Raw genomic sequence first — 225,881 nt, 5'->3', positions numbered from 1 at the left:
GGGGGGGCAGATGGCAGATCACCACACATTCGGTTATTTACAACAAAGACTATCCAGCGGCAAGATCGTGCTAAATAATTTCATCGACGAAGTCAACTAGCTCGACTTCAACAGATTCAGCAGTATACAATATAGTAAGGCTTAAAAAACTCATCATAGACTGGCTGACACTGACCGATCAGCTTGTCAGGGAAAAGGGGCTTGGTATATAATTTATCCGTATCATCCGGTAAAGGTGTATTAGATCAGAGATGCCGGGGGAGGGAGCCTGAGAGCATTTCGGAAATACCGATCTTGGATTCAATGCATGCATGCTCAGCGGTCTTTAAGAATATGAACGGTCCTTTACAATGAAAAGATATGATTTTGCGCTCACCTGGGACAAAGACCCGTGTCTTTTTACGGACACTTTAAAGTCGGATTGCAGGAAAAAGGGTCTTTCTTTTTACTGGATCACCTATGATCGGGTAAAAGAAGTTATCAAGGCATTGGAGATGAACCGGATGCGGATAAGAATGATGCTCGATACCGAGGCTACGTACGATGAGCCGAGGGATCCTTATGCCCGGGTCTGTTACGCCGTGAAAGATTCCGGCGGGGTGGTCATTAACGATCCGGACAGAACGCGTATCGCCGTCGATAAGGCCGTAATGTACTATGAAGTATTGGACGCGGGCATAACGACACCGTACACGGTCGTTGTGCGCAACTGGGAACCGAACATCTTCAAGTTGCCGGAGGAAGAGAGAAATAAGCTGGGCAGCCCCTTTATCATAAAGCCCGGCTGCGGATGGGGGCACAGGGGAGTGGTTCATAACGCTAAAGGTACGGTCAAGGAGATCGCCACCGCCCGGAATTTCAACAGAGGCGACAATTTCCTTTTACAGGAGAGGATCGAACCGATAGACTTCGGCGGGAGGAGGGCCTGGTTCCGCGTCTTCCATACCTTCGACAAGATCATTCCTTGCTGGTGGGATGACCGTTCTTCGAAGTATGAACAGGTAACGGCAGAGCAGTTCACCAGATACAAGTTAACCCCTCTTATAAGGATAGCCGTTACTATCGCCAGGATGACCCGGATGTCCTGGTTCTCCACCGAAATAGCTGTTGATAGGAAATTCGGCAAACCGAGGTTCGTCGCGATCGATTACGTTAATGACCAGTGTGACATGGAGGCGAGCTCTGAAAGCAAGGACGGGGTCCCGGACCATATAGTCAAGTTCACGGCATTATCCATGGTGCATGCGGCGAAGACCCTTATCGAGAAAAAGAAACCTCCCCCCCCAAAAATATACCATACTGCTTGGCAAGAGCGGCTGGCGGGGGTTAAGAGGATTAGGCTATGCCCCCGACCTGTTGATCCAGGCGGGATATGAAAAGATTTGAACCCCAGAAATCAAGAAAAGCCGCAAGTTTTGTTCCGGGGGCGGGACCTTATTGATCTGGTCATGCGCAAATTATCTTATAAATTACCTACAGGTTAAAGGTGCATTATGAATAATGATAAAAAAATCGCGCTTGTAACAGGCGCAGCCCAGGGCATAGGAAAATGTATCGCACTTACGCTTCTTGAAGGAGGATGGGAAGTGGTGATAGCGGATATAGATGAAGAGGCGGGAAGGGAGGCGCTCGCAGAACTTGCCCCGCGGGGCAAGGTCAGTTATTTTAACTGTGATGTTGCCGATGAAAACTCGGTCATCCGTCTTTTTGAACAGTTCGAAGAGCTTTATTCCGGGCTGGACCTGCTGGTAAATAACGCGGGTATCATGATCACGAAACCGATACAAAAGATAACTTATGGTGAATGGTCCCGCGTGATCGCCGTGAACCTGGGAGGAGCTTTCCTGTGCAGTAAATACGCCGCGGAAAAGTTGCGCCTGGTAAAAGGGTGCATAATCAATATTTCTTCTACAAGGGCATTGATGTCCGAACCGGACACGGAGAGTTATTCGGCTTCAAAAGGCGGGATGCTCGCCTTGACCCATTCTCTTGCCGTGAGCCTCGGCCCTGATATCCGTGTAAATTGCATAAGTCCGGGGTGGATCGAGGTAAGCGATTGGAAAAAATCGGAGAACCGCAAGACCCCGCGGTTAACCGAGGAGGACCACTCTCAGCATCCCGCCGGACGTGTGGGCAGCCCGCAGGATATCGCCCTGGCGGTAAAGTTCCTGTCGGATCCGGGAAATTCCTTCATGACGGGGGAGAACCTCATCATCGACGGCGGCATGACACGCAAGATGATATATCTCTGATCTATTAATAAGAACATTGACCCGAATAACCGTATGTGCTATAAATAGAAATCATTTCTATTTATAGTCATGGAAAATTATATCAATAAGCTCAAAAAGAACCGTCTCAGGATAACCGCCAAAAGGCGGGCGATATTAGAGATATTCTATAAATCCGCAGAAGCTTTTTCTCCGGAGCAGATCAAGGACAAGCTCTCCAGAAGATTCAAGAAAGTGAGTTATCCTTCCGTTTATAAGAATCTTCAACAGATGAACAGGATAGGAATACTCGCGAAGATCGCAAGCCCCGACAGGAGACTGTATTATGCTCTATGCAGGGCCAAGGAGAACACCCATCACCATCATATAATATGTACCAAATGCGGCAGGGTGGGACAGATCGAGGAATGCGACCTGTTCAAGGACAAGATAATAAACGGATACAGGATCACAAGCCATTTCCTGCAGCTGGAGGGGATCTGCCCCGAGTGCAGGTGATGAGGAGACTTTTTGCAATTCAATAAAGATTATTTCTCTTTCACGGAAGGAGGCCACATGTATAGAAGGACCATAAGTGTGATCGTATTGCTCGCCTGCTTCTCGCCGGCTGCTTCGGCTTCCGAGGCGGATCTCCAGAGGCAGATCGATGAATTGAAGCAGCAGATGCATCAGATGTCTACATATTACGAGCGCAAGATCAATGAACTGGAAAAGAAGCTTGCCGGAGCAGAGCATGGACGCGCGATGGATGAAGATATTCATCATAAAGGTGAACACGCGCACGGGGTGTCCCACAGTAAGGATCTTGTAGGGCACAAGCATCATCACGGGATACTGGGCGATAAGGTGAGCGTTATCGGGGCTTTCGATGCCAGATACGTAAATATCGAAAAACAGAAGAATTCGCTTTTCATCCATGAAGCCAAAATAGGAGCCCAGGCGCAGATAACCGATTGGCTTTTCGCATATGTCACTTTCAGCAAGCACCATGGGGAGGATATTGATATAGAAGAGGCGTACGCTGTGTTAGGACTTGAGCAGTTCAACCTGTCGGCTAAGCCCGGCAAGTTCTTTGTGAACTTCGGGCCTGAGAACCTTGCCCATTTCTTTGACAGAAGAACGATAACCCTCTCTGCCATGCACGTGGGGATCTTCGGGAACGAACCCTGGGCGGATACCGGCCTTCAGCTGGATTGGAGGATCCCGCTGGGATTTTATTCGAATCTAGGCGTTTCGGTCTTGAACGGGGATAACGCGGCTAGCTTCGGGGACGGACAAAATGAGGTTTCGAACAATAACATGCCCGTTGCCGTTAATTGGTCCAACGCGTTTGAAACGGACCACGGATTTTTCAAACTGGGCAATTCGTTCGCCTGGGGCCGGTGGGACAGGAACGATGAATATGACGTGTATCTCATAGGCGGGGATGCTTATTACAGGCTTGGGGATTTTGACGCGCAATTCGAGCTGATCTACAGGCGCAAGGACCTTCCGGCCGCGGGTGAAGAGAACGCGTATGGATATTATCTTTGGGGGGCATACAACTTTCCCTTGGACTACAAGTACCTTAAGGGAATAGAATTTTTGGCGGGATTCGGCCAATTCATACCCGATACGGGTGATAGAGAAACGAGAATAACCCCCCAGGTGAGTCTGCTGTTCAACGATTTTGCCAAGTTAAGGGCGACATATGAGGTAAGAGAGCAGTATCCCAAAGACAGAAAGGATAACAGGTTCATTACCCAGTTCGCTCTGGCATTTTGAACGGTGTTGAGAGGAAAGATATGATGAAAGCACCAGAGCGTGATCCGCTTGCTGGAGCACCTCCCGCTGACGCCCTTTTCTTATTGAATATTTTCGGGATATAGAGTAGGCTTTTAACATAAAAAGGAAAAGATCTATGCTGCTGGATATACATCTTCATTCGGCCGAACACTCTAAGTGCAGTATGGCCGATCCGCTCTCCCTCATCAGGCAGGCCTTGAAAAAAGGCGTGCAGGGCGTGGTCATAACCGAGCACAATTATTTATGGTCTCCTTCTGAAATCGAACGGATAAAGAAAAAAGCCGAATTGCAGAAGAACTTCCTTGTGCTCTCAGGACAGGAGATAAGGACCGAGATAGGCGATGTACTGGTATACGGGGCGGAGGAGACGATCAAAGAAGACATGCGCCTCGAAGAGATAAGGACCAATTATCCTGATGCCGCGATAATATGGGCCCATCCATTCAGGTCCGGGAAGCTGCCTTCGGCGGAGCAGCTCACCAGCCCGCATATCGACGGGGTGGAGGTATTCAACGTGAACCATACCCCGAAAGAGAACCATCTGGCGCTTAAGATGTGGCACGAACACAGGTTCACCGCCGTTGCCGGAAGCGACGCTCATAACGAAAAGGACGCCGCGCTTTTTTCAACCCAGTTCTTTCATCCGGTGAAGGACCCTTCGGAACTGGCCATGGAGATCAAGCTCGGCAGGTGCATGCCTTTTGTAAAAGAGATACCCAGGGCGGGGAGCAATCTTATTCTGACCGAAATAGTGATGGGCACAAAGGGCGCCGACGAATCAAGGAACCGCTTTATAACGAAGAAGTTCGAGGGCGAGAAGAACTGGCAGAAATCCAAGAATTCCCTGAGGATCAGGCAATTCCTGCACGATAACGGTTTTGATTCCGGAAAGTACAGGGTCCCCAGGGTCCTGGACGTAAATGAAGATGAGAAACTCTATATTGAAGAAGGCCAGAGGGGGGAACTTCTTTTTGATACCCTTAGCTATGTTTCCCCGGAGATAGGATCGATGTACCTTGAGATGTCCGCCGAGTGGCTTGCCAAAATGCATTCTGCCGGTTTCGATATCGAAAAGGCGGAAAACCCGCTTAAGCGGGAAGTGAAAAAGTTCGATTCTTATCTCGATTCGTTCAGCCAAACGCATAATCCCTACAGGGAGAGAGCAGCCCGCTACATCGAACGGGTGAAGCGTCTCCAGAAAAAGCTCTTCGACGAGGAGAGAGACAGGTTCGTTCAGTGCCACGGTGATTTTCATCCCAAGAACATAATCATAGGCCAGGACAGGGCGCGGGACATAAGCACTTTGTTCGTTTCGGTGATAGATTTCGATAGTTCGCTTGTCATTTCTGCCGAATCGGATCTGGGTTGCTTTATTTCGCAGTTCCTGTACCAGTTCCATGAGATGCCCCATGTGACCGAAAAATACCGGATGGAGGGTTTTGTCGAAGCCTATGCTGCCGCAAGAGACCTCAAGGCGGAGGATCTGGACAGGAACATAAAGCTTTTCATGCTGCGGACTAATCTCAGCATAGCATCTTTTCTTATTAAAGTAGGTAAAGGCCAGAGCGAGGACATGGATCTGGTGATGAATGGATCGGAATCGCTATATGAAAGCCTTAAATAAGATCTCACGATTCCTCACGGGTTTCCGCAGCACCAAGTCTTCTCAAGAGGAAGAACCGCATCATTCGAAAAAGTGGAATTAGCTATAAAAAACGGTCGGCATCCGGGGTAAACCGGATGACGGATTTGAATAAATGAGATTTTCACGTATAATATAGTATATAATATTAATACTAAATTATTTCCCATTAATAAAAAGGCGCTTTCCTGGTACGGGCGGTGCTGGCAACCATTTCATGAAAGGGTGGTTTAAAGTGAGTGATTTTTATTTTGACGCTATCATATTCGATATGGACGGAGTGGTGACCAAGACGGCTCTGGTACACGCGCATGCGTGGAAAAAGACCTTCGATGAGTACATGAAGCGGAGGGAGGAGGAACACGGCGAACCTTTCACGGAATTCACCCATGACGGTGATTACCTACCTTACGTTGACGGTAAACCCAGGTACGAAGGGGTGCAGAGCTTTCTGGAATCGAGGGGCATAGAACTGCCTTACGGCGAAAAGAGCGACCCTGGAAATAAAGAGACGATATGCGGGATAGGCAACAGGAAGAATGAGCTTTTCAGGGAGGTCCTCGAGGAGGACGGGGTCGAACGGTATGAGCCTATGGTAGAGTTCATCAAGGAGGTCAAGCAGCACGGCGTGAAAGTGGGAGTTGCCTCTTCTTCGAAGAACTGCGAGATGATACTGGAAAAAGCCGGCGTCCTGGATCTTTTCGAGACACGGGTGGACGGCGTGGTCTCGGAGACACTGGGGCTCAAAGGGAAACCCGAGGCCGATATTTTCGTTACCGCCGCAAGGAACGTCGGAGCCGAGCCGGCCAGGACCATAGTCGTCGAGGACGCGACCTCCGGCGTGGCAGCCGGACGCAACGGGGGGTTCGGTCTTGTCCTGGGAGTGGCCAGGAAAGATAATGTCGACGCGCTTCTTGCAAACGGCGCGGATATAGTGATGAAGGACCTCTCGGATATGAGGATAGGGTGGCTCCAGAAATGGTTCCAGAGGAAACCCCACCACCTGATCGATAAATGGAACGCCATAGACAATCCCTCGAGCGTACAGCTCTGGGAGTTTAGGGAGGACGTGCCGATCTATCTCAATCCCTGCTACCTGAGGACGGGTAAAGATATCTTCGAAAAGGATAAGACGGTCTTTTTCCTGGATTATGACGGCACGCTCACTCCGATAGTGGACCGGCCGCAGGACGCGGTGGTCTCCGGCGAAATGAAGGATACCGTCGAGCGGCTTTCAAAAAAGTGCCGGGTTTTCATCGTAAGCGGTAGGTTCAGGGAGGACGTGCAGCAGCTTTTGGGCATAAAGGAACTTCTTTACGCGGGCAGCCACGGATTCGACATAGAGGGTGAGGGTTTTTCCATGGTCCATCCGAAGGCGAAAGAGGTCATTCCTGTCGTCGAGGAAAACATAAAGAAGCTGGAGGCCGAACTGGGGGATATCGACGGGCTCCTGATCGAGAAAAAGAAGTTCAGCGTGGCGGTGCATTACCGCCTTGTCGATGAGGATAAACATCTTCCACGCATTAGGAAGATGGTCGAGGATATCGCCCGGGAGAACGATTCCCTGAGGCTTATGAGCGGCAAAAAGGTCTTTGAGCTCCTTCCGAACATAGAGTGGGACAAGGGAAAGGCTATAAGATGGATACTTGAAGCCATGAAAATGGACTGGCACGATGCTAACATGATATATATCGGAGATGATGTTACCGACGAATTCGCTTTCAGGATGCTCAGAACAAGAGGGACAAGTATCCTTGTTTCAAAGGAGGAAAAAGCGTCGTCGGCGGATTTCCGTTTAAAAGATCCGCAGGAGGTGAGGGAGCTTTTTGAAAAGTTCATCCACGAGATCGGTTGATAACGAAAGAGAAAAACTAAAAGGTTGGGAGGTCCTCTACGAGGGGTTCGACCCCTCCCTGGAGGACCTCAGGGAGACCCTTTGCACCCTGGGTAACGGTTACATGGGTATACGCGGCGCAGCGACCGAGTCGAGCGCTTCAAAGATACATTACCCGGGAACTTATCTGGCGGGCATATACAACACCCTCGGGACGGACGTCTCCGGGAAAAGGATCTTCAACGAGGACATGGTCAACTGTCCTAACTGCATGCTTCTTTCGTTCCGCGTTAACAAGGACAAATGGAACGAGGAAGAGAAAATAGAGATCCTCTCCTACAGCCAGAAACTTGACATGAAAAAAGGCCTTCTTATCAAGTCCCGGCGCGTCCGTGACGAAGCGGGACATGTAAGCCGCATCGAGGAAAAGAGGCTTGTGCACATGAAGCATCCGCATCTTGCGACCCTCAGCTATACTATAACTCCTGAAAACTACTCCGGGAAACTTCTGGTAAGGTCTTTTATCGACGGGGCAGTGCAGAACATGGGAGTTGCCAGGTACGGTGAGCTCAATTCCAAGCACCTGAAGCTCGTTTCCCGCGGGTCGGTTAAGGATGACTTGGTATGTCTGACCATGAAGACCAATACCTCGGGCATTACGATAAGCGAAGCGTCGAGGCTCAGGATATACCGGGGCAGCAGGAAGCAGAAGCTGAAGCGGAAGATCATCAAGAAAAAGGAAAAGATAGGGAGCGAGCTCACTGTTCAGATAAAAAAGAACAGCTCCCTGAGGCTCGAGAAGACATGCGCGGTCTTTACTTCCAGGGATGTCCCTTCCGGGTCCGTGGAGAAGCACGCGGTCAATACCGCGAGGAAAGCTCCGGCTTTCAAGAGTCTCCTGCGCTCGCAGGAAGAAGCCTGGAAGAAGCTATGGCAGATATGCGATATCAGGATAGAAGAGGACCTTTTCGCTGAGACCATACTAAGGTTCCATATGTTCCACCTGATGCAGTCGGCTAGCCCTCACAACACCGAAATAGACGCGGCTCTGGCGGCAAGAGGCCTTCACGGGGAATCCTACCGGGGGCATATATTCTGGGACGAGGTCTTCGTGCTTCCATTCGTAAGCACTCATCTTCCCAGAACGGCCGAGGCGCTTTTGATGTACCGCTACAGGCGCCTGGGGCCGGCCAGGGAATACGCGAAAGAGAACGGGTACGAGGGGGCGATGTTCCCCTGGCAGAGCGGTTCTTCGGGCCATGAAGAGACCCAGAGCATCCATCTTAATCCCATGTCGGGTAAATGGGGCCCTGACCTGAGCCGGAACCAGAGGCACGTTTCTTTCTCGATAGCTTATAACGTCTGGAGAAACTGGGTCATCACGGGCAACCGGAAGTTCCTTGCGGATTACGGAGCGGAGCTCATCCTTTCCATAGCAAAGTTCGGTTCCAGCCTATGCGTTTATGACGAAGAGGACGGCAGATACCATACCGAAGGCCTGATGGGACCTGATGAGTTCCACGAGAAACTCCCGTTTTCCCGAAAGGCCGGGTTCAGGGACAATTTTTACAGCAACATGCTGATAGTCTGGATGCTCATGAAGGCCAGGGAGGTCCTGGAGATCCTTCCCGCCGACCGGCGAAGGCAGCTCAGGAAGAAAATAGGGATCAGCGAAAAGGAACTTCAAAGATGGGAAGATATCTCCCGGAAAATGAACGTCATAATCAACGAAAAAGGGATAATAAGCCAGTTCAAAGGATATTTCGATCTCAAGGAGCTTGACTGGGAAGCTTACAGGAAAAAGTACAAGAACATACACCGCATGGACAGGATACTTAAAGCCGAGGGTAAGTCCCCGGACGATTACAAGGTGGCCAAACAGGCGGACGTGCTCATGCTTTTTTATCTGATCCCGTTCAATGAGATAAAGGATCTTTTTGAAAGGCTCGGCTACAAGATAACCAAGAGGATGCTGAGGGATAACTATGAGTATTACGAGACCAGGACAAGCCACGGCTCGACCCTTAGCAAGGTAGTGCACTGTTATGTTTCCCACATACTCGGTATGAGAAAAGCTTCCCGGGAATGGTTCTTCGACGTCCTGGAAGCGGATATCCACGACGTAAAGGGAGGTACCACCCTTGAGGGTATACACACCGGGATCATGGGAGGATCCATTGATATAGCTATCAGGGGCTTCGCCGGCGTTCATATCGCCGAAGACCACGTAAAAATAGAACCGAGACTGCCCTCTGGCTGGGATAAGATGGATTTCAGGATGCTGATAAGGGGGCTAAAGGTCAGGTTAATCGTTTCAAAGAAAAGTGTTAAAATAAAGATAGAGACGCGCAAGTCACGCACCAAGGGTCTAACCTTCAGGGTGGCGGGAAGAGAAAGAACCCTTAAGCCCGGAGGAGAGACCCGGATGAAACTGTGAAAGCACGCTCGAATTGGAGGCAGACATGAAAACCGGTAAGATACTTATTGTAGAAGGGGATCTGACATTTTCAAAAGTACTGCAAACGCAGCTCAGGGATGCCGGATACGTGGTCGACGCCCAGCAGACAGGGCAGAAGGCGCTTGAGGAGCTTAAAAGGGAATGGGTGGACCTTCTGATAGTCTCCAGTAATCTTCAGGGGGAGATGGACGGTTTCGGGTTCATCAAAGCGGTGAAGAAGAACAAGGGGCTTTCCAAGATACCGATACTTATGACCTCGAACAAGCCCGGGATAAAGAAGGTCGTGGAAAAACTGGGCGTGGAGGATTTTTTCGAAAAACCCTCAAAAGTGGACGTTCTCAAGAAAAGGGCCGAAGAGATCCTTGAGAAAAAGGGCCAGGTCAACGTGGACAGGATGTAAAGGCGCTATCTAATAGGTTAAGGAGGCTTTACCATGAAAAAGGATTTTAATAATAAACTCAAGACCCTTGACAAGAAGATCAAGAAAATAAAAGCCAGGGACATGATGACAGAAGAAGTTATCACCATAGGCCGTAACGAGGACCTTTACAAGGCCGCGGACCTGATGATAAAGAACAGGATAAGCGGCATCCCCGTTGTCTCCAGGGGAGGCAAGATACAGGGGATAATAACCGAGAACGATCTGTTCATGGTAATGGACATGGTCAAGTCCGGGGACGTGACGTTCGACAACAATAAAAAGGGCGTGATCCCCCCGGTCAATTTCGCGATGAGCGTCGAGGTCAACACCATAACCAAGGATACTACGCTAGATGAGATAATCGTCCTTATGAAATACAAGAACCAGCACACCATACCCGTCCTGGAAAAAGGGAAACTTGTCGGTATTATCGGCAAACAGGACGTTTTCAAGAAGTTCTATTCGGCGGTAAAGTCCTGCTAAAGGCTTCTCGGGCAGAGGGGATCTACTGCTATTTTTCCCGGATCGGGAAAGTACCGGTCAGTCCAGCTTATCACTTACTATAATACTAAATGATGCAAATAAAAATCCTATTGACAAACAGTAAAAAATGGACTATAATTGATAATGGAAATCATTATCAATAAGAAAGGTGATAAATATGCCCGAAAGAAGAAGGTTCGGCAGAGCAAACTGGCACAGAAGGTTCAAGGGGTTGGGGTACAGGATAACCATACCCAGAAAAGCGATAATGGAAGTCCTCCACAGGACGAAAAAGCATCTTAGCGCGGAAGATATATATATGGAAGTGCATAATCTTTACCCCCAGGTGGGTCTTACGACGGTGTACAGGACCCTTGAGCTATTGACAGAGATGGGGCTGGTCTCGAAATTCGATTTCGGCGACGGAAGAGCCAGGTACGAGCTTGTTTCCGATCCCAAAGAGGACCATCATCACCATCTTATATGCACCCGGTGCAAAAGGGTCATAAATTACTCGGAGTTCATTGACGAGGAGCTTGAATTTTTGAAAAGGGCCGAAAAAGGCCTGTCTGAAAAATACAATTTCGATATAAAGAACCACGTATTTCAGTTCTACGGACTCTGTGATAGATGTAAAAATAAGGAATGATCCGGGTGCCCTCGTGTCCCGGAACAAATGAAAATAAGGAGGTGTATTATGCCAGGTGGTGACAGAACAGGCCCAAGGGGCTTAGGTCCAATGACAGGAAGAGGTGCCGGTTACTGTGCGGGTTATTCTACGCCCGGTTACGTGAATCCCGTACCCGGAAGCGGATACAGCGGGCGCGGCAGAGGCTGGTCTGCGTACGGAAGAGGTCGCGGGGGCGGCCGCGGATGGCGCAACTGGTATTATGCTACGGGTATGCCCGGGTGGCAGAGGGCCTCATACGGTTATCCCGCCTACGGGGAACCTTATCCTTCGGAGCCTACGGCCGAAGAGGAGAAAGAGATGCTGATGGACCAGGCTGAAAATCTCAAGCGGGAGCTTGAGGATATCCAGGACCGTATCAGCACATTGGAAAAAGCCAGGGAAAACGAAAAAAAATAGCAGGGATAAAGGCGGGGAATAAGAGCTTATCCCCGCTTTTTTTTCTGAGCGGGAGGATAATATGCGAATAGCTATTTCTACCGATAGCGGGAAAGTATCCGCTCATTTCGGAAGGTGTCCTTCTTTCACCATTATTGACGTGGAAGAAGGCGAGCTTATCAAGAAAGAGGAACTTGCCAATCCAGGGCACCACCCGGGTTTCCTGCCCCGTTTTTTGCATGAAAAAGGCGTCGAGAGCATTATTGCCGGCGGTATGGGGCGCAACGCGATGGACCTGTTCGCCCGGCAGGGTATCGAGACGTTAGTGGGCGTGAGCGGTCCAGTGGAAGAGGTCATAAAAAGCATTCTCACCGGTACCCTGGAAGGCGGGGAAAGCTTGTGCAGGCCCGGGGGCGGCAAGGGATACGGGCTTGACAAGACCGAGTGTGACCATCCCGAAGAAGAAAGATAATGACAAGGAGGAAATCTATGAGGATATGCGTTACTTCACAGGCGGACACACTGGATTCACAGGTCGATCCGAGATTCGGAAGGTGCCCGTATTTTATGATCGTCGATACGGAAACCATGGACTTTGAAGCTGTCCAGAACCCGAACGTGACCGGGATGGGCGGTGTCGGCGTGCAGTCCGGACAGCTTATGTCCGAGAAGAAGGTCAAGGCCGTGCTTACCGGCAACGTGGGGCCGAACGCGTTCCGGACCTTGAAGGCCGGCGGGATAGATATTTACGCGGGCGTTTCGGGGACAGTTAAAGAGGCCGTCCAAAAATACAAAAACGGCGGGCTGAAACCCGTTGACGATGCCAGTGTAGATTCTAAATTCGGTATGGGCTGATCGCCCGGAAAGGAGAGAACAATGATAGCCAAGGTCGACCTCGACAAATGTACCGGTTGCAGTGCTTGTGTCGATTCGTGTCCGGTCAACGCGATAATAATGGAGAATGATAAAGCCGTGGTCGGCGAGGAATGTATCGGGTGTGGAGCCTGCGTGGATGTATGCCCGATGGGGGCTATTACTGTTTCATGAGAAGGAGGTAAAAATGCCACTTGGAGACGGAACCGGTCCTTTCGGGCAGGGGCCCGGAACAGGAAGAGGAATGGGACGAGGTGCAAGAGGCAGGATGGGCGGTAACCGTCCCGGCAGCGGTCCGGGAGGCAACTGCCTGTGCCCCAGCTGCAAATTGAGCATGCCGCATCAGGCGGGTGTTCCCTGTTATAACGTCAAATGTCCCAAATGTGGCGCGTCAATGGTCAAGGAACAATAAGAACCTTTTGATCCGCCGCTTTTTGATAACACCCGTACCTTCAGGTACTGGTGCGGGCATCTTACAGGAAGAACGATTGTTGAATAACCCTTTAGAAGGAGAGACCGAAATGAGCGTAGAAACCGATATTCTGATAGTTGGCGCGGGTCCGGCGGGGATAGTGTGCGGCGTGACCGCGAGAAAATATTATCCCGGCAAAAAGATCACCGTCATGAAAAACATAGAACAGGGCGTCGTTCCCTGCGGGATACCTTACATGTTCGCCAGCCTGAACAGCCCCGAAGAGAATAAGCTGGGTACCGCGTCGCTTGAAAAAAATAAGATAGACGTCGTCATAGACGAGGCGATCCGGATAGACCGCCCCGCCAGGAAGGTCGCCACCAAAAGCGGGAATGAATGCTTCTATGAAAAGCTTATCCTGGCGACGGGATCATCTCCCATAATACCGCCGATCGAAGGCGTCGACAAAAAAGGCATCTACCCCATACACAAGGACATGGAGTATCTGAAGCTTTCCATAGAGGATATCAAAAAAGCGAAGAACGTCCTGATAGTGGGCGGCGGTTTTATCGGGGTGGAATTCGCGGACGAGCTCTCATCCATGGAGGGATTGAATGTGCATCTTGTGGAGATGCTGCCCGATATACTCGCCAATTCCTTCGATCCTGAATTTTCCGGGATGGCCAGGACAAGGCTTGAAGCCAAAGGGGTTAACGTTCTCACCGATGTTCGTGTTGACGAATTCACCGGCGAGGGAAAGGTCGAAAAGGCCATTTTCTCTAACGGGGATGAGGTCCCGGTCGATGCGGTCATACTCGGTATCGGGGCTTTCCCCAACACGGCCCTTGCGGTGGATGCCGGGCTGGAACTGGGACACAGTAAAGGCATATGGGTGGACGAATACATGAGAACGGTAGACCCGGATATTTTCGCGGTCGGCGATTGCGCGGGAAAGCGCGACTTTTATACTCGCAAGGTGACGCCCGTCATGCTGGCTTCCACGGCGACGGCCGAGGCGAGGATCGCCGGAGCCAATCTTTACAGGCTTAAAGTGGTGAGGGAGAACAAGGGGACCATAGCGATCTATTCGACATATGTTGATGGTTTGGTTCTCGGGTCCGCGGGTCTTACCGAAGGTTCCGCCCGCAGAGAGGGTTTCGAGATCGTGGCCGGTTCCGTTGAGGTGATGGACAAGCACCCGGCGGCCATGCCGGACGTTTCGCAGGTCAAGATCAAGCTTATTTTCTCAAAACAGTCCGGTATCATAATGGGCGGACAGGTGGCCGGGGGCATGTCCGCCGGGGAGATAATCAACATAATCGGAATGGCCATCCAGCAGAGGGTTTCTCTTTCTGAACTTGAGACGTTGCAGATGGCGACGCATCCCTACCTGACAAGCGCTCCGACGATGTATCCTCTCGTTCTGGCGGCGCAGAACGTAAAAGAAGTAGAGGATGTGCTCGAGCAAAAAGTCTGATCTCGGAAAAGCCGCCCAAAAAGGAGAAAAATGCAAAAGAACTCGACTAAAGAAATGGAGCAGGATAAACGTCTCGAAAAGAACCTGTCCCGGATAAAGAATAAGATCATGGTCATAAGCGGGAAAGGCGGGGTGGGTAAATCCACTGTTGCTGTCAATCTTGCTTACGGGCTGGCCCTGAAGAATAAAAGGACCGGTATTCTGGACGTGGATATACACGGCCCGAACATAGCCAAGATGCTGGGTGTCGAGAACACAAAACTCCTTGCGTATGATTCGGGGATAGAACCGGTGCGGGTTACCGACAACCTCAAGGCGATAAGCCTGGCCCTGATGCTGAAGGACCAGGACCAGCCCGTTATCTGGCGGGGGCCGCTTAAGATGATAACCATAAAACAGCTTCTCAGTGATGTTAACTGGGAGGAACTTGATTATCTTATCATAGATTCCCCTCCAGGAACGGGGGACGAACCCCTCAGCGTCTGTCAGCTTATTCCCGATGTTAAAGGCGCGGTAATAGTCACGACACCGCAGGATGTGGCGATACTTGATTCCAGGAAATGCGTGGGGTTCGCCAGGCAGCTCAAGATCCCTGTTCTGGGCATTATCGAGAACATGAGCGGGCTGGTATGTCCACATTGCTCTAAAAGCATAGACCTTTTCGGAACAGGCGGAGGGGAAAAAGCCGCGGGCGATTTGAAGGTGCCGTTTCTGGGAAGATTGCCCGTAGAACCGGGGATGGTCCCATCCGGGGATTCCGGGCGGCCACTTATACATTTCCAAAAGGATACCTCCACGGCCAAGATCATGGTTCGGATAGTTGACAGGATAACGGGTATGTGATCTGCCCGGCGTTGCGCGGAGCTTATTTATAGACCAGGAAAAGGCCCGTTCTCGGGAAAAGAAGATCGGCTTTCCAGAAAAGAAGGAGTTTCAAATGATCCAGATCAGGGAAAATAACGAACACGAGTTTACCGTTACCGTCGAGGAAAGTGACGGAAAGACCGAGTATACGGTAGGTCTGGACAATGCCTATTATAGGGACCTGACCGGGGGGAACATAACCAGGAAGGAACTGATAAGAAAATCCTTCGAGTTCCTGCTTGAAAGGGAACCCAATAGCTCCATACTTACCCGGTTCGATCTGAGGGCCATCAGGGACTATTTCCCCGGGTACGAGAAGACGATCTCTAACGGTTGAATACATTATGGCTGTAGCCTTTGTGGAAGAGAACGCTTCTTTTCTCATAGAGGGACGGGTCTCAGGAATTGACATGTATATAAGGGAATTAATAGAAAAGACAAGGAGGGACATCCCATCATGCGGGGATTTACATCTTGTAAGGTTTTTTTCTTCCTTTGTCACTGTTTCGGCAGGTAAGGTTATCGGGGTAACAAAGCCTTATCTAAGGTATTGCCCGCTTGCCGGCCACCTTTATACCGATTTAAGGAGGGCCGGAGAACGGAATCCTGATGCAGTGCGTGAACTCATCAAGAAGGCCGTCGAAAGCAAGATCCAAAAATTCGGTTTTTTTACCCCGAAAAGGGTCTTTCACGGCAATAGTATAGCAATTCCCTACGGGGCATCCGAGATGATGATGTTCGCCATGAGAAAGGGCATCATTGATTCAGCTGTTATAGTCTGTGACGGGGCCGGTACGGTGATAGTAGACAGGTCCGAGATGGTACAGGCAATAGGCGCCAGGATGAACGGGCTTTTTTTTACTTCCCGCATAGATGAGGTGGCCGATCGTTTGCTTTCGGAAGATTGCCGCATCGTTTTTCCCGATGCATCCATAGATCAGCTTCAGGGCGTAGAGCGTGCCGCGGAGCTCGGTTACAGGAAGATCGCCGTTACAGTGAACGCGCTTATGGACGAGGACCTGGAGAAAATAAAGAAAATAGAAAAAAAGCATGGCGCAGCTGTGACAGTGTTATCGATCTGTACCACGGGGGCCTCGCCGAAGGAGGTCGACTGGATCGGGGAACATTCTGATATCGTCTGGAGCTGCGCCTCGGAAAGGGTGCGTTCGGTAATAGGCAAAAAGGCGACGCTGCAGATCTCCAGGAAAATACCTGTTTACGTTCTCACCCGAAAAGGCCTGGACCTTATAGCCGGTTACTGCGGCAGGCCGGATGCGATACGCCAGCTTGATATCACGAAGCAGTATTTGATAGCTGCCAAAAACAGCGGAGACCAGGTGCAAATGGGGGATTCCCGGGCGTATTTGTCCGGAGCGGATCTACCCGTTAGAGACAGAAAGGAACCCGCATAAGGAGGTGCTGTCATGGCGGCAGGTCTTTCAAGAGGAGAAACAGCATGAAGATAAAGGTGCTATATGACAATACAGCAGCTGATGAGCGTTATGATTCCGGGTGGGGGTTCTCTTGTCTAGTTGACGGTAGAGTCCTTTTCGACACGGGTGAAGACGGCGAGAGCCTTCTCAAGAATATGAAGCTCATGGCCGAGGAGCCCGAAGATATCGAGGCGATCGTGATATCCCATGACCATTGGGATCACACCGGGGGATTGCCGGAGATACTTACCAGGAATAAAGGTCTCAGGACATACGTCTGTCCCGGGTTCAGCCGTTCCTTCAAGCGAAAGGTAAACCAGATGGGAGGAAGTCTCATGGAGACAGAAGGCCTTACCGAGATAAAGGAGGATATATTCACGACCGGCCCTATCCAGGGAGAATACAAGATGCGCGGCATAGAGGAACAGGCGCTCGCGCTCAAAACCGGAAATGGCATTACCGTGATCACCGGCTGCGCGCATCCGGGTATCGTGAGGATCGTGGAGGAGGTCAAAAAAAAATTTCCCGGGGAAGGGCTTTACTGTGTTTTCGGCGGGTTCCATCTGAAAGATAAGGGAAAAGACGAGCTCAATACCGTGGCGGATGAGCTTGAACGGCTGGGTATGAATAAATACGGCCCGGCCCACTGTTCGGGCGGTGAAGCTAAAGGTGTTTTCAGGGATAGGTTCGGTGATGATTTCATACGCATCGCCTCTGGTAAAACAGTTGAGGTATAACCGGTGTGCTCATGGATCGTAAAGGGCCCATACGTATAACAAAGGATTAGCATGGAGAAGATTTCGCAATTGATAACTTTCGGTCCGGTCCCATCAAGGCGGCTCGGTCAGAGCCTCGGAATAAACAATATCCCGCCCAAGGTTTGCACATATTCATGTACCTATTGCCAGGCGGGGCGCACCAGTGAACTTTCAGTGCAGAGAAAGAAGTTCTATGAACCGGGGAGAATTCTGCGCGAAGTGGAACAGAGAATAACCAAAGCCCGGGAAAAGGCAGAGGATATCGATTATCTTACTTTCGCTCCTGACGGGGAGCCGACCTTGGATGAGAATCTCGGCAGGGAGATCGAAGCTCTCAGGCGATTTGGGATCAAGATAGCTGTAATAACGAATTCTTCTCTTTTATGGGATAAAAATGTAAGAGAGCAGCTTTCCCGGGCCGACTGGGTGTCCATTAAGATCGATGTTGTCAGCCCGGATACATGGAGAACATTGAACCGTCCGCATCCTTCGCTGGACCTGGCCAGGGTTCTTGAGGGCATAGAGGACTTTACGGATATATTCGAGGGATTTCTCGCGACTGAGACAATGCTGATCGGGGGCGTCAATGATGCGCAGGAGGAAGTGGAAAAGACGGCCGATTTTACCGCGGGGCTCATAGCTTCGAAAAGTTACATATCGGTACCCACCCGTCCGCCGGCCGAAGGAGAGGTCAGTCAGCCCGACGAGTCGGCAGTTAACCGGGCATACCAGATCTTTACCGAAAGGGGTATAGTCACCGAATGCCTTATAGGGTATGAGGGGAACGCTTTCGCTTTCACCGGGGACGTTAAAAAGGATATTCTGAGCATCACCTCGGTGCATCCGATGAAGCAGGAAGCGGTGGACGAAGTGCTGCGGAAAGCAGGAGCCTCTACGGATGTGGTCGGGGAGATGATAGCCGAGGGCAAGCTCAGGAAAGTGCGGTACAGGGAACAGGACTTTTACGTAAGGAAAATATGAATCACAGGCCAGCAGGGGCGGGTGAGGCGCCTCTGGTTGGGCAGGGAACTTTATCATGAAAATAGCCGGTCTTCAGAAGATATCGATGGTGGATTACCCGGGTTATATATGCGCTACGGTCTTTACCCAGGGATGTAATTTCCGTTGTGGGTTCTGTCATAACCGTGATCTTATGACAACTGAGGCGGATTTCGGTTTTTCCGAAGAGGATCTATTTGAACTGCTCCGGGAGCGGAAGAACATACTGGAAGCGCTCTGCGTCACGGGAGGAGAACCCACCCTTTGGTCAGACCTTCCTGATTTTGCCGAAAAGGTCAAGACTACCGGAGTGAAGCTCAAACTCGATACCAACGGATCCAACCCGGATATGATCCGGCTTCTTTTGCAAAGGGGTCTCGTCGATTTTATAGCCATGGACGTAAAAACCTCCTTCGGGAAATATCATCTTTTCAATGTTCCCGAGGGAACAGAGGAACTTCTCGAACTGAGCATCGAAAGAATAATGCGGTCAAGTGTTCCGTATGAATTCAGGACGACCTGTGTTCCTGGGATAGTTACCGGAGAGGATATCCATTCTATCGGCAAGGCCATAAAAGGTGCAGAAAAATACTGTCTGCAGCAGTTCCGTCCGCACGAGAACGTGCTGGATAAGGAATTCGCGCACATGAGACCTTACGGCAAGGACGCGCTTTGCGCTTTCAGGGCGATATCGGAGGCGTACGTTGAAAAAGCCGTTACCAGAGGAATATGATTAAGTCAGGCCCCACTGGCCATAAACAGGAGCAATACGATGAATATAGCGATATCAAGCGGAAAAGGCGGGACAGGAAAGACGTTCATATCAACCAATATCGCGGCCGTTCTGGCCGCTCTTGGCGAGAAAGTCCGTTATCTCGATTGTGACGTGGAAGAGCCCAACGGGCATCTTTTCCTGAAACCCGAGGTAGATAAGGAAGAGGAAGTCTCTGTTATATCTCCCTGCGGGGTGGATGATCAAAAGTGCATAAACTGCGGCAAATGTGCCGAAGCGTGTAATTACAACGCCATTGCCATAGTGAACGGCAAAGTTCTTTTCTTCAACGAACTTTGCCACGTATGCGGCGGGTGCAAGATTGTCTGTCCTACGGGAGCTATAATAGAAAAGGAAAGGAAAATAGGCATCCTGAGGCATGGAAAGAGCGGCGAGATAGATTTTCATTACGCTCTTTTAGAGACCGCCGAGGGCGGCATGTCACCCCGCCTCGTAAAAAAGGTCAAGGAATGCGCCGGGCAAGGGATTAACATACTTGATTCCTCTCCCGGGACGTCCTGCCCGGTGGTTGAGACGGTAAAGGATGCCGATCTTTGCGTTCTTGTCACCGACCCCACTCCTTTTGGAATAAACGACCTGAAGCTGGCGGTCAACATGGCGCGTGAAATAGGGATAGAGCCGGTGATCGTCGTTAACCGCGCAGAGTACCATAACAGCGAGTTAAAGGATTACTGCCGTCGCGAAGATCTCGAAATAATAGGAGAGATACCCGATGACCGTAAAATAGCCGAAACCTATTCGGTGGGGGATATCGTTGTTGAAAAGCTTCCGGAATACCGCGGGCTTTTCTCGGAAATAGCTTCCAGGATGAAGGTCCTTGCCGGTGAGGAAAGACCCGTCAGGAAAACGCTGGAAAGCCGGGATCCCGGCCGCAAAAGTGAAAGCAAGCTAGAGAAGGCCGAACTTTACAGTGCCCCTCTCGGAACGGGAAAGCCCAGGGAACTGGTAGTTATCTCAGGCAAGGGAGGGACCGGGAAAACCTCCATACTGGCTTCCCTGTCCGCTCTGGCGGAGAACATGGTCATATCCGATTGCGACGTTGACGCGGCTGACCTTCATCTTATCCTGAGTCCTCGCATCCTGCAAAGCGGCGATTTCAGCGGAGGAGTAAAGGTCGAAATAGATTACAGTAAATGCACTTCCTGCGGCAGGTGCCTGCAGGCTTGCCGCTTCGATGCCATAAGCAAAGAGACCTCCGGAGGCAAAGTGCGCTACGTGATAGATCCGGTGTCCTGCGAGGGCTGCGGCGTGTGCTACCTTGTCTGTGAGGACGGCGCTATAAAGATAGAGGACGCGGTTAACGGCCAGTGGTTCATCTCCGAAACGCGTTTCGGGCCGATGAGCCACGCGAAACTGGGTATCGCCGAAGAGAATTCGGGAAGGCTCGTGACCCTGGTCAGGAATAAGGCGGCCATGCTGGCCCATGAGCATAAAAGAAAAAAGGAGCTCATTGACGGTTCTCCCGGCACAGGATGTCCCGTTATAGCTTCCCTGACGGGTGCGGACTATGCGCTTATAGTCACCGAACCCACCGTATCGGGGCTTCATGATATGGAACGTGTGGTCAAAGTCACTAGTCACTTCGGTATTGATTCGGGAATTGTTGTCAACAAGTACGACCTCAACCTGGATATGACCGAAAGGATACGCAAGATCAGTGAAAAGTATGGCATTGAATTTGTGGGAAAGGTGCCCTACGATAAGGTCGTGACGGAGGCCCAGATGAAAAAGCTTTCCGTTGTTGAGTATGATAAAGGCCCGGTAACCGAAAGCATAAAAGAGATTTGGAGGAAAGTCTCCAGACGTTTTTAGACGCTGCAGGTATTTTTGGGTCGCTGAACGGTTATCTTGAACAGGTAGAAGGAGGTGGAACATGCCCAAGGAATACGTTTTTAGAACAGGGCTCAGGTGGAGCGGCGCGAAAAAAGGTACGCTTTCATCTCAGGGCAAGCTGAACATAGGTGTTGCGACGCCGCCCGAATTCAACGGGGAGGAAGGTTACTGGAGCCCGGAGGAGCTTCTTATCAGCGCGGTCGATTCCTGTATAATGACCACTTTCCTTCATTACGCGGAAAAGAAAAAAGTGGGATTAGATTCATATCAGAGCGAAGCCGAGGGTGTCCTGAAAATGGTGGAGGGCCGTTTAATGTTCTCAAGGATAAAAGTGCGCTCCAGGATAACGGTCGGTTCTGAAGAAGATATAGATAAGGTCAAAGATCTCATGCGTTCGGCGGAGAAGAATTGTCTTATCTCCAATTCGATGAGGTCACAGGTCGAAATCCTGCCGCAGGTGATGATAGGTGTCTCCAATGGCCGGTCCGGTCAGGAAGCGGGATAAGGAGAGCAAGATAGATGGAAGATCTTTTTGACGAACATTATCTCGAATACGACAAGTGGTATGAACGAAACAAAAACGCCTATCTTTCGGAGCTGGAAGCCATCAGGAAAATCATCCCGCGCCAGGGACGCGGGCTGGAGATCGGGGTAGGCTCGGGCAGATTCGCGGCAGCTCTGGGAATCGACATCGGGGTCGACCCTTCCGAGAAGATGATCGAGATTGCCGGGGAACGGGGAGTTGAGACTTACAAAGCCTCTGGGGAAAAGCTTCCATTCAATGACTCGGACTTTGATTATGTAGCGATAATCGTAACTCTTTGTTTCGTGAAAGATCCGCGGCGGGTTATCCAAGAAGCATCCCGGGTCTTGAAGCCCGGTGGAAGCATCGTAATCGGGATAATAGACAAGGACAGTTTTCTAGGTAAATTTTACGGGGAAAAATCCAGCATATTCTACGACCGCGCTACTTTTTACGGTGTGGATGAAGTGACGCGGCTGCTCAGCGAGTCCGGATTCTCGCGGTTTTCCTGTTATCAGACCGTATTCGAAATGCCCGACAAATTGAAAAGTGTCGATAAGCCCCGCAAGGGCCACGGCAGGGGTGGCTTTGTCTGTATAGGTGGCCGGAAACAATAGTTCATTCATGTTCACCTCTCACCACATAAAAAATATCCCCGAATGATCTCTCCAGATGTTGCAAAAATCATTTCCTGCAATATAATAATATAAATAAAGAGTTATATTCACAGGCGAAGGAATATTATGAAAACTTCCGAAAAAGAATATTTTATAAGCCGGTCGGTGCTTAAAAAGGCGTTTGAGCTGGGCAGGGAGATCTATGCAAGGGCAATTTTTATTTATGCCGACGTATGCCCGGATGTGGAGAAGATAGAAGAGGCCAAGGAGAAGTTTGATGTATTTCTCGTGGCTAAGACCAAAAAGAGGCTTAAGGAAGCCGAAAAGATAGTGCACAAAGTGCTTCTGGTACCGGATATACCGTTAACGAGGATGGGGCAGATAAAGATAGCCATCATGATGGCTGTTTCACAGAACCTACTGCGCAAGGGCGAGAAGGTTATCTGTCTTTCCGGAGTGCCCCGATTCGGTTTTCTGGATACTCTGGTGGTTATCGAGGTAGGCAAGGAATTCGAAATGGTGACATCGGATAAGATCATCAATTTCACCAAGGAGATAGATTCCAGGGTTTTCGAAGAGATCGTAAGGATCGCCACTGAGATCGCCAGCGAAGGAAGAGAGGGCAAGCCAGTGGGCACGACCTTCATAGTAGATTCATCCGGCAAGGTTAAAAAGAACATCAGGCAGATGGTACTTAACCCTTTCAAGGGATACGCCGAAGAAGAAAGGAACATACTGGACCCCCGTATTAGAGATTCGATAAAGGAGTACGCCCAGCTGGACGGCGCTTTTCTCGTCAGAGGCGACGGAACCATAGAAGCCGCGGGTGTTTACTTGAAACCCGATGTAATACCTGAGGAACTGCCCCAGGGCTGGGGAACGCGGCATTATAGCGCCGCGGCCATGACGTATGAAACGGAGGCTATCGCTGTTACGGTTTCCCAGTCGACGGGTGATGTTCGTATCTTCAAGGGCGGGGTGCCGATAATGGAGATAGAAAAGCCAGGCAGGACCTGATAACGAGATAGAGGAGATAATTGGTGTGGGAAAATTGAAAAAAAGGGAAATAATACAGACAGATCCTATTTCACCGGGGTATACTATCGGGAAAGCTTTCTTTTACACGGATATCCTTACAAGGAACGTATTTTCCTATAATGTTGAGAAAAAACAGATCGAAAAGGAGTTCGGAAGGATAAAACAGGCTTTTGAAATAGTGTCCAGGGACCTTCATTCGATGAAGGAGCTGGTGGAAAAACACATTGGCGAAAAATACGCCGATATTTTCAAAGTACATAAGCAGCTTCTCAAGGATGAGACGCTTCTTCTGGACATAGAGAAAGAACTTAAAAGGGAACTGGTGAACGCCGAACACGTTGTTAAGAACGTGTTCAGGAAATGGGCAAACAGGTTCAGGATGTCCGAAAGCGAAATGGTCAGGGACAAGGCCGAAGATATGGAGGACCTGGGCAGGAGAATACTGCGCGTATTGCTGGGATACGAGAAGAACATGCTTGAGAAAATGCCTCCCGATAGTATAATCTGCGCCTCCAGGCTCTTGCCGTCGGATACTGTCCATATAAAGGGAAAGAACGCAAAGGGGATATTCGTAGAGAACGGAAGCCGCAATTCACACAGTGCGATACTTGCCAGGAATCTGGGAATACCCGCAGTAGCTAATCCCCGTCAATCGATCTATTCCATTGAAGAAGGCGCCTCGCTTATACTTGACGGAGAAAAGGGGGTAGCCATAGTGAATCCCGATCAAGATGATATCAGTTTCTACGAGTCGAAGATGAAGGACGCGCAGAACCGTGAAAAGGAATATATCACGAGATCCCAAGAGAAAGCCAAGACCAGTGACGGAAAGATAATAAACGTATACGCGAACATAATCTCCCGTACAGACGTGACCGAAGCGCTCAGACACGGCTGTGACGGGATCGGTCTTTTCAGGATAGAGCAGATCTATCTGGAAAGCAAAGTGCTGCCCAGTGAGGCCAAGATAACAAGTTATCTGGAAAAGATACTCAAAGGTCATGAAAAGCTAAAAACCACCATAAGACTTCTTGACGTTGGCGGTGATAAAAAGATCCCCGGGGTCGAGATAGAGGATGAACTCAGCACGTATCTCGGGATGCGCGGTGTAAGACTTCTTGTAAAGAACCGCTTTCTCCTCGAGACACAGCTCAAGGCCCTGATCAATATGCGCAAGAATTATGATATCAGAACGATGATACCGATGGTAACCCTTCCAAGAGAGGTGCGCATGGTCAGGGAGGCCGCCGAGGATTGCCGCAGGGAACTTTCCAAAAGGAGCGGACGCAGTATAAAACCCCTCAAGATCGGCACCATGATAGAGACCCCCGCTGCGATAATGAACATTGAAAAGATCGCCGGTCTTTCTGATTTTCTGAGCATCGGCACCAACGATCTTATCCAGTACATGATGGCTGCCGGAAGAGAGGACAAGAACGTCGCCGAATATTACGAAGAAGGCGCCAGGCTGGCAATGCGTCATATTAAAAAAATCGTCAAAACCGCCGAAAAACACAATATAGAGTGCAGCATATGCGGCGAGATCGCTGGAGACTTGAGGTATACGCAGAGGCTCATAAGTGCCGGCATACGCAGTCTGAGCGTGGCTCCATTCCTTATCCCCAGAGTCAAGAACCAGATCAAAAAAAGCTCCTTCCAGGAGTCTTGACAAACCCGCAACAGCGAGTAAAATAATATATTGAGGATCTAGCACTCTCAGGGCGAGAGTGCTAAAAAGGCTTACAATAACTCAAGGAGGTGGTTGTTATGGCACTTGTACCTTGGAGACCGAAAACAGATGTCTGGCAACCTTTCAGGGAAATGGAGAACCTGCAAAGTGAGATGAACAGGCTATTTGACCTAACGCTCGGCAGGTGGCCCGCCAGAAGCACGGGGCTAATGGAAGGAGCGTGGAGCCCCACGGTGGACGTGTTCGAATCAAAGGAAAACGTCTTGGTCAAAGCGGACATACCGGGAATGAAAAAGGAAGATATCGATATTTCCGTGCGAGGGGATGTTCTTACTATCAAGGGTGAGAAGAAGGAGGAGACCGAGACAAAAGACAGGGACCATGTGAAGACAGAGAGATTCTACGGAAGTTTTAACCGCGGGATAGCTCTTCCTTCGGAAGTTGACGAGAGTAAAGTTAAGGCAGTTTACAAGGACGGGGTGCTCGAGATCGTGCTTCCCAAAAAGGAGGAGCAGAAACCCAAACAGATAAGTATCGATGTCCAGTAACGGGATTTATCATGTTGGAACGCAAAGGAGGTGCGGCATGACCAACGCTTCTTATGAGGACATGGTGATTATACCCGTGGTAAATATCAAGGAGAACGGGAAAGCGGTGACCATCGAAGCTGAGATGACCGGGCTTTCCAAAGAAGATATATCCTTGGATCTCCAGGGGGATGAACTCACGTTAAAGGGCGAGAAGAGTGACTGTCAGGTACCCAAAGGGTATATCGCGGTCTACAGGGAAAGATGCCCTTTCAAATATTCCCGTACGTTCATTCTCGGTGATGAAGTGCAAAGAGAAGGTATAACCGCAAAATACGAGAACGGCATATTGAGAGTTATTATTCCCAAAGTCGAGAAAGAACACCCCAGGAAGATCGAGATAACCGATTGATGGTGATAACCGGCGGGATAAATAATCGCTCGAGTTCTGATCGCATCAGTTATACCGAAAGGAGGTAATTATGAGAGATGTCAGAAAACTTATTTTAACTATTCTCGTGATACCGCTTTTCGTTTTCGGTTCATTGTCTCTGGATGTTTTTGCGGTCGATGAACCGGTGGCTTCTAAGCCTGAAAAGGGTGATATCACGGGGTATTCGAACGAAGAGGACCAGTGGAGCGATCCTTGGGGCGACTGGGGTACCGAATTTTATTACCCCAGAAGCATTTTCCGCAGGATGTTGAACGAGTTTGGGCCTCCGCCCAGACTGCGCGAACACGATTTCATGCCGAGCATGGACGTGATCCAAACAAAGGACGAATATGTCATACAGATGGACCTGCCCGGCATGGAAAAGGACGAGATAAACGTACAGGTGAAGGACGATATATTGACCGTGAGCGGTACCAGGGAAGATAAATGGTCCTTTATGGATGAAAAAAAAGGCACTTATCTCAGGAGGACTTCGAGAAAATACGGCCATTTTTCCAAGATCATCAAACTCCCCGAAGGGATAACCGCCAAGGACATAAATGCCAGTTATGATAACGGTGTTCTTGAGATAGTCGTCAAGTACAAGAAAAAAATAGAGGAAAAGACGAAACAGATCAAGATCGAGTAATATTAGCGCTGATCTGTTATTAAGGGGTGATTGATCATGAGCAAAAAGGTGCTTATGGGCATAATAGCGGTCCTTGCGGTAGCTCTGATACTGCAGACGGGTTACCTCATAGGCCGAGGGAGTGCTGAACGTAAATACAAAGAGCGGATCTCAAAGTTATCAAGAGCAAGAGACCCCAGAACGCCTTTGGTGAAGCGGCCCACGGCAGGACAGCCCAGAAGCAGGCGGTCTTCTGGTTCGGCCGATTACTGGGATGCCTGGGGCCCGTTCGAAGAGATGGACAGGATGCAAAGAGTGATGAACAGGATGTTCAACGATTCTTTCGGCAAGGCATCCCGCATCGACAGTGATTCTTTCGGCGGGGTAGGTGCCAGGTTCGATCCTGCGATAGACGTCAAAGAGCGGGGAGACGCTTATGTCCTTATCGTTGACCTTCCCGGGGTTGACAAGGATACGATCAACATCAATGCCCAGCCCAACTCTGTGACCATCTCAGGCGAGAGGTCCATTGAAACCCAACAAGAGGATTCCACAAAAGGTTTCTACAGGGCCGAAAGAAGTTTCGGTTCTTTTACCAGGACCGTACCTCTTGCTCGGAGGATAAAACCCGATCAGGTGACAGCCGAGGCAAATGAAGGTGTTCTCCTGATCAATCTTCCCAAGGAAGAGGGTTCGGTAAAGGGCACCGGCAAAGGAACATCGATACGGATCCAGTAGACCCTATATCCCTTGATCATGACCCGGCTCTTCGGCGTGAAAGAGCCGGGTTTTTTGTTCCCAGTAAATCAGACTGTGAAATATGATATTTTTATCAACATTTGTTTTGCTTTTTTCGAAATACCGTTATAATATCCTTTGGGTTAAAGTTGATTTTCATGGAGGATGAATGAAGACTTTCGAGTTCACCGGTTGTATAGAGATAAAGGAGCTTCTTGCTGAGAAGGCCGTTAACGAACTGCAGTTAATGGAACTCATAGAAGAAGCGCCCATTGATTCTATCTACTACCACACGCACAGTTATTTTCTGAGACATTTCTATCTTGCGGGTCAGTACCCTAACGATTTCGCCAACTGGGCGGCGCTTCAGGTAAGGGACAGGATACTGGGAGAGAAGCTGAGTGTGGTCACGCCCTCGGGGATGAGCACGCTTGAAGAGATAAGGACCGAGCTTCTTGATATCATCGACGATCATATCTCGAGCATCAAAACGGTTCCCTCGGTGGTTTACGGTGAGCCTTTCTATTTCATGAAGTCACGGATAATGGAAATACCCCTCGGGGTTTTCGCTGAGGACCTGGCCGGATTCATAGAGGGCATGGAGAACGTTCACGCGAGCGCCATATATAACCATACTTTCGAGGCGAGACTCCGCCTTAAAAGGGGCAAGAGCGATTTTTCCATATGGCTGGACGATGTCCTCGGTCTGGGACAACTCGCCGAGAGGATCGAAAGGATAGATTCCTACATGTACAGTCTGGAAGACCTGCGCGCTGAGATAATAGAACTGTGTGAAAGTGAGCTGAAAAAATGACCGACGGAAAGATCACAATAGAATCCTACCGTAACGTTGCTCCTCCCGGGACGGTTGATTTTATCTTCAACCTGGCAAAGAACCTCAAGGGAAGGTCCATGCTTCACGTCAATTCAACCCGTTTCGGAGGAGGCGTGGCCGAGATGCTTCACCGGCTGGTCCCGATATTCAAAGACCTGGGGATCAAGACCAGGTGGGACGTACTGGAAGGAAGCGAATTATTCTATAAAACCACCAAGAGCTTCCATAACGCCCTGCAGGGGGACAGGCAGGTGATAACCCCGGAGATGTTCGAGGAATTCAAGATCATGAATACTAAGAACGCCTCGAACCTTTCACTGGATGCGGATTTCGTGGTGATACACGACCCTCAGCCGGCGGCTTTCATCGATCACAAGCCCGACGGGAAAAAGTGGGTCTGGAGATGCCATATTGATATATCAAGGCCCCAGAGACTGGTCTGGAATTTTCTGAAGGGTTACGTTTCCAAGTATGACGGGGCGATATTCTCGCTTCCGGGCTTCGCCCAGAAGCTTCCCATCCCGCAGTTTCTGATATACCCTTCGATAGACCCCTTAAGCGACAAGAACAAGGAACTGGAAGGGAGCGTTATAGACGCAGAACTTGAAAAATATGGTATCCCCCGGGACAGACCTATGATACTGCAGGTGTCGCGCTTTGACAAGTTCAAGGACCCGCTCGGGGTGATAGAAGCCTATAAGATGGTGAAAAAATACAACGATTGCATACTTGTCCTGGCCGGTGGCGGGGCTACAGACGACCCCGAAGGGGCCCAGGTCCTTCACGATATCAGGGAGATCGCCTCGCATGACGAGGATATATATTTACTGGACCTTCCCCCGGATGCCAATATAACCATTAACGCGCTCCAGCGTTCGGCGGCCATAATTCTTCAGAAATCCACCAAGGAGGGGTTCGGGCTTACCGTTGCCGAGGCCATGTGGAAAGGAAAGCCCGTTATAGGAGGCGCGGTCGGCGGGATAACCGTCCAGATAGTTTACGGAAGGACCGGATATACGGTCAATTCCGTCGAAGGGTGCGCTTACCGGATGAGGTATCTATTGAACAATCCACAACTGGCGGCGAAGATAGGCGAGAACGGCATAGATTACGCTAGGAGGAATTTTCTGGTGACTCGCCATATCTGCGATTATCTTGCTCTTATGTCGACGATGCTTCTTAAGGGGTAAGTTAACCGGAAGAGAAAAGGGTATGTGGCCCGGAGAAACCGCACCGACAGGATAAGGTTTTTGTTAGAATGAGCTGTCCCTTGGCATAAAGCCGGAGGCCGGCTTTTTTTCATTCTGTGGGCGTGCGGCCCACGAAAAAGGAGCGGGTAAGATGGACAAGAAAAAGTTCCTGTTCGTTTCCCTTGACGGCCTGATTGGGGATGTCGCCTGGCAGGTGCAGAAAGAAGGTCATGAGGCCAAGTATTATATAGCCAATGAGGATAACCAGGATATCGCCGACGGGTTCGTGCCCAAGACCGAGAACTGGGAGCAGGAGGTGGACTGGGCGGATGTGGTCGTTTTTGATGACGTGCTGGGACAGGGAAAGAGAGCCCAGGATTTAAGAAGACAGGGAAAACCCGTTATCGGGGGTACCGAATACACAGACAGGCTTGAAGACGACCGCGCTTTCGGCCAGGAAGAGCTTAAAAAGCATGGCATAAACATACTCCCTTACCGTGATTTCACTTCTTTTAGTGATGCGATACATTTTGTGAGGGAGACCCCATCCAAATACGTTATAAAGCCCAGCGGCGAGGCGCAGAACATCAAAAGAATGCTTTTTGTAGGGCAGGACGACGACGGCAAGGACGTTATCCAGGTGCTCGAGGCGTATCGTAAGGTATCCACCGAGGACATAAAGGTCTTTCAGCTTCAGAGAAAGGTCACGGGTGTTGAAATAGCCGTGGGGGCTTTTTTTAACGGCACTGATTTCGTGTACCCGATCAACATAAATTTCGAGCATAAAAAGCTTTTCCCGGGGCATATCGGGCCGTCGACCGGGGAGATGGGAACCTCCATGTACTGGAGCGGCGCCAACAAGATCTTCAACTCCACCCTGCTCAAGCTCGGGTCCAAGCTCAGGGAAGAGGGATACGTAGGGTACATAGATATTAACTGTATAGTCAATGCCAGCGGTATTTACCCTCTTGAATTCACCGCCCGGTTCGGGTATCCTACCATATTCATACAGCAGGAAGGGATACAGATGCCTGTGGCGGATTTTCTTCACGGGTTGGCGGCAGGGGAACTCAGAACTTTCAAGGCCAAAAAAGGCTTTCAGGTGGGGGTGAGGATAGTCGTTCCGCCTTATCCCTTCGATGACCAGGACACTTTCGAAAGGTACTCGAACAACGCCGCGATACTCTTCAAGAAGCATAATTACGAAGGGGTGCATATAGAGGACATCAAGAATATAAACGGCCAGTGGCTCGTAGCCGGCACCTCGGGGGTCGTTCTTGTGGTGGTGGGTACGGGCCATACCATGAAACAGGCCCAGAACCAGGCCTATAACAGGATGAAGAACATCATGATCCCCAACATGTATTACAGGACGGATATAGGCGACAGGTGGTTCGAAGACAGTGACAGGCTGCATACCTGGGGCTATCTTAGAGAGGTCTGATGCGCCAAGTCCTTTTAACCGCTGAATTTATACTCGTAATTGGCGAAGCCTCACATTAACCTTTGACATAATGCTCAAATTTGTTAACATGGTTATTGTGTGATCGGCAGGCATCATGCCGGTCCTTATCAAAGATATCGTATTTCTTGACCAAAAAACACTGAAGCTGATATATGCATATATATATGAGCTGGAGTGGATTTTGGTTCTTTATCCAAGAGCCGGAGTTCGCGATTCCTTCGGCTTTTTTTACGGGCAACTTACCGCAAAACAGAAAAGAAGGGAGAGAAAATGGCAGGGAAAAAAAGCACATTGATCCTGGCGGCAGTTTTTTTCTTAAGTCTTCTGCTTCTCAGCGGTACTGTCTTTTCGCTGACCGTAGATGACTCCATAGAGCTCTACGAACGCGGGCAGAGGGAATACCAGAGGGGCGATTATGATGAGGCCATCGAATATTTCGACAGGATCATAAATGAAGCCCCGGAAAACGCTTTAACGCAGGTTTCGATGTATTTTCTGGGAAAAAGTTACCAGAATCTGGGTAAAACCCAGAAAGCCGAAACCACCTTCAACCGCCTGATAGATAAATACAGGACAGGGGAATGGGTGACCTGGGCGAAGAAAGAACTCGGAGAATAAGGGCTTTGGGGCCGCCCGGATCGTCCGTAAAAGGCAGAGGAACAGGATGAAATTCCATCCGGAAGAATACAAAAGCGCGGAGGAATACTGGGAGGACAGGCCCTATCCCCGTATTACCGATGAACAGTACCGGAAAATATCGGAAAAGGCCGGGGGCCTGGTCAAGTTTCCGCTGGATCATCCGTACGTACACCACCTTATAAACATCGCCGTGCTTGTTTTTATCTTTCTGGCGGACTGGTGGGTGCTTATCCGCCTGGGAGGGCATTTCGCTTCACCGGTCGCATCGGGACTGGTCATAGGTCTTTTGCACAGCTACCTCATGTATTCGCTTATCGTGTACACGATGCATGAAGGGACCGCGCATAAACTGATCTTTCGCAAAAAGAACCCCGCTCTCAGGTTTTTGGGGTCTGTAGCGAACAATCTGGGGAGGATAGCTTCGGCGGAAGTGGACCATTACGCGAAGAAACACCTTGAGCATCACGCGCATTTCCAGACGCCCCAGGACGGTGAGTTCCTCGGGTTCATTTACCCCCGGAGACTGTACAAGACGTTCATACCATACGCTTCTTTGCTGAATTTCGCGGATTTCAGGGTGCATGCGGGGATGGGGTATTCGCCTTCGCGGCTATTATCCCTGGCAATATTCCTTTTATACCATGGAACGTACGCTTATTTCATGTCATACCGTTATTCCTGGCTTGTAATAGTGATCTCTATGGTACTTATCACGCCGAACGTGACATTCTGGCTGGACCGGTTAAGGCAGTACACCGAACATAACACCCAGCCCCTGGACAGGATAAACGGAGGACGTGACCTGGGAAGGGGTTTTTGGGGAATGCTTATAGGCGGCGGGCCCTGGGGCCAGCCCTGCCACTGGACCCATCACCTGTACCCGGGAGTTCCCTGGTACGGGCAGCTCAGGCTTCACGGCTTCGTCAGGAAACTGCTTAACAGAGAGCAGAGGGATTTTTTCATGCTGAGACCCGTAACCGGTTATCCCCTTACGCTTTACAGGATCATAAAGGATACGGGAAAATACCAGAAGCCTTTCAGTGAAGACGCCTCATAAGAGAGCTCTTTCCTGTTTTTGCCATTTTGTTCTCGTCTTTTGTCAGGATACCAGATTTTGCTATATATTTTACGGGTCTATGGTAAAATGATTATCTGGAAGGGCCTCCTGCGGTCTCTTTGAACGTTCACGGGTAAAGGGAGGGTTGGATGAAGAACAGTAAAATTTCAAGGATAATGGCCGGTATCGGTATCGCCGGACTGGTGGCCGGGATGAGCGTCAATTCGCATGCTTCATCCGGCAAGACATCCTGTGGTAAGGGTTCATGCGGCAAGGGTGGCGAAAAAGGCTTTTTCCAGGCGCTTTATGACGGGTGTAAAGGCCCCGATGCGGCGAAAAAGGCCAAAAGCTCCTGCGGAAAAGGTTCAAAAAAGGAAAAAGGCGCAACTTCCTGCGGCAAGGGTTCCTGCGGCAGGTAAGTTCAGCAGGATAGGTACCGGCGAACGGGTAGAGAGAAGGTCACTGAGCTTTCTATCCGTTCGCTGTTTTTAAGCTTTTTTCAGTAATGGTAATGAACAAAGAACATATAAAAGAAAAATATCCGGTATGCGCTTCTTTTCTCGGGGACGAGGTATTAGTTGATCTAGTGTCCGATCCGGACGGGGAAGGTGATCTCTCTGGCAATCTCGCGGAGCTTGCCTCTTCGGGTAAGTTCAAGCGATACATTCCCCAGCTCGCGGAGCTGGAAGAAGCTTATTACAGGGTGAGCCGTTCGGATGTTGCCTTTCCCGAACGGGTTGAGGATTATCGTATAAACCCCACCGCCGAAATAGTGAGGTCATCCTGGAAATTGACCGAATGCGTCTCTGCGGAAACGGGAGAAGTTACCGGTGAACCTGAAAAAGGCGAAGAATGGATCCTTCTGTGGAAAGATCCCCTGGAAGGCACGACCACGGTCAAGAAGGCCGATAAGGGGGAACTGCTCTCGGTGAAGATAGTTGCTGAAGGTATCGATCTCAAAGAAGCGGCCAGAGAGGCGGGGATGTACCCGGGCAGGATCAGGTCCCTCCTGCTGGACTCCGCCGAAAAAGGCATATTGCTCCGGCCGGAGAGTCTGTTATGCCGGAGGATAGCTTCTGGTAATGATAAACAGAGCCTGCAGAAAGCCGATACTTTCACGCTTCAGTGGCACCTGACCAACGTCTGCGATCTGAGGTGCAGGCACTGTTATGACCGGACCGACAGGTCGCCTTTAAGCCTTGAGGACGCGAAAAGGATACTTGCAGATATGGATCGGTTCTGCGGAAAGAACCGCGTTTCGGGGCATGTATGCTTTACGGGGGGTAACCCCTTCATGTACCCGCATTTTCACCGGGTGTACGCCGAAGCCGCCGAAAGGGGGTTTTCGACCTCTATACTCGGTAATCCTGTGGGCGAGGATGAACTTGTAAAGCTTAACAGCGTTCAAGTGCCGGAATACTTCCAGGTAAGCCTTGAAGGCCTTGAAGAACATAACGATTATATGCGCGGAGACGGCCATTTCTTAAGGACGCTACAGTTCCTTGATCTTCTGGGGCGGACCGGGATATCCAGCGCGGTCATGCTCACCCTGACGGCTGATAACATAAATCAGGTGCTCCAGCTGGCGGAAGAACTCAGGGATAAGACGGATTATTTTACTTTCAACAGGCTTTCGCAGGTGGGTGAAGGAGCCCGGATAAAGCTGCCCGGGCGCGAGGAATACATGAGCTTTCTCAGGGATTACGTGAGAGCTTCCGAGGAGAACCCCATAATGGGATTCAAGGATAACCTCATAAACATAGTGCTCGATGAAGGAACCTCCGGGCAGTTCGACGGCTGTACCGGTTACGGCTGCGGAGCGGCTTTCAACTTTATTACCGTCCTTCCCGACGGGGAGGCCCACGCCTGCAGGAAATTCCCCTCGCCCGTAGGTAACGTGCTGCAGGCCGGGATGGACGAGGTTTACCGTTCCTCTTCCGCGGAAAAATACCGCAGGGGCCCGGAAGCATGTTCCGACTGCCGCCTGGCGCTCCTGTGCAGGGGATGCATGGCGAGCACTTACAGCTTTGGAATGGATGTATCGAAAGACCGGGACCCTTTCTGTACGATGGTCCCTTGACCGGTGGAACCCGGCAGGGCCGCGGCGGATTGGATCTGACACATTACAAATAGAAGGAGAGCGAAGTGGCAAGAGGCAGAGAACCGCTTGTAGTTGGCATATTGAAGGAGAAGAATCCCGGCGAGAAACGGGCGCCCCTCAGCCCGCAGGACGTCAAATGGCTGATCGAGAGGGGTATACAGGTCGAAGTGGAATCGAGCTCCAGGAGGGTGTTCAAGGACCGGGAATACAGGAAGGCCGGGGCCGAAATAGTCAGGGATTTCAGCAACGCCTCGCTCCTTGTGGGGGTCAAGTCCCCGGAACCTACGGATATCATAGGCGGCAAGACCTATATGATATTCTCACATACCGTTAAGGGCCAGAAGAACAATATAAGCCTTTTAAAGGAGTTCATGAGGCGTAACGTTACCCTCATAGATTACGAGAAGATCAAGGATAAGCGTGGCAAGCGGCTCGTATATTTCGGCAAACACGCGGGTATCTGCGGTATGGTGGACAGCCTGCACTATTACGCTAAAAAACTCAAGGGTAAGGGAGTTAAGACGCCTTTTCTTTCCCTCAAGCAGAGTTGGAAGTACAAGAACGTGGACGAGCTCTACAAGGCCCTGGAGAAGGTCAGGGACAGGATCTCCAGGGAGGGGTTCCCGAAGCCGACAAAACCTTTCATTGTTGGTATCATAGGCAGGGGCAACGTAAGCGCGGGCGTCCAGGAGGTGCTGGGACTTCTGGGCGCGATAGAGGTCCATCCTCGCGATATGGTCAGGTTCGTCAAGGCCCGCAGGCACAACAATAACAAGATATACATGATAGTGTTCTACAGGGAAGAGAAGATACGGGAGAAGACTGGGAAAAAATTCTATTTCGAGGAATACCTGGAGCACCCGGAAAGGTTCGAGTCGAACATGGGCAACTATATGCCCAGGCTCAACATGCTGGTCAACGCCGCATACTGGGATGAGCATTATCCCAGGATGGTGCCCAAGCAGATGCTCAAGGACCTTTACGGCAAAAAGAAGTTCAGGATGGAGTTCATATCCGACATATCCTGCGATATAGGCGGGTCGATAGAGGCAACCTACAAGACCACGGACCAGAAGTCGCCGGTATACACCTATGACCCCACACGGGACAGTTACAAGCGCGGGTACAATGCCCCGGGGATAAGTATCCTCGCGATAGATAATCTCCCGTCGGAACTACCGGGCGATTCGACCGAGAACTTCAGCAAGTTGATACGTGAATATGTCTATCAGGTCGCCGAACACGGCGCGCATAACGTTACCGAGCACGTCGCAATACCGGCCGAAGTCAGGGCGGCCGTCGTAGTACAGGGAGGTGAGCTTACCGAAGGGTATAAATACCTGGAACGGTATTTCGCATGATCAATAAAAAAGTGACCATACTCAGTATAGGCGAGAAAAAGGATTTTGATTCCTATCGCAAGTTCCACTCTCAAAGGGACATGATAAGGCAAAGAGGGTTCGTTTACAGGAGCATCGATTTCGACAGGCTTTTCGGTGATCAGGCCCCACAGATCAAGAACGATAAGGTCATAGTGTTCATCTTCTTCCCCTTCAAGTACTGGGAGGAGAATATAGAGCACCAGAGGTACAGAGGGATTTACGGGAACCTTACTTTCTACAACAAATTCAGGAAATACGGAAAGGCCGTCCGGAAAAGGCTCGAAAAGGTGATATCTGCGCGCGAGGTGGTCTTCGTGAACGATCCGGAGAAGGTCTCCTACTACAGGGATAAACACACCATGAAAAAAGAGCTTTCCAGAAAAGGCGTGAACGTGCCCAGGGAGGTGGAGCCCCGGGACGCGGGTTCAATAGAACGCCGTCTGGATAAGGGGGAGAAGTTCTTCATTAAACCCCGGTGCGGTTCTATGGGCAAGGGAATAACCTATCTGGAAAAGGGCAACTGGCAGACGAATTTCGAGGTGAGCGAAGACCGGATAAAGAGCCTGAGGTCAGATTACGGGTGGGTCTTCAGGGATGTTACCCGCAACAGGGGCTTTCTCAAGCAACTGCTCAAGAAGGACGTTGTGGTCGAAGAAGCCATAGACCCGCTTAAAATAAAAGGCCGCATCGTGGATTTCCGGGTCTACGCTTTCTTTGACAAGGTACTGTATATATACCCGAGAAAAGGAAAAGCCGGCTCTGTTACGACCAATATATCCCAGGGGGCCAAGGGCTCGCCGAGACTCAGGTCTACGCTTTCAGATAAGACGGTCGGTAAGATAAAAGAACAGGTCATCTCTGCCATGGATGCTCTGCAGCTCAAATTCGTCGGGGTGGATATAATGCTCAACAGGGATAAATCCGAGGCCTTTGTGATAGACGTTAACATGTTCCCGGGGCTTCCGAAAGTGGGTACCTTCAATATCAGTAATCACATGGCCGACGAGCTCAGCAGGATAAGCGTGCGGTAGCGGTTTTCTCAAAGGCGGGGATGACGCCTCCGGAGCATTTGATTTTTGTTTGACCGGGTAATATAATAAAATCTTTAATAATAGAGTTACATGATACCGAAACCAAAGGTGGTATTTATGACAAGGAGAACCGCATACTCGAAAATAACGTTAATATGTTTACTTCTTTCGGTCATTTTGTTCGTTCCCCGGGGCTATTCGGCCGACAATGATTTTTCCGGGAAAGACTATACTACAGAGACCTCCAAAAAAGCCGCCGAACAGGCCGCTGCCAAAAAACGGGAAGAGCTGAAAAAGCTGGAGGAAGAAGAGAAAAAGACCGAAGAGAAGATCAAGGAGGAGGCCCAGGATGTCCAGGAAGCCCAGAAGGCCGTAGAAGAGGCCGAAAGCGAGCAGGAGACCCTGGCAAAAGAGATCAAGCTGAAAGAGGAAGAGGCGAAGGTCGCCCAGAAAGAGCTGGAGGTCCTGAAAAAGGAAGCCGAGACGACCAAGGACCGTGACCGGATCAAAGAGGCGGAAAAGCTCGAGGAAGCGATAAAAAAGCTCCAGGCTGAGGCAGCGGCCCAGAAAAAACGCCTCAGTCTCGCCGAAGAGAAAGAGGCGCTCGCCGAGAAAAGGCTTGCCAAGGAGCAGTTGGAGATAGAACAGGTCCGGGCGGAACTTGAGGAGCTTCGAACTCAGAAGGCGGGGCTGAGCCCTCTTTTAAGCAAACTGATCCGTTCGGGGACCGTTATCCTCGTGGGTCTAGTCCTTTTCATCCTTCTAAGGATGGGAATAAGGACCCTGGAGAAGGTCGTTAAAAAAGAAGGCGCCATAAGAGAGAGCGAGATAGAGCTGAGGGTCAAGACCCTCGGAAGGCTTTTCAACTGGTTGGGGGGGATCCTTATTGTTCTTTCGGTATCCTACCAGCTGCTCTCTATCTACGGGGTCAACGTTGGCCCGCTTATCGCCGGCGCCGGTATAGTCGGCATCGCTTTCGGTTTCGGCGGGCAGTACCTGATCAGGGACCTCATTAACGGCATATTCATCCTCGTGGAAGGCCAGTTCCGTATAAATGATGTCGTCAAGATCGAAAATTACGGCGGTCTGGTGGAGGATATTAACCTCAGGATAACGACCTTAAGGGACCTTGCCGGACGGGTCATCATAATACCCAACGGTGAGATCAAGACCGTGGTTAATTTCACCAAGGGTTACGCGCAGGCGCTATTCGATATAGGTGTCGCCTACAAGGAGAACGTGGACCGCGTGATGGAGGTCATAAAACAGGTAGGCGCGCAGATGAGGGAGGATGAGTATTTCGGGAGGCTCATACTTGATGATCTGGAGATGTTCGGTGTCGATGAGTTCGCCGATTCGGCGGTCATAATCAAGTTTAGGATAAAGACAAGGCCGATCAAACAATGGGAAGTCTCAAGGGAGTTCAAAAGGCGCCTTAAGAACAGGTTCGACGAGCTTGATATAGAGATACCTTTTCCCCATACCACCTTTTACTGGGGATCAGGAGATGACAATAAATGGTTCAAGCAGACAATGGGAACTCTTGCGAATAAGTGATCCTATTGGAAGGATCGTTCCCGGGGGCCCTGTAGGTTGTGCGTGTGCAGGGCCCTTTTTTTATGAGGCCCTGATCCGGATCTTTCCCGATCCGGGCGGAAAGGCGTGAAGTCATGGAATACAAACCGGATTTAACGAAGGAGGATATACTTAAAAACCGCATCCTCTTCGAAGAAAGGAACAGTTTTTACATGGACCGGGGGCTGGATTTCCAGAAAAGCCGCCGCTTCATCCTAGAAAAAGCCGGAGATCCCGACGGGAACATACTGGATATCGCTTCCGGCAAGGGAATAATGGCACTTGCCCTGGCAAGAGCGGGATATGATCTCACGACGCTGGACAGGGACGAAGAGATGCTCAGGCTTACGGCGCTGAATCTGGCAGGAGAGGGCCTGCTGGATCGGGTGCGCCTATTCATCATGGACGCCGGCAGGCTGGATTTCGAGGATGCCAGCTTCAACTGCGTGTTCATGGTAGACGCACTGCATCACATGGAGGAAATCGAAAAGGTCTTCTCGGAGATAGACAGGGTGCTCGAGAAAGGGGGCAAGCTGGTCCTGGCGGATTTCAACGAAAAGGGCATGGATATAGTCGAAAGGGCGCACCACGCCGAAGGCAGGGAGCATGAGAATAAGTCTTTAGGCGAAGAGGACGCTCTCAGGTGGCTCGCAGCGAAAGGCTACGCGGTGGAGAGCTGGCAAGCCGATTGCCACTGGGTCGTGGTCGCCAGAAAGAAGTGACTCATGGCAGAAACAAACGCGTGCAAATGGTTCGATGTATGCCCGATGAAGTATTTCTGGCAAAAAGGGATGCTGGATGAAAAATGGATAAAGGAATACTGTTTAGGGGATAATTCCGGGTGCGTAAGGAAGGACCTCGAAGAGAAAGGAGCACCCCACCCGGATAACATGTTGCCCGACGGGTCGATAGACCAGGACCTTGGGTGAGGGTTCGTTGCTTTGAGCAAAAAAGGAGATCGCAGAATGACGGATTTCAAAAAGATAAATGATGCCAGGAAAATCCTGGGGCTCGGCGAGAGCGCAACTCTGTACGAGATAAAGGACGTTTACAGGAAGCTGTCCCTGAAATATCATCCGGATAAATGCGAAGAAGAGGAAAAAGCCGAATGCGAGGAGACCTTCAAAAAGATCAGCTCCGCCTACGAGACCATAATGACATACTGCGCGAATTACCGGTTCTCCTTCGCCGTAGAAGAGGTCCAGGGGGTCGATATGGACAAGGAGATCTACGACCATATGAAAAGGTTCTATGACGGATGGTTCGGCGACCTTTCCTGAATTTACGGCAGCCTCACGGGCGTGCTCCTCAGGACGCATTTTGTTTTTAATCGGGGAAGATAACTGGTATAATAACGCTTGTTGCCGGAAACGATCCAATCAAGGAGGATGAGATGTCGAATATCTTTAATGTAGCCGAAGTCGTAGACATGGGAATCGAGAAAGAGAAAAAAAGAAGGGATTTTTACGCGCTCACGGCCGAGCAGTTCGATGATGAAGAGCTCAAGGAGCTTTTCGGTAATCTGCGCGACTGGGAGCAGGAACATATAGACAAGTTCACCCGGATAAGGTCAGACCTCAAGCAGAAGGAGATCCCGGAAAGGTATTCAGGGGAACTGGCCGGATACATGGAAGCCCTTGTTGACGATAAGCTGTACAAGGAGCTTACCCCGGATGCTTACACTAAGGAGATATCCTCTCCCCGAGAGGCTATAGAACGGGGCATGGAATTCGAGAAGGACGCGATCCTTTTTTTCAGCGAGCTTATGAAGAACGTGGAGAACGGTAACAAGAGCACGATACAGACACTGATCGACGAGGAAAAAAAGCACCTGCTCTATTTGAGGCAGCTGCGAAGCAAATATGAATAAGAAGTTCCCCAAACCGAGGGTTTTTGCCAGCAGATGCCTGGGTTTCGAAGCGTGCAGGTGGAACGGGGCGATCATACCCGATAAATTCGTTGAGAAGCTCAAGCCCCATGTTGAGTACATAACCACCTGCCCCGAGGCGGATATAGGCCTGGGCGTGCCCCGGGACCCGATCAGGATAATTTTTACCGATGGTTCTTTCCGTCTGGCGCAGCTTAATACCGGGAGGGACGTGACGGACCTTATGCGGGACTACGCGCGCGAATACGTCCGCTCTCTTGAGGGGATGGACGGGTTCATCCTTAAGGATAGGTCTCCTTCCTGCGGACTGAAGGATGTCAAGGTATATCCCGGTCTCAAAGCCAATAACGTCATAAAGAAGACCAGCGGTTTCTTCGCCAGGGAGGTTATCGATAGATATCCCGCTCTGGCCGTTGAGACCGAGGGACGTCTAACCAATTACAATCTCAGGGAGAATTTCCTCACCAAGATCTTTACCCTCGCTTCCTTCCGCGGCATAGAGGACCGGCGCCAGATGAAGGACCTGGTGGATTTCCACGCGCGGAACAAATTCCTCCTGATGGCATACGACCAGGAGGAGCTGGCTCTGATGGGCAGGGTCGTGGCTAACCATGAAAAAAAGCCCGCCGCGGAGGTTTTCTCCCAATACAGGGAACACCTCGGCAGGGCTCTTGGCGAACCCCCGAAATACACCCAGAACATCAACGTGATGATGCACGGGCTGGGGTACTTTTCAAAGGAGCTCACCGAGGACGAAAAAAGGTTCTTCCTTAATTCACTTGAAGAATACCGACGGGAACAGGTACCCCTCAGCGTTCCGGTCAGTCTGCTGAGGTCCTTTATTGTCAGGTTCAGGGAAGAATACCTTATGCAACAGACGTTTTTCGAGCCTTATCCGATAGAGCTGGTGGCGGTCAAGGATTCCGGGAAAGGCCGCGAGTTCTGATCTGTGATATCCATGTGCAGCAGAAATCCCTCAAAATACTCGTCTCTCAAAGAGATATTGCGGAGCATGAAGAGCGTTCTGGTAGCGTTTTCCGGAGGCATTGACAGTACGCTGCTACTCAAGGCCGCAACGGACGCCCTGGGGAGAGAGGTGATAGCGGTTACAGCGGTATCTCCGGCAAAATCCCCGGAAGAAGCGCCCCGGGCAAGGGAAATAGCCGCGGGAATTGGTGTCGAACACATCTTTATTGATTCGACCGAACTTTCTGATGAGAACGTGGCGCATAACCTGCCGGAAAGATGTTATTACTGTAAGAGGAGCCTTTTCGCGCAGCTTGCCGAAATAGCCGGGGAAAAGGGTTCAAGGTTCATTGTTGAAGGCACTAATGCTGATGACGAACAGATGCACAGGCCGGGCAGCCGCGCGAGAAATGAAATGGGCGTAAGGAGCCCCCTCGCCGAAGCCCGCCTCGGAAAAGACCGGATAAGGGAGTTACTCCGCCAAAAGGGCCTTGGGAACTGGCAGGCGCCTTCGCAGTCCTGCCTTCTGACAAGGTTCCCTTACGGGATGCAGATAGATACCCGAGAACTAAAGAGGGTAGCGAAAGCCGAGGAGATGATAAGATCGATGGGGTTCTCCGCGGTAAGGGTACGCGTCTCAGCTGGGGGAGCGAGGGTTGAAGTCCTTCCCGGCGAGGCATGCGAATTGACGAAAAGCCCCGAAAAGTTTATTATTATAGAGAAACTTGAAAAACTCGGTTACGAAAAGGTCGTGATAGACCCGGAAGGTTATCGCACAGGAAGCATGGACGAGGCACTCTAATGGAAAAACGCCAGATAAGGAAGATCCTCAAAGAAGTAAAGGACGGCAAGATCAGCACGGATCGGGCATTGGAGGCCTTGAGGGCCTTCCCTTTCGATGATATGGGTTTTGCTAAGATAGATACCCACCGGGACCTGAGAAAAGGGTTCCCGGAAGTCGTTTTCTGCAGCGGCAAGAGCTGCGAGCAGATAACAGCGATATTCGGTAAGAGGAAGGATTCGACCATCATGGCTACGAGGGCGGACCATGATATTTACCAGGCGGTGAAAAAAACGAGGAAGGAAGCAGTCTACTATCCCGAAGCTGCGATAGTCTTTGCCGGAAGAAAACGCCGAAAGAGCGGCAGGACCATCCTGGTGGCCTCGGCGGGGACTTCTGACATACCCGTTGCCGAGGAGGCGGCAGTTACCGCGGAGATACTGGGTAACCGCGTGGACCGCTCTTATGATATAGGTGTCGCCGGCATGCACAGGATGCTGGCGAACCGCGAAAAGCTCGCCCGGGCCAATGTCGTGATAGTGGTCGCGGGGATGGACGGCGCCCTGCCTAGCCTGGTCGGGGGACTGGTCGGCCGTCCGGTGATCGCCGTTCCGACAAGTGTGGGCTACGGGGCTAATTTCAGGGGCCTCGCGCCGCTACTTACCGTACTCAATAGCTGCGCGCCCGGGGTGGCGACCGTTAATATAGATAACGGCTTCGGTGCCGGGTACATGGCATCCCTGATTAACAGGAAGTAAGCATATGACTGGACCTAAAGCGGTCAGAATAAAAGACGATGGATCGCGCCAGCGCCTCCTTGAAGGCCGCCCGGCAACCTCAGGCATGAAATCCGGATACGTGAAGCTGGAAGAAGGCGGATCGGTCGGCAGGCACAGCACGAAGGAAAGGGAAGAAGCGCTGGTCATAATGGAGGGTGAAGCCCGGGTCTGTTGTGAGGGGAGTGAGCCGCTCATGGCAAAAGCCGAAAGCGTTGTTTATATACCTCCCGATACACCCCATGATGTCATTAACGCGGGAAGAGGACCTCTTAGGTACGTGTACGTGGTCTCTCCCGCGGGCGAAAGGTTATCCGGATGAAGTATCTATTGATAGGGTTGATGTGTCTCTCCATGCTGCTGGGCCTCTGTAAAAAGGCCTTCACGCGGGAGGGGGAGGACCTCAAGCATTATGACAAGGCTATCTCCCTTCTGAACAAGGTGCTTGAGATAGATCCGGACGATACCGACGCGCTCATAAAAAGAGGCGCTTCTTACATAATGAAAGGCGAGTATGACCTCGCGCTCAAGGACCTGGACAGGGCGGCCGAGCTGGATCCGGAGAACCCGAAGGCTTATTATAACAGGGGTGTTGTCTTTTACCATAAAAGGCAGCTTGATAAGGCGATAGCGGATTTTGACAGAGCCCAGCGGCTCGCTCCCGGGGATGTGGATGTTTATAACAGCCGGGCGAACGTCTATGCCGTGAAAGGTCTTACCGGCAGGGCGATAGAGGATTATACTAAAGCCCTCCAGATCGACCCGGGTCTTATAAAGACCTATTACAACAGGGGAGTTCTGTATATTTCACGGAAGAAGTACGACCTGGCCATAAAGGATTTCACCAGGTCCCTTGAACTGGACCCGGATTACGCACCCTCTTACCAGAGCAGGGCGATAGCCCATTATTACAAGGGCGAATACGATAAGAGCCGCCAGAACGTCCAGAAGGCTCTTGCGCTTGGCTTCCCGGTGAACGGATCATTCCTGGAAGCGCTCCGGAAAAGAACCGGCGAAAACGCGGAGGAATGACAGAGATCTGCCGCGTCATACTCCACCCGCGATGTTCACGCAATATTCGTTTGACATACTCATCCAGCCTGCCTAAAATGCAAATATGAAGAAGCTTTCGTTTATCCTGATCATTCTGTTCCTCTCGGGTACCGTTTTTGCGGATAACGCGCCCCAGAACGTGTATTCCTGCAGGCCCGCCGGGACCTGGCGCGGCGAAAAGTTCGTTTTCCATCCCAAGCCGATGAACCTCAGGAAATTCAAGTACGTTAACATCAATATAGTGGATGGGGACGGCAAGAGAAGCCCCTCTTACGCCGAATGCGTCGGCAAGACCGTTACTGTCACGGATATAGATATCCAGGACGAGGATAATTTCACCGTGCGTTTCCGCTCCGACGACGGCACTCTCTACGAAGCTGTAACTAATACCGGCTGCATAGAAGGGCTTATCCCCCTCAGGGATATCGAGAACGCCAGAGAGGAGTTCTCGGGCAGCAAACTCTGGCACCTCAAGGAGAACATGCTGAGGTATGAGGAAGCTACCGATTCCTACGAGCCGGTTTACGCGCCTAAATATTCTTCTCTCACGGTCGTGGACGTCGAACCAGGCTGGAGCAATACCACCCCGGTAAGGTTCATCCTCGAGAATGAATATGAACAGAAGGGTTATGTCGAACTCAACCTCAGCGGCACCAACGTTCCAAGGAGCATGCGCTCGCGCAACAGGTTATGGGATAATTTTTCCAGGGATGATCCGGAAAAATGGGATGAGATGACCAAGAACTATCTTGAGAGACACATGATCCAGCCGGGCATGACCTCCGGCCAGGTGCAGATGAGCTGGGGAAGCCCCGCGAAAATAGAGGACCTTTCCGGAGGCCGACAGAAATGGATATACCCCTACGGCGACTGCCTGTATTTCAAAGGGGGCAGGCTTGAAAAGATCTCCGGAGAATAGATCCGTATAGGCTGGTTATTTCATTCACGTCATAGACCCCGCATGTTACCGGGGGATCCGTCTGAACATTATCATTGATAGGTCTTAAGGAGAGAGTTTTTACCAGTTTCGTAATATAACGCGCGGGCTTCATCCAACTTTTCCACTGTGCCCTTTTTTCTTTTCCCCACGTCCTGCTCTTCTGTATGGCGCTCACTAGAGCGAAAATACCGCCGTACAGTATATACACATTCTGTTACGTTAGTGTGAATGCCGTGTCATGGTCCTGTGAATTCCTTTTCCTGCGTAATACGCTGAAAACCCGATGGGATAAGGCCAATAACTGGTGGACAATTCATTGATGATTTTGTATGATATTTGTAAGTTGCTGATAGACCCTGTTAGGGTAACATAAAAGAAACGGAGACTGACCAATGGCGAAAAAGAGGATACTTATCATTGAAGACGACAAGGATATCGCGAAGCTCGTCAAATATAACCTCGAAAAGGCCGGATTCGAATGCGCCGTCTCATCGACGGGGGAGAACGCTCTTGAGGTCCTTGACAGGAACCCGGTCGACCTTATCCTCCTGGATATAATGCTCCCGCAGATAGACGGTCTTGAAGTATGCAGAAGAATAAAACAGGATGAGAAGCTTTCCAATATCCCCGTTGTCATGCTGACGGCGAAGGGCGAGGAAGTCGACAGGGTAGTTGGTTTCGAGCTGGGCGCGGACGATTATATAGTCAAGCCCTTCAGCCCACGCGAGCTCATTCTGCGGGTCAAGGCGATACTGAAAAGAGTGACAAAGCCTGAGCCCAAAGCGGACATTCTCAAGTCCGGCAAGCTCAAGGTCGACATATCCCGGCATATGGTGACGGTCGACAAGAAAGAGGTCACGCTCACCCCCATGGAGTTCGATCTATTGGGCACGCTGATGAAACGGGCCGGCAGGGTGCAGTCGAGGGAACGGTTGCTGAACGACGTATGGGATATAGCCAGCGATGTTACCACACGGACGGTCGATACCCATGTCAAGCGCTTGCGTGAAAAGCTGGGCAAGGCAGGCGACGCGATAGAGACCGTAAGGGGAATAGGGTACAAGTTCAGAGAAAAGGATTGATCTTGCGGCTGAATATCCAGTATAAGATCACTATAATCTTCGTCCTGCTTTTCGCGGTCATACTCTTCGGTACTTACCTCTACCTCGATAACGCCCTCATAGAAAAAGCCTATCGCAGGATGAAGACCAATCTTCTCAAGGAGAGCGTTCTCACGAAGATGATCTTCGAAAAAGCGATGAGCGACGGCACCGCGGGAAGGGAACTCGATCTCATAGCGAATGAGGTGGGAGAGTCCCTGGGGCTCAGGGTCACGCTTATAGGGCTTGACGGGAAGGTCTTGGGCGACACGGACCTTGACCAGGAGGAGCTTGCCAGGGTGGAGAACCACCTCTACCGCCCGGAAGTGCAGGAAGCTCTTCTTACCGGTACCGGTGAAAGCATAAGGTTCAGCACCACAGTGCAGAAGAACCTCCTGTATATGGCCAAGAGAATGGACCGCGGGGTGGTAAGGCTGGCCGTCCCGCTTTCGGATGTTGAGTTCATCTCAAGCCGTCTCAAGAGAACGCTCTCGGTCTCCATACTTCTCGCTTTTCTCTTCGCGATGATCGCAAGTTTCTTTACTTCCATACTCATCTCAAAACCCCTGAGGAGCATGTCGGAACTGGCTAAAAAAATAGCGGGTGGGGATTTCTCCGAAAGGGTCCTTATTCGCTCTAACGACGAGATAGGGGACCTTGCAAAATCCTTCAACGACATGTCGGAACAGATAAGGGCGCGCATAGACGAGGTTATCACGGGCCGGTCCAGGTTCGAGGCGGTGCTCCTTAACATGTTCGACGGGGTAATGGTGGTCGATTCCAGGGGGATAATACTTCTGATGAACCCTTCTCTTATGTCGGTCCTCATGGTGCAGGATAATCCCGCCGGGAAAAAACCCGTGGAAGTCTTGAGGAACGTCGACGTCCAGGAGATGACCGACAGCGTACTCAAGCTGACCGAAGGGGTGGAGTCAAGGGAGATAACGCTCCTTCTTGACGAGGAGAAGACCTTTTTCGTTCACGGCACGCCGATATTGCGTGAAGAAAAGACCGAAGGCGCTGTCCTGGTCTTTCATGATATAACCGAGCTCAGGAAACTCGAGAAGATACGCAAGGATTTCGTGGCCAATGTCTCGCACGAGCTGAGGACCCCGGTATCCAACATCCAGGGGTATTCAGAGACCCTCCTCGAAGGAGCCCTTGAAGACAAGACGCATGCCGAGGAATTCGTCAGGATAATACATGCCGCCGCCGACCGACTGGCCAAGCTCATCGAGGACCTCCTAAGCCTTTCGGGCATAGAATCGGGGAAGGTCAGATCCGAGCTTAAACCCTGCTCGATCTATCCGATAACCAGGAAGGTGCTTTCGGGGCTTGAAAGACAGGCCAGGGAAAAGAACATCAATATCGAGGTCAATATACCCGGGGACCTGCCCGAGATAATGGCCGACGATATGCGCATATCCCAGGTCATGCTCAACCTGGTGGATAACGCTATCAAATATTCCGAAGAAGGTGGCAGTGTGGAAATACGGGCTTCCCGCGAGGAGGGTCTCGTAAAAATATCCGTTTTCGATAACGGTATCGGCATCCCGGAGAGGGACCTGCCGCGCATCTTCGAAAGGTTCTACCGGGTGGACAAGGCCCGCTCACGAGAGCTCGGAGGCACGGGTCTGGGTCTTTCGATAGTCAAGCATATCATACAGGACCATGGCGGAGATGTCTGGGTCGAAAGCACCCCGGGAAAAGGCTCGACCTTTTTTTTCACGGTTCCCAGGGCGTGAAAGACTTTTCATCAGGCCAAAAATTCGAAAAGAGGCCCCTTCTACAATTCACAAAATTGTCACTTTTCCTTAAATCCGATTTCACAGGCAGGATATACACTCAAGTCCAAAAGGGAAGGGGAAAGTTATGGAGATATTCTTAGAGGTATTTATCCTGGCGGTCTTCGGCAGCCTGATAGGAGCGACCTATTACCGGTTCTGTGTTGTCATGTCGGGAGGGCTTATGAACATGATGTCAAGCGGCAAGAAAATTCAGAAGGAAGGAGGTGAACCTGACGACCAGAATGACTGGCTTTTAACTTACCTTGTCGCCGATCATCGTTTGCACTATAAAGATATCGAAAAATACGTCGAAGAATCGGGACTGGAAAAGACGGGTGAACTTGTAAACGTCTAGACCGGCCCCATCCTAAATAGGGGGAAGAAAATATTGAGAAAAACTTTAATTATCTTGCTTGGGGCTTTCGCGCTTTTTGCTGGGGCGGCGACGGTACATGCGGGACAGATGGACGTGCTTGTCAACAAGCTTGTGGAAAAAGGCGTTCTCACGCCTTACGAGGCACAGATACTCCTGGCCGAGGCGAAGGAAGAAGCCGCCAAGGAACTTGCCAAGGGTAAGGCCGTCACGGCGCCTGCCTGGACCCAGAAGATCAAGGTCAAGGGTGATGTCAGGTTTCGCACGCAGACGGACTGGGGTAAAGGCCTGGGCCCGGCCCACCAGAGGACCCGCCAGAGGGTGAGAGCCCGCCTGGGCGTCGAGGGCAAGGTCAACGACCAGGTGAAGGCCGGAATGTACATAGTCACCGGAGGTAACGATCCGCGTTCAACGAACCAGACCCTGGATGATGAGTTCGAGACCAAAGACATCAGGATTGACGGTTATTATATCGGCTGGACTCCGCAACTTCCCGAAGGTGTGGGTGACGGCACGCTGTGGCTGGGTAAGTTCAAGAACCCGCTGCAGAAGTCGGAACTTTTGTGGGACGGGGATATATGGCCGGCGGGTATAGCGGCCCAGTACATGTCCTCACCTTTCGAGATGGGCGATATCCCGGGCAATCTTTACGCCAACGCAGGCATGCTCTGGCTGGATGAGATGTCCACTTCCCAGAGGGATCCTCTTATGTGGGTCATGCAGGGCGGTGTGAAGATGGATGTAGTTCGCGACTGGGGCGCTAAGCTTAACTTCGGGCTTGCCTATTATGATCTTGCCAACGTAAAGGGCAACCAGAGCGCCAACCTGGCCGAACATTCCGCGGGCACCAACACCACCTGGGGGGGAGCGCTGGGCAATACTTACCGCTATGACTTCAACATGCTGGACTTTCTGATCAAGTATGACAGCAAGATGCTGGGTGACTTTGAACTGGGTCACGGTCTTTATACCGACCTTATCTTCAACACCGATCCGCCCAAGAGAAGGTTCGCCTGGCAGCTCGGCGGTTATATAGGAAAGAAGAAGCCGAAGAAGCCCGGCCAGTGGAAGCTCTGGGGCGAATACAGGTATATCGAAAGGGACGCGGTGCCGGATTTCATGCCTGACTCGGATTTCGTGGGGTTCACCACTGCCGGTGCTGCCGCCGGAGGCGGTACCAATTCTCAGGGTGTTATTTTCGGCGTGCAGTATGCCATCTTCAAGAATACCCTGCTGGGCGGAAAATATTGCTGCACATGGCCGCTGAGCCTTGACGAGACACTGAATAACAGGATGGACGAGCCGTACCAGCTTCTCCAGATGGACGTGAAGGTGAAGTTCTAATGTATCTCAAACGTAACGCGAAGTTCACAGATCTGTCACAAAATAATCTTATAAAATAAAAAGGAGAAGATCCATGAAGAAGAGCAGGAAAATAATAGCACTTGCGGTAATGGCGGTTTTCTTGTGCACTTCGGGCGGCGCGCGCGCCGGGGATATGGTCCAGATCAAGGGATCGGATACCCTGATAAATCTCGTGCAGAAGCTGAGCGAAGTGTACATGGAAAAGAACCCGGGCAAATATATCGCCGTCACCGGCGGTGGGTCGGGTACCGGTATAGCCGCTTTGACAAACGGTAAATGCGACCTTGCCAACGCTTCACGCAACATGAAGCCCAAGGAGATAACCCGCGCCCAGAGCCGCGGGGTCAGCCCGAAAAGGGTGGTTATCGCGCTTGACGGCTTGAGTGTGATCGTTAACGGCACCAACGGTGTCGATAAACTCACCATGGGACAGATCGGCAAGATATTCCGCGGCGAGGCGACCAACTGGAAGGACGTGGGAGGCGCGGATAAACCTATCACTCTTTACGGCAGGCAGTCCAATTCCGGCACGTTCGTTCTTTTCAGGGACATGGTACTTAAAGGGGACTATTCGGCCAGGATGAAAAGGATGAACGGTAACAGTCAGATAGTCGAGGCGGTGAAGGCCGATTCCACGGGCATAGGATATGTCGGCGTGGGATACGTGAAGAACGTCACCGGCATAAAGGTGCTGGAGGTGGCCGCCTATGAGGGAGCTCCTTACGCGAGCCCTCTCAGGACAGAAGATGTAAAGTCCGGTAAATATCCGATAGCCAGACCCCTCAACCAGTATGTTGACGGAACGCCTGAAGGGGATGTGCGCGATTTTATTGAATTCGAACTGAGCGCCGAGGGGCAGAGAATAGTGGAAGAAGAAGGGTTCTTTCCCATTCCCAAGGAATACGAACAGTTCAATGAGAGGAACGCGGGTATCTAAAGAAGTAAAAGCTGTGTGCTGAAGGAGGCCGTGGATAATAAATGAAAGACCTGAAAGAAAAGTTGATCCACGGCCTCTTTTTCTTTAACGGCTTTCTTGTCGTTATAGTTCTATTGGGGATCTTTGCCCTCCTTGTCTTCACTTCACTTCCGGGTTTCAAGGAAATAAGCATAAAGGAATTCCTTTTTACCGCGCGCTGGAACCCCACCTCTTACGTGAAGCCCATCTACGGCCTAGGTTCCATGCTGGTAAGCACCCTTATGGTAACGGTAGGGGCGCTGGTCATCGCTATTCCCCTTGGTATAGGTACAGCGGCGTATCTATCGGATGTCGCGAATAAACGCGTCAGGGAAATAGCCAAGCCCGTGATAGAGATACTGGCCGGCATCCCTTCGGTCGTTATCGGTTTTCTGGGTATCGTACTTGTGGGACCGATAATAGCCAGGATATTCAATATTCCAAACGGGCTTAACGCGGTCAACGGTTCCATACTCCTGGGGATAATGGCCTTACCGACCATAATCAGCCTTACCGAAGACGCCTTAAAGAGCGTTCCCAAGTCCTATTCGGAGGCCTCGCTGGCTTTAGGGGCCACCAAGTGGCAGACGGTCGTCAGGGTCAAGATACCAGCTTCCATGTCCGGTATATTCGCCGCAAGCATGCTCGGCATGGGTAGAGCCATAGGAGAGACGATGACGGTGCTCATGGCCTGTGGCAACGCGCCGGCCATGCCCCAGAGTTTTCTGGACTCGGTAAGGACCATGACCGCCACGATAGCCATAGAACTGGGGGAGGTGCCTTATTACACCACGCATTATTACGCGCTTTTCGGGGTCGGGCTCGTGCTTTTCATTATTACCTTCATGGTCAACATGATAGCGGATATCGTATTGCGTAAATATCAGGTGGTGAAGCAGCAATGAACAACAAGAAACTTTCACAGATGCTGGGCTTTGCACTTTTAAGGACGTGCATGGCAGTTGTGGTGTTCATCCTCATGGTGATATTGTATGATATCATATCCAAGGGAATAGGCGTCATAAGCTGGCAGTTCCTCACCCAGCCTCCGAAGAACGGGATGACCGAGGGAGGTATCTTCCCGGCGATAGTGGGGACCTTTCTGGTCACGGTCTTTACCGCGGTACTTGCCGTGCCCCTGGGCATGGGATGCGCGATCTACTTGAACGAGTACGCCAGGGATAATAAGCTGACGCGCCTGATAAGGATGTCGATCAGGAACCTTTCCGGCGTCCCCTCTATAGTTTACGGGCTTTTCGGGGTCGTGCTTTTCGTTCAGCTTCTCCGGCTGGGCACGTGCATACTTTCGGCCGGGTTCACGCTGGGGCTTATGACCCTGCCCTGGACGATAACCGCAAGCGAGGAAGCTCTTAAGAACGTGCCCAGGTCCTACCGGGACGGGGCACTGGCGCTGGGCGCGACCAAGTGGCAGACCATAAGGACGAATGTGCTTCCGTACGCCGTTCCCGGCATGCTTACCGGGACCATACTCGGATTGTCACGCGCAGCCGGAGAGACCGCGCCGATACTTTTTACCGGAGCGGCTTTCTTCCTGCCGTTTTTACCCAGGTCGGTGTTCGACCAGTTCATGGCGCTTCCGTACCATTTGTACATTATGTCGACCCAGCACCACGCGATAGAGCAGGTAAGGCCTATCGCTTACGCCACGGCACTCGTGCTCATAGCGCTGGTATTTACGATGAACCTTTTCGCGATAGTGTTCAGGTATCATTTAAGGAAACTAAAAAGGGATTAAGGATGAAGGACGGAATCAAGATAAAGGTAGAGAACTTTGATTTTTATTACGGGGATGTCCACGCGCTTAAGGACATAACCATGGACATCTACAAGAACCAGGTGACTGGTATCATCGGTCCCTCCGGATGCGGAAAATCCACATTCCTTAGGAGCCTGAACAGGATGAACGATGTTATCCCCGGGGCAAGGGGGGAGGGGACGGTCATCCTTGACGGGGAGAACATTTTCAGCTCTACCGTGGACGTGGTGGAGATAAGGAAAAAAGTGGGAATGGTCTTCCAGAAATCCAACCCGTTCCCCAAGACCATATTCGAGAACGTGGCCTACGGCCTGAAGATAAACGGCATAAAGAACACAAAATTCATAGCCGAGAAGGTCGAGACCAGCCTTAAGGGAGCCGCTTTGTGGAAAGAGGTGAAAGACCGGCTTGGCCACAGCGCTTTCGATCTTTCGGGAGGCCAGCAGCAGAGGCTCTGTATAGCAAGGGCGCTGGCGGTGGAACCGGAGGTCCTTCTCATGGACGAACCGGCTTCCGCTCTTGACCCGACGTCCACGTCCAAGATAGAGGAGCTCATCCAGGAGCTCAAGAAGGAATATACCATAATAATAGTCACGCACAACATGCAGCAGGCGGCGAGGATATCGGATAATACCGCTTTTTTTATGCTGGGTGAACTGGTAGAATATGACGAAACGAACAAGATATTCACCAATCCTTCCAAGAAGATAACGGAGGATTACATAACCGGCCGGTTCGGTTGATGTCCCTAATCAAAAGAGAGGTGCAGGATGATGATGGAGAGGCATTTGGATGATGAGCTGAAAAAACTTAACACTGATCTGGTCAAGATGGCCAGCCTGGCCGAGGAGGCCATTTTCAAGTCGGTGGAAGCGCTTAAAAACCAGGACAAGGAATTGGCGCAGACGGTGATAGACGGCGACGGCAAGATCGACGAGATGGAGAACTCAATCGAGGAGGAGGCGATAAACCTGCTGGCGACGAAGCAGCCTATGGCCGTGGACCTCAGGTTCATCACCACCGGCATGAAGATAAACACCGAGATAGAGAGGATAGCGGACCTTGCGGTCAATATCGCCCAGAGGGTCATAGAGGTCTCCGATGAACCCCTGGTAAAGCCCCTGGTGGACATACCCAAACTCTCCGAGGTCGCCAGGAAAATGGTAAAGCAGGCGATCGATTCTTTCGTGAACAAGAACGAGTTCATGGCCAAGCAGGTCATCCTTTCCGACCCGGAGGCGAACGCTCTTAAGAATTCGATAACGGATGAACTGATAGACGAGCATATATCGAAAAATTCCAATATATCCCTCCGCGCGGTACCCCTGATACTGGTCGCGCGCCACCTGGAGAGGATCTGTGACCATGCCACCAACATCGCCGAGGATGTCATCTACATGGTCCGCGCCAAGGTAGTGAAACATCGCAAGATCGAGAACGGGGACTAGTTTCCGTTCCCCGCAGGCACATAATTGGTTTAAAATCCCCGCCATTTATGTTATCATTATTGTTACCGCTTTTTGCGGTTTGTGTATCCCCCAATAAGGACTTCTGAATTAATCGTTATTAAAAGGACGGAACGTGATGAAAGTATATCTTGCCGGGTATAACGTTGATACGGGTGTTTTGAGCGAACTTGAGGAAAAAGCGGGCAAAAGGGACGATCTTACCCCCGAAGTCCTCTCGGCCGCCTACGCGCGCATAAGCCGCGACCCGCGTCCTGTCGATAAAATAAGGGAGGACGCCCGCCGGGAGGTGGAAAGGTCCAGAAAATCCAATTCGACCATCATATTCAGGATGGGCCACCATTCGGTGGCCGAACACGCCGTGTTCAACCTTGACATACTGGGCGTCTCCCGGTTCGCCATGGAGGAGCTGGAGAAATTCCGCCTTTGCTCCTACACGGAAAAATCCCAGAGGTACATCACACTGGACAAGGATTTCGTGATACCCGCCGAAATAAAAGGCACTGATCTGGAAGACATTTTCCGGGAAGTCATACGCATCCAGAACGAAGCTTACTTCAGGTTCTTCGAGCGGTTGAAAGAACACATCTTCAGCAAGAACAGTGATCTTGCCTCCGACCCAAAAAAACACAACCTTCTTGAAGGCTGGGCCAAGGAGGACGCCCGTTACGTAACTGCTCTTGCCACCGAATCCCAAGTGGGCCAGACGCTTAATGCCCGTACGCTGGAACTCATGCTCAGAAGGTTCGCTTCACATCCACTGGCGGAGGTCAAGGAGCTGGGAAAAACCATTTACGAACAGATCTCTGAAGTGGCCCCGTCCATAGTAATATTCCATGAGGCCAACGACAAGGACAGGCTGACCTATCCGCAGCTTAAGGAGCTCGCCGGAAGCATCATCGGCGAGGAAGCTTCCTCCGGGAATAACCGGGAGGATGTCAGCCTCGTAGGATACACCCTTCAAGGGGACGATGTCCTGGCTTCTTCCATATTGCATACTTCATCGGGTCTGCCTTACCAGGATTGCCTTGCCAGGGTGAGAGAGATCACCGAAGAAGAGAAGATGTCCATTTTCAAGACCGCCTGGCGCAACATGCAGTTCTACGACAGCATGCTCAGGGAATTCGAGTATGTTAACCTCACTTACAACATCGCTCTCTCATCTGCCTGTTTCGGGCAGCTTAAAAGGCACCGCATGTCCACGATAACCAGCCAGGAATACGACCCCTCTCTGGGGGTTACCGTTCCCGAGTCTATCAAACAGACCGGTCTTGAAAAAGAGTTCATGGAGATAATTGAAAGGACTAATGAGGCCTACGATGCCATCAGTAAACGAGAACCTCTTGCCGCGCCGTACGTTCTTACCAACGCGCACCGCAAACGCGTCCTGATGAGGCTTAATGCGAGAGAACTCTACCACATTTCAAGGCTACGTGAAGATGCGCACGCTCAGTGGGATATACGCAATGTCTCCAGGCAGATGAGCGAAAAGGCCAAGGAGGTCATGCCCATGACCTTTGCCTTAATGGGCGGGAAAGACCGTTACGGCGAGATCTACCGCGATATTTTCGGCGAAATGCCTAAAGTCACCGAAACAGCCCTTCCGGGCAGCCGTAAAATAAAATAAACCTGCTTTTAGCAATTAACGAAAATAATTTGACTTATGATGGTCGGGGGAGTAATATTGTAGCTACCGGCAGGTATTATAATAATTAAAGTTATATTTAATCTCGTCTATGTAACTTATGTTTTATGCATCAGGTGAACCCGCGTATATGCGCATCTTGGATGGACGTTTCGAGTAAAGGCGACCCGATATGTATCGGAGTCGCCTTTTTATTTGCAGTATAACAACCTGATCGAACCCTAAGGCACAAGAAATGCTTAATAAACCGATGATGATCATTGTGCTATCGCTTTTCTTTGCCGCGAAGCCGGCATTCGCCCAGTCGGCCGCGCCCCCCCAGACGGAACTTGCGCTTTTCGAGGAGATACCCACGGTCTATTCCGCGAGCAGGATGGAAGAAGACATCCTTGAGGCGCCCGCGGCCATAAGCGTTATCACTTCCACTGATCTGAATGAATGGGGGATAATAGATACTCCCGATGCTTTCAGGCGGATACCGGGAGTGGATGTTATTGCCTTTGACGGCAGGACATGGGGTGTTTCCGCCAGGGGTTTTACCGAGCGCTTTTCAAGGCGCATGCTCGTTCTTCTTGACGGTATGAGCATATATACTCCTCTTTTTTCAGGTGTGATCTGGGATTTTATCCCGCTTCTCGTCGATGAGATCGACAAGATCGAGATACTCAGGGGGCCCAATGATACTCTTTACGGGTTCAACGCGTTTAACGGCGTCATAAATATAAACACCAAAGAGCCCGGGGATACTGCCGGGGTCTTTGGTAAATATATCTACAGTAATTTCGGAAAGAACGAATTTATCGGGCGGTACGGTGATAATATCGACCTCGGAAGTGCAGGGGATATAGATTTCAGGATGGCTTACAGCTACGATATGAACAGGGGCTACGGTGACGACCACGGGCGGGATTATTCCGACAGCGAGCAGGTCCAGATAGCGACCTCGAGGATAAAATATAACGCCACGGATGCGTTTGACGTGGATTTTATTTTCGGGATAAACTACGGGCCTCGCAATATCAGCGCAGTGGCCCAGAATTCGACACCGGCCAAACAGTTCCCCGAGATGGATTTTCAGATCTTAAAGTTCAATTACGATATCAACCCGACACATTCGGGCTATCTTCAGATGTACAGGTGGGGTATTAACCGGGATGTTAAAAGGCTTTCGAACGGTATACCGAACGATGATTACAGGGAAAGGCAGTATGATATAGAGTTCCAGGACAGTTTCGACCTGTTCGGGGGAAGAAGCAGCACCGTTTGGGGAGCTTCTTACCGTCATAACACGGTCGAGTCTTTCCAGGTCAAAAGGGAGCTTTCGGATAACGTAAGGCAGTCCGCCCACGATGACCTTTGGTCCGCTTTTATCAACGAGAAGATGGTGCTGCTGGAAGACCGCCCTCTGGTTGAAAAGTTAACCCTGGTCGCGGGTGTACGCGCGGAGTGGTCTCATCTTACGCGCCGGACGCAATTCGCCCCGAGGGCGTCTCTTCTTTATGAGCCGGTGAGAGACAATGTCTTCAGGGCCACTTATGCCAGAGGTTACCGCCTGCCCAGTTTCTATGAAGAGTATGCTACGAATTTTGTCCCGTCCGATACGGGGAACGTTCTGCAGCTTTTGGGGAACCGCCAGTTGAAAACCGAGACGGTGGATTCTTTTGAGATAGGGTATTCGGCAAGGTTCATGGACGGTAAGCTTCACGTAGATGCGGATACTTTCTACTCTTTTTACAAGGGTATGGTCCAGACCTTTCAAAGCCAGGCGTTCTCCGCTGTTCCCCCGCAGCCCCGGATAGTTGATTTTAACAATGCTTCCAGGGCCAGGAGTTCAGGAGTAGAACTGGCGGCGACATACAGGCCGTGGGAATGGCTTTCCCTGTATGCCAATTACACGTATCTGACCATCGCCGATACCCGCGGAGGCACCCCCACTACTTCGCTATTCCAGGGAGCTTCACCCGATAACAAGGCGAATCTGGGGGGTACGCTCAAGCTTGAAGAGGATACCATTATGAATATGCCGTATCTCGGAGGTAGCTGGCTGAACGTGAACGCCAATTTCCGTGACGCATACGTGTATTTTAACGACGCCGACAGTCCGCGCTCGGAATTTGACATAAAAAAGCACTGGAGGCTGGACTTCTGCGTGGGGAAATCTTTTTTCGACGACGGGCTTGAAGTTACTTTTTCCGGGCAAAACGTTCTCGGGGAGAATTTTGAAGCGGGTTTCGTACAAGTTCCCCAGATCTACTATTTTACTGTGACTTTGAAAAAATGGCCCTGGCAGATGCTGGAGTGGTCCGACAACGAGGAGTATTGACATGCTCAAAAAACTCTTTCTATTCTCCATTCTCGCGGCCTTTAGCGGCTCATGCTTCGCCCAGGCCCCTCCGGCGGAACTGGTGCTTTTCGAGCAGATACCAATGGTGGTGTCCCCCGGGAAAAAACTCCAGCCCCTTGCAGAGGCCTCCGCACCCACATATGTCCTGGACCAGGAACAGATAAGGATGTATGGAGGGATCAATCTATATGAACCCTTACGGCAGGTGCCCGGGGTAAATGTCATGACCACCACCATCGCCCAGCCGGATGTGGCCATAAGGGGGATGAACCAGATAATCAATAACACGGCTCTTCTTCTGCTTGACGGAAGGAACCTGTATCTCCCGGCGCAGGGGTTTTTCATGTGGGATACCATAACCATCCAGCCTGATGAGGTCAAGCAGATAGAGGTAGTTAAAGGCCCGGTGGCCTCGCTCTACGGGGCGAACGCACTGCAGGGACTTATCAATATCGTCACGAAAACCCCTGAGGAAGTGGACGGCACGTATTTCACCGAAAAGACGAACTTCCACGACGTGTACACGATAAGCTCCGTCGTCCACGGGCAGAGGGTGGATGACTGGGGATACAAGGTTTCCGCTGGATGGAAAAGGTACGATTATTTTTACAGGGACAGTTTCAAGACCAATCTGGCCAAGGTGAACGCTCAGGTGGATTATTATATAGATGAAGAATCCACGGTCTCGCTTAGCAGCGGAGGCGTGATCGGCGAATTTCCCTTCATAAGCTCAACCAGTTCTTCGTTCCTGGGTGAGCAGGACATGAGCTATCTCTACACCATGCTGGACTGCGACATCAACGGGTTCGAGGGCAAGGTATTCTGGAACCATTTCATAGGCGAATACGACCCCGATGCGAAAAGGTTCAAATCCAAGATAGACGTTGTAGAAGCGGAGATGAGCTACAATTTCGAGCTTTTCGATAGCCATGACATCACTGTCGGAACGGGCATCAGGTACGATCACGCGAAAGCCAATATCTGGGGACCCGTGGTAAGCCCCCAGGTCCAGACCATCTGGAACGCCTACTTTCAGGATGACTGGGAGGTCATGGATAACTTCAGGCTTATAGGTTCGGGGAGGATGGATTATTATACGATATCGGGGCTTCATTTTTCCGGGAGGATAGCCGGTATCTTCACGCTTTTCAAGGACCATTTCCTCAGGGCCTCACTGGGCAACGCTTTCCGGGCTCCCACATTCAGTGAATACTATCTTGATATATACCAGAACACGCCTACCCGCACCCACAGCTTCGGCCAGAAGGACCTTGAGATAGAAGAGATCGTTACTGGTGAAGTGGGTTACGAGGGGCATTATTTCGACAGGAAGATCAAGGTCAATACCGACTTTTTCGTGAGCTACATAAAGAATTTCATAGATTCGACCAACACGGGGATAGAGAGCTTTGTGCCGCTAATAGCAACGAGCGGATATCTCAACCAGGGCAACGCAACTACCTGGGGCGTGGAGAGCAGCATCGAATACAGGCCCACGGACTGGCTCATGTGTTTTGCTAACCATACTCAGCAGATGGTCAATTACGACGAGAACGCGTTCATAAGGTTCACGCCCAGGAACATGTGGAATCTGGGTGTTCTCATGAACTATGATGAAAGGGCCGAAGTCTCCTTTTACTGGCATTACGTGGGACAGGGGGAGAATGTCGGTAACAACCGGCAGCCCATAGACAAGTACAGCACTCTGAACGCTAGGCTGGGATACTGGATCACCGAGAACATGGAGCTTGCCGTCAGCGGGAGCAACATCCTGCTGGACCAGCATACCGAGTCTCCCGGCCAGGGGGAACCGATCGGCAGGAGGGTTTTGGCGGAGCTGAGGCTCAGATTCTAGTCAGGGAAACTTATGTTTAAAGCGGACCATATACATGGATCAAGGTTATCGCGAACGGGTTTAGCGATAATGGTGCTTTTGCTCTGTTTCTGCCCGGATACGGAAGCCCGGGATAAAAAGACCGTTTTCGTCATTAAGTCGCGTGTGATCCGGCCTTACGAAGAAGCGTATTCGGGTTTCCGTAAAGAGTTGTCGGCCAGAGCCTTCGCTTTAACTTACTTAGAGCATGACCTCCAAAAGTTCTCGGACGACCTGGGAGCTCTTATCAAGGAGGTGGATCGGTCAGAAGCCAATATCGTTCTGGTAATCGGCACCGAAGCCGCCGTCTTCGCAAGAAGAAGCATAAAAACCCGGCCTGTGGTCTTTACCATGTTGCTTAACCCGGTCGAGAACGGTATAGTTGATTCTTTCCAAAGGCCCGGAGGCAATATAACAGGGGTTTCTCTTAACATATCTTTGCAGAAGCAATTCAGCATGTTGAAGAAAATAGTTCCCCGCATAGATAAGGTGGGCATGCTTTATGACGTTGTCAATAGGCGCGGTTTCGCTGACGAAGCAATACGGGCCGCGGAAAAGAGCGGTCTGAAGTTGATATCAAAACCCGTTTATGACGAGTCGGAGATATCGCCCAAACTGGACGAGGTCCTGGCCGAAGCGGATTGCCTGTGGGCGGAAGTAGACCCGATGATATACAATTCTTCCACCGCCCGGAACATCATTCTTTCCACGCTGAGGGCGGATCTTCCGTTCATGGCCTTTTCCGAGAATTTCGTCAGAGCCGGCGCCCTCATGGCGCTTAAATGCGACTATCATGATATAGGCAGACAATCGGCCGAGATCGCCGTGGATATCCTTGAAAATCAAAAAACCCATAACATACCCGTCAAGAGGCCCCGCAAGACACATCTGGTTATCAATGTAAGAACGGCGGAGATAATTGGCGTTGATATCCCCGCCGAACATCTTGAAGAGGCCGTGGTATATGGAAGATAACCGTCCGGAATGATATGAGGATCAGCATACGAACCAAATCGATATTACTCACGATACTGCTTATCATTCTTGTCAGCGTGACCATATCCTATTTTTTTATCAGGGCCGGACAGACTCTTGTAGTTTCACAGCACGAGGAAAAAGGCGTCATTCTTTCTACGAACCTGGCGTATAACGCCGAATACGGGGTTTTGACGGGTAACATGAGGATGCTCGACAACCTGGCCAGCGGTATCATGGACCAGCCCGATGTCCTCTATTGCGCGGTAAGAAACATGAAAGGCGAGGTCCTTGTCGCACGGGAACAGGAAGGCATAGAAAAAGAACTCCTTCCCGTTCCCCAGATAAAGGAGAAGGCGACCGGTCTCGACAAACCCCTGATAAGACGCGTGAAAGTGGACTCGGAGAAGAGCATTGACATATCCGCTTTCGTTCTCAGTAAAGCCCCGGATATATCGCAGAGCGAGAGGGATCTTTTCCTGGAAGAGGAAGAGTGGTTTTACAGGGGCCGGACGCCCGAAGAGGCCGGACCGGCAGGATCCAAAGCCATAGGAGTTATAAATCTCGGCATCTCCCTGAAGAGCGCGGATGCTCTTATAAGAGAGACCGAGTACACGGCTGCGCGGATAACGGTGGTTTTGACCTTGGTCCTGATCATCATAAGTTCGACCGTAGTAACTCTGGTTTTACGTCCTGTCAGGCAGCTTGTTGATGCTACGAACGAAGTGGCCAAAGGTGATCTTGACGTGAGAGTGCCGGCAAGGACCAGTGATGAGGTCGGGGAGCTGGCCACGTCCTTCAACAAAATGGCGGAGGAACTTAAAAAGTCGACCGTTTCGATCAAGGTGCTCCAGGATGCCGAAAAACGCTTCCAGGATATCACCAAGAACGTGGGTGACTGGGTGTGGGAGGTCGATCCGGGAGGCAGGTACACTTATTCGAGCAGTGTCTCCGAAAAAGTAATAGGTTATAAGCCCGAACAGGTCATAGGCAAGCATTTTTCGGATTTTTTTCCGGAAGACCAGAAGGAAGAGCTTACGCGCGAAATTAACGAAATGATTGACAAAAGAGAAAAGTTCTCGAACTACGTGAACCCTCTTGTTAATAAGAAGGGCGAGGTGGTGAAGGTAGAGACCAACGCCCTGCCGGTTTTTGACGAGGAAGGGGAACTTGCCGGTTACAGGGGAGTTGACCGGGATATAACCGAAAGAGAGCGCGTCAAGGAGGCCCAGAGGCTTACCCAGCTGGGCAAGCTGGTCTCGGACATGGCGCACGAGGTCAATAACCCGCTCATGGTGATATCCGGCAGGGCGCAGATATCCCTTATGGAGCAGCCCAAGAACGATGTCATCAATGAATCCCTCTCGATAATAATGGACCAGTGTTACCGCGCCAAGAACATCATCGAAAGACTTCTTTTATTCTCCAGGCCGAGCAAGAAACAGATGAAGGAAGTTGACATTAACGAGGCTGTGAATTTTGCTATGCAGATGCTCGAACACCAGATGGGACTTAAGGACATCAAGGTGGATACGGTCCTGGATGAGACCATACCCCATGTGCAGGTCGACGAAAAGCAGATGCATGAAATATTCGTCAACCTGATAAGGAACGCCGCCGATGCCATGCCCGAAGGTGGCCAGTTGACGATCACCACTTCCCTTAAAGGGGATAATATCTGGATAGATTTCAAGGATACGGGAATAGGTATATCCGAAGAAGATATGCAGAAGATATTCGATCCTTTCTTCACGACAAAGGACCACGGGACCGGCCTGGGGCTTTCGGTCTGTTACGGAATAATCAAGGCGCACGGCGGGGAGATGAAGTATTCCAGCACGCCCGGCAAAGGTACGACCGCGACGGTCATCCTGCCGGTAAGCTAAATCGGTGATATTTTTTTGTTCCAAAAAATGCGGGAATAAATTATAATTGGCAAGAGAATGTGGAAAATTCCAAAAAGGGAGGAGAAAGACATGAAAAAGATCTTTTTTGTCGCGGTCGTAGTGACGGCTATGCTCGTTTCGACGGCTTGTTTCGCGCAGCAGGACGATTACGCCAAAGCGGTGGGGGATAAAGCCTACTGGGGGTTTGCTAACGTGCTTACCGGCTGGATAGAGATCCCCGCGCAGATAGCCAAGGGATATGAGTACGGCTGGATGGGCAAGGAGAACACCGGCTGGATAGGAGCCATCGGCGGCTGCTTTGCCGGTGTCGGCAGCGCTCTGGGCAGGACGGTCTCCGGAGCGGGGGAACTTGCGGGTTGCTGGGCGGCGGATCCGGCGTCCAACGAGGACATAGGTATACCCCTTGATGCTGAATACGCATGGGAACAGGGTACGCCTTATGACATGACCGATCCGAGTTTTCAGGACGCGACGGTCAGGCCTGTCCTGAATAAACTACAGCGCGGCGCTTTCAACGTGCTTTTCGGCGTTTTGGAAATACCCGGACAGATGATGAAAGGCATAGAGGAAGGATCATGGGATGGCGGCCTTTTTAAAGGCATATGGTATTTCCTGAGCCGTGAAGTGGACGGCGCTTTCGATCTGGCGACCTTCTTTCTGCCTGGTCCCAGGGACGTAAGGGGAGTAGCGTTCGATGAGAAGTGGCCCTGGACGGCAATGGGCCAGAAGAGCAATCTGGAGAAGACCAGCGCCGATAAAGGTTCGTCGGCCAAAAGCTCATCATCGAAGAGTTCTTCAGAATACATCAAGTAAAGCGGCGATCTTAAGAGAATCGAGCGGTCCCGGTATAATCCCCGGGGCCGCTTTTTTTGTGCAGAGATCTTTTAAGCGACGCCTGGTAAAGACATACGGCGGCCGCGCAGGATACGTTCAGAGAATCCACCTTCCCGAATTCATGCGGTATCCTAACCGACAGATCGGCAGTTTCCGCGAGTTTCTCCGAGGCTCCGGAGAATTCATTCCCCAGCACCAGACAAAGGCGGTCGGAAAGGTCCGCTTCTTCAAGGCTTACCGCACCGGGTGAAAGTGAGCTGACCACTATCTTCGTGCCGTACTTTTGCCTGAGAGTTCCCAGCGCCGGCGCGAGGTCCTCTTCGTAGGCTACGGGTATCTTGAAGACGGAGCCCATGGATATACGCGATACTTTCCGGTAAAAAGGCTCATAGGTCCCGGCATCGACCACCAGTGCGTCCGCTCCGAAAGCCGCGGCATTACGGATTATCATTCCCACGTTCTGGGGGTCGTGGACACCGTTAAGGGCCACCACCAGGTGCGGTCTGGAGAAGTCAACGGGTATCTTTTCAAGATCCCTTCTCTTCGGAAGCCGGGCGGCCATCATAACGCCGTGGTGGAACCTGAAGCCTATCACATCTTCGATGGCCTTCTTTTCCATGAGGTAAAATCTTATATTCCTCTTATCGGGCATTTCGAGTTCCCGGTAAATCCGGGGGGTGGTCAGGCAGCTGACTATGTCCATGCCGCTTTCCAAAAGAGCCTTCACGGCCGGTTTGCTCTCGACCACGAAGAGGCCGTCCTTATCGGGGTGCCGCATTTTAAGTGACCTGTACGGCAGGACGCGCGGGTCGTTTATGTCATCTATCCGTGTTACTGTCTTCATGTTATTTTTTCCTTTTCTTTTCGTATTGTAAGGCATCCGGGCGCCATTTTTCAAATAAAATACTTCACATGGAAGAGTCTGCCGGAGAAAGTCTCCGTGCAGGCAATTGGATTGCGTTAGCGCGCGTGAAAGTATATAATCATGGTATGATAAAGATAATGAAAAAGTCGTAAGGGACGCATATGAGGAACCTCACTGAAACAGGCGCGCGGATAAACTCAAAGATAGGAAAGGCCATCCATGATCACCAGCTGATAGAGCAGGAGGACAGGATACTTATCGCTGTGTCCGGAGGCAAGGATAGCCTTACCATGCTCACCCTTCTCAGCGCGATAAGTACATGGGCACCGGTCGGGTTTACCCTTCTGGGGATATATGTCGAGCCGGATCTGCCTGTAGATATGTCCGGGCAGCGTCGCGCCGCGGAAAAGCTATTCCGGCAAGCCGGTATCGACTACACCGTCAGGAAAATGAACGTGCTTGACCGCGAGGGAGAGACCTCCTGTTTCTGGTGCTCATGGAACAGGAGGAAGGTGATATTCCAGACCGCCGCCGAAATGAGGTGCAATAAAGTCGCCCTGGGCCATCACAAGGACGATATAGCCGAGACGATGCTGATGAACCTGCTCTTTAACGGTGAAATATCCGCGATGAATCCCAAACAGGAAATGTTTGCCGGCAAAATAACCCTAATAAGACCCTTGTGTTACGTCGAGGAGAAGTGGATAAGCAGGTTCGCCAGGGAATCCGGATTCCCCCAGGAGAAGTTCAACTGTCCCTTCGGCGAGGATTCCAAGCGGAACCTCATCAAGAAATTCATCAGGGAGACCGGGAAGCTTACCCCGGGGATCAATATAAGCACGAACATTTTTAACAGCATCTCAAGGATCAGACAAGATTACATCGCGCTCACGCCCCAAGAGGAACAGCCTCTCCCGCATCAAAAAAAGCCTGATTGACAGGCTCAGGCCCGTATGTTTTAATAATATACGAAAGGGGAGGGCGTGTGTCGCCCTGAGAGTTTCGCAGGCGTAAGCGGATTACCCACAGAACCTGATCTGGATAATGCCAGCGTAGGGAGACAGGTCTCTTTTTACATGGACCCGTGCGCAGAGGCATGGGTCTTTTCTTAGTTGGGGGCATGGTGGCAAGGATAACCGATCACAGTCTTTATCTGGTGACAAGCGAGGAATATTCCGCGGGAAGAAGCACTCTCGAAGTGGCGGAAGAAGCGCTTTCCGCCGGGGTCGACATACTCCAGATGCGAGAGAAGACTAAACCGAAGGACGAACTTATCAAGCTGGGGAGGAAGCTGAGAAAGCTTTGTTCAGCGGCAGGAGCCATTTTCATAGTCAATGACGATCCTTTCGTGGCCGACCAGACGGATGCCGAAGGTGTGCACCTGGGGCAGGAAGATCTTGAGAAGTACCCGCTTGAAGTTGTGCGGGATATCATGGGTGAGGGCAGGATGATAGGCGTCTCCACCCATTCGGTAGAGCAGTTCGAGAAGGCCAACCGTTCGGATGCCGATTATATCGCGTACGGGCCGATCTTTTCGACGAGGACCAAGGATTATTCCATTGGCCTGGCGGATGCGGGCACGGTGCTGGAGGAGGCCGCCAAGCCCGTCGTCTTCATAGGCGGGATCGACCTTGCTAATATCGACAGCGTTATGGCCGCGGGGGCGAGGAATATAGCCCTCATAAGGGCTATCACTGCCGCCCGGGACGTGGCTGAAGAGACAAGGCGGCTTAAGAAAAAGATAACAAGTTTCAGGAAGAAGGATTGATCGTGGAAATAAAGGTTAACGGCATCCAGCAGATGATAGAAGCAGATATGACGGTCGGCGAACTGGTGACGGTAAGGGGCCTTGACCCGGCCAGAGTGGTCGTTGAGCATAACTATAACATACTTCCCAGGGACAGGTGGTACGAGGTCCGGCTCGGGGAGGATGACAATATCGAAATAGTGAGTTTTGTCGGAGGTGGATAAAATGGAAGACATGCTGGAGATAGGCGGAAGGAAGATAAAAAGCCGCCTGTTCATGGGAACGGGGAAGTTCGCGGACAAGCGCCTCGTGCGCGAGGTCGTCGAGTCGGCGGGAAGCGATATAGTGACCGTCGCCCTGAGGAGGGTTGATACTTCTTCCCGGGAGGAGAACATACTTGACCATATTCCCGACAGGTGCATCCTCATGCCCAATACTTCCGGGGCAAGGGACGCGGATGAGGCGGTAAGGATAGCGCGCCTGGCCAGGGCAATGGGTTGCGGCAACTGGGTCAAGATCGAGGTCATCGCCGATAACAGGTATCTTCTTCCGGATAATATCGAGACGCTGAAGGCGACCGAGATACTGGTGAAAGAAGGTTTCACCGTGCTTCCCTACATGAGCCCGGACCTTTCCGTGGCAAAAAGGCTCCAGGCCGTCGGCGCAAGCGCTGTAATGCCCCTGGGCTCACCGATAGGTACCGGCAGGGGGCTCAAGACAGGGGAAATTGTGAAGATAATGATAAGCGAGCTGGACGTTCCCGTGGTAGTGGACGCCGGTCTGGGAAGTCCCTCCCACGCCGCCGAATGCATGGAAATGGGGTGCGCGGCGGTCCTGGTGAACACCGCCCTGGCGGTCGCGGGCGACCCGGCGGGAATGGCCGAGGCCTTCGCGATGGCCGTAAGGGCGGGTAGACGTTCCTATCTCTCCGGACAAATGTCCCCCGAGGGAAAAGCCAGCGCCTCATCACCCTTAACGGGCTTCTTAAGATGAGTTATCATGATATTCTAAAGGAATATAGCCAATTCGATCTGGAGAGCGCCTTTACAGCTGCCGACGAAAGCGGTCTTTGCGGAGCTCTCGGCGGCGAAAGGGTAGGCGAAAAAGGTCTGATCGCGCTACTTTCCCCTTACGCGGCCGCTCATCTCGAACGAATAGCGCAAAAGGCGCACCGGATCACCCTTAAGCATTTCGGGCGCACCATACAGCTCTACACGCCGATATACGTCTCGAACTATTGCCAGAACCGGTGCCTTTATTGCGGGTTCAACTCTTCCAGCGACATACCCAGGAAAAAGCTTACTCTGATACAGGTTGAAAAGGAGGCTTCTTTCATTTCCTCGACGGGTCTCAGGCACGTCCTTCTTCTGACCGGGGGGTCCCGCAAAGAAAGCCCGGTATCCTACATAATAGACTGCCTCAGGGTATTGAGAAGATACTTCAGTTCAATCTCCGTTGAGATCTATTCCCTCGAAGAGGAGGAATACGCTCTGCTGATAAAGGAGGGCGTTGACGGGCTTACCATATACCAGGAGACCTATCAGGAGGATATTTACCGGAAGGTGCATCCCTCGGGACCCAAGAGAGATTACCGTTTCAGGCTGGACGCCCCGGAAAGGGCTTTAAGAAAAGGGATGAGGGCGGTGAATATCGGGGCCCTTCTAGGACTGGCCCCGTGGCGGAGGGACGTTTTCCTTATGGCGCTTCACGCCAGGTACCTCTGCGAGAAATTCCCCGAAGCCGAAGTGGGGGTATCACTGCCCAGGCTGAGGCCCACCGCGGGCGGTTTCCGGGCAGCCCACCCGGTGAGTGACCGTGATATCGCCCAGGTGGTGATGGCCATGAGGCTTTTCCTTCCCAGGCAGGGCATTACGATATCAACCCGGGAAGAGCCTTCTTTCAGGGAGAACCTCATGCCGCTTGGCGTTACCAGGATATCCGCCGGGTCCACCACTTCGGTCGGCGGCCACACCCAGAGTAAAGGGGAGGATATCATGGACATGCAGTTCCGTATATCCGACGAAAGGGACGTCGCCCAGATCAGGGAGATGCTTAGGGCGAAAGGTTATCAGGCTGTTTTACAGGACTGGATGACGGTATGAATCTGAACGCTTTTGAAAAAAGTCTGCTCGAAGGGATAGGAGAGGACTCCTTCCGGAAAGTGAGCTCGGCCAGGATCGGCATCGCCGGGTCCGGAGGTTTGGGGTCCAATTGCGCGGTCAATCTGGTCAGATGCGGTTTCAGGTCTTTCAGGATCATAGATCTCGACAGGGTGGAGCATTCTAACCTAAACAGGCAGTTCTTTTTCATCGACCAGGTCGGCATGGAGAAGGTCAAGGCGCTCGAGGCGAACTTGCGGAGGATAAACCCCGATATCGAGCTTGAAGCGGTTACCGGGCAATTAAAGCCCGGTCATGCCCGGCGGTTCTTCTCCGGCTGCGATATCGTGGTAGAGGCGCTCGATAACGCCGAAGCAAAGAGCATGCTTGTCGGCGAGCTCCTTCCCTCGGGAAAGTTCATAGTTTCCGTTTCGGGGATAGGCGGATACGGATCCAGCGATGATATCAGGATCATGAAGATAAAAGAGAACCTCGTAATGATCGGCGACCAGGTCTCGGACACTGATTCGCGGCCGCCTTTTTCCCCGCGGGTCAACATAGCGGCGGCCAAACAGGCTGACGTTATCCTCAAACATGTCATCGGATGACCGGATCAAATGTCCGTAAATAGAAAGTAATGCTTGCGGTCGGGTTCCCGTGGAGTTAAAATAAAAACCGGTTGTATATAAACCATTTTGGACCATCTGTTCAAGGGAGTGGATATGGGATCCGGTTTGACAGGCATGATCTTAACAGGCGACCTTTCATCAATAGAATGAGGGTCGCTTTTTTCATCTTAAAAAGGTTTTAAAATGCCTAAGGAACTAAAGTTACTCATAGTAGAGGATAACGAGAATGACGCCCTGCTAATGGTTAATACCCTCCAGAAGGAAGGGTATGAAGTTTCTTATAAGAGGGTCGAGACCGAGCCGGAGATGAGGAAGGCCCTTACAAAGGGCGGCTGGGACGCTATACTCGCCGATTACAAGCTTCCCACCTTCAGCGGCCTCAAAGCTCTTGAAATAGCCGGCGGAAAAGATAAAGTCACCCCGTTCGTTATAGTTTCCGGCACGATCGGCGAGGCGGCAGCCGTCAATTCCATGAAAGCGGGCGCCGATGATTACGTCGACAAGGATACCCTTGGTTTTCTGGTGCCGGCGGTCGAACAGGCCATAAAGAGCACAAGACTGAACCTGAGGACCGAGGCAATGCGGAAAGCTCTCCTTGATGGCGCCAGAGAATGGAATGTGTCTTTCAACGCTTTACATGACGCTGTGTGCCTTATCGGGGTGGACAGGAAGATTAAAAGATGCAACAGGACCATGGCGGAGATGTTCTCGGTGGAAGAGGATATTTTGACCGGGGCCAACTGTTGCGACCTTGTGCATAAGGGTGTTATCCCGGAGAAAGAGTGTCCCGTGCACAAGGCCCTTTTTTCCAAAAGAAGGGAAACATCGGAGTTCAACCTTGACGGCAAATGGGTCAGTATCACCGCCGATCCTGTTCTCGGCCCTTCCGGGCAGATAACGGATTTTGTCCATACCATACACGACATTACAGATCGAAAGAAGGCCGAAGACACCCTGCTTAAGCGAACGCATGATCTCGGTGAAAGGGTGAAGGAGCTCAAGCTTCTTTATGAGATCAGCAGGCTTGTCGAAAGACCCGATGCCTCCCTGGATGAAATATTCCGGGAGCTTACCGGATCGATACCGTCCGCTTGGCAGTATCCTGATATCACCTGTTGCAGGATAACCTTCAGGGGGAGGGAATTTACTTCCTCGCCGTTCAGGCAGACGAAATGGAATCTTACCAAGGACATTAACGTCTTTGGTAAGAAAGAAGGAAGTATCGAAGTGTTCTATCTTTTTGAAAAGCCCCGGCAGGATGAGGGGCCTTTCCTCAAAGAGGAAAGAGAACTGCTAAACACGTTGAGCGCCGTACTGGAAAGGGCGATAGAGAAGAAACAGGCTGAAGAGCAGCTCAAAGAAAGGGAGAGGCTCCTTGGCCAGGCCGAAAGCATCGGCAAGATAGGTGCCTGGGAAATGGATATTGAAGCAGGCGGAAGATCGATCTGGACGAAAGGGCTGTATGATATCCTCGATATAGATGAAGGCGCTCCCGTTCCGAACATCTCCGAGATCAGCCGATGGTACCCTCCCGAATACAGAGAAGAATTAAAGAATAAGCTTGAGGATACTCTCAGAAAAGGCAAAAAATTATATTTTGAAGCGCCTTTCAGGACCGCCAAAGGCAATTTAAAATGGGGAGTTTCTATCGGTGAGGCCGTTGAAAGGAACGGAAAGGTCGTCAAGTTGAGAGGGACCTTCCAGGACATCACCGAACGCAAAAGGACTGAGGAAGCTCTCATAAGGAGCGAGAGAAGGTTCAAGAACATAGTCGAGAGAAGCTACGATGTTATATGTCTTTTCAACAGAAAAGGTGAGTTCAAATATGTTTCCCCTTCCGTGAAAAAAATCACCGGCTATACCCCGGCGGCGATCACCGGTACTAATTTCAGCAAATATATACCTACCTCGGAGCTGCCGAGACTGGTAAAAGCCTTTAACAGGCTTCTGGACGGGGAGAATATAACCGATTACCCGCTTCCTGTATTGACCAAGGAGGGTAAGATAATATACGCCGAAGCCAACGGTTCCCCGGTCAGGTCGGACGGCAAGATCACAGGGGCTCAGGTGATATTCAGGGATATCACTGAACGGAAAAAAGCCGTGGATGCTCTCAAGCAAAGCGAACAGAGATTCAAGTCCGCCGTGCTGGACTCGCCTTTTCCTATGGCCATTCATGGCGAAGACGGAGAGATTTTGCAGATCAGCAGGTCCTGGACGGATCTCTCCGGATATACACATAAAGAGATACCGACCATAGCTGACTGGACTGAAAAGGCCTACGGCAAAAGAAAAAAAATCATCAAGAAGGATATCGATAAGCTTTACGCTCTGAAAAAACGCGTTAATGAGGGCGAATATACCATAACGACCAAGTCCGGAGAGGAAAGGATATGGGATTTCAGTTCTGCTCCCCTGGGCACGATGCCCGACGGCAGGCGCCTGATCCTGAGCGTCGCGAACGATGTCACGGAGAGGAAAAAGGCCAAGAAGCAGTTTCTGCGCGAGATGAACTTCTCCGAGAAGCTCATAACCAGTCTTCCGGGGTTATTTTATTTCTTTGACGAGGCGGGCAGAATGATACGCTGGAATAAAAGACTGGAGGAGGTTTCGGGTTATCCCGCCGGCAAGATCAGAAAGATGGATCCGGCCGATTTTTTCGATGGCAAGGATAAAGAAGCGGTCAAAGATACCATAAAAGAGGTCATCGAAAAGGGAGAGTCTTCGGTCGAAGCTGATCTGGTCTCAATGAGCGGAGAGAGGTTGCCGCACCATTTTACGGGCGTGAAAATAGATATGGAAGGGCGGCATTACGTTCTGGGCACAGGTATCGATATTACCGAGAGGAAAAGGGCCGAGGAGGCGAAGCAGCATCTTGTGCGGAACGTGACGCACGGTCTGAAAACCCCCATCGCGGTATCCCAGATGGCGCTCCACGTCTGCAGGGACAATATAGAGCGTTCCGACATGAAGGAGATAAATGAATCCATAGATATAGTCAGCAGGAACCTCAAGCTCCTGAGCAAGGATATAGATACCATCCTGACCTCCACCACGGTGGATATGAGAAAGACCGGATCCCGGGCCGTGAAGGAACGGTCTTCTCTCAAAGCTGTAGTGAAAGACATATTGAGAGATCGAACCAAGGTGATGGATGGGGGTAAGATAAGGACCAAGGTCGATATAGAAGAAAAGGCGAACAAGATCAAGATAGACCGCCGTGACCTGAGGATACTTCTAAACTGCCTGATCGGGAACGCGGTCAAGTTCACCGAAAAGGGGTCTATATCGATAACGGCCAGGCTCAAGGACCGCTTTGTCGAGATAAGGGTCAAAGACACCGGCTGCGGCATCTCTAAAGATAACCTTGACAGGGTATTCGATAAGTTCTACAAGAGGCATCCCGCGGTCGAGGGCACGGGGCTTGGTCTTTCCATTAGCAAGGATATATCCGAAATGTATAATGGCCAGATAAGGATAGAATCACCGGGAAGAGGCAAGGGTACCACCGCGGTGGTAAGGCTTCCCAAAGGATGATCAGGAGGCAGACGCATGAAAAAGATCTTGATAGTCGAAGACAATCTGGAGATGCAGAAACTTTACAGGAACATGTTCAGGCCAAGGCAGGGTGAATATGACATAGAGATAGAAGGTGACGCCCGGAAGGCGTTCAAGAGGCTGGCCGAGAAGACTTTCGACCTGGTGATCCTGGACATAATCATGGAACCGATGGACGGCGAATCTTTCTTTGCCTGCCTGAGGGAGGATTCCAAGAAAAAGGATATACCCGTTCTGGTCATAAGCGTTCTTGACGGGGAGGGCCTTGAATACATGAAAAAGCTCAAGAAGGTCGATTTTCTGCAGAAACCGGTGACCATAAACGAGCTTATGGACAAGATAGGTTCCATGATATGAGACGGACCGCATAGATGTTCGGTGACAGGATAATAGTAAAAAAAGACCATGAGACCGTAGCCAGAGGACTTGTCGACATACTCATGCCGGAGGTAAGGGCTTCGCCGGACCGTTACATCATTACAGTTGCCGGTGAGTCCGGGTCGGGTAAGAGCGGTATAGCCAGGGAGATGTTCGAAAGGCTGAACTCGCGGGGGGTCAAGACACTTCTCATACAGCAAGACGATTATTTCATCTATCCTCCCAAGACCAACGAGAAGTTCCGCAGGGAAGGGACGGTCGAAGTGGGGCTCATGGAGGTGAACCTTACTCTTCTACAGCACCACGTCCGCCGCCTCAAGGACACCGAGGCGGTATCATTCCAGAAACCCCTGGTCATGTTCTGCGAGGACAGGATAGATTCGGAGACCGTCTACTGCCGGGGGGTGAAGGCGGTAATTATCGAGGGCACTTACGTGTCGCTTCTCGGGGGCATAGACAAGAAGATATTCTTGGCCAAAACATACAAGCAGACTTTCTTCGCGAGGCTTTTCCGGAGGAGGGAAAGGATAGACGCTTTTACCGACAGGATACTTTCGGTGGAACACGGTATAATATCGACTCACAGGAGGTTCGCCGATCTCGTGGTGGAAAAGAATTACGCGATAGTCGAGAATTTGCGCAAAAAAGAGAGAGAGGTCAAATAATGCGTCTTATCAAGAACATGTCCAAGAAGTCCGGCATGGCGCCGGGCACTCTCACCCATGTTGGTGACAAAAAAGACACCAAAGTGAATATCTCCTTTTTTGATTATGATCGCGAAAATATTACCGAAAAGAGCGCGGCGGTAGCCGACGAATGCGCGCCCCTCAAGGGGAAAAAGACGGTCTCCTGGATAAACGTCGACGGGGTGCATGACGCTGGCATCATCGAAAATATCGGTAAATCCTTCGGGATACACCCGATGGTGCTGGAAGACATAATGAACACCTCACAGCGCCCCAAGTTCGAGGATCTCGGCGATTATCTTTTCATAGTCATCAAGATGATCTATTACAGGCAGAAGAGTAAGCGGGTAGTGGTCGAGCAGGTCAGTCTCATCCTCGGGGAGAACTTCGTGATATCTTTCCAGGAGGAAGAGGGGGACGTTTTCGAGGCTGTCCGCGACCGGCTGAAGCGTTCAAAGGGAAGGGTAAGGACCGAAGGCGCGGATTTTCTGGCCTATGCTCTGATGGACTCGGTCATCGACAGTTATTTCTCGGTCCTTGAAGGAATAGGCGAGAGTATTGAGTCCCTGGAGGAGAAGGTGGTTTCCGGGTCGCGGGCCGAGGATATAGCCGATATACACGCTCTTAAAAGGGACATGATATTCCTTCGCAGGTCGATATGGCCCCTGAGAGAAGTGATAAGCGGTATCCTCCGTGCCGAATCCGGCCTTGTAAAATCCAGTACGGGATTATATTTCCGTGATATATATGACCATACCATTCAGGTGGTCGATACCATAGAATCCTTCCGTGATTTCGTCTCGGGCATCCTCGACATTTACCTTTCAAGCCTATCCAACAGGATGAACGAGGTGATGAAGGTCCTTACCATATTCGCGGCCATATTCATACCCCTCACCTTCATAGCCGGAATATACGGCATGAACTTCAAGTACATGCCCGAACTTGAACTCAAGTGGGGATATTTCGCCGTGCTCGGCTTCATGGCGCTGGTGGGCGTCGGCATGCTGGCTTACTTCAAAAGAAAAAAATGGTTCTGACGGACCCGGCGCCTTTCGGCCGAAAAAAGGTTGACCCTTTCCATGATAAATGTTAGAATAAACTAACAAAGTAAATACCAACAAACTTATGGTGGATCCGAATGGTCAAAATAAATACTAAAAAGAAGAAGCTCACCTCCAGTATGGAGGATTACCTTGAGGCTATCGCCGCGATCAAGGCGGAAAAAGGTGTTGCCAGGGTCAAGGATATAAGTAAAATGATGGGTGTAAAAAAGCCGAGCGTGACCAGCGCGGTAAAGTCCCTTTGCGAAAGGGGCCTTATCATACACGAGAGGTACGGTTACGTGGATCTAACCCGGCAGGGTGAAAAGCTCGCCCGGTCCATCCGCAGGAAGCATGATACCCTTGTAAGGTTCATAAGCAGGATACTCGGGGTGGACAGAAAGATAGCCGCCGCCGACGCCTGCAAGATAGAACACCATATAAGCCCCGAGACCTTTGAGAGGCTGACGAAATTCGTCGAATTCGTAAAAGGCTGTCCCGATGGTGATAAGCCGGAGTGGCTTAAGGGTTTCGATCACTATCACAGGACGGGTAAGCGACTGGAGTGCAAGACCAGGAAAAGAACGAAAAAACGGAAAAGGTGAAGAGAATGTATCTGACTGAACTAAAAAGGGGCCAGACCGCGGTCGTCATGGATATCCTCGGCGGTATGGGCGCAGAAAGGCGCCTTGAAGCCCTGGGTATCAGGCGCGGCAAAAAACTGACCATGATCAGCGCTCATTTCTGGAGGGGTCCGGTGACCGTGCTTATAGGCAAGGCCAAGGTCGCGATAGGGCACGGTATGGCACAGAAGATACTTGTGGAGGTGCTTTAATGTCCGGGAAAGAGAAGAAAATACTCCTTATGGGAAACCCCAACGTCGGTAAGAGCGCCATTTTTTCCAGGCTCACCGGGGCGAGGGTCACCGTGTCCAATTACCCGGGCACCACCGTAGGTTTCAGCCAGGGGTATATGAACCTGACCGAGGGAGAAAGGGGCCTTATCATAGACGTCCCCGGGGTATATAACCTCGAGCCTTCCAGCAGGGCGGATGAAGTCTCTCTTGAGATGCTCCGGGAGGGCGATCTGGTGGTCAACGTTGTCGATGCGACCAACCTGGAAAGGAACCTCTACCTTACCCTACAGCTCAGGGAAAGAAAAGTTCCCATGGTGGTCGCTCTCAACATGTGGGACGAGACCCGGCACAGGGGCATCGAGATCGATGTCGAAAAACTCGAAAAGGAACTGGGCGTTCCAGTTATACCCACTTGCGGCATAACCGGCGTAGGCATAAGAAAACTTATGGTCACCCTGCGGGAACTAAGGCAAAAAGAGTTCCCCCGACTGAGCAAGGACGAGAAATGGGAGGAGATAGGAAGGATGGTCGAGACCTCTCAGAAGCTCCACCACCATCATCACACCTTCCTTGAGAGACTGGAGGATATAAGCACCAGGCCGGTTACGGGTCTTCCCATAGCGGCTCTTGTGGTGTTCGTCTCTTTCCAGGTTATCCGTTTCATCGCCGAGAGCCTTATAGGGTACGTTTTTGAACCCCTTTTCGACAGGTTGTGGCTCCCGGTCGTTCAGGCGGTAAGTGGCGCCCTGGGAGGAAGCGGCATACTGCACGACGTTCTCATCGGCGACTTCATAAACGGACAGATAGATTTCGGCATGTCCTTCGGGCTTCTCACCACCGGTCTTTATGTGCCCATAGCCGCCGTACTGCCCTACATAGTGAGCTTTTATCTTGTTCTGGGCGTTTTGGAGGACTTCGGGTATCTTCCCAGGCTGGCCACCCAGGTTGACAACCTGTTCCATCATCTGGGGCTGCACGGGTACGCCATAGTACCGATGATACTTGGTCTGGGCTGCAACGTCCCCGGGGCCATGGCGCTTCGCCTCATGGAGACGAAAAGGGAGAAGTTCATAGCAGCGACCCTGATGGCCGTAGCGGTCCCCTGCATGGCGCAGATAGCCATGATCGTGGGTCTGGTCGGGCAGAGGGGAGGACAGTATGTTGCGGCGATATTCGGAATTCTTTTCGCGATACTTCTTATTAAGGGATTTTTAATGAACCTCCTGATGAAGGGGGCAAGCCCTGAGATCCTCTGGGAGATACCTCCTTACCGCCTGCCGCAGCCGGTGGCGGTCCTCAAGAAGCTCTGGATGAGGATATATGAATTTCTCAAGGAAGCGATCCCCTACGTGCTCTTGGGCGTTTTCATAGTCAATATTCTTTACATGACGGGCGTGATCCGTATCATGGCACGGGTTTTCGCGCCTTTTTTAAGCGGGTTATGGGGACTGCCGCGCGAGACCATATCAGCGATGCTCGTGGGGTTCCTCAGGAAGGATGTGGCCGTGGGGATGCTGGGGCCGCTTGAACTTACCACCAAGCAGCTGATCGTAGCCTGCACGATACTTGCCATTTATTTTCCGTGTGTCGCCACTTTCACCGTAATGGTCCGTGAGCTCGGCGCCAGGGAAATGGCCAAGGCGGCGGGCCTGATGATACTTACCGCGATCATCGTGGGTACCGCGCTTAATTTTCTTCTTTAATGCCTTTTCCAGCAATGGCCGGGGAACCACCCCCGTAAGAGGAAAGGTCCCAGACATAAGACCATCCGACACGGACCGGTCCACCCGGCAGGAGAAGGCGCATCTTCTCAACAAGCGCTTTATGGTTATATGCCTTATCGGGTGAATCGCAGACCACGAACCAGCTTATCCGGTGCTCCTTGATCGTTCTGAGTATCTCCGAGGGACTCTCGGTGCCCTTTATGAACATAACGGGGTGCTGACGCCAGTAATAGACGAATATGGGGCAGATGGGCATTTTCCAGTAGGCGAAATCCGTAATCATCAGCCTGTCGTTACTGTCCATATGCCGGTTGAGATATAAGGCAAGGTCGCGAGAGGAGGACGCTCCCGGCCAACCGTTGGGATAAGTGCTTTTATGGTATTGCCGGTATGAGAAGGTGGAGCCGGTGAAAACGACCAGGCCGAGCATAAGGTAAAGGATCGTCCTGAGCAGCCGCGAGAAATGGCTCCTGCCGAAGAGGAATAAAGCTCCTCCTCCGGCGGTCATAGCCAGCGCCGGTAGGGCCGAATACGATAACCAGGGGGTTTTTGTCCTGGCAAGGAGCGAAATGGGAATGTATACGCACAGGATCACAACAACCGGCAGGGCTATCTCTGCCTTCCTTTTAATATATGAAAAATACGGTAGTATGAGAATGCCCGGCAAAAAGAAGAAAACGCCACCCGCACCCAGGTCCGTCACCAGTTTTTCCAGGTAGTACCATGCGGGCCGTGACCAGATCTTACCGTAGTATTCCCCCGAAAAGTAGAACGCGCTCACATCCCCGAAAAGGTTGCTGAAAAATAAATACCACCAGGCGCTTATCGCCAGGACGACAAGCGCGAACATGAAAAATATCCGCATTTTTCTCCCGCCGGATACGGTAAATATCAGAAAAGCGGCCGGCAGGCAGAAGAAAAGGGCGCTCTCCTTTGAGAGGAACGAAAGACCCAGCACCATCGCCGAGAGGAGGAACCGCCTGTCCAGGATAAGCAGTAATGATAAGTAACCGGTGAAGACAGCCAGGGCGTCGCGTTTTATCCATGTGTCGTAGCCTATCGAAGAAGGCATGAAACACAGGAAGATCCCGGTCAGGACGGCGTACTTAAGCCCGCCGATACGCCGGCTCAGGAAGAACACCGCGAGGAAGCTCCCGTAAGAGAACAAAAGCGAGAGCGACTCGGCCCTCAGGGCGAAACCCTCCGCGAAGGGCGCGAGGAATTTCGCGAAGAACATGTAAAGAGGGGGGTGGAAACCGTAATACCAGTAAAACGGGTCTTTCGCCGCGCCCGCGAGAAAGGCCCTCAGCGAAAGGATATTCCAGGCTTCGTCCCACATGAGCAGGTGGCCTATCGTCCGTATCCTCACGAGCAGGAATACCGCCGAAAGCAGGAAAAGAGCGGTAAAAAGTCTTTTCTTTTCTGTTGGGATACCCATATTCAGAACCATTTTATCCTGTTTGGCCCATTCGTCAAGAATAAACGGAAAAAGCGCCCAAATCAAGTATTTACACTTACCCCTGGTTCTGATAAAATGTAGCATCGTTGAGGGGAGCCGAAAAACACTAACTCCAAGGAGCATAGCAAGATATGAGCAAAGTTCTGATAATAGGCGCCGGGGGTGTCGGGGCTGTCGTGACCCATAAATGCGCCCAGGTGCCGGAAGTTTTCGACAGCATCTGTCTGGCGAGCAGGACGGTTGAAAAATGCGAGAAAATAGCCGACCAGATCGAAAGCGCGATAAGGGTCGAGAAGCTGGATGCCGATGATGTCGGGGCTACGGTGCGTCTTATCGAGGATTTCAGGCCCGATATAGTGATAAACGTGGCACTGCCCTACCAGGACCTGGCGATCATGGACGCATGCCTGAAGAGCGGGGTCGACTACCTTGATACGGCCAATTACGAGCCGCCAGATGAGGCGAAGTTCTGTTACAAATGGCAGTGGGATTACCATGACAGGTTCAAGCAGAGAGGGCTTATGGCACTTCTGGGCAGCGGGTTCGATCCGGGGGTAACGAATGTTTTCTGCGCGTACGCCATGAAGCACTATTTCGACCGGATACATTATATCGATATCATGGACTGTAACGCCGGAAGCCACGGGCATCCTTTCGCGACCAACTTCAACCCCGAGATAAATATCAGGGAGATAACCCAGAGGGGCAAGTACTGGGAGGAAGGTTCCTGGAAGGAGACGGATCCTCTTTCGGTGCACAGAAAGTTCGATTTCCCGCAGATCGGCCCGAGAGAGATGTACCTTATGTATCATGAGGAGCTCGAGTCACTGGCCAGGAACATCGAGGGCCTTAAGAGGATAAGGTTCTGGATGACATTCGGGGAGGAATACCTTACTCATCTCAGGGTCCTTCAGAACGTCGGCATGACGCGCATAGACGAGGTGGAGTATGACGGTAAGAAAATAGTGCCACTTAAGTTCCTCAAATCGGTCCTGCCGGAGCCAGCATCCCTCGGCGCCAATTATACCGGCAAGACCAATATAGGCTGCATGATCGAAGGCCTCAAGGATTCGAAAAAGCGCAAGATCTACATATACAATGTTTGTGACCACGCAGAATGTTACCGTGAGGTAAGATCCCAGGCCATTTCCTATACCACCGGAGTTCCCGCCATGATCGGGGCGATGCTCATGGTGACAGGCACCTGGAGGGGCGAGGGCGTGTTCAACATGGAACAGCTGGACCCCGACCCCTTTATGGAGAAGCTGAACACGCACGGTCTGCCCTGGGTCGTGGAGGAAATCGAATAGTGTCCGTATCCGGTAAAGTGCCACATACTCCCTGTTATCTTGTCGACAAGGGGATCCTGGAGGAGAACCTCAAGACGCTTTCTGAGGTTGAGCAGAGCTCTGGTTGCGAGATACTCCTTGCCCTGAAGGCCTTCGCGATGTTCAGCACCTCTTCTCTTATAGGCAAGTATCTTTCGGGCACGAACGCCAGTTCCCTCGACGAGGCGCGCCTGGGCTCCGAGGAGTTCGGCGGCCAGGTCCACGTCTACGCGCCCGCGTATAAACAAGAAGAGTTCGCCGATATCCTCGGCTACGCAAGCCACGTTAATTTCAATTCATTTTCACAGTGGGAGAAGTTCAAAAAGGACGCCTTATCTTCGGAGGGCGTTAAGTTCGGTCTCAGGATAAATCCCGAGCATTCAGAGGTGAAAGTTCCCCTTTACGACCCCTGCGCGCCGGCCTCGCGCCTCGGGATCAGGGCGGGAGAGTTCGCCGGAAGGGACCTTGAGGGAATAACCGGCCTTCATTTCCATACCCTGTGCGAGCTTAATGCCGATTCGCTCGAGCGCACCCTCAAGGCGGTAGAGAAGAAGTTCGCCCCTTACCTGGACCGTATGGAGTGGGTGAATTTCGGGGGCGGACACCATATCACAAGAGAGGACTATGAAGTTGAGCTTCTCGTCGCTCTTATAAAGGATTTTCGTAAGAGGTACGGGGTCAGTGTCTATCTTGAGCCGGGAGAAGCGGTAGCACTTAACGCTGGAGTTTTCATCTGTTCGGTGCTTGATATAATCCCGGGAAGCCCCGAAGTGGCCATACTTGACGCATCCGCCGCCGCTCACACCCCCGATGTTCTGGAGATGCCCTACAGGCCCGGCCTTGCCGAAGAGGAAGAGGGCCGCTTCAGGTACCGACTGGGGGGGCTTAGCTGCCTGGCGGGGGATTTTTTCGGGGAGTATTCGTTCTCGCGTCCCCTTGAGCCGGGCGACAGGCTAACGTTCACGGACATGGCTCACTACACCATGGTCAAGAACAACACTTTCAACGGTGTTCGGCTTCCCTCGATAGCGGTGTACGATCCGGCAACCGGCGAGGTCGAGATAGTGCGCAGTTTCGGTTACGAGGATTACCGCGGACGCCTCTCGTGAGGTCCGGTTTTTCGTTGTTAAACTTTTTTATTTATGCAATAATTATTTATCTAGCGGATATGGGTATCGAAAGGTGATAGGTCCATGAAAAAATACATTATCGGGGTGGATATAGGCGGCACGAAAATAGCCGCCGGCATAGTCCACAGAAGCGGAAAGCTCAGAGAGAAGCATGTCGTGCCGACCCTTGCCGGGAAAGGGTTCGATGTCTCGATGGGCCAGGTCGAGCTGGCCATAAAGGAACTTCTCAAGGCTAGTAAGGTCTCCATGAAGGATATCGAGGGAATAGGGGTTTGCGCGCCGGGTCCGCTCGACCCGGATAAAGGCATAGTGCACAACCCGCCCAACCTTCCCGGGTGGAGGGAAGTGCCCCTGGTCGAGAAGATCAGGAAAAAGTTCAGGAAAAAGACGAAACTTGAAAATGACGCCAATTCCGCCGGTATGGCCGAGGTCATATGGGGCGCAGCTAAAGGCTTCAAGCACGTTTTCTACGTAACCGTGAGCACCGGTATAGGAACGGGTATAATAATAGACGGGAAGATATATCACGGCAAGAACGGTATGGCCGGGGAAGGCGGCCACGTTACGATAAATTACACAGACCGGTCGGCCGTATGTAATTGCGGCAACATAGGTTGTATCGAGTCTTTAGCATCGGGTCCCAGCACCGTCAAAAGACTGGTCGGCAAGCTCAGGAAGAACCCCAGACTCAAGACCAGCGTAGTGGACATAGCCGGGGGCGAGCTCGACAATATAACCATGGTGGATATAGGCGAAGCCGCCCGGGAAGGCGACAAGGTCGCTCTCGAGGCGGTCAAGCAGCAGGGGAAACTCCTCGGGATATGGCTGGGGAGCATGATAAGCGTCCTCGATCCCGAGATCATAGTAATAGGAGGAGGGGTCTCGCTCCTGGGAGGGATGCTCTTCAGGGAGATACGCTCCACGATACCAGCACGCACCATCAACATCTTTTCCAAGAAAACACAGGTCGTTCAGGCGAAACTCAAGCGCGATGTGGGTATTTACGGAGCGGCCTCGATACTCCTGGTGTAGTCGCCCCTTCTGAAAGGAAAGCCTTGAAGATACTCATAGTGTCCTTACAGTTCGAAAAGACCTCAACGGGCGGGGGCGGGGTCCACGTCGAGCACATAACCGACCAGTTCCTGGAACTGGGCCACGAGGTCACGATAATCTCGATACATACCGATAAAACGCTGCCCGAGGCTGACCTTAGGACCGACCGGAAAACCCCTTACAGTATAACTGAAAGAGGACGTCTTACGGTCATAAGGTTCCTGATAGAGAAAGGGATAGCTCATCCCTACGTGCATGAGGCGAAGGACGAAGAGCTCCGGAGGATAATGAAGTTCGCCGAAGTTGTTGTCGACTGGATAGGGCGCCACGGGGAGGACTTCGACGTTATCAATCTCCAGGGGCACCACATAATACCGGGGTACATGGCCAGGCAACTTCGCGGAAAGGGACCGGCGAAGATCTCATATCTTCACGCTCTTGAGACCACCTATGTTACCGAAAAGGGCGAGTTCGTCGGGGCCTATGACGGCACAAAAGAGGTCCTCGCGCGCATACGGCGCTGGGAAAGCATGTGCCGCTACGCCGACCTTGTTATCGCCAACAGTCCCATGGTAAGGGATGACTTCAAGAGGATAGTGAGCGAGTTCGACGAGGTCTCCAAATACGAGGAGAGGATCACCGTTCTCGCTTCCGGGTGCAACAAGGATTTTCTGATGGAGGATGAGCTGATCAGGCGCAAGCTCGGCCGTTCCCCCGAGACGGTGGAGCTTGTTACTTTCTGCAGGGTCGACCCCAGTAAAGGCGTGGAATATTCCATAAAGGGTTCTGTGGAAGCGGCCAGGCTTTCAGTCGGCAGGAAGTTCCGCCTTACGGTAGCCGGGATTCCTTCTTCGGAGGCATATATCGAAAAGTTGAGGACCCTGGCAGAAGGGGTACCGGCAAACCTCGAAGTAAGCTTCGAGCTTAAGGACACGATAAGCCCGCTCGAGGAGAAGAAACAGATACTTGACTCAAAGCACATATACATACTGCCGACACTGAAAGAACCCTTCGGCATGTCGCTGATAGAGGCTTCCGCGAGGGGTAACATGGTGGTATCGGCCGACACCAACGGGCCGATGTACATGTTCGATGCTGAAAAAGGCGAAGAGACAGACTGGGGCACGGTCACAGATTGCGGCGTGCTCGCCCGGATAACACGGGAGCCTGAAGTGAACCTCGCCGGCAATATCGGCAAAGCCGTCATCTGGACGGTGGGTAACTGGCCGGAAAGCCTGGAGAGGGTGATAAACTTCAACAGTAAGATACGCGCGAACTGGACCTGGGAGGGTATTGCGAGGCGTTATGTTGAATTGTTCAAAGAGCAACAAGTACACTGACCGGTGTGTGGCGACAAGTTGCGACGCGAATTATTTCCCGGCGCTGATGGCGCTTCTGCGCAGCCTTGAAAGCACCAATCCCCGGCTTCCGGTGGTAGTTTTTGACGGGGGGCTTACCCCGCGCCAGGCTTCAAGGGCGCGCCGGTACGCGGAAGTACTGCCTAAAAAGCCTTTCATGGAGATCGAGAGCCGCGGAAAGTTCGCTTATATAGGGCAGACGACACTTTTGAAGTTCGAGGTGGAACACCTTGATTACGAGAAAGTTCTTTACCTTGACGCCGACACGGTGGTGCTGGAGGATCTGGATGAAGTATTCTCCATTCCCGACGGATGCGTGGGGGTCGTGCGCGAAGTGAACTCGCTGAGGAACATGTTCCGCATCCAGCACAGGGACATGCTCGCGGAAAATATTGACATAGACTGGGAGGCGCCGGGCTTCAACGCGGGTATATTCCTGCTGTGTCCCTCGCAGTGGCGGGGTCTTACCCGAAACGCCGAGCAGCTGGTCGCGCGTTTCGGGAAGGATGTTTTCACCAAATCCAAGGACCAGCAGCTTTTGAACATCCTCTTCCGGGGCAGGCTGCACGATCTACCGAAAAAATATAATTTCGCGCCTTTTTACGATGAGACCGGGGAAAGTTCTCCCGCGGTGGTGCACTACCTTACTTTTTGCAAGCCGTGGCATTCCGGTTATCCCCCGGGTCACAGATATCCTGAGTTCAGGCGCCACGTACGAATCGCGGATCATCCGGAAATACTTCTGCATGACATTAAAAGGTGCGCAAAACGATTTAGGCGGCTTCATGAAGCATAAAAAGTTCCTTATGACCCCGATGATATTACTGGTGATGTTGTCGGCCTCCATTGTTCAAGATGACCAGACCGAGCTTTTCTCTACCGGCAAGAGCAGGGAGCAGTTCGCCCAGGAGATGGCGGTTCTTATCACAAAGGCGTGGAAAAGCTGGCAGGACCGCGTCGAGATAAATGACGTGGATGTTGAGGGTTCAAGGGGCATGCTCATGCCCGGCGATATAAGTGAACCGGTGCTTACCTCTGAAGAGATACTTAAGAGCTTTGACAAGGTCGGCAGATCGCAGGCCGGAATAAACGCGGCAAAGGCCGTTGCCGACGCCCTCGAAGAGGGGATGAGGTTGTGGCAGAGGGGATACACCCATTCCAACATACCCTTTCCGCAGGGAGCTTCATGTTCCTATACGATGCCGCCGAGCAACAACGTGCCCGTTCTGGTCTCTTCGGGGACTTCTCCGGGCGACAGTGCGATGACCGAATCGGCGCTCTATAATTACATGCTTTACCGCGCTCCGGATGACGATGAGGACGTTCTGGTCGTTTTCCGCGCCTGCGCGAAGAGCATAGCGCTCTGCTTCCGTAAATGGAAAGAGTCCTGTTCCATTGTCGGTATCCTCGCTTCCGGAGGCATAGCCCCGCAGCCCGCACCCTTAGGCACAGGTCCCGGTCCGGTAAGCGGTGCAAAAGGTTCGGGCGGCAAGCTGATCGGCCCTTACCTGGACGGCGATCTTCTGCTTGATAACATGTTAAAATACCTCAGGGGCCACAGAAAAAGCGTATCTTGAATTTTGGCATCCCTTGTGTTATAAAGGATAGAAGAATAGAGAGAACACTAACCACCACAACGGATCAGATATGTCCTACCAGGTATTAGCTCAGAAATACAGGCCCCAGACTTTCGACGATGTCATAGGCCAGGATACAGTTACCAGAACGCTAAAGAATTCCATACTGCAGGGGCGTATCGCCAACGCATATATTTTCTGCGGACCCAGGGGGGTGGGCAAGACCTCCATAGCCAGGCTTCTTTCCAAGGTGCTTAACTGTGAAAAAGACCCGGACAAGAGGCCGTGTAACAGCTGTCCTTCATGCGTTGAGATATCCCAGGGTAACAATATTGACGTTCTTGAGATAGACGGCGCTTCCAACCGGGGTATCGACGAGATACGCACGTTACGGGAGAACGTTAAATTTTCCCCCTCCAAAGGCGAGTACAAGATCTACATAATAGACGAGGTCCATATGCTGACGGCGGAGGCTTTTAATGCGCTTTTAAAGACCCTTGAGGAGCCGCCCGCCCATGTCAAGTTCATATTCGCGACCACCGAACCGCACAAGGTGCTGCCTACGATAATGTCGCGTTGCCAGAGGTTCGATTTCAAGCGTATCCCGCCGGCGATGATCTACGACAGACTGATGGATATAGCCAACAGGGAAAAAATAGACATAGAGGAGAAAGCCGCGCTGGTCATCGCCCGTTCCGCCGACGGTAGCATGAGGGACGCGCTTGTTATACTAGACCAGATGGTATCTTTCTCCGGAGGAAAGATACGCTCCGGAGAGGTGATAGATCTGTTGGGTATGGTGCATAAGGACAAGATCTTCGAGCTTTCCGATTCTGTCATAGAAAACGCTCCCGAGAAGCTCATCTCCATACTGGATGAACTTATAAATAACGGCAAGGACCCCGTTTTCATTACCAACAGCCTTATTTCCCATTACAGGGACCTCATGATACTCAAGACCGCCGGAAAGCCCACTTCCGATATGGCTTTTTCGCCTGATGAGAAGAAGAAGATAGACGAGCAGGTAGAAAAACTTACAATAGAAGAGATACTTTATGTTCTCCAGAACCTGACACATTGCCTTTCGCTCATGAAGAACACTTTTTTCGCGCGCGCTCCTTTGGAGCTGACGCTTATCAGGCTGACCAAAAGGTCCAGCGCGCTTCAGCTTGCCGAGGTCGTAAAAAAACTTGATAACCCTTCCTTCGGGGTGGATAGGGATGTGCATTCACTGGGCGCGCAGGCGAGGTCCGAAAAACCGGTTAACAGACCCCCGCGACATAAGGAGCCCGGGAGCGCCTCACCGGATCCTTCCCGGTCGGATAATGACCAGCCCCAGGATGATCAGAGCGAAAGGTCCGCTGAATTCCACTGGAAGGCTCTTCTGAATTACGTGAGGAACAAGAAGATGTCCGTCTATACTTTCCTCAACGCGGCCAGGCCCGTCGAATTAAACAGCAAAAAGGTCATAATAGGTTTCGGCAAGGAACACGCCTTCAACAAGGAGGCCCTGGAGACGGAAAATAACCGACTCATAATCGAGGAAGCGGCAGGCAAGGTCCTGGGAGCCTCACCCCGCCTTGAGTTCACTCTGCTGGAGTTCATTTCCGAGAACACGGGGGAGGATGACCCTAAAGCCGAAGAAAAGCTTATGGCGGAAAAGAAGAAAATGGGTCCCGTTATCGAACAGGCCATGGATGTTTTCGGGGGACACGTGGTCCGGGACATGAAGGAAGGACCGGCAAGATGAGAGGCTTACCCAAGCCGATGACGGCTCTTATAGAACAGTTCTGCAAAATGCCCGGGATCGGCACGCGATCGGCCCAGCGGCTCACCTTTTACATATTGCAGTCATCCGCCGAAGATATCGAACAATTGCTCAGGTATATTCGCGAAGTTAAGGAGAACGTCAGGTTCTGTAGTATATGCCACAATCTCAGCGAGAAGGATGTCTGTTCGATCTGTTCTGATGATTCCCGTGACGCTTCCAAGGTTTGCGTGGTGGAAGGCCCGGCCGGGGTCATCTCCATGGAAAAAAGCGGGGCATACGACGGCACGTATCATGTGCTGCTCGGGGAGATTTCCCCTATAGACGGGGTGGGTCCGGAGGACCTTAAGATAAACGACCTGATAAAAAGGGTCAGAAGCGGCAAGGTCAAGGAGCTCATCATCGCGACGGATTTCACCACCGAAGGCGAGACCACCGCGCTCTACCTTGCCGAAGTACTTAAAAAACATAAAGTGAAAGTCACCCGCCTCTCAAGAGGGGTGCCCGTGGGCGGCAGCCTGGAACACGCGGACGTGGCGACCCTGCAGAGGGCTTTCGAAGAGAGAAGATGACCTGAAAAACACCGTAGCGCGGGATTTGACATTACAGATATTGTCATTATACTTTAGTTAGTAATATTGTTAATGTATATAAAAGGGTATGTGTATAATTTAAGGAGGTACGCATGGGCATTCTTGAAGCGGTAAAGAAGGGGTTCATCCAGACCAACAGGCTTTTGAACGTGGTCCTGGTGTTCTTCATTTTCAACGCGGTGATCGGCCTGATCAGTCTGCCGCTGGCCAACCCGGAGAGGGCCGGAAACCCCGGGATAGTTACAGTATCGATAATATCGAGCATACTGTTCTTTTTGATCTTCATTTTCCTGCAGGGTGGTGCTCTCGGCCTGGTGAAGGACCAGATCAAGGCGGGGTCCAGCAGCATGGCCCAGTTCACCAGTTACGGCAAAAGGTATTACCTGAGGATACTCGGTCTTTTACTCCTTTACGTGCTTATCGCCATAGCCGTTGTCCTGGTGCTCAGCCTTATAAGTGCCGGGATACTGCTTCTTGGGGATAACATAGTCACTAGGAGCATCGTGGCCGCCATGGTCACAGCGGTCGCCGTTATAGTGATAACGCTTCTTATCTACCCGATCTATTCGATAGTCGTGGACGATATGGGTTCCCTCGCGGCCCTAAAAAAGGGTGTAAACACGGCGAAGGAGAACTTCTGGCAGACGCTGGGCCTTTTCGCAGTACTGCTGGTGGTGAGCCTGATAATATCCCTTGTAATAGGGTTCATTGTCGGTCTTGTCACGGTGCCTTTGAGCCCGAACATAAGCCAGGTGGTCATAGCCATAGTCAACGCGGCGGTACAGTCGTATATACCGATAATCATGATGGTGGCTTTCATGAGCTACTACATGAGCCTGCAAAAGTCAGTTATCCCGCCCCAGCCGGAAGCACCGACCATGGGCGAGATGTAATCCTGCTATGTAAGCAATAATGCCTTTAAAGAACGGCGGCCTTCAGGGGCCGCCGTTCTTCCATCCTGCCCGGCACCTCCCGTGCCGAAAAGCGGACCGCGCCAAATATTTTCTTAACAACTATTGACACATATGTTAGAATAGAAGACCGCTGTAAGCTAATATACTGAGATATCCAGTTTATTCACGTTACTTTCCATTTATACAATAAATCAGGAGGTTACCTAATGGAACGCAAAATGGTCCCGTATGACGGAAACAGCGCTGTAGCACACGTCGCTCATGCAACTAACGAGATAATAGCCATTTATCCCATAACGCCATCTTCGCCGATGGGCGAGATATCAGACGCGAAATCCGCTAACGGGATGAAGAACATATGGGGTACTGTCCCGGCGGTTGTCGAACTGCAGTCCGAGGGCGGCGCATCGGGCGCTTGCCACGGGGCTCTCACGACCGGGGCTTTGACCACCACTTTCACCGCTTCACAGGGGTTGCTTTTAATGATCCCCAACATGTACAAGATAGCCGGAGAACTGACCCCCACCGTGTTCCATATCGCCGCAAGATCACTGGCCTGCCAGGCGCTTTCCATTTTCGGTGACCATTCGGACGTTATGGCAACCCGCGCGACAGGTTGGGCACTCCTGGCAGCATCCAGTGTGCAGGAGACAATGGATTTCGCGCTCATAGCCCAGGCCGCCACACTTGAATCAAGGATACCTTTCCTGCATTTTTTCGAGGGTTTCCGGGTCTCCCACGAGATACAGAAGATCGAGGAGCTCACTTACGATGATATGAAGAAGATGATGGATGAAAAGTACATCCACCAGCACCGCAGGTGGGGGATGAATCCGGAACACCCGGTCATAAGGGGGACCTCTCAGAACCCCGATGTTTATTTCCAGGGCCGTGAATCGGTGAACAAATATTACCTGGAATGTCCCGGTATCGTCCAGAAAGCCATGGACAAGTTCGCGAAGATAACCGGAAGGCAGTACAATCTCTTTGACTACATAGGCGCTGAGGATGCCGACAGGGTGATAGTGATAATGGGTTCCGGCGGCGAGGCCGTGCATGAGACGGTGGATTATCTCACCGGGAAGGGCGAGAAAGTGGGCCTTGTCAAGGTCAGGCTTTACAGGCCATTTGATGCCAAGGCTTTCGTGAACGCCCTCCCCAAGACGGTTGAATCCATTGCCGTTCTTGACAGGACCAAAGAGCCGGGCAGTCTCGGAGAGCCTTTGTACGATGACGTCCGTACCGCTATCGGGGAGGCACTTGAAGAAGGATTCGCTCCTTTCAGGGGATACCCGAAGATCGTAGGCGGCCGCTACGGGCTGGGCTCGGCTGAATTCACACCCGCGATGATCAAGGCGGTATTGGACAATCTCAAGGAGAAAAAACCGAAGAACCATTTTACTGTGGGCATTGAGGATGATGTTACCAACACCAGCCTGGATTACGACCCGTCCTTCAGCACGGAGAGCGATGAGGTCTACCGCGCGATGTTCTACGGCCTGGGTTCGGATGGTACAGTGGGAGCGAACAAGAATTCCATCAAGATAATAGCCGAAAAGACCGATAACAACGCCCAGGGCTACTTCGTTTATGATTCGAAAAAGGCGGGCGCGGTGACCATATCGCACCTCCGTTTCGGCAAGACCCCGATCAGGAGTCCGTATCTTATAACCGAAGCTAATTTCCTGGCATGCCACAACTGGTCGTTCCTTGAGAAATACGACATGCTGAAGAACATCACGGAAGGCGGCACGTTTCTTCTGACCTCCCCCTACGGCAAGGATGCAGTATGGGAGAAGCTGCCCGCCAAGGTCCAGAAACAGATAGTCGAGAAAAAACTCGATTTTTACGTGATCGACGCTGTCAAGATAGCCAGGGACATAGGGCTGGGGCCGAGGATAAACACCATCATGCAGGCGGCGTTCTTCACCATCTCCAAGGTCATCGACGAAAAGACCGCGGTTAGCGCCATCAAGGAAGCGGTCAAGAAGTCCTACGGTTCCAAGGGCGAGAAGATAGTAGAGATGAACATCAAGGCCATAGACGAGGCGCTCAAGAACGTGCAACAGGTACCGGTGCCCGATAAGTTCTCCGGAAAAGTCGAGGAAAAACCAGTGGTGTCGGAAGACGCTCCCGATTTCGTGAAGGAGACCACGGCCAAGATGATCAAGGGCGAGGGAGGATCGATCAAGGTATCCGAGATGCCCGCCGACGGCACGTGGCCCACCGCCACGACCCAGTACGAAAAACGCAACATCGCCGTTAATATCCCCGTATGGAACCCGGAGACGTGCATACAGTGCGGTAAGTGCTCGATGCTCTGTCCCCATTCGGTCATACGGGCCAAGATATATAAAAAGGAACAGCTTGAGGATGCGCCTTCCTCGTTCAAGCACTCGGAAGTTAAACCCAAGCCAAAAGAGGGTTATGTCTACACCTTGCAGATAGCACCGGAAGATTGTACCGGTTGCGGTGTGTGCGTGGAGTATTGTCCCATGAAGGCCAAGGAAGCCATCAAGATGATGCCCAAGGAGCCTTTGAGGGAGCAGGAACGTGAGAACCTGGAATTTTTCCACAACCTGCCGGAAACCGACCCTTCACTTTTCAACAGGTACGTCATGAACGGCATACAGTTCGTTGATCCGCTTTTCGAATACTCGGGGGCATGCGCGGGTTGCGGGGAGACCGCTTACGTAAAACTCCTCACGCAGCTTTTCGGGGACAGGGCGTTGATAGCCAACGCGACGGGTTGTTCCTCCATTTACGGGGGGAACCTTCCGACCACTCCGTACTGCACCCGCCCCGACGGACGCGGACCGGCCTGGAACAACTCGCTTTTCGAGGATACGGCCGAGATCGCTTACGGGATGAGGCTCACTTCTGATAAATATACCGAATACGCTAATGAACTCGCCGACAGGATAATATCCAATAATTCCTGCAAGGATGAGATATTGAACCTGCTGAAGGAGGCTAAGGAAGCCGACCAGTCCTCTCAGGAAGGCATTGAAAAGCAGCGCTCGCGCGTCACAGAGCTCAAGGGAGCGCTTAAACAGTGCGATTGCCCGGATTGCAGGGAACTGCTGAGCGTTGCCGATTACCTCATCAACCGTTCTGTCTGGGGTGTCGGTGGTGACGGATGGGCGTATGACATAGGTTACGGCGGGCTTGACCACGTGATAGCATCCGGCAGGAACGTCAATCTGCTCGTTCTGGATACCGAGGTGTATTCCAATACCGGAGGCCAGGCTTCCAAGGCGACTCCCATGGGCGCTGTTGCCCGGTTCGCCGCCAGCGGTAAACCCATAGGAAAAAAGGACCTTGGTCTTATGGCCATGAGCTACGGGTATGTTTATGTGGCTAAGGTCGCTATAGGGGCCGATCCCATGCAGACCCTTAAAGCTTTCCGTGAAGCGGAAGCCTACGATGGTCCTTCGCTGGTGATAGCCTACTCCCACTGCATAGCGCACGGCTATAATCTCATCAAGGGTAACGAAGAACAGAAAAAGGCCGTCGCTTCGGGCCACTGGCCCCTTTTCAGATATAATCCCGATCTTTGCGGGGAGGGTAAGAACCCGCTCAGTCTGGACAGCAAGGAACCGAGCATCAAGCTTGAGGATTACATCTACAACGAGAACCGATATAATGTCCTCAAGAAAAAGGATCCGGAAAGGGCTAAGAAACTCCTGGAGGATGCCCAGCATCTTGTCAAGGAACATTACGCTCTGTATGAATACCTGGCTGAAAGGAAAAAGCCTTCACCTGAAAAAGAAGAGGTAAAGGCCTAGTTTACAGGGCTCTTTTGGCAGGGAAAAGAACCCCCCGTGATGCTTTTCGCGGGGGGTTCTTTATATATACCCCCACCCGTAATTAAGATATAAAAAAGCTAGTTGTAATAAATTATATATAGTTATATAATGGTGTGAATGTTAAGAGAATAAAATCCAAAAATTAACGAAAATTTAACCTAACATTATATATATATGAATAAAAAAATAAAGAAATTAATTTCTCTCCTTATACTTCCGGTACTGCTTTTGACCTCTGTGCCGTCGGGAGAGGTGTTTTCTCTTGAGCAAGCGCATAACACTAATTACCGCCAGGCGCAAAGAAGCGTATCCGGTCCGGTCGATGTCGACAAGATCCTTCTTCCCAGGCATCTTGGTTATATTGATTCAAGACATAAAGGCTCATCCGGGAAAGTGGTATTTCACATAAAGGACGCCCACTGTAATTATAATGCCCAGAAGAGCATTTACAGGATAATAGACTGGCTCGTGGATAACTACGGCGTCAAGCTGGTGAACCTTGAAGGTGCACGCGGTGAATACGATATGGGTATCCTCGAAAGGATCCGCGACCCATTCGTTAAACGCGATATCATAGAAAAATACACAAAACTGGGATTGATCAGCGCGGCCGAATCCTACCGCGCGTTCAATCCATCGGAAATAAACCTTGCCGGTGTCGAGAACGACGAGCTTTACCAGGAGAACCTAGATGTTTACATGACGGTGCTCGCTCACAGGGAAAGGATAGATTCGTTTTTGCTCCGCTCGAAAGAAGTTCTCGGTTCTCTCAAAGAAGAGCTTTTCAGTGCAAGGCTGAGACGCTTCCTGAAGAAGCAGCAACTTTTCGATTCGGGCAGTATCCTTCTTGAGGATTACGCGGAACATCTTCTTAGAATGGCAGAAGAGCTTTCCTATCCAGTTGAAAGGGTCCCGAACCTTGTTGCTTTGCACCGGGTTCTCGATCTTGAGAAGGACATCGATCTTGAGGGGGCCGTTCCCGAGAGGCAGAGACTCATAGAAGAGCTTACCGTCAGACTTTCGCGTTATGAGAGGGAGCGTCTTGCCTCTGTCACGGACGGATATGAGCGCGATCTGGTATCCCAAGCGGACCTTTACCTTTTCCTGAAAGTTAAAGCCCTCGAAACTGGCATGGATACAGAGCTGTACCGGCGGTTTTTCTCTTACTGTGATTATCTTTGCGAATATGAGGCCATCGAAGAGGAAGAGCTTATACGCGAGGTGCGCCTGCTTGAAGAGGACCTGGCCATATCCCTGGCGGGCAGCCCGGAACAGGAGGAGATACTCGGGTACATACGTCAGGTGAGGCTCCTGGAAAAATTGTTCTCGCTGGCCGTTAAGAGGGGTGAGCTGCATCTTGCAAAGAGGAAGATCGATATTAATGGCCTGTTAGCCGCTATCAAGGAGAACTCTCCGACATCCTTTCACGGCGCCCTGGAAGAGGACGCCCTGCATGTCTCTTACTGTTTCGAGAGTATGATGCTTTTCTATGCGCTCACCAGGAAGAGGGACGAGGTATTCGTTTATAATATCCGCGAGAACATGGTTTCCAACCGATGCGATTCCTGCGTGCTTGTAACAGGAGGGTTTCATTCCGATAATCTGGCCGAACACTTCAAGAAGAGCGGGATATCCCACGTGACCATAAGCCCGAGGTTCGTGAATGAACCGGGATATACATCCCCCTATATGGAGCTATTATCCGGCAGGGCCGATGTGGCCTCTCAAGGCGTCTTGTCCTTTCTTTCCTCGTCCATACAGATAAAGAGCCTCTGGAGCCCTCTGGGGGTTGATACGGACTTCGCGGCTACGCTTCTTTTGAGGCTGAACGCGGCGATCGACGCCGCCGTGGCGGAAGGCTCTGAAGGCATCCTTATCAAGCTCGGCGAGCACTCGGTCCTCCTTTTAAGGTCAATGGGATATAAGCCCGCGCCTGTGGTACCTGACGGTCAGGCGGCCGGGACGGACTACAGCACCATAAACATATCGGATATAATGGGCACTTCTTCCGGTAACTGCATAAAACGGATAAAGGGCTTCATGGAGCCGGAGGTGGATTTCTCGCCCGCAAAGGGATATACCGGCAACAAGAACATGGCCGACATAATCAAGGCGCTCGTCGCGCGTGAAGGCGCCAGTGCGATGGAGTTCACAGAAGGAGTGGCTCTCAAGAAAGCGTACCTCAGGACCTATGAGGGGCGCTTGGTCGAGCAGAAGCTTAAGGGTATAGGCGATGTCGACACCTTTGATTACGTTCTTGACGTGACATCCGGGGTCCTGACCTGCCAGTTCTCCTGCAGCAGGACATTCTCCGGGTACATGTCCAACCCTTCCGTGGTGAAAGGAAGGAACGAAAAATCATATCTGTGCAGGGTGCTCAGGCGTCTGTACCGCCCGGGGATATCCCCGGACGAACAGAGAGCGGCGCTCAGGGACCTGTTAGAAGAGCAGGAGGAATACGAACGCCGGGGCGAGTGCGGCTGGCAGTGGGTGATAGACACCGACGAGAACGGAGAGATAATCGCCGATAACAACCTGGGCTACGGCCTGAGGAGCTTGAGGATATTCGACAGGAAGAAACTCCCCGAGGGTATCACTCCCCAGAACCTCGAAGCCGACGCCGATAAGTACGGGAGCGAGGAAATGGTCCAGGAGATGCTTTTTGATATAAGCCCCATGAGCGGTGATAAGGTAAGGGTCAAGCTCATAAACAGCTGGGGCGCGCAGGAAGCGGCGTACAAGGACCCCCTGACGGGGCTTTTTAACAGGAGGTATTTCAAGCAGAAGGTCAACCCCCGCATGGAGACCATGAAAAGGGCGGCGATACTTTTCATTGACGCGGACAAGTTCAAGAGGTTCAATGATACTTACCCCGAAGGCCATGTTTTCGGTGACAGGGTGCTCAAAGCCATAGCCAACGCCATATTAAGGACCGTCCGCGGTTCAGATATAGTTTTCAGGTGGAGTGGGGAAGAGTTCATGGTGGTTATACCCGAAGCTTCCGAGGTCAACGCCAAGATAGTGGCCCGTAATATCCTGACCAATGTCAGTAAGCTCAGGCCTGAAGGGCTGAGGAGCGACGACTCCATATCGGTCACCATCGGCGTCAAGGGTATAGAGAAAAAGGACCTGGTGAACGTGCTCGATGCCATAGAGGAGGCGGATACTACAATGCTCGAAGCCAAGCAGCGTAATATGAGAGGAACGGTAATGATCTTCGGCGAGGATCTGCCCATACAGTACCGGGGCAAGGGCGCGAAAGCCGGGGAAGGTTCTTCGATAACCAAAGAGACCATAGTAAAGGACATAGACGATATTACGGGGCTGTACTTCCCGGCGCTTATGCGTAACCTGCAGGAATTCCTTATAAGCGAGATCGTGCCCGGAAAGTCCCAGGGATCCGGTCTGCATTCGATATTCATGGATCTTAATAATCCCGACTCCATGGGCGAAAAACTCCAGCGCCTGGAAGCTTTCGGAACGGTGCTTGTTGAAAGACGCGCCAGGAAATCCAGTGAAATGGTGCAGTTCATAGCCCGTAAACACATGAGGAAACTTTATCTGTCGTTTTACCGGGTAAGGGAGAGAATGTTCCACGTGGTGGGTGATTCACCTGCCACTAAGAGGGTGCGCAACGCCATTGAATCTGTCGAGAAGATAATGGACCTCACCTTCAAGTATCTTACCGAAGAGGATTTCATGGAGCTGGGGATACTGGATGAGATCAAAAAGAGCAAGGTAGCAGAGGAAAGTCCCTCTACAAAGACCGAGAAGTATCCCAAGGCAAAAGAGAATGGGGAAGCACTGCTTTTAAAGAACGTCCTGGAGAGGCTCGAGGCGCTTTTCAAAGAGGAACGCAGCAAAAATTTCAGTGAGAGAGTAATGAGCGAAGACGATTTCTCGGAGACCGCCAGGGACGTGCTGGATACGGACATGTACGCGGGAAGTGATCGTCCCAAAGACGCCACGGAGCGCAAAAATAACATGGACCTTTTATCCATGTGGCTTTCCAAGCTGATGATGGGCACACTGCGTTTTCCCGGGGAGACCAGGGTTATAGTCTACCCGGTGTATGATCAGACAGCTCTTGCCAAACAGACGCAGATGGCCAGTGAGCTCAGAAGAAGGATCTCCAAAGGGGATTACGGCTTCAAGATAGTTGCCTTGCCTTATCTTGCGGGTGACCAGAGCATGGACCAGGCCCTGGAGAAGATGGAGCGCCTGGTGAATGAGGACAGCACGGCTCAGGCTCTGATATACGCCGGGGAGGATTTTTACGCTTTGAACAATCAAAAGCTTCGAAAAAAATACGGTAACCGCGTGTTTTGCCTCCAGGAGCAGGGAGAGTCGGAAGACGGGGTGTATACATTCGTACCTTTTTACCTGCGTGCGACGTTATCTCTTGCGGTCATGGATTATTTCGACCCCAGGCAGGATATGAACAAGGAACACAAGACCCGGCTCAAGGACATGATAGCCGCGATCATCGGCATGATCACCGGGGATACCGATACCATGGACGCTTTCAGGCAGGCCCCGGGCAGGCTTATCAACGGTCTAATAGTTCTTAGGCCCTCAAGGCCCATATCATGGGAGGAGCTCGATGAGAAGATGCGCTCTTCCGAGCAGTTCCTGCATTCACTCTGATCGGTACGTTATCTATTTCTTGACTATCACGCCGGCTTTCCTACAATATACAAACATGAAGTATACCGGCTGGACGCTATTATAAAGAACGTGAAAATACTTATGGGGATAATGCGATCATGAAGAGCATTCTGAAAAGACCTCCTTGGATAAGAAGCAGTTTATCCTGGGATGATTCATTCAGCGATGTCCGCACGCTTGTAAAGGAGCTGGGGCTTAACACCGTTTGCGTTGAAGCGGCCTGTCCGAACAGATGCCAGTGCTGGTCGGATGGACATGTGACTTTCATGGTGCTGGGAAGGGTATGTACCAGGGGGTGCCTGTTCTGCAACGTAGAAAAGGGCACACCCGTACCGCCGGATGCTGCGGAGGCGGCAAATATCGCCATAGCCGCGAAAAAGCTCAACGCGCGTTATGTGGTCATAACATCCGTCACGCGCGATGATCTTCCCGACAGGGGAGCGGGACATTTTGTTTCAATAGTCAGGCAGCTCAAGTCTTCCCTCCCCGGGACGGCAGTTGAACTGCTCATTCCCGACCTCGATGCCCGGGAAGAGCTCATCGCAAGAACCACCCGTTCCGGAGCGGAGGTTATAGGGCATAACATCGAGATGCCGGAGAGACTTTATTCCCGGATGCGTCCGGGGGCGGACTACCATAGGTCTCTCCGGACCATTCGCACTATAGCAGAGCTGCGCGAGAGGGGGCAGAAGGTGTTAGTCAAATCCGCCCTGATGCTCGGCCTGGGGGAGCGCCCGGAAGAGGTTCTCCAGACCCTCCGGGACCTTAAGGAAGCGGGGGTGGACATAGTTTATATCGGGCAGTATTTAAGCCCTTCCGCGGATCACTGGCCCATCGAAAAGTATTATACTCCCGAACAGTTCGAGTCCTTGAAAGAAGAATGCTTCGGCATGGGGTTCAGGTCGGTCTTGTCCGGCCCCATGGTAAGAAGTTCTTACAAGGCGGCTGAGGCTTACCGCTCAGCGCTGGATAAGAGCTAACTTCCTGCTTTTATATCTTTTACCCTGCGCATATGATTTCTTGACAAGTCACGTATATATTTTATAATGAGAGCAAGTGCGACTGGCGTTTTGGCCTGCAGATACATCTCAACCCTGGTTCCGCCATGGGACCATGCAGGTCAGGCCGCGTTTTCCGTTTACGCGGTCCAGTGGGAAACCACAAGGGAGCGTGGTACCAAATAACCGCACGCCTGGGTTATTGGTTCTTCTTGAATAATCCTGTAAAAAGCTGTTCACATGTCAGAGAATAACACTGATCTCAAGTTCACGCCTCTTTACCAAAAGCATGTTGAAGAAGGCGCACGGATGGTGCCTTTCTCGGGCTGGAAGATGCCCGTTCAGTATTCGGGTATCATCGAGGAACATCTCCATACCCGCTCCAGGGCGGGCCTTTTCGATATCTGCCACATGGGGGAATTCTTCCTTAAAGGGCCTTCTTCGGAAGAAGACCTTGAGAGGATAGTTACCTGCCAGATAAGCGGATCCCCCGAAGGTAAATGCCATTACGGCTTCATGCTGAACGAAAAAGGCGGGATAGTGGATGACCTTATCGTTTACAAGATATCCCCTGAAGAGTACATGCTGGTGGTGAACGCCGGTACCGTGGATAAGGACGCCGAATGGATAAAAGCGAACATATCCGGCGATACCTTTTTTATCGATGATTCCGACAATATCGCCAAACTCGACCTGCAGGGTCCCACCAGCGGGAAGGTGGTCACCTCTCTCTGCGGGGAGGAAGTTGTGCTTTCGCTGAAAAGGTTCTGCTTCGTGAAGACAGTTATAGATGAGGTCAAGGTGATCCTCAGCCGCACCGGGTACACCGGGGAGCTGGGGTATGAGCTTTTCTTCCCGGTATCACAGGCGGAAAGGCTCTGGGATATGATACTTTCCCGCGAAGGGGTAAAACCAGTCGGCCTGGGCGCCCGCGACACGCTCCGCCTCGAGATGGGATACTCGCTTTACGGAAGCGATATAGACGAAGAACATACTCCGCTGGAAGCGGGGCTTGAGAGGTTCATTCACATGGAAAAGGATTTCATAGGAAAGGACGCACTGATCCGGCAGAAGAAAGAGGCCCTGCCAAGGGTTCTCAAGGGATTCGTCTGCGAAGGCAGGAGGAGCGCTAGGAGCCATTTCGGGGTGTTTTTCGACGGTGAAGAGGTGGGCACTGTTACCAGCGGCGCTTTTTCCCCGTGCCTGAAAGTGGGTATAGGCATGTGTTATCTTGATCCCGGGCACGCTGTTAGCGGCAATCACATCACGCTCAGCGATGGAAGGATCGAGATAGGCGGCAGGTTAACGGATGTCCCGTTCTTGAATCCCCGCACGGGTGGCCTTCAGGATAAAGCGATAGCCCATAAAAGCAAAAAGGAGGAGAGATGATTCCGGATGATCTGAAATATACCAGAGAACATGAATGGGTCAAAATAGAGGGCGGCGAAGCCGTTTTCGGTATCACCGATCACGCCCAGGAGGCGCTCGGGGACATTACTTTCGTAGAACTGCCCCGGAAAGAGGATGATGTCAAACAGACCGACAGTATCGCCACCATCGAATCGGTGAAAGCGGCCAGCGATGTTTACGCGCCTCTTTCAGGGAAGGTTATAGATATCAACGAGTCTCTGCAGGAGAGCCCCGAGGCCATAAATTCCTCACCTTATGAAGAAGGGTGGATCTGCCGGGTCAGCATCGCAGATCCCGAGGAAGAGGATAACCTTATGTCGGCCGGAGAATACAAAAAGTACCTTGACGAGAATCAGTAATGAGTTATATTCCACACACACCAGTAGATAAAAGGGACATGCTCAAGGCCATCGGCATCGAGACCGGTGTGATGGACGACCTCTTCAGATGCATACCCAAAGATCTGAGGGCGAGCTCGTTCGACCTTCCCGACGGCAAGTCGGAGATGGAGGTGGAGAATTACCTGCGCGGACTGGCATCGAAGAACGCGACCGATATGGTGACTTTCGTGGGGGGAGGGTTCTACGACCATTATATACCCGCTGCGGTCGACGCCCTTGTTTCGCGGTCGGAATTCTACACCGCTTACACGCCTTACCAGCCCGAGGCATCACAGGGTACCCTCCAGGCCATCTATGAGTACCAGAGCTGCATATCGCGTCTGACAGAAATGGACGTCGCGAACGCTTCACTGTATGACGGGGGGACCGCTTTGTATGAGGCCGCGATGATGGCGATCCGCATTACCGGCAGGAACAAGATAATCATGGATGGGGGGGTAAGCCCCATCTACCGCAAGATGATGTACTGTTATACGAGCAACCTTTCCATCGAGTTCGTTGAAACTCCCCTGGTGCACGGTCATAGTTACAGGGACGAGATAGACAAGTATCTGGATGATAAGACCGCGGCCGTTATCCTGCAGAACCCCAACTTCTTCGGGGCGATCGACGACCACAGCGATATCACGGAAAAATGTCACAAGGTGGGCGCCCTCGTAATAGAAAGCGTGTATCCCATTTCCCTGGGCATCCTCAAGACCCCCAGGGAGATGGACGCGGACATCGTTACTGGGGAAGGGCAGAGCCTGGGGATACCACTTTCGTTCGGCGGGCCGTATCTCGGTTTTATGGCGACGAAGAAGGAATACGTCAGGAAAATGCCCGGTCGGGTCGTGGGTGCTACAGTAGACGATAAGGGCCGAAGAGGTTTTGTGCTTACCCTGCAGGCGAGGGAGCAGCATATACGCAGGGAGAAAGCCACCTCCAATATTTGTTCGAACGAGGCCTTATGCGCTTTGAGGTCGCTCATATACATGTCCCTTGTCGGCAAGGAGGGGCTTAAGCAGGTCGCCGAGCTCTGCATGGACAAAGCCGAGTACGCTAAACAGAGGCTGGAAGGGATAAAAGACGTCGAGGTCAAGAGAAGCTGGCCCACTTTTAATGAATTCGTCATAAAGATACCCAAAGACCCCAACGAGGTCATAGGCAAGCTCATAGATAAGGGTATCGCGGCGGGTTTTCCGCTGGGAAGGTATTACGAGGACATGCAGAACTATATGCTGATAGCGGTTACCGAGAAAAGGACCAAGCAGCAGATCGCCATATTCGCCGATGCCCTGGAGGCAGCCTTATGGAGCTGATATTCGAAAGATCAAAAGAGGGACGCACGGGAGTATCGCTGCCTTCGAGCGATGTTCCCACACGGGTCAAGGTGGACGAGAGGTTCACCAGGGAAAAGGACGCGGAGCTTCCCTGTGTATCCGAGCCCCAGGTAGTGCGCCACTTCACGAACCTTTCCAAGATGAATTTCGGGGTGGATTCCCATTTTTATCCGCTGGGGTCATGCACGATGAAGTACAACCCCAAGTTCACTGAAAAGATAGCCTCGCTTGAAGAATTCACTTCCCTGCATCCTTTACAGCCCCAGCTTATAAAGGGGGGCATGCTCACGCAGGGGGCTCTGGAGATAATAAGCAACCTGGAGAACGCGCTCTGTGAGATAACCGGGATGGACGAGTTCACGACCCATCCCATGGCAGGTGCCCACGGTGAGCTTACCGGTATAATGATAATCGCCGCGTACCACAGGCACCTCGGCAATAACAGGAAATACGTGCTCATACCCGATTCGGGCCACGGGACCAACCCCGCCACGGCGGCTATAGCCGGATACGAGGTAAAACCGGTCCCCTCCGATGAAAAAGGGATAATGTCGCTTTCCGAGTTCAAGAGAATGCTTACCGGTGAGGTCGCCGCGGTGATGCTCACCTGCCCGAATACGGCGGGTGTTTTCAATCCCCATATAAAAGAGATCACCGATATCGCTCACGAAGCCGGCGCCCTGATGTATTATGACGGGGCTAACCTGAACGCCATACTTGGCAAGGCACGGCCCGGCGACCTGGGTTTCGATGTCGTGCATCTTAATCTGCACAAGACGTTCGCCACCCCCCACGGTGGCGGCGGGCCCGGATCAGGGCCGGTGGGCGTCAAGGAACACCTGGCGCCGTTTCTGCCTACTTCGCGCGTGATCAAGAGAAAGGACGGCACTTTCGCGCTTGATTACGACAGGCCTTTATCCATAGGCTATATATCGCCGTTTTACGGTAATTTCGCGGTAATGCTGAAGGCGTACGCGTACATACTCCTTCTGGGAAGGGAGGGACTCATTGAGGTCAGTGAGAATGCCGCGCTTAATGCCAATTACCTGCTCAGCAAGCTCACGCAGAAGTACCAGATACCTTATCAGGAAGGATGCCTGCATGAGTTCGTTGTCTCTGCTTCGCGCCAGGCGGAAAAAGGCGTGAGGGCGCTGGATATAGCCAAGGCCCTTATCGACGAGGGCATACATCCGCCGACGGTGTATTTTCCCCTGATCGTCAAGGAAGCGATGATGATCGAACCCACAGAGACCGAATCCAAGGAGACCCTGGACAGGTTCATCGAGGTCATGCTGCGCCTGGCGGATTTGGCCGAGCGGGACCCGGCATCTTTCAAACAATATCCCGCCACGACACCGGTCGGTCGTTTGAACGAAGTGAAGGCAGCCAAGGACATGGACCTCTGTTTTGATCCGGACCGCAAAGAAAAATGAAGATCGTAAATTTTCGCTGCGATACCCCCGAAGAGAACATCGCCCTGGACGAAATGCTTCTTCTTCAGGCCGAAGAGGGTAAAGCCGGACCCTCCTTAAGGCTCTGGCAGTCGGATGAATATTTCGTTGTGGTGGGAAGGTCCGGCCGGATCCGTCAGGAATGCGAGCTTGATAACTGCCAGAGGGACAAGGTCAAGATCATTCGGCGCACTTCCGGGGGAGGAAGCGTGCTTCAGGGGCCGGGGTGCCTGAACTTCTCACTGGTTTTGCCATACTCCTTTCAGGAGGAATATAATGATATCAATTCTTCTTACCGTGTTGTCCTGGGCCGGATCGCTGATAAGTTCCGGCTAAAGGGTCTTGACATCCAGTTCATGCCGCTCTGCGACCTCGCACTGGGCGGCAGGAAGGTCTCGGGTAACGCCCAGGCGCGGAAGAAGATATTTTTTCTGATCCACGGCACTTTTTTATATGGCCTTGATACTTCAAGGGTCAGTTCCTATCTAAAGCATCCACTGAGGGAACCTTCTTACAGAGAGAGAAGGGCGCATGATGAATTTCTTGTAAATGTGCCCGTAGGGCCCGGTGAAGCGGCTGAAGTGATAAAAAGCGCCTTCAGTCCCTTTGGGGGCACCCACAAGCTAAGTGAACAGGACGAAAAAGAGCTCAGGTGCCTGGCAAAAGAGAAATATTCGCTCAGAGAATGGAATTACGCGTTCTGATCTAGTCCTGGACCCGGTCTATGTACTTTCCCGTTTCAGTATCAACCTCGACGACGTCGCCTTCTTCGATGAACTGGGGAGTGTCTATCTCCATGCCGTTCTCCAGGGTCACCTGCTTGTAGGTGGTAACATCCTGGCCGTGGAGACCGGGCGGGGCGGTCCTTACCTTGAGGCGTATCCTTCCGGGGAATATGACATCTATGGGGCGGCCTTCATATATACTTACCTGGTATTTCTCGTTCTCCTTCAGAAAGACGGCCTTGTCCCCGATGATGTCGGAGCTTACCTCGTAGTTCTCGTAAGTTTCCTCGTCTATGAAGAAATAACTGTTGCCGTCGGTATACGAATAAAGGGCCTTGTGGTTCTTTACGTCGGCTTCTTCAAGTTTGTCTTCCTGCTGGTAAGTGTGTTCCATGTATTTGCCTTCGAGAATGTCGCGCATCTTGAGGTTCACCGTTTTATGGACTTTTGCGGACCCCTTGACCTCGACCTCCTCGACCTTGTAGATCCTGCCCTCTATCAAAAGGAGATTGCCGACTTTGACATCTGCTGCCTGTTTCATGATGAGCTCCTTCCCCTGGCGGCTAATCGATTATGACCACATCGCTTTTTATGCTGCCGAAGATCATGTTCTCGGCCTTTACCAGCGCTGAGCTGCTCAGTGAGCTTAAAGTGATCCTGGTCTTTTCCTCGCCCTCAGCGTCGAAGAAAATGCCCACGCGGGTCGTGTCCGTCTGCCGGGGCAGGCCGATGACCACGATATAACCACGTTCTCTGTCCAACTGGTATATCTTGAGGCCCTGGGATTTTATCAGCGATTCGACGTTCCCGAAAGCCTCTTGGTAAGGGAGAGCGTATAGGCGGCTGCTTCCTTTTGACCTGGCTTTTTGCAGGTCTCTGGGCCCCTGGCCCATGAACGTTCCTATATCCGTTTGTATGCTGGAACAACCGGATGTGATGAGCGCGGCCAGTAAAACCGCCAGTAGAGTTCTTTTCATAGAAAACCTTTCTTTTTTGGGTGTGCAACCTGCCGTATCACAATTATATAATCAAAGGCCGTAAAAGACAAGTGTGCTACTTCCTTACCAGCGAGGCGGCCTGGTGCGCCGCCCGTATCGGTTCGGGTATCTTATATCTCGGCGAACAGGAAAGTATCATCTCTACCGACGTATTTATGTCGCTTAAGTTCCCCGGTGAAACATAGACGGGTTTGGTTGCCCTGCGTGTGCGCAGAACCGCCCCAAGGGGGGTGCCGTCGGTATCGGTAATGATCGAACGGTCGCCTCTTTCAGTTCCGGGTGGCGTGAAATCGCCGTAAAGGTGGCTCTTGGCGGAGCCTATGCTGGGTTTACCAATTATAACCCCCATGTGCGAAGCAAGTCCGGTTCTGCGCGGATGTGCCAGGCCCTGTCCGTCGAAGATGAATAGATCAGGCTCGACACTGAGAGTCTCCAGGCATTCCAGTATGACGGGGCCTTCTCTGAAGGTGAGTAGCCCCGGGACGTAGGGGAAAGATGTCTTCCGTTTCCGAGTGACCTGCTCGAGTTTTTCCAATCCGGGATAGGAGAGCACCACGATCGCCGCTTTGGAGAAACCCTCTTTGACCGAAACATCCACTCCCGCTATCAGGTGGATCTTGTCCATTTCCAGCGGTTTCAGTAGTATCCGATCGCGTATTTTCTTCTGGATCAGTACCGCTTCCTTGGGGGATACGTCCCATTTATGAAGATCAGTGTATCGCATGACGGTAAACTTATTGTATTTGACACCCTAACCACAATATTATAACATATAGAGTCAAATTTTAACTTTTTATAGGTGGTTTACCCCAAAAAAGAAAGGCCGGATCGATATGAAAGCTGAATATAAAGAACTATTGCTTGATAAATGCGGCGAAGAGAACTTCAGGAAACTGGAGGAGCTTGATAACCCGAAAATGCACGAATTTGTGGCTAAATACGTGGAACTTTGCCAGCCCGATTCGGTCTTCGTGAGGACTGATTCTCCCGAGGACGCCGAGTACCTTCGTAATCGCGCGATCCAGCTGGGAGAGGAGAAGAAGCTGTCCACCGAAGGTCATACCGTTCATTTCGACGGATATTTCGATCAAGCGAGGGACAAGGCCAACACGAAATACCTGTTGAGGCCTGATGAGGTGCTGGGTTCGGACATCAAGTCAGAAGACCGGGAAAAGGGCCTTAAAGAGGTGCACGAGCTTTTAAAGGGGTCCATGAAAGGTAAGCAGATGTATGTCGGTTTCTTCTGCCTGGGGCCGACCGATTCGGTATTTTCCATCTCGGCAGTACAGATAACCGATTCGACCTATGTAGCGCATTCGGAAAGCATCTTGTACCGGAGCGGTTATGAACAGTTCCGTAAGCTGGGAGATTCCGGCAGGTTCTTCCGCTTTCTGCACAGTGCCGGCAAGCTTGAGGACGGGGTCAGCAAGGACGTATATAACCGACGCGTTTACATAGACCTTTCGGAGGAAATGGTCTACAGCACCAACACACAGTACGCGGGTAACACGGTCGGTCTTAAGAAACTGGCCATGCGGCTTGCCATAAAAAGGGCCTCCGAGGAAGGGTGGCTCACCGAACACATGTTCGTTATGGGCGTCTACGGACCCGACAGGAAAAGACTCACTTACTTCACAGGCTCCTTCCCGAGCGCCTGTGGCAAGACCGCGACGGCCATGCTTGAGGGCGAACGCATCATCGGCGATGATATCGCTTATATCCGTAACGTTGAGGGCAAAATACGGTCGGTGAACGTGGAAAAGGGGATTTTCGGCATAATCCAGGACGTCAGCAGGAAGAACGACCCGGCGATATTCGAGGCTCTTACCTCCCCGGGGGAGATCATCTTCTCCAACGTACTGGTCGATAACAACAACGATCCGAGATGGCTGGGCGACGGGCGGCCCGCTCCCGAAGAAGGCGTCAACTTCTCCGGCGAATGGTTCCAGGGAAAGAAGGGTCCCGATGACAGGCAGGTGCCCTACGCTCACAAGAACGCCCGTTATACCATAAGGATAGGCGAACTGAACAACTGTGATGAAAATATTGAAAATCCCGAAGGCGTGGAAGTCGGGGGGATAATATACGGCGGGAGGGATTCCGATACCAATATGCCCGTGGAACAGTCATTTAACTGGGAGCACGGTATACTCACCCAGGCGGCGACCATAGAATCCGAGACCACTGCCGCGACGCTGGGCCAGGAGGGCGTACGAAAGTTCAACCTCATGGCCAACCTTGACTTTTTGTCGATACCGATAGGCAGGTATATACAGAACAACCTCGATATAGTCAAGGGGGTCGAGAATCCTCCTCTTATTTTCCATGTTAATTATTTCCTCAAGGGCAAGGACGGTAAGTACCTTAACAGCATAAAGGACAAGCATGTCTGGGTCAAATGGATGGAACTGCGCGTCAATGGCGAAGCCGAGGCGATAAAAACCCCGTGCGGATACATCCCCAGATACGAGGACCTTCTCGGGCTGTTCAAGGAAGTTATCGGCGATGATTACACCAAGGCCCAGTACGAAGAGCAGTTCACCCTGAGGATACCGGAACGCCTGGCCAAGAAGGAAAGAATAATGAACATATATCACACGAAAGTCTTCGATACCCCGCATATCTTCTTGAAGACCATGGAGGAGCAGAAGAAGAGACTGGAGGAATGCAGGAAAAAGCACGGCGATTATGTCTCGCCTTTCGTGTTCGAGAAGAAGAGCGAATCACAGTAACAAAGGAGACGAGTATGGAAACTGCGAAAACACTGCTTAAGATGGACTTGGCCGGAGTGCCCCTTTTCAAGGAGGGTAAGGTCCGTAACGTGTATGATCTGGGGGATGAACTGCTTTTCGTGGTAACCGACAGGATATCCGCTTTCGACGTGATCATGTCAAACGGTATACCGGAGAAGGGAAAGGTCCTTAACATGATATCGGCCTTCTGGTTCGATTTTACAAGGGATATCATGGACAACCATATGATCACCGTTGACGTGGACAGTATCATTGAACAGAAGAAGGAACTCGCCTCTTACAGGGAAGACCTCGCGGGAAGGTCCATGCTCGTCAGAAAAGCTGAACCGGTACCGGTCGAATGCATCGTAAGGGGTTATATCTCAGGTTCCGGATGGAAAGATTACCAGAAGACGGGCGAGGTTTCCGGGATAAAGCTGCCCGAAGGGCTTCGCCTCAGCGATAAACTTGAGCGACCCATATTCACTCCTTCCACAAAAGCCGAGTCCGGGCACGACGAGAACATTTCACAGGATGAGATGAAAGAGACTGTCGGCGAAGAGGTCTTTGAGCTTCTCAAGCGGAAGAGCATAGAGATCTATACCAAGGCCAGCGAATACGCCCGCGAAAAGGGCATCATAATAGCCGATACCAAGTTCGAGTTCGGCCGGATAGGTGATAAGATCATCCTTATGGATGAAGCGCTCACGCCGGATTCCTCCAGGTTCTGGCCCGTGGATGACTACCAGCCGGGAAGACCCCAGAAGAGTTTCGATAAACAGTTCGTGAGGGATTATCTTGAGACCATAGACTGGGATAAAACCCCTCCGGGGCCTGAACTTCCGGATGAGATAGTCACCAGGACACGCGAGAAATACATTCAGGCTTACAAGATACTTACCGGCAAAGATTTACAGTAGATGAAACCCCGCGTACTCAAGATCGATCCACGGAAAATAGACCTTTCTCTTATAAAAGAGGCCGCACGGGTCATTACCGGCAGGGGGCTTGTCGCGTTCCCGACCGAGACCGTGTACGGTCTCGGCGCCAACGCGCTCGATCCTGACGCGGTAACAGGCATATTCGAAGCGAAAAGACGCCCTCTTGACGACCCGCTTATCGTGCATATATCGCGCATGGAGGAGGTTCACGAATTATCCGGGGAAATCCCCGCCAGAGCGGAAAAACTCCTTGGACGGTTCTGGCCCGGTCCGCTTACCGTAGTCCTCAGAAAATCCGAAAAGGTGCCGGATATAGTCACGACCGGGCTCGAGACGGTCGCGATACGCATGCCCTCCAATCCCATCGCCAGGAAACTCATAGAAGTGGCGGCAGTGCCGATAGCCGCGCCTTCGGCTAACCTGTTCGGACGTCCCTCCCCGACAAGCGCCTCCCATGTCATCGAGGACCTCCGGGGACGCATAGACCTGGTGCTTGACGGGGGAAAGACGGATATTGGGGTCGAATCCACCGTAGTCGAGTTCATGGAAGATGAGGTGCTGCTCTTGAGACCCGGCGGGATAGACCTTGAAGACATCCGCGACGTATTGGGCGATACGGAGGTAACCGTAGGAGCCGGCGACGAGGAGAGTACGCCGGGAAAGTATCCCCAGCATTATTCACCACGGGCCGCGGTGCGCGTGGTGGAGCCAGGCTCCCGCCAGTTGGACAGGGCCCTCGAGGCTTTATCCCGGGCGAGATCGGGCGGTAAAAGGGTCGGCGTCATGGCCCTTGCCGAACACGCCGGAGACTTTGGACCGTTCGATGTCAAGGTTCTGGGACCCCGGGATGAGCCGCGCGTCTGCGCTTCCAGGCTTTTCCACATACTTAGGGAATTCGACGCGGAAAAAGTGGATGTTATCGTGGCTGAAGGTATTTCCGAAAAGGGTCTGGGAAGAGCCGTAATGAACAGGCTGCGTAAAGCTGCGGGGCCGGATCTCTCCCGATAGAAGTGGTCAATCCTCCTCCGGCAGGAACTTCCCGGCCAGGTATTCCTGGAGTCGGCCGTTCCCGGCCAGGTCATCATAACTGAATATCACTATGCCTCCGGGGGAAAGCCCGAGAAGAAGGCCTATTTCCTCCTCGATCAGTTCCGGTTCCTGCTTCAGAAGATAAGCGCCTACCCCCATGTGGACCTCTTTCTCGAATCCCGGAAGAAGCAGGCTCTTTGCGTTAAGCTTCAATAGATCGAGGTCGTCTGTATAGTTCATGGCGACCACGTAATCGGCGTAACCCTCCTGGAGCCAGACCGTCCAGTCCTGAAGCGTTACAAGGTAAGTCCTTTCCATGGAGGGAACTATGGTGCAGGATATCTCCAGAAGAGGGGAGACTTCCTTTACTGCCCGGGAAATATCCCCGACCAGGGCGGTTACCTGGTCCCTGCGCCAGTCATCCCATTTTTTGAAGTTCTGACGACTTCCTTCCATCTTACTGGCGTCCAGACCCGTCTTGTCCCTGAAGTTCCGCAGGTTCCTTTCGGTGTAACCGTAGGATATACCGTGGGAGGTGAACCTTGATCCCGGGACGAAAGGAACTATCACAGGATACCTTATGTAATCGAGATGAAGACCCGCCAGGAGCGGGTATCTGCGGACGATCTCTACCGCTATATCCTCGAGGTAGGCGCGTACGCGCTCGTCCCCCGGTTCCAGGAAAAGCTGGTTCTCGCGGATATAATAATCGTCGAGCCGGTCCTTTTTACGTCCTTTTAAGGATGTCCTCCCATGCTGGTCGACCGTTATGACGTCTTTTCCGAATCTTTTGATGATGTTGGCCTCATCGTTGTGAGCGATGCTCAGGAGGTTGATCCACGCATGCACCCTGAGGCCTTTTTCCCGGGCTTCTCTTAGAATATAATCAACCGGATCGGTACCCGCCTGAAGGACCATTTTCTCGTAGGAGCTTCTATCGGTTATATCGGAGTCGTAATAAGCTTTATCGGCCCTGTATATCTGAAGGTAAATATCCTTCACACCCGTCTTGAGGCAGGTCCGGAGGAGGCGGTCGGCGCTTTCTCTGGAAAAAAGCACTTTTTCCGGCGAGAAAACGGTTATCCATACCCCCAGACGGGGAAGGTCTTCCTGAGCCCGATCCCCCCGGCAGTTCGATCCTCCCGAGAATACGAGGATGATGGACAGCAATATATAAAGTGTCTTTCGCATCTAAATTAGTATAGTGCTTCTTACTGACAAAATCAATACCAATAACATAGCCGTTTTTAGATTTTGATTTAGGCGGTATTGCTGTGTATAATAGCAACAAAATAAATATCAACCGGAAGGATGGGATCATGCTCTCAAGAGCCGAGAAAAAGCTCATAGAAAAGGGCGTCACCGTTTCGCGCTCCAAAATGTACAAGCAGGACAAGATATGGTCCAGGTACAGCAACGACAAGGTGGATATAGGCGAGCAGCTTGCCAGGGTCATAAGAACGCTCAGCAAGGAATTCGCCCTTAACAAGGATCTCCGAGCTCTTTCGATCGGTTCAAGCGACGAGCCCCAGTTCAGGATACTTGAGACCGCTTTCAGGGGAGGCCTTTACCTGTTCGATCTTGAACAGGCCGCTCTTGACCTTGTCACCGAACGCGTGATCCGTCAGAACACCGATCACGTAACCACTATACTTGACGATTACAACAAGGTCTTTACAAGCCCTGCCAGGACGGACAGTTTCCTTAAGAACAGGCTCGGCGGAGGCAGGGTGAATCTGATCACCATGCACCACTCTCTCTATTACTGTCAGGAAGAGAAATGGCACGTTATCATGGAGAACCTTTACCGGAAGATACTCGCCCCGAAAGGAGCCATGCACCTTGTGCTCATGTCCGCCGGATGTACTGACAGGGATTCAACTACCTGGCTGTACGACCATTTCGCGGGCAAGTTCTTCGGCCACAAGAACGACCAGGACCTCATCAAGTTCAAGAAAGAGCTCGGCAAAAACCCGGTCTTCAGCAAGGCCCAGATACTTTCAAGGACGAACCGCGTGAAATTCTTCGTCGATGATTTTGAAAAGTTCATGGCGGTCGTGTGGATGATACTTCTGTATCCTAACGTTCACAGATACACCAGACCCCAGAGGGAAGAGATCGCTCTGTACGTTTACGAGAACTTCTGGAAGAGGAAGAGACCTCTCATACAGGTTCAGGATCATCTGGCGATATACAAGGGGCTGACCATCAAAGGTCTGGTATGAGGACTGTTAAGGAGCATGCCGATGAAGACCGTTATCATGAGACTCTTCAAGCTTGAAGAGAATAACACCACCATAAAGACCGAAGTGATCTCGGGCGTCACGACCTTCATGACCATGGCGTATATCATATTCGTCCAGCCCGCGATATTATCGCAGTGCGGGATGGATTTCGGGGCTGTGATGACAGCTACCTGTCTTGCAAGCGCCCTTGCGTGTTTTCTGATGGCGTTCTTGGCCAACTACCCGATAGCCCTGGCTCCCGCTATGGGCCATAACGTGTATTTCGCGTTCGTGGCATGTCCGATAATAGCCTCCATATTAGGCGCCGATCCGGCCGTTGAACCTTGGCAGGTGGCCCTAGGGGCGATATTCATCTCCGGTGTTCTTTTCATCATTTTTTCTTTCTTCGGTATCAGGGAGAGAATAATCAGCGCCGTCCCGGTCTCGCTCCGTAACGGTATCGCCGTGGGTATAGGGCTTCTGATAGCGCTGGTGGGCTTCGAGTGGTCCGGGGTGACCATCGCGCATCCGGTGACCTACGTAACCCTGGGCAAGCTCAACACGCCTCCGGTACTCCTTTCGCTTTTCGGGCTTGCGGTGATATCGGTTCTTCTCGCAAGGCGGGTAACCGGCGCTATCCTGATAGGGATAGTAACAACGGCCGTAGTGGGCATCTTAACAGGTATAATCGATTACCAGGGGCTTACGAGCACGATCCCTTCACTTGAGCCGACCTTTCTCAGGCTGAGTTTCAAGGGGGCGCTCAGCATGGGTTTTTTCGAACTTATATTCGTTTTCTTTTTTCTGGACCTTTTTGACACGGTGGGGACGCTTATAGGTGTCGGGGAAAAAGCCGGTTTCATGAAGGGGAACGAATTTCCCAGGGTGAAACAGGCCCTCTTCTCGGATGCCACGGCCACTGTTGCCGGTTCCATGCTGGGGACCTCAACGGTCACAAGTTATATCGAGAGCGCAGCTGGTGTTTCCCAGGGGGGAAGGACGGGTCTTTCCAACATAGTAACGGGTCTATTGATGATAGCGGCGCTTTTCTTCAAACCCATAGTCTCCATGATAGGGGGAGGGTATGAACTTTCAAAAGGGGTCTACCTCTATCCGGTCATCGCGCCCGCGCTTATAATCGTGGGCTGCATGATGATAAGCTGCGTGAAGAAAATAGACTGGGAAGATTACACCGAAGCCATTCCCGCGTTCCTTACGATCACCGTAATGCCTTTCTGCGGCTTCAGCATAACAGAAGGTATTTCTTTCGGGTTCATTTCATACCTTCTGCTCAAGGGCTTTACCGGAAGGATAAAAGAGGTTCATCCGCTTATTGTTCTATTTGCAGTTCTCTTCGTTCTGCGGTATGTTTTTATTTTCTGGGGATAGGGACGGGTTTACTGTTCCTCTACCTCTTCGCCTTCGTAGTCGATAAGCGTCCGGGGCTCATACCGGCCTATCTTTTCGGTATAGTCCAGGAAGGTCAGTCCTATCATCGCGAAGATACCGGCAACTTCCGCCTGCTGATGTTCTATCATCTTGGCCACGGCTTCAAGTGTACCGCCGGTAGCGATAAGGTCGTCCACGATGAGCCACCTGCCGCCGGTTATGTCCGATTTGTGTATCTCAAGGGTGGCTTCGCCGTATTCCAGGGTATAGATCTGTTCGACCGTGTCTCCGGGGAGCTTGCCTTTTTTCCGCGCCAGAACCAGGGGTACTGACCTTCTCAGGGCGAAAGGGGCCCCCAGAAGGAAACCCCTGCTCTCGATGGCTATCACGCCGTCAAGTTCGGTATCCCTGTAGATCTCCTCCATGTGGCCTATAACATGTTCAAAAGCTTCCGGGTTGAGGAACACGCTGGTAACATCGTAAAAAAGCACTCCCGGTTTGGGAAAGTTGGGTACTTTGCGTATTACCTTGTCCAGATCCATCAAAACCCCCTCTCTGGAAGAAGATCCCGAACGGTTCAGAAAAGTCCCATGAACCATTCGTGAAGGTTAACGAAAACGCTGCCGAAGACAAGCGAGACTATGCCCATGAGCTTAATGAGTATGTTCATGGACGGCCCTGTAGTGTCCTTGAAAGGATCGCCTACTGTATCACCGACAACTGCCGCCTGATGGGTCTCGGTGCCTTTGCCTCCGAGATTGCCTTCTTCTATCCATTTCTTGGCGTTATCCCATGCACCCCCTCCGTTGGCCATCATTATCCCGAGCAGGACTCCCGAGACGGTAGCTCCGGCGAGAAACCCTCCCAGGGCCTCCACACCGAGAAAAATGCCGACGAGGGCAGGGGAAACTATCGCTGTTACGCCCGGAAGGACCATCTCCTTAAGGGCGCTTTTGGTGGCTATGTCTATACATGACTGCGTGTCGGGTTTACCCGTTCCTTCCAGGAGGCCGGCTATCTCGCGGAACTGCCTGCGTATCTCCTGGACGAGTTCGTCCGCGGCTTTACCGACGGATTTAAGCGTCATTGAAGCTATGGAAAAGGGAAGGAGGGCCCCGATAAATAGACCCGCCACGGGAAGGGGCTTTATAAGATCTATGGCCGTCAGGCCGGTGACTTTCTGGAAAGCCGCAAATAGCGCCAGCGCCGTCAGAGCCGCCGAACCGATAGCGAAGCCTTTTCCTATGGCGGCGGTGGTGTTACCCAGAGAGTCAAGTTTATCGGTGATCTTGCGCACGTTCTTCTCAAGGCCCGACATCTCAGCGATACCACCGGCATTATCGGCTATGGGGCCGTATGAATCGGTGGACATAACTATCCCTATGGTGCAGAGCATGCCTACAGCGGCTAAGCCTATGCCGTAAAGCTGGCTGAAGTGGTACGCCGTCAGCATGGCCGCGGCTATCGTTATGATAGGAAGTATTGTGCTTTGAAAGCCTATCGCCAGCCCCGAAACGATGGTGGTCGCCGGGCCGGACTGTGAACTTTTTGCTATTTCCTTAATGGGTTTACCGGAAGTGAAATATTCGCTTTCGATGCCTATAAGACTTCCTGCGGCAAGACCGGCGAATATGGACCAGAACTGGTTGATGCCCCCGAACATCGTCCTGCTGGTCACGAAAGCACCGGCAAGGAACAACAGTCCCGAGATGAGCGTCGAGTTCCTCAGGGCCGTCTGCGGGTTGAGTGATTTCAGCAGGTTTATCGACAGCACTCCTATCATGGAAGCCACAAGCCCTATGGTTATAAGGACCAGCGGGAATGACATCGCCTGTACGGGATTCGCCAGCGAAGCGCCTATCGCCATGGTGGCTATTACGGATCCCACGTAAGACTCGAAAAGATCTGCGCCCATACCGGCGGTGTCGCCGACATTGTCACCGACGTTATCTGCGATAACACCGGGATTGCGGGGATCGTCTTCGGGTATGCCGGCTTCGATCTTACCTACCAGGTCTGAGCCCATGTCAGCGGCCTTGGTGAATATCCCTCCGCCCACGCGGGCGAAAAGGGCGATGGAGCTAGCTCCCAGGGCGAAACCCGTGATGATACCGGTATCCTTCGTTATGAGGTACCAGGTCCCCACGCCTATAACCCCGAGCGCGGCCACCGTTATGCCCATTACCGAACCGCCCTTGAAAGCCACGCTGAGAGCTTCGGGTGCGCCGTGGGTTCTTGCCGCCTCACAGGTCCTGGCGCTGGAGCGGGTCGCGGCCTTCATGCCGATGAACCCCGCTAGCATGGAACAGAAAGCCCCGGTTATGTACGCTATTCCCGTGGCCAGGGAAAGAAAACTGGACATGATGGCGAACATCACTAATACGAAAATAAGTATTATACGGTATTCACTGGCCAGGAAGACCATGGCCCCTTTATGCACCTCGTGCGAGATATCACGCATCTTATCAAGCCCTTCGGGCTTTTTCATGAGCATAAGGAACGTCACAAGGGCAAAGGCCATGCCCGCCAAACCGATGATAGGAACTGTTATCATGCTTTCTACTCCTTTTTAAATACTTTTTCTGAAAGCGGATCCGCTTTAAAAGAAACCGGTGAGGAATATCACCGGCGACGAACAGCTGACAAAATAACATATTTAAAGAGGTTTTTCAACCGTAAAATAGGCGGGACGGCTCTATATTACCTGTTTGATGCATTTTAATATCTCGTCGGGCCAGATGAACTTGGAAAGGACCTTGTCCGCGCCTTCGTTCTTGGCCTGTTCGATCAGTTCGTTGGATATGAACGCCGTGAGCATGAAGACCATCAGGTCGGGTTTTTTTGTCTTTATGCGTTTCAGAAGTTCCACGCCGTTCATCTGGGGCATTTTGTAGTCGATTATTACCAGAGAATAATCGGTGCTGTCTATCATATCAAGCGCCTTGAGCGGTTCAGTGGTGTAAGTAACGTCATACGAGGAGTCCAGCTGAAGCACGTCCGCGAGGGACTCGCACATGTCCTTGTCGTCATCCACAAGCAGTATTTTTGGGTGTTTTTTCTTGCTCATCTTATCATGTTCTCATGCTCATTGACGTGGGAAGTTTTACGATGAAGCATGTGCCTTTTTTGCTGGTCTCTTCCAGGAGGAGTTGGCCGTCATTGGCTTCGATTATGGATTTGGAGATGGGCAGTCCCAGTCCGGTACCCGTTATCTTGGTGCTGTAGAACAGGTTGAATATCTTGTTCCTGGAGCTTTCCAGTATGCCTTTTCCCGTGTCACAGACCCGCACATTGACCATGCCGCTGGCTTCGTCCCGGAAGGCCTCGATCGTAAGCTTGCCGGTCTCGCCCATCGCCTGGAGCGCGTTGAGAACAAGGTTGCGGATGACGCTGTAGAGCTGGTGAAAGTCCATGAACACCATGAGTTTCTCCGGTTTTTCGTATTCGGCCCTGGTCTCGATACCCTCGGGTATCTCTATGTCCTTGAGAACCTCTTCCACGCAGCTTTTGACGGATATCTGCGTGGCGATCTCGGCTTTTACCCTGGAATAGCTGAGTATGCTTTCCAGGATGTTACTGGAAAGCTTGATCTTGTCCTCCAGCACTTTAAGGCGTTTCTCGAACAGATCCATGTTCTTGCTGCCTTCTTTTCTCAGGAGGAATACGGAATTATTTATGATGCTCAAGGGGGTGCGCAGTTCATGCGCTATCTGGCCGGCGAGCTTTCCCAGCACGGCCAGCTTGTCCTTTTCCACCATTTTCTCGCTCATAAGCTGTATCTGGCGGGTCTTTGCCTTTACCGTGGCATTGAGCGATATGACCCATAGTATGCCCGCCAGGATGAACAGTAGAAGAGTTATCCCCGAGGTCATAAGCGTAACCATCTTCCAGGGAAAGGGCTCGGCAAGATGCAGCCCGAACCATTTTCTGCGGAGCTTTTCCATGGTATTGTTGTTCTGCAGTACCTGGAGGCCCCGGTTGATGTCCCGGAGGAGAATACCTGATCCTTCCTTGACCGCTATCGCGTATGGGTAAACTGGCTTCAACGGCGCGCCGACGATCTTGATGCCCTTTATGTTCTCCGCCGCATGCTGGATATAGTACAAAGCTACGTTCTTTTCGGCTATTACGGCCGTGACCTCACGGTTATTGAGTTTTTCCAGAGCTTCCTGCACCGAGTCGGTCTCAACAAGCCTGATCCTGGGGAATCTTGAGAGAGTATCGATTATGAGGCTTTCCTTATGCACGGCAACGACCGTTCCTTCAAGGGACTTGAGCGAGTTCACGTAATGGTTGGCCGCTTCAACGAAAATAGCGAATTCGATCTCGGTGACCGGAGTGGAGAATTCCATGAATCTTTCCCGCTCCTCGCTCACGGGAACACCTATGATGCCGTCGATCTTGCCGGCTTTAAGCTGCTGGATGCATTTATGCCATGGCATCAGTCTGATATCTATGGACCTGTCCATGGTGGCGGCGAGGATCTTGGTCAGGTCTACCGCGTAACCGGTGACCTCGCCGTTGGAATAGAAAGAATACGGGGCGAATTTATCATTGCCGGCAAATATCAGCACTTTCCTCTGAGCCGGAAGCGGACCGGTCCTGGCGGCTTCTCCCTCGGCAAGGCTTCTGGCTCTTTCCCGCGCCTGGCGGGCTTTTTCTTCGGCACTCCTTTTGGCCTCAACCTCGGAGACCTGTTGATCTGCCTCATCCTGCGGCAGGGCAGGAGGGGATACGACCAGAACGCAGAAAAACGCGATCTGGAAAAGAAAAATAAAAGAAAAAACTTTCTTCATGCCTAACTCGTGAATCGCTCCTTTACCAAGGTTTCAGGAAATAGAGAACCCCTATTTACTCACAATTATATATTGACATACGTTTTTATGCAAGAAAGTTGATGAATATATATATCACTTCTTAAAAATAATTGTCATGAAAAACGCATCCTTCTTTTTGTATCTTGCGATCATAGTGTATAATAATACTGGAAACAATGCTTGAAGGATGCGGGCCCGGCCCGAGGAAAGGACTTTTTAGACCGGATATGCAGGAAAACACCAGATCGCGCGTGATGACCGCGGTAGATCTTGCCACTCACGCGGTTATTTCCATAATGCTCGCAGCGTTCTTTTACTTCCTTACGAGAAAATGGACATGGGCACTTCTGGCGATAGCGGGGGGAGTCTTTATAGATCTGGACCACCTGTTCGATTATTTCCGCTTTTTTGGGTTCCGTTTCAGCCTGCGGGATTTTTTCGACCATAAATACCTGGCTTCGGGCAAGTGTTTCATCCTTTTGCATTCGTGGGAAGTGATAGCGGCCGCATGGCTTGTGTCCGTGCTGGTTGAGTGGATGGTTCCGGTAGCTACCGGCATGAGCCTGCACCTTCTGGTGGATTATCTGTACAGCCACCGGGGGGAGGCGAGAGAACTTTCTCTTATTTACAGATGGCGCAATTCTTTCAGTCTCTCGTGCGTGTCGAAACATAAATAAACCATGGAATCTGGATATTAACGTTCCTTTGAGGTATAATATCTGTCTTTAGTGAGTGATAGGTTAATTCGACCACCGGAGGTAATATATGAACATCAGGAATATGGACAAGCTGCCGGAAGGGGCCAGAAAAGCCCTTGAACCTTTCCTGCAGGAAGTGATCGAGGCCTATGGAAATGATCTTGTTTCCATTTTTGCCTACGGCAGCGTTACAGGCCCCGATTATAATCCCAAGACCTCGGACATCAATGTCGCGGTCGTATTAAAGGACGTTACCCTGCCAAGGCTCAAGGAGCTTCTTAAGCCCGTCCAGAAAGCCTCCAGAAAGGGTATTACGGCACCCCTTTTTCTTTCGCCGGAATACATCAGGATGTCGCTGGATACCTTCCCGATAGAGTTCTGGACCATGAAGGATTCCCGGTGCGTCCTTTTCGGGGAGGACGTTCTGGAGGGCATAGAGGTGGAGAAAGAGGACCTGCGCCGCGAGTGCGAGTACCAGCTGAAGGGAAAACTTCTCATGATACGCCAGGCTTACCTGGAGCAGGCCCTTAACAGAAAAGGAGCCGAGAAGATCATAAAGGCTTCTTTCCGCTCGCTCATGCCGGTATTCAGGAGCATGATAAGGCTCAAGAGCGGGCAGAGCCCGCGGGAGAAAGCCGAAGTGCTGAGCCAGATGGGCGAGGAGTTCGGGGTTGACCCGGCGTCTTTTCTCGAGGTGCTGAGGGATAAAAAGACGGCAAGCCCCATAGGAAGGGGCGAGGCGGAACCTCTGATCAAAGGTTTTATCGATCAGCTGGAAAGGCTTTCCAGCATAGCGGATAATTTTTGAAGATGAGAAAACTTTTTTCCATATTATTCACGGTTTTGATGGTCGCCTTTGCGTGCGCGGGTCTTTCCCGGGCCCAGGAGGTCCAATATCCGCAGCCCCAGGGCTTCGTTAACGATTTTGCCAATGTGATGTCGCCCGATGCGCGCGCCCAGATAAGCGCCTTGTGCGCTGAGATCGAGAGAAAGACCTCCGCGGAAGTGGTGGTCGTCACCGTCGAGACCACTTCACCCCTTACGGTAGAACAGTACGCGGTAGAGCTTTTCGCGAAGTGGGGTATCGGCAAGGCAGGAGAAGATAACGGACTTCTGATACTTCTTGCCGTGCGCGACAGGAAGGTGAGGATAGAAGTGGGATACGGCCTGGAGGGAGCGGTGACGGACCTGCAGAGCAAAGTGATAATACAGGACCTTATGATACCAGCTTTCAGAAAAGGCGGTTACGATCTGGGGATCTCTTCCGGCGTCGTCATGATAGCGAAACTTGTAAGGGACGAGTACGGTGTTGAACTGGAAATGCCCGAGGTAAAGACCGCGGCGGTACCATCACGCGGTGCCAGGTCCCCGCTGGGCAGCCTTCTCATGCTGCTCTTTTTTATCCTTATTTTCGGATTCAGGTTCGGCGCGCTTTTCTTTCTGATGAGCGGCGGCGGTTACTGGTCAGGAGGCGGCAGGGGTTCTTTCGGAGGAGGTTTCGGAGGTTTCGGAGGAGGCATGTCCGGCGGAGGCGGAGCTTCCGGGTCCTGGTGATGCTTCAAGAAAACTATTTAGGAGGATAAGATGAAGAACGTTCTGATAGTCGTCGGTGTTATACTGCTGGTTCTTTTGCTCTTCGGCGGGTGGATGATCGCCGGTCTCAATCATGTGGTCAGGCTCGATGAGAACGTCAATTCTGCCTGGGCGCAGGTCGAGAACCAGCTGCAGAGAAGGAACGACCTGGTCCCCAATCTTGTTAACACGGTCAAGGGGTACGCCGCCCATGAAGAGGGCATTTTCAAGGAGGTCACCAGGCTTCGCAGCCAGTGGGCCAAGGCCGATACCGTTGAGAAAAAGATAGAGAACGCCAACCAGATGACTGGAGCTCTTTCAAGGCTTCTTCTGGTGGCAGAGGCTTATCCCAACCTCAAGGCCAACCAGAACTTCATGGCCCTTCAGGCACAGCTTGAGGGGACCGAGAACAGGATAGCGGTCGAGAGGATGAGGTACAATAACGCGGTGAAGAGGTTCAACACTTACAGGCGTACCGTTTTCGGGGGCTTTTTCGCCTCTTTGAGGGGGCTCGACCAGCCGAGGGAATATTTCGAGGTATCCGAATCGGCAAAGGAAGTTCCCGAAGTAAAGTTCTAAAAGGTTTTTTATGAATGCAGTGCTCTGGGCTATTTTAACGGCCTGTATATGGGGAGTGGTCCCCGTGCTCGAGAAACTGGGTCTGGTAAGGACCCAGCCATTCACGGCTCTTTTTTTCAGGTGCCTGGGAGTCATAATAGGGATAGTTCTTCTCGGGCTTTTCGTCGTCAAACCCCAGCACATAAGGGAGAGCGACGCCAGGTCCATAGGCCTCTTGATACTTAGCGGGTTCCTTGCAAGTTTCGTGGCGCAGATAGCCTTCTACCACGGGCTTAAAATAGGGGATGTCTCGCGCGTCGTACCCATTTCGGGCACTTATCCACTGATAGCTTTCATTCTCGGGATATTCTTTCTGGGGGAAGCTGTTACCATGCAGAAGGTCTTCGGGATGCTGTTCATTCTTGCGGGTGTATGGCTCCTCAGGCTTTAGTCAAAAAAGGAGCGGTTACAAGTGATAAGCGAGAACGCGTTACACGCGGTTTTTACCGGTTCATTGAAGTTGCGCAAGACGGAATCCTGTCTTATCGTTACCGATACCGTGAAGGAACCCATCGGACGGGCTTTTTACGACCACGCCCGGGGGATCACCAAGCGGGCCAAGATATCGGTCATGGATCCCACCCCGGAACACGGCACGGAGCCTCCCGAGCAGATATCAAGACTTATGACGCAGTATGACGTGCAGCTTCTGATCACCGATAAGTCCCTCACTCACACTATGGCCAGGAGAGAAGCAACCTCAAGAGGCGCCAGAATAGCGAGCATGCCGAGCATCACCGAAGAGGTCGCCAACCGGTGCCTTGATATCGATTATGAGCATCTCAGGGAGGAATCGAAATGGCTTTACGGCAAGCTCAGTGGTGTTTCGACCGTACGGGTAGTGACCGAACTGGGCACGGATATGGTGTTCCGGGTCGGTTCGGGATCCTTTTTCGGGAGGGAGGGAGCGTCTTTCGACCATCCGGGCGCTTTCGGCAACCTTCCCGAGGGAGAAATATCGTTTTCACCCGAAAGCTGTGAGGGAGTATATATCGTCGACGCGACCTTCCCGGAACTGGGGGTTTTGAACGCACCCCTTGCCTTCAAGGTGAGGGGCGGTGTGGTCTGCGAGATAAACGGTGAAAGGTCCCGGGAGGTCATTGAAAGGCTTGACAGAGTTGGTGCCAGGGCGTACAGGGTGGCCGAGCTCGGTATCGGTCTCAATCCCAAGGCGCGTATATCGGGAAATGTCCTGGAAGACGAAAAGGTGATAGGTACCATCCATATAGCCGTGGGTAATAATCTTTCATACGGGGGAGATAACGATGTGCCGCTCCATCTTGACGGTGTCATAACCAGACCGGATATCTATCTGGACGGGGTTAAACTCATGGAGAAAGGGCTTTTTATCAGGTAAACATGGCGGATCGTGGGAAAATAATCAGCATAGTGGGCGCAAGACCCCAGTTCATCAAGCTGGCGCCTCTTGTCCGCGCTTTCCGGGAGAAGGCTCCGAAGGTCGAGCATGTTATAGTCCATACGGGTCAGCACTATGATTATAATATGTCGAAAGTCTTTTTTGAGGAGCTGGGGCTTCCCGAACCGGATTTTCACCTGGGTGTGGGTTCTGCAGAACACGGACTTCAGACGGCTCTCATGCTCAGGAAGATAGAAGAGGTCTTTCTCTTGAATAAGCCCGACCGGGTAATCGTTTACGGGGATACCAATTCCACGCTGGCCGGCGCTCTTGCCGCGGCAAAACTGCACATACCGGTGGACCATGTGGAAGCCGGACTTAGAAGCTATGACCGTACCATGCCCGAAGAGATCAACAGGGCTCTTACCGACCACTGCTCAAGCATACTTTTCTGTCCGACGGAGAACGCCGTCAACAACCTGAGCAAAGAGGGTTTTTCCAACATCGTCAACGGAGGAAAACTCGTTGAGGATACGCCGCGATTGACCGGGAAAGAGCCTTTTGTGTTGAACGTGGGGGATATAATGTATGATTCTTTCCTTCTGTGTCTCGGTATCGCGGAAAAAAAATCACGTATAATCGAAGAGCTTTCCCTGAAAGGGGAAGAATACTGCCTGGCTACAGTGCATCGTGCCGAGAATACCGATGATGAAACAAGACTCAGGAATATTCTGGAGGCTTTGAATGCTATCGGCAAGGATACGCAAGTTGTTTTTCCCATGCATCCCCGCACCAGGAAATGTCTGGAAAAATACGATATTAGGCAGAGGGATCTCCAGGGCATTCGCATGATCGATCCGGTAAGTTATTTTGACATGCTTATCCTGGAGAAGAACGCAAAAGTTATTTTGACCGACTCGGGCGGGATGCAGAAAGAGGCTTATTTCGCGGGCGTTCCTTGTATAACGCTCCGTGAAGAGACAGAGTGGATCGAAACGGTTGAAGCCGGATGGAATTTTCTAGTAGGTGCGGATAAATCCAGAATAAACGCTGCCTTCCAGTCAGGGCCGTCGTGTCAGGGTGAAGCCGGTTATGGAATAGGTCTGACATCAACCAGGATCATAGAGATTATTGCACACCCGAACCGTGACAGCAACAGTCTACAGAGTTGATGTTTAAAATATATTATCCGAAAGCCTACTCGTTTAGTTTTCCTGCTCTTTTCTTTGAGTTTAATTTTTTCACGAGCCGTAAAAACTTGGCTGGCAGGAAACTGATAAGAAAATAAACTAAATACCTATCCAGTCGTTTGCGGGCAAGTAAATATTTCACGTAGAACGACCGTATCCGTTGAAGATCTTCTATCTCTACGCTTGCTTTTAATTCGTTAAGTAAAATCTCCGAGTCTTCGGTATTATCCGCATTTATAGAAATTACCGAATCTGTATTGAAATCTTCATAAAAATCTTTTCCCGTTCTGATCCTTTGTTCATAGAATTCACGGGCTTTACGCGAAAAAAGGAACTGGTGAGTTCTCTTACTATATGATATGGCGCCCGGTGACAATCTATATCTTATAAGGATATCGGGCATATTGGCTATTTTTTTGCCCTGGGTAAGGAGCCTGAGGTAAAGGTCATAGTCCTGTGAATAGATGAACTTCTCACGGTAATATATACCACAATCATTACGGAAGATAATGCTGGGATGAAATATCTGACATTTTTCAGATGAGGTTCTGGCTAAAACAGTGGGATCAGTAACGGGCACGAAAGAAGAGACCTTTTTACCTTCATTGTCAATTATCTCGGCGCCGCAACCGGTCAGGACAATGTCCGGATGTTTTTCCATAAAAGCATACTGCTTACTGAGTCTCTCAGGCAGAGAAATATCGTCACTGTCCTGGCGTGCCATATATTTCCCGCGTGCCAGGCGAAGTCCTTCGTTCAGAGACTTTGTCAGCCCTATGTTCTTTTCATGGCGGATTTTCCTGATACGCTTATCGGTGAAGCTTTCCACGATCCGGGGAGTATCGTCCGTTGACCCATCATCTATCAGGATAAGTTCTATATCGTCAAATGTCTGGTCAAGTATGCTTTCTATCGATTCCCGAAGATGAGGAATGCCGTTGAATACGGAAAGTACAACACTGATTCTGGGGTTTTCCATAGTGATTCTCGATTCACTCATTTTTGGATTTTATCAATTTTTCTTGCTTAATAAGCTTGGATAGATACCATTTCTGCACAAAAGGCGGACAGTTGCAGATGCTTGGGTATATATCAGAGTCTCCGCAAAGACCATTGGGGTACATGCATTCCCCTTTTTTTATTTCCTGGAGGATCTTCGGGGATACTTCTGCCCATATCTCGTCGAGATCCCTTTCCCTGAGATTCCCAAGTATACGGTCTTCGGAAAGCTTAAAATTGCACGGGTAGACATTGCCATTCGGATCAATATGAATTATTTGCGTGCCAGCGTAGCAGGGCATGATGTTCCGATTGATTATGTTATCGTATAGACATGCCAAGGTAATGCTGGTAGGGGGGGCGATGAAACTTTTTATTTTATCGAGCAATCCTTTGGGTGTAGGATAATTGTTCTTAACATAATCTCGGAGCATCTTATCCATCCCTTCACGCCAGAAAACAAGATCTTCATCCAAAATATCGAAGCGTTCATTCATAACAGTCCAGCATATATATGCTCTTGTCCCCTTGCTACGGGCAAAGTCCTGTACCCATTCGAAGTATTCTACATTATCCTTGCAGAAAGTGAAGCTGAATTCACAAGGGACCAGATCTTTCAGTCTATCATAGGTTTCAACTGCTTTTTCCCAGCTGCCTTCTATTCCCCGGGTACGATCATGTATTTGAGGCGGTCCGTTAAGACTGATGCCAACGAATCTGAAGGGGATATCCGGGTTATTCCTCAGGATTTTCCTAAAGACGTCTTCCTCGAGCTGAGGATGCATTCCATGGGTGGTCATAGCGAACCCAGCTTTTGGAAGGTTCTTATGCAGGACTTCTATGACCTCGGGCAAGTCTTTCCTTAGGGTGGGTTCACCACCGCTGAGAGTTATATATTCTACTTTTTTCAAGCATTCGGCTCGAGAAAAGTTGTCTATTTCCTTAACGGTTAGATCATTCTTTCCCGCAGTGGCATCTTTCCAGATATTACAGGTTTTGCATTTTGAATCGCATTTCCAGGTGGTGGTAAAACGTAAACCAATGATATCGCGTATACCAAGTTTGTACTTAAGCCAGTGCCAGTATTTTCTTATCATTTTTTTTCTCCCAGGGATATTAGATCATATAAGCCATTATTTAAAATGCGGACCGGAGCTATTTTAGGGCTAAGGTTTATTACTATCAACAGAAGCCGCTAATTTTCTGATCTTTAGAAAAAAAAGTGTATTGACCACTACTATGGTTAACGAATGAACCACAAGGGTGGTTATGAATACACCGATGAATCCCATGAGCCATATCAAAAGGTAGTCAAACAAAATGTTCAAAATACCACCGATGAAAGTAGCCACTGTAATTATTTTTGCAAAACCCCCCGGGGTAATGAACCCGTTCACTGTGAAAACACTCCATAGCTTGAAGGGCAGCAATATCATCATAATGCCGAATATCCGAATAAAATTCGGCGTATAGTATTTAGGTAAAACCATTTTTATTGCTGCAGGCAACAGAAAAAACAACAGAATGCTCAGGGGCAATGATATTGTCAGTGATGGTATTATGCTGCGGGTGAACTTACGTTTAATGTCCACGAACTCCCCAAGGGCCGATTTAGTACTGGTACGGGGAGCTATGACCTGGCCCAGCATTGTTGACGGTATCAGGATTATCCCAAAAAGCGAATTGACAATAGCGTAATATCCTATCTCGGTCACATAACCGAATTGCTTGAGTATCAGGATATCAACACGGGTGTACATATAATACGCCAGACTCGCAAGACCTATGTACACAGCGTATCGAGAGACCTCTTTGGTGATATTCCTGTCAACGGAAAAGCTGATGTTTTTGCTGAAGAACGTCATGCCGAGAGTAAGGAATATATATAAAGAGTTTATGGATAGTATGGTTCCCACCAGAGCGTATGTTTTAATGAGAGGAAGGGCGATCGCCATGGAAGTGCAGATCGCTATGATATTGATTATCGACAGTTGCCTGAATCTGCGGGTACCACGGTATAGGCCATCCAGAATAGCTGTAAGAGGAGCAAGAAAAAGGAACGGTATCAGCAATAAAGCATATTTCAAGTTATCCCCGAATAGATATCCGCCGATACTTATCAGTGCTATTGATATTAAAGACGCTATGGCCAGTATAACAACGGATACGGAGGTGAATGTCTTCCGCAGACGGTCAGGATCCGTGGCTTTGTATTCAGCCACATATTTTGACGCCGAAACCGAAAAGCCGAAGTCGCAGAATACGACAAGGAGTCCTACAATGGCAAGGAAATAATTAAGTGTACCGAAATCGGCAGGCTCCAAAATCTTTGCCGAGTAGAAGAATACTAAAAGGAAATAGAATTTCTTGCCGAAGGTCTGGATGTTTCGCCAGAAAAAATCGCGTACGGTCCCTCTGTGTTTTATGAAAAATCTCTTTATCATTTTTTGCCGGATTAAGTGTTTTGCCGGATTTACAGAGAGTATACCACATTACCCTTGGTAATAAAAAATAATATTATTAGCAGGAGAACTTTCTTTTTTACGATTTTCATGATATATATTATTGCATGGGCAATTCAAAAGAACCTACGGTGAGTGTTATCCTTCCTACATTTAATAGGGCAAATATACTGAGGCGTTCTATAGACAGTGTGCTCGGTCAGACCTATTCCGACTTTGAATTGATAATCGTAGATGATGGATCTTCTGATAACACCGCGGAACTTGTGGCTGGAGTAAACGACCCCAGGATCAAGTACATCAAACATGAAAACAATTCCGGTCTTCCTGCGGCACGGAATACAGGGCTTAAACACGCCCGCGGAAGGTTCATCGCTTTCCAGGACGATGATGACCAGTGGTTGGAAGATCGCCTTAAGGTGCAGGTGTCCCTATTAAACAAAACAGATGAGGATACCGGGGTGGTCTATTGTGATTCAATAAAAATGGAGCAAGGGGTGAAAAGTTATTTATATTCACCCTCCAGATCAGGCAAAAGCGGCGACCTGCATCATGATTTTTTAATGGGGAACTTTGTAACAGTTATAGCGACTCTGGTCAAAAGGGAATGTTTCCTGAAAGTCGGCAATTTTGATGAAAGCTTGCCTTCTTTCGAAGATTGGGATATGTGGCTGAGGATATCCAAACATTTCAAATTCAGGTATAGCGATGAACCGCTGGTAATAGTACATATTACCGAAGGCAGCATGACAGCTGACATAAGTAAGATCGTGAGGGCCAGAAAACTTATCTTGCAGAAACATTATAATGAGTTCATGCAGAATAGGAAACTGTTAGCTAAGAATTATGTCCAGCTTGCCTGTGAACTCTATTCAATAGGGCGGATGAGCGAGGGAAGAGCTTATTCATTCAAGGCCCTCCGTATTGCGCCTTTTGACCTGCGGAATATCATATATACGGCACTTTCCTTATTAGGAAAAAGCTGTTTTGTGAAGATCTTGTCTGCTTATAAAAGCTTAAAGAATAGCGTGAAAAGGAAAAATCATTTATTCTATAAATAGTTTTCAGTGTCATTATATCCACTTATATAGTGGGATAGATATTTTTGAACAGGCGGTAGTTGATAAATGTTAACACATCTTACAAGCAGATGTATGCACAAAAGGGTTAAAAATCCTTTTATCGAAAAATAACATGGATACTTTATCCAGTGTAGCCATCGTGATACTTAACTGGAACGGTTTTGATGATACCGTGGAGTGCCTGGAGTCTCTGCGGGATACGGATTACGGGAATTATCAAATAGTGCTTGTCGATAACGCCTCGGATAATGATGAAGGAGCCAGGTTAGGCTCCATGTTCCCGGAAGTACATTTGATACAGAACAGGAAGAACAAGGGATTTGCTGGTGGCAATAACGACGGTATGAACTGGGCGCTTGAAAAAGGGTTCGATTATGTCGTGAACCTGAACAATGACACCATAGCGGAAAAAGGCTGGTTAAAGCATCTTATGCGCGGCATGCAGACCTCCGGGGCCGATTTCGCAAGTCCAAGGATAATGAACTATCCGGAGGAAGCGACGATCTTCTCGGACGGTGATTTTATTCTGCCTGACGGCTCAGGTGTGGCGCTGAACCGCTACAGCGAATATGACGGTGACACCCACATTAAATTGATCTTCAGTGCCTGCGGGGCCGCGTCAGTTTATTCGAGAAAATGCCTGGAAGAGGTTAAGGTCGAGAGAGAACAGTATTTCGACGAACTGTATTTCGCTTTTTACGAGGATATCGACATGGGGATAAGGCTGAACGCGAGAGGCTTTAAAGGTGTATGCGTGCCCAAAGCGGTTATCTACCACAAGCATTCCAGGACTGCAGGGAGGCATTCCGGTCTTAAGCTCTTCCATTCCGAAAAGAACAGGATGCTGAATGAACTTTTGAACTACCCGGCGATACTGGTGGTATTGGGGGAACTGTTCTTCCTGGTTAAACTTCTGGTCAAGACAGTCGCTTTGGTCGTGAGATCCTCTGCACCTGGCCGATCCCGGGAAGGGGGTTACGTTGAGAACCTGGGGTTTACACGAACCATCACCGAATTCGTCCGTGCCAGGATGTGGATACTGGGCCATTTCGGCCGGATAATGGAAAAACGCCGAAAGCGCCGGGAAAAAGGATTTATAGTGTATAGTATATTAAAGAAGTTCTACTGGAATATTTTCCGAATCGCATAGGGGTCGCTAATGAGAAAAGAAACCATATGGATAATTATCGCGCTGATGGTCATAGCGTTAATGACGCGGATCGGCAGTTTCAAGAAGAAGCATCCTTTAAGTTATGATGAATCGGTCTATCCCAGGCTCGCTGTCCAGATAATGGAGGATCCCTCGAACTATAATACACAGGACCTCTATGAGTACGAGCTGAAAAGGGGACGCAAACTCCCGACGTATTTCACTAAACCCCTCTTTAAGCATCCGCCGCTATTCACGTATCTGGTTTCGGTGAGCTTTCGTCTCTTCGGCAAGACGTACTTTTCCGCTTTTAAGGTGTCGCTTCTATTCGGGATACTTCTTATACCCCTGGCATATATGCTGGGCAGGTTGCTATTTGACGAGAAAGCGGGCATATACGCCGCTCTCATCATGCTGATCGAGCCCATAGCCTGGATAACGTCGCAGAAGATATGGATGGAAACGACCCTTGCCTTTTTCAGCATATTGTCTCTATGCATGTTCGCCCTTGCGGTCAAGAACTATAGGTCCTATTTCATGATAGCCTGCGGTATATCCGCGGGATTTGCAGCGCTTACCAAGTATCCCGGCATATTGCCCATAGGGGGCATTTTCATATATGCGGCGTTCTTCGAGAGATGGCTTTTCAGGAAAAGATCTTTCTATATCGGACTGGTTGTGCCGTTTCTTATGATGGTCCCGTGGGGATGGTGGAACTGGCAGGTGTACGGACCGGATCTATTGACCGTTTTCGGCAGGGACGGTAACGTGGGCAGGTTCTTCACGAACCTGTCAAAGTTCCAGGAGGCCTTATGGGGACTTGTTTTCATAGTTATTATCCTGGCCGTTGGCAGGAAGAGGATATTCACCTTTTTAAGCGATATTTCCAGGACAAAGGTCAGGTCGGTTCCGGCTTTCGCTGTTTTCGGGCTGTTGGCGTTACTTGGAGTGATATTCGGGAAGTATATAATGAATGCTCTTGATTTCGGATATATCCCTCCCACGGGATGGAAGACGGGCATGTTCAACAAGGAGCCCTGGGGATTCTATCCCTGGAAAATACTGGAGCTATCGCCTTTATATATTTTCTCCTATGTTTCTCTTGCCGTTCTTCTGTTCGATAAGAAGAAGCAGAAGGGGTATCTGCTGGTTTACGCTTACGTCTTTGTTCTGATGACCTTTTGGGTTGCATGGGGCGCTTACCAGTGCAGATATATCGTGGCGCTTACAACGCCATTAGTGGTTCTTTCGGCAAGGTCGCAGCTTTTCCTATTGGATAAGCTCGGAAAGGTCCCGCAGCGGGGGATGAAACTCCTTCTGCAGGGTGTGTACGTGGCGACAATCGCGTATCTTGTGATGAAAACTCTCAAAGTGGACCTGATGATGGCGGTACCGAACACGGCATGTTATTTTTAGATCTCTATAAGGGAACACTCAATGAAAATAACCATAATCAATCCGGACCTTTCAAGCAACTGCCTTGGCAGGTCCTATTTTCTGGCCAAGGTGCTCAAGAGAAAATACGAAGTAGAAATCGTCGGACCCTTTTTCGGCGATGGCATATGGCCCCCTGTTTCTGGCGACAGCACCGTGGAATATAAGGCCGTGGACTGCCGGGCTTATTTGAGTCCCCTTATCAGGATTAGACAGATCTTGGGCGCCATAAGCGGTGATGTTATCTATGTTTCCAAACCGCTTTTGACCAGTTTGGGTATAGCCCTGCTCTACAGGCGCCGGAGAAAAGTTCCTTTTGTGATCGACATAGAGGACTGGCAGCTTGGTTTCTACAAGGAACTTTTGAAGACGTATCCTCTCTACAAGAAAATAGCTTATATGCTGTACTCTATTATTTTTTTCTACAGGACGAATTCTTATTTTAACAGCTGGATAATGGAGAGGTTCATAGACTGGGCGGAGGCGGTTACCGTCTCGAACAGTTTTCTTAAGAAAAAGTACGGGGGAGAGGTCATAGTCCACGCACGTGATACAGACCGGTTCGATCCGGAAAAGTTCCAGCGTGAGGATGTGCGCAGGGAAAAAGGGATAGCTCTCGGTAAAAAAGTGGTCATGTTCCTGGGGACCCCCCGCACTTACAAGGGGCTTGAAGACCTTGCCCGGGCTGTTTCCATGATAGAGGACCCTGAGGTTATGCTTCTTGTCGTGGGCATATCAAAAGACTGGTACAGCCATAAGTTCGACGATTTCGCTTTGCGCCTTTTAGGGCGTCAAGGGTATATCGGCCTGCCCATGCAGCCTTTTGAAGAGATACCCGAGTTCTTGGCGGCGGCGGACGTGGTTGCGATACCCCAGCGGATGAACCTGGCCACCGTGGGGCAGATACCCGCTAAGGTCTTTGATGCGATGGCCATGGCCAAGCCTATTGTGAGCACTGATGTCTCTGATATGAAGGAAATACTGAAGGGCTGTGGATGGGTAGTAAAGCCCGGGGACCCCGGAGCTATCGCCGAGGCCATAGAAGAAATTTTCGCTGATCCGGAAAAAGCGCAACGGATGGGCGAGGAGGCCAGGAAAAGGTGTATTGAAAAATACAGCTGGGACGCCACCGGGGGTATTATGCAGAAAGTTTTCGGTAAATACGAAGAGGGGAACGCCGCTTAAAGATGAAGATACTCGTGGATATAATGCATCCGGCGCACGTTCATTTTTTCCGTAACGCCATAAAACTCTGGCAGAAGGAGCACGAGGTCCTGGTAACTTCCCGCGACAAGGAGATGACCCTGACCCTTCTTGAAAACTACGGTATAGAGAATACCTGTATAAGCCGCCAGGGGAAGGGGTTCGCGGGGCTTTTCAAGGAGCTTCTATCAAGGGACGCTGAATTGTTCAGGCTTGCCAGGAAGTTCAAGCCTGATATTCTTACCGGTATAGCGGGGGTCTCAGTAGCTCATGTCGGGTTCGCTACTGGCACTCCTTCAGTTGTGTTTTATGACACGGAGACCGCCACTTTGTCCAACGCCATAACCTATCCGGCAGCTTCGGCCATCTGCACCCCCGATTGCTACATGGGCCAGCTTGGCCGAAAACAGGTGCGTTACGCCGGGTATCATGAGCTAGCCTATCTTCACCCTGACCGGTTCACTCCGGATAAAAGCATACTGAAGGATCTGGGCCTGGGAGAGGAGAGGTTCTTCCTGCTCAGGTTCGTTTCATGGGAGGCATCGCACGATATACCCCAGAAAGGACTTTCCCTTGAGGATAAGATCAAGCTCATCGGGATATTGAACGGATACGGTAAGGTGTTCATCTCTTCTGAAGCGGAACTGCCCGCCGAACTCAAGCCGTACAGGTTGTCGGTGGAACCGCACAGGATGCATGATCTTATGGCTTTTTCTTCTATAGTAATAGGCGAGGGCGCGACAGTGGCCTCAGAAGCTGCCATGCTGGGTGTGCCGGCATTCTACATAACCAAACCCGGCAGGGGGCTCGGCTACACCAATGAACTTGAACAGAAGTACGGTTTGATACGTAATTACTCAGTTGAGCAAACCGAAGCGGCTTTCAGTGAAGTGAAAGAACTCGTTTGCAGAGGTGAACTTGATTCAGAGTGGAAGAAAAAGCGAGAGGTGATGCTTGAGGATAAGATCGACGTGACTGAATTCATCGAGAAGTTCGTCCTGACATATCCTGTCGATCCGGAGAAAGCGAGAGATCTGTCCGGTAACAGTGAAGCTGTGAGATAAAAAAGGAACTATTCCTTTCCAACCTTGAGCTCTATTCTCTTCACCTTGGTCAGCGTGTTCTCGATTAGCCTTCGGTTAGCGGCTATAAGGTCAGATAACATACCCCACAGTATAGTCTGGAAACCCAGTATGGTGAGCACCGCGAAGAGGATGAGTGACTGGATGTGGCCGGCACCGGAACCTGTAAGATAAAAATACAGGAACCGCAATCCTATTAAAAAACCCAGAATAAAAAGAAAGCTTCCCAGAAGCAGAAATACCTTTAGGGGACGGTACATGGTGTACACTCTTACAAGCGTGGCGATAGACCTTGTAAGGTATTCCGGTATGCTCCTGAAAAGGCGCGACTGCCTGAGCTCGGGGTTGGTGGATATCTCGATATTCTCAACCACCAGGCCTTTGTTGCCCGCGGCTATTATGGTCTCAAGGGTGTACGTGAACTCGGATATGACGTTGAGTTTCAGTATAGCTTCCTTGCTGTAGGCGCGGAAACCCGTCGTGGCGTCCGGTATGTCGAGCCCGGACAAGTATCTTACGATCCTGCTGCCGATGCGCTGGAGCTTTTTCTTGATGAAGGAAAAGTGCTTTATCTTTTCTATGCGCCTGTTGCCTATGACTATGTCGGACCGCTTATCCAGGATCGGCTCGACCAGCCTCTCAATATCCGAGCCCTTGTACTGGTTGTCCGCGTCGGTATTGACCACGATATCAGCTCCCATTTTAAGGGCGTGATCGAGCCCGGTGGCGAAGACCACGGCCAGGCCCTTGCGTTTTTTGAGGCGGACTATTTCGGAAACGCCGAACTGTTTGGCCACTTCGACCGTTTTATCGGTACTTCCGTCATCGACCACCAGTACTTTTATTCTGGAAATCCCTTTTATGCTCTTGGGAAGGTCCTCAAGAGTGACGGGGAGCGTCTTTTCCTCGTTGTAGCAAGGTATCTGAATAACCAGCGTCAGGTTTTCCATAAAGAGAAGGGTATCATATATTCAGTTGAAAAGCAAGGAGCACCGGAAGGGGTCTATTATTCACCTAAATATTGTTGTTTATAGGATTTATCTGGTATAATAAAATGTAACACGCTTTACTGAATACGCAGCGGGGAGGGAAGTTGAAAGTTTTTCATATAGTCTTGGTAACTTGTCTGGTGTTTATATTGCTAACTCCAGGTATCTGCAGCGCTCAAGAGGAGATACGGTTCGATTTTGAACAATCTCAGGAAGGTTGGAAGATACCCGACTGGGCTTTTTACCAGGGAGATCATGTTGCAATCTCCACTGAGGTCACCGCGGAGGAGGCCTCATCAGGGGAGAATTCCCTGCAGGTGGATTGCGAGTTCCCGGGCAACAGGTGGGCGGCCGCCCTGGTCGAGTTCAAGGTGGAGAAGGGTCTGCCTTTTCTTGGCCTTGAGGGGTACGAAGAGATCAAGAAACTCGAGTATCTTGACCTTACCGGATATAAAAATATATCAGTTGACGTATATCTTCCCAGAAAAGCCCCGGCGGGCCTGATACAGGCGCGCATCATCCTAACCGTGGGAGAAGGCTGGCTGTTCACCGAGATGCGTTACGCGGTTCCCCTCGAAAGAGGTAAATGGACCACCATCCAGGCCAAGCTGGACACGCCCGAGGATGAAAGTTCCGAATGGAAAGGCCGCAAGGAGAAAAAACTTATCCATCATCAGGATAAGGTAAGGAAGATCGCTATCAGGATAGAGTATGACGCGGCGCCGCCTCATCGTATAGGCAGGAAATATCACGGCCCCATATATATAGATAACCTGTTGATAAACTGATCAGTTTGATCCGCCCGAATCCAACTGAAAGGAAGTCCCCTAATGCTGAAAAAGATACTGGTTGTTGTAATTCTTTTCTTGCTGGTCGCCTTTATCGCGAAGGATAAGATCATAGAGGTCTCTTCTGAGAATATCTTCAAGCATATACTGGGCATAAGACTTGACATAGGCAGCATGGACGTTGGCCTGGTAAGACCCGCCATATTCATCAAGGATATGAAGCTTTATAACCCGCGCGGGTTCCCGACCGAGACCATGGCGGTCATCCCCGAAGTTTATGTCCGTTATGACCTTATCCAGGTACTCAAGGGAAAGGTGTATCTGGAGGAGCTAAAGTTCTCGATGCAGCAGCTTAATATAGTCAGGGATGAGCAGGCCCGTCTTAACGTTAACACGATCAAACCCCTGGAAAGCAAGGAAGAAGGACAGGTCGTTGCCCAGCAGGAGCAGAGAAAGATTCCCGAGATATATATCGCGAACCTCCATCTCAAGGTAGGGGATGTTTATTACAGGGATTATTCCGCGCGATCCGAACAGCCGACGGTCAAAAAGTACGAGATAAACCTCGATGAGGAATACCAGGATATCAAAGACCCTTATACTCTGGTAAGGCTTATATTCGTCAGGTCCCTGACCGGTACGGATATATCGAATCTTGTCGATATCCCCATGTCCCAGGTGCAGGATGTCATGCAAAAGGCTTATAGCACGGGGAAAGAGGCTATAGGCGCGGCGGCCGAACAGACAAGTGAAACGACACATACCGTTATCGATAAAACCTCCTCGGTCCTCAAAGAGGCCGCCGAAGGCTTCGGGGGCCTTCTGAACGGCCAGGGGAGGGAAACGGACCAGTGACCGCGGCAGAAAAACATCGACAAAAAAGAGCCCTTATTGTAAAATCTATATCGCCAAAGGTTAAAGAGGATTAGTAAGGACTTGAATATAAATCATGGAGCTGCATATGGAAGATCACAAGATCCTCGTCGTTGATGATAACAAGGATTTCGCCGATGTCTTCTGTGACATCTTGAAAGCTAATGATTACAAGGCCGAGTGCTGCTACGGCGGGGCCCAGGCAGTGGAGCTTATCAGGGACAATGTTTATGACATCATGTTCCTGGATATAAGGATGCCGGACATGGACGGCATACAGACCCTCAAAGAGGTCAAGAAGATCAAGCCTGAGACCACGGTCATAATGATGACCGGTTATTCCGTGGACGAACTGGTCCATCAAGCCATCGAAGAAAGGGCTTCAGAGATAATATACAAACCTTTTGAGATAGAGAAAGTGCTGGGGCTTATAAAATCCACCAAGCCGATTTAATAAAGACTTTCTCCAGATTTTGCGATGATCCTCACGAATGTGTTTTCAGTGAATACGCCGTTTTACCATTATCCAGAGAGAACCGGGAAGAGATGGGCTAAACGAATCCTGGCGCTCTTTCTGGCAGGTGCGTTTATTGCCGCTTTCTCTTTTGCCGCTTACGCCGACTGGAAAGAGCAGAGGGAAGAAGAGTTCTTCACCTACCGCAGGTTCTTCCTAAGGCAGGGGCTGATAGATGTTGCCACTTCAGACGGCAGGGCCCAGGAGGACCTCAAAAGTTTTTACAGAAACTTCACCGACGGTCTTTACGCGATGTCGGCGGGTCAGCTCGACAAGGCTGAGGAACATATCAAAAGCGCAAGACTGGCCTGGCCGGAATATTACGGTTCGGATTTTCTGCTGGGGCTCATTTACGAGCAAAAGGGTGATACCCAGTTAGCCGCACGATACTACAAGAGCTATCTTAACAAGCTCAGGTACCTCCAGCAGGGAAGTTACCGCATCTCCGAACCTTTGATACGCAGCCTTAATCCCGCTGGAGTTGAAAGGTACGACCTGGCCCGCCAGCTGGTGCGGGAACGCCTGGCGCGACACGGCATAGACCTGGGAAAAGTAAGGCCGGCGATTACCCCGCCGGAATTCCTTATCAGCCTGATTATCGCGGCTGTCCTGGTCGTCCTCTATGGCCTCATCCAGTACAAGGTCTGGCCGTTCTTAAGGCGGCAGTACCGTATAAAGCATGCTCCGGAAGGCTACTGGGTGTGCAGGATCTGCGGGGCCACAAATCCCGACACCGCGAAGGTGTGCAGTGAATGTGACAGACCCCGGCCCGACGGACAGGATGGACATGGATAAGGAAAGGTTCTTTGAGTTCGCATTCGGATGCACCGGCGGCGGTATGACAGAGAGCGTTATTATCACCCCGTTTCTTTCGCCGGATAAATTCACCCGCGGCGGCGACGTGGTCGGCTCTTTCAGAGGCAGGTTATATTCGGGAGTAAGGGCAAAGAAAGCCGGGGTCGAATACACCGTGATAAGAAGCGGTATGGGGAACAGGCTCCTGGGTGACGCGGTGCTGCTTTTGGAGGCCTCGCCAGTTGAGACGGTGCTCTTCGCCGGGACCTGCGGCGGATTCGGTGACGCCGGGATCGGCGACATCGTGCTCTGCGATAAAGCTTTCGACGGTGAGGGATTCTCTCAATATTACAGAAAGGGGCGCGCCCGGGAAGATATCCTCGCTTCCGGGCAGTACGTACAGGCAGACCCGGGAGTTTACCAGCGCCTCAAAAAACATTTGACCGGACACACCCCCGGCAAACTTATACTGGGTGATATCTTCACGATAGGTTCGGTGGTGGCCGAAGAAAGCCGGTTCGTGAAAAACATAGAGCGAAAAGGTTTTTCCGGTATTGAGATGGAGTTATCCGCCGTTTATACGGCCTCAAATGCCGCGGGCATAAAAGCGGCAGCTCTTGCCGTGGTGAGTGATCTGCCTCTTGAAAGACCTTTATGGGGTCTTACGGCCGAACAGAAGCGCCAATGCGCAAAAAGCATGGACCAGATGGCGGAGCTACTGTCGGACTTCATCCTGAAAGATTCTGAAAACTGAAGGAGTGGACAATGAAGAAAAAAGCTTTGGTCATACTGGCACAGGGTTTTGAAGAGATAGAAGCGGTAACGCCCATAGACACCCTCCGCAGGGCGGAGGTCGAGGTAACCGTAGCCGGGGTGGGAGGAGAGACCGTCACAGGATCCAGGGGCCTGACCATAAAACCGGATATACGTATTGAGGAATGTGACAGTGATTTTGACGCCGTTATCCTTCCAGGAGGACTGCCCGGGGCCGAGAATCTCGCCTCTTCGCTCGAAGTAAAGCAGATCGTTACGAAAATGCATGAGGCGGGCAAGATCATCGCCGCTATCTGCGCGTCTCCCGCTCTGGTGCTTGCTCCGGCGGGTATCCTTGACGGCCGCCAGGCCACCTGTTACCCGGGACTTGACAAGAATTTTTCGGCGGTCGTAAAGCATTCCAAAGAGGATGTCATACAGGACGGGAACATAATAACCAGCCGCGGCCCGGCTACCGCAATGAAATTCTCCCGGAAAATAGCCGAGAACCTTGTCGGCAAGACCAAATCCGACATGATAGCCAGCCAGATGCTCTCGGGCGAATAGTCATGCGCGTCGTCGCCTCACCGCGCCGGAGCCGTATTTTTCCATTATTCTGTCGAGAGCTCTGTGCAGTCTTTCTTTTTTCAGCGCTTCCTCGTCCGTGCCCCGGAACAGGTCAGAGCGCCAGGAGTCGTCGGTGAGGTTCGAGACCTTGACCCCCAGAAGGCGCACAGCCCGCCTGGAGGTGTCGAACTCTTGTATTTTTTCAAGCGCTTTTCCATATATATCGTCCACATAATTCGTTGCCTGATCCAGGGTATGTGATCTTGTATAAGTTTTGAAATTCGAGAACCGTATCTTCAGCGTTACGGTGCGCCCTTTGAGCCCGCTCCTGCGCATCCTTCTTGAAACCTTCTCGCTCAGGTGCATCAAGGTATCAAACATCACCTGGTTGTCGGTGGCATCCTCTTCGAAGGTATGTTCATTACTTATGGACTTGATGACCTCGGTCGTTTCCACGGACCGCCCGTCCATGCCCGAAGATAGAAGATACATGTGACGGCCGTTCTTGCCGAAGAGATCCTCGAGTTCCTCCTCACCCTTTGCCGCAAGGTCACCTATGGTACGGATGCCTACCGACTCAAGCACCGAAAGGGTCTTTTCCCCGATGCCCCAGAGCCTTCCCACGGGAAGAGGGTGAAGGAAGTCGAGTACCCGGCCCGGTTTGACGATGACAAGACCGTCCGGTTTGCCTACCTCAGAGGCGATCTTCGCGGTCATCTTGTTCGGAGCAAGGCCTATCGACGCGGTAAGGGCGGTCTTCCTGCGGATCTCCTGCTTGATCTTCCGGCAGGTTCCCTCGGGTGTTCCGAATAGATGGAAGCTTCCGGTAATGTCCATAAAGGCCTCGTCGATGCTTATCGGTTCGATCTCGGGCGTGAAATTCTCCAGTATCGCGAAAACCTCCCGGGATACGGCGGAGTATTTAGATGAATCCGGACGGAGGAACACCGCTTTCGGGCATTTTTTATAGGCCGTTGAAATGGGCATGGCGGAATGTATGCCATATTTCCTTGCCTCGTAGGAACAGGCCGCGACGACGCCTCTACCGGCGCCTTTTTTGGGATCAGCCCCTACTATCACGGGCCTGCCCTTGATAGAGGGGTCATCCCTCTGTTCAACGGACGCGAAGAACGCGTCCATGTCCACGTGAACTATGTATCGGTTTTTATCTGCCATGGTGATATGATGGGTCATTATCCCAGAGATGCCCGCCTGATCTTTCCGCTTCTGGTCCTGGGAAGTTCTTCCAGAACATGTATCTCGTCCGGCAGCTGGTTCATTTTCATTTGCCCGAGGCAGTGTTTACGTATTTTCTTAACAGCGTAACTCGATGTGGAGCCTTTTCTGACGGTGACATAATAGTGGAGCTTATCGGCCTTTTTGGCAACGGCTGCTTCTTTTACCACGGGACACTTTTCGATAATCTTCTCGATATCGCAGAAGGAGATCCAGTTCCCGCCGGATTTCACCACAAGGTTATCCCTGCCCTTGAAAAAAAGATAGCCATCCTTGTCGATGTATCCCATGTCGTCGGAACGGAACCAGCCGTTCTTTAAGCTTTTTCTTGTAAGCTTCTTATCATTCAGGTATCCAGTGAAAAGCGACGGGCCCCGGTACGAGAGAACGCCTTTTTTATCCGTTCTTACCTGGAATCCTTCCACGGGTCTGCCGCAGGTGCCGGGTCTTTCCCTGCCGGGCCTATTAGAGACGAAAGGGTGACAAAGTTCGGTGGCGCCCAGACATTCAAGGACCTTCACTCCGCAGGAGGTCTTCCAGTCATTGAAAAGGGAGACGGTGAGTTTTTCTCCCGAACTCACGAAATGCCTTACGCTCTTGAAGTGCCTCTTAAGACCTGCCGCGTGAGGGAGCAGTACAGAATATATCTGGGGAACCGCGAAAAAAAGTGTCGGGCCCGGTTTCAATATTCTGCGGATAGAGTAGGGGTTGGGTATGGTCCTTGAGAGTATCACCCCACCGCCGGTCAGAAAGGGGAAAAGGAAGCTGTTGCCGAATCCGAAGCTGGTATGCATTCGCGAACACGAAAAAGAGATATCCTTTTTATTCATTTTAAGAACTGTTCTGGCAAAAGAGTCCACCGAGAGGTTCCTGTAAGTGTGCATGACCCCCTTGGGGCGTCCGGTGCTGCCGGAAGTGAAAAGTATAAGAGCGGTGTTGTTGTGGTCTGGGGCCACTACCCGGTCTATTTCAGGATACTTGTCGAGAAGGGAAGTGAACTCCTCGCTGGTACCGTAGGCTGACACACTTAAAAAACGTTTATCACTGTGCTTTCCTGAAACCTCTCTTGTGGTGAGGACAGCTCCCGGGTTTACATCCTTGAGGAGGTTCTTCCATTCTTTTTTAGAGAGAAGGGGGTCCGCAATAGCCGCCCGTATCCCGAGACGTATACAGCTTAAAAGACAGACCACAAGTTCTATCGAATCATCCAGCGCTATGACGGCCGTATCGCCGGGGACGAGGCCTTTCTCCAGGAGGAAGCTCGTGAAGCGGTTCGACATGCTGGAGAGGTTCTTGTAGGTGTATCTTTTTCCGTCCGAGTATACCGCGGGCGTCTTTTTGCCGAGGTTCTTCAGAACAAGTTCATGGTAGAGGGAATTTTCTGAACGGTCGCGTATGAGCGAGGTGTTGGAAGGAGTAAGCCCCGCCTTTTTTACCACTTCAAGAAGGGAATGCTTTGGGATGTAGCGGCCGAGCTTATATATAACAAAACGGTTCTCTTCGTCCCGGGGAGTCCCGTCGTGGACGGTAACTGTATTTGCGCCTGCTTTCAGGCCCCTGAGCTGACCTTTCTTGACCAGGGATTCAAGCGAACTGGTCGTGGGGATGAGCATCTCCGGGCACATTATCCTCAGTATTGCCGTGAAATTGAGCGCCAGGTCCAGCTCGCCGGCTTTCTCTCCGGCGTAACTTGAAAGTTCATTGGGGATGAAGGCCGAAGTGCTTCCCATGGGAATGTCAAGTTCCCTGAGAAGAAGAAGGTCGTCCGCGATGCTTTCTATGGACTGGCCGGGAAGCCCCACGATATTGCCCGAGCTTACCTGGAATCCCATTTTCTTGAGTTTCTCAAGATGCGAAAGCCTGTTGGAAAGCGTATCCGAGGGCTTGATCTTCCTGTAGAGAAGTGGGCTTGAGGTCTCGAATTTAAGGATATATCGTTCGATGCCGATACTCTTCAGCATCTTATACTGCTCATCGGAAAGATTACCGAAGCATCCGATAAGGGTGATATCGTGATAAAGCCGCTTGATCTTCTTAAGGAGCCGGAAAAGTTTATTGAAATAGTCTTCTGCCTGGCATTCCCCGGTTTGGAACATTATCACTTTTCGGCCGTCCCGGTAAAGCCTCTTAACGCGTTTAAGCACCGCCTCGTCGGCAAGTACATACCTTTTGACCCTGCTTTTTACGTTCATGCCGCAGAAATTGCAGGCCTGCTGGCACAGGTTCGAATATTCTATGACGCTTCTTACTTCGACCCTTTTGCCGAAATGGTCGTCGCGGACCTTGCGCGCTTTTTCAAAAAGCGCCTTCTGTTCGCCGCCCCGGGCCTTAAGAGCCCTGATTATGTCTTTTTTGAGGCTGAGATCGTATTGTGATATGACTTTATTTCTTCTGGGCATTTCATTCGCCTGTTCTGGGAAGCTTCTTCTTTACCAGCTTTGCTATATTATCCACCGAATCAAAGTTCTCCAGGGTTATCTCGCTCATCCTAACCGAGATCCTGAACGATCTTTCGATGAAAGCTATAAGTTCAAAAAGCCTCAGTGAATCCACGATACCCGAACCGAACAGGGATTCGTCGTTCTTGAGGCCGCCTTCGCCATCAAGGAAATGTTCCGTGATGAATTTATTTATCCTGTCCTTCATCTTTTGCGTAAAACGTCCTTTCAGGGATTTCAATAATAATATCATAGTATGGGATAAATGAGTAGGGTGAAAAGGTTCCGCCTCTATTAAGGGCCTTCTAATAGCATTTGACAAGTAAGGGCATTTTCTCTATAATTAAAGACCTTATGTGCTTTTTCAGGTTCGTTCCCCGGTAGCTCAATCGGTAGTAGCGACTGGCTGTTAACCAGTAGGTTGTTGGTTCGAGTCCAACCCGGGGAGCCAAATATGACAATCAGCCGAAACTGAAAGTTTTGGGTCTGATTAACACTCAAACCCCACAAGTTTTAATCGGCTTGTGGGGTTTTTGATTTTAGGAGAAATATGAAAATATTGAACAATATAGTAACTATTGAAGAATTAAAAAAGATAGCTCAAGAGACTTTTGGCGATTTAGTCAAAGCGGTTGTTGATGTTGACCGTGAGTTGGTTGCTATTGACGCCGAACTTCATTCTGATCTGGAGGCCTTATTTTTAGAGGATGGTTCTAAACAATGCAGCCTTTGGGGCATTAATTTTTATCCTGATCTTGAAGGAGAAGATTTTGTTGAGTTTGATTCAATGATCAATTTGCGGCCTTCTCAGGGAAATATGACCAGAGGCGTTGATTCAAAAGATATTCAGACTAAAATTCTGGACATTACAAATAAGTGGGTAAAAAGATGAGTGTTCAGCATAAAGAGCTTTCAAGCGGGCGTTGGGCTAAAATGTCTTTAGCTGAACAATTGGCTAATGTTGGCAGTGAGGTTAGCAGAGCTTTAAACTGGCAAAAAAAAGGCAAAAAGGATTTATCCCAAAGAGCGTTTAACAGGGCATTAGAATTATTAGATATGACCATTGCCCCTATAAAAAAATATTCCAGGCTTAAAGAACTTTTCAGAGTGCGTGAAGCAATGGTTGATTTCTTTTGTGGAACAAACCAGTTTTCTTCATCTGAATTGCTGTGGCGAAAGTATTTTGACCATTTTGCTTATTTAGCAAGGAAATAGATATTATGAAGAAACGAATGACGATTCAGGATAAAGCCGAACTGGCTATGAAAAAAGCTGTCAAAAAGGTCGTTGCACAGCATAAAAAAGACGGCCGCCCGCTTGCGGTTTGGGAAAATGGAAAAGTTAAAAAAGTAGATGCGAGATAAAAACTCAAAACGTATAGATCTTTACTCGCTAGATTTTTAAAATAGGAGATAGCCATGATAAGGATACTGTTGACTTTATTATTTATTTTCAGTTTTGTTTCGAACGCATTAGCATATGAGATTATAGCTACAGATGTCTATGCATACGAATTTATGAATTCGCAATATAAGGGTAAAAATGCAAATTATGAAACCAGATATGATGTAGACATAGATCAAGGGGTTATAATTGAAAAAACTGTGAGTGGTATCGTTGATGGTGCAAATATTAATATGCCAGGGCAAATCACATTTAAGATAGTTGAAAATCAAAACGGTAGAATTGTTGCTGTTTCTTTACCAAAACATGGAGTGAATGTATTAACCTTAAACGATGACGGGACTTTTCATTTTTATCAAACGTTATATATGTTGCATGAAGGGTGGCCAGTGAAAAAAGGAACTAGTACATCGGTGGTATCATTTGGCACATTTAAAAGAGCCGAATAAATATCAGTAAATCAGCTCAAAAAACTTCTTATTTCTAGCGCCTCGCCAAGTTTTAATTTTTATAAGTAATTGACAATATTGTAGTTGTGGAGTTTGACTCGTGTCTCGTTCGGGGAGCCATTTTTAAACCCTCTGTGATGCGCCTGTTGCAGAGGGTTTTATTTTTCGGCACGATCATTAGAAGAATCGCTGGGGAAAGGGTATACTATAGAAAGCAAGAGATATAGAACAAGTGCCCTAAAAGGATACGCTTATGTCAAAGAAGAAGGTGCTCTTTATTTGCATTCACAATTCGGCGAGAAGCCAGATGGCCGAAGCTTTTCTTGATCATCTGGCGGGGCAGAGCTACCAGGCGGAAAGCGCGGGTCTTGAGCCCGGTGAACTTAATCCCCTGGTCGTGGAGGTCCTCAAGGAGGATGGCATAGATATTTCGGGCAAGAGAACGAAAAGTGTCCACGATATCTACAGGCAGGGTAGAAGCTATGATTACGTTATTACCGTCTGTAGCGCACAGGCCCGGCAAAGATGCCCCGTCTTTCCCGGGAGGGCGGAGATGATGCACTGGCCTTTCGAGGATCCCTCTTCTTTTAAGGGGTCCCGTCAGGAGAAGCTCGAAAAGACCAGGAAGATCAGGGATAAGATCAAAAAAAGGATAAAAGAGTTCATCGAGCGTCCGGGATGAACCAGCGGCCGGTTCACCGGGATTAGTTTTTTACAGGAAACCATATCCAAAGGGGGTATCTCATGGAAGCTTCTCTGTTCATAGCCAGGGTCGTCGGACCGTGGTTCGTTGTCGCGGGGGCGGGTATGCTCGCTAACCGGAGGTTCTACCAGAGAGTGATGGAGGACTTTCCCAGAAACTCCGCTCTTATACTTCTTAACGGGATGATGGCTCTTACCTTTGGTATTGTTGTTTTATTGTTCCACAATAAATGGACGGCTGACTGGAGGGTGCTGGTCACCATCTTCGGTTGGGGGGGAGTTATAAAGGGCGTATGGATGACGGTCTTTCCCGAGACGGTCTCTGTTTTTACGAGTTATTACAGCAGGAACAGGTCTCTTCTGGCCGTACACGCTGTAATTGCTCTTATTCTTGGGGGTTTTCTGCTCTACATGGGATATATCGCCGGATAATTACATTGTTTAAAGGACTTTTGCTAGCTTTTACCGACCTCAGTGCGGGAGGGCCGTCCTGCATTTTTTTGTTTAATATACGCAACTACCTATAAAGAAATAACTTATATTTAAAATTAAATGCCGGCAAGTCTTGCATTTCCTCGAATGATATGCTATACTATATTAGTATAACAAAAAGGTAGTTTAACCCTGAACGGAGAGGATAATGAGCCTGTTCGAAAAGAAGAAAATATTCTATAAGGACCTTTTCATAGCATTTATATGTATTATCATATACGGATCCGTTTTTTTCTCGATAAAGTCTTCCGCTGTTGCTAATCTCATTAATGATCATTTTCCCGGGTTCTTTTTCCAAGAAGAAGGTTCTTTTTCCGGGGACAGCTTCACGCTAGCTCCGACCCTAAGGATGAAGCCCATGATAGACATCAAAGAGACCGAAGATGGGTACGTTATCGTTGAAGAGGATGTATCCGCTTCCGAGCCGCGGCGAGTCGATATAGACGGTGCCGCCTCCGGGGATGAACGCCTGAAAATGGAAGAGGTCTTCAAGGATGATGTCGCTTTCGTTTATCTTTCACGCCTTCTAGCGCGTGCGCTTCAGTTAGGTATTACCGAACAGGGGCTTAAAGAACTCATCGCAAAACATCTTTCCCATGTTGACTTCAGGAACTTTCTCTGGAGGGAGCTTTACAGTTCGCAGGGCGCTTTCTGTATTCCGTATCTGTGCAAGGACACTTCAGCCGCTGAAGGCGAGTTTAAAAAACAGCTTCTCAAGTTCTATCTCGACGACGGGACGGAACACATCTTTGCCGAGGAAGTGGTCTTCTCCTTCGGTGACGTAAAGGCGGTTGTCGAGGATCCCGTGGTACCGAGATCACTTCCCAGGGAGGATGATGAGGGCCTTCCATCTTCGGGCATACCCGGGGTGCTGTCTTCCTTCGCCAATCCCTCCGGCATGCTTCCGGTCGAGGTCAAAATAAAGAGCGTGAAGAGGCGTGGTCCGGTGATGTTCCCCGAGAAGGAAAAAGAAGAATACATGCTTAACGCCGGGGTGCTTGACATAGATAACAAGAGGCTTCTTTTCGCAAGGAGAGCCACGGAGATAGCGGTGCATGCCGAAACAGAAGAAGGTGCTGATATCCGTCGTTCGGAGATAGGGCTTTTTGTTCATGACATAAAAAACAGGGCGGTCGTTGAAGTCGACAGACAGATGCTTGTTCCCGACGGGGAAAGCATAGTGGCCTATGAAGACGCCCGCGTTATAGAAAGAAGCGGTACGATCTACGTGTACATGACCGCTGTTGAGAGGGACGGAAGCTATTATTCGGTGGTGACGACCCACCCGGCGGAAAGCTTCATGGCCAATCTGATCAGAAAGTCCGGAAACCCCGAAGCCGAACTGGAATGGGAATGGTCCGAGCCAAGGAAGATCGTTCAGCAAGGTAGGTATTCCGAGCAGAACAACAAGAATTTCGTGCCTTTCGCCAACCCCGTCATGCTCGCCGGCAAGCAATACTGGTGCGGTCTCTACAGGCCGGATGAGGACGAAAGGTCCAGTATAAGGATGGCCGTTTCCGAGGAGGGGCTCGCCGGTCCGTGGCATGACGCAGGCCCCTACATGAAGATGAGCCCGCGGGAAGGCTGGCTGGGGGCATCAGCTTATGTCGCCGAGATGCCGTCGGAAACCGGAAGGGTGGAGTATGACTTCATGCTGTACCACAAGGCTGGATACCGCGACGGGGAAAAGAAGTCCAAATACTACGATATCAGGCTCATAGTCAGCGACAGGAACAATCCGCTTAACTATTACGCTACCGAACCCATACTTGTGCCGGAAGAGGGATACGAACTGAGAGGTTGGGTCCCGGGGGCTATTTACAGCTGCGGTGCAGTCCTTACCGAATATAATCTCGCCAAGGGGGAATACGTATTTGATGTCTACTACAGCGGTTCGGACACGGCTGTTCTGCTCGCTACGGTAACGATACAGCTTGAGGATACCGACACCGAACACATAAAAGCGCGGATGATCCGCCAGGCGCGGGAAAGCTTCGGTGATATCCATGAAGCGTTCCGCCGGCTTGAAAGTTCCCGCACCTCGGCCTTTGAAAGGGCTTCCAGGGCCAGTTATATCGATCCTACGCATGCCTATTACGATCTCGGCAAACGCACGTCCGAACTGCGCGACCGGGCAGAAGCATGGAGGATCAAATGGGCCGCGGGTTTCGGGGTGGATAAACAGCTCAGGGGCATGATCAGCCAGCTTGACAACATAATCTCCATCACCGACGGCAGAAAAAGCCAGTCCGCTTCCGGCATACACTACGGGCTCAACGCTCCTTTCAACTCCATAAAGGTGTATTTGCTGAACGCGCGTACGGATGTTCTCAGTCTGCAGCGGGAAGTGGATACATCCGGGTTCGTCGAGGTCCCGGCATACAAGACCCCGGCGAATATAAGGACGGAGTTCGATTCTTTTTGCGAAAGGTTCCAGGACCTTGAAAGGGTCCGGGACCATTTTTTCTCACTTGACGGCGAGAGCCTTTTTTCTTTCAGGACCGCCTGGCGTGAGAACATGAGCTTTGTACATGAACTGGAGCGGAAGGCCCGGGGCCTTAAGAGGGATATGGAAGAATGGAACGCCATGTGGGGTAAACAGGCGGGTATACATAAAGAGATACTTTCGGTCATAGACGCGCTTGGTGATATCGAGCAACTCTGCCACGGCAGGGAGATCTCTGCCGGCGGCGGGAATAATCTCCGGGACCTGTACTACAGGCTCAATTCTCCTTTCAACAGGGCTTCGGTACGTTTTCTCAACGCCCGGTACAGCGACGGATGGCTCAGGATGGAGGATGAGATAAACCGCAAGAACGCGAAGCTCAGGACCGATCGTATGGAAGAGAACCTGAGGGGCAAGACCTCCGAGGCCATGACCTTCATGGACACTCTCAGGTTAAGGGCATATGAAGCGCGCAAGCAGGAGGAGAGGATCATTATAGGGCTTGATACAAGCTGGATACCCGGGATGGATTCCGAGCAGGGCATCGCCATACAGTCCTTATTGAGCGCCATTTACAAGTTAGAGAGGGAAGAAGGTCTGAATAACGTTTTGGTCGTAAGAGGAAAAGGCGAAGAGCTTGCTGCCAGCCTGCTGGAAAGAGCTCAAAAGACGAATACCTCCCTCGGTAATGTGGTCGTTCTGGGAAGCGAAGAGATCCTGCGATCTGAGGCCTTTTCGGCGTTAAGGAGCACCCCGGAGGAGAAAAGAGCTTTTCTGGTGGGGGTCGATGCCGCCAAACTCACCGAGAACAGTTATATAAGGATACTTAAGATGATGTCCCTGGCGATAAAACTCTCTTTCGGGGAGATCGATTCGGTACATGACCCGAAGATAACCGCCACCCGGGCGGGCCCCAGGTTCTGGGTCTTCATACCTGAAGCCGAACCCTACGATCTGATGGAGCTAAAAAGGATTTACGATACCCAGCTCCAGGCCCTCGTTGCCGCCTAATCGGTTTTTGACTTTGAGGGCTGTCCCATTATAATTAATATATAATTAATTATTAACCGGAGGCTTTGAATGGAATGTCCTTATTGCGGCAAGACCATATCCGATACTGCCATAAGATGCAGGTACTGTAAAAAGATTCTTGAAGGTTACGCTAAAGAAAAGGATTCCCTTCCAGCAGAAGTGGCCAGTTCTTTTCTGAGAGTGCTTAAAAAAATCCTCTTCAAGGGCAGAGACAGGAAGGGATGTCCCTGGAATATGCTTGACGTACTGGCGCTTACGGTCCTTGTAGTGCTTTTTGCCGCGAACGACCCTTTTCACATAGGTTCGAGCATAGTGGGGTTCGTTAGGGCCCACGTCGGGATCGTTACAAAGGATCCCAAGCTCCTGTATTACATCAGTACTTATATAAATACCCTGATCCTCAAGGGCGCCAGCCTTGTCTTCCTGGTGGTACTTGTCAATTCGCGCAACGTCTCTTTCTGGGATTCGGTCGTAGCGCGCAAGCCCAACCCGGAGCTTTGGGAAGCGTGGCTTCCGCTATATATAGGTATATCCATACTCATCCGGGAGGTCAACATGACCAACCCGCTTGTGCCGAACCTTCCGTTCAACTCGGTGTTCCCGGAGGCGCGTCTTGCCGGGAACGTGGTCATTGTCCTTGCGGTGCTTTTCGTGGCGCCCTTCGTAGAGGAAGTCGTCTTCAGGGGGTTTCTGTACCCGGCTTTCAACAAGTACATGGGCATTTTCCCCTCGGTGGTGCTCACTTCGGTGGTATTTACCTTCGCTCATTATTCCCAGGTCAGGGAAAGTTATACTTTTATGGTAGCTTTGTTCTCGCTTAGTATTATAATAACATATGTGAGGGCGAAAACCGGCTCGACCTGGATCGCCATCATAATGCATCACGTGTACAACCTGGTCACCGTGGGAATGGGGTTTTTGGATTACTTTTTACTGAAATATTGAGACGTGTCCATGTCTAGAAGATCATCCTTTCATATTCTGACGGTTATCATCATCTCTTCTCTTTTGGCAGGTGCGGTATCTGTGAGGGGCCAGGAGAGCGCATCCGGGACGCTCGGCCGCATAGCCAGATCCATGACAGAGCTGGGTAATTACCGTCAGGCCGCGGAGGAACTTAAGCCTATGCTCGAAAGCTCTCCGGATGACGCCGAGCTTCACATGACCCTGGCGATAGCCTATTACGGTCTCATGGAGTATGAGAAGGCGCGCGAGCACTTCACTAGGGCAGAAGAACTGGGCCCGGGAAGCGAGAATATCGAACTGGTGGATTATACCCTCCGGGTCATTTACAACAATAGAGAAGTGTTAGCCGATATAGAAAGGTCCAAAGAGCTTCTTGCCTCGGAAAGCGGCCCGCGGGAACTCATAATCGAGCGGATGGCTGCGGGCCACCTGAGCGTGCTTGACAGGATAGTCTCCCGTGAGTATTATTTCCCCTCGGTCATCATGGCACATATAATATGGCTGAAGAGGAACATAGAATATCTTCCCGGGATCCATACGCTTTCGGCGGATATATACTATTCGGGGATGTTCTACGAACAGGCCATAGAGGATTACAAGAAGGCGATAGAGGAAGAGCCGGATAACGCGCGGCTTTACAGGAGTCTGGCGGACAGTTACGTCGCAACGGGTGGTTTCGACGAGGCCCAGGAACATTACCGTAAAGCCCTGGAACTGTTGAGGCGCGAAGGCAGTAAATCTTCCCTTAAGGAGGCCGACCGGATTGAGAGGATCAAAAAGGCCCTTCCCAGAAGATACCAGGATATTGCCGAGCTCATACGCCTGGGTCGTTATCAGGAGGCCGAGGAGGTATGCCGACGAAGGATTTCCCTTAACCCGGCTGATTACGCCGCGATCACCCAGATGGGTCAGATCTACTGGAAAAGGGGACAGAGAAGGACCGCGATAAAACTCTTCCGCAAGGCCATACGTATCGCGCCGGATTATCCCACCGCTCATTTATACCTGGGAAAAGCATATTTTTTCGAACGCAAAATGAAAAAGGGCATAGCCCAGTTCGATATATTCAGGGAAAAGATGGAACTGTTGCCCGATACTGACGAGGATACACAGGATTTTTATATCTCGGCGTTGAATTATATCGCCTATATGTACGCGACTTCCAAGGACTATGACGGAGCGATGGACCAGTACACCAGGATCCTCGAGATCGATCCCGAGCACCAGGACGCCCACTACAATATTGCGCTTTGCTATTACGCGGGAGAACATAACCGTTCCAGGGCGTATTCTTATCTCAAAAAGGCGATAGAGCTGGATTCCGATTCAGCTACAGCCAGGCGGGCGAAGTATTTCATCGATTACATAAGAAGGAACCCCGACCCGAGGGTTGTCGCGGATCTTACTTTCATTTACGAGGAATGACATGAAAAAGATAACGAGGGACCTTACCGGAGAAGTCCTGGATAAAGCGAAAAAAGCAAGCAGGAAAAGGTGTAATTATAATTTTCATTCCGACCACTCCGATCCCATTAACAGGATGCTTAACGCGGTGGAACCCGAGGCGTATTTCCCCCCGCACAAGCATGAAGATCCCCCCAAGCGTGAGGTCTTTATCATCCTCAAGGGGAGGGCGCTATTCCTTGAGTTCACGGATAAAGGTGACCTCGCCGATCATGTTCTGCTCGATCCGGTAAAAGGCGCCTACGGCGTCGAGGTAGCCCCGGCGAAGTGGCATTCGCTCATACCCCTTGAAAGCTCCGTTCTCTACGAGATAAAGGACGGGCCGTATGAAGAGCACCGGGATAAGATATTCGCCGACTGGGCTCCGCGTGAAAACGGCCCGGGAATAAATGAATACGTCAACAGGATAAAAAAGGAGGTGTTAGGTGAAGATAACAAGTCCCCAATTCGATAATAACGGATATATACCGGCAAAGTTCACCTGTCAGGGGAGTGACATAAATCCCGAACTGGTGATCGAGGATATTCCCGAGGAAGCCGCGAGCCTGGCCCTTATCGTGGATGACCCGGACGCTCCCATGGGAACGTGGGTCCACTGGGTGGTATACGATATACCGCCCACGGGTAAAATTGAAGAGGACAGCGTCCCGGGAAAACAGGGGCATAACGATTTCGACAGGTACAATTACGGAGGCCCTTGCCCGCCGTCGGGCACGCACCGGTATTTTTTCAAGGTTTACGCTCTCAGTAAGGAGCTGGGCCTTGAGGAAGGAATAGACAAAGAGGCTCTTGAAAAGGCGATGAAGCAACACATTATAGCCAGTTCCGAGCTCGTGGGCCTTTACAAGAAGAACTAAAGGAGAGAAAAGGTGAGAACGGGCACCGCGCGTTTACCTCTTCACGGAGGAAAGGCCCCCAGATGGCTTTTCGACAGGATGAAGCTCCTGGCGAGGGAGATCAGTCTGGCCGTATGCGGTGAATACGGCACCGAAGGATATCTGGAGAAGATCTCCGATCCTTTCTGGTTCCAGGCTTTCGGATGCGTTCTCGGGTTCGACTGGCACTCTTCGGGAGTGACCACCACCGTTTGCGGCGCGCTGAAAGCCGCCCTTGAGGATGCCGGAAAGGAGGTCGGCCTTTTTGTCTGCGGAGGGAAGGGGGCCACCTCGAGAAAGACGCCCTCTGAACTGGAGTCCCTGGCCGAAAAGAGGCTGGTGGATGCCGATCCGGAAAAACTTGTTTATGCCAGCAGGATGTCCGCCAAGGTCGACAACACCGCCGTACAGGACGGCTATCAGCTTTACCACCACACCTTCCTGGTCGACCGTTCCGGAAGGTGGGCGGTAGTGCAGCAGGGCATGAACGCGGATAGCCGATGGGCGCGGCGATATCACTGGCTGGGCAGCCGGGTGGCCGACTTCGTGTGTGAGCCGCACAGCGCCGTCTGCTGCGATCAGAGGAACGAGGCGCTGAATATGGTCGACCGGAAAAGCGCCCGGGCAAGAACCCTTACCGCGGAGCTGGCGCGCCGGGACCCGGTAAAGACGGTCTCTGAATACAAGCGGATAGATTCGCTTAGACTTTCATCGAGGCATCACGTTACAAAGCGGGATATAAGGCCCGAGAACCTCAAGAAGATTCTTCTTGGCTCTTACCGGAAGGTCCCGGCTAACTTTGAGCAGCTGCTGGGGCTGCGCGGGGTTGGGCCGGCCACTATCCGGGCGTTAGCTCTGATCTCGGAGCTGGTATACGGCGCCAAGCCGAGTTTCCGCGATCCTGCCAGGTTCAGTTTCGCTCACGGGGGCAAGGACGGGCATCCCTATCCGGTGAACAGGCAGGTATATGACAGCTCAATAGACTTTTTGAGGCGCGCCGTTTCAAAGGCCCGTATAGGTTCTACCGATAAAATGAAGGCGTTCAAGAGGCTCAGCCGGTATGGATAAAGTCAGGGGGCTTGCTTATCGTTTTTTTTAGGGTATTATATATTTGTTAGTCTCATGGTGTGCGTAATGAACAGGGAGGTAGATCATGTCTGTAGGTAAATCGGTTGACATACTACTGGTCGAGGATAATCCGAACGACGCCGAGCTTATAGCGAGGGCTCTTGAAAAACACAAGTTCATAAAGAAGGTGCATGTCGTTGAGTCGGGTGAGGAGGCCCTTGACTTTCTTTTCGCGCGGGGCAAGTTCGAGAAGAGAAAAAGAGAACCTGCCGTCAAACTGGTTTTTCTGGACCTCAACCTGCCCGGGATGAGCGGTATCGACGTCTTGAAGGAAATGAGGGCGGACGACAGTACGCGCAATATGCCCGTCGTTGTTCTTACCGTTTCCAAGGAAGAAGGGGACATGCTTGACAGCTACAGTCTAGATGTCAGCAGGTACATAGTCAAGCCCGCGAGTTTCGACAGGTTCGCGGAAGAGCTCTCGGAACTGGCCCTTTACTGGCTTCTTTTTGACCAGTTGCCGGATTGAGGATGTCCGTCTTATCTATTCAGGGCACCGGTAACATTGTTTTCCCTTCCGATATAATGTATACTCTAACGGAATCCGTGTATCTAATAAATTATCCTAAGCACATATTATGCAGAAAGAATCACAACTGAAAAGAGAGCTGGGCCTCTTGGACGTCTTTTGTATTGCTTCCGGGGCCATGATAAGCTCCGGTCTTTTCGTGCTGCCGGGTCTGGCGCATGCTCTGGCGGGGCCGGCGGTAACAATATCCTATATGCTCGCAAGTTTACTCGCCATGGCTGGCATGCTAAGCCAGGCGGAGCTGGTATCGGCGATGCCCCGCGCCGGAGGGACCTATTTTTATGTTACGCGCAGTATGGGTCCCGCGCTTGGAACGATCAACGGGCTGCTTACCTGGCTCTCTATTTCCCTGAAAAGCTCTTTCGCCCTTGTGGGCATGGCAGCATTCACCACTCTGGTGGTCGACTGGGACCCCAGGTTCATCGCTCTTGGGTTCTGCCTGATTTTTCTTTTGATCAACTTCATCGGTATCAAGGAAGCGGGAAGGGTGCAGATATCCATTGTTGCCGTGCTTCTTATACTGCTGGTCATATACATAGTCAAAGGCGTGCCCGCTATAGAAAAAGCGAATTTTCGACCCTTCGCTCCCCATGGGATGACCGCGATATTCTCGACCGCGGGTTTCGTGTTCGTTTCCTACGGGGGTCTTCTCAAGATAGGCAGTATAGCCGAGGAAGTGAAGAACCCGGCAAGGACCGTCCCCCTGGGGATGATAATATCCCTGGTTTCGGTGAGCGTGCTTTATATCATAACCGTCTTTGTGACTTCGGGCGTCTTGAGCAACGAACAGCTGAACAGGTCCCTTACCCCCATATCTGACGGTGCGTTTGTTTTTATGGGTGAGTGGGGGAAGGTGGCTCTCGGGGTGGCCGCTATCCTCGCTTTCGTATCGACCGCGAACGCGGGTATAATGTCCGCTTCAAGATATCCCCTGGCGCTGAGCCGCGATCACCTTCTGCCGGAAGTGTTCGGCCGGATCAACCCCAGGTTCAAGACCCCCGGTTTCGCTATACTGGTCACCGGGATCATTATGATAAGCGCGTTATTCCTGGACCTTTATGTGCTGGTGGAAGTGGCATCCACGGTGCTTATACTTACCTTCATGTTCTCGTGCCTCTGCGTTATCATCATGCGCGAGAGCAAGGTCCAGAACTATCAACCAAAGTTCCTTTCGCCGCTTTATCCGTGGGCCCAGCTTGTGGGCATATTCGGATGCTGGCTACTGGTCGTTAACATGGGGAAAGAGGCGCTCTTCATAGGATCGCTCCTTTTCGCCTGCGGCCTTACTGTCTTCTGGTTCTACGGCAGGCTCAGGGTGAACAGGGATTTCGCCCTGCTTCACCTTATAGAGAGAATAACGCCACGGGAACTTGTGGACGTATCTCTTGAGAGGGAACTCAGGGAGATCATCCTTGAAAGAGACGAAGTCGTAAAAGACAGGTTCGACAGGATCATAGAAAAAAGCGATGTTCTTGACATATCCGGGTCCGTGACCATGTACGATTTTTTTAAACTGGCGGCGGAAAAACTTTCCCCGAAGATAGATGTCCCTTCCTCGCATCTGGTGGAACTTCTCCTGGAAAGGGAAAGGCAGAGCAGTACCGTGTTGAGCCCGGGCCTGGCGATACCGCATATAATCATTGAGGGCGCAGAGAAGTTCTGCATATTGGTTGCTCGTTGCAGGGAAGGCATAATATTCCCCGGTAAGGACAGAAAGGTCCATATCGTGTTCGTGATAGCCGGCACGAAGGACGAGCGCAACTTCCACCTGAGGGCTCTTTCGGCAATAGCGCAGATAGTGCAGGATCCCAAGTTCGAGCAACGCTGGATGAAAGCCAGGGACACAGAGGTCCTTCGCGACCTTATTCTCACCGGGAAACGCAAGCGCCACGATTAAAGAGCACACCAGTCCATTTGCCGGGTTTTTCCCCGAATTTTAGTCTTGACAATCCATCCCAAAAGTATTATATTTGTGAAATCAGGAACGAAATCTGTGAATATTGTTACAAACTATCATGGCTGACAAGAAGATACCAGAAGGGACCATATCCCGCTTATTCGTTTATTTCAGGGAGATATCAAAGCTCGTCGATCTCAAGATAAGGACCATATCCTCGGCGGAGCTCGGGGAGCGGACCAACCTGAGCGACGCGCAGGTAAGAAGGGATTTGGGGTATTTCGGCCAGTTCGGTGTCAGTGGTTCCGGATACGATACCGCCGAGCTTAAAGAAGCTCTGGAGAAGATACTCGGCAAGGACAAGACGTGGAATGTGGCGGTGGTAGGCGCCGGGAGACTGGGGCAGGCGCTCATGTCGTATTCGGGCTTCAAGGAGCACGGTCTTGAAGTGGTGGCGGCCTTTGACGCCAGTTCCCGCAAGGTCGGCAGGGAGATAGGCGGTATAAAGATAAAACCTGTTGACGAACTGCCCAAAGTGGTCTCTAATAAGAGAATATCGATCGGTATCATCGCCGTCCCGGCCGAGAACGCGCAGGAAGTCGCCGATAAACTGAACAGCGCCGGCGTCAAGTGCCTGCTGAATTTCGCGCCGGTAAGCCTTAACGTGCCCGAGGACGTTAAGGTCAAGGACGTTGATCTTTCGAGGGAACTTGAGACATTATCTTATTTCCTGGCGAGGTAGAATTATATGAAATTTATAACCAATGAAAACCTGGCAGAGCTGCTTGATGCCCTTAAAGAAGATTACAGGGTTTTCGTGCCCGTCAAAAAGACCGATATCGGAAGCTACCCGATCAAAAAGGGAGCACAGCGGTATTACCGCGAATACGAGGAGTTCACCGATGATATCGTGATAGGCGAGGTGCGGCCCTTCGAGCCGCTCAAGGCGTTCTTCACTGCCGCCAGGGAAGTTGTCGCGAAGGGGTTCACCTCCGAAGTCCCGCATCAGGAGGATAAGCCTTTCGCCATTGTCGGGGTAAAGAACTGCGACCTCCGTCAGGGATTCGCCGTGCAGGACCATGTCTACAAGGACCATGATTACGAGGATCCCTTCTACGTGAAGAACCGCGAGAACAATCTGATAATCGCTTCCGACTGCACATGTGCCATAGATACCTGTTTCTGCCGCGCCGCGGGGAACCAGCCTTATCCGGAAGAGAATTACGATATCAACCTTTCCCCGGTCAGAGACGGCTACCTGGTCGAGGTCGGTTCCGCGAAAGGCGAGAACCTGCTTGAGAAGCACGCCTCGCTCATCGAGCAGGTCGGCGAGGAAAGAGCCCGGGAAAGGGACCAGCAGCGCCAGAGGGTCACCGAAGAGGTAGACAGCAACATAGAACAATACGAGGTCCCGACCTACAGCAAGTTCAAAAGCGACATCATCGAAAGGAACTGGGATTCGGACGTCTGGTACGAAGAGTCCAAGACATGTGTTGAGTGCGGCGCATGCACCATAATATGCCCGACTTGCCACTGTTTCTTCCTGTATGATCAGAAGGACGGGGATAAGATGGAACGCCTGCGCGTGTGGGATTCCTGCATGCTCAAGCATTACGCGAGGGTCGCCGGGGGGGAGAATCCCAGGGGCGAGCTATGGATGCGGCTGCGAAACAGATTCGAGAAGAAATTCGACTTTTTCCCCAAAGTAGCGGATTTTTACGCTTGCACGGGATGCGGAAGGTGTGTATCCGCCTGCCCGGCGAAAATAGACATAAGAAAAGTACTGAAACGGCTGGTAGACAATGTGTAGCGGTAACAGGGACAAGAACATATACAGGCCCATAGAAACGGAAGTTCTCGATGTGGTCACCGAGAGCCCGGCGATCAAGACCGTCAAGCTCAGGCCCAGGGAAGAGCTTACCTTCCAGACGGGACAGTTCATCGAGCTTACCGTGCCCGGCGTGGGGGAGGCTCCTTTTACGCCTTCTTCGTCCCCGGCGGTAAAGGATACGATGGATGTCACCATCATGAAGGTCGGCAAGGTCACCGAAAAGGTGCACGAGCTGAAAAAAGGCGATATAGTGGGACTGCGCGGACCTTACGGGGTTGGGTATCCGCTGGATGAGTACAAGGACAAGGAAGTGCTGGTTTTCGGCGGGGGAGTGGGGCTGGCTCCCCTGAGGAGCCTTATGTTCGCCCTTCTTGACAGGATAGACGATTTCAAAAAGTTGTATTTCCGTTACGGGGCGAAGACCCCCGGGGATATCATTTACAAGGACCTGGTCAGGGAATGGTCCCAAAGGAAGGACCTCGATTTCAGGATCACGGTCGACAAGGCCGACGAGGAATGGACCGGCCACGTGGGACTTGTTACCACGATACTCGATGACATGGACGTTGACCTTGAGACGGCGATAGCGGTCGTCTGCGGCCCTCCCATAATGATGAAGTTCGGTACTTTCAAGCTTCTGGAACTGGGGTTCAAGGAACATAACATATATCTTTCCATGGAAAAGAACATGTCCTGCGGCCTGGGCAAATGCGGGCACTGCAGGATAGGCACTTATTACGCGTGCAAGGACGGGCCGGTATTCAGTTACGATAAGATCAAGGATTTTCACGACATCTGGCAGTGAGCGAGAGGATCACATGGATACAAGCGCAAAACAGGTATATCACGGTGAAATAAACACCGAGCCGAAAAAGGGCAAGGACAAGAGGCTCTTTATCGACCTGGACGTGTGCGCCTCCGGGGAATGCCAGGACTGCCAGATAAAATGCAGCTATCTTTACCACAGGCAGACGGGCAATAACGGCATTATCTCTGTGGCGGAACTTGCCACTTACGCTCTGGTATGCCGCCGGTGCGAGGAGCCTCATTGCGTGGCCTCATGCCCCACCGATGCGCTCGAGCAGCAGATGGAAAAGGACAAGTTCCTTATCAGGCATAACTTAAGGTGTATAAGCTGCAGGTCCTGTTCGCATGCCTGCCCGTACGGGGTTATATATCCGGAGCTGGTGCCCCTTCTTGTGCACAACTGTGATTTCTGCCTGGACAGGCGCAGTGACGAGGAAGAACCCCTTTGCATAAAGACCTGCCCCTACGGGGCGCTGAGCCTTAAAGAAGGCGATGTTGAACTTGACGAGAACACTTTTCTGGTGGGGAATAATATCATCGTCCATTCGACACACTGGGATTGGGAGAAAGCGTGAGTTATATATATTACTTACTTATATACGGTTTCCTGCTGACGGCTGTTCTAGGCCTGGCGGCGAGCTGGATCGACAGGAAGGTCACAGCGCGCGTTCAGTACCGCGTGGGACCTCCCTTATTGCAGCCGGTATACGACATTATTAAACTTCTCGGCAAGGAAACGCTTCTGCCGTCGGGTTCTTCCCGGCTTTTGTTCCTGGGAGCGCCTCTTCTTTCTCTGGGAAGCGTCGTGCTGGTCTCCACCATACTGTGGATGAACAACCTTGACCCGTCGAAGACATTTATAGGCGATATCATAGTGGTCATATATTTTCTGACGGTGCCGTCACTGAGCCTGATAATGGGAGGGTTCGCTTCCGGAAACCCGCTTTCGGCGATAGGTTCCTCAAGAGAGGCGAAACTTGTCCTGAGCTATGAACTGCCGTTCATACTGGCCATACTTGTCCCGGTCATCCATTCGGAGTTCAGCATACGGCTGGGCAACATCCTTGCGGCACAGGCGGGGCAGGGGGTCTTTGTCGGCAGTCTTTCAGGGGTGCTGGCGCTTATTGTGGTGGTCATTTGCATGCAGGCCAAGCTGGGGCTTGTCCCCTTTGACGCCGCCGAAGCCGAAACGGAGATAACCGGCGGGTGTCTTCTTGAATATTCGGGTGCCGGCCTTGCTCTATTCAAGCTGAGTAAGTACATGCTTCTTTTTGTACTGCCGTTTTTTATCATTATCCTTTTCATGGGCGGGATAAGGCTGGACGGGATCCATCTTGTGTGGGGTCTATTGAAGTATCTCGGCCTGGTAGCGCTTGTAACTGTAATAAGGAATACCAATCCCAGGGTCAGGATAGACCAGGCGGTGAGGTTCTTCTGGGGGCCCGTGACCGCCATCGCGATCGTGGCGGTCGTCCTGGCATTCATGGGAATATAAAGTTTTTAAACGGGAATGGATCATGAGCGTAAAGATAAAAGCATTATTGAAGTCGCCCTGGGTTTTCCACCTTTCCACGGGCAGTTGTAACAACTGTGATATTGAAGTGCTGGACTGCCTTACTCCGAGGTTCGATATAGAGCGTTTCGGGATGCAGCTTGCGGGCAGCATAAAACACGCGGACATACTTCTTGTCACCGGGTCCGGCAACCGCAAGTCCATGGAAAGAGTGAAAAGGATATATCAGCAGATATCAAAACCCTGCCTGGTTGTCGCTATAGGCGAGTGTTCGCTTTCCCGGGGGATGTTCATACACAGTTATAACTGCCCGGTTCCGGTGGACAAGGTGCTGCCGGTCGACGTGTATATCCCCGGATGCCCCCCGAAGCCGGAAGCGATCATAGCGGGTATAACCAAGCTTATACAGAAGGTCGAGCGGGAAGGGCTCGCCGGGAAAAAGACCGGAGAGAGAGAAAATGAACAGGACTGAAATACTTAGCAGCATAAAGAACAGATTCTCCCAGAGCGTGATCAGCGTGCTGGACAAGCACGAGGACCGGGTGTATATCGACATAAAACCGGAGTCGCTTGTCGAGATCGCGACATACGTGTTCAAGGACCTGGGCGCGCGGTTCAACATAGCCACGGGGCTTGACACCAGGTACCTGATAGAGATACTTTACCATTTCACGATCGATCAGATGAACCTCATGATCTCGCTGAGGGTGAAGCTCCAGAAAGATAAACTGGTCATTGACTCTCTGGCGCCGGTCTTTGAAGGGGCAAACTGGATAGAACGGGAGATGAACGAGATGCTGGGAATAGAGTTCAGGGGCCACCCGGACATGAGGCGCCTGCTTCTTCCCGATGACTGGCCCGAAGGGGTCTATCCGCTCAGGGCGGAGTACGAGGAATGGGACGAGAACGCCATCAGGGACCGCGGGATCGAGTGATCCTCGCTTGTTGCTGGATGTGCCACAAAAATAAAAGAGAAACATACCATGGCAAAAAGAACGATAGTACCGATAGGACCATATCATCCTCTTCTGGAGGAACCGGAATTCTTCACGCTGACGGTCGAGGGGGAAAGGGTCGTTGATATCGACGCCCAGGTCGGGTATAACCACAGGGGCATCGAGAAACTTTCCGAGATGAAGACTTTCGACCAGTCCGTTTTCGTTATCGAGAGGATCTGCGGGATATGCTCGACCAGCCATCCCTTCGCGTTCACCCGCGCGGTCGAGAACGTTATCCCCATGGAGGTCCCCGAGAGGGCAAAATATATCAGGACGGTAATAGGCGAGGGGGAAAGGATACATTCGCATCTTTTGTGGCTGGGTCTGGCGGGCCATTTTCTGGGGTACAATACCGTGTACATGTGGGCCTGGAAACTGAGGGAGGAGATCCTGGACGTCATGGAGATCCTTTCAGGGAACCGGAATAACTATGCCATGTTCCGTCCCGGCGGGGTAAGAAGGGATTTCCGCAGCGAGGACATACCCCTTGTGCTGAAAAAGATCGATTCGATAAAGCCCACGCTCGAGATGCTTCACAAGGCGGTCATCGATGACCCGGTGCTTCATGCCAGGACAAAAGGCGTAGGCGTGCTCACCGAGGAAGAGGCGATCGATTTCTGCGCGCTGGGACCGACCTCGAGAGCTTCCGGGGTGGCAAAGGATGTCAGAAAAGACCTGCCGTACGCGGCGTATGACAGGGTCGAGTGGGACATGATAGTCACCCATAACGGTGATGTCTTCGATAAGCTGATAGTGAGGATACTGGAGATGTTCGAGTCCATTAAGATCATAGAGCAGTGTCTCAAGAACCTCCCCGGCGGGGAGATAGACGCCGACCTCAAGAGCATACCGCCCGGGGAAGGGATAGGTACTCACGAAGCCCCCAGGGGGGAATGCTTTCATTACGTCAGGTCTGACGGGACGAATTCGCCCGCGAGACACAAGGTTCGCGCTCCCACCTTCATGAATCTGCCTACTTACAAGGCGACCGTCGTGGGGGAGACCATATCGGACGCGACCATCATCCTGGCGGCGATAGATCCGTGCTACTGCTGTACCGAAAGGATGGCGGTCAAGGACACCTCCGGTAAGAAAATGTACAACGGGCAGGATCTTATAAGGCTTTCGCAGGAGAAAACCGAAAAACTGAGGAAAACCAGGAACAAATAAAGGAAAAAGCAGGTTTAACCAATGGGTTTTGAACTCATCTTTCAATTCGACAAACTGGGCTTATTCATGGCGGCGGTAGCCGGTTTCGTGGGCGCCCTTATACTTGTCTACTCGGTGGGCTACATGGCCAGGTACGGGCACAAGATCGAGTTCTACGGTTATATGCTGCTTTTTCTCTCGGCCATGATGGGGCTCATTTTCTCGGCGAACATACTTTTGATGTATGTGTTCTGGGAAATAACGGCTTTCTGCTCCTGGCGCCTTATCGGTTTCTACAGGGGGGAGAAGGACCTCTGGTGCGCCGACAAGGCGTTCCTGGTGACGTTTTTCGGAGCTTCTCTGATGCTGGCGGGGCTTATCATACTTTACATCAATCACGGCACGTTCGATATGGCTCAGCTTAAGGGAACCCAGGTAAGCACGCTGGTCTTCTTCCTTTTCATGGGGGGGATATTGTCCAAATCCGCGCAGCTTCCGCTCTCCAGCTGGCTTCCCGACGCCGGGGTTGCCCCGACGCCGGTCACGGCCCTTCTGCACGCTGCGGTCCTCGTGAAAATAGGTGTCTTCGCGTACTGCCGGCTTTTCTGCGATATCCTGACTGTACCCCAGCAGGCCGCTTTCTGGGCTATGGTCATCGTCATGCTATCGGGTTTCGTGGCGGCCCTTAGCGCACTTATCGACACCAATATCAAAAGGATACTGGCCTATTCGACCATCAGCCAGCTATCCTATATATTCTTGGGTTTCATAGTGAATACGGCCCTTTCGATAGCGGCGGCCCTTCTTTATATTCTTGTCCACTCGGTGGGCAAGGCGGGCCTGTTCCTTTCCGCGGGTGTGGTCGAGCAAAGCACCCACACCAAGGACATCAACAAGCTTGGCGGGTTTCTCGGGATGATGCCGCTACTGGCCCTGGGGTTCGTGCTGAGCGCTTTTTCCATAGCGGGCCTGCCTCCCTTTGGCGGTTTTTTCAGTAAGTTCTATGTGGTCCTGGGCACTGCCGAGGCGGGACACCGAGTGGTCGCCGGTGTAGCCATGCTTACCGCGGTAATAACGCTTTTGTATCTTTTGAGGTTTTTCAAGGGTGTTTTTCTCGGAGAATGCGAAGTACCGGCTGAGAGATCATCCCCGCGGAGCATGATCAGCGTGGTCCTTGTCCTGGGGGTAGTTTCCCTGCTTATAGGGCTTTTTGCCAAATTCCCGCTTGAAGCTGTGAACTCAATAGCCAGGGGCCTAGTAAAATGAACATGAATATATCGATATTTTTCACAGTATTCGCCTGGATCTTCGGAGGACTCATAATTTTCTATTCGCTGTGGTATGCGCGGGATATGAGGCGCCGCCTTGAATACCTGGTATATTCGCTTCTTACGCTCGCGTGCGCGACGGGCGCGTTCATGTCTGACGACATAGTGAAGTTCCTGGTATACTGGGGGGCTCTTCTGGTGCTTCTATTCGGGATGCTGGGGCTGGATTCTTTCAAGACAGCCGGTAAGGCAATGGCTATGCTCGGTATAGGGGATTTCTCTCTTATGCTGGGGATGATCTTTCTTATAGCTTTTACGGGCAAGACCTCTTTAAGCGAGATAAGCGCGGTGCCGACCCTTTCCGGGATAGGTATGCTTTCGTTCATACTCATTGCAGCAGGTGCTGTTGCTAAGGCAGGGGTTTTCGGATTCCATAACTGGATAGTCGAGGCATCCGAGACCGGATCACCGGTCACCATGGCGTTCCTTCCGGGGTGCCTGGATAAGTTTTTGGGGATATACCTGTTCGTCAGGGCGTGCCACCATCTTTTCAAGCTGAGCCCGATACTTATGGTCGTCTTCATGGCCATAGGCGCTTTTACCATACTCCTGGCCGTTCTGCTCGCGCTTGTGCAGCACGATTTCAAGAAGCTTCTGGCCTATCATGCCGTGAGCCAGGTGGGTTATATGGTCCTGGGCATAGCTTCGGGCACGATCCTGGGTATAGCCGGGGGTATTTTTCACATGTTCAACAATACGATTTACAAGTCCTCGCTCTTTCTTAACGCGGCCAACCTCCAGTACAGGACAGGCACGACGGAACTTTCGCGCCTCGGAGGTCTTGCCCGCCTCATGCCGGTCACTTTTTTCGGGACCGTGATATCATCTCTGGCCATAGCGGGGGTGCCGCCCCTTAACGGTTTCGTTTCAAAGTGGCTCATTTACCAGGGGCTCATCCCCCAGAGCGTCAGCACCGTAGGGGTTTTCAGGATAATATTCCTTATAATGGCTATGTTCGGATCGGCCCTTACCCTGGCAAGTTTCATAAAGGTGATATACAGCGCGTTCCTGAGCGAGAAAACAGAAGAGATGCCCTCTGAGGTTAAGGAAGTTCCTGTATGGATGAACCTGCCGGTAATTATTTTCAGCGTCTTGTGCGTTGTTTTCGGTATATTCGCAGGTCCTCTCGTAGTCAGGCCCTTTCTTGAGCCTTCTCTGGCGACCGAAGTGGTCTCCCAGGGTGTATGGCAGCCGTCCCTGGCTACGGGGCTGATACTTCTGGGTATCGCTTCGGGGGTTGTCATATATTTCCTCGGTAAGCTTCCCGTTCAGGAGAAGGACATATTCATAGGAGGGGAGGTTCTGGAAGGTAACCGCGTTCAGGGGACTGAGTTCTACCTGGATATACGGAACGTGAACCCCCTCACGGGCTTCTACGCCTATACCGATAGAGGCGGGTTCGATTTCCACCGCGGCATACTCCGCATTTCCAGGGCAGTTGCGTATGTTTTTTATTACGGGGTGGACCGCCTGATAAATTTCCTGACCGACGGGGCCGGGAAACTGGTCTTTTTGGTCAGCTCCCTGTTCAAGGGCACCCATTCCGGTCTTCTTGACAGGTATGTCGCGTGGATACTTTTTGGATTTATAGTAATACTGGGAGTGTTGTTCAGATGCTTGAGTTATATGTAGTGATGGCCTTTATGCTCATAGCCTCCGCCATAGCGGTTTCGCTGAGGGGACTGCTATCCAGCGTTATCTCGGTAGGTGCCGTTGGCCTGGGGCTTTGCGTGATGTTCCTGCTGCTTAAGGCCCCGGATCTTGCGATAACCCAGCTTGTGGTCGAGATCCTCATGCTGGTCATTCTCATAAGGGCCACGATAGGAAGGGGAGTGTCCCGCATTTTCCACAGGTCGAGCGTCTGGATCTTCGCGGTGTTCTTCGTATTTGCCGCGGGTTTCCTCGCGGCCGCGTGGGTATCTCTCAAGGATATGCCGGCTTTCGGTGAGCCGCTTATGAGGGTGTCGGATTATTTTATCAGGAACGCTCTGGAAAGAACGGGTGCGGCGAACATAGTCACGAGTGTGGTGCTGGACTTCAGGGCTTACGATACTCTGGGGGAGGCTACCATACTGTTCACCTCCGTGATCGGTGTTCTGGCACTTATGAGGAGCAAAGGAAGGAAGAAGACAGATGAAAGGGATGAGCCTGATAGTTAAGCGTATCACCCGTTACACTGTCGGGATGATACTTTTGTTCGGGATATATATCGTCCTCCACGGGCATATCACCCCGGGAGGGGGATTCGCCGGGGGAGTGATAATAGCGCTGAGCTTTATCCATTTCGTGCTCGCTTTCGGAGGCGAGTCGGCGGAGGAGAACATGCCCAGGAAGTTCCTTTCGATCGGTGAATCCCTGGGCGCGATATTCTTCCTGAGCATAGGTCTTCTGGGCCTTGCCGGGGGTTATTTTTTCATGAACCTCCTTGGAACGGGCGAGCCCTTCAAGCTTTTAAGCGCAGGAACGATACCGCTCAGCAATATAGCTATCGGGCTGAAAGTGGGAACCGGGCTTTTCGCGATATTCATGGCTCTTTCGGTCTTTAAACTTGCCAGAAAAGAAGGAAAAGAATGATATTGTTCGTATTGGATCTAGTATTGATGCTGATGGGGCTTTACGTCCTCATCACCAACAGGAACCTCATCAAGAAGGTGATCGGGTTCGCTATAATGGAACACGGGCTGAACCTTCTGCTTATCATGATAGGCTACAGAAAGGGCGGCGAAGCTCCGGTCGTATCGCCGGGCATGTCCGTCAGTGCGATACCTTTCGTTGACCCGCTGCCCCAGGCTGTGGTCCTTACCTCCATAGTCATCGGGTTGGGTATAACGGCTCTGATGGTAGGCATGTGCATAAGGATATACCAGAGATATGGAACTTTCGATATCGCCGAGATCAGGAGGCTGAGAGGATGAATTATATCGTACTTTTCGCAGCTTTACCTTTTCTATCGGCTTTCCTCATACCCATACTGAGGAAGGTCCTCAAGGATAAACCGCTTGATATACTTCCCGTGGGGGTCACTCTCGCTCTTTCGGGCATGAGCGCCTACATGGCTTTCTTCCGTCCGGAGATGCCGCTTGTATATCAGCTCGGCGGATGGAAGATCCCCTTTGGGATATCTTGGTTGCTTGATCCGCTGAGCCTTTTCATGCTTGTGGTGGTGAACGTTATAACTTTTTTTGTTACCGTCTACTCGGTCAACTACATGGAGCAATATACGGCGAAGTGGAAATATTACACGCTTCTTATGCTCATGCTTGGCGGCCTGAACAGTGTTGTGCTGGCGGCCGATATCTTCGATATGTATGTTTTCATAGAGATAGCCGCCGTTGCAAGCTATGCGCTGGTGGCTTTCGGTACGAAGACCGAGGAAGTGGAGGCGTCTTTCAAGTACATGGTTTTGGGAAGCATAGCTTCGGCGTTCATACTTCTGGGGATAACCTTTCTATACGCCAAGACATCAACGCTGAACATGTTCGATATGGCCAGCGCGCTTTCGGCACAGGGAGCCAGTGGGAATTATCTTCTTTTCGTGTCGGCGCTTTTCATAACGGGGTTGGGGCTCAAGGCCGCGCTTGTTCCTTTTCACGCGTGGCTACCGGACGCGCATCCGGCGGCGCCCGCTCCTATTTCGGCTATGCTTTCAGGGCTGGTCATCAAGACAATAGGTGTTTATGCGCTGGTCAGGATATTTTTCAATGTTTTTCAGATAACCCCGGTCACCAGTGAGCTCCTGCTCGCTCTCGGGGGGCTCTCGATGTTCGTCGGTGTCATCCTGGCGATCGGCCAGTGGGATTTCAAGAGGCTTTTGGCGTATCACTCCATCAGCCAGATAGGGTACGTGGTCTGCGGTATAGCAGTTGGCACGCCCCTGGGAATAGCGGGGGGTCTTTTTCACCTTATGAACCACTCTGTGTTCAAGGGGCTACTTTTTCTTAATGCCGGGTCCGTGGAATACGCAACCGGTACCAGGGACCTTAAGCAGCTCAGCGGCCTGCAGGAGAAGATGCCCCATACTTCGTGGACATCTCTTGTCGCTTCACTTTCAATTGCCGGGGTTCCGCCTTTTTGCGGTTTCTGGAGCAAGCTCCTTGTTATCTTCGCGCTTTTCCAGGCGGGAAGACCCTTTTACGGAAGTCTTGGCATACTGGTCGGACTGATAACCCTGGGTTCGTTCCTGAAGATACAGAAATACGTCTTTTACAGAAAGATCAAGGAAGCCTTAAACGAAGTGAGGGAAGTCCCTGCGCTCATGTGCGCGTCGATGGCGGCTCTTGCGGTCTTTTGTCTGGTGCTGGGCATCTGGTTCAAACCCGTTCTGGATGACATGTTGATGCCGGCCGCCGAGGTGCTCGCGGCAGGGAAAGGGTATTTTTTGGCTTTAACCGGAAAATGATATGGCACACGTTAAATCAAGGATCATAACTTTTTTTGTGACTTTCGCGATATGGATCGTGCTTGTGTGGGAAATGGACCTCGTGTCCGTGGCCATCGGTATAATAGCAAGCGTGATCGTTTCGGCGAGCGTTGGCTGGCTTTTCGTGGATTACCCCGCTAAATGGACGCAGCCCGTGCGCTACTGGTATTTTCTCAGGTATATAGGAACTTTCCTGAAGGAATGTGTTCTTGCGAACGTAGATGTGGCCTGGCGAATCGTCCAGCCGGAGATGCCCATAAACCCGGGTATAGTGAAGGTCAAGACCAAGCTTCGCACCGAAGCGGGGCTGACCTTCCTGGCCAATTCGATAACTCTCACACCCGGGACCCTTTCAGTGGACATAGATCCGGACGAGGGAATAATCTACGTGCACTGGATCAACGTCAGGGACGAGGACCTCGTTAAAGCGTCGAACATAATCGTCAAGCGATTTGAAAAAGAACTGGAAAAAGTATTCGAATGAGCATTTTTAGATGGATAACAGGTACGATCGCGTTAATAGCCGGTGTTCTGATATTGGTATTCTCTGATATGCCGCTACTGACCAAATATCTGATGCCGTTTTTGGTGGCGGGATTCCTGGCTCTGTTCAGACTTATCAAGGGGCCGACCGCGGCGGACAGGGCGGTAGCCTCGGATGTTCTGGGCATCCTTATAGTCGGCATATGCGCGATATTCGCTATTTTCACCGGGAAGGACTGGTACATGGATATAGGTATAGCGTGGGCGCTTCAGAGCTTCATAGGAATACTGGCACTGGCAAAATATCTGGAAGGTCGTGATTTTGATGCTTGAGACAGTCGCTTATTTTTTCATAATAGTCGGGATAGGGTTCGATATACTGGCATGCATAGGGCTTGTCCGCCTGCCGGACGTCTACAACCGGCTTCAGGCCTCCACAAAGTGCGTCACGCTCGGCACCTGCGGTATAATGTTCGGGATATTCCTTTTGCGGGGCTTCACCCCCGCCGGTGTCAAGGCGCTTCTGGCGATATTCTTTCTTCTTTTGACCGCGCCCACGGCGGCACACGCTCTGGCCAGGGCGGCGTATATAAGCGGGATCAAGCTGTGGGATAAAAGCTCGGTCGATTATTATCAAAAAGCCAAGGAGTTCAAGGAATGAGGTTACCGAAGCTCAGGGAGCTTATAGAAGCTATAAAGGCAGTGATAAAGGGGCCGTATACCTCGAAGTTCCCCGCGCGGCCGCACCAGCCGCACGAGAATTTCCGGGGCCAACCCAAATATAACGACGAAAAATGCGTTGGCTGCCTGGCATGTGTCCATGTATGCCCGGTAGAGGCGCTGGGCTACAAAGATAAAACCGATACCGATAAACCCGAGAGGGAACTGATACATTACACGGATACGTGCATTTTCTGCGGCCAGTGCGAGGCGGCTTGTATCGCCAACAACGAAGGCATCAAGCTGTCCAACGACTGGGAGCTATCATTCTTCGACAGGAAGAATGAATCGCAGGAATCGATAAAGAAGCAACTCCAGCTTTGTGAATGTTGCGGGGACGTGATAACCTGCAAGGACCACCTTAAATGGATCGCCGAGAAAATAGGGGAGCTTACCTTCTCCAATCCCACCCTTTACATTTCACGCCTCAGGAGTCTTGGTATAGTAGATGAGAATATAGTTTCGGCGATGAAGGATTACGGCAGGTCTGACAGGGTCAAGATACTATGTGCCCGCTGCAGGAGAGAATCGACTTTCACGACCAGGGACGAGCAGCAGAAAAAGGAAAAATAGCGGCCACACCGGCCGGGTCTCATACCATAACAAGGAGTGAACGCATCCATGGGAACACGACTCCTTCCGAACATATTAAAAGGAAAGATCGTATTTATCGGCGTTGGTAACGTGCTGCGCGGTGATGACGGTTTCGGTCCTCGGATGATAGAGCGGCTGATTCAGGAAACCCCGCATGTCTGTTTTGATGCCGCCACCGCTCCCGAGAACTATGCGGGAAGGATAATCAAGGAAAAACCCGATACCGTGGTTATTCTGGATGCGGCTCATCTTGGCCTTGATCCGGGGAGCTGGCAGGTTCTCACCGCTGATGAGATCGCCTCCTCAGGGCTTACAACGCACGACCTTTCGCCCGATATGTTCATAGGTTTTTTAACAAGCCAGTGCGCGGCCCGGATATACATGCTTGCGGTTCAGCCGGAGACCGTTTCCTTCGGCGAGGAGATGAGCCGAGCGGTCTGGAACGTTATTGAACAACTCGTTAATATCATAAAGGAGGAGACATGCACGAGACGCACATAATTAAACCCATAATAGAGGGGATGACCAAGCACGCGCAGGAAGAAGGAGCGAGCAAGGTCACCAACGTCAAGCTTAAGGTGGGAGAGCTTACCTGCACGAGGGAAGACTCTTTCAGGGAGACTTTCAACGTGCTCGCAAAGGGTACCGTGGTAGAAGGCGCCGAGCTTGAAATAACCATGTTCCCGGGAACGATAGTGCAGCTGCTTTCGTTCGATATAGAGTAGATAAGATGAAAAGGAAAAAAGTGCTGGCGCTGGGGGCGGACCTCAAGAACAGGGCGCTTCTGGCCGACGGATGCGATTTTTATTATACCGGTGATGCCGGTGACCTGAGTGACGCGGCTAATTACGCCTCTTTCAGGAAGGGGGTTTTGCGTCTTTTAAAGAAGGCGGACTCGCTCCCAGAGGTCATCGCCTACGATCTTCATCCGGGTTTTTATTCCGCCAGGTTCGCCAGGGAGTACATCGAAGAGCACCCGCGAGTTAAAGAATGCCCGGTCCAGCATCACCATGCCCATATAGCAAGCGTCATGCAGGAACACGGCTTGAACGGCCCGGTTATCGGCGTCTCCTTCGACGGGACCGGTTACGGCAGCGACGGCGCCAGCTGGGGAGGCGAGTTCCTGGTCGTTGATAGGAAAAGTTTCAGAAGGGCTGCCCATCTTGAATATATAAAGATGCCCGGCGGGGACAAAGTGATAGCCGAGCCATGGAGGATGGCGCTGAGCATTACGGGCACTGAAGCGGCACCTCTTCTGGGAGAGGTGCCCGAAGAGGATATAAAGATAGTCCTGGATATGATAGAAAGAGGTTTTAACACGCCCCTCACCTCCAGCGCGGGCCGGCTTTTTGACGCCGCTGCCGCTTTGACGGGCCTTTGCCAGTACGCCCGGCATCCCGCGGAAGGTCCGATAAAGCTTGAAGCTCTCTGCCGGCGGGGAGAAAAGGGCAGATACCCTTATTCCGTGCGTGGATCTGACGGGCTTCTTGTGGCCGATACCAGAGAAGCCTTTCGCCAGATGACCTCTGAGCTTACCTCCGGTGAAAGTAAAAGCGCCTGTGCCACCAGGTTCCATAATACGATGATAGATGTAGTTGCCAGTGTGGCCGGCAAGCTGGCTGAAACCATCGGTTTGAACGAAGTGGTTTTAAGCGGGGGCGTCTTTCAGAACGAGTATCTGCGCGAAGGCGCTGTAAGGGAACTTTCCCGCAAGTGTTTTAAGGTATATACGAACAACAATATGCCCGTAAGTGACCTTAACATAGCATTGGGGCAGTATTATGTGTCTTGCAACTCCTGCTAAAATAGTAAAGATCGATAAAGATTCTGCGGTCGTTGATTTCGGCGGCGCGGAGAGGATTATCTCCCTCGGCGTGCTTTCCGGGGTAAAGGTAGGCGACCACGTGCTTGTGCATGCCGGTTACGCCATAGGAAAGATCTCCAAAAGCGAGGTCACAGAATCAATGAAGGCCCTGGAGGAACTCAGAATCGTCATGAGCCGGCAACGGGGAGAAAACCGGTAAGATGAAACGTAACGTGATAAAACTTATGGAAGTATGCGGAACGCATACCATGGCTATCGCCAGGTCCGGGATCAGAAAGGTAATACCCGGCGGGATAGAACTTATCTCCGGACCGGGTTGTCCTGTTTGCGTGACCAGCCAGAAGGATATCGACAGGGCGATCATGATAGCCCGGGAGAAGGACGTTGTCATGACGACTTTCGGTGACATGATGCGCGTGCCGGGGAGCCGTACGAGCCTGGAAGGGGTTAAAGGGCTTGGCGCGGACGTCAAGGTCGTGTATTCACCCCTGGATGCGGTGAGTATGGCTAAAGACGCCCCCGATAAGAACGTTGTGTTCATGGGAGTGGGGTTCGAGACAACTTCACCCCTTGTGGCATCGGCTGTCATAGAGGCCAAAAAGCGAGATATACGCAATTTCTCCGTTCTTTCCAACTTCAAACTTGTTTTTCCGGCACTTGAAGCCATAGCCGGTTCCGAGAAGATAGCGGTCGACGGTTTTATCTGTCCCGGACACGTGAGCGTTATTACCGGCAGCGCACCCTACGAGGATATAGCTCGCAGGTTCGGTAAACCCTGCGTGATAACCGGTTTTGGTCAGGCCGATATAATCAAGGGTATAACGCGTCTTGTCGATCAGATAAACAGGGGAGATAACAGGGTCGAGATAGAGTACAAAAGGGCGGTCACCAATAAAGGCAACACAAGAGCTAAAAGCGTTCTGGATGAGGTGTTCAGCCCATCTGACGCTGAGTGGCGCGGCCTGGGCAAGATCACAAAAAGCGGACTTAAGTTCCGGGATGACTATTCTTTCTTTGATGCCAAAAACAGGTTCCCGGTAAAGGTGCCTGAGCCAAGAGTTCCCAAAGGCTGTATATGCGCCGAAGTGCTTCAGGGGATAAGCCGGCCCGGGGACTGCCGTCTTTTCGGCAAGGCGTGTACGCCTTCTTCGCCGGTGGGTCCGTGCATGGTCTCCTCCGAGGGTTCCTGCGCCGCGCAGTACAGATATGGAGAATAAGAAGATGGTAAAGGATAAGACAGTAACGCTCCAGCACGGTAACGGCGGGAAGAAGATGCACGAGGTCATAGAGGTCTTCCGCTCGAAATTAACCAACCCGACGCTCGACGAGATGGCCGATGCCGCCCAGCTTGAGGTCACCTCCGGCAAGATCGCGTTCAGTACGGATTCATTCGTGATAAAACCCGTTTTCTTCCCGGGAGGGGATATAGGGGAGCTTGCCGTTTACGGCACGGTCAACGATATTTCTATGAAGGGCGCCAAACCTCTTTTTATCTCGCTTGCTTTGATCATAGAGGAGGGTTTCAGCTTAAGTTCCTTGGAAAAAATAGCTTCTTCGGTAAAGAAGGCCGCCCGTGCTTCCGGGGTCAAGGTCGTTACCGGCGATATAAAGGTAGTTGAAAAAGGAGCGGCCGACGGCATCTTCATCAATACCTCCGGGATAGGAGTTGTCGAAAAGGGCGGTTATTTCACGGGGGCGAAAGCCCGTGCGGGGGACACGGTCGTGATTAACGGCCCCATCGCCGAGCACGGCATCGCAATTGTCAATGCCAGGGAAGATCTGGGGTTTACCGGTGATATCAAGAGCGATTGCCGCAATCTTAACCATTCTGTTGAGAAATGCTTGAAAGCCTCCAGGAATATAAGCGTGTTACGCGACCCCACAAGAGGCGGTCTTGCCACTACACTTAACGAGATAGCGGATAACTCAAATCTGGGTATAGACATAAACGAAACAGATGTTCCCGTCAGACAAAACGTGCGTAAACTCTGTGATGTTCTTGGTTTTGACCCTCTGTATGTGGCCAATGAAGGAAAGTTCGTTTGTTTCGTGCGGGAAAAGGACTCCGAGAAGGTGCGTAAGGCAATGGGACCTGGTTCGCGTATCATCGGCAGGGTCACAAAAGCCCACAAAAAGAAAGTGCATCTTATAACACAGCTGGGGTCCACGCGTATATTGCCCATGCTGGAAGTCAGTCAACTTCCGCGCATATGCTAATAGAATAACGGGCTCACGCCCGGTGAAGCCCCATCTCTTGAACGATTTCTCTTTTGAAATATATTCTTGACATGCCTCCTCAAAGCGTTACAATTATTAAAATCGTAACACCGTTAATCCTGTAAAAAAATGAAAGGATTTAGCCATGAGATCCATTGACAAAGCAGTTCTTTCGGTATTCTTGATCGTTCTTTTTATGACCAGGCCCGTTGGCGCGGCTCAGGCGCCTTCCAATCTTGAGCTCATGAACCAGCTTAGAGAGCTCCGGCAGATAGTCACAGAACAGGGCGAGCGGATAACGGAGCTTGAGAGGTCACTTTCCCAGCACAAAGAGGAGCTTTCCGGATATAAGTGCGTGATAGAAGAACACGAAGAACTCATAAATAAAGAAAGGTTAAGAGGCATATCCGCTGAGATGAGAAAACGCCTCGAGGGCCTTAAGACCGTTGGCCCCATCGAAGTGGGGGCTTCGGCGACTTTCATGGGGCAGGGCACACCCAGCGCCAATTCTTCCGGCGGGGATAAACAGGATGACCGCTTCGACGCGTCCTGGACAGCCGAAATAGAACTTGCCAAGTCCTTCGGAGAGTGGGGATACGCTTATATCCTGATGGAACCGGGGCAGGGCTCGGGTCTGAACGAGGATCTTTCACTGTTCAGCCCGGTCAATTTTGACGCGGCGGCCACCGGATCCAGCCCCAACGTCACCGAGGTATGGTACGAGCAGTATCTTTGCGATAACTGCCTCGCGGTGACTTTCGGTAAACTGTATTTTCCCAACTATCTTGATACCAATGAATACGCCAATGACGAGAACAGGCAGTTCTTCTCAGGTATGTTCCGTAATGCCGATACGATAGACTTTCCCGGGGCGGACCAGTGCTTGGGCGCTCGCGCGTCCTTTGCGCCGCGCTTTGCGGATTACCTCACTCTTGAAGCGATGTGGGGGGAGACCGACAGCGACTATGAACAGGTCTTTGACCACCCGTTCATCGCAACACAGCTCAACCTGGCCCCCGCGAAGTTCTTCGGATATGATGCGCAAGAGTGGGGAGGTAATTACAGGATGTATTTCTGGTATAATGGCGAGGATCACACCAAGATAAAAGCGCCTGAGGAGACGAAACTGAACAACTACGGTCTGGGTATAAGCTGTGACCAGAAGATCACAGATATGGCCGGAATTTTCGCCAGGTTCAGCTGGCAGGATCCGGTGGTCAGCGATATTGAGTACCACTGGTCTTTGGGCGGCCAGCTCAAGGGAGGTCTCTGGAACAGAAACAATGACGTTTTCGCAGTAGGTGTCGGCCAGGCGATACCGGGCGCCCAATACGGTAAACGAGGTAATCCCAACGGTACAGAAACCCATATCGAGACCTACTATTCTGTTCATCTTAACGAACACGTTGCAGTCAGTCCGGATATACAGTGTATCTGGAGCCCCAACGGTGTGAAGAACTCCGAGCAGGGTGAGCGCGGTCCCATCTTCGTTTACGGGATAAGGACTTTCATTGATTTTTAAAACCGGAGGGTTGGAATGAACAAGGAAATCATGGTACTTTGCGCTACGGCCGCATCGATAGGCTTTATTCATACCATCTTAGGCCCCGATCATTACCTGCCTTTCATCGTCATGAGCCGTGCCAGAAAATGGTCACTTGCGAAGACCTCGCTGATCACGGTCATATGCGGGATAGGGCATGTTCTGAGTTCGGTGGTGATAGGTCTGGTCGGTATATTTTTCGGCGTTGCCATAATGAAGCTGGAAGCGCTTGAGGCCTTCCGGGGCAATCTTGCCGCGTGGGCTTTCATAGGGTTCGGCCTCATGTATTTCGTGTGGGGTATCCACAGGGCCCTGCGGAGTAGATCCCACGCCCATGTGCATGCTCATCCGCACGAAGCTGAAGATATCAAGCAGGGCAAAAGGAATATCACCCCGTGGGTGCTTTTCACGATATTCGTTCTCGGACCCTGCGAACCGCTTATTCCCATACTGATGTATCCGGCGGCAAAGAGCAGTCTTTTCGGTATCTTCCTGGTAACGACTGTTTTCGGTACCGTGACCGTTATGACAATGCTCTCGGTCGTGCTTGTTTCCGCATGGGGGATCAGTTTCGCGCCTCTGGGACGCCTGGAGAAATATTCCCACGCGCTCGCGGGCGCCACTATCTGCCTTTCGGGACTCGCGATACAGCTTTTGGGGCTTTAGGGGCTGGTAGGATTCTCTATTATTCTTATCTAACGACGGGGTTTACTCAGGCATACAAGTTGTGTTATCATCAGTAATCTGAGAAAACACCGTTTCCCGTAAAAAGGACAGCAAGAGGATCATAATGGCCAGAAGACAGATATACATGGATCATAACGCTACCACCCCGCTGCATCCGGAAGTGAAAAAAGCGCTTCGGGAGGGGATGGAGCTCTACGGCAATCCTTCCAGCCTGCATTCGTTCGGGAGGAAGGCGCGTCACATGATAGAAGAATCAAGGGGCAAGGTAGCTTCGTTCATCAACGCCGATCCCGAGGAGGTAATATTCGTCGGCAGCGGCTCGGAAGCCAATAACACCGTGCTTTCGATGCTCATGTGTCCCTCAAAGGTATGTTCATGCGGTAATGCCGACATGGCAGGTCGCGAGATAATCACTACCAGCATAGAACACCCCTGCATAATGAGGACCTCGGAATGCCTCCAGGATAGAGGCGTCCCCATAAAATATCTTTCGGTGGATCAGTACGGCAAGATCGATTTCGAGGAACTGGCCGGAGCCATAACCGGCAGGACGGGTCTGGTCTCTGTCATGATGGCCAATAATGAAATAGGAACAGTTCAGGATATTAAGGAGACTTCACGCATCGTCCGCGAAAAAGGGGTGCTTTTCCATACAGATGCCGTGCAGGCGGCCGGCAAGATGCCGGTGGATGTGCGGGAACTGGACGTGGACTTTTTGACCCTTTCGGGGCATAAGATCTACGGTCCCAAAGGCATAGGCGCGCTTTACGTCAGGAAGGGAACCCCTTTCTGTCCACTTATACGCGGGGGGCACCAGGAACAGGGCCGTCGCGCCGGCACGGAGAACACCCTTGGAATAGTGGGCATGGGTAAAGCCGTGGAAGCGCGCGGCAAAGAGATGAATACCGAGAGCAAACGGCATCTTCAGATGAAGCGGGCCCTCAAGGAAGGTCTAGCCGGGAGTATCCCCGATATACGCTTCAACGGGCATCCGACCGATTCTCTTGCCAACACCCTTAACATGTCCTTCAAGGGCGCAGAGGGGGAGGCTATATTGCTGTATCTCGATGAAGCGGGTGTTGCCGTTTCAACCGGTTCGGCCTGCGCTTCGGGTTCGCTGGACCCTTCGCATGTTCTAATAGCCACCGGAGTACCCGTTGAACAGGCTCACGGTTCCATAAGGGTCAGTCTGGGAAGGGGGAACACCATGAAGGATATTGATTACCTGCTGGAAGTCTTTCCTCCCATAATCAAGAAGATCCGGGATATGTCATCCGCCTATAAGAGGGAGTCATAATGGAGAAAGAACGGAACGAATGGGTTTATACTGAAAAGGTCAAGGACCATTTCCTGAACCCCAGGAACATACTCGAGGACGAGCAGAGCTACGAGGATGACGGCAAGGGTATTGTCGGTAATATCAAGTGCGGCGACCGGATGATGATGGTCATCAAGGTTGATAAGGATAAGAACGTGATCACCGACTGCAGATGGAAGACCTACGGCTGTGCCAGCGCGATCGCTTCAACTTCGGCCCTTTCTGAAATGGTGATAGGCATGCCGCTGGAGGAGGCCTACCATATATCCCCGAAGGACGTTACCGCGCAGCTGGGCGGGCTGCCTGAACACAAGATCCACTGTTCGGTCCTGGGCGACAAGGCTTTAAGGGCCGCAATAAACGATTATTACCAGCGTAACGGGATGCCCGAGAAGGTACAGAAAGAGGAAGCCAGGATAATATGCCAGTGCATGAACGTGACCGATCACGAGATCGAGGATGCGGTGCTTGACGGTGCTAGGAATTATTATGAGCTTCAGGAAAGGACCAAGCTGGGTACCGTTTGCGGCCAGTGCAAGGATGAAGCGATAGAGCTTCTTGAGAAATATAAGAAGAAACACTTTGGAGAGGCCTGACCGCATTCAGAAAAATAAGAAAATAATTCTTGACAAACCGCTAGACGGGTTGTAAAATAAACCATGTAACGCACGTAGTAGTGCATTAAGGCGATGAGGCGAACGGGAGAACCGTCCGCCTTTTTTATTTTGAGACCGGCAACGGATCGCCTGTTCAAAGTTGAAGATACAGGATGAGGACGTCCTTTTTAGCCGCGTGGATGCGGCGGAAAGGGCGTTTTTTTATTTATGTTGATTTTGAACAGGAGGGTGATAAAATGGTAAAAATAACCACAGAACCGAAAGAGAGAAAAGGAGCGGATATCATGGATAGAAGAGAGAATGTTTCCAACGTTGAGAGCGTACCTGACTTTTACGGAGAGAACGTCTTCAGTATCAGGAACATGAGGAACTATCTTTCAGAGGGCGCTTACAAGTCCCTTCTTTCAACCATAAGAGAAGGCAGGTCCCTGGACCCCAATATTTCCGATGAGGTGGCCGATGCCATGAAAACCTGGGCTGTGTCCAAGGGGGCCACTCATTTCACGCACTGGTTCCAGCCCCTGACGGGTACGACGGCCGAGAAGCACGACGCCTTTATCGATCCCGACCACGAGGGAGGCGTCATTATGAAGTTCTCCGGCAAGGAGCTTATCAAGGGAGAACCGGACGCTTCCAGTTTCCCTTCAGGAGGCCTCAGGGCGACCTTCGAGGCGCGCGGCTATACGGCGTGGGACCCGACATCACCGGCCTTTATTAAGGAAGGCGAGAACGGGGCGACCTTGTGTATTCCCACGGCTTTCTATTCCTATCACGGCGAGGCTCTTGACAAGAAGACGCCTCTATTGAGGTCGGCTGACGCCCTTTCGAAACAGGTCTGCCGCCTGGCAAAGCTTTTCGGGATAGATACAGAGAATAAACGTGCTTACGCCACTTTGGGCCCGGAGCAGGAATATTTTCTCGTGGACAAAAATTTCTACAGTGAACGGCTGGACCTTATCCAGACCGGAAGGACGCTCTTTGGCAAGGCACCCGCCAAACACCAGCAGATGGAGGACCATTATTTCGGGGCCATAAGGTCAAGGGTCATGTCCTTTATGGATGAACTGGACCGCGAGCTCTGGAAGCTAGGGATACCCGCCAAGACGCGGCATAACGAGGTATGTCCGGCGCAGTTCGAAATAGCTCCGGTGTTCGAGGAGCAGAACCTATCGGTCGACCATAACATGATAACCATGGAAACGCTGAAAAAAGTCGCCGAGAAATACGGTTTCGTTTGTCTTCTCCACGAAAAACCTTTTGCCGGCGTGAACGGTTCCGGTAAGCATAATAACTGGTCCATCGTCGGCCCTGACGGTAAGAACTGGCTTTCTCCGGGGGATAACCCTCATGAGAACGCCAAGTTCCTTACCATGATCGGCGCTCTTATGATGGCCATAGATACTTACGCGGGGATGTTAAGGGCCAGCGTGGCGAGCGCCGGTAACGATCACAGGCTGGGCGCGAACGAGGCGCCGCCCGCGATCCTTTCCATTTTTCTGGGAGGGCAGCTCATGGATATAATCGAGCAGATCGAAAAAGGCGGGGCCAAGACCTCAAAGGTTGAAGAACCCATAGAGATAGGGGTGACCTCACTTCCGCCTCTGCCCAGGGACGTGACCGACCGCAACAGAACAAGCCCATTCGCGTTCACCGGCAATAAGTTCGAGTTCAGGATGGTCGGATCCAACCAGAGCTGCGCGGGGCCGAACGTTGTGCTGAACACCATTGTGGCCGAGGCGATCGATCAGATATGTTCGAGAGTGGAAAAAGATATGGAGTCGGGCGGGGATTTCAACGAGGCCCTGCAGGAGGTGCTCCAGGACATAGTCAAAAAACACAAGAGGATACTTTTCAACGGGGATAATTACACCGAAAAGTGGCACAAGGAAGCCGAAAAACTCGGCCTTCCTAACCTGAAGAACACTCCGGAGGCCCTTGGCGCGGTGATAGCCCCGGAAGTGATCAAACTCTTCGAGAAACATAAGGTCCTTTCGGAGACCGAGCTCAGGTCAAGACATGACATCTACGAAGAGCAGTACGAGGCTACCATAACCATCGAGGCCAGGGTGGCACTTGAAATGGCGCAGACGATGATAGTGCCGGTCGCGATAGACTACCAGAGCTCTCTGGCAGGGACGATAGACGAGGTCAAGGCTTGCGGATGCAAACCTACCCAGATGCAGGAGCTATTGAAGGACATATGCGACCAGACAGATAAGACCCTGAAGAGTATAAAAGACCTGAACAAGGCCATAGAAAGCGCAGATACTGCCGCAATGATCGATAGCATGACACAGCTGCGTGGATCCGTTGACAGGCTGGAAGCCATGCTTCCGGCCGATTTATGGCCTCTTCCGTCTTACACGGAGATGCTGTTCATTATGTAAAATCGTTAAGGGCGGCGGAACGGACCGCAAAGGGGGTTCCGCCGCGATAAAAGAAATACGGAGAAACAGATATGCCTAACAAGAAAACCTCGGAGCAGGAATTCCTGACAACGTTGACCAAGATAAGCAAGGCCATCACTTCGGACTTGTATCTTGAGGACATACTTAAGCTCATAGTGAGCTTAACAGCGAGCGTAATGGGCGCCAAGACCTGCGCGCTGTGGCTTCTGGATGATGAAAAACAGGAATTGCGCATAAGGGCCACACAGGCCGTAAGCGAAGAATATCTTAAGGAGAGGTCCATAGGAGTCGGCGAAGGTATAGTGGGTCTTGTAGCCAAGGAAAAGAAACCCGTTGTCATCCTGGATGTACTGGAGGATGAAAAATACAAGAAGAAAACACTGGCCAAAAAAGAAGGTTTTGTCTCTATGCTTAGCGTTCCCATGCTCGTCAAGGACAAGGTAATAGGCGTGGTGAATATATACACTGACAGCGAGCACAAGTTCACCAAAAGCGAGATTGATCTTCTGAGCGTGGTCGCCAACCAGGCGGCAGTAGCCATAGAGAACACTGAACTGATGGTCAAGACCAAGGTGATCCAGGAAGAACTGGAGACCAGAAAGAAAGTCGAGAAAGCCAAAGGCATTCTCATGAAACAGCAGGGTCTTTCCGAGGATGAGGCTTTCGGCCTCATAAGGAAGTCCAGCATGAATAAACGCGTTTCGATGAAAGAGATAGCGGAAGCCATAATACTCAATTACGAGATAATTGCGTAGTTAATTCTTTTCGTTCGGACAGGGAAGTCGGACAAGGCAGCGTCGCGCAGGAAAAACCCGGGAAGTTTATAAATTGCTCTGGGATGAGGAAGATGAGCGAAGAAGCCCTTTTTAAGCTAAGACAGCTTGGAAGGGTTTTTTATTTTTACGAACAACTTATAAGGAGGGAAAAATGTTTTCAGGAAAAAGGTTTTTCGTTTTGATCCTGACCATACTGGTTATTTGGGCGGTGACAGCAGAAGCTCTCATGGACACAGAGGAAGGATGGCTTCCGCAAAAACCGGAGTGGATGCCGGATATATCGCATTCCCATTCTTTCCTGACCAAATATATATGGAGGGGATGGAATCTGGGGGACGATCCGGTGTGGCAGATGGATACTTCCGTGTCAAAGTGGGGACTTACCTTCGATATATGGACGAACTACACTTTTGACAGTGACAAGTCCGACGATAACGGTTTGTATCAGGAATTCACCGAGGTGGACTATACTGTGGACTACACGATCAATATGGAACAGCTTTCCGGGGTTTCCGGGATGGACTTTCCGGAAGTTATTCTTCCCTTAAGTGTATCAGGAGGTTATGTATATTACACGTTCCCTAATCTTGATCGGGATGACAAATTCTTCGATACTCACGAGGTTTATCTGGGAGCTTCTTATGACTGTTTCCTGCAGCCCTCGTTCATCTGGTACTGGGACGTGGGCGTGGGTAAAGGTAACACCGATGGCGGAGGTGACGGGTCATATTTCCAGTTCGGCCTGGGACACACTTTCGAACTGGCTGAGAACGGCCTTTCCGCCACGATAGGGTGGACCACGGGTATCATTGACGAGCAGTGGACGGATGAGACGGGGTGGGCCGACATGGTGTTTTCGGGTGAGGTCGCCATCCCCATATTCAACTATTTCACTATTACGCCGAGTATCGCTTATTCCCTGATACTCGACAGGGATACGTACAACGATGACGCCGAGAACGAGTTCTACGGCGGGATAACGATAGGTTTTGATTACTGATCTGAAACAAAGGAGGGCAAAATGTACAAGAGAACATTGAAACTGATCTTCAAGGCAGCGGTGCTGGCTGTCGCTTCATTTGCCCTTTCCAACAAATGCGTATTTGCGGAAGGGGTGACAACGTACGCTACCAGCGCGGGTATCGATACGTTGTGGGTGTTGATAGCGGCCTTTTTGGTGTTTATCATGCAGGCCGGGTTCGGAATGCTTGAAGCCGGGCTTATCAGGACGAAGAACACATGTAACGTGCTGATGAACAATTTCCTGGATTTCTGTATGGCGTCCATGGGGTTTTTCATCTTCGGTTACGCTATTATGTTCGGCTCCGGTAACGGGTTCATGGGGTTGGAAGGCTGGTGTCTGATAAACGCCACTCATGAGGGCCACTTGCCTCTGGAGGCCACGTGGCTTTTTCACGCGGTCTTCTGCGGTGCAGCCGCGACCATCGTTGCGGGCGGTATAGCCGAAAGGATGAAATTCCAGGCGTACCTGATGTATTCGTTCCTGATATCCGTGGCTGTTTATCCTTTCGTGGGCCACTGGGTCTGGGGAGGAGGCTGGCTTTCTGGTCTTGGTTTTGGTGACTTTGCCGGTTCGGCCGTCGTTCATGCCGTCGGCGGTACCGCCGCGCTTGTCGGGACCATGATAGTGGGACCGAGGATAGGCAAGTACAATAAAGACGGTTCAGCCAACGCCATCGAAGGACATTCCATGGCGCTCGCTTCACTGGGAGCGCTGATACTCTGGTTCGCGTGGTTCGGGTTCAACCCGGGATCCACGCTCAGCGTGGGTGACGGAAGCCTTATGGCCAAGGTTGCCATGAACACCAACCTGGCCGCGGTAAGCGGAGCCCTTGTGGCGATGTTCACCGCATGGAAGCTGTGCGGTAAACCGGATCTTTCGATGACCATGAACGGCGCTCTTGCCGGACTGGTCGCGATCACGGCCCCGTGTGCCTATGTTATACCCGCTGAATCCATCCTGATAGGAGCGATAGGCGGGGTCATAGTGGTTCTGGGCACACTTTTCCTTGATAAGGTACGTATAGATGATCCCGTGGGGGCTGTTCCCGTGCATATGATGAACGGCATCTGGGGTACTCTGGCGGTGGGTCTGTTCGGCCACAAGGCGCTCGGCCTGGCCAGGGACGGCCTCTTCCACGGAGGCGGGTTCGCCCAGCTCGGCGTGCAGGCCCTGGGGGCTCTTACGGTCGTTCTCTTCGTGGGAGGCGCTATGACGGTCGTTTTCAAGGCAATAGACGCGATCGTAGGTCTGAGGGTCTCAAGGGATGAAGAACTTAAGGGGCTTGATATCGGTGAACACGGAATGGAAGCCTATTCCGGATTCCAGATATTTACCACCAAGTAAAAAAGCTTGAGTAATACATGAAGGAGGTCGAAATGAAACTTATAGTAGCCATGATACAGCCACATAAACTGCCCGATGTGAAAAAGGCGCTTTATGACGCCGAGGTCTACAAGATGACCGTCACTAACGCATTGGGTTGCGGGCAACAGAAAGGATATACCGAGACCTATCGGGGCGTAGTTCATGATGTCAACCTGCTTAAGAAGGTACGCCTTGAAATAGCGGTTAACGAGGACTTCGTGCGGCCGACCATAGACGCTATCATTGAAGGCGCCCGGACAGGGAATATCGGGGACGGCAAGATATTCGTCCTTGATCTTCAGGAATGCATCAGGATCAGGACCGGCGAGAAAGGCAATGAGGCTATAGGTTGATAACGTCTTGAAAGTTCTATCCTGAACTCTGGAAGTGTTTGACAAAGTCCGACGGTTGTAATATAATAAAAATAACGAAGAAGTTATTAAAGGCAGTGAAGCCTCCTGGACCTGGTCCCGGAGGCTTTTTATATATGCCTCTCCTAAGACAGGGGATTGGTGGCAAGGAAGCCCTTTTTAAGCTACGTTACGTACGGCTTAAGAAGGGCTTTTTTGTTTGGATGAGGGTGCACATATTTTAAGCGTTTTTTGAACACGGAGAGGATCATGAAAAAGATAAAAAAAGGAAAATTGATCGATTTTAACCGGGGTGATGTGTACCACAAAGTGATAGGCGATACCGAAAGGAACCTTATAGAGGAAGCTTTAAGGCGATCTTTCGGCAATCAGACCATCGCTTCGAAGATACTCGGGATCAATCGCAATACCCTCAGGTTCAAGATCAAAAAATTCGGTATAAATACTAGAAAATACAAGATATAATGGGGTAAACGAATATGAAACGCTCAAGGCCTCGCATAAAACAGGGACTTTATGATCCGCGCTTCGAACACGATAGTTGCGGCGTCGGGTTCGTATGTGACATAAAAGGCAGAAAGTCTCGCGAGAACGTGCTTAAGGGCCTGGAGGTCCTGGAGAGGATGGCCCACCGCGGCGCCGTCGGCTCCGATCCCAAGACCGGTGACGGGGCGGGGGTGCTCATACAGATCCCTCACAGATTCTATCTGGAAGTATCCGCCCGCGAAGGGATCGACCTGCCTTCCCCGGGAGGATACGGTACCGGGATCATATTCCTGCCGGTTGATTCGCACCAGAGAAGATTCTGCGAGGAGGCCGTCGAAAAGGCCGTTGAGAAGGAGGGGCAAGTTTTTCTCGGGTGGCGGGACGTTCCGGTGGATGACTCGATCATAGGGAAAGTGGCCGCCGAGTCCCAGCCGGTTATAAGGCAGGCGTTCATAGAAAAGGCCGAACCGGTTCGGGACCGGATGGAATTCGATCGAAAATTATACGTTATAAGAAAACTGGCGGAGAACACCGTAAGAGAATCCGATATATCAGGGAAGGACTTCTTTTACATAACAAACCTTTCATCAAGGACCGTAAGCTACAAGGGTCTTCTCATGCCGACGCAGCTGAGGCATTACTACCTGGACCTTCAGGATGAGAATGTCGAAAGTTCCCTTGTCCTTGTGCATTCGCGGTATAGTACGAACACTTTCCCGACGTGGGATCTGGCGCAGCCTTTCAGGTTCCTTGCCCATAACGGTGAAATAAACACCCTCAGGGGCAACATAAACTGGTTCCGGGCCAGGGAACGACTTCTCTCCAGCGGACTGTTCGGCAACGATATTGAGAAGATAAAACCGGTCATAGTCGAGGGCCAAAGCGATTCGGCAACGATCGACAATGTTTTCGAGCTTCTCGTCCTGGCGGGCAGGTCTCTGCCCCATGTCATGATGATGCTCATACCGGCGGCCTGGGAGAATAATCAGTTGATGGACGGAAAGCTCAGGGATTTCTATGAGTACCACGCCTGTCTGATGGAACCCTGGGACGGTCCGGCGGCCATCGCTTTCACCGACGGGACCAGGATAGGCGCCGTGCTGGACAGGAACGGTCTTCGGCCCGCTCGTTACATCATAACCAAGGACGGGTTTGTCGTGATGGCCTCCGAAGCCGGTGTGCTTGACATAGAACCTGAGGATATACAGCTATCGGGCAGGCTGGAACCCGGAAAGATGTTCTTCATCGACACGGAAAAAGGCCGTATAGTGGATGAAGCAAGTATAAAAAGAGCGGTTTCCGGAGAGAACCCTTACGGGAAATGGAACAGGGATAATATAGTCGAACTGGAAGACCTCCCGCCTTCGGGTGTACATGGTAAGCCCGCGGAGGACCTTTTGGCCCAGTTGAAGGCTTTCGGGTACACCCGTGAAGACCTCAGGATGGTCATGAAACCCATGGCCGAGGAAGGCAAGGAACCGATCGGTTCTATGGGTAACGATACCCCGCACGCTTTTCTTTCACGCAGGCCGCATCTATTGTACAACTACTTCAAGCAGCTTTTCGCGCAGGTCACCAACCCGGCAATAGACCCGATAAGAGAGGAACTCGTGATGAGCATCACTAGTTACGTGGGGCCGGAGAAGAACATACTCGAACAGACCCCCCAGCACTGCCATAAGCTTGCGGTAAAGTTCCCGGTGCTCACCAATGAGGAACTGGAGAGGGTCCGCCAGATGAACACCTCATCCTTCAGGAGCAAGACGGTGCATACATACTTTGACGCGGGTGGCAGGGAGGATTTCATCAAGGCTCTCGAAAGAGTCTGTTTTGAGGCCGAATATGCCATAGAACAGGGGTATTCTTTCGTTATTCTCAGCGACAGGGGAATAGACAGATATCATGCCGCTTTACCTGCGCTTCTGGCGGCGAGCGCCGTTCACCACCATCTTGTAAGAAGAAAAAGACGTTCAGAGGTCGGCCTTATAGTCGAGAGCGCCGAACCGCGTGAGGTGGAACATTTCGCGCTTCTTTTCGGTTACGGCGCAGATTGTGTGAATCCTTACCTGGCGTATCGTACCGTGGAGCACCTTATAGAGGAAGGGCACGTAAGGTTGGCTCCGGAAGAGGCTCTTGCAAATTACAGGAAAGCCCTGAGAAAGGGTATCCTTAAGATACTTTCCAAGATGGGCATTTCAACGTTGCGCAGTTACCGGGGCGCCCAGATCTTCGAAGCAGTAGGTATAAGAGATGGAGTCGTTGATAAATATTTCTGCGGCACGGTCACGCGCGTGGGAGGAGTGGGCCTGGATGAGATCGCCGGGGAGACGCTTGCCAGACATCGTTCGGCCTTTCCCGAGAGGGAGCCCGAGGTCCCTCAGCTTGCCACCGGAGGGGTCTACCAGTGGAGACGTGACGGTGAGTTCCATCTTTGGCGCCCTGAAAGCATCGCCGCTTTGCAGGACTCGGTAAGAAAAGCGGATTATGACAGGTATAAGGAATTCTCTGAACTGATAAACGATCAGTCGAAGAACCCCACTACTCTGAGGAGCCTCCTGAAGTTCAAAGAAACGCAGCCAGTGCCTCTTTCGGAGGTTGAGCCGGTTGAAAGCATAATCAAGCGATTCGCTACCGGTGCTATGAGCTTCGGTTCCATTTCCAGGGGGGCCCATGAGAGTATCGCCATAGCCATGAACCGCCTTGGAGGCAAATCCAATACCGGAGAAGGCGGGGAGGACCCGGTAAGGTTCACACCTCTTCCTGACGGGAGTTCTTCAAGGAGCGCGATCAAACAGGTCGCTTCGGGGAGGTTCGGCGTGAGCACGAACTATCTGGTCAATGCCGACGAGATCCAGATAAAGATCGCCCAGGGGGCCAAGCCCGGTGAAGGGGGGCAGCTTCCCGGACACAAGGTAAGCGCCGTGATAGCCAAGACACGGTACACTACCCCGGGTGTAACTCTAATATCACCCCCGCCGCATCACGATATTTATTCCATAGAGGACCTGGCACAGCTTATTTTCGATCTTAAGAACACGAACCCCAGGGCCAGGATCAGCGTCAAACTTGTCTCGGAGATAGGAGTCGGCACCGTAGCCGCGGGTGTCGCCAAGGGCCATGCCGACATGATACTTATTTCCGGAGGCGACGGGGGAACGGGAGCTTCTCCAAGAAGTTCTATCATGTACGCAGGGCTTCCCTGGGAGCTCGGTCTTTCGGAGTCCCACCAGACGCTGGTGCTTAACGACCTGCGGGGGAGGGTTCGCCTTCAGACCGACGGGCAGATGAGGACCGGCAGGGATGTAGCGATAGCCGCTCTTCTGGGCGCGGAGGAATTCGGGTTCTGTACGGCGATCCTTGTCAGTCTCGGGTGTGTGATGCTGAGGCATTGCCACCTCAATAACTGTTCGGTGGGGGTAGCTACCCAGGATGAACTTTTGGAGAAGAGGTTCACCGGAAGGGCCGAATACGTTGAGAACTACATGCGCTTTGTGGTCACCGAACTCAGGGAGATCATGGCGTCACTCGGAGTGCGCACCATCGACGAAATGGTCGGAAGGACGGAATTGCTTGAGATAAACGAAGAGGTTATCCCCGATAAATCCAAAGGCGTTGATCTCTCCCGGATACTGTACAAGCCCCAGGTCACCGAAGATGTCGCGGTCCGCTGCGTGAAGAAACAGGATCACCAGATAGACCGGGTAATGGACCTTCGCATCATCGACATGGTCCAAAAAGCTCTAGAAAAAGGCGAGAAGGTGGAGCTTGATCTTGAAATTAAGAATTTCAACAGGACCACCGGTGCCATGCTGAGCGGCCGGATATGCGAGCTCCACGGGGAGAGGGGTCTTCCCACGGATACCGTCTATTGCCGGTTCCGGGGAACGGCCGGGCAGAGTTTCGCGGCCTTCCTGGCCAGGGGAATTACCTTTGAGCTTGAAGGCCTGGCCAATGATTATGTCGGCAAGGGAATGAGCGGTGGAAAACTCATAATATATCCGGGGCGCGGGGCGGATTACGCTTCCGAAGAGAACATTATCATGGGAAATACCGCTTTTTACGGTGCCACTTCAGGAGAAGCCTATGTCAGGGGAGTTGCCGGGGAAAGGTTCTGTATCCGCAATTCCGGGTTGTACGCTGTCGTCGAAGGCGTCGGCGATCACGGATGTGAATACATGACAGGCGGCAGGGTGGTGATCCTGGGCAGGACTGGCAGGAACTTCGCCGCGGGCATGTCCGGGGGTATTGCCTATATTTATGACAGAGAAGGGGACTTCAGGCAGAAATGTAATCTCAGTATGGTTTGCCTTGAGGAACTGAACGAAGACGATATGGGCACGGTCTACGAGATGCTGCATAACCATAAAAGATATACCAAAAGCGCCAGGGCTCAGCAGATACTGGATGACTTCACGCCGATGATGAAAAAATTCGTCAAGGTCATGCCCCTGGAGTACAAACGTATTCTTGAGAGTAAGAAGATAGAGGATAGTCTGGGTCTATCGGAGGTGTCAGATGGGTGATCCCAAGGGATTCATAAAGCAGAAAAGGCAGGAGAGCCTCTACAGGCCAGTGTGCGAACGGGTAAAGGATTTCCGTCACGTGGCAGTTATGCGCAGTGACGCTCAGTCCCGCGAGCAGGCCTCGCGCTGTATGGACTGCGGCACTCCTTTCTGCCACTGGGGATGCCCTCTGGGGAACTATATACCCGAGTGGAACGATCTTATGTACGGGGATTATTGGCGGGAGGCGTTCGCTCTTCTTGATGCCACCAACAATCTTCCGGAGGTGACCGGCAGGGTCTGTCCGGCACCCTGTGAATACGCCTGCGTGCTCGGGATAAACGATGATCCGGTGACCGTGCGCGAGAATGAACTGGCTATAATAGAGCATGCATTTAATGGCGGCCTCATCAAGCCTGTGGTTCCCGCGGCCGAGACGGGTAAGAAGGTGGCCGTGGTCGGATCGGGCCCGGCCGGGCTATCCTGCGCGGCGCAGATGAGAAAAGCCGGGCACGATGTCACGATCTTCGAAAAGCATGACAGGCCGGGGGGAATACTCAGGTACGGTATCCCGGACTTCAAGCTTGAGAAATGGGTTCTGGACAGGCGCGTGGAACTGATGAAAGCCCAGGGGGTTAAGTTCGTTCTATCGGTGAACGTCGGGGCGGATTACGCGGCGGGAAAACTTCTTTCCGAGTTCGATGCTGTCTGTCTTGCCGGAGGCTCACGCAAACCGAGGGACCTGGATATACCCGGAAGGGATCTTGATGGGATACATTTCGCGATGGATTACCTGGTCCAGTCCAACCGGCGTGTCCAGGGAGAGATCATATCCCAGGAAGAGCTGATAGACGCCAAAGACAAGAACGTGGTCGTTATCGGAGGAGGGGATACCGGTGCCGACTGCGTCGGGACGGCAAACAGGCAGGGCGCTTCCTGCGTGGTTCAGATCGAGATAATGCCCAAACCCGAGGAATGCCGCACCGGGGATTATCCCTGGCCCGTTTATCCACTTTTACTTAAGACCTCTTCCAGTCACGCAGAAGGCGCTTCACGGCAGTGGTCGGTCCTTACTAAAAGTTTTAAGGGAGAGAACGGAAAGGTGCGAAAACTCGAATGCGTGCGCGTTGAGTTCTCCGAAAAGTCGCCGGGCACCTGTCCTGTTATGAAAGAGATCCCGGGAAGCGAATTCACCATAGATGCGGAGCTTGTGATAATCGCCGTGGGCTTCGTGCACCCCGAGCATTCGGGGTTATTGGAGGAACTGGGAACGGAGTTGGATGGTCGGGGAAACGTCTCTTCGAACGAAAAACAGATGACCTCTGTTGACAAGGTCTTTGCAGCCGGTGACATGAGGCGGGGGCAGTCCCTTATCGTGTGGGCGATATCGGAAGGCCGGAGGGCGGCGCATTTTATCGATGAATATTTGATGGGGAAGACCACTCTTCCTTCAATGTAAATAGCGGGAGGTAATAGATGTTCAGTACAGGTATCAAAGGTCTTGACGATATACTCCGGGGGCTGAGGTCCGGTGACAATGTTGTCTGGCAGATAGACCGAATCGAGGAATATAAGGATTTCGTGCTGCCTTACGTCAGTCAGGCTGTCGCAGAGGGCAAGAAGATAGTATACATGAGGTTCGCCGCACACGAGCCCCTCCTGGAAAGGTCCGAAAAGGTCAAGCGATATGAGCTTGACGCGCGCGGCGGGTTCGAATCGTTCACCACACAGGTACACAAGATCATCACCGAGGAAGGGCACGGTGCTTATTATGTATTTGACTGCCTCTCGGACCTTCTGCAGGCCTGGGCGACCGACCTTATGATAGGTAATTTTTTCATGGTCACCTGTCCGTACCTTTATGAGCTGGATACGATAGCGTATTTCGGGATATACCGTAACAACCACTCCTTCTGGACCATAGCCCGCATCCGGGAGACCACCCAGCTTCTTCTGGATGTCTACCGCAGGGATGATGAGTACTACATCCATCCTCTGAAGGTATGGAACCGCTATTCCCCGACGATGTTCCTGCCGCATCTTAAAAAGGGCGATAAGTTCGTACCGATAACAGATAGTGCCGACGCGGCGGAAGTGCTTTCCTATATAAAACAGAAAGGTGTAAATAACGTAAAGCGGAACCTGGATTACTGGGACAGGCTCTTCCTGCAGGCGGAGGAGATGGGCAAAGACCCGGCCCGCTCGGCTGAAGGGGAACAGATGAGAAAACTGCTCTGCAGGATAATGATGAGCAGGGACGAGAAGATGCTTTCCCTGGCCGTTGAGAATTTCTCCCTGGCCGAACTCATTGACATAAAGAGCAGGTTGATAGGGACTGGGTATATAGGGGGAAAGGCCGTGGGCATGCTTCTTGCGCGGAAGATATTGTCGGATGAGAGTTCGCTCAACTGGCAGGGAATGTCGGAGCCGCATGATTCCTTTTACGTGGGGAGCGATGTTTTCTACTCATATATCGTGCAGAACGGCTGGTGGAAACTCCGCATGGAACAGAAGACAGAGGAGGGTTATTTCGACGCGGCTCGCGTTCTCAAGGAAAAACTGCTTCACGGCAGGTTCCATGAAGGCGTAATGGAGCAGTTCCAGCAGATCATAGAATATTTCGGGACGTCGCCCATTATCGTAAGGTCCAGCAGCCTTCTTGAAGACGGTTTCGGGAATGCTTTTGCCGGTAAATACGAGAGCGTGTTCTGCCCAAACCAGGGTTCGCCCGAGCAGCGTTACATGCAATTCGCCGAAGCGGTGCGAACGATATATTCCAGCACCATGAGCGAGGACGCGCTTACCTACCGCCGGCAGAGGGGCCTGGACAAGATGGACGAGCAGATGGCCCTTCTGGTGCAGAGGGTCTCGGGCTCCTACCACAAGGATCTCTTTTTCCCGGATATCGGCGGGGTCGGCATATCCTACAATACCTACGTATGGAACACCAAGATGAAGTCCGAATCAGGGGTTCTGCGCATGGTTTTCGGGCTTGGCACGCGGGCGGTTAACAGGGTTGAGGGGGACTATCCGCGAATAGCGGCCCTGGACGCGCCGCTCATGAAACCGTACGCCAATATGGCCGACGTTAAAAAGTTCTCACAACGCGATGTTGATGTTATAGACCTCAGGAAAAACCTCTTTACCACAAAGAAGTTCGAGGACCTTCTCGGGGAGGGCCTTGACATAAAACTGGAGTATATCGCGATAAAGGACGAAGAAGTAGCGCGAAACCAGAGAGAAAAAGGAGTTAAGGGCAGGGATTACTGGATAATCACTCTTGATAATCTGCTTGCTAATGAGAAATTCACCGGTACCCTGAAAAAGGTCCTCAAGACGCTCGAAGAGAACTACCATTACCCGGTAGAGATAGAGTTCACGGTTAACTTTGCGAGCGACGGCAGGTTCAAGATAAGCCTGCTGCAGTGCCGCCCTCTCCAGACGCGGGGACTCGGCAAGAAGGTGGAAATACCACGGCAGATAAATAAAGAGAAACTCTTTTTCAGTTCGGAAGGGTATTTCCTGGGGGGCAATATTTCACAGCCCGTGGACAGGATAATATACGTGGACCCCGCCTCTTATATCGCTCTTAACCAGTCAGGCAAGTATGACATAGCTCGTATAATGGGTAAACTGAACAAGAGGATAAACAGGGCAGAGGTGAAAACGCTCCTGCTTGGACCCGGCAGATGGGGGACATCTACCCCCTCTCTTGGGGTGCCGGTGAGTTTCGCCGAGATAAATAACATAGCCATGATGGGCGAGATAGCTTTTCCGGAAGGCAACCTCATGCCGGAGCTGTCCTTCGGGACGCATTTTTTTCAGGACCTGATAGAGACGAATATCTTTTACGTGGCGCTTTTCCCGGAGAACGATAACGTGGTGTTCAATACCGAATGGCTAAAAAACTGCGAAAACGTGTTCGCCGAGCTCGTACCTGACGCGGATAAATACAGTGGTGTTATAAGCGTTTATGAGGCAAAGAACACCGGTCTGAAGATAATGTCGGACATACTCTCACAGAAGGTGGTCTGCTGTGCTAAATAAATACTTGATTAACGGTCGCAAATCTTATAGAATTAAGGCGACAATGAAGTCGGAAAGGCAACGAAGCCCCTAGATACAAGCAAGGGGCTTTTTTTAAAGCGCATATCATGAAGAAGAAAAAAGCAAAAATAGTACTGGAAGACGGGAAGATATTCAACGGGTTTTCCTTCGGCGCAGAAGGCGAGACCTCGGGAGAGGTCGTCTTCAATACAAGCATGACAGGCTACCAGGAGATAATCACCGACCCTTCCTATAAGGGGCAGATTGTTACAATGACATACCCTCTTATAGGCAACTATGGTGTTAACGATGAGGATGTCGAGTCCAGAAGGCCGAGCGTTGAGGGTTTTGTCGTCAAGGAATGCAGCCGCGTGACCAGCTCCTGGCGCAGCCAGATGGGTCTTGGACAGTATCTGGAGCGCAACGGGATACTGGGCATAGAGTGGGTGGATACCCGCGCCCTTACAAAACATATTCGCCAGAAGGGTTCGATGAAGGCGGTGATCTCCACTACGGACCTTGATGACGCGAGCCTTATCGAGAAGGCCCGGAAGTCTCCCGGGATAGTGGGAAGGGATCTCGTGAAAGAGGTGAAGTGCGAGGAAGCCTTCCAGTGGAACGAAAAGGGAAAATACCACGTCGCGGTCCTGGATTGCGGTGTCAAATTCAATATCCTGAGAAGGCTGGCCGAGAACGACTGCCGCGTGACCGTGTTTCCCCCGGAAACCAGCGCGGAACTGATACTTGATGCCTCTCCGGACGGCATCCTGCTCTCCAACGGTCCCGGTGACCCCGAGGGGGTCCCGTATGTGGTGGAGACCGTAAAAGAGCTTCTGGGTAAGCTGCCTGTTTTCGGAATATGCCTGGGGCACCAGATGCTGGGGTTGGCCCTTGGAGGCAAGACCTACAAACTCAAGTTCGGTCACCACGGCGGCAATCACCCGGTAAAGGACCTTAAGACCGGCAGTGTCGCTATTACGGTGCAGAACCATAATTTTTGCGTTGACCTCGATTCACTGCGGGAAGCGGATGTTAAGGTGACGCATATCAACCTGAACGACAACACCGTTGAGGGCATGAGGCACAGGAAAATGCCCGTGTTCTCGGTGCAGTTCCACCCCGAATACGGTCCCGGACCGCATGACTCGGCGTACCTTTTCGGGGAGTTCGTACATCTCATGGAGGGAAAGAGTGCCTAAACGAACCGACATAAAGAAGATACTCATAATCGGCTCCGGCCCTATCATAATAGGCCAGGCATGCGAATTCGACTATTCCGGTACGCAGGCCTGCAAGGCGCTGAGAGAGGAAGGATTCGAGGTAGTCCTCATTAATTCCAATCCGGCGACCATAATGACCGATCCGGAGCTGGCGGACGTAACCTACATAGAACCTATTACTCCCGAGGTGGTAGAAAAAATTATCGAGAGAGAGAAGCCTGATGCTCTTTTGCCCACTCTCGGCGGTCAGACCGGTCTGAATACGGCCATGAAGCTTTTCGAACTGGGGGCCTTGGAAAAACACAATGTCCAGATGATAGGGGCCAATTACGATGCCATCAAAAAGGCCGAAGACAGGGAACACTTCAAGAAGGCCATGCAGAAGATAGGCATGGACCTGCCTAAAAGCGCTCTTGCCTATAATATGGAAGAGGCGCGGGAGGCCCTTGAAACCATAGGCCTGCCCGTTATCATAAGGCCGAGTTTCACGCTGGGGGGGACCGGCGGAGGCATCGCCAATACCCTTGAGGAGTTCGAGAATATCGCCGCCCTTGGCCTTAAGAACAGCATGATAAGCGAGATACTCATAGAGGAATCCGTGTACGGCTGGAAAGAGTACGAGCTTGAGGTCATGCGCGACAAGAAAGACAATGTCGTGATAATCTGTCCCATAGAGAACCTTGACCCCATGGGGGTGCACACCGGCGACTCCATAACGGTCGCTCCCGCACAGACACTGACGGACGTGGAATACCAGAAGATGCGTGACGCGTCACTGGCTATCATACGTGAGATAGGTGTTGAGACGGGAGGTTCGAACATACAGTTCGCGGTGAATCCCGCTGACGGCAGAATGGTGGTCATAGAGATGAACCCCCGTGTTTCAAGGAGTTCCGCACTGGCGAGTAAAGCCACCGGCTTTCCCATCGCCAAGTTCGCCGCCAAGCTGGCGGTGGGATACACTCTGGACGAGATACAGAACGATATAACAAAAGAGACCCCGGCCTCCTTCGAGCCTACCATTGACTACTGCGTGGTGAAAATACCAAGATTCACTTTTGAGAAATTTCCCGAGGCGGTGGACATATTAAGTATCCAGATGAAATCCGTGGGCGAGACCATGGCGATAGGGCGCACGTTCAAGGAAGCGCTCCAGAAAGGCCTCAGGGGGCTTGAGATCGGTCACATCGGGCTCGATAACAAGCTGGATTACAGGGACATATCCCGGGAGAAGATAGACAAAAGGCTCAGTGAACCTAATGCCTCGCGCATATTCTACCTCAAATACGCGCTTCAGAAGGGTTACAGCGTCGAGCAGATATGCGGCCTTACCGGCATAGACCCGTGGTTCGTTGAGAATATCAAGGATATCGCCGAGCTCGAGCAAAGCATCAGCTCAAAGGACCTTTCTTCATGTGATACCGACATCCTGCGTCTGGCGAAGCAGTATGGTTTCAGTGACCGCCAGATAGCTCAACTGACCGGAAGCGACGAGTTTACCGTGCGCGATGAAAGAAAAAAGCGCGGCATCGAGGTCACCTATAAACTGGTGGATACCTGCGCGGCCGAGTTCGAGGCTTACACCCCTTATTACTATTCGACCTATGAGGACGAGGACGAAATCCGCCTCTCGGATAAAAAGAAGATAATGATCCTGGGTGGAGGTCCCAACCGGATCGGGCAGGGCATCGAATTCGATTACTGCTGCTGTCATGCTTCTTTTTCGCTCAAGGAGCTCGGTTACGAGACGATCATGGTCAACTCGAACCCCGAGACGGTCTCTACCGACTATGATACTTCCGATAAGCTCTATTTCGAGCCCCTTACTTTCGAAGATGTGATGAACATAATAGACAAGGAAAAGCCCGACGGGGTCATAGTACAGTTCGGCGGACAGACCCCGCTGAACCTTGCAGACATGCTTTCAAGGGCGGGAGCGCCCATTATAGGCACTTCTGTCAAATCCATACACCGCGCTGAGGACCGGGACCAGTTCGCTAAGCTCCTGAACAAGCTTGGCATAAAGCAGCCCGCCAACGGATCCGCGACCTCCAAAGAGGAAGCCCTCAAGATCGCGAAAAAGATAGGTTATCCCGTGCTGGTAAGGCCTTCGTTCGTTCTCGGCGGCAGAGCCATGAAAATAGTATATGATGACGCTTCCCTGGAGGGTTTCATACAGGAAGCTCAGGAAGCTTCCCCGGAACACCCGATACTCATAGACAAGTTCCTCGAGGATGCCGTGGAGGTCGACGTTGACGCGGTCTCCGACGGCGATAGGACAGTGGTCGGGGGTATCATGGAGCACATCGAAGAAGCAGGGGTCCATTCGGGAGACTCGGCCTGCGTTATACCACCCCATACTCTGAGCGACGAGACGGTCGATCAGATAAAAGAATGCACCCGGGCCATCTCACGGGAGCTTTCGGTCAAGGGACTTGTTAATATCCAGTTCGCGGTCAAGAAAGATGTTATCTATGTACTTGAGGTCAATCCCAGGGCGTCACGGACCGTGCCGTTCGTGAGCAAGGCCACGGGACTTCCCATGGCAAAGGTCGCCTCCAAGGTAATGGCCGGGAATACGCTCGATATGCTCGGCATAAAGGATGGGAGGGAGCCCACCCATATGTCTGTTAAGGAATCCGTACTCCCGTTCACCAGGTTCAGCGGGGTGGATATACTCCTCGGACCCGAAATGAAATCGACCGGGGAAGTGATGGGGGTCGATTCCTCCTTCGGTAACGCTTTTTTCAAGGCTCAGCTTTCCGCGGGACAGGTGCTGCCTTTTGAAGGCAAGGTCTTTATTAGCGTGAAGAACGACGACAAACGCAATATTGTATTTATCGCCAAGAAGCTTTTCGATCTTGGCTTCGATATTATCGCTACCAAGGGCACCACAAAGGTCCTCAAATCCAACAATATCGAAGCAGAACTTGTCGGCAAGGTCAGCGACGGCGACATGAGGATACTTGACCTGATAAAGAAAGACGAGCTCAAACTTATTATCAATACCCCCTCAGGCCCCCGCGGCCAGTCGGACATGAAGCCCATAAGGAGCAGGGCGGTAATGCACGGCATTCCCTGTATCACGACCATTCAGGGCGCACAGGCGGCCGTCAACGGCATCGAATCGATATTGAAGGGCAAGCTCAAGGTCAGGTCTATACAGGAATTCCTGAAAGAGACCGCAACCCAGAGGTAGAGATGTCCAAGAAAAAGTACATATTCATAACAGGCGGAGTTGTTTCCAGTTTAGGCAAAGGGATAGCTTCCGCTTCCATCGCAAAGCTCCTCGAGGCAAGAGGGCTCACAATATCCATAATAAAATGTGATCCTTATATAAACGTGGACCCCGGTACGATGAGTCCTTACCAGCACGGCGAGGTCTATGTCACCGACGACGGCGCCGAAACCGACCTTGATTTGGGGCATTACGAGAGGTTCACTGAAGCGCGCCTGGGCAAGGATAATAATATCACGACCGGGAAGGTATATTATTCGGTCATATCAAAGGAACGCAAAGGATCCTATCTGGGCAATACGGTCCAGGTTATCCCTCATATAACGGATGAGATAAAACAGGGTATCCGCAAGGTCGCCGAGGAAGACGACGTGGACGTTCTTATTGTTGAGATCGGGGGCACGGTCGGTGATATCGAAGGCCTTCCTTTTCTGGAGGCGATAAGACAGTTCTCGATAGAAGAGGGCAGGGATAATGTCCTTTTCATACATCTGACGCTCGTCCCCTTCATAAAGAGCGCCGGGGAGATGAAGACAAAACCCACCCAGCACAGTGTCGGAAAATTGAGAGAGATAGGTATCCAAGCGGATATACTTCTGTGCCGTTCGGAAAAACCGCTCAGCAAGGAGGCAAGGGAAAAGATAGCCCTTTTCTGCAACGTCAAGAAGGAGAAGGTCATAATGGCCCTTGACGTGGACACCATATATGAAGTGCCCGTTATGCTAGGAAGACAGGGGCTTGACAGACTTATACTCGACCGGTTCAGATTGAAGGCCAAAAAGGGTAACCTCAACAGCTGGAAAGACAGGGTCATAGAAAGGATAAAACGCCCTTCGAAGGGCGAGGTCAATATCGCCGTGGTGGGTAAGTACATCACCCTGCAGGACGCCTACAAATCCATCTACGAAGCGCTCATCCACGCAGGGATAGCCAATGACCTCAAGATGAACATCGAAAGGATAGATTCTGAAGACCTGACCGATTCGAATGTCGGCAGGAAACTGGGTAAAGCCGACGGCATACTCGTTCCCGGAGGCTTCGGCTACAGGGGAATAGAGGGCAAGATCAGGGCTATTAAGTATGCCAGGGAGAACGGCGTTCCTTTTTTCGGCATCTGCCTGGGAATGCAGACGGCGGTCATAGAGTTCGCCCGGAACGTATGCGGCATGAAAGGCGCCAATTCCACCGAATTCAACAGCAAGACCAAGTATCCTGTCATCAGTCTGCTCGAGGAGCAGAAAAAAGTGAAGGCAAAAGGCGGGACCATGCGCCTGGGCGCGTATAAGTGCAGCCTGGTCAAAGGCACCAGCGCCTTCAAGGCCTATAAAAGATCTTCCGTCTCCGAAAGGCACAGGCACAGGTACGAGTTCAACAACGAATACAAGAAGCGGATGAATAAGAAGGGTCTTGTATGTTCGGGCATCCATCCCGACCAGCGCCTGGTCGAGATCATCGAGATCAAGGACCACCCCTGGTACGTGGCCTGCCAGTTCCATCCCGAGTTCCAGTCCAAACCTGACAGATCTCACCCCCTTTTCAGGGATTTCGTTAAGGCCGCCGCCAAGAGCCGGCGCTAAACCCCGCCCGTTTTTGGTATTAATGATTTGATTTATTGGTCTTGATGAAGTAATATAGTTGAGAACGGTCCGTTTTTTTTGTGCAAAGCGATAATCCCGGGAGGCAAGATGAAAAAAGCGATAGCTTTACTCCTTCTACTGACCTTTCCGCTTTCAGGTTGTGCGGTCTTTCAGTCGAAAAAGATAGACAAACTGGATGAGCGCGTTACTTCCGTCGAAGAGAAGCAGGAAGCTCTTGAGGACAGGCTGGCCACCGATGAGGAGCCCGAGTACCGTACCAATATCGAGCCCAAACGCAAGTCTCCGGCTAAGGCAGGCAAGACCAAGGTCACCCTGTCAAAGAAGGAAATACAGACAGCCCTTAAGAACGCGGGTTATTATTACGGAGCTATTGACGGCAAAATAGGAAGGCTGTCGCTTAAAGCTATAAAACAGTTCCAGGAGGATCACGGCCTCAAGGTGGACGGCATTGTGGGGCCCCGGACCACTAAAGAGCTTCTCAGGTATCTTTCCGAAGAGAGCATCAAATAGTTAAGGCGTCCGGTTGGGTAATTGATTCATAGGAGCGCTTCACTTAAAAATGGCGGGATCAAGGAGGTCTTGGGCATGAAGAAGATTTTTCTGGTCGAAGATGAAAAAATGGTGGCTGATGTTATCGCCAGGTTCTTCGAAAAAAAGGGTTTTGAGGTCGATGTAGCTTATGACCTGCCCACGGCAATGGATATGTACGACCCCGAAGCATATGACCTGGTCCTCTTGGATATCAATCTGAGAGAAGATACCAGTTTCCCTCTCCTTGAGAGGATCAAGAAGGAGCACCCGGAGATCCCCGTTCTGATATTCAGCGGATATGACTCCGAGGAGAACATTAAAAAAGCCAAATCCCTCGGCGCGGACGGTTTTATACCCAAACCCTTCCGTATAGAGTTTTTGAAGGACTTTCTTTTCCCGAAGATAGAGGCAATGCGCCGTAAAAAGCCGGAATAGGGGTCGATCGCTTCAAGATCACCCAAAAAGTACGCTTTTTACTTGACTCACAGGTCCTATTCGTAGATAATAACTGACTAAAGGAACAAAGGCGTTCTTTCCTTAGAGGAAGAACGCCTTTTTTTTATGCTGTTTATGCCTGAAAAGGCATCCCAAAACATACATTTCCCGGTCTTTTAGTGGACAATTCGCTATATAGAATTTAAAATAAAGGAAAAGATGTCAAAAGTAACAGTGGAGGTGGAGAAAATGACCAACGGGGCAAATTATGTATCGAAGGTGTTCGAGGAGGTGCTTAGACGCAATCCCGGCGAGACCGAATTCCTTCAGGCGGTAAAAGAGGTGCTTGATTCGCTCATACCGGTAGTTGACAGGCACAAAAGATACGAGGAGGCGAGGATACTTGAGCGCATCGTCGAACCGGAAAGGCAGATAATGTTCCGGGTGCCCTGGCAGGATGACCAGGGGATGGTGCACGTAAACCGCGGTTTCAGGTTCGAATTCAACAGCGCTCTGGGACCTTATAAGGGCGGCCTGCGGTTTCACCCGACGGTGAACCAGAGCATCCTTAAGTTCCTCGGTTTTGAACAGATTTTCAAGAATTCCCTTACCACTCTTCCGATGGGCGGAGGTAAGGGCGGTTCCGATTTCGACCCAAAGGGTAAATCGGACGCGGAGGTAATGCGCTTCTGTCAGTCTTTCATGACGGAGCTTCAGCGCCATATAGGACCGGATACCGACGTGCCCGCCGGTGACATAGGTGTAGGCGGTCGTGAAATAGGCTATATGTTCGGACAGTACCGGAGGATACGTAATGAATTCACCGGTGTTCTCACCGGAAAGGGCCTTAACTGGGGAGGATCCCTGATAAGACCCGAAGCTACCGGTTACGGTGCGACGTATTTCGCTGAGGAGATGCTCAAGATGCGCGGTGACAGCATGAAGGGTAAGATCGTTGTTGTCTCCGGGTCCGGGAACGTGGCTCAGTACACGGTGCAGAAAGTGAACCAGCTTGGTGGCAAGGTCGTTTCCCTGTCCGATTCGAACGGATCGATCCATGACCCGGACGGCATAGATGATGAGAAACTCGCTTTCGTTATGGAGCTTAAGAACGTAAAGCGCGGACGTATCAGAGAATATGCCGAAAAGTACGGATGCGAATACAAGGAAGGCGAAAAACCCTGGTCTATCAAATGTGACTGCGCTTTCCCGAGCGCCACGCAGAACGAGATAGACGGTAAGGATGCCAGGACGCTTCTGGATAACGGCTGTATGCTCGTGAGCGAGGGGGCCAATATGCCCTCCACGCCCGAGGCGGTCGATCTTTTCATAAAAGAAAAGATACTCTACGGTCCCGGCAAGGCCGCCAACGCCGGCGGAGTTGCTACCTCGGGACTGGAGATGAGCCAGAACTCAATGAGGATGCCGTGGACCCGCGAAGAGGTGGACGAGCGTCTCAACGGTATAATGGTCGCCATACACAGGCAGTGTGTTGAAGCAGCTGAAGAGTACGGTCAGCCGGGCAACTACGTTATCGGCGCTAATATAGCCGGCTTCGTGAAAGTGGCTGATTCAATGCTGGATCAGGGGGTTATCTAATAACCTTTTGCGAGAGGATCGCCCGGGACCGGGAGGTTCCGGGCGATTTTTTTTGCATATCACTTTCGGCATGGTATCATAGTGTATGACAGCGAGCCGTAACAGAAGGTAGAGGCCTTGATATGGAGAATGTTTCATTCGGGATAGCTTTTCTGGCAGGGGTGCTTTCATTCCTTTCTCCCTGCGTGCTTCCGCTGGTCCCCGGTTATATCTCGTTCCTTTCCGGAACCTCCCTGGAGGAATTGAAGAGGGGAGCTCCCGAAAAAAAGGTTCTTGTAAAAGCCGGTATAGTATCGATATTCTTCGTTCTCGGTTTTTCAGTGGTTTTTACGGCCCTTGGTGCTTCAGCGACCTTTATCGGAAGGTTGCTTTCGGAATACCAGGGCCTGATCACCAAGATAGCCGGGGTGGTTATCGTTCTGCTTGGTCTTCATCTGGTGGGTCTATTCAATCTCAGCTGGCTGAATTACCAGAAAAAATTCGATATCAGTCCCGCGGCCCCGTCCCCGGCATCGGCTTTTTTTATCGGAATGGCTTTCGGGTTCGGTTGGACCCCGTGCGTGGGTCCGATACTCGCCGGCATACTCGCTATTGCCGCAACCCAGGAGACAGTGGTAAGAGGCGTTCTGCTTTTACTGGTTTATTCCATGGGTTTGGGGATACCTTTCATTCTTACGGGCTTCGCCGTGGGGGTTTTCATGAAGTTCTTTGAGCGTTATAAAAGGTTCATACGCACCGGAGAAGTTATAGCGGGTCTCTTTCTGATAATAGTGGGGATCCTGATATTTTTCGACAGTCTCGGCGTTCTTACCAGGTACATACCCGATGAATTTTACGGTTTTGCTAAATAAAATGGAGGAGGAAGCGGTGAAAAATAGATTTGTGATCCTGCCTTTGGTAATGCTTATACTGCTGGCCGGGGGCGTTCTCTCCTGTCAGAGTTCATCCGCGGTCAGTGACGGTCAGACGGCCCCGGACTTTACACTTAAAGATATAAGTGGCAATGACTTCAGCCTGTCGAACACAGAGGGGAAGGTGGTCATACTGGATTTCTGGGCGACATGGTGCCCGCCCTGCAGGATGGAAGTCCCTCATTTCGAGGCACTTTACAGGCGCTACAAGTCAGAGGGCCTTGTGATAGTGGGCGTGAGCCTGGACAGGGCAGGGGCGGCACCTGTCAGGGAGTTCGCCCGTGAAGCCGACGTAAGTTATCCCCTTGTTATGGGCGATCAGGCCACGGTCAGCGCATACGGCGGGATAAGGGGGATACCGACCACTTTCATAATCGATCGACAAGGCAGGATCGTCGAAAAGGTCGTAGGGTATAGAGACAGGGAATTTTTCGAATCTCGTATAAAAGACCTTTTGTAAAAAGTTTTTTCCCGCGGTTATTCCTTTTCGCGGAAGTTAGGTATCCGGGTATAAAAAAGGTACATTATCACCCTTGACAAATGATACTATCATGGTATCATTAAAGTGTGGAGTGAATAATGGCTTAAAAAAGGAGGAGCTTATGAATGTAACCTTGAAATTTATGTTGCGTCCGGTGACGCATTGCAAAGAGGGATGCTGTACCAGGTCCCGGGCATGACGTTAAACTGCCTTTGGACGCGATAAGAGAATAGCCCCGCATCGGGGTATGTTGCCGGTGCGGGGCTGGTTCGAATTAGGAGTGTCTCAAGAACGGGAATTATCAATATTATTTGTTAAATAACAGTAGAAAGATAATCCCAACTGACATAAAATAGAGTGAACTGATAGCGAGTTGATCCAATTATCAGAAAGGAGCATGGCCATGCAGAAATACAGATGTACTGTTTGCGGATATATCTATGATCCGGCGGAGAACGATAATGTTGCTTTTGACGATCTTCCCGATGACTGGGTATGTCCCGAATGCGGTGTCGGAAAAGACCAGTTCGAACCGGTCTAATTACCCCAATCAATTAAGAAGAATAGACGCATTTAGCCTGCCGGGCCGCAGGTCCCCGCAGGGCAAAGGAGGTCGCTATGACAGGGTTACGGGACTTATATTATTGTGAGGTATGCGGGCATGTCGTCGAGATAGCCAAAGAGGGGGCACCGTCACTTGTCTGCTGCGAGAAGCCTATGGTCAAGCTTGAGGCCAAGACAGAGGATAAAGGGCAGGAAAAACACGTTCCCGTGGTCAGTGAGACCGGTAAGGAGGACGTATCCTGCGCCTCCTGCGGGGAAGGGTCTGTCTGTATAGAGGTCAAAATCGGCAGCGAGCCGCACCCCATGGAAGAGGACCATTATATCAAGTTCATCGAGGTCTTGACGCAAGACAAGGTCATGAGATATGAGCTTAAGCCCGGCGACAACCCACAGGCACATTTCTGCTGCGTTTCAAAGGGTGATATAGTTGAAGTAAGGGAGTTCTGCAACGTGCATATGTTGTGGAAGGCTTAGAAGAGGACGAAAGGAGAAAACATGGAAAAGAGCGTGAAAGGCACACAGACCGAGAAAAACCTTCTTGCCGCCTTCGCTGGCGAGTCGCAGGCAAGGAATAGATACACGTATTTCGCCAGTGTGGCGAAAAAGGCCGGTTATGAGCAGATAGCCGCGATATTCCTGGAAACCGCCGAGAACGAGAAAGAGCACGCCAAAAGGTTCTTCAAATATCTTGAAGGAGGGGATCTGGAGATAACTGCTGCTTACCCCGCGGGTGTCATCGGCAATACGGCCGAGAACCTCGAGGCTGCAGCGGACGGCGAACAGCTGGAGTGGACCAGCCTGTACAAGGATTTCGCGGGAGTGGCCAGGTCTGAAGGGTTCGAAGAAATAGCCGAGCAGTTCGACGAAATAGGCAAGGTGGAGAAAGAGCACGAGGCCAGATACAGGAAACTCCTCGAAAGCCTGGAAAAAGGCACGGTATTCAAGAGGTCTTCAACCGTTAAGTGGCACTGCCGTAACTGCGGCTACGTGCACGAAGGGGAAGAACCGCCACAGGTCTGCCCGGCGTGCCGCCACCCGCAGGCTTATTACGAGGTGCTGGCCGAGAATTATTGAACACCAACCTTGAGGAGGTTTAGCCATGGCAAAGCAGTTCACAGGCTGCGAGATAGCCGAAATGGGCATAGAGATCGAGAAGAACGGCAGGGAGTTCTATCTTAACTTGCTGGAGAAGGCCGATACGGACGAGGTAAAGCAGGTTATGAGGGACCTGGCGCATCAGGAAGAAGAACACATAGAGGTTTTCAGGAAGATACATGACACCTCCTGTGACCGCCAGCCCAAGGGGGCTTATCCGGATGAATATTTCTCCTACATGAACTCACTGGCCGGGCAGTATGTTTTTACCCAAAAGGGTTCTGGATCCGAAATGGCGAAAAAAGTTGAGGACTGCCGCCAGGGTATAGAAATGGGCATAGGTTTCGAGAAGGATTCCATCCTTCTCTACCAGGAGATGCGCGAGCTGGTGCCTGATGATGACAAGCATCTCGTGGATGAACTGATAGAGCAGGAGAAGGAACATTTGCGGAGGCTGCTCGGATTGAAGAAGGGATGCAGCGAATGAAAAATGTGACCATTTACACCACTTCGACATGTCCGTACTGCAAAAAACTCAAGGAACATCTTAAGGATAACGGCGTGGATTTCGATAATATCGATGTTTCCCAGGATCAGGACAAGGTCCAGAAAATGGTCGATAAATCCAAACAGATGGGAGTGCCCGTTGTGGATATAGAAGGACAGATCATTGTCGGGTTCGATAAGGAAAAAATAGACGAGGCACTTGATCTTTAAATGCAGCGTTCTTTCCCTTCTTCCCGACCAAAGGAAAGCGGTATGATATGATATCAAAACAGAGGCTTCTTGCGGGCTTACATGAGCTTATTTACGTAGAGGAAGGGATGGTGACGGTCTTCACTAATTTCACCAAGGTGCTCGTCGGTGAGACCGAAGGCATCGAAGATGAGAAACGCAGAAAGATAGATAGCCTTATCTCTCAACTTCATCGTGACTCTTCCCGCCACAGGGAAATGGTCGAGGAGCTGTTACTCAAAATTGAAAAGGATTCGCGTGATGAATACTGATCACCTGCGCAAGGAATTCGAGGAGATCCTGGGCTATGAAGAAAGGGCCAAGAGTTTTTATGACCATTACATAGAACAGGTGGACGATGAAAAGATTAAACAGACCCTTTCCGAAATAAGGGATGACGAGAAACGCCACATCCAGATCGCCAAAAAACTCATAGAACTGGTCTCATGATGAAAGAACTCATCGCCGGCCACGCGCGAAAAAAGGACCTTATAAAAAGGCGGCTCAGGCAATTCAAGAAAACATGGAACGGAACTGAAAAGAAGATCTTCAGTGAGCTGTGTTTCTGTATATGCACCCCGCAGTCACGGGCGGTATACTGCGATAAGGCGGTCTCGCGCCTTGAGAGGAGCGGTACCCTTTTTACCGGCACCGTCCGACAGATAAGAAAAGGCCTTGAGGCGGTGCGCTTTCCGAATAACAAGGCCAGGTACATAGTCGGAGCTAGAAAGCTCTTCACCACCGACGGTTCTATCAGGATCAAGGATAAAATAGACCCGGGCGATATACTCAAGACCCGTGACTGGCTCGTGATGAACGTGAAGGGTCTCGGATATAAGGAAGCGAGCCATTTCCTGAGGAACATAGGATTCGGCAGGGGGCTTGCGATACTGGACGTGCACATAATCAGGAACCTCATCAGGTACGGGGTTGTTGAAGAAGCCCCATCCAATCTATCAAGGGCCAGATACCTCCGGATCGAGGAGAAGATGAGGAAGTTCTCCCAAAAAATAGATATACCAATGGAAGAACTTGATCTATTGTTCTGGTCAGAGGAGACCGGGGAAATATTCAAGTAGGAGGCTGAACATGCTCAAGAGGACCTTTTTCTTTGCTGTGGTCGCATTTATGACACTCATGCTTCTGCGCGGTGCTCTGGCGGTGGATTACAGATTATATTACCCTCGGCAGGAGACAGAGCCCGTGCCCCAAAAGGTCCAGGATTTCATAAGGGACCGTGTTGTCTCAGAACAGCGGGAAAATGGTTTTTTCACAGTATACGATCCCAGGATAGAACGCCAGAGAAGGCTTTACGTGCTTAAATTTAATAAGGGCGTCAGCAAGACCCTTGTGACGGTCGAGGGTGAGGAGAAAGAGTACTACTATTCAAGCGCTATATTCCGGGACCTTGACAACAATGAACAGCTTAAGGTCAGCGTGTACGTTGAGATAGAAGATGACGGCACCATGAAGGTGGTCTCCAGGGAAATCGACAAGGTCGGCGGCAAGAAGCGCTGATAAGGCGTTATGGCCACAAAATATCATGAAACTGATAACAAGAGACACAGATTATGCTATCCGCGCGCTCTGCTGTATCGCCGGGGCGAGGGAGAAGACGCTTTCGGTAAGGGACCTCACGGGGAAGCTGGACATGCAGAGGCCGTTTCTGAGGAAGATACTCCAGAAGCTCAATAAAGAGGGTTTGCTTGATTCTTCAAAAGGGCGCGGCGGGGGGTTTACCCTGGCGCTTGCGCCTGAAAAGATCAGCGTTTACTCGGTCATGAGGGTCTTCCAGGGACCCTTCAGTATAAGCGAGCACCTTTTCAAGGGCAAGACATGCCAGTTCATAGAGACTTGTTTCCTCAAAAAGAAGCTGGATGAGCTGGAAAGGATCATTACCCGTGAGATGAAAAGTATCACGATCAGGTCGCTTCTTAAAAAAGGCCCGGACTTTACCGGCGAGGTATGACCAGGAGGTGGAATAATGATATCAGATAATAACAAAGAACCTCTCAGCTCCAGAGCGCTCGATCTGGCGGAGGTCATTGACTACCAGCCCGGAGCTGTGGTCAGCCGTACGCTTATAGACAAGCCCGAAGGGACGGTCAGCGTGTTCGCTTTTGAAGCGGGTGAGGGGCTGAGCGAACATACCGCTCCGTTCGACGCGCTGGTAGGAGTCATAGAAGGAACCGGAGAAGTGGTCATATCTTCAGAAAAACATGATCTTAAAAAAGGCCAGATCATAATCATGCCCGCCAACAGGCCACATTCAGTAAAAGCAGCGAGCAGGCTCAAGATGATGCTTGTTATGATCAGGGGCGATTGAACCGTCCGTAACTGAAGGACGCCCACAGAACGATATATACGGAGGCATTCAGATGAAAAGGATATTCAACTGGCGGGTCGGCATGGCGCTGGCTCTTATCGCGCTTTCAGCGGCCTTGTATTACACCCACTTCAGGATATTCCATGATGCCCACCATATCTTCATATACCTGTTAGGGGATATCGCGTTCGTCCCGGTGGAGGTCCTGCTCGTTACGCTGATAATACACCATCTCCTGGAGAAACGCGAGAAGAGGCACCTGCTCAACAAGATGAACATGCTCATCGGCACCTTCTTCAGTGACGTGGGGACAGACCTTTTGAGGATCTTTTCCGGGTTTGACCGGGATTCGGAGGCTCTGAAGAAGGCGCTGAGACCGGATTCGGAATGGACACACGGGGATTTTGACTCAGCGAAAAAACTTGTTTCCCAGCACGGGTTCAGCCTTTCGGTTAACGCCGGCGAACTGGTGGAGGTTCGGGACCTTTTATCCGGTAAAAGGAACCTTTTAATGAACCTTCTGGCCAATCCGAACCTTCTTGAACATGACTCGTTCACCGATCTTCTCTGGGCGGTCTTCCATCTGGCGGAGGAACTCCAGCACAGGGATGATCTCGCCGAAGTCCCGGAAACCGATCTTGAACACCTGGCGGGGGACGTTGAACGGGCGTACGGGCAGCTTTTATATGAATGGATAGATTATATGAGACACCTCTCGAAGTCGTACCCGTATCTATTTTCACTGGCGATGCGGACTAACCCGTTCAAGGGGAGGATGACCGCAGAGGTCCATTAAGCTTGAAGCGGTATTATCCTCTCATCAAGGGCCTCTGAAGATGCCCTGACCCTGATTTTTCTCTTGTAATAAGGCAGAATCTTGATAAAATAAACCTCTAAAATCTGTTCTTGTTCAACCATAATTAACACGGTAAGGAAAGGTGATGAAAAATGCATAGCTACAAGGATCTTGGTCTAACTCCCACTAAAGAGATGTATGTAAAGGCAATTGACGGCAAATACGCCGTTCCGGGTTATAATTTCAATAACCTGGAGCAGCTTCAGGCCATAATGACTGCATGTATAGAGACCGCCTCGCCCGTTATCCTACAGGTATCTTCCGGCGCCCGGAAGTACGCCAACCAGACGCTTCTGAGGCACCTGGCGAACGGTGCGATGGACCTTGTTAAAGAAGCGGGGGCGAATATCCCTGTCGCTCTGCACCTGGACCACGGGGATTCCTTTGAATTATGCGTATCCTGCATAGAGACCGGTTTTTCTTCGGTCATGATAGACGGCTCGTCCCATTCATTCGAGGATAATATAACGTTGACGAAGAAGGTCGTTGATTATGCCCATAAGCACGGCGTTTCGGTAGAGGGGGAGCTCGGGGTGCTGGCGGGGATAGAGGATGAAGTACAGCATGAGGTGAGCCATTACACGAAACCCGAGGAGGTCGAGGAGTTCGTTGCAAAGACCGGGGTGGACAGCCTGGCCATATCCATCGGCACATCCCACGGAGCTTACAAATTCAAGCTAAAACCAGGCGAAGAGGTTCCACCGCTCAGGTTCGATATACTTGAAGAGGTGGAGAAGAGGATACCCGGGTTCCCGATAGTGCTCCACGGGGCCAGTTCGGTTATACCCGAATACGTGGATATAATAAACCGTTACGGCGGTAAACTGGAGAACGCCTGCGGTGTTCCGGAAGACCAGCTCAGAAAAGCTACACAGTCGGCGGTATGTAAGATAAACATTGATTCCGACGGCAGGCTGGCCATGACCGCCAAGGTTCGCGAAGTCCTAGCCACCAAGCCGGAAGAGTTCGATCCGAGGAAATACCTCGGTCCGGCCAGGGACGAACTCATCAAGATGTACAAGCACAAGAATGAGAACGTCCTGGGAAGCGCGGGCAAGGCGTAAGTAGCCCGGAGGGCAAGATCACACAGGGGCGGACGGTCATGTCCGCCCCTGTTTTTTTTGCGAGCTTATTTTATCAGGTTTCATATTTTTCAGTAAGGCGTGCGTAATATCCGGCGGCTTCTTTATTGCCGCGCTTTAGCGCTCCTGCGGAAAAAACCCTGCACTTGTCGCGAAGTTCATCAAGTGTCGCCTCGTGGTAAGCATCAGACAACACGTCCGCATCCAGCATTTTTTCAAGGGCCCTTATCCTGTACCTGTCCAGACCCCATACGCTCGAGGAAAGCTGGTCCGGTCTGCCCCCGTCCTTGACGGTAAGATATTCTGGTATGAGTTTGACGGGATAGATACTGGTGGCCCTCAGCCAGAAATCGTAGTCTTCACAAGCTTCCAGGTTCTCGTCGAAATTCCCGACCCTTCGGAAGACCTCCCTTTCGATGACCGCCGTAGAAATGCTTATGCAGCAAAGAGGCAGGGCTTTGAGATAGACACTGCCGGTGGGTTTTTTGTGTTTTTTCTTCTGGTTAAGAAGCTTTCCCTTGCGGTACCATATCTCTTCGGTATGGAATATCTTTATTTCCGGGAAGCGGTTAATGTAGTCGACTGCTCTGTTGAGCTTCTCGCTTACCCAACGGTCGTCCGAATCCAGAAAAGCGATATAACGCCCGGCAGCCAGTTCCAGGCCCCTGTTGCGGGCGCGGGAAACGCCTTCATTATCCTGCCGAAGATAAATTATGCGCCTGTCGGTGTATCCGCGTATGAGGTGCTCGGTACCGTCACTTGAACCGTCATCGACGATGACCAGCTCCAAATCCCCGAACGTCTGATCCAGGACCGAATCAACGGCTTTTTTGAGCAGATCATGCCTGTTGAAAGTGGGTATTATGACCGAAAAGAATGTTTGTCTCATCATGCCTTTATTATATAATAAAAATACGCGTTATCGCAAAGCGAGTGTTTATTTCCGGCGGGTTGGCCGGTAACGGAGGGAAAGAGGTTTTAATGTCTCCTGCAGGCAGATTCATCTATTACATAGCCATTGCCATAATACTGGCCGCTTTATTTTACCTCTATTTAAAGTGGTTCGAAAGAAGCAATATCTACTTTCCCACACGCCAGATGGATGCCACTCCAGCGTCCGTCGGTCTTAGTTACCAAGAGGTGGATTTTACCGCGGCTGACGGTGTCAGCCTGAACGGGTGGTTCATTCCCGCCCGGGGAAGCGCAAGGGCGGCGGTCCTCATATGCCACGGGAACGCGGGCAACATAAGCCACAGGTTGGGGATCATGCAGATGTTCCACCGGATGGGGCTTGACGTTTTCATATTCGATTATCGCGGGTACGGGAAAAGCTCGGGAAGCCCGAGCGAGGAGGGCCTGTACCTGGACGCCGAGGGGGCATACAGCTATCTTGCGAAAGAGAAAGACCTCGGCGCGCACCGTATCGTTCTATACGGAAAATCCATCGGCGGGAACGTTGCCATCGACCTGGCGGTCGGGGTGGATGCCGATATCCTTATTGCCAACAGCGCTTTTACTTCAACGCCGGATATGGCCCGGGAGATATATCCTTTTCTGCCCCTGGGGAAATTCATAACGCAGAAGTTCGACGCATCCTCCAAGATCGGCCTGGTTAAATGCCCCAAGCTCTTCGTGTACAGCAAAACCGATGAGATCGTGCCTTATTCCCACGGTGAAAGACTTTTCAGTAAAGCACTTCCGCCGAAGGAACTTCTGACCGTAGAGGGAGGGCATAACGACCCATTGTACGATGATCCGGATTTCAGGGATGGGATCGATTCTTTTTTGAAAAAACATGGTATATGAAAGAAAGGAAGATAATGAGAAGGTTCATGGTTTCGGTCATCGGCGGGCATGAATGCGACGGGGATATCGCAGAACTGGCACGGCAGATAGGAGAGACAATAGCCGAAGAAGACGCCGTGCTTGTCTGCGGGGGCCTCGGCGGCATCATGGAAGCTGCCTGCCGCGGTGCGAAAGGAAAAGGCGGACTTACCTTGGGGATAATCCCCGGGGAGGATAAGTCCGAGGCGAATAAGTGTGTTGATATCGTTATCGCCACCGGCATGGGCTACTCGCGTAACACGCTGGTCGCCGGCACGCCCGATATGGTGGTGGCCCTTCCGGGAAGGTACGGCACGCTTTCAGAGATAGCTTTCGCTCTTAACGCTAAGATACCGGTCTACGGTTTCGGGACATGGGATATCGAGGGTGTCTGCCGCCTGGATTCGGTGGAAGAGCTTGAAAAAGCCATCAGAAAGAGAATGGGGGAAGGCGCATGACGGAATTTTTAAAGAGTATCGATACGGCGGTATTTTACTTCATCAACAGGGACTGCAAGACGCTTTTTCTTGACATGGTAATGCCGTATATCACAGAAATAGGAGGCGGCAGGATCATATTCGTTGTGGCATTACTGATGCTTTTCGTAAAGCGCAGGGATGTAAAGATGACCGGTGTGATCCTCATGGCGGGAGTTACCCTGACCTACCAGACCGTCTACCTGCTTAAGATGATAATAGGCCGCCCCAGGCCTTTCATGTCCCTGGCCGAGGTTAACACGCTTTTCACGACCAGTGGGTTCAGCTTTCCTTCCGCTCACGCTTCCATGGCCTTTATGGCCGCATATATACTGGGGGCTAACTTCAGGCGCTCTTCCGCGCTTTTTTACCTACTGGCTTCGGCTTCCGCGTTCTCCAGGGTGTATCTTGGCGTGCATTATCCCTCAGATGTCATTGCCGGCGCGTTCGTGGGGATCTTTCTGGGCTACTTCCTCAGGCGCATTTCCGAACATATTAAAAAATCTTACTCTACGAGCCGTTTATGAGGAATATCCTGCTTGTAAACCCCTGGATATATGATTTTGCGGCTTATGACCTGTGGCTTAAACCCTGGGGGCTCTTGAAGATATCCGCGGTCCTGAAAGAGAAAGGGCTGCGTCTTTTCATGGTGGATACTACCGACAGGCATCACCCGGGGCTTGATGAAAGACCCAGGGATCATATGGATGGCACGGGCAAGTTCCGCGAGGAAGAAATAGAAAAGCCCGGTATACTGGAGAAGATACCCAGAAAGTACAAAAGGTACGGCCTTTCCGTGGAAGCTTTCCTGGGGGCGCTGCCGGAAGAGGATATAGACCTAATCCTTCTTTCCTCGGGCATGACGTACTGGTATCCGGGGGTTTTCGAGGCCGTGAGACTCCTGCGCATGGAATACCCCGGAGTTGCCATAGCGCTCGGAGGCACTTATGCTACGCTGGAATACGAACACGCCCGTTTAAATAGCGGCGCGGACATTGTTATATCAAACAGTGAACTGGATAAGCTTTCTGAGCTTTTGGGCGGAGGGTATGATCTTTCCTTCCAGAACCTTCTTGATAAGACCATTGATTATGACTGGTACCCGAGGAGTGCGTATGCGGTTCTCAGGCTGTCCCTCGGGTGCCCCTTTGATTGCGCCTATTGCGCCCAGAAGCGCTTAGGTCCCTCTTTCATGTTAAAAGAGGAACAGGCGGCCATCAGCGAGTTCAGCGCTCTTTATGAAAGAGGCATAAGGAACTTCGCATTTTATGACGACGCACTCCTGTTCGCGGGAGATTACCTGGTCCAATACCTGGAAAGGATAACAAGTTCGGGGCTTGATGCGAGGTTCTATACCCCCAACGGACTGCACGCAAGGTTCATGTCGCAGAGGAAAGCGGATCTCATGAAAAAGGCGGGGTTCGTTAATCCAACCTTGAGCCTTGAGATCGCCGATCCCGACAAGGCCCGCTCCTGGCATAACAAAGTCACGGTAGAGGAGCTGAGAAAAGCGATAGGCTCTCTCCGGAAGGCAGGTTACCGAAAAGGCAGGTACACGGTATACCTGATGCTGGGCATGCCGGGAACCAGCATCAGTGACGTTAAGCGGAGCGTGGACCTCGTGCATTCGCTGGGAGCGAAAGTATCATTGAGTGAATATTCACCCGTACCGGGTTCAACGAAGACGCCCTGCTTTACAGCTGATGAGAAGGACCCTTTATACCAGAATAACAGTATATTTCCCACATTCTGTGCCTCCGAATGGGGCCAGGTCAAAAAGATCAAAGAATACACCAGGCAGCTTAATACAAAGCTGTTGTCCGGTAAGAATACCCACGATATACCCGCCTGATGAGTTAAACAATAAAAAGTAAGCACCTTTAGCATTGATTTATACCTTTTATAATGTTATAGTACTAAAGTACTATCTCTGTTAAGATAAAAAAAAGTAATAACAAGCATTCTTTGTCATTTTCCTGTGCGTAATGAATGTTGTATTAAATGATCATAATGATACTATGATAAAAACGCGGAAATACATATATCCGATAAGATGCGTATCGATACTTCTGAGCGTCCTGCTGCTCTGGCAGGGTATGGTCTGGGCCGATCCTGGTCTGATAACAAACCGTGACCAGTTGCAGCCAAGAACGCTGATCAGTGATCCCGCCGGCCAAGTTTCTGCAGTGATGGCCTACCTTACCGGCACTCTTGCCGCTTGCGAGAGAGATCCTCTTAACCGGAATATTTTCAGGATGAAAGACCGCGCGCAAGAGGCGATAAATCAACTCGAAACTTCGGTGCGCATTCTTGAGGCTTTGCCGGTTATAAAAGACGAAGCCGAAGAAGGAGAGTTTGTTATCGACCTCGGGCTGTGTATCATCCGTTATTACAATCCCAAGCTGAGAGATGCCCTAGGCAGTAACCCCGGACGCAGGGTGATAGAACAGAAAAGGATAGGAGAGTATCTTGCGCGGCAGATCATCCTGAACGGGGATGACGGGCGCGATGAACGCCTTATACGGGAGTCGGTCGCGCCGAAGCCCGGCGAAAGTACGGGTCCGGACGTCCCTGGAAGTCCGCCCCAGGAGGAAGAAGGCCGGACCTCTCCTCATACGAGTTCTCTTGACTTCGTCGCTTCAAGGCTCAAGGTGAGGTACTCCGCTTTTTTCCATGCGCCGGTCGCTGAAGAGCTTTTGAAGGTGGGGTTACCACTTGGTGTTCTTATCTTTCTGAGGAAGTTCGGCTGCGTCGCACCACCGCTCATGATCGGCCTTTTTTATAGTGGGCTGATCCTCGCCGGGAGCGTCTTTACCGCTGGTCACATTTATAACTTGTCTGCGCAAGAGAGAACCAGACTGGATCTTAAAAGAGCTTTTAGCGTGTTCGCAGCGCCTTTCGCGACCGCCGCAGGCGGGATAGCGCTCGCTTCGGTTCTGGCCTCGCAGCCTGCATGGGCGCTCCTGCTCAGTATGGGATGGCACTTATTCGTAAATCTTATGGTGGCTTTTCTGCGCAGATCCGGCATGGACGGAATGTACGCATCTTTCTTCAAGAGGGGCAGGGATGATGACCTGGTAGGTTTCGTTATGGGGTTGGTGCCAGAGGGCGGACTTATCGCGAGAGAGTACCCCCGTATCAAGGAAGTTACCAAAAGCACATTCGGTATCGATATCGATCAGCACGAATATGCTTCTCTCAGGGCCAGATTAGCCTTAAAGAGCGCGGGGCAGTCTCCCAGGAAGACTGTTGAGTCGTTCTCCCAGTTCAACCTTGATCCGTACAGATACCCGGAGACAGTCCATGAGATCGCGCTCTTATGCATAAATGTCGCCGCCGGTCATGCAGCCATGAATTTCCGGAATTTCGGATTTGATGCGGAACACCATGAGCACCTCATCCTGGACCTGGCACAGCATTGCGCTTCCTGCGACGGGGAGAGCACTTCCCGGCATTACAAAAGATTCGGCCTGGTTGAGAGATCTCACGCCGTGAAGATCGCCACGCTCTCGGCGATGCAGAACGGACACGGCGTAGCGCTGTATTTCGACCAGTTCGGTCTTGACCCCACCGCATCCCGTAAGGAGCTCAGAGAGGTCTCGGGTATAGCGCAGATAGCCTCACGCGAGAGCCCGGAGAGCGTGGCCGTGAATTTCCGGAATTTCGGATTTGATGAGGAACACCACCAGGAGGTCATTTTGAATTTAGCATTATCCTGCGCGCGTCACAACGGCAGGTCCACCGCGGTCAATTTCAGGAAATTCGGTCTCAGAGGCAGAAGGCACGCCGAATCCGTTGCGCGAGCCTGTGCCGGGGAGAACCTCGAAGGTACATTGCGTTACTTCGGCCAGTTCGGCCTGGATATGGACGAAAAAGAGGCCCTTGAGTTCTGCAGGAAAGCTGAGAGGGATCTCATAGCCGAGCTTTCTTCGAACACTCCGGATGTGCCACTTTACCAGCGTCTTTGTGAGAACGGTCAAAATCTGATGCGGATTGTGGATGAGACATATGACCTGCTGGACCTTTCGGCTCTTTCAATAGGCGCGCAGGCATACGTGAAGCTGTTGCTACTGGAGGAAGTCGCCTCAAAAGAAGAGATCTCAGAGAGATTTATCGCGAGATTGAAAGAAGAGGTCATACCCGGGCTAATGGTTCTTGAAAAGATCTCGAAGGATTATCCGGCAATGGGGCTTGATTATCACAGGTCCGGCAGGGAGCTTCTGTCGGCTGTGGACGCCGAGCACAGCCTCAGGGCCAAGCTTGTCAATTACATATCCCGGACCAGGACGCCACATGAGCTGGATAGGTCCGTGCTGAAGAATAACGGTGAAAGGATCATAAGGCTCCCGCCCGCCCCGTATCCGGTCATGCTCCTGTTCGCCGGCCAGCTCGAGAACATGCGCATAATAGATGCAAGGGATTTCGGGATAACCGTATCCGGTGACCATATGCGCGAAGGTTTGTTTCTTTTTTCTCTTATGTATTTCGCAGGCGCCCGCCCGGTAAGCAGGACCTCGTCGGGAGAAGTCCCCGGCAAGCCCTGGATAGCCGCCGGAAGAAAGGGTTACGCCATAGACCCATGGACGGGAAAACGCCTTGGCGGGGACGACCCCGCGACCGGGGGCACCCAGACAAAGTTCTTCCTGATCGGTTCCAACGCGTTGATGAAGAGAAAACTTGCCATGGCGTTCTATCTGGTGACGGCGTCCAGCGCCAGCACGAATGGATACGGGATAACCGACAAAGAGCTGGAAAAGATATACCTGGACATGAAAGAGCAGATCGGTGCTTTTTACAGGGAAGACCTGGTTGTGGGCAAGGTCAATATGGACAGGCTTGAAAACGTGCAGCTTGATGAATTCCTCGGCCGTTACGTGCTGAATACCGATCTTGTCAGTACCGCCCTCGAGACCATCGATACCGGTCTCAGGGACGATCCGGAGGCAAATGACGTGGTCCGGCTGGTAAACGGTAATATTCACGAACGTTTCCGGGATCTGGTTGACGCGCATATCGACAGGATCAGGTCGCATATTTTCCCCGAAGAGGTGCAGCGGATACTGGACCAGGCATATAGAGGGGATTTTAAGTCCGTAAAGCAGTCGGTTCTTTCAATGTGTTTTTCCGGCCCGGAGACATCCCGGAGGGCTTTGGAACTTGCCAGATACGCCTATCCCGTTGAGTATGGCAAGATCCGCAGGGCCGAGGAGAAACAGAAGGCTTCAAGCAGATCCCTTGCCGCCTCCATCATCCGGAACGCATCAAGGGTTATAAACGAGATAGTGAATTCGCTTTTCGCTTTTTCCGGAAAAGAGAAAAAGGTGCTGATCGCGCTGGATCTTGATATAGGCGAAGGCCGGGTGAATTCCATCATGCGGGATATACTGGAAGTTCTTCCCGATCTTGAGAAGAACAATAAGGATCTCGAGAGGTTCTTCAGGGACCTTGAGATAATAAAAGGCGAAGGCGGGATACTTGCCAGGAGGGTGGAGAGCCTCACCGATCCGGAAAAAGGCTCGGTGGATCCGGAGAACCTGATAGTTCTAACAAGCAAGAATAACCTGGAGTATTACGACAGGTTCGAGGGCAGGGCTACTCTTGCCGGTATAGATTCTTCGGACCTTCCGGAAGGTGCTTACCTGCCGGTACTTGAAACCATGCTTTTTGCCATTGGCAGACATCTGGGATGGGACAGGCAAACATTGATGGAATGCTACAGGACGATCCCCAATGTTATTTCTTATGATGAGCTTAGCATGATCGAACGCGATCTGCTTTTCGGGGAGACAAGGTCAGCCATGGTGCTGCGTCTTATCCCGGATGCTACCAGCCTTGGGATAGAAAGACTCAGGGATATAATGGAGAATATCAAGCTTATGCTGGCAAGGGCCTGATGCAGTTAAAGTTTAAAAAAGTAAGCTCAATTGGTTTGAAAATGGATTTTTAGAGGTGTAAACTATATATAGAGGAAGTATTTATAATATTAAAAAATTGTATTTTTTCTATATATAAATTATAGGGAAATACTCTTTTTTTGGCAACTAAATAAAAACTTTTAAAAAGATGCAGACTAAGAGAGGATATCATGTTATGGGGCATTAAAAAAGCACATACGGTCGCGAAAAAGATCACTTCACTGATCGTGATAGTAGTCTTCATGACTAGCTTTTCCGTTAAAGATGCTGGTGCTGTTGCGGAGGTGCCCGAACCGGTATTCTCCGTATTGAGCGCGCCTGAGCAGCAGTTCGCCCCACTTAACGTTGAGACCTTTACCGTTCCTCAGCATCTGGGGACCATGAAATTCACCCATAATGCCGATTCCGATAAACTCATAATCCACATACAGGATGCGCATTGTAACTACGGCGCTCAGAAAAAGATATCCGAGATAATCTCCTATCTTGTAAAAGAATACGGTATTACCGATATCAATCTTGAAGGCGGTGTCGGGGAATACGATCTATCTATTTTTACCGGTATTGCCGACAGGGTGATACGCGAGAAGGTCGCGGACCACTTTGTAAAACAGGGACTTGTAAGTGGTCCTGAATACTATGCGGTCAACCATCCCTTCGATGTCAGGCTCTGGGGAATAGAAGACCCGGTCCTTTACATGAACAATATCTCGGTCTATTGGGAGTCGGAGGATTACAAGGAACAGGCGAAAGAGCTCTTGGGGGGCATAAGCCGGGTTATGGACCTTCTTAAAAAGAGCATTTATACCCCCCAGCTTCTTGAAGTGGATACCCGATACGAAGCCTACAAACAGGGGGAGCTTCAGTTCAAGGACTACTTAAGCTTTCTCATGCAGAAAGCCAAAGAGCAGATGATAGATCCCAAGGATTATCCCAATATCTACCTGCTTTACCAGTCCCTGAACCAGGAGGGGGGCATTGACTTCCAGGCGGCTAACACGCAGAGGGATCTTCTTGTTGACCAGCTCGAGAGAATGCTTTCCAGGAAGGCGCTTGATGAGCTGGTGATGAAGACCATAGACTTCAAGGTTAAAAAGATATCACAGTTCGAGTTCTATGATTTTTTGGTAAAAAAGGCCAAACTCGCCGATATATCGCTGGATGAATATCCCGACCTCCAGAAATATATAGTTTATATTACCCTTTACCACGCTGCGGACAGGTTCGCAGTGATGGAGGAGATGGACCGCATAGAAGCGGATCTTAAATCCAATCTTTACCAGAACAATGAACAGAGGCGCCTTAACGGGCTTTCCAGGAATCTTACCCTGATGAAGAACCTTTTCGCGTTGAGCCTGACCAAAGAGGATTACAAGTATTACAAGCAGAACAGGGACGCTTTCAGGGTAAATAATTTTTCTTCCTTTATAGATGAGAAGGCCCCCGTTTATAATATCTCCGTCCGCTCGCCCGAAGAGTCCCGGCAACTTGACAGATACCGCGCCGATCTTGAGCGTTTCTACGAATACTCTTTCGGCAGGGACGAAGCTTTCCTGGAGAACATAAATTTCACCGACCGCGGGAAACAGGCCGCAATAGTCGTAACGGGAGGTTTCCACACGGAGAACCTCTGTGACCTGTATAAGCAGGAGGATATATCCTATGTTTCGATAATTCCGGACTTCAAGAACGAAAAGGGGTACGAATGCCCGTATTTCGACCTTCTTTCGGGGAAGATCTCCGGCACCTACGAGAAGATGTACCGGATCCTGAGCGAGGCTTCACTCATACAGGTGGCGAGTTTTCTCTCTCCGCTGGGAGAGGACGTATGGGATCGAAGGAGCATAGACGCTTTCAAGGCGGCCGTGATCGTGGTCACCCAGAACCAGAAGGCTATCGCCGAGGGCAACGAGATCGTAGGTATCGAAAGAAAGGGAGAGGATCTTGTCCTCAGGATGAAGAAGGGAAGGCCCATTACCATGCCCCTCCGGGAACTCCTCCACCGGGTACATGAACGCGAGACAGACCAGCAGATGGAAGCTATTAGCCTGCAGGCTCCCGAAAGCTTCAAGGACATCCCCGAAGGGGAACTTGACGATATAATAAATAACGACCTGCTTCCCTTTCTCGAAGCGATGGGCATCTCCCCTGATGTCGAAGAGATAGTAAAAGGACTTACCGGCAACAGTGTTCTCACGGGACTTCCCCTTGTACGTACAGTTGAAGGGGTGAATTTCGAAGGTACTCCGGGCGGTTACGGTATACGCATAAACGCAAAGTACCAGAACGCGGACGGCAGGATCGGCAGGGACGGGCGAAGCGTTATCCTCCATGAAATAGTCGGCGGCATCTACGGCGACCATATACTCGCAGAGCAGGTTGAACAGGCCTATCGCGCTAATGACAGGCGGGATAAACTTCTCGCGGATGAGACTCCGCTTAAGAAACCGGATGAGGCGGGTGAACTGGTGACCGCCGCCGTCTGGCAGATGGAAGCCGAAGAAAGGCTCGAAGTGGACAGGGACTATACCGCGCCTCTGGAAGGAGGTCTTAAGCTTACTTCAAAGATGCTGCCCGCTATAAGGCGCCAGCTGGAGAGCGAGGGCCTGATCACCTCCGCAAAAAGTCTCTGCCGCACCTTGGATGATTACGCGATGACAGGATACTCCGACAAGATCGATTCATTTGCTTCATCCACCGCCAGTAACCTGGTATATACCTTGGCGCGCAGACTTAGACAAGAGGATGACAAACAGAAAGCCGCTGACGAACTTGTGGGCCTGGTAAACTTCCTGAACGGACTCCAGAGAACGGTGAATTCACTCAGTTCACAGTTCCAGAAGGAGAGAAAGGCCGAAATACAGAAGGAGCTGGATGATTTCTTCCTTAACACGCGCATGGAGATAGGCGACATGGTCAAGGGGCTTTTGAACGACGCTGAGATAGCCTCTGAGATCGCCCGTGTAAAGGAAGATATCCTTCCCGCCATGGCCGAGGGCAGGCAGAACCGGCCCGGGCTCAGCCCGGTCAAGATAAGCAAATTATCCACTTCGCTTGAGAGGCTGAGGAGCAGTTTCCAGGACGGCAAGATCGACGCGGCGCAGGACATAGCGGATGCCCTTCAGCGGCTGGTGCGTGACCGGGGCCTCTCCCGCGAGCAGGAACAGCTTCTGGCAAGCGGCAGGAACAGGATGGGGGTCGTCGATTACGGTGAATCCCTTGAAGTCATAGAGAATGCTTTTCAGGTAGAAGGTTCTGATCTCAATGTCTTTTTCAATTCGCTTTCCCGGGAAGACCGTGATGAACTCGTCAGAAGAATGAGCGAAAACCTGGGCGTTACATATATACAGCCCGGGGAGACCTTTATCAAGGCGGGAACTCCGGATGATAATTCCGCGTATTTCGTGCTTTCTGGGGGGTACAGGGTGGATTATCCGCTCATAGGGAGCAGGACCAAGAACACCGTCTTCCAGACGGATAACGGCGCCGGGCAGATGGTAGGCGAGATAGCTCTGGTACACAGGACGCGCAGGAACGCTGATGTCGTCGCCGATACCCCGATGAGGGTTCTTGTCATGACAGAAGACGCCCTGGATGAGGCCTTCAAGGGAAGGCCTGATCTTGAGAAGGCTTTTTTCGAGGCCATAGACGCAGTCGTGGAAGACCGTCAGGAACAAAGACGCCGGGAGACACATTCCGCCAAGTTCTCGGTGGTGGGCCCCATAGGCCGGGAACAGTTCTCGGCTCTGGAGAGTCTGATATCCGAAGGCATAGTAACGGTGGAGAGGATGCCTTCGGGAGAGGAACTTGAGTCCATCCTCCAGGAAGCCCTGGACGAGGTTAAAAAGACCAGGTTCAGGGACGAGAAGGATAAAAAGAGGAGGGACGAGGCGATAGACCGGATAGAGGAACTGATGGAAAAGGGAGCCGCTGATCTCAGCGAGCTCATGGAGGCTTTGGAGACCGCCTACCGCAAGTCTATAGTTCCCATACTCAAGGACCTGATGGATGAAAAAAAGAAGCAGGTCGCTTTCAGGGTCAACAGGTCCCGGATAACGGATCCTGCGCTTTCGCGTGTCGATATCAAAAAAGATGAACTTGATTTCAAGACGCTCAATACTCTGATCAACGTTGAAATGACCGAAGAAAGCGAGATAGAGGACCTCCAGAAGAAGCTGCAGATGATGCCGATAGGCTACGGCGATGCTATAGCGCGGCGGGTCAGAAGGGACTCTGAGCTCTTCGACCGTGCCGGCGAAAGAAGGAAGAACCTGGAGGGTCTTAAGAACGCGCTCGCCACTTCTATAGACGGGATACTCAATATATATGATACAAGGGGGCTGTTAAGATACGACCGGACCGCCCGTGACGAGGGGTACATGATCAGGGAATCCCTCGAAAGGATGATAGACCTCTACCTCATGGGCCGCATGGACAAGCCCCTCCGGGAAAGTGACGTTAGGAAGTTCGTGGATCTACTCAGTTACTCTCTCAATATGTACGTTTTGCAGAAAGGGGGCGTCCAGGAAGTCGCCGTGACCGATGAAGACGGGCGTGTCGTGACCGACGCCGACGGCAACCCCGTCACGGTAAGTCTCGCTTACGGTTCCGGAGGTAACAGGTTAAGGGGCTCCAACGGCGCGATACACGCGATCATGAACTCCGACAAGGTGGATGCCATGGCCAGAAGCTATAACGCTGAACTGGCCGAGGCGCGCAAGGCCGGCAGGATAAGCCAGGAGGAATACGAAAGCCGTTTCATTACGCCGGAACTCTTGCTTGAGGCGAGGGTGGCCCTTATGATGCATGACGCGATGGCCGGCAATATCAGGAACGCCAACGCCGGGCTGGGTATATTCGGTGATGTAGAGGACCTTAAAGCCGGTCACGGAGCGGCGGCGACCAAATATCTGAATACCGAGGATGCCGACAGCCTGTTCACAGGTCTTTTCGGGGCGGACGGGAAGAGAAGGATCGCCGATAACATCGCTTTTCATGATTATACCGGTGTGGATTTCTCTACCCCGGAAGCGGCGGTAATGACCATGACGGAAGTAGCCGATAACACGGCCGCCGCGGAAAAGTTCATGGACGCGTTCACGCGTGTTCCTGCCAATAACGGTCTTCTGGGCAAACTCCACGAACTGGCCCAGCTGTGTACGATAGACGGGAAACTCAATAAAGGGCTTTACGCGAGGCTCCTGGAAGGCATCAGGGAGCAGATGATTGATAATATAGAACGGGCCGCCCGGCAGCCAGGTGAGGACCGCCTTACGCCGGCGGAAGCCCAGACCTACAAGTACACGGTGATGAACGATCTTAACATAATGACCGCGGGCATGAGCCTCGCGGCGTATAACGCGGGAGCTTTCCGTCTGGGCCAGGTCGAGTTCGACCTGGATGTCCAGGACGGGCGCGTAACGGACGTCACCATGTCCGTCGTCCAGGAAAGGGGCTATTCCGATGAAGAGTTCAAGGCTCTTTTTGGCGAGAACCTCGCTGACAAGCATCTTAAGAAGATAACCGCAGAGCCCTACGGGAGTAAAGATGATTCGGTCAAGCCGGGCGACCAGATAGGTAAAAAAGGCCTTGTCATGAAAATAACCCGCGCGGTCCAAGTCAATACCGAGCAGGCAAAGAACGCCAAGAACCTTGTCGGGGCAATGGTACGCGCGCGCAGGGAAGCTTTCAACCTGATGGGTACATATGATAACGCACAGGACCTGGTTGAGGTGGTAAAACTCTATTTCGGACTTAGCGACCACGAGATGGAAGCGCTTTCAGAGAATCTGGGTGGTCCGGCCGAGGTCGCCGACAGGTTCATGAACGTTATCTCCCTCGATGAAGTGAACCAGATCGAGCTGGCCGAGACCGAACCCGCCGAGGGTATATTGGAGCCTGAAATAATTCCCGCCGAGTCATATCCTTACGAAATGGCCGTGGATATGCTTCTTCCGGCCACGCCCCAGGAAATGCAGACGGCCAGAGGTGTTCTAAGCAGGCTGGCCGCTGAAAGCCCGGCGACCAGCCGGAAGGACCTTATGCGCGTAAGGTCCCTGGATGAGATGAACGACAGGGAGCTTGAATATCTCGAAAAACAGCTGGAGATGCTCGTTGGCAATAAGTACAAGAATACATCGGGCAGGATAGCCCTTCTTGCCGCCGCGGCAGAGAGCGTTAAAGATATGGATTCCAGGAGCGCCGATGTGCAGGAGATAATCGATAATTACGGAGACGCCATCTCCAACGTCAACAGGCTCGCCTGGAGCATGCAGGGCTCTGCCGATAAGCCCGGGCCCTGGCGGGATCAGTTCGGGAGCCTGAGCCTGCATCCCTGGCGCAAGCCCATCGTTCTGGCCAAGGCAACGAAGGTTTTTGAGAGAATGCTCTACGAGGTCATGGAACAGCGGGCCAGGAACCTGCGTAACCGGGTAGAGAGGACCCGCGCAAGGATACGGACCGCTGAAAAGGAACAAGCGTGGGTGGACAAGTACTCGCGCATGCTCGCCGAAGCGGAGGAGGCCGTTCCCGCGCTGAGGGACGCGCTGCTCAAAATGCTGGGAGTATATTACTGGATGGACAGGTCTCTGGGGAAGGAACATGTATACAACAAGCTTCCGCTCCATGACCGGTTCGGGGAGACCTTCAGCCAGGCAAGGGCCAAGGGGCTTACATATCTTATACAGTTCGATAGTTCCGATTTCCTGGGGCCGGACAAGGTGCAAAGATACGAGCATGAGATCGCCAAGCTGGAGCAGGACGTCAACCGGATAAGGTTCTCCGAACAGTTCTCTGAGGCGCTTATCGAAAAGGGGCTGGCCGCGAAGGACTGGGGCTCGTTCAGGAGGTACACTTTGCCCGTTGAGAGGCCCTCTGAGAAAGAGCTGGCGGCACTGCCGGGGGGGTTAAGGGTAGCTTATGAAAAGTCCCAGGCTGAGGCGGACCAGCGACGCGCCGCCGACAGAGAGGGATTCCAGAGGGTCATGGGGCTAATGATGGACATGGCTGCGGGTCGGGATGAGGCCATTGACAGCGGTGACCCCAGGCTTCTTCATATGATAGATATGGCGGTCTTGAGGAAGGCCTTCGACAGCGTGCAGGCTGATCTTGACGAGTACGGAAGGACCAAAGACCTCCTCTCCCTGCATAAAGCCTACCAGGGCTATTTCGGAGAGGAGGGGCTCGAGGAGATGCTTTCAAGGATAACGGATGCGACCAATAAGGACAGTGCTGCCACCAGTCGCATGAAAAAAGAAGTTATGAATTTTCTTAACAGAGAAGATCAGCTGGGACGCGATATAAAGCAACAGATCGAGTCGGCAAAGAACCAATACCAGGTGAACGCGGCCATAGCCCGTGATTCAATCGCAAGGGCGGACAGGATAATGCGTACCGCAATAGAGGAAGGAGGAGCTCTCAACAGGGGCGAGCTGGCCACGGTGACGCAGATGGCAGCGGATACGGTTCTTGACAACATGGTCCAGAGGGCCAGGGGCATCATTGACATGCTCCAGGTCAGGGAGGACGCGGCCGAACTTGAAAAGGAATACATGGACCTCCAGGAAAGGGTCAGCCAGTTCGAAAGAACGAGGAGAGAATATGTGCAGAGTGCCGAAGAGGCAGAGACCATCCTGAGGGCTCTTCAGATAGACCCGTCCACGGATCTGGGCGGGGAACTTTCAGTCCTTGATATAAACGAACTGAAAGAACGCATAAACCTTGCGGACAGGTTGGGTTATGATATATTTCTCGGCAGGGGGCTTAACATGCTAGCCTTGAGTAGCAATGAACTGGATATGAGGATGGCCAGGAAGAGAGCTTATGATATTTCCACTTCCACAGAAGAAGCGATTCAGTCCCTGACCGGACGGGAGGTCAAGCCTTTCAGCGGGTATGCCGAAGAAGGCGGTTATGCCACTCTGAAAAGTTTTGTGAACAAGCTAGTGAGCTGGGGGGTCGATATCTACGGTGATAAGGCTCCGGTGTATCTATTCAAGAGCAACCCGAGTACGGTTGATGCCCGCAAGGAGATCATCGATAAATACGGTCTCCAGACCAATTACCTTACCCTTACTTCCGGGCAGGACGCTTTACTGAAAGAGGCGTTCGGTAATGCCTCCACCCTGGAAGAAGCTCTTGAGATAATACGCCAGGCCCAGGAGGAAGACGCGCCCGAGATGGCCGAGACAGTGAACGAGGTCCATAACGCCATGCTGGCAGAACTTAACAGGCTCAAGGGAATGGGGCTGGACGAAGCCCAGAGCCGGAAGATGCTGGATGAGATGAAGGGCGAAAACTATGGGTTTGATTCGTTGAAAGGCAGTATAGGAGTTACTCTCATAAGGCGTCTCGCTGTGAACGTCGCCAGCAGTACGCCCCAGGTATTTTCTTTTCTGAACAAGAGCCTTATAGGCTTGAACAGATATTCTCTCAGGCTGAGCCCGGATCAGGTGATCGCCGCACTTGGTGATCTGGAAAAGAGCGTGGAGGACGGGGGATACGGATTTGACATATACAGAGGAGAAGGGCTGGACTTTTTCAATTCGAACCTGCCGCTCGTTCTGAGGGCGGTACAACTTACCGAACAGCAGATGGATTCCCAGCTTGAAAAGGGCCAGTTCGGTCTGCCCAACGGCTGGAAAAGGCGTCTGGAAGGTATGACGGACAGACTAGCGGTGGAGGAGTACGATAATTTCGTGAAAACCGACGCCGGGAAGAAGACCCTTCAGCTTTCCATGCGAGACGCCGGGATACAGGACCCCGCAGCTGAACTGAGAGGAATGAACAGGGAGGCTGTCGATAAGGGGCTTAAGGTGCTGGGTGCGACACGCGAGAGGATAGTCGACCTCACCCAGTACCGTCACCAGCAGGAGATAATGGATCAGCCTATGGTGGATCAGGGGATTGAGAATACCGAAATGATAAAGATGCTGGAAAACTACCTTAATGTCGCTATGGGTCCCGACAGCGCCAAATCCGAAAGACTCCAGGAGCTTGAAATGACGAATCCGGAGCTGTTCAGGGCGGTTCAGGTCCGCCTGGAGAAAGCCCATCTTGAGGCTTTGCGAGACGCCGGCAAACCGTACCAGCCCTACCGCGTAGGTGACATAGACCCCGTGACCAGAGCTATAGCGGATCTCAAACAGCAGACAGAAGCCATACGCGATAAGGTGGCCCCCGCCTCGCAGGTGAAGATCCCCAAAGTGATGGTGGGTCATGGCGAGCTTGCCGATAGAATGGACCAGGTCCGTACCGAAAAGGAACTGAAGGACCTGGTGGGTGAGAAGATGGACATGACCCAGGCCATGCGGACCAAGATCAACCTCGCTTTCAATAAGCTCTATGAGAAGATGCGGTCAGGGGGCCTTCCGGATAATGACCCGGGATTGATGGCTCTGGTAGAGAACATGGTGGGCGACCTTGAGATGGGGGACGAGGAAAGGGCTTTGCACAGATCCGCGGTTAT

General features: G+C 51.4%; 215 protein-coding genes, 1 tRNA gene and 1 riboswitch (1 of these 217 only partly in view). Of the genes, 198 read left to right on the top strand and 18 right to left on the bottom strand.

The features are described from left to right. Positions 1 to 350 precede the first annotated feature (350 nt). The 66 genes from GF409_06510 (at position 351) to GF409_06185 (ending at position 63,615) form a co-directional block, all read left to right on the top strand. Positions 351 to 1,376 (top strand): hypothetical protein, encoded by a 1,026-nt coding sequence (locus tag GF409_06510; protein ID MBD3426867.1) that lies wholly within the window; start codon positions 351 to 353, stop codon positions 1,374 to 1,376. Positions 1,377 to 1,493: 117 nt separating this feature from the next. Further along, a complete protein-coding gene (locus GF409_06505; protein ID MBD3426866.1) occupies positions 1,494 to 2,252 on the top strand; it encodes an SDR family oxidoreductase in 759 nt (252 codons plus the stop codon). Positions 2,253 to 2,321: 69 nt separating this feature from the next. After that, positions 2,322 to 2,729: a transcriptional repressor gene (locus GF409_06500; protein MBD3426865.1), complete on the top strand. Its 408-nt coding sequence runs from the start codon at positions 2,322 to 2,324 to the stop codon at positions 2,727 to 2,729. Positions 2,730 to 2,786: 57 nt separating this feature from the next. After that, complete coding sequence (locus GF409_06495; GenBank protein ID MBD3426864.1) at positions 2,787 to 3,995, top strand: hypothetical protein; 1,209 nt, start codon at positions 2,787 to 2,789, stop codon at positions 3,993 to 3,995. Between the two features lie 136 nt (positions 3,996 to 4,131). Then, positions 4,132 to 5,640 carry a phosphotransferase gene (locus GF409_06490; protein MBD3426863.1) on the top strand — a complete coding sequence of 503 codons (1,509 nt, stop codon included), beginning with the start codon at positions 4,132 to 4,134 and terminating at the stop codon, positions 5,638 to 5,640. 235 nt (positions 5,641 to 5,875) lie between these two features. Continuing rightward, complete coding sequence (gene otsB, locus GF409_06485; protein ID MBD3426862.1) at positions 5,876 to 7,513, top strand: trehalose-phosphatase; 1,638 nt, start codon at positions 5,876 to 5,878, stop codon at positions 7,511 to 7,513. Further along, a complete protein-coding gene (locus tag GF409_06480; protein MBD3426861.1) occupies positions 7,485 to 9,929 on the top strand; it encodes a beta-phosphoglucomutase in 2,445 nt (814 codons plus the stop codon). The genes otsB and GF409_06480 overlap by 29 nt, the downstream gene beginning before the upstream one ends. A gap of 25 nt (positions 9,930 to 9,954) precedes the next feature. After that, positions 9,955 to 10,350, top strand: coding sequence for a response regulator (locus tag GF409_06475; protein MBD3426860.1), 396 nt, complete (start codon positions 9,955 to 9,957; stop codon positions 10,348 to 10,350). A gap of 33 nt (positions 10,351 to 10,383) precedes the next feature. Then, positions 10,384 to 10,854 carry a CBS domain-containing protein gene (locus GF409_06470; protein MBD3426859.1) on the top strand — a complete coding sequence of 157 codons (471 nt, stop codon included), beginning with the start codon at positions 10,384 to 10,386 and terminating at the stop codon, positions 10,852 to 10,854. Between the two features lie 178 nt (positions 10,855 to 11,032). Next, positions 11,033 to 11,503 carry a transcriptional repressor gene (locus GF409_06465; protein MBD3426858.1) on the top strand — a complete coding sequence of 157 codons (471 nt, stop codon included), beginning with the start codon at positions 11,033 to 11,035 and terminating at the stop codon, positions 11,501 to 11,503. Between the two features lie 48 nt (positions 11,504 to 11,551). Then, complete coding sequence (locus GF409_06460; protein ID MBD3426857.1) at positions 11,552 to 11,941, top strand: hypothetical protein; 390 nt, start codon at positions 11,552 to 11,554, stop codon at positions 11,939 to 11,941. A gap of 61 nt (positions 11,942 to 12,002) precedes the next feature. Next, positions 12,003 to 12,392: a dinitrogenase iron-molybdenum cofactor gene (locus tag GF409_06455; protein MBD3426856.1), complete on the top strand. Its 390-nt coding sequence runs from the start codon at positions 12,003 to 12,005 to the stop codon at positions 12,390 to 12,392. A gap of 17 nt (positions 12,393 to 12,409) precedes the next feature. Then, positions 12,410 to 12,775, top strand: coding sequence for a dinitrogenase iron-molybdenum cofactor biosynthesis protein (locus GF409_06450; GenBank protein ID MBD3426855.1), 366 nt, complete (start codon positions 12,410 to 12,412; stop codon positions 12,773 to 12,775). A 21-nt stretch (positions 12,776 to 12,796) separates the two neighbouring features. Beyond that, a complete protein-coding gene (locus GF409_06445; protein ID MBD3426854.1) occupies positions 12,797 to 12,967 on the top strand; it encodes a 4Fe-4S dicluster domain-containing protein in 171 nt (56 codons plus the stop codon). Positions 12,968 to 12,980: 13 nt separating this feature from the next. Further along, a complete protein-coding gene (locus tag GF409_06440) occupies positions 12,981 to 13,205 on the top strand; it encodes a hypothetical protein (protein ID MBD3426853.1) in 225 nt (74 codons plus the stop codon). Positions 13,206 to 13,314: 109 nt separating this feature from the next. Continuing rightward, positions 13,315 to 14,682, top strand: coding sequence for a pyridine nucleotide-disulfide oxidoreductase (locus GF409_06435; GenBank protein ID MBD3426852.1), 1,368 nt, complete (start codon positions 13,315 to 13,317; stop codon positions 14,680 to 14,682). A gap of 30 nt (positions 14,683 to 14,712) precedes the next feature. After that, a complete protein-coding gene (locus GF409_06430; protein MBD3426851.1) occupies positions 14,713 to 15,525 on the top strand; it encodes a P-loop NTPase in 813 nt (270 codons plus the stop codon). A gap of 94 nt (positions 15,526 to 15,619) precedes the next feature. Beyond that, on the top strand, positions 15,620 to 15,883 hold the full coding sequence (locus tag GF409_06425; GenBank protein MBD3426850.1) for a hypothetical protein: 264 nt from the start codon (positions 15,620 to 15,622) through the stop codon (positions 15,881 to 15,883). Between the two features lie 7 nt (positions 15,884 to 15,890). After that, positions 15,891 to 16,958 (top strand): DUF2099 family protein, encoded by a 1,068-nt coding sequence (locus GF409_06420; protein ID MBD3426849.1) that lies wholly within the window; start codon positions 15,891 to 15,893, stop codon positions 16,956 to 16,958. A gap of 44 nt (positions 16,959 to 17,002) precedes the next feature. Then, positions 17,003 to 17,716: an MBL fold metallo-hydrolase gene (locus GF409_06415; GenBank protein MBD3426848.1), complete on the top strand. Its 714-nt coding sequence runs from the start codon at positions 17,003 to 17,005 to the stop codon at positions 17,714 to 17,716. 69 nt (positions 17,717 to 17,785) lie between these two features. Next, a complete protein-coding gene (locus GF409_06410; GenBank protein ID MBD3426847.1) occupies positions 17,786 to 18,718 on the top strand; it encodes a radical SAM protein in 933 nt (310 codons plus the stop codon). A gap of 55 nt (positions 18,719 to 18,773) precedes the next feature. After that, positions 18,774 to 19,469: an anaerobic ribonucleoside-triphosphate reductase activating protein gene (locus GF409_06405; GenBank protein ID MBD3426846.1), complete on the top strand. Its 696-nt coding sequence runs from the start codon at positions 18,774 to 18,776 to the stop codon at positions 19,467 to 19,469. A gap of 39 nt (positions 19,470 to 19,508) precedes the next feature. After that, complete coding sequence (locus GF409_06400; GenBank protein ID MBD3426845.1) at positions 19,509 to 21,341, top strand: P-loop NTPase; 1,833 nt, start codon at positions 19,509 to 19,511, stop codon at positions 21,339 to 21,341. A gap of 61 nt (positions 21,342 to 21,402) precedes the next feature. Further along, positions 21,403 to 21,867 carry an OsmC family peroxiredoxin gene (locus GF409_06395; GenBank protein MBD3426844.1) on the top strand — a complete coding sequence of 155 codons (465 nt, stop codon included), beginning with the start codon at positions 21,403 to 21,405 and terminating at the stop codon, positions 21,865 to 21,867. A 14-nt stretch (positions 21,868 to 21,881) separates the two neighbouring features. Beyond that, positions 21,882 to 22,502, top strand: coding sequence for a methyltransferase domain-containing protein (locus GF409_06390; GenBank protein ID MBD3426843.1), 621 nt, complete (start codon positions 21,882 to 21,884; stop codon positions 22,500 to 22,502). 126 nt (positions 22,503 to 22,628) lie between these two features. After that, a complete protein-coding gene (locus tag GF409_06385; protein MBD3426842.1) occupies positions 22,629 to 23,519 on the top strand; it encodes a hypothetical protein in 891 nt (296 codons plus the stop codon). A 7-nt stretch (positions 23,520 to 23,526) separates the two neighbouring features. After that, positions 23,527 to 25,209 (top strand): phosphoenolpyruvate--protein phosphotransferase, encoded by a 1,683-nt coding sequence (ptsP, locus tag GF409_06380; GenBank protein MBD3426841.1) that lies wholly within the window; start codon positions 23,527 to 23,529, stop codon positions 25,207 to 25,209. Positions 25,210 to 25,307: 98 nt separating this feature from the next. Beyond that, positions 25,308 to 25,778 (top strand): Hsp20 family protein, encoded by a 471-nt coding sequence (locus GF409_06375; protein ID MBD3426840.1) that lies wholly within the window; start codon positions 25,308 to 25,310, stop codon positions 25,776 to 25,778. After that, positions 25,768 to 26,169, top strand: coding sequence for an Hsp20 family protein (locus GF409_06370; GenBank protein ID MBD3426839.1), 402 nt, complete (start codon positions 25,768 to 25,770; stop codon positions 26,167 to 26,169). Before GF409_06375 ends, GF409_06370 begins: the two co-directional genes overlap by 11 nt. Positions 26,170 to 26,239: 70 nt before the next feature. Next, positions 26,240 to 26,839 (top strand): Hsp20 family protein, encoded by a 600-nt coding sequence (locus tag GF409_06365; GenBank protein ID MBD3426838.1) that lies wholly within the window; start codon positions 26,240 to 26,242, stop codon positions 26,837 to 26,839. A 36-nt stretch (positions 26,840 to 26,875) separates the two neighbouring features. After that, positions 26,876 to 27,556, top strand: a complete 681-nt coding sequence (locus GF409_06360) for an Hsp20 family protein (GenBank protein MBD3426837.1) — start codon at positions 26,876 to 26,878, stop codon at positions 27,554 to 27,556. Positions 27,557 to 27,725: 169 nt separating this feature from the next. Further along, positions 27,726 to 28,370 carry a hypothetical protein gene (locus GF409_06355; GenBank protein ID MBD3426836.1) on the top strand — a complete coding sequence of 215 codons (645 nt, stop codon included), beginning with the start codon at positions 27,726 to 27,728 and terminating at the stop codon, positions 28,368 to 28,370. After that, the gene (locus GF409_06350; protein MBD3426835.1) at positions 28,367 to 29,581 is read left to right on the top strand and encodes a glycosyltransferase; all 1,215 of its coding nucleotides are present in this window, start codon (positions 28,367 to 28,369) and stop codon (positions 29,579 to 29,581) included. The genes GF409_06355 and GF409_06350 overlap by 4 nt, the downstream gene beginning before the upstream one ends. Positions 29,582 to 29,732: 151 nt before the next feature. Beyond that, complete coding sequence (locus GF409_06345; protein ID MBD3426834.1) at positions 29,733 to 31,025, top strand: phosphoribosylamine--glycine ligase; 1,293 nt, start codon at positions 29,733 to 29,735, stop codon at positions 31,023 to 31,025. 291 nt (positions 31,026 to 31,316) lie between these two features. Further along, positions 31,317 to 31,664, top strand: a complete 348-nt coding sequence (locus GF409_06340) for a tetratricopeptide repeat protein (protein ID MBD3426833.1) — start codon at positions 31,317 to 31,319, stop codon at positions 31,662 to 31,664. Between the two features lie 46 nt (positions 31,665 to 31,710). Next, entirely contained in the window at positions 31,711 to 32,742 is a 1,032-nt protein-coding gene (locus GF409_06335) for a hypothetical protein (GenBank protein MBD3426832.1), read from the top strand. 149 nt (positions 32,743 to 32,891) lie between these two features. Further along, positions 32,892 to 33,161, top strand: coding sequence for a hypothetical protein (locus GF409_06330; protein ID MBD3426831.1), 270 nt, complete (start codon positions 32,892 to 32,894; stop codon positions 33,159 to 33,161). An 86-nt stretch (positions 33,162 to 33,247) separates the two neighbouring features. Continuing rightward, the gene (gene sbtM / locus GF409_06325; protein MBD3426830.1) at positions 33,248 to 34,822 is read left to right on the top strand and encodes a selenobiotic family peptide radical SAM maturase; all 1,575 of its coding nucleotides are present in this window, start codon (positions 33,248 to 33,250) and stop codon (positions 34,820 to 34,822) included. A 65-nt stretch (positions 34,823 to 34,887) separates the two neighbouring features. Next, positions 34,888 to 36,204 (top strand): hypothetical protein, encoded by a 1,317-nt coding sequence (locus GF409_06320; protein MBD3426829.1) that lies wholly within the window; start codon positions 34,888 to 34,890, stop codon positions 36,202 to 36,204. Then, positions 36,201 to 37,256, top strand: coding sequence for a hypothetical protein (locus GF409_06315; GenBank protein ID MBD3426828.1), 1,056 nt, complete (start codon positions 36,201 to 36,203; stop codon positions 37,254 to 37,256). The genes GF409_06320 and GF409_06315 overlap by 4 nt, the downstream gene beginning before the upstream one ends. 90 nt (positions 37,257 to 37,346) lie before the next feature. Further along, positions 37,347 to 38,813: a mechanosensitive ion channel gene (locus GF409_06310; protein MBD3426827.1), complete on the top strand. Its 1,467-nt coding sequence runs from the start codon at positions 37,347 to 37,349 to the stop codon at positions 38,811 to 38,813. Between the two features lie 113 nt (positions 38,814 to 38,926). Then, positions 38,927 to 39,553 (top strand): methyltransferase domain-containing protein, encoded by a 627-nt coding sequence (locus tag GF409_06305; protein MBD3426826.1) that lies wholly within the window; start codon positions 38,927 to 38,929, stop codon positions 39,551 to 39,553. A 3-nt stretch (positions 39,554 to 39,556) separates the two neighbouring features. Next, the gene (locus GF409_06300; GenBank protein MBD3426825.1) at positions 39,557 to 39,760 is read left to right on the top strand and encodes a uracil-DNA glycosylase; all 204 of its coding nucleotides are present in this window, start codon (positions 39,557 to 39,559) and stop codon (positions 39,758 to 39,760) included. 36 nt (positions 39,761 to 39,796) lie between these two features. Continuing rightward, entirely contained in the window at positions 39,797 to 40,111 is a 315-nt protein-coding gene (locus GF409_06295; protein MBD3426824.1) for a DnaJ domain-containing protein, read from the top strand. A gap of 113 nt (positions 40,112 to 40,224) precedes the next feature. Next, on the top strand, positions 40,225 to 40,701 hold the full coding sequence (locus GF409_06290) for a hypothetical protein (GenBank protein ID MBD3426823.1): 477 nt from the start codon (positions 40,225 to 40,227) through the stop codon (positions 40,699 to 40,701). Continuing rightward, the gene (locus tag GF409_06285) at positions 40,694 to 41,665 is read left to right on the top strand and encodes a DUF1722 domain-containing protein (protein ID MBD3426822.1); all 972 of its coding nucleotides are present in this window, start codon (positions 40,694 to 40,696) and stop codon (positions 41,663 to 41,665) included. The genes GF409_06290 and GF409_06285 overlap by 8 nt, the downstream gene beginning before the upstream one ends. A gap of 12 nt (positions 41,666 to 41,677) precedes the next feature. Then, positions 41,678 to 42,487, top strand: a complete 810-nt coding sequence (gene larE / locus GF409_06280; protein MBD3426821.1) for an ATP-dependent sacrificial sulfur transferase LarE — start codon at positions 41,678 to 41,680, stop codon at positions 42,485 to 42,487. Continuing rightward, entirely contained in the window at positions 42,487 to 43,224 is a 738-nt protein-coding gene (gene larB / locus GF409_06275) for a nickel pincer cofactor biosynthesis protein LarB (protein MBD3426820.1), read from the top strand. The genes larE and larB overlap by 1 nt, the downstream gene beginning before the upstream one ends. A 4-nt stretch (positions 43,225 to 43,228) precedes the next feature. Continuing rightward, positions 43,229 to 43,564, top strand: coding sequence for a cupin domain-containing protein (locus GF409_06270; protein ID MBD3426819.1), 336 nt, complete (start codon positions 43,229 to 43,231; stop codon positions 43,562 to 43,564). After that, positions 43,561 to 44,274: a tetratricopeptide repeat protein gene (locus tag GF409_06265; GenBank protein ID MBD3426818.1), complete on the top strand. Its 714-nt coding sequence runs from the start codon at positions 43,561 to 43,563 to the stop codon at positions 44,272 to 44,274. The genes GF409_06270 and GF409_06265 overlap by 4 nt, the downstream gene beginning before the upstream one ends. Positions 44,275 to 44,359: 85 nt before the next feature. Then, positions 44,360 to 45,214, top strand: a complete 855-nt coding sequence (locus tag GF409_06260) for a hypothetical protein (GenBank protein MBD3426817.1) — start codon at positions 44,360 to 44,362, stop codon at positions 45,212 to 45,214. Positions 45,215 to 45,627: 413 nt separating this feature from the next. Continuing rightward, entirely contained in the window at positions 45,628 to 46,317 is a 690-nt protein-coding gene (locus GF409_06255; protein MBD3426816.1) for a response regulator, read from the top strand. Positions 46,318 to 46,319: 2 nt separating this feature from the next. Then, entirely contained in the window at positions 46,320 to 48,080 is a 1,761-nt protein-coding gene (locus tag GF409_06250) for a HAMP domain-containing protein (GenBank protein ID MBD3426815.1), read from the top strand. Between the two features lie 127 nt (positions 48,081 to 48,207). After that, positions 48,208 to 48,477: a hypothetical protein gene (locus tag GF409_06245; GenBank protein MBD3426814.1), complete on the top strand. Its 270-nt coding sequence runs from the start codon at positions 48,208 to 48,210 to the stop codon at positions 48,475 to 48,477. A gap of 33 nt (positions 48,478 to 48,510) precedes the next feature. After that, the gene (locus tag GF409_06240; GenBank protein ID MBD3426813.1) at positions 48,511 to 49,839 is read left to right on the top strand and encodes a hypothetical protein; all 1,329 of its coding nucleotides are present in this window, start codon (positions 48,511 to 48,513) and stop codon (positions 49,837 to 49,839) included. A gap of 73 nt (positions 49,840 to 49,912) precedes the next feature. After that, positions 49,913 to 50,797: a phosphate ABC transporter substrate-binding protein PstS family protein gene (pstS, locus tag GF409_06235; protein MBD3426812.1), complete on the top strand. Its 885-nt coding sequence runs from the start codon at positions 49,913 to 49,915 to the stop codon at positions 50,795 to 50,797. Between the two features lie 41 nt (positions 50,798 to 50,838). After that, on the top strand, positions 50,839 to 51,720 hold the full coding sequence (gene pstC / locus GF409_06230; protein ID MBD3426811.1) for a phosphate ABC transporter permease subunit PstC: 882 nt from the start codon (positions 50,839 to 50,841) through the stop codon (positions 51,718 to 51,720). Then, positions 51,717 to 52,571, top strand: coding sequence for a phosphate ABC transporter permease PstA (pstA, locus tag GF409_06225; protein MBD3426810.1), 855 nt, complete (start codon positions 51,717 to 51,719; stop codon positions 52,569 to 52,571). Before pstC ends, pstA begins: the two co-directional genes overlap by 4 nt. Positions 52,572 to 52,573: 2 nt before the next feature. Next, the gene (locus tag GF409_06220; GenBank protein MBD3426809.1) at positions 52,574 to 53,335 is read left to right on the top strand and encodes a phosphate ABC transporter ATP-binding protein; all 762 of its coding nucleotides are present in this window, start codon (positions 52,574 to 52,576) and stop codon (positions 53,333 to 53,335) included. Positions 53,336 to 53,368: 33 nt separating this feature from the next. Continuing rightward, positions 53,369 to 54,040 (top strand): phosphate signaling complex protein PhoU, encoded by a 672-nt coding sequence (gene phoU / locus GF409_06215; GenBank protein MBD3426808.1) that lies wholly within the window; start codon positions 53,369 to 53,371, stop codon positions 54,038 to 54,040. 133 nt (positions 54,041 to 54,173) lie between these two features. After that, positions 54,174 to 55,685, top strand: a complete 1,512-nt coding sequence (locus GF409_06210) for a thymidylate synthase (FAD) (protein ID MBD3426807.1) — start codon at positions 54,174 to 54,176, stop codon at positions 55,683 to 55,685. A 253-nt stretch (positions 55,686 to 55,938) separates the two neighbouring features. Beyond that, positions 55,939 to 58,026: a TonB-dependent receptor gene (locus GF409_06205; protein ID MBD3426806.1), complete on the top strand. Its 2,088-nt coding sequence runs from the start codon at positions 55,939 to 55,941 to the stop codon at positions 58,024 to 58,026. Position 58,027: 1 nt separating this feature from the next. Then, on the top strand, positions 58,028 to 59,902 hold the full coding sequence (locus GF409_06200) for a TonB-dependent receptor (protein ID MBD3426805.1): 1,875 nt from the start codon (positions 58,028 to 58,030) through the stop codon (positions 59,900 to 59,902). Positions 59,903 to 59,914: 12 nt separating this feature from the next. After that, positions 59,915 to 60,895: a hypothetical protein gene (locus GF409_06195; GenBank protein MBD3426804.1), complete on the top strand. Its 981-nt coding sequence runs from the start codon at positions 59,915 to 59,917 to the stop codon at positions 60,893 to 60,895. A 14-nt stretch (positions 60,896 to 60,909) separates the two neighbouring features. Beyond that, positions 60,910 to 62,781 carry a PAS domain S-box protein gene (locus tag GF409_06190; GenBank protein ID MBD3426803.1) on the top strand — a complete coding sequence of 624 codons (1,872 nt, stop codon included), beginning with the start codon at positions 60,910 to 60,912 and terminating at the stop codon, positions 62,779 to 62,781. Between the two features lie 90 nt (positions 62,782 to 62,871). Then, positions 62,872 to 63,615 carry a hypothetical protein gene (locus GF409_06185; GenBank protein MBD3426802.1) on the top strand — a complete coding sequence of 248 codons (744 nt, stop codon included), beginning with the start codon at positions 62,872 to 62,874 and terminating at the stop codon, positions 63,613 to 63,615. A 10-nt stretch (positions 63,616 to 63,625) separates the two neighbouring features. Here the strand turns inward: GF409_06185 and GF409_06180 are convergent, their stop codons facing one another. After that, positions 63,626 to 64,516, bottom strand: a complete 891-nt coding sequence (locus tag GF409_06180) for a hypothetical protein (protein ID MBD3426801.1) — start codon at positions 64,514 to 64,516, stop codon at positions 63,626 to 63,628. A 146-nt stretch (positions 64,517 to 64,662) separates the two neighbouring features. On the opposite strand from GF409_06180, the gene GF409_06175 reads away from it, so the two are divergent. The 13 genes from GF409_06175 (at position 64,663) to GF409_06115 (ending at position 77,200) form a co-directional block, all read left to right on the top strand. After that, a complete protein-coding gene (locus GF409_06175; protein MBD3426800.1) occupies positions 64,663 to 65,439 on the top strand; it encodes a hypothetical protein in 777 nt (258 codons plus the stop codon). A gap of 25 nt (positions 65,440 to 65,464) precedes the next feature. Next, positions 65,465 to 65,577, top strand: a riboswitch (TPP riboswitch). Positions 65,578 to 65,597: 20 nt separating this feature from the next. Next, positions 65,598 to 66,269, top strand: a complete 672-nt coding sequence (gene thiE / locus GF409_06170; protein ID MBD3426799.1) for a thiamine phosphate synthase — start codon at positions 65,598 to 65,600, stop codon at positions 66,267 to 66,269. An 8-nt stretch (positions 66,270 to 66,277) separates the two neighbouring features. Further along, positions 66,278 to 66,472, top strand: a complete 195-nt coding sequence (gene thiS / locus GF409_06165) for a sulfur carrier protein ThiS (GenBank protein ID MBD3426798.1) — start codon at positions 66,278 to 66,280, stop codon at positions 66,470 to 66,472. Between the two features lies 1 nt (position 66,473). Beyond that, on the top strand, positions 66,474 to 67,241 hold the full coding sequence (locus tag GF409_06160) for a thiazole synthase (protein MBD3426797.1): 768 nt from the start codon (positions 66,474 to 66,476) through the stop codon (positions 67,239 to 67,241). Continuing rightward, a complete protein-coding gene (gene thiH / locus GF409_06155) occupies positions 67,238 to 68,350 on the top strand; it encodes a 2-iminoacetate synthase ThiH (GenBank protein MBD3426796.1) in 1,113 nt (370 codons plus the stop codon). Before GF409_06160 ends, thiH begins: the two co-directional genes overlap by 4 nt. 2 nt (positions 68,351 to 68,352) lie before the next feature. Next, the gene (thiF, locus tag GF409_06150) at positions 68,353 to 68,955 is read left to right on the top strand and encodes a sulfur carrier protein ThiS adenylyltransferase ThiF (protein ID MBD3426795.1); all 603 of its coding nucleotides are present in this window, start codon (positions 68,353 to 68,355) and stop codon (positions 68,953 to 68,955) included. 204 nt (positions 68,956 to 69,159) lie between these two features. Then, a complete protein-coding gene (locus tag GF409_06145) occupies positions 69,160 to 72,513 on the top strand; it encodes a PAS domain S-box protein (GenBank protein MBD3426794.1) in 3,354 nt (1,117 codons plus the stop codon). A gap of 15 nt (positions 72,514 to 72,528) precedes the next feature. Then, entirely contained in the window at positions 72,529 to 72,891 is a 363-nt protein-coding gene (locus tag GF409_06140) for a response regulator (GenBank protein MBD3426793.1), read from the top strand. Positions 72,892 to 72,905: 14 nt separating this feature from the next. Next, complete coding sequence (locus GF409_06135) at positions 72,906 to 73,577, top strand: hypothetical protein (GenBank protein ID MBD3426792.1); 672 nt, start codon at positions 72,906 to 72,908, stop codon at positions 73,575 to 73,577. Then, a complete protein-coding gene (gene corA, locus GF409_06130) occupies positions 73,577 to 74,638 on the top strand; it encodes a magnesium/cobalt transporter CorA (GenBank protein MBD3426791.1) in 1,062 nt (353 codons plus the stop codon). Before GF409_06135 ends, corA begins: the two co-directional genes overlap by 1 nt. 101 nt (positions 74,639 to 74,739) lie before the next feature. Continuing rightward, positions 74,740 to 75,246, top strand: coding sequence for a MarR family transcriptional regulator (locus GF409_06125; GenBank protein ID MBD3426790.1), 507 nt, complete (start codon positions 74,740 to 74,742; stop codon positions 75,244 to 75,246). Continuing rightward, on the top strand, positions 75,243 to 75,476 hold the full coding sequence (locus GF409_06120) for a ferrous iron transport protein A (GenBank protein ID MBD3426789.1): 234 nt from the start codon (positions 75,243 to 75,245) through the stop codon (positions 75,474 to 75,476). The genes GF409_06125 and GF409_06120 overlap by 4 nt, the downstream gene beginning before the upstream one ends. Continuing rightward, positions 75,476 to 77,200: a GTP-binding protein gene (locus tag GF409_06115; GenBank protein MBD3426788.1), complete on the top strand. Its 1,725-nt coding sequence runs from the start codon at positions 75,476 to 75,478 to the stop codon at positions 77,198 to 77,200. Before GF409_06120 ends, GF409_06115 begins: the two co-directional genes overlap by 1 nt. Here GF409_06115 and GF409_06110 read toward each other — a convergent pair. Continuing rightward, a complete protein-coding gene (locus GF409_06110) occupies positions 77,184 to 78,659 on the bottom strand; it encodes a hypothetical protein (GenBank protein ID MBD3426787.1) in 1,476 nt (491 codons plus the stop codon). The two genes, GF409_06115 and GF409_06110, sit on opposite strands and share 17 nt — an antisense overlap. Before the next feature lie 152 nt (positions 78,660 to 78,811). Between GF409_06110 and GF409_06105 the strand changes: the two genes are divergently transcribed. The 17 genes from GF409_06105 to GF409_06025 all read left to right on the top strand — a co-directional run bounded on the left by GF409_06105 (position 78,812) and on the right by GF409_06025 (position 103,164). After that, on the top strand, positions 78,812 to 79,990 hold the full coding sequence (locus GF409_06105) for a saccharopine dehydrogenase family protein (GenBank protein ID MBD3426786.1): 1,179 nt from the start codon (positions 78,812 to 78,814) through the stop codon (positions 79,988 to 79,990). Further along, positions 79,990 to 81,117, top strand: a complete 1,128-nt coding sequence (gene nspC, locus GF409_06100; protein ID MBD3426785.1) for a carboxynorspermidine decarboxylase — start codon at positions 79,990 to 79,992, stop codon at positions 81,115 to 81,117. Before GF409_06105 ends, nspC begins: the two co-directional genes overlap by 1 nt. Positions 81,118 to 81,201: 84 nt before the next feature. Then, a complete protein-coding gene (locus GF409_06095) occupies positions 81,202 to 82,170 on the top strand; it encodes an ROK family protein (protein ID MBD3426784.1) in 969 nt (322 codons plus the stop codon). A gap of 23 nt (positions 82,171 to 82,193) precedes the next feature. Beyond that, positions 82,194 to 83,531, top strand: a complete 1,338-nt coding sequence (locus GF409_06090; protein MBD3426783.1) for a glycosyltransferase — start codon at positions 82,194 to 82,196, stop codon at positions 83,529 to 83,531. Then, positions 83,497 to 84,345 (top strand): hypothetical protein, encoded by an 849-nt coding sequence (locus GF409_06085; protein ID MBD3426782.1) that lies wholly within the window; start codon positions 83,497 to 83,499, stop codon positions 84,343 to 84,345. Before GF409_06090 ends, GF409_06085 begins: the two co-directional genes overlap by 35 nt. Further along, a complete protein-coding gene (locus GF409_06080) occupies positions 84,335 to 85,126 on the top strand; it encodes a hypothetical protein (protein MBD3426781.1) in 792 nt (263 codons plus the stop codon). The genes GF409_06085 and GF409_06080 overlap by 11 nt, the downstream gene beginning before the upstream one ends. A gap of 70 nt (positions 85,127 to 85,196) precedes the next feature. Continuing rightward, a complete protein-coding gene (gene dnaX, locus GF409_06075) occupies positions 85,197 to 86,876 on the top strand; it encodes a DNA polymerase III subunit gamma/tau (protein ID MBD3426780.1) in 1,680 nt (559 codons plus the stop codon). Beyond that, positions 86,873 to 87,466, top strand: coding sequence for a recombination protein RecR (gene recR, locus GF409_06070; GenBank protein ID MBD3426779.1), 594 nt, complete (start codon positions 86,873 to 86,875; stop codon positions 87,464 to 87,466). The genes dnaX and recR overlap by 4 nt, the downstream gene beginning before the upstream one ends. A gap of 113 nt (positions 87,467 to 87,579) precedes the next feature. Beyond that, a complete protein-coding gene (locus tag GF409_06065) occupies positions 87,580 to 88,380 on the top strand; it encodes a hypothetical protein (GenBank protein MBD3426778.1) in 801 nt (266 codons plus the stop codon). 227 nt (positions 88,381 to 88,607) lie between these two features. Beyond that, positions 88,608 to 92,189 (top strand): pyruvate:ferredoxin (flavodoxin) oxidoreductase, encoded by a 3,582-nt coding sequence (gene nifJ, locus GF409_06060; GenBank protein ID MBD3426777.1) that lies wholly within the window; start codon positions 88,608 to 88,610, stop codon positions 92,187 to 92,189. A 195-nt stretch (positions 92,190 to 92,384) separates the two neighbouring features. Continuing rightward, positions 92,385 to 96,857 (top strand): diguanylate cyclase, encoded by a 4,473-nt coding sequence (locus GF409_06055; protein MBD3426776.1) that lies wholly within the window; start codon positions 92,385 to 92,387, stop codon positions 96,855 to 96,857. Between the two features lie 119 nt (positions 96,858 to 96,976). After that, positions 96,977 to 97,858 (top strand): lipoyl synthase, encoded by an 882-nt coding sequence (gene lipA, locus GF409_06050; GenBank protein ID MBD3426775.1) that lies wholly within the window; start codon positions 96,977 to 96,979, stop codon positions 97,856 to 97,858. A 258-nt stretch (positions 97,859 to 98,116) separates the two neighbouring features. Beyond that, a complete protein-coding gene (gene gcvT, locus GF409_06045) occupies positions 98,117 to 99,265 on the top strand; it encodes a glycine cleavage system aminomethyltransferase GcvT (GenBank protein ID MBD3426774.1) in 1,149 nt (382 codons plus the stop codon). Next, positions 99,262 to 99,645 carry a glycine cleavage system protein GcvH gene (gene gcvH / locus GF409_06040; protein ID MBD3426773.1) on the top strand — a complete coding sequence of 128 codons (384 nt, stop codon included), beginning with the start codon at positions 99,262 to 99,264 and terminating at the stop codon, positions 99,643 to 99,645. The genes gcvT and gcvH overlap by 4 nt, the downstream gene beginning before the upstream one ends. Continuing rightward, complete coding sequence (locus tag GF409_06035; protein MBD3426772.1) at positions 99,645 to 100,988, top strand: aminomethyl-transferring glycine dehydrogenase subunit GcvPA; 1,344 nt, start codon at positions 99,645 to 99,647, stop codon at positions 100,986 to 100,988. The genes gcvH and GF409_06035 overlap by 1 nt, the downstream gene beginning before the upstream one ends. Continuing rightward, complete coding sequence (locus tag GF409_06030) at positions 100,979 to 102,442, top strand: aminotransferase class V-fold PLP-dependent enzyme (protein MBD3426771.1); 1,464 nt, start codon at positions 100,979 to 100,981, stop codon at positions 102,440 to 102,442. The genes GF409_06035 and GF409_06030 overlap by 10 nt, the downstream gene beginning before the upstream one ends. After that, the gene (locus GF409_06025) at positions 102,439 to 103,164 is read left to right on the top strand and encodes a lipoate--protein ligase family protein (protein MBD3426770.1); all 726 of its coding nucleotides are present in this window, start codon (positions 102,439 to 102,441) and stop codon (positions 103,162 to 103,164) included. Before GF409_06030 ends, GF409_06025 begins: the two co-directional genes overlap by 4 nt. Before the next feature lies 1 nt (position 103,165). Here the strand turns inward: GF409_06025 and GF409_06020 are convergent, their stop codons facing one another. The 3 genes from GF409_06020 to GF409_06010 all read right to left on the bottom strand — a co-directional run bounded on the left by GF409_06020 (position 103,166) and on the right by GF409_06010 (position 104,907). Then, the gene (locus tag GF409_06020; protein MBD3426769.1) at positions 103,166 to 103,726 is read right to left on the bottom strand and encodes an elongation factor P; all 561 of its coding nucleotides are present in this window, start codon (positions 103,724 to 103,726) and stop codon (positions 103,166 to 103,168) included. Between the two features lie 22 nt (positions 103,727 to 103,748). Continuing rightward, positions 103,749 to 104,162 carry a hypothetical protein gene (locus GF409_06015; GenBank protein ID MBD3426768.1) on the bottom strand — a complete coding sequence of 138 codons (414 nt, stop codon included), beginning with the start codon at positions 104,160 to 104,162 and terminating at the stop codon, positions 103,749 to 103,751. A 76-nt stretch (positions 104,163 to 104,238) separates the two neighbouring features. Continuing rightward, positions 104,239 to 104,907 carry an endonuclease V gene (locus tag GF409_06010; protein ID MBD3426767.1) on the bottom strand — a complete coding sequence of 223 codons (669 nt, stop codon included), beginning with the start codon at positions 104,905 to 104,907 and terminating at the stop codon, positions 104,239 to 104,241. 109 nt (positions 104,908 to 105,016) lie between these two features. On the opposite strand from GF409_06010, the gene GF409_06005 reads away from it, so the two are divergent. Genes GF409_06005 through GF409_05995 form a run of 3 tightly spaced genes read left to right on the top strand, consistent with a single transcriptional unit; the run spans position 105,017 to position 108,864 of the window. Continuing rightward, a complete protein-coding gene (locus GF409_06005; protein MBD3426766.1) occupies positions 105,017 to 106,915 on the top strand; it encodes a phosphoenolpyruvate carboxykinase (GTP) in 1,899 nt (632 codons plus the stop codon). A gap of 41 nt (positions 106,916 to 106,956) precedes the next feature. Continuing rightward, a complete protein-coding gene (locus GF409_06000) occupies positions 106,957 to 107,835 on the top strand; it encodes a phosphoribosylaminoimidazolesuccinocarboxamide synthase (protein MBD3426765.1) in 879 nt (292 codons plus the stop codon). After that, complete coding sequence (locus GF409_05995; GenBank protein MBD3426764.1) at positions 107,836 to 108,864, top strand: threonylcarbamoyl-AMP synthase; 1,029 nt, start codon at positions 107,836 to 107,838, stop codon at positions 108,862 to 108,864. Positions 108,865 to 108,870: 6 nt separating this feature from the next. Here GF409_05995 and GF409_05990 read toward each other — a convergent pair whose 3' ends face one another. Further along, a complete protein-coding gene (locus GF409_05990) occupies positions 108,871 to 110,076 on the bottom strand; it encodes a family 10 glycosylhydrolase (protein ID MBD3426763.1) in 1,206 nt (401 codons plus the stop codon). 128 nt (positions 110,077 to 110,204) lie between these two features. Here GF409_05990 and GF409_05985 point away from each other — a divergent pair, with 128 nt between their 5' ends. Both GF409_05985 and GF409_05980 read left to right on the top strand, forming a co-directional pair. Beyond that, positions 110,205 to 111,110 carry a class I SAM-dependent methyltransferase gene (locus GF409_05985; GenBank protein ID MBD3426762.1) on the top strand — a complete coding sequence of 302 codons (906 nt, stop codon included), beginning with the start codon at positions 110,205 to 110,207 and terminating at the stop codon, positions 111,108 to 111,110. Between the two features lie 21 nt (positions 111,111 to 111,131). Next, complete coding sequence (locus tag GF409_05980; protein ID MBD3426761.1) at positions 111,132 to 112,499, top strand: NCS2 family permease; 1,368 nt, start codon at positions 111,132 to 111,134, stop codon at positions 112,497 to 112,499. A gap of 8 nt (positions 112,500 to 112,507) precedes the next feature. On the opposite strand, the gene GF409_05975 is transcribed toward GF409_05980, so the two are convergent. The 4 genes from GF409_05975 to GF409_05960 form a co-directional block, all read right to left on the bottom strand. Beyond that, positions 112,508 to 113,041 (bottom strand): adenine phosphoribosyltransferase, encoded by a 534-nt coding sequence (locus tag GF409_05975; protein MBD3426760.1) that lies wholly within the window; start codon positions 113,039 to 113,041, stop codon positions 112,508 to 112,510. 35 nt (positions 113,042 to 113,076) lie between these two features. Beyond that, entirely contained in the window at positions 113,077 to 115,053 is a 1,977-nt protein-coding gene (locus GF409_05970; protein MBD3426759.1) for a sodium-translocating pyrophosphatase, read from the bottom strand. Positions 115,054 to 115,194: 141 nt separating this feature from the next. Next, positions 115,195 to 115,566 (bottom strand): response regulator, encoded by a 372-nt coding sequence (locus GF409_05965; GenBank protein ID MBD3426758.1) that lies wholly within the window; start codon positions 115,564 to 115,566, stop codon positions 115,195 to 115,197. Between the two features lie 4 nt (positions 115,567 to 115,570). Beyond that, complete coding sequence (locus GF409_05960) at positions 115,571 to 117,295, bottom strand: transporter substrate-binding domain-containing protein (GenBank protein ID MBD3426757.1); 1,725 nt, start codon at positions 117,293 to 117,295, stop codon at positions 115,571 to 115,573. 248 nt (positions 117,296 to 117,543) lie between these two features. Between GF409_05960 and GF409_05955 the strand changes: the two genes are divergently transcribed. The 7 genes from GF409_05955 to GF409_05925 all read left to right on the top strand — a co-directional run bounded on the left by GF409_05955 (position 117,544) and on the right by GF409_05925 (position 122,733). After that, on the top strand, positions 117,544 to 117,993 hold the full coding sequence (locus GF409_05955) for a hypothetical protein (protein ID MBD3426756.1): 450 nt from the start codon (positions 117,544 to 117,546) through the stop codon (positions 117,991 to 117,993). Positions 117,994 to 118,081: 88 nt separating this feature from the next. Beyond that, on the top strand, positions 118,082 to 118,822 hold the full coding sequence (locus tag GF409_05950) for a hypothetical protein (protein MBD3426755.1): 741 nt from the start codon (positions 118,082 to 118,084) through the stop codon (positions 118,820 to 118,822). Positions 118,823 to 118,824: 2 nt separating this feature from the next. Next, the gene (locus GF409_05945) at positions 118,825 to 119,568 is read left to right on the top strand and encodes a YgcG family protein (protein ID MBD3426754.1); all 744 of its coding nucleotides are present in this window, start codon (positions 118,825 to 118,827) and stop codon (positions 119,566 to 119,568) included. 30 nt (positions 119,569 to 119,598) lie between these two features. After that, on the top strand, positions 119,599 to 120,165 hold the full coding sequence (locus GF409_05940; protein ID MBD3426753.1) for a LemA family protein: 567 nt from the start codon (positions 119,599 to 119,601) through the stop codon (positions 120,163 to 120,165). Between the two features lie 10 nt (positions 120,166 to 120,175). After that, positions 120,176 to 120,595: an EamA family transporter gene (locus tag GF409_05935; protein MBD3426752.1), complete on the top strand. Its 420-nt coding sequence runs from the start codon at positions 120,176 to 120,178 to the stop codon at positions 120,593 to 120,595. Between the two features lie 21 nt (positions 120,596 to 120,616). After that, positions 120,617 to 121,561 carry an aminopeptidase gene (locus tag GF409_05930; protein ID MBD3426751.1) on the top strand — a complete coding sequence of 315 codons (945 nt, stop codon included), beginning with the start codon at positions 120,617 to 120,619 and terminating at the stop codon, positions 121,559 to 121,561. Positions 121,562 to 121,563: 2 nt separating this feature from the next. Next, positions 121,564 to 122,733, top strand: coding sequence for a UDP-N-acetylglucosamine 2-epimerase (non-hydrolyzing) (locus tag GF409_05925; protein MBD3426750.1), 1,170 nt, complete (start codon positions 121,564 to 121,566; stop codon positions 122,731 to 122,733). A 25-nt stretch (positions 122,734 to 122,758) separates the two neighbouring features. Here GF409_05925 and GF409_05920 read toward each other — a convergent pair whose 3' ends face one another. The 3 genes from GF409_05920 to GF409_05910 form a co-directional block, all read right to left on the bottom strand. Then, positions 122,759 to 123,751, bottom strand: a complete 993-nt coding sequence (locus tag GF409_05920; protein ID MBD3426749.1) for a glycosyltransferase — start codon at positions 123,749 to 123,751, stop codon at positions 122,759 to 122,761. Continuing rightward, the gene (locus GF409_05915; GenBank protein ID MBD3426748.1) at positions 123,744 to 124,847 is read right to left on the bottom strand and encodes a radical SAM protein; all 1,104 of its coding nucleotides are present in this window, start codon (positions 124,845 to 124,847) and stop codon (positions 123,744 to 123,746) included. Before GF409_05915 ends, GF409_05920 begins: the two co-directional genes overlap by 8 nt. Positions 124,848 to 124,916: 69 nt before the next feature. Then, positions 124,917 to 126,194 carry an oligosaccharide flippase family protein gene (locus GF409_05910; GenBank protein MBD3426747.1) on the bottom strand — a complete coding sequence of 426 codons (1,278 nt, stop codon included), beginning with the start codon at positions 126,192 to 126,194 and terminating at the stop codon, positions 124,917 to 124,919. 125 nt (positions 126,195 to 126,319) lie between these two features. On the opposite strand from GF409_05910, the gene GF409_05905 reads away from it, so the two are divergent. From GF409_05905 to GF409_05885, 5 genes are all read left to right on the top strand, one after another. Next, entirely contained in the window at positions 126,320 to 127,273 is a 954-nt protein-coding gene (locus tag GF409_05905; protein ID MBD3426746.1) for a glycosyltransferase, read from the top strand. A gap of 133 nt (positions 127,274 to 127,406) precedes the next feature. After that, complete coding sequence (locus tag GF409_05900; protein ID MBD3426745.1) at positions 127,407 to 128,444, top strand: glycosyltransferase; 1,038 nt, start codon at positions 127,407 to 127,409, stop codon at positions 128,442 to 128,444. Between the two features lie 9 nt (positions 128,445 to 128,453). After that, positions 128,454 to 129,860 (top strand): phospholipid carrier-dependent glycosyltransferase, encoded by a 1,407-nt coding sequence (locus GF409_05895; protein MBD3426744.1) that lies wholly within the window; start codon positions 128,454 to 128,456, stop codon positions 129,858 to 129,860. Between the two features lie 21 nt (positions 129,861 to 129,881). Beyond that, positions 129,882 to 131,063: a glycosyltransferase gene (locus tag GF409_05890; protein ID MBD3426743.1), complete on the top strand. Its 1,182-nt coding sequence runs from the start codon at positions 129,882 to 129,884 to the stop codon at positions 131,061 to 131,063. 2 nt (positions 131,064 to 131,065) lie between these two features. After that, entirely contained in the window at positions 131,066 to 132,145 is a 1,080-nt protein-coding gene (locus tag GF409_05885; GenBank protein ID MBD3426742.1) for a DUF354 domain-containing protein, read from the top strand. Between the two features lie 8 nt (positions 132,146 to 132,153). Here the strand turns inward: GF409_05885 and GF409_05880 are convergent, their stop codons facing one another. Beyond that, positions 132,154 to 133,104, bottom strand: coding sequence for a glycosyltransferase (locus GF409_05880; GenBank protein MBD3426741.1), 951 nt, complete (start codon positions 133,102 to 133,104; stop codon positions 132,154 to 132,156). Positions 133,105 to 133,292: 188 nt separating this feature from the next. On the opposite strand from GF409_05880, the gene GF409_05875 reads away from it, so the two are divergent. From GF409_05875 to GF409_05850, 6 genes are all read left to right on the top strand, one after another. Next, positions 133,293 to 133,940, top strand: a complete 648-nt coding sequence (locus GF409_05875) for a hypothetical protein (GenBank protein MBD3426740.1) — start codon at positions 133,293 to 133,295, stop codon at positions 133,938 to 133,940. 42 nt (positions 133,941 to 133,982) lie between these two features. Beyond that, the gene (locus GF409_05870) at positions 133,983 to 134,795 is read left to right on the top strand and encodes a hypothetical protein (protein ID MBD3426739.1); all 813 of its coding nucleotides are present in this window, start codon (positions 133,983 to 133,985) and stop codon (positions 134,793 to 134,795) included. Positions 134,796 to 134,889: 94 nt separating this feature from the next. Further along, positions 134,890 to 135,267 (top strand): response regulator, encoded by a 378-nt coding sequence (locus GF409_05865; protein MBD3426738.1) that lies wholly within the window; start codon positions 134,890 to 134,892, stop codon positions 135,265 to 135,267. Between the two features lie 48 nt (positions 135,268 to 135,315). Further along, positions 135,316 to 136,122 (top strand): hypothetical protein, encoded by an 807-nt coding sequence (locus tag GF409_05860; GenBank protein ID MBD3426737.1) that lies wholly within the window; start codon positions 135,316 to 135,318, stop codon positions 136,120 to 136,122. Beyond that, positions 136,007 to 136,876, top strand: coding sequence for a hypothetical protein (locus tag GF409_05855; GenBank protein MBD3426736.1), 870 nt, complete (start codon positions 136,007 to 136,009; stop codon positions 136,874 to 136,876). The genes GF409_05860 and GF409_05855 overlap by 116 nt, the downstream gene beginning before the upstream one ends. Before the next feature lie 11 nt (positions 136,877 to 136,887). Beyond that, positions 136,888 to 137,442 carry a DJ-1 family protein gene (locus GF409_05850; protein ID MBD3426735.1) on the top strand — a complete coding sequence of 185 codons (555 nt, stop codon included), beginning with the start codon at positions 136,888 to 136,890 and terminating at the stop codon, positions 137,440 to 137,442. Here GF409_05850 and dinB read toward each other — a convergent pair whose 3' ends face one another. Genes dinB through GF409_05835 form a run of 3 tightly spaced genes read right to left on the bottom strand, consistent with a single transcriptional unit; the run spans position 137,443 to position 141,369 of the window. Next, entirely contained in the window at positions 137,443 to 138,741 is a 1,299-nt protein-coding gene (gene dinB, locus GF409_05845) for a DNA polymerase IV (protein MBD3426734.1), read from the bottom strand. Then, a complete protein-coding gene (locus GF409_05840; GenBank protein MBD3426733.1) occupies positions 138,636 to 141,077 on the bottom strand; it encodes an AMP-binding protein in 2,442 nt (813 codons plus the stop codon). Before GF409_05840 ends, dinB begins: the two co-directional genes overlap by 106 nt. A 1-nt stretch (position 141,078) precedes the next feature. Further along, positions 141,079 to 141,369 carry an acyl carrier protein gene (locus GF409_05835; protein ID MBD3426732.1) on the bottom strand — a complete coding sequence of 97 codons (291 nt, stop codon included), beginning with the start codon at positions 141,367 to 141,369 and terminating at the stop codon, positions 141,079 to 141,081. Positions 141,370 to 141,490: 121 nt separating this feature from the next. Between GF409_05835 and GF409_05830 the strand changes: the two genes are divergently transcribed. From GF409_05830 to GF409_05470, 73 genes are all read left to right on the top strand, one after another. Further along, a tRNA-Asn gene (locus tag GF409_05830) sits at positions 141,491 to 141,567 on the top strand. A 99-nt stretch (positions 141,568 to 141,666) separates the two neighbouring features. After that, positions 141,667 to 142,008 (top strand): hypothetical protein, encoded by a 342-nt coding sequence (locus GF409_05825; GenBank protein MBD3426731.1) that lies wholly within the window; start codon positions 141,667 to 141,669, stop codon positions 142,006 to 142,008. Continuing rightward, a complete protein-coding gene (locus GF409_05820; GenBank protein MBD3426730.1) occupies positions 141,993 to 142,331 on the top strand; it encodes a hypothetical protein in 339 nt (112 codons plus the stop codon). The genes GF409_05825 and GF409_05820 overlap by 16 nt, the downstream gene beginning before the upstream one ends. Before the next feature lie 5 nt (positions 142,332 to 142,336). Then, positions 142,337 to 142,480 (top strand): hypothetical protein, encoded by a 144-nt coding sequence (locus GF409_05815; protein MBD3426729.1) that lies wholly within the window; start codon positions 142,337 to 142,339, stop codon positions 142,478 to 142,480. Positions 142,481 to 142,534: 54 nt separating this feature from the next. After that, positions 142,535 to 142,969 carry a hypothetical protein gene (locus GF409_05810; GenBank protein MBD3426728.1) on the top strand — a complete coding sequence of 145 codons (435 nt, stop codon included), beginning with the start codon at positions 142,535 to 142,537 and terminating at the stop codon, positions 142,967 to 142,969. Positions 142,970 to 143,222: 253 nt separating this feature from the next. Continuing rightward, a complete protein-coding gene (locus GF409_05805; protein ID MBD3426727.1) occupies positions 143,223 to 143,651 on the top strand; it encodes an arsenate reductase ArsC in 429 nt (142 codons plus the stop codon). Positions 143,652 to 143,713: 62 nt separating this feature from the next. Then, complete coding sequence (locus GF409_05800; protein ID MBD3426726.1) at positions 143,714 to 144,103, top strand: hypothetical protein; 390 nt, start codon at positions 143,714 to 143,716, stop codon at positions 144,101 to 144,103. Between the two features lie 208 nt (positions 144,104 to 144,311). Next, positions 144,312 to 147,620, top strand: coding sequence for a hypothetical protein (locus GF409_05795; protein ID MBD3426725.1), 3,309 nt, complete (start codon positions 144,312 to 144,314; stop codon positions 147,618 to 147,620). 69 nt (positions 147,621 to 147,689) lie between these two features. Then, entirely contained in the window at positions 147,690 to 148,586 is an 897-nt protein-coding gene (locus GF409_05790; GenBank protein MBD3426724.1) for a CPBP family intramembrane metalloprotease, read from the top strand. A gap of 9 nt (positions 148,587 to 148,595) precedes the next feature. Continuing rightward, positions 148,596 to 150,032, top strand: coding sequence for a tetratricopeptide repeat protein (locus tag GF409_05785; GenBank protein ID MBD3426723.1), 1,437 nt, complete (start codon positions 148,596 to 148,598; stop codon positions 150,030 to 150,032). Between the two features lies 1 nt (position 150,033). Then, entirely contained in the window at positions 150,034 to 150,525 is a 492-nt protein-coding gene (locus tag GF409_05780; GenBank protein MBD3426722.1) for a cupin fold metalloprotein, WbuC family, read from the top strand. Beyond that, entirely contained in the window at positions 150,497 to 150,928 is a 432-nt protein-coding gene (locus GF409_05775; GenBank protein MBD3426721.1) for a YbhB/YbcL family Raf kinase inhibitor-like protein, read from the top strand. Before GF409_05780 ends, GF409_05775 begins: the two co-directional genes overlap by 29 nt. A 12-nt stretch (positions 150,929 to 150,940) precedes the next feature. Further along, positions 150,941 to 152,014, top strand: a complete 1,074-nt coding sequence (locus tag GF409_05770; protein ID MBD3426720.1) for a DUF763 domain-containing protein — start codon at positions 150,941 to 150,943, stop codon at positions 152,012 to 152,014. An 85-nt stretch (positions 152,015 to 152,099) separates the two neighbouring features. Continuing rightward, positions 152,100 to 152,543 (top strand): response regulator, encoded by a 444-nt coding sequence (locus GF409_05765; GenBank protein MBD3426719.1) that lies wholly within the window; start codon positions 152,100 to 152,102, stop codon positions 152,541 to 152,543. 109 nt (positions 152,544 to 152,652) lie between these two features. Beyond that, complete coding sequence (locus GF409_05760) at positions 152,653 to 154,500, top strand: amino acid permease (protein MBD3426718.1); 1,848 nt, start codon at positions 152,653 to 152,655, stop codon at positions 154,498 to 154,500. A 118-nt stretch (positions 154,501 to 154,618) separates the two neighbouring features. Continuing rightward, positions 154,619 to 155,242, top strand: a complete 624-nt coding sequence (locus GF409_05755; protein ID MBD3426717.1) for a redox-sensing transcriptional repressor Rex — start codon at positions 154,619 to 154,621, stop codon at positions 155,240 to 155,242. A gap of 6 nt (positions 155,243 to 155,248) precedes the next feature. Further along, on the top strand, positions 155,249 to 156,310 hold the full coding sequence (locus GF409_05750; protein MBD3426716.1) for a hypothetical protein: 1,062 nt from the start codon (positions 155,249 to 155,251) through the stop codon (positions 156,308 to 156,310). Beyond that, positions 156,303 to 157,136, top strand: coding sequence for an oxidoreductase (locus GF409_05745; GenBank protein MBD3426715.1), 834 nt, complete (start codon positions 156,303 to 156,305; stop codon positions 157,134 to 157,136). The genes GF409_05750 and GF409_05745 overlap by 8 nt, the downstream gene beginning before the upstream one ends. Positions 157,137 to 157,149: 13 nt before the next feature. Continuing rightward, on the top strand, positions 157,150 to 157,713 hold the full coding sequence (locus tag GF409_05740) for a 4Fe-4S ferredoxin (protein MBD3426714.1): 564 nt from the start codon (positions 157,150 to 157,152) through the stop codon (positions 157,711 to 157,713). Beyond that, positions 157,692 to 158,633: a hypothetical protein gene (locus GF409_05735; protein ID MBD3426713.1), complete on the top strand. Its 942-nt coding sequence runs from the start codon at positions 157,692 to 157,694 to the stop codon at positions 158,631 to 158,633. Before GF409_05740 ends, GF409_05735 begins: the two co-directional genes overlap by 22 nt. 22 nt (positions 158,634 to 158,655) lie before the next feature. After that, positions 158,656 to 159,123: an NADH-quinone oxidoreductase subunit NuoB gene (gene nuoB, locus GF409_05730; protein MBD3426712.1), complete on the top strand. Its 468-nt coding sequence runs from the start codon at positions 158,656 to 158,658 to the stop codon at positions 159,121 to 159,123. Next, positions 159,110 to 159,586: a hypothetical protein gene (locus GF409_05725; GenBank protein MBD3426711.1), complete on the top strand. Its 477-nt coding sequence runs from the start codon at positions 159,110 to 159,112 to the stop codon at positions 159,584 to 159,586. The genes nuoB and GF409_05725 overlap by 14 nt, the downstream gene beginning before the upstream one ends. A gap of 48 nt (positions 159,587 to 159,634) precedes the next feature. Next, on the top strand, positions 159,635 to 160,819 hold the full coding sequence (locus tag GF409_05720) for an NADH:ubiquinone oxidoreductase (GenBank protein ID MBD3426710.1): 1,185 nt from the start codon (positions 159,635 to 159,637) through the stop codon (positions 160,817 to 160,819). A 21-nt stretch (positions 160,820 to 160,840) separates the two neighbouring features. Next, positions 160,841 to 162,064: an NADH-quinone oxidoreductase subunit L gene (locus GF409_05715; protein ID MBD3426709.1), complete on the top strand. Its 1,224-nt coding sequence runs from the start codon at positions 160,841 to 160,843 to the stop codon at positions 162,062 to 162,064. Next, positions 162,061 to 163,758 carry a hypothetical protein gene (locus tag GF409_05710; GenBank protein ID MBD3426708.1) on the top strand — a complete coding sequence of 566 codons (1,698 nt, stop codon included), beginning with the start codon at positions 162,061 to 162,063 and terminating at the stop codon, positions 163,756 to 163,758. Before GF409_05715 ends, GF409_05710 begins: the two co-directional genes overlap by 4 nt. Continuing rightward, positions 163,740 to 164,285 (top strand): DUF4040 domain-containing protein, encoded by a 546-nt coding sequence (locus GF409_05705; protein ID MBD3426707.1) that lies wholly within the window; start codon positions 163,740 to 163,742, stop codon positions 164,283 to 164,285. The genes GF409_05710 and GF409_05705 overlap by 19 nt, the downstream gene beginning before the upstream one ends. Next, on the top strand, positions 164,260 to 164,700 hold the full coding sequence (locus GF409_05700; GenBank protein ID MBD3426706.1) for a hypothetical protein: 441 nt from the start codon (positions 164,260 to 164,262) through the stop codon (positions 164,698 to 164,700). Before GF409_05705 ends, GF409_05700 begins: the two co-directional genes overlap by 26 nt. Then, entirely contained in the window at positions 164,697 to 165,041 is a 345-nt protein-coding gene (locus tag GF409_05695; protein ID MBD3426705.1) for a cation:proton antiporter, read from the top strand. Before GF409_05700 ends, GF409_05695 begins: the two co-directional genes overlap by 4 nt. Beyond that, on the top strand, positions 165,038 to 166,525 hold the full coding sequence (locus GF409_05690) for an NADH/ubiquinone/plastoquinone (complex I) (GenBank protein ID MBD3426704.1): 1,488 nt from the start codon (positions 165,038 to 165,040) through the stop codon (positions 166,523 to 166,525). Before GF409_05695 ends, GF409_05690 begins: the two co-directional genes overlap by 4 nt. 1 nt (position 166,526) lies before the next feature. Continuing rightward, positions 166,527 to 167,030, top strand: a complete 504-nt coding sequence (locus GF409_05685) for a cation:proton antiporter (GenBank protein MBD3426703.1) — start codon at positions 166,527 to 166,529, stop codon at positions 167,028 to 167,030. Further along, positions 167,027 to 167,362 (top strand): multiple resistance and pH regulation protein F, encoded by a 336-nt coding sequence (locus GF409_05680; protein ID MBD3426702.1) that lies wholly within the window; start codon positions 167,027 to 167,029, stop codon positions 167,360 to 167,362. Before GF409_05685 ends, GF409_05680 begins: the two co-directional genes overlap by 4 nt. Then, positions 167,355 to 167,690 (top strand): Na+/H+ antiporter subunit G, encoded by a 336-nt coding sequence (locus GF409_05675; GenBank protein ID MBD3426701.1) that lies wholly within the window; start codon positions 167,355 to 167,357, stop codon positions 167,688 to 167,690. The genes GF409_05680 and GF409_05675 overlap by 8 nt, the downstream gene beginning before the upstream one ends. Next, the gene (locus GF409_05670) at positions 167,687 to 168,322 is read left to right on the top strand and encodes a 4Fe-4S dicluster domain-containing protein (GenBank protein ID MBD3426700.1); all 636 of its coding nucleotides are present in this window, start codon (positions 167,687 to 167,689) and stop codon (positions 168,320 to 168,322) included. The genes GF409_05675 and GF409_05670 overlap by 4 nt, the downstream gene beginning before the upstream one ends. Before the next feature lie 48 nt (positions 168,323 to 168,370). Continuing rightward, entirely contained in the window at positions 168,371 to 168,844 is a 474-nt protein-coding gene (locus GF409_05665) for a hydrogenase maturation protease (protein ID MBD3426699.1), read from the top strand. Next, complete coding sequence (locus GF409_05660; protein MBD3426698.1) at positions 168,826 to 169,068, top strand: hypothetical protein; 243 nt, start codon at positions 168,826 to 168,828, stop codon at positions 169,066 to 169,068. Before GF409_05665 ends, GF409_05660 begins: the two co-directional genes overlap by 19 nt. A gap of 5 nt (positions 169,069 to 169,073) precedes the next feature. Further along, on the top strand, positions 169,074 to 170,147 hold the full coding sequence (locus tag GF409_05655) for a hypothetical protein (GenBank protein MBD3426697.1): 1,074 nt from the start codon (positions 169,074 to 169,076) through the stop codon (positions 170,145 to 170,147). Beyond that, positions 170,125 to 170,367, top strand: coding sequence for a HypC/HybG/HupF family hydrogenase formation chaperone (hypC, locus tag GF409_05650; protein MBD3426696.1), 243 nt, complete (start codon positions 170,125 to 170,127; stop codon positions 170,365 to 170,367). Before GF409_05655 ends, hypC begins: the two co-directional genes overlap by 23 nt. Position 170,368: 1 nt before the next feature. Further along, positions 170,369 to 171,385 carry a hydrogenase formation protein HypD gene (gene hypD / locus GF409_05645; protein MBD3426695.1) on the top strand — a complete coding sequence of 339 codons (1,017 nt, stop codon included), beginning with the start codon at positions 170,369 to 170,371 and terminating at the stop codon, positions 171,383 to 171,385. A gap of 4 nt (positions 171,386 to 171,389) precedes the next feature. Then, complete coding sequence (gene hypE / locus GF409_05640; GenBank protein ID MBD3426694.1) at positions 171,390 to 172,385, top strand: hydrogenase expression/formation protein HypE; 996 nt, start codon at positions 171,390 to 171,392, stop codon at positions 172,383 to 172,385. A gap of 145 nt (positions 172,386 to 172,530) precedes the next feature. Further along, positions 172,531 to 173,907 (top strand): hypothetical protein, encoded by a 1,377-nt coding sequence (locus GF409_05635; protein MBD3426693.1) that lies wholly within the window; start codon positions 172,531 to 172,533, stop codon positions 173,905 to 173,907. A gap of 15 nt (positions 173,908 to 173,922) precedes the next feature. After that, positions 173,923 to 174,594 carry a hypothetical protein gene (locus tag GF409_05630; GenBank protein ID MBD3426692.1) on the top strand — a complete coding sequence of 224 codons (672 nt, stop codon included), beginning with the start codon at positions 173,923 to 173,925 and terminating at the stop codon, positions 174,592 to 174,594. A gap of 124 nt (positions 174,595 to 174,718) precedes the next feature. Next, on the top strand, positions 174,719 to 175,912 hold the full coding sequence (locus GF409_05625) for an aminotransferase class V-fold PLP-dependent enzyme (protein MBD3426691.1): 1,194 nt from the start codon (positions 174,719 to 174,721) through the stop codon (positions 175,910 to 175,912). Next, a complete protein-coding gene (locus GF409_05620; protein ID MBD3426690.1) occupies positions 175,912 to 176,529 on the top strand; it encodes an iron-sulfur cluster assembly scaffold protein in 618 nt (205 codons plus the stop codon). The genes GF409_05625 and GF409_05620 overlap by 1 nt, the downstream gene beginning before the upstream one ends. A 305-nt stretch (positions 176,530 to 176,834) precedes the next feature. Then, positions 176,835 to 178,937 (top strand): glutamine synthetase type III, encoded by a 2,103-nt coding sequence (locus GF409_05615; protein ID MBD3426689.1) that lies wholly within the window; start codon positions 176,835 to 176,837, stop codon positions 178,935 to 178,937. Positions 178,938 to 179,008: 71 nt separating this feature from the next. Continuing rightward, on the top strand, positions 179,009 to 179,713 hold the full coding sequence (locus tag GF409_05610) for a GAF domain-containing protein (protein ID MBD3426688.1): 705 nt from the start codon (positions 179,009 to 179,011) through the stop codon (positions 179,711 to 179,713). Between the two features lie 172 nt (positions 179,714 to 179,885). Then, positions 179,886 to 180,734: a hypothetical protein gene (locus tag GF409_05605; GenBank protein MBD3426687.1), complete on the top strand. Its 849-nt coding sequence runs from the start codon at positions 179,886 to 179,888 to the stop codon at positions 180,732 to 180,734. Between the two features lie 21 nt (positions 180,735 to 180,755). Then, positions 180,756 to 182,102, top strand: a complete 1,347-nt coding sequence (gene amt / locus GF409_05600) for an ammonium transporter (GenBank protein ID MBD3426686.1) — start codon at positions 180,756 to 180,758, stop codon at positions 182,100 to 182,102. A 32-nt stretch (positions 182,103 to 182,134) separates the two neighbouring features. Further along, the gene (locus GF409_05595; GenBank protein MBD3426685.1) at positions 182,135 to 182,476 is read left to right on the top strand and encodes a transcriptional regulator; all 342 of its coding nucleotides are present in this window, start codon (positions 182,135 to 182,137) and stop codon (positions 182,474 to 182,476) included. 267 nt (positions 182,477 to 182,743) lie between these two features. After that, a complete protein-coding gene (locus GF409_05590; protein ID MBD3426684.1) occupies positions 182,744 to 182,959 on the top strand; it encodes a hypothetical protein in 216 nt (71 codons plus the stop codon). A gap of 14 nt (positions 182,960 to 182,973) precedes the next feature. Further along, complete coding sequence (gltB, locus tag GF409_05585; GenBank protein ID MBD3426683.1) at positions 182,974 to 187,503, top strand: glutamate synthase large subunit; 4,530 nt, start codon at positions 182,974 to 182,976, stop codon at positions 187,501 to 187,503. Continuing rightward, positions 187,496 to 188,941: a glutamate synthase small subunit gene (gene gltD / locus GF409_05580; GenBank protein MBD3426682.1), complete on the top strand. Its 1,446-nt coding sequence runs from the start codon at positions 187,496 to 187,498 to the stop codon at positions 188,939 to 188,941. The genes gltB and gltD overlap by 8 nt, the downstream gene beginning before the upstream one ends. Positions 188,942 to 188,958: 17 nt before the next feature. Continuing rightward, positions 188,959 to 191,529, top strand: coding sequence for a phosphoenolpyruvate synthase (locus GF409_05575; GenBank protein MBD3426681.1), 2,571 nt, complete (start codon positions 188,959 to 188,961; stop codon positions 191,527 to 191,529). A 107-nt stretch (positions 191,530 to 191,636) separates the two neighbouring features. Then, on the top strand, positions 191,637 to 192,728 hold the full coding sequence (gene carA, locus GF409_05570; protein ID MBD3426680.1) for a glutamine-hydrolyzing carbamoyl-phosphate synthase small subunit: 1,092 nt from the start codon (positions 191,637 to 191,639) through the stop codon (positions 192,726 to 192,728). Further along, a complete protein-coding gene (gene carB / locus GF409_05565; GenBank protein MBD3426679.1) occupies positions 192,721 to 195,948 on the top strand; it encodes a carbamoyl-phosphate synthase large subunit in 3,228 nt (1,075 codons plus the stop codon). Before carA ends, carB begins: the two co-directional genes overlap by 8 nt. Before the next feature lie 2 nt (positions 195,949 to 195,950). Continuing rightward, positions 195,951 to 197,564 carry a CTP synthase gene (locus GF409_05560; GenBank protein MBD3426678.1) on the top strand — a complete coding sequence of 538 codons (1,614 nt, stop codon included), beginning with the start codon at positions 195,951 to 195,953 and terminating at the stop codon, positions 197,562 to 197,564. 108 nt (positions 197,565 to 197,672) lie between these two features. Continuing rightward, entirely contained in the window at positions 197,673 to 198,095 is a 423-nt protein-coding gene (locus GF409_05555) for a hypothetical protein (GenBank protein ID MBD3426677.1), read from the top strand. A 75-nt stretch (positions 198,096 to 198,170) separates the two neighbouring features. Then, positions 198,171 to 198,551 (top strand): response regulator, encoded by a 381-nt coding sequence (locus GF409_05550; protein MBD3426676.1) that lies wholly within the window; start codon positions 198,171 to 198,173, stop codon positions 198,549 to 198,551. Between the two features lie 249 nt (positions 198,552 to 198,800). Further along, a complete protein-coding gene (locus GF409_05545) occupies positions 198,801 to 200,150 on the top strand; it encodes an NADP-specific glutamate dehydrogenase (GenBank protein MBD3426675.1) in 1,350 nt (449 codons plus the stop codon). Between the two features lie 122 nt (positions 200,151 to 200,272). Further along, positions 200,273 to 201,001 carry a cytochrome c biogenesis protein CcdA gene (locus GF409_05540; protein MBD3426674.1) on the top strand — a complete coding sequence of 243 codons (729 nt, stop codon included), beginning with the start codon at positions 200,273 to 200,275 and terminating at the stop codon, positions 200,999 to 201,001. After that, a complete protein-coding gene (locus tag GF409_05535) occupies positions 200,976 to 201,521 on the top strand; it encodes a redoxin domain-containing protein (protein MBD3426673.1) in 546 nt (181 codons plus the stop codon). The genes GF409_05540 and GF409_05535 overlap by 26 nt, the downstream gene beginning before the upstream one ends. A gap of 424 nt (positions 201,522 to 201,945) precedes the next feature. Continuing rightward, complete coding sequence (locus GF409_05530) at positions 201,946 to 202,083, top strand: rubredoxin (protein MBD3426672.1); 138 nt, start codon at positions 201,946 to 201,948, stop codon at positions 202,081 to 202,083. A gap of 77 nt (positions 202,084 to 202,160) precedes the next feature. Beyond that, positions 202,161 to 202,580, top strand: coding sequence for a desulfoferrodoxin FeS4 iron-binding domain-containing protein (locus GF409_05525; GenBank protein MBD3426671.1), 420 nt, complete (start codon positions 202,161 to 202,163; stop codon positions 202,578 to 202,580). 21 nt (positions 202,581 to 202,601) lie between these two features. After that, complete coding sequence (locus GF409_05520) at positions 202,602 to 203,180, top strand: rubrerythrin family protein (protein ID MBD3426670.1); 579 nt, start codon at positions 202,602 to 202,604, stop codon at positions 203,178 to 203,180. A 25-nt stretch (positions 203,181 to 203,205) separates the two neighbouring features. Beyond that, positions 203,206 to 203,688 (top strand): hypothetical protein, encoded by a 483-nt coding sequence (locus GF409_05515; protein MBD3426669.1) that lies wholly within the window; start codon positions 203,206 to 203,208, stop codon positions 203,686 to 203,688. After that, entirely contained in the window at positions 203,676 to 203,918 is a 243-nt protein-coding gene (locus GF409_05510; protein MBD3426668.1) for an NrdH-redoxin, read from the top strand. The genes GF409_05515 and GF409_05510 overlap by 13 nt, the downstream gene beginning before the upstream one ends. Positions 203,919 to 203,965: 47 nt before the next feature. After that, positions 203,966 to 204,208: a hypothetical protein gene (locus GF409_05505; protein ID MBD3426667.1), complete on the top strand. Its 243-nt coding sequence runs from the start codon at positions 203,966 to 203,968 to the stop codon at positions 204,206 to 204,208. Further along, positions 204,198 to 204,386, top strand: a complete 189-nt coding sequence (locus tag GF409_05500) for a hypothetical protein (protein MBD3426666.1) — start codon at positions 204,198 to 204,200, stop codon at positions 204,384 to 204,386. Before GF409_05505 ends, GF409_05500 begins: the two co-directional genes overlap by 11 nt. Further along, positions 204,383 to 205,015 (top strand): N-glycosylase/DNA lyase, encoded by a 633-nt coding sequence (locus tag GF409_05495; protein ID MBD3426665.1) that lies wholly within the window; start codon positions 204,383 to 204,385, stop codon positions 205,013 to 205,015. Before GF409_05500 ends, GF409_05495 begins: the two co-directional genes overlap by 4 nt. Before the next feature lie 10 nt (positions 205,016 to 205,025). Next, positions 205,026 to 205,454 (top strand): hypothetical protein, encoded by a 429-nt coding sequence (locus GF409_05490; protein ID MBD3426664.1) that lies wholly within the window; start codon positions 205,026 to 205,028, stop codon positions 205,452 to 205,454. Positions 205,455 to 205,479: 25 nt separating this feature from the next. Further along, positions 205,480 to 205,905: an Rrf2 family transcriptional regulator gene (locus tag GF409_05485; GenBank protein MBD3426663.1), complete on the top strand. Its 426-nt coding sequence runs from the start codon at positions 205,480 to 205,482 to the stop codon at positions 205,903 to 205,905. Positions 205,906 to 205,920: 15 nt separating this feature from the next. Continuing rightward, complete coding sequence (locus GF409_05480; protein ID MBD3426662.1) at positions 205,921 to 206,262, top strand: cupin domain-containing protein; 342 nt, start codon at positions 205,921 to 205,923, stop codon at positions 206,260 to 206,262. Positions 206,263 to 206,314: 52 nt separating this feature from the next. Then, positions 206,315 to 207,058, top strand: a complete 744-nt coding sequence (locus tag GF409_05475; GenBank protein MBD3426661.1) for a hypothetical protein — start codon at positions 206,315 to 206,317, stop codon at positions 207,056 to 207,058. A 152-nt stretch (positions 207,059 to 207,210) separates the two neighbouring features. After that, positions 207,211 to 208,182, top strand: a complete 972-nt coding sequence (locus GF409_05470; GenBank protein ID MBD3426660.1) for a class II fructose-1,6-bisphosphate aldolase — start codon at positions 207,211 to 207,213, stop codon at positions 208,180 to 208,182. Between the two features lie 73 nt (positions 208,183 to 208,255). Here GF409_05470 and GF409_05465 read toward each other — a convergent pair whose 3' ends face one another. Continuing rightward, a complete protein-coding gene (locus GF409_05465) occupies positions 208,256 to 209,092 on the bottom strand; it encodes a glycosyltransferase (GenBank protein MBD3426659.1) in 837 nt (278 codons plus the stop codon). Here GF409_05465 and GF409_05460 point away from each other — a divergent pair. The 6 genes from GF409_05460 to GF409_05435 form a co-directional block, all read left to right on the top strand. After that, positions 209,077 to 210,006 (top strand): alpha/beta fold hydrolase, encoded by a 930-nt coding sequence (locus tag GF409_05460; protein ID MBD3426658.1) that lies wholly within the window; start codon positions 209,077 to 209,079, stop codon positions 210,004 to 210,006. The two genes, GF409_05465 and GF409_05460, sit on opposite strands and share 16 nt — an antisense overlap. Positions 210,007 to 210,032: 26 nt before the next feature. Continuing rightward, positions 210,033 to 210,482, top strand: a complete 450-nt coding sequence (locus tag GF409_05455) for a TIGR00725 family protein (protein MBD3426657.1) — start codon at positions 210,033 to 210,035, stop codon at positions 210,480 to 210,482. After that, positions 210,479 to 211,027, top strand: coding sequence for a phosphatase PAP2 family protein (locus GF409_05450; protein ID MBD3426656.1), 549 nt, complete (start codon positions 210,479 to 210,481; stop codon positions 211,025 to 211,027). The genes GF409_05455 and GF409_05450 overlap by 4 nt, the downstream gene beginning before the upstream one ends. Further along, positions 211,024 to 212,352 carry a radical SAM protein gene (locus GF409_05445; protein ID MBD3426655.1) on the top strand — a complete coding sequence of 443 codons (1,329 nt, stop codon included), beginning with the start codon at positions 211,024 to 211,026 and terminating at the stop codon, positions 212,350 to 212,352. The genes GF409_05450 and GF409_05445 overlap by 4 nt, the downstream gene beginning before the upstream one ends. Before the next feature lie 166 nt (positions 212,353 to 212,518). Then, positions 212,519 to 216,394 carry a hypothetical protein gene (locus GF409_05440; GenBank protein MBD3426654.1) on the top strand — a complete coding sequence of 1,292 codons (3,876 nt, stop codon included), beginning with the start codon at positions 212,519 to 212,521 and terminating at the stop codon, positions 216,392 to 216,394. Between the two features lie 191 nt (positions 216,395 to 216,585). Beyond that, on the top strand, positions 216,586 to 225,881 hold the 5' portion of the coding sequence (locus GF409_05435; protein MBD3426653.1) for a cyclic nucleotide-binding domain-containing protein. The gene runs 1,123 nt beyond the window's last position; only the first 9,296 of its 10,419 coding nucleotides appear in the window; the start codon lies at positions 216,586 to 216,588; its stop codon lies beyond the right edge, outside the window.

The sequence above is a fragment of the Candidatus Omnitrophota bacterium genome (genome assembly GCA_014728045.1).
Taxonomy (GTDB): domain Bacteria; phylum Omnitrophota; class Gorgyraeia; order Tantalellales; family Tantalellaceae; genus WJMH01.
This window is presented reverse-complemented; position numbering and strand designations above follow the sequence as displayed.

Coding starts and splice junctions, on each gene's coding strand:
- GF409_06175 (MBD3426800.1), top strand. CDS start 64,663: ATGAGGAACCTCACTGAAACAGGCGCGCGGATAAACTCAAAGATAGGA.
- GF409_06300 (MBD3426825.1), top strand. CDS start 39,557: ATGGCAGAAACAAACGCGTGCAAATGGTTCGATGTATGCCCGATGAAG.
- GF409_05550 (MBD3426676.1), top strand. CDS start 198,171: ATGAAGAAGATTTTTCTGGTCGAAGATGAAAAAATGGTGGCTGATGTT.
- GF409_05555 (MBD3426677.1), top strand. CDS start 197,673: ATGAAAAAAGCGATAGCTTTACTCCTTCTACTGACCTTTCCGCTTTCA.
- GF409_06425 (MBD3426850.1), top strand. CDS start 15,620: ATGATCCAGATCAGGGAAAATAACGAACACGAGTTTACCGTTACCGTC.
- GF409_05950 (MBD3426755.1), top strand. CDS start 118,082: ATGAACATCAGGAATATGGACAAGCTGCCGGAAGGGGCCAGAAAAGCC.
- GF409_06470 (MBD3426859.1), top strand. CDS start 10,384: ATGAAAAAGGATTTTAATAATAAACTCAAGACCCTTGACAAGAAGATC.
- GF409_05610 (MBD3426688.1), top strand. CDS start 179,009: ATGCCTAACAAGAAAACCTCGGAGCAGGAATTCCTGACAACGTTGACC.
- GF409_05935 (MBD3426752.1), top strand. CDS start 120,176: ATGAATGCAGTGCTCTGGGCTATTTTAACGGCCTGTATATGGGGAGTG.
- dnaX (MBD3426780.1), top strand. CDS start 85,197: ATGTCCTACCAGGTATTAGCTCAGAAATACAGGCCCCAGACTTTCGAC.
- GF409_05575 (MBD3426681.1), top strand. CDS start 188,959: ATGTTCAGTACAGGTATCAAAGGTCTTGACGATATACTCCGGGGGCTG.
- GF409_05825 (MBD3426731.1), top strand. CDS start 141,667: ATGAAAATATTGAACAATATAGTAACTATTGAAGAATTAAAAAAGATA.
- GF409_05485 (MBD3426663.1), top strand. CDS start 205,480: ATGAAACTGATAACAAGAGACACAGATTATGCTATCCGCGCGCTCTGC.
- GF409_05805 (MBD3426727.1), top strand. CDS start 143,223: ATGTCAAAGAAGAAGGTGCTCTTTATTTGCATTCACAATTCGGCGAGA.
- GF409_06390 (MBD3426843.1), top strand. CDS start 21,882: ATGGAAGATCTTTTTGACGAACATTATCTCGAATACGACAAGTGGTAT.
- GF409_06465 (MBD3426858.1), top strand. CDS start 11,033: ATGCCCGAAAGAAGAAGGTTCGGCAGAGCAAACTGGCACAGAAGGTTC.
- GF409_06005 (MBD3426766.1), top strand. CDS start 105,017: ATGAAAGCTGAATATAAAGAACTATTGCTTGATAAATGCGGCGAAGAG.
- GF409_06160 (MBD3426797.1), top strand. CDS start 66,474: ATGGAAGACATGCTGGAGATAGGCGGAAGGAAGATAAAAAGCCGCCTG.
- nuoB (MBD3426712.1), top strand. CDS start 158,656: ATGAGCGTAAAGATAAAAGCATTATTGAAGTCGCCCTGGGTTTTCCAC.
- GF409_05800 (MBD3426726.1), top strand. CDS start 143,714: ATGGAAGCTTCTCTGTTCATAGCCAGGGTCGTCGGACCGTGGTTCGTT.
- GF409_05900 (MBD3426745.1), top strand. CDS start 127,407: ATGGATACTTTATCCAGTGTAGCCATCGTGATACTTAACTGGAACGGT.
- lipA (MBD3426775.1), top strand. CDS start 96,977: ATGAAGAGCATTCTGAAAAGACCTCCTTGGATAAGAAGCAGTTTATCC.
- GF409_05705 (MBD3426707.1), top strand. CDS start 163,740: ATGCTTGAGTTATATGTAGTGATGGCCTTTATGCTCATAGCCTCCGCC.
- GF409_06205 (MBD3426806.1), top strand. CDS start 55,939: ATGCTTAATAAACCGATGATGATCATTGTGCTATCGCTTTTCTTTGCC.
- GF409_05605 (MBD3426687.1), top strand. CDS start 179,886: ATGTTTTCAGGAAAAAGGTTTTTCGTTTTGATCCTGACCATACTGGTT.
- GF409_06490 (MBD3426863.1), top strand. CDS start 4,132: ATGCTGCTGGATATACATCTTCATTCGGCCGAACACTCTAAGTGCAGT.
- GF409_05625 (MBD3426691.1), top strand. CDS start 174,719: ATGGCCAGAAGACAGATATACATGGATCATAACGCTACCACCCCGCTG.
- GF409_06025 (MBD3426770.1), top strand. CDS start 102,439: ATGAAGATCGTAAATTTTCGCTGCGATACCCCCGAAGAGAACATCGCC.
- corA (MBD3426791.1), top strand. CDS start 73,577: ATGCGTCTTATCAAGAACATGTCCAAGAAGTCCGGCATGGCGCCGGGC.
- GF409_05885 (MBD3426742.1), top strand. CDS start 131,066: ATGAAGATACTCGTGGATATAATGCATCCGGCGCACGTTCATTTTTTC.
- GF409_05675 (MBD3426701.1), top strand. CDS start 167,355: ATGCTTGAGACAGTCGCTTATTTTTTCATAATAGTCGGGATAGGGTTC.
- GF409_06020 (MBD3426769.1), bottom strand. CDS start 103,726: ATGAAACAGGCAGCAGATGTCAAAGTCGGCAATCTCCTTTTGATAGAG.
- GF409_06180 (MBD3426801.1), bottom strand. CDS start 64,516: ATGCCTTACAATACGAAAAGAAAAGGAAAAAATAACATGAAGACAGTA.
- GF409_05750 (MBD3426716.1), top strand. CDS start 155,249: ATGAAATTTATAACCAATGAAAACCTGGCAGAGCTGCTTGATGCCCTT.
- larE (MBD3426821.1), top strand. CDS start 41,678: ATGTGCAGCAGAAATCCCTCAAAATACTCGTCTCTCAAAGAGATATTG.
- GF409_06510 (MBD3426867.1), top strand. CDS start 351: ATGAAAAGATATGATTTTGCGCTCACCTGGGACAAAGACCCGTGTCTT.
- GF409_06385 (MBD3426842.1), top strand. CDS start 22,629: ATGAAAACTTCCGAAAAAGAATATTTTATAAGCCGGTCGGTGCTTAAA.
- GF409_06315 (MBD3426828.1), top strand. CDS start 36,201: ATGATCAATAAAAAAGTGACCATACTCAGTATAGGCGAGAAAAAGGAT.
- gcvH (MBD3426773.1), top strand. CDS start 99,262: ATGATTCCGGATGATCTGAAATATACCAGAGAACATGAATGGGTCAAA.
- GF409_05725 (MBD3426711.1), top strand. CDS start 159,110: ATGAACAGGACTGAAATACTTAGCAGCATAAAGAACAGATTCTCCCAG.
- GF409_05915 (MBD3426748.1), bottom strand. CDS start 124,847: ATGATAAGAAAATACTGGCACTGGCTTAAGTACAAACTTGGTATACGC.
- GF409_05990 (MBD3426763.1), bottom strand. CDS start 110,076: ATGCGAAAGACACTTTATATATTGCTGTCCATCATCCTCGTATTCTCG.
- thiE (MBD3426799.1), top strand. CDS start 65,598: ATGGGTCTTTTCTTAGTTGGGGGCATGGTGGCAAGGATAACCGATCAC.
- nifJ (MBD3426777.1), top strand. CDS start 88,608: ATGGAACGCAAAATGGTCCCGTATGACGGAAACAGCGCTGTAGCACAC.
- amt (MBD3426686.1), top strand. CDS start 180,756: ATGTACAAGAGAACATTGAAACTGATCTTCAAGGCAGCGGTGCTGGCT.
- GF409_05665 (MBD3426699.1), top strand. CDS start 168,371: ATGGGAACACGACTCCTTCCGAACATATTAAAAGGAAAGATCGTATTT.
- GF409_05970 (MBD3426759.1), bottom strand. CDS start 115,053: ATGATAACAGTTCCTATCATCGGTTTGGCGGGCATGGCCTTTGCCCTT.
- GF409_06125 (MBD3426790.1), top strand. CDS start 74,740: ATGGTCAAAATAAATACTAAAAAGAAGAAGCTCACCTCCAGTATGGAG.
- GF409_05595 (MBD3426685.1), top strand. CDS start 182,135: ATGAAACTTATAGTAGCCATGATACAGCCACATAAACTGCCCGATGTG.
- GF409_06115 (MBD3426788.1), top strand. CDS start 75,476: ATGTCCGGGAAAGAGAAGAAAATACTCCTTATGGGAAACCCCAACGTC.
- GF409_06405 (MBD3426846.1), top strand. CDS start 18,774: ATGAAAATAGCCGGTCTTCAGAAGATATCGATGGTGGATTACCCGGGT.
- GF409_06335 (MBD3426832.1), top strand. CDS start 31,711: ATGAAATTCCATCCGGAAGAATACAAAAGCGCGGAGGAATACTGGGAG.
- GF409_06270 (MBD3426819.1), top strand. CDS start 43,229: ATGACTGGACCTAAAGCGGTCAGAATAAAAGACGATGGATCGCGCCAG.
- GF409_06400 (MBD3426845.1), top strand. CDS start 19,509: ATGAATATAGCGATATCAAGCGGAAAAGGCGGGACAGGAAAGACGTTC.
- GF409_05470 (MBD3426660.1), top strand. CDS start 207,211: ATGCATAGCTACAAGGATCTTGGTCTAACTCCCACTAAAGAGATGTAT.
- GF409_05745 (MBD3426715.1), top strand. CDS start 156,303: ATGTGTAGCGGTAACAGGGACAAGAACATATACAGGCCCATAGAAACG.
- GF409_05445 (MBD3426655.1), top strand. CDS start 211,024: ATGAGGAATATCCTGCTTGTAAACCCCTGGATATATGATTTTGCGGCT.
- GF409_06220 (MBD3426809.1), top strand. CDS start 52,574: ATGAAGGACGGAATCAAGATAAAGGTAGAGAACTTTGATTTTTATTAC.
- GF409_05655 (MBD3426697.1), top strand. CDS start 169,074: ATGAAAAGGAAAAAAGTGCTGGCGCTGGGGGCGGACCTCAAGAACAGG.
- GF409_05785 (MBD3426723.1), top strand. CDS start 148,596: ATGTCTAGAAGATCATCCTTTCATATTCTGACGGTTATCATCATCTCT.
- carA (MBD3426680.1), top strand. CDS start 191,637: ATGAAGAAGAAAAAAGCAAAAATAGTACTGGAAGACGGGAAGATATTC.
- GF409_05895 (MBD3426744.1), top strand. CDS start 128,454: ATGAGAAAAGAAACCATATGGATAATTATCGCGCTGATGGTCATAGCG.
- GF409_06015 (MBD3426768.1), bottom strand. CDS start 104,162: ATGAAAAGAACTCTACTGGCGGTTTTACTGGCCGCGCTCATCACATCC.
- GF409_05955 (MBD3426756.1), top strand. CDS start 117,544: ATGCAGGAAAACACCAGATCGCGCGTGATGACCGCGGTAGATCTTGCC.
- GF409_05635 (MBD3426693.1), top strand. CDS start 172,531: ATGAGATCCATTGACAAAGCAGTTCTTTCGGTATTCTTGATCGTTCTT.
- GF409_05995 (MBD3426764.1), top strand. CDS start 107,836: ATGAAACCCCGCGTACTCAAGATCGATCCACGGAAAATAGACCTTTCT.
- GF409_05710 (MBD3426708.1), top strand. CDS start 162,061: ATGAACATGAATATATCGATATTTTTCACAGTATTCGCCTGGATCTTC.
- GF409_06445 (MBD3426854.1), top strand. CDS start 12,797: ATGATAGCCAAGGTCGACCTCGACAAATGTACCGGTTGCAGTGCTTGT.
- thiH (MBD3426796.1), top strand. CDS start 67,238: ATGAGTTATCATGATATTCTAAAGGAATATAGCCAATTCGATCTGGAG.
- GF409_06455 (MBD3426856.1), top strand. CDS start 12,003: ATGCGAATAGCTATTTCTACCGATAGCGGGAAAGTATCCGCTCATTTC.
- GF409_06365 (MBD3426838.1), top strand. CDS start 26,240: ATGAGAGATGTCAGAAAACTTATTTTAACTATTCTCGTGATACCGCTT.
- GF409_05980 (MBD3426761.1), top strand. CDS start 111,132: ATGAAGACCGTTATCATGAGACTCTTCAAGCTTGAAGAGAATAACACC.
- GF409_05840 (MBD3426733.1), bottom strand. CDS start 141,077: ATGCCCAGAAGAAATAAAGTCATATCACAATACGATCTCAGCCTCAAA.
- GF409_05530 (MBD3426672.1), top strand. CDS start 201,946: ATGCAGAAATACAGATGTACTGTTTGCGGATATATCTATGATCCGGCG.
- GF409_06500 (MBD3426865.1), top strand. CDS start 2,322: ATGGAAAATTATATCAATAAGCTCAAAAAGAACCGTCTCAGGATAACC.
- GF409_05765 (MBD3426719.1), top strand. CDS start 152,100: ATGTCTGTAGGTAAATCGGTTGACATACTACTGGTCGAGGATAATCCG.
- GF409_06290 (MBD3426823.1), top strand. CDS start 40,225: ATGTCGAATATCTTTAATGTAGCCGAAGTCGTAGACATGGGAATCGAG.
- recR (MBD3426779.1), top strand. CDS start 86,873: ATGAGAGGCTTACCCAAGCCGATGACGGCTCTTATAGAACAGTTCTGC.
- GF409_05890 (MBD3426743.1), top strand. CDS start 129,882: ATGAAAATAACCATAATCAATCCGGACCTTTCAAGCAACTGCCTTGGC.
- GF409_06430 (MBD3426851.1), top strand. CDS start 14,713: ATGCAAAAGAACTCGACTAAAGAAATGGAGCAGGATAAACGTCTCGAA.
- GF409_06110 (MBD3426787.1), bottom strand. CDS start 78,659: ATGGGTATCCCAACAGAAAAGAAAAGACTTTTTACCGCTCTTTTCCTG.
- GF409_06265 (MBD3426818.1), top strand. CDS start 43,561: ATGAAGTATCTATTGATAGGGTTGATGTGTCTCTCCATGCTGCTGGGC.
- otsB (MBD3426862.1), top strand. CDS start 5,876: ATGAAAGGGTGGTTTAAAGTGAGTGATTTTTATTTTGACGCTATCATA.
- GF409_05465 (MBD3426659.1), bottom strand. CDS start 209,092: ATGATGAGACAAACATTCTTTTCGGTCATAATACCCACTTTCAACAGG.
- GF409_05790 (MBD3426724.1), top strand. CDS start 147,690: ATGGAATGTCCTTATTGCGGCAAGACCATATCCGATACTGCCATAAGA.
- GF409_06360 (MBD3426837.1), top strand. CDS start 26,876: ATGAGCAAAAAGGTGCTTATGGGCATAATAGCGGTCCTTGCGGTAGCT.
- GF409_05535 (MBD3426673.1), top strand. CDS start 200,976: ATGAATTTTACGGTTTTGCTAAATAAAATGGAGGAGGAAGCGGTGAAA.
- GF409_05925 (MBD3426750.1), top strand. CDS start 121,564: ATGGCGGATCGTGGGAAAATAATCAGCATAGTGGGCGCAAGACCCCAG.
- GF409_06345 (MBD3426834.1), top strand. CDS start 29,733: ATGGACAAGAAAAAGTTCCTGTTCGTTTCCCTTGACGGCCTGATTGGG.
- GF409_06255 (MBD3426816.1), top strand. CDS start 45,628: ATGGCGAAAAAGAGGATACTTATCATTGAAGACGACAAGGATATCGCG.
- GF409_05760 (MBD3426718.1), top strand. CDS start 152,653: ATGCAGAAAGAATCACAACTGAAAAGAGAGCTGGGCCTCTTGGACGTC.
- GF409_05985 (MBD3426762.1), top strand. CDS start 110,205: ATGCTCTCAAGAGCCGAGAAAAAGCTCATAGAAAAGGGCGTCACCGTT.
- GF409_05670 (MBD3426700.1), top strand. CDS start 167,687: ATGAGGTTACCGAAGCTCAGGGAGCTTATAGAAGCTATAAAGGCAGTG.
- GF409_05590 (MBD3426684.1), top strand. CDS start 182,744: ATGAAAAAGATAAAAAAAGGAAAATTGATCGATTTTAACCGGGGTGAT.
- GF409_06200 (MBD3426805.1), top strand. CDS start 58,028: ATGCTCAAAAAACTCTTTCTATTCTCCATTCTCGCGGCCTTTAGCGGC.
- GF409_05865 (MBD3426738.1), top strand. CDS start 134,890: ATGGAGCTGCATATGGAAGATCACAAGATCCTCGTCGTTGATGATAAC.
- GF409_05965 (MBD3426758.1), bottom strand. CDS start 115,566: ATGAGCAAGAAAAAACACCCAAAAATACTGCTTGTGGATGACGACAAG.
- GF409_05455 (MBD3426657.1), top strand. CDS start 210,033: ATGGTTTCGGTCATCGGCGGGCATGAATGCGACGGGGATATCGCAGAA.
- hypD (MBD3426695.1), top strand. CDS start 170,369: ATGAAACGTAACGTGATAAAACTTATGGAAGTATGCGGAACGCATACC.
- GF409_06135 (MBD3426792.1), top strand. CDS start 72,906: ATGTTCGGTGACAGGATAATAGTAAAAAAAGACCATGAGACCGTAGCC.
- GF409_05920 (MBD3426749.1), bottom strand. CDS start 123,751: ATGAGTGAATCGAGAATCACTATGGAAAACCCCAGAATCAGTGTTGTA.
- GF409_05960 (MBD3426757.1), bottom strand. CDS start 117,295: ATGAAGAAAGTTTTTTCTTTTATTTTTCTTTTCCAGATCGCGTTTTTC.
- GF409_05660 (MBD3426698.1), top strand. CDS start 168,826: ATGCACGAGACGCACATAATTAAACCCATAATAGAGGGGATGACCAAG.
- GF409_06355 (MBD3426836.1), top strand. CDS start 27,726: ATGAAGACTTTCGAGTTCACCGGTTGTATAGAGATAAAGGAGCTTCTT.
- GF409_05720 (MBD3426710.1), top strand. CDS start 159,635: ATGGCAAAAAGAACGATAGTACCGATAGGACCATATCATCCTCTTCTG.
- GF409_05460 (MBD3426658.1), top strand. CDS start 209,077: ATGTTTGTCTCATCATGCCTTTATTATATAATAAAAATACGCGTTATC.
- hypC (MBD3426696.1), top strand. CDS start 170,125: ATGTGTCTTGCAACTCCTGCTAAAATAGTAAAGATCGATAAAGATTCT.
- GF409_05620 (MBD3426690.1), top strand. CDS start 175,912: ATGGAGAAAGAACGGAACGAATGGGTTTATACTGAAAAGGTCAAGGAC.
- GF409_06260 (MBD3426817.1), top strand. CDS start 44,360: ATGAAGAAGCTTTCGTTTATCCTGATCATTCTGTTCCTCTCGGGTACC.
- GF409_05690 (MBD3426704.1), top strand. CDS start 165,038: ATGAATTATATCGTACTTTTCGCAGCTTTACCTTTTCTATCGGCTTTC.
- GF409_06415 (MBD3426848.1), top strand. CDS start 17,003: ATGAAGATAAAGGTGCTATATGACAATACAGCAGCTGATGAGCGTTAT.
- GF409_06065 (MBD3426778.1), top strand. CDS start 87,580: ATGGGCATTCTTGAAGCGGTAAAGAAGGGGTTCATCCAGACCAACAGG.
- GF409_06035 (MBD3426772.1), top strand. CDS start 99,645: ATGAGTTATATTCCACACACACCAGTAGATAAAAGGGACATGCTCAAG.
- GF409_06295 (MBD3426824.1), top strand. CDS start 39,797: ATGACGGATTTCAAAAAGATAAATGATGCCAGGAAAATCCTGGGGCTC.
- GF409_05855 (MBD3426736.1), top strand. CDS start 136,007: ATGCTCCGGAAGGCTACTGGGTGTGCAGGATCTGCGGGGCCACAAATC.
- gltD (MBD3426682.1), top strand. CDS start 187,496: ATGGGTGATCCCAAGGGATTCATAAAGCAGAAAAGGCAGGAGAGCCTC.
- GF409_05815 (MBD3426729.1), top strand. CDS start 142,337: ATGAAGAAACGAATGACGATTCAGGATAAAGCCGAACTGGCTATGAAA.
- GF409_05910 (MBD3426747.1), bottom strand. CDS start 126,194: ATGATAAAGAGATTTTTCATAAAACACAGAGGGACCGTACGCGATTTT.
- GF409_06055 (MBD3426776.1), top strand. CDS start 92,385: ATGAATAAAAAAATAAAGAAATTAATTTCTCTCCTTATACTTCCGGTA.
- GF409_06340 (MBD3426833.1), top strand. CDS start 31,317: ATGGCAGGGAAAAAAAGCACATTGATCCTGGCGGCAGTTTTTTTCTTA.
- phoU (MBD3426808.1), top strand. CDS start 53,369: ATGGAGAGGCATTTGGATGATGAGCTGAAAAAACTTAACACTGATCTG.
- GF409_05615 (MBD3426689.1), top strand. CDS start 176,835: ATGGATAGAAGAGAGAATGTTTCCAACGTTGAGAGCGTACCTGACTTT.
- gcvT (MBD3426774.1), top strand. CDS start 98,117: ATGTCAGAGAATAACACTGATCTCAAGTTCACGCCTCTTTACCAAAAG.
- GF409_06330 (MBD3426831.1), top strand. CDS start 32,892: ATGAAGAACAGTAAAATTTCAAGGATAATGGCCGGTATCGGTATCGCC.
- GF409_05740 (MBD3426714.1), top strand. CDS start 157,150: ATGGATACAAGCGCAAAACAGGTATATCACGGTGAAATAAACACCGAG.
- GF409_05975 (MBD3426760.1), bottom strand. CDS start 113,041: ATGGATCTGGACAAGGTAATACGCAAAGTACCCAACTTTCCCAAACCG.
- GF409_05755 (MBD3426717.1), top strand. CDS start 154,619: ATGGCTGACAAGAAGATACCAGAAGGGACCATATCCCGCTTATTCGTT.
- GF409_05515 (MBD3426669.1), top strand. CDS start 203,206: ATGGCAAAGCAGTTCACAGGCTGCGAGATAGCCGAAATGGGCATAGAG.
- GF409_06185 (MBD3426802.1), top strand. CDS start 62,872: ATGAAAAAGATCTTTTTTGTCGCGGTCGTAGTGACGGCTATGCTCGTT.
- GF409_06010 (MBD3426767.1), bottom strand. CDS start 104,907: ATGCGATACACTGATCTTCATAAATGGGACGTATCCCCCAAGGAAGCG.
- GF409_06305 (MBD3426826.1), top strand. CDS start 38,927: ATGGAATACAAACCGGATTTAACGAAGGAGGATATACTTAAAAACCGC.
- GF409_06395 (MBD3426844.1), top strand. CDS start 21,403: ATGCCCAAGGAATACGTTTTTAGAACAGGGCTCAGGTGGAGCGGCGCG.
- pstA (MBD3426810.1), top strand. CDS start 51,717: ATGAACAACAAGAAACTTTCACAGATGCTGGGCTTTGCACTTTTAAGG.
- GF409_06195 (MBD3426804.1), top strand. CDS start 59,915: ATGTTTAAAGCGGACCATATACATGGATCAAGGTTATCGCGAACGGGT.
- GF409_06505 (MBD3426866.1), top strand. CDS start 1,494: ATGAATAATGATAAAAAAATCGCGCTTGTAACAGGCGCAGCCCAGGGC.
- GF409_06310 (MBD3426827.1), top strand. CDS start 37,347: ATGATACCGAAACCAAAGGTGGTATTTATGACAAGGAGAACCGCATAC.
- GF409_06420 (MBD3426849.1), top strand. CDS start 15,891: ATGGCTGTAGCCTTTGTGGAAGAGAACGCTTCTTTTCTCATAGAGGGA.
- GF409_06080 (MBD3426781.1), top strand. CDS start 84,335: ATGAAGCATAAAAAGTTCCTTATGACCCCGATGATATTACTGGTGATG.
- GF409_05520 (MBD3426670.1), top strand. CDS start 202,602: ATGGAAAAGAGCGTGAAAGGCACACAGACCGAGAAAAACCTTCTTGCC.
- GF409_05540 (MBD3426674.1), top strand. CDS start 200,273: ATGGAGAATGTTTCATTCGGGATAGCTTTTCTGGCAGGGGTGCTTTCA.
- GF409_06350 (MBD3426835.1), top strand. CDS start 28,367: ATGACCGACGGAAAGATCACAATAGAATCCTACCGTAACGTTGCTCCT.
- GF409_05475 (MBD3426661.1), top strand. CDS start 206,315: ATGAAAAGGATATTCAACTGGCGGGTCGGCATGGCGCTGGCTCTTATC.
- GF409_05545 (MBD3426675.1), top strand. CDS start 198,801: ATGACCAACGGGGCAAATTATGTATCGAAGGTGTTCGAGGAGGTGCTT.
- GF409_05525 (MBD3426671.1), top strand. CDS start 202,161: ATGACAGGGTTACGGGACTTATATTATTGTGAGGTATGCGGGCATGTC.
- GF409_05810 (MBD3426728.1), top strand. CDS start 142,535: ATGATAAGGATACTGTTGACTTTATTATTTATTTTCAGTTTTGTTTCG.
- GF409_06435 (MBD3426852.1), top strand. CDS start 13,315: ATGAGCGTAGAAACCGATATTCTGATAGTTGGCGCGGGTCCGGCGGGG.
- GF409_05440 (MBD3426654.1), top strand. CDS start 212,519: ATGATAAAAACGCGGAAATACATATATCCGATAAGATGCGTATCGATA.
- GF409_06145 (MBD3426794.1), top strand. CDS start 69,160: ATGCCTAAGGAACTAAAGTTACTCATAGTAGAGGATAACGAGAATGAC.
- GF409_06085 (MBD3426782.1), top strand. CDS start 83,497: ATGTTGAATTGTTCAAAGAGCAACAAGTACACTGACCGGTGTGTGGCG.
- GF409_06495 (MBD3426864.1), top strand. CDS start 2,787: ATGTATAGAAGGACCATAAGTGTGATCGTATTGCTCGCCTGCTTCTCG.
- GF409_05630 (MBD3426692.1), top strand. CDS start 173,923: ATGAACAAGGAAATCATGGTACTTTGCGCTACGGCCGCATCGATAGGC.
- gltB (MBD3426683.1), top strand. CDS start 182,974: ATGAAACGCTCAAGGCCTCGCATAAAACAGGGACTTTATGATCCGCGC.
- GF409_06460 (MBD3426857.1), top strand. CDS start 11,552: ATGCCAGGTGGTGACAGAACAGGCCCAAGGGGCTTAGGTCCAATGACA.
- GF409_06285 (MBD3426822.1), top strand. CDS start 40,694: ATGAATAAGAAGTTCCCCAAACCGAGGGTTTTTGCCAGCAGATGCCTG.
- GF409_05680 (MBD3426702.1), top strand. CDS start 167,027: ATGAGCATTTTTAGATGGATAACAGGTACGATCGCGTTAATAGCCGGT.
- GF409_05835 (MBD3426732.1), bottom strand. CDS start 141,369: ATGATATTATTATTGAAATCCCTGAAAGGACGTTTTACGCAAAAGATG.
- hypE (MBD3426694.1), top strand. CDS start 171,390: ATGGTAAAGGATAAGACAGTAACGCTCCAGCACGGTAACGGCGGGAAG.
- GF409_06475 (MBD3426860.1), top strand. CDS start 9,955: ATGAAAACCGGTAAGATACTTATTGTAGAAGGGGATCTGACATTTTCA.
- GF409_05500 (MBD3426666.1), top strand. CDS start 204,198: ATGAATACTGATCACCTGCGCAAGGAATTCGAGGAGATCCTGGGCTAT.
- GF409_06030 (MBD3426771.1), top strand. CDS start 100,979: ATGGAGCTGATATTCGAAAGATCAAAAGAGGGACGCACGGGAGTATCG.
- GF409_05715 (MBD3426709.1), top strand. CDS start 160,841: ATGGGTTTTGAACTCATCTTTCAATTCGACAAACTGGGCTTATTCATG.
- GF409_05940 (MBD3426753.1), top strand. CDS start 119,599: ATGAAGAACGTTCTGATAGTCGTCGGTGTTATACTGCTGGTTCTTTTG.
- GF409_05700 (MBD3426706.1), top strand. CDS start 164,260: ATGAAAGGGATGAGCCTGATAGTTAAGCGTATCACCCGTTACACTGTC.
- GF409_06190 (MBD3426803.1), top strand. CDS start 60,910: ATGAGGATCAGCATACGAACCAAATCGATATTACTCACGATACTGCTT.
- GF409_05695 (MBD3426705.1), top strand. CDS start 164,697: ATGATATTGTTCGTATTGGATCTAGTATTGATGCTGATGGGGCTTTAC.
- GF409_05495 (MBD3426665.1), top strand. CDS start 204,383: ATGATGAAAGAACTCATCGCCGGCCACGCGCGAAAAAAGGACCTTATA.
- GF409_05870 (MBD3426739.1), top strand. CDS start 133,983: ATGCTGAAAAAGATACTGGTTGTTGTAATTCTTTTCTTGCTGGTCGCC.
- GF409_05510 (MBD3426668.1), top strand. CDS start 203,676: ATGCAGCGAATGAAAAATGTGACCATTTACACCACTTCGACATGTCCG.
- GF409_06105 (MBD3426786.1), top strand. CDS start 78,812: ATGAGCAAAGTTCTGATAATAGGCGCCGGGGGTGTCGGGGCTGTCGTG.
- GF409_05850 (MBD3426735.1), top strand. CDS start 136,888: ATGAAGAAAAAAGCTTTGGTCATACTGGCACAGGGTTTTGAAGAGATA.
- GF409_06450 (MBD3426855.1), top strand. CDS start 12,410: ATGAGGATATGCGTTACTTCACAGGCGGACACACTGGATTCACAGGTC.
- GF409_05780 (MBD3426722.1), top strand. CDS start 150,034: ATGAAAAAGATAACGAGGGACCTTACCGGAGAAGTCCTGGATAAAGCG.
- GF409_06440 (MBD3426853.1), top strand. CDS start 12,981: ATGCCACTTGGAGACGGAACCGGTCCTTTCGGGCAGGGGCCCGGAACA.
- GF409_06370 (MBD3426839.1), top strand. CDS start 25,768: ATGTCCAGTAACGGGATTTATCATGTTGGAACGCAAAGGAGGTGCGGC.
- GF409_06095 (MBD3426784.1), top strand. CDS start 81,202: ATGAAAAAATACATTATCGGGGTGGATATAGGCGGCACGAAAATAGCC.
- GF409_05490 (MBD3426664.1), top strand. CDS start 205,026: ATGCTCAAGAGGACCTTTTTCTTTGCTGTGGTCGCATTTATGACACTC.
- GF409_05560 (MBD3426678.1), top strand. CDS start 195,951: ATGTCCAAGAAAAAGTACATATTCATAACAGGCGGAGTTGTTTCCAGT.
- GF409_05905 (MBD3426746.1), top strand. CDS start 126,320: ATGGGCAATTCAAAAGAACCTACGGTGAGTGTTATCCTTCCTACATTT.
- GF409_06140 (MBD3426793.1), top strand. CDS start 72,529: ATGAAAAAGATCTTGATAGTCGAAGACAATCTGGAGATGCAGAAACTT.
- GF409_05505 (MBD3426667.1), top strand. CDS start 203,966: ATGATATCAAAACAGAGGCTTCTTGCGGGCTTACATGAGCTTATTTAC.
- GF409_05450 (MBD3426656.1), top strand. CDS start 210,479: ATGACGGAATTTTTAAAGAGTATCGATACGGCGGTATTTTACTTCATC.
- pstC (MBD3426811.1), top strand. CDS start 50,839: ATGAAAGACCTGAAAGAAAAGTTGATCCACGGCCTCTTTTTCTTTAAC.
- GF409_05795 (MBD3426725.1), top strand. CDS start 144,312: ATGAGCCTGTTCGAAAAGAAGAAAATATTCTATAAGGACCTTTTCATA.
- GF409_06245 (MBD3426814.1), top strand. CDS start 48,208: ATGGAGATATTCTTAGAGGTATTTATCCTGGCGGTCTTCGGCAGCCTG.
- larB (MBD3426820.1), top strand. CDS start 42,487: ATGGAAAAACGCCAGATAAGGAAGATCCTCAAAGAAGTAAAGGACGGC.
- pstS (MBD3426812.1), top strand. CDS start 49,913: ATGAAGAAGAGCAGGAAAATAATAGCACTTGCGGTAATGGCGGTTTTC.
- GF409_05685 (MBD3426703.1), top strand. CDS start 166,527: ATGGCACACGTTAAATCAAGGATCATAACTTTTTTTGTGACTTTCGCG.
- GF409_06000 (MBD3426765.1), top strand. CDS start 106,957: ATGGACTTGGCCGGAGTGCCCCTTTTCAAGGAGGGTAAGGTCCGTAAC.
- GF409_06375 (MBD3426840.1), top strand. CDS start 25,308: ATGGCACTTGTACCTTGGAGACCGAAAACAGATGTCTGGCAACCTTTC.
- sbtM (MBD3426830.1), top strand. CDS start 33,248: ATGGTAATGAACAAAGAACATATAAAAGAAAAATATCCGGTATGCGCT.
- GF409_05480 (MBD3426662.1), top strand. CDS start 205,921: ATGATATCAGATAATAACAAAGAACCTCTCAGCTCCAGAGCGCTCGAT.
- GF409_05945 (MBD3426754.1), top strand. CDS start 118,825: ATGAGAAAACTTTTTTCCATATTATTCACGGTTTTGATGGTCGCCTTT.